This window comes from Blastococcus aggregatus (genome assembly GCF_900221005.1).
GTDB classification, from domain to species: domain Bacteria; phylum Actinomycetota; class Actinomycetes; order Mycobacteriales; family Geodermatophilaceae; genus Blastococcus; species Blastococcus aggregatus.
The window spans coordinates 222,478-446,647 of the sequence record NZ_OBQI01000001.1 but is presented as its reverse complement, the minus strand read 5'-3'; the positions used below and the strand labels follow the sequence as shown (position 1 = coordinate 446,647).

The window sequence follows — 224,170 nt, the reverse complement described above, 5'->3', positions numbered from 1 at the left end:
TTCTGCTGCGTCGTCGTCCGGATGCGGCCCTGGCCGTACTCGTCGGCCAGGTCGGCGATCGTGCTGAGCAGCGAGCCGCTGATCCGGCCGGTGCGCAGCGCGAAGCCGACGGCGTTGAGGCCGTCCTTCTGGCGGCTCACGCCGACGTGGTCGCGCTGGTCGTGCTTGGCGGGCGCGGGCGCCGGGCCGTCGGGCAGCGGCTCCTTCAGGTACTCGTCCTGCAGCACCTGGCGGAACTTCTCCGGACCCCAGTCGGCCATGAGGAACTTGATCCGCGCACGGTTGCGCTGACGCCGGTAGCCGTAGTCACGGAAGACCGACGTGCACGCCGCCCACACGTCGGTGACCTGGTCGGGACGGACGAAGACGCCGACCCGCTGGGCGAACATCGGGTTCGTGGAGAGCCCGCCGCCGACCCACAGGTCGTAGCCGGCCTCGCCGGCCTCGTTCACGACGCCGACGAACGAGACGTCGTCGATCTCGGGCTCGGTGCAGTGGTCGACGCAGCCGGACATCGACGTCTTCCACTTGCGCGGCAGGTTGCTGAACTCGGGGTTGCCGACGTACTTCTCGACGGTCTCGGCGATGACGTCGGTGGCGTCGAGGACCTCGTCCTCGAGGATGCCGGCCATCGGGCAGCCGAGCATGACGCGCGGCACGTCGCCGCAGGCCTCCATCGTGCTCAGGCCCACCGACTCGAGCCGGCGCCAGATCTCGGGCACGTCCTCGATGCGGATCCAGTGGTACTGCACGTTCTGCCGGTCGGTGACGTCGGCGACGTCCCGGCCGAAGTCGGTGCTGATGCCGCCGATGACCCGGAGCGCGTCGCTGGTCAGCTGCCCGCCGTCGATACGGGCCCGCATCATGAAGTACTTGTCCTCGAGCTCCTCGGGCTCCAGCACGGCGGTCTTGCCGCCGGGGATGCCCTGGGCGCGCTGGGTGTAGAGGCCCATCCACCGCATCCGGCCGCGGAGGTCACCGGGGTCGATGCTGTCGAAGCCGTTCTTCGAGTAGATGTCGATGATCCGCTGGCGCACCTCGAGGCCGTCGGAGTCCTTCTTCATCCGCTCGTTCGGGTTGAGCGGCTCCCGGTAGCCCAGGGCCCACTGGCCCTCGCCGCGCTTGGGGCGGGTGCTCGTGCGGGTGGGGGTCGTCACGTCTCGTACTTCTTCCTGCGCCGGCTCCCGGCACGGCAAGTCACCGCGCGGATCGGGAGGGCGCTGCCGGTTCAATGACGCGCAGTGGGTGCTGCGCGGGAGGAGCCTGGGTCAGCGCGAGGCGCGACAGGCGGCGCTGGACACGCGCGCGAGATCGATGTGCAGGCGCGCGACGAGGAGAACGCCGCATCCGGTCACGCCGTCCATGGTCGCATAACCCGATCGATCTGGTGGTGTGACCCGGACGACTCCGTTCAGGCCCCGTCGAGGGCGGCCCGGATCCGGGCGACCGACTCGGCCAGTGGCGTCACCGACGTGTCGAGGACCAGCTCCGGGGCGACCGGGGGCTCGTAGGGGTCGCTGACCCCGGTGAACACCGGGATCTCGCCGGACCGCGCCTTGGCGTAGAGGCCCTTCACGTCCCGGTCCTCGCACACCTCCAGCGGCGTGGAGAGGTGCACCAGCACGAAGCGGCCGTGCTGCTCGACCAGCTTGCGGGCCTGCTCGCGGGCCTCCTCGTAGGGCGCGATCGCCGCGACCACGACGGTGCCGCCGTGCTTGACCACCTCGCCGGCCACCCAGCCGATCCGTCGGATGTTGAGGTCCCGGTGCTCCCTGGCGAAGCCCAGCTCGCTGGACAGGTGGGTGCGGACGACGTCGCCGTCGAGCACCGTGACCGGCCGGCCCTCGCGCTCCAGCTCGGCGACCAGCGCATCGGCGATCGTGGACTTGCCGGCGCCGGAGAGGCCGGTCAGGAAGACGGTGACGCCGGGACGCGGAGCTGCGGACATGCCCGCCAGTGTCGCGCACCGCCGCCGCGGGTCAGTCGCCGGTGGAGCTGCCGAACGACCGCCAGGCCTCGTCCATGGCGACCAGTTCCGCGGCGTGATCGGGCAACCGGCCGCTGAGGACGTCGGCGACGGTGACGCCCTCCAGCACCCGCCGGTAGGCCTCCCTGGCCGCGACCCAGACCTTGGCCAGTTCGGCGGCGGCGCCGGGGTAGCGCACGTCCTCGGGGCGCTGGCCGTGCACCTCGGCGAGGAAGCCCTGCTCGATCCGCATGATGCGCGCGATCGAGATCTCCGACGCCGGCAGCGCGAGCCGGTACCCGCCGTCGCGGCCACGCTGGCTGGTCACCATCCGGGCACGCTGCAGGTCGGTGAGGATCGCCTGCAGGAATCGGCTGGGGATGCCCTGGGCGGTGGCGATGGCGTCGGCGGTCATCGAGTCCGGCGCGGCCGCGGCGAGTTCGACGACGGCTCGGATGGCGTAGTCGACCCGGGCATTGATGCGCACGGGGCCCATCCTGCCTGGGTCTGGAACAGTGGCCGTGTGTTCGGGCTGCGTTTCACCACCTTGGTGGAGGCGCCGCTGACCGTGGCCTTCGACGTCGCCCGCGTGCTCGGCCGGCCCTGGCCGGCGCCGCTGGACGAGGTGGAGTCGGTGCGGCCGCACTCCGACGCCCACACCGGTTCCGGGCCGGGACGGCGCCGGGTGACCCACTCCCGCCGGTTCACCCCGACCGCCGAGGGCACGCTGGTCGAGGAGCGGGTCGAGGTCGTGGGTGGCCTGCCCGGCCCGCTCGGGGCGGTGGCCGACCGGGTGCTCCGCCGCCGGCTCGAGCGGGCCATGACCGCGCACCTGGACGCCTACGCCGCGGCTGCCGCGGACCGCGCGCAGGACGTCGTCCAGGTGGTGGGCGCGGCGCTGGTCGACGGCGACCGGGTGCTGGTCGCGCAGCGTTCCGGCGGGCCGTACGACGGTTGCTGGGAGTTCCCCGGCGGCAAGGTGGAGCCGGGGGAGTCCGACCTGTCGGCCCTCGTGCGGGAGTGCGCCGAGGAGCTGGGCGTCGTCGTCGCGCCGGAGGCCTTCCTCGGCGAGGTGCCGCTCGACGGCGTCGTCGCCGGCGGACCGAGGGGCGCCTCGACGATGCGGGTGTGGTCGGCGCGCGTCGTCTCGGGGGAGCCGGTGGCCCACGAGCACACCGCGCTGCGCTGGGTCGGCGTCGACGAGCTGGACGGGATCGACTGGATCGCCGCCGACCGTCCGCTCCTCCCCGCCGTCCGCACCCTGCTCACCCGCCCCTGACGGACTTTCTGCACCGAAAGTCCGGGACTTTCTGCACCGAAAGTCCGGGTGGCGCCGGGGTCGGCGCGGGGGCTGTGGACGACGGGCCCGCGACGGCGGCGGATGACCCACGCTGCTGGCGTGCGCACGCAGCGGCTCCACGGTGTCTTCCTCGGCTCGCACGCGGTGTCGGAGGGGGCTGTGACGCCGCGGCAGCTCACGTCCGGCCTCTACCGCCGGCTGCTGCACAACGTCTACGCCGACCCCGGCCTCGAGGCGGATCACCGGCTCCACGCTGTTGCGGCCTCTCTGGTCATGCCGTCAGCGGCGGTGCTGGGCGGCAGGTCCGCAGCGGCGTGGTGGGGAGCGCCGTTCGCCTCGCCCGCCGATGCCGTCGTCGTCCTCGTGCCGGAGGGCTCGTCCTGGCGCGGGCCCAGGGGGATCAGGGCACACCGGACGCCCCTCGCGCCGTCGGACATCGTGAGCATCGACGGGACCCGTGTCACCGGGCCGCTGCGGACGGCGTGGGACGTCGCGACGCTGGAGACCGTGCCGGATGCCGTCGCGATGCTCGACGCCATGGTGCGGACCGGGCACCTCGACCTCCCGACCGCCGTCGCCGATCTCGCGCAGTCGCACGGGCGATGGCGGGCCTCGCGGGTCGAGAAGGTGCTCCCGCTCGTCGACGGACGCAGTCAGAGCCCGCCGGAGTCGTGGGTGCGGGTCGCCTGCGTCCGAGCCGGTCTGCCCGTCCCGACGCCGCAGTTCGTCGTCGTGGAGGGCGGGGAGTTCCTGGGCGTGGTCGACCTCGCGTGGCAGGAGGCGCGGGTGATCGTGGAGTACGAGGGGGCCTACCACTTCGACGGCCTGCAGATCGTCAAGGACGACGCCCGCTACGCGCGGCTGGTCGCTGCGGGCTGGCGGGTGATCCGGCTCGGTGCCGCCGACCTGCGGGACATGGAGGCCGTCGTCCGGCGCATCCGGGAGGCCCTGCGCTCGACCGCCCCGACCGTCTGAGGGACTTTCTGCACCGAAAGTCTGTCTGGGGAGCGGACTTTCGGTGCAGAAAGTGCAGGAGACGCGGCGGAGGCCGCACCCCGGGTGGGGTGCGGCCTCCGCGGTCAGGTGCTCCGGCTTACTTGAAGGCGTCCTTGACCTTCTCGCCGGCCTGCTTGAGGTTGCTCTTCGTCTGGTCCTTCTGGCCGGAGGCCTGGAGGTCCTTGTCGCCGGTCGCGTTGCCGACGGCCTCCTTGGCCTTGCCGCCGAGTTCCTCGATCTTGTTGTTCGTCTTGTCCTCGCCGCTCATGGCTGCGTCCTCTCTCCTCGTGGATCCGGACCCTCACCTACCCGCGGGCATCCGGTCCGACACCTGCACCCACGGGCCACGGTCGACCCGCGGGCCGCAAGGCATCCGGACGGACGCCGCCCCGACCGGAACCTCTCCCGTGGCCGGCAGAGACCCCTGGAGAGGTTGCGGTGCCCGCTGTGAGAACGTGAAAGCAGGTCACAAATGGACAACGTCGGTAGCAACCCGGGCAGGGGCTGCATAGCGTTGCTCACCGTGCACGTGGGGTTCTGCGCCCGAGCACGTGCGTGTCCGACACACGATCGCCGGAGCCCAGCGTTCACGCCGAGCACCGGCCGACCAGTCCGAGACCCCGCATCCGCGGGACGAGAGAGGCCTTCCACGTGAAGTTCACCAAGCGCAACTCCGCGCTCGTCGCGACGGCCCTGGCCGGCGCGATGCTGCTGTCCGCCTGTGGCGGCGACGACGACAACGGCTCCGGCAGCGAGGGCAGCGGCTCCGGCGGCGGCACCTTCAGCATGTTCGTCTCCGAGCCGGAGAACCCGCTCATCCCGGGTAACACCACCGAGAGCGAGGGTGACCAGGTCGTCAACGCTCTGTGGACCGGCCTCGTGAAGTTCAGCGAGGAGGGCGAGGTCCAGTTCGACGGCGTCGCCGAGTCCATCGAGTCCGAGGACAACCAGAGCTGGACGATCACCCTCAAGGACGGGTGGACGTTCCACGACGGCACGCCGGTCGACGCCGAGTCGTTCGTCAACGCCTGGAACTACACCGCCAACCCGGAGAACGCGCAGGACGGCGGCTCGTACCTCTCCCGCATCGCGGGCTTCCAGGAGGTCCAGGACGGCGCGGCCACCGAGCTCTCCGGCCTCGCGGTCGAGGACGACCTGACCTTCACGGTCGAGCTCGAGGCGCCCTTCGCGCTGTTCCCGGCGGTCGTGGGCTACAACTCCTTCTACCCGCTGCCCGAGGTCTTCTTCGAGGACCCGGATGCGTTCGGCAAGCAGCCGGTCGGCAACGGCCCGTTCCAGGCCGAGGAGGAGTGGGTGCCCGGTGAGGGCGTCACGCTGACCAAGTACGAGGACTACGCCGGCGACGACGCCGCGCAGGCCGACGCGGTCGAGTTCATGGTCTACGCCGACGTGGCGACCGCCTACACCGACGCCCAGGACGGCAACGTCGACATCATCGACGTCATCCCGGCCGACGTGATCGAGTCCGCGCAGAGCGAGTTCGGCGACCGGTTCATCGAGACCGAGTCCTCGCAGATCACCTACCTGGGCTTCCCGACCTACGACGCCCGCTACGCCGACCCGCGGGTCCGCCAGGCGATCTCGATGGCCATCGACCGCGAGGCGATCTCGGAGGCCATCTTCGCCGGCACCCGTACCCCGGCCGACTCGTTCGTCGCGCCGGTCGTCGACGGCTACCGCGAGGGCGCCTGCGAGTTCTGCGCCTACGACCCGGAGGCCGCCAAGGCGCTGCTCGAGGAGTCCGGCTTCGACACGAGCCAGCCGGTCGAGCTGTGGTTCAACGCCGGTGCCTCGCACGACGCGTGGATGGAGGCCGTGGGCAACCAGCTGCGCCAGAACCTGGGCCTGGAGTTCCAGCTCCGGGGCGACCTGGACTTCGCCCAGTACCTGCCGCTCGGTGAGAGCAAGGGCTGGACCGGCCCCTACCGGTACGGCTGGAGCTTCGACTACCCCGCCGCGGAGAGCTACCTGACCCCGCTGTTCACGGAGCAGTCGCAGCCCCCGCTGGGCTCGAACTACAGCTTCTACGCCGACCCGCAGGTCTCCGACCTGATCGCCCAGGGCGACCAGGCCGGCGACGAGGCCGAGGCCATCGAGCTGTACAACCAGGCGGAGGACATCATCGCCGAGGCCATGCCGATGGCGCCGCTGTTCTTCACCGAGATCCAGTCGGTGCACACGGAGAACGTGAGCAACGTCCGCCTGGACCTGTTCCAGCGCGTCGTCCTCTCCGAGGTCACGGTCAACTGACCGCTCACTAGCAGGACCCGCACCACCCGCCGGGGGCGCCCGTCCACCAAGGACGGTCGCCCCCGGCGGCGCGTATGCGCGAGGAAGCGCACGATGAACACCGGCCCGAGGCGCCTGCCCGGGCTCGCACCCGAGGGGGACCATGGGCCGCTACGTAGCGCGCCGCCTGCTGCTCACCATCCCGGTACTGCTGGGCGCGTCCATCCTGATCTTCGCGATGGTGTTCGCCCTGCCGGGCGACCCCATCCGTGCCCTGGGCGGCGACCGCCCGCTGTCCCCGGCCGTGGTCGAGGTGCTCAAGGAGCGCTTCCACCTCAACGACCCGCTCTGGATCCAGTACTGGGAGTACCTCAAGGGGCTGCTCCGCGGTGACCTGGGCACCGACTTCCGCGGCCGCCCGGTGCTCGACACCATCGAGCGCACGCTCCCGGTCACGGTGCGGCTGACTATCGTCGCCGTCCTCTTCGAGACGATCATCGGCATCATCGCCGGCGTCCTCGCGGGCATCCGCCGCAACAGCTACTTCGACAACCTGGTCCTGGTGTCGACGACGATCATCGTGTCGATCCCGATCCTGGTGCTGGCCTTCATCGCCCAGCTGCTGTTCGGCCTCAAGCTCGGCTGGTTCCCCATCGCGGGCACCCGCGACGGCTGGTTCAGCTACGTGCTGCCCGGCCTGGTGCTGGCCTCCGGCTCGCTGGCCTACGTGGCCCGGCTGACCCGCACGAGCATCGCCGAGAACATGCGTGCGGACTACGTGCGGACGGCGCGGGCGAAGGGCCTGCCCCGGAGCCGGGTCATCATCCGGCACACGCTGCGCAACAGCCTGATCCCCGTGGTCACGTTCATCGGCGCCGACATCGGCGCACTGCTCGGTGGTGCCATCGTCACCGAGACCGTCTTCAACCTGCCCGGCATCGGCCGCGAGGTGTTCGACTCCATCAGCTCGCAGGAGGGCGCCGTCGTCGTCGGCATCGTGACGCTGATGGTGTTCTTCTTCATCTTCTTCAACCTGGTGGTCGACATCCTCTACGCCATCCTGGACCCGAGGATCCGCTATGACTGACCAGCAGCAGATGGACCTGCGCAAGGACGAGGTCGAGGCCGGGACGACGACCGGGCTGGCCAGCCCGTCGGTCGACCCGCTCAGCTCGCGGCAGAACAGCCTGTGGTCCGACGCGTGGGGGGCGCTCAAGCGCAACCCGCTCTTCTGGATCGGCTCCGTGCTCACGGCGCTGCTCGTGGTCGTCGCGCTGTTCCCGCAGCTGTTCGTGCGGGGGGCCGACCCCCGCGCGTGCGACCTGGCCAACTCCAAGGCACTGCCCTCGGCGCAGCACTGGTTCGGGTACGACCAGCAGGGCTGCGACTACATGGCCAACGTCGTCTACGGCGCCCGCAACTCGCTGATCATCGGCATCTTCGCCGTGGTCGTGGTCCTGCTGCTGGGCGTGGTCGTGGGCGCGATCGCCGGCTACTTCGGCGGCTTCGTCGACGGCATCATGTCCCGCATCGCGGACATCTTCTACGCGCTGCCGCTCATCCTGGGCGCCCTGGTGCTGCTGCGCGTGGGCCCGACCACCGACATCCCGATCCTCAACACCCGGGGTCCGGGCGCGGTGGCGCTGGCGCTGGCGCTGTTCGGGTGGATGACGGCGATGCGGCTGGTTCGCTCGCAGGTCATCGCCGTGAAGAGCTCGGACTACGTGGCCGCCGCACGGGCCATGGGGGCGTCCAACAGCCGCATCCTGATCCGGCACATCCTCCCCAACGCCGTCGCGCCGGTGCTCGTCTACACGACGATCACCATCGGCGTGCTCATCGCCGCGGAGGCGACGCTGACCTACCTCGGCGTCGGCCTGCAGCGGCCGGCCATCTCCTGGGGGCTGCAGATCGCGGCCGGCCAGGACCTGATCCGCACGGCGCCGCACCTGGTGCTCTTCCCGAGCATCGTGCTGACGCTGACGGTGATGGCGTTCATCCTGATGGGCGACGCCCTGCGCGACGCCCTCGACCCGAGGCAGCGCGCATGACCCAGTCCCAGATCGACCCCACGCCGAAGCCGGCGACCACGGGCGCCACGCTGCTCGAGGTCGACGACCTGCACGTCGAGTTCCGGCAGCGCTCCGGCGTGGTCAACGCCGTCAACGGCGTCAGCTACACGCTGGCAGAGGGCGAGACCCTGGCGATCCTCGGTGAGTCCGGTTCCGGCAAGTCGGTGTCCGCCCAGGCGATCATGGGCATCCTGGACGTCCCGCCCGCGGTGGTCCGCGGGTCCATCCGGTTCGAGGGCCGGGACATGCTGACGATGTCCGAGGAGGACCAGCGGCAGATCCGCGGCCCGGGCATCTCGATGATCTTCCAGGACGCCCTGTCGTCCCTGAACCCCGTCTACAGCGTGGGGTGGCAGATCGGCGAGATGTTCCGGGTGCACCAGGGGGCCTCCCGCAAGGAGGCCAAGGCCAAGGCCATCGAGCTCATGGACCGGGTGCGCATCCCGGCTGCGGCCAAGCGGGTGAACGACTACCCGCACCAGTTCTCCGGCGGCATGCGCCAGCGCGTCATGATCGCCATGGCGATCGCCCTGGACCCGCGGATCCTCATCGCCGACGAGCCGACCACCGCGCTCGACGTCACCGTGCAGGCGCAGGTCATGGACCTGCTCAAGGACCTGCAGCGGGAGACGGGCATGGGCCTGATCCTCATCACCCACGACCTGGGCGTGGTCAACGAGGTCGCCGACAGCGTCGCGGTCATGTACGCCGGCCGCATCGTGGAGCGCGGCACCGTCGACGACGTCTTCACCGACGCTGGCCACCCCTACACCGAGGGCCTGATGAACTCGGTGCCCCAGGTGGAGGCGAAGGGCGGCCGGCTGCAGCCGATCGTCGGCCAGCCGCCGAACCTGGCCGCCATCCCGAGCGGCTGCCCCTTCCACCCGCGGTGCGCGCGCCGCCGCCTGGGCGCCGAGGCCGCGCCCGGTCGCGACTGCGCCACCGACCTCCCGCCGCTGCGCCTGGTCGCCCCCGGCCGCGAGGCAGCGTGCCACTACAGCGAAGAGGTCCTCGGTGTCTGAGCCGTCCGCACCCACCGGCGCCACCGCGGCGTCCGCTCCCGTCACGTCCCCGGCCGGCGCCTCGGCCCGGGGCCCGCTCGGGGAGACGCTGCTGGAGATCCGCGGCCTGCAGAAGCACTTCCCGCTGACGCAGGGGATCCTCTTCAAGCGCACCGTCGGGCACGTGCGCGCCGTCGACGGCGTGAACATGACCCTGCGCCGGGGAGAGACCGTCGGCCTGGTCGGCGAGTCCGGCTGCGGCAAGTCGACGGTGTCCAAGCTGCTGGTCGCGCTCGAGAAGCCGACCGGCGGGTCGATCCTCTACAAGGGCAAGGACGTCGCGAAGATGTCCGGCCGGGCGCTGAAGCAGTACCGGCGCGAGGTCCAGATCATCTTCCAGGACCCCTACTCGTCGCTGAACCCGCGGATGACCGTCGGCGACATCGTGGCCGAGGGCTGGTCCGTGCACGCCGACATCGCGCCCCGCAAGGACCGGCTCAAGCGCACCCAGGAGCTGCTCGACCGGGTCGGGCTCAACCCCGACTACGTCAACCGCTACCCGCACCAGTTCTCCGGCGGCCAGCGCCAGCGCATCGGCATCGCCCGGGCCCTCGCCCTGCAGCCGGAGATCATCGTCTGCGACGAGCCGGTCTCGGCGCTCGACGTCTCGGTGCAGGCCCAGGTGGTCAACCTGCTCGAGGACCTGCAGGACGACTTCGGTCTCTCCTACCTCTTCATCGCGCACGACCTGTCGGTCGTCCGGCACATCTCCGACCGCGTGGCCGTGATGTACCTGGGCTCCATCGTGGAGGAGGGGACCGACGAGCAGGTCTACACGACGCCGTCGCACCCCTACACCCAGGCGCTGCTGTCCTCCGTGCCCCTGCACGAGCCCCACCTGCGGGGCCAGAAGGACCGCATCCTGCTGCAGGGCGACGTCCCGAGCCCGGCGGACCCGCCCTCGGGCTGCCGGTTCCGGACGCGCTGCTGGAAGGCGCAGGACATCTGCGCCACCGAGGCACCCGAGCTGGTCGACCGCGGCCAGGGGCACCCGTCCGCGTGCCACTTCGCCGAGGCCCGGGCGGTCGTCCCCGTCGACGTCGAGTAGTCGGTGATCCGGCAGGATCGCGGGGTGACCTCCTCTCGCCGCGTGTTGTTCGTCCACGCCCACCCCGACGACGAGACGATCGGCAACGGCGCCACGATGGCCCGCTACGTCGCCGAGGGGGCAGGGGTCACCCTGCTCACCTGCACGCTGGGGGAGGAGGGCGAGATCCTCGTCCCCGACCTCGCCCAGCTGGCCGCCGACCAGGCCGACCAGCTCGGTGGCTACCGGATCGGCGAGCTGCGGGACGCCATGGCCGCGCTCGGCGTGACCGACTCCCGGTTCCTCGGCGGCGCGGGCCGCTACCGCGACTCCGGGATGATGGGGACGCGGGCCAACGAGCACCCCCGCGCCTTCTGGAACGCCGACCTCGACGAGGCGACGGCGCACGCAGTGGCCGTGATCCGCGAGGTTCGGCCGCAGGTGCTGGCGACCTACGACGAGAACGGCGGCTACGGCCACCCCGACCACATCCAGGCCCACCGGGTGGCGATGCGCGCCGTGGACGCCGCGGCGGACCCCGGCTACCGGCCCGACCTCGGGGCGGCCTGGGAGATCGCGAAGGTCTACTGGAACGCGATGCCGCGATCGGTGGTGCAGGCGGGCATCGACGCCATGGCCGCGCTGGGCGAGGCGTCCGTGTTCGACGGTCTCGGGGATCTGGACGACGTGTCGTTCGTCGTGCCGGACGACGTCGTCACCACCGCCGTCGACGCGCGCGCCCACGCCGACCGCAAGGACGCCGCCATGCGCTCGCACCCCACGCAGATCACCGTCGACGGCCCGTTCTTCGCGCTCTCGAACAACCTGGGCCTGGAGGTCATGGCCACCGAGCACTACCGGCTGGTGCGCGGCGAGCGCGGCCCGGCCGCCGGCCCGGACGGCTGGGAGGACGACCTGTTCGCCGGCCTGGACCTGTGATCGGGCGGGCCGCCGCCACCGTCGGATGGTCGGTGCTCGCCGTCGCCGCCGGCGCCTGGCTGGCGCTGGTCGAGGTGTTCTGGCTGCCGCTGAAGGCCGGCGTCGTCCCCGTGCCGCTGTCCGTGCTCGCCGCGGTGGTCGGCAACCTGCTGCTGGTGCGGCTGGCCCACCGGCTGTCGGGCTCCCGGGTGGTCGCCGTGCTGCCGGCCCTGGTCTGGCTGGTGGTGGCGCTGGCCGCCATGGTCCGGCGCCCCGAGGGCGACCTGGTGCTGGTCGGCACCGGGGTCACCGGCTGGGTGGGCATGGCGTTCCTGCTGCTCGGCGTGCTCGCGGCGGCCTTCGCGGCCGGCCGGGTGCTGGCCGCAGGTGTCAGGCCGGTGCCGACCGGTAGTGGTAGCGGTGGTGCTCCGTGAAGCCCAGCCGGGCGTAGAGGCCCAGCGCCGGCTCGTTGTCGTCGCTGACCTGCAGGAGGCACGCGTGCGCCCCGCGCTCGCGCCCCGCACCGGCGAGCGCGGCCATGACCGCCCGGGCCAGCCCCCGGCGGCGGAACTCCTCGGCCACGGTGACCGCGGTGATCACCAGCCAGCCCTCCTCCACCACTCCGCGGGCGACGGCGGCGGGGTGGTCGTGCGCGGTCGGCCGCACCGAGGCGAAGAGCGGGTCGTCGGCGTGGGTCAGCACCGCCCGGGCAGCGGGCGGGAGCGGGGCGCCGCGGTAGCGGTACCCGGCCAGCCAGGCGTCGTCGGGCTCGGGGGAGAGTTGCACCGCCACCTCCGGGGCGGACCACGGCCTCAGCGGGGCGGTGAGGACGAGGACGTCCTCGGCGCGCGTCCACCCCGCGGCGGCGAACGCCGCGTCGGCCGCGCCGGCCGGCCCGGGGAGCTGGGCCCGCGGGGTGAGCCTCCGGGCGTCGTACCAGCGGGTGACGGTGGCGACGGCGTCCTCGAGCGGCTCGGCCGGATCGCCGACGACGAGGGCGGAGTTGGCGCGGCCGCTGAAGCCGTCCGCCGCGCGCAGCAGCCAGTCGCCGTGCTGCTGCTCCTCCAGGCCGCGCCACGTGCGGGCGGCGAGTTCCTCGAGGCGGCGCACGTCGGTCACGCCCGTCATCCTGCGACGGGGCCCGCAGCGCTCCCTCTCCGGGGTGACGCCGCGGGGAAGGGCACCCTTCCCGGCCATCCGCGTGCGGGAGGGTGATACTAATGCAGCGATCGACCGTCCAGCGGTCGCAGCCCGTACCGCCCCCGGGAGGAACCACCGTGACCTACGTCATCACCGAGGCCTGCGTCGACGTCCTCGACAAGGCGTGCATCGACGAGTGCCCGGTGGACTGCATCTACGAGGGCGAACGGATGCTCTACATCCACCCCGACGAGTGCGTCGACTGCGGTGCGTGCGAGCCGGTCTGCCCGGTCGAGGCCATCTACTACGAGGACGACGTCCCGGACAAGTGGAAGGACTACTACAACGCCAACGTGGAGTTCTTCTCCGACCTGGGCAGCCCTGGTGGCGCCGCCAAGACCGGGAAGATCCACAAGGACCACCCGCTGGTCGCGGCTCTCCCGCCCCGCGGCGAAGGGCACTGACCACCCGGTTCCCGGGGGCTCCCCGCGTCCTCCCGGACTTCCCGTGGGACGCGCTGGAGCCGGCCCGCGAGCGGGCCGCGCAGCACCCCGGCGGCGTCGTCGACCTCTCGATCGGCACGCCGGTCGATGACACCCCGGCGCTGCTCGGGCAGGCGCTCGCCGCGGCCGGGAACGCCCCGGGCTATCCCGCGGCGCTCGGCACGGCCGCGCTGCGCACGGCAGCGGCCGGCTGGCTGAGCCGGCGGCTGGGCGTCACGGTCGCCGACCCGCTGGGTGCCGACCCGTCGGTCATCCCCACGGTCGGCTCCAAGGAGCTGGTCGCGCTGCTGCCGACCCTGCTCGGCCTCTCCGGCGGCACCGTGCTCATCCCGTCGGTCGCCTACCCGACCTACGAGGTGGGCGCCGTGGTGGCCGGCCTGGACGTCCGGCGCACCGACGTCCCGCCGGCCGACGCCGACGGCGTCGTCCTGGTCTGGCTGAACTCGCCCGGCAACCCGCACGGCCGCGTGATGGACGACGACGAACTGCGCGCCTGGGTCGACTGGGGCCGGACGCACGGCGTGCCGATCGCCTCCGACGAGTGCTACGTGACCCTCGGCTGGGACGTCGAGCCGCGCTCGCTGCTGCACCCCGCCGTCGCCGGGAACGACCATGCCGGACTGCTCGCCGTCCACTCGCTGTCCAAGCAGTCCAGCGCCGCGGGGTACCGCGGCGGCCTGCTCTCCGGCGACCCCGCGCTGGTCCGCCGGGTGTGGGAGGTGCGGCGGCACCTGGGCCTGCTCGTGCCCACGCCGGTGCAGGCCGCGATGACCGCCGCGCTCGCCGACGACGCGCACGTGGACGCGCAGCGCGAGCGCTACCGGGCCCGCCGCGACCGGCTCGCCGCCGCCGTCCGTGGCGCCGGGCTGCGGATCGACCACTCCGCCGCCGGGCTGTACCTGTGGGTCACCCGCGACGAGGACTGCTGGGCCACCATCGACTGGCTCGCCGGCCTCGGGATCGTCGCCGCGCCGGGTGCGTTCTACGGACCCAGTGGGGAGCGGCACGTCCGCATGGCCCTCACCGCCACCGACGAGCGGATCGACACCGCCGTGGCGCGCCTCGCCGGCTGACCGGTTCCCCCGAGCGCGGCGGAGGCGCTCGAACCCGTCGGCAGGACGTGGCAGCATCCCGCGGGTGACCAGCGGACCGGCGCAGGAGCAGCGGCTGCGCGACCTGGCGCGCCTGCGCCGGGTGAAGGACCGGATCGACCGGGAGTACGCGCAGCCGCTCGACGTCGAGTCGCTGGCCCGCGGCGCGCACATGTCGGCCGGTCACCTCAGCCGTGCGTTCAAGGCCGCGTACGGCGAATCGCCGTACGCCTACGTGATGACCCGGCGGATCGAACGGGCGATGGCGCTGCTGCGCCGGGGCGACCTCGGCGTCACCGAGGTCTGCTTCGCCGTCGGCTGCTCGTCCCTGGGCACGTTCAGCACCCGCTTCACCGAGCTCGTCGGCATGCCGCCCAGCGTCTACCGCCGGGCGGCGTCGCAGGAGGCAGCGGGACTGCCGTCGTGCGTGGCCAAGCAGGTGACCCGGCCGGTGCGCGTGCGTCGATCGGTCAGGAACGAAGAAGCACCGGCCCCCGAGCCGTCCCTAGCGTGACGGCCATGGACATCAGCATCCACTCCAGCTTCCTCCCGCACACCGATCCCGACGCCTCCCTGGCCTTCTTCCGCGACGTCCTCGGCTTCGAGGTCCGACTCGACGTGGGCTACGACGGGATGCGGTGGATCACCGTCGGCCCACCCGGCCAGCCGGACACCAGCATCGTGCTGCACCCGCCGACGGCGACGCCGGGGCTCACCGACGACGAGCAGCGCACCATCCTCGAGCTCATGGCCAAGGGCAGCTACTTCGGCGTCAACCTGGCCACCCCGGACGTCGACGGCACCTTCGCCCAACTGGAGGGCCGCGGCGCCGAGGTCGTGCAGGAGCCCACCGACCAGCCGTACGGGGTGCGCGACTGCGCCGTCCGCGACCCCGCGGGGAACATGATCCGCATCCAGCAGCTCAGTTGAGCGGCCTGCGCCCGTCCTACCCCTGGACCGATCGCCGCACGGAGGGAGCCACGTTGAGCAGCGCCACGACGACCGGGCAGGAGACGGCGGTGCACGCCGCCGACAGCCACGACGTGATCCGCGTGCTCGGCGCGCGGGTGAACAACCTCAAGGACGTCAGCGTCGAGCTGCCCAAGCGGCGGCTGACGGTCTTCACCGGCGTCTCCGGTTCGGGCAAGAGCTCCCTGGTGTTCGCGACGATCGCCGCGGAGTCCCAGCGGCTCATCAACGAGACCTACAGCGCCTTCCTGCAGGGCTTCATGCCGTCGCTGGCCCGGCCGGAGGTCGACCTCCTGGAGGGCCTGACGACGGCGATCATCGTCGACCAGGAGCGGATGGGCGCCAACCCGCGCTCGACCGTCGGCACCGCCACCGACGCCAACGCGATGCTCCGCATCCTGTTCAGCCGGCTGGGCACGCCGCAGATCGGCCCGCCGACCGCGTTCTCCTTCAACGTGCCCACGCGCAGGGCCAGCGGCGTGATGAGCACCGAGAAGGCCGGCGGCCGGGTCGAGAAGGCGGTGGTGCGCGACGCGGTCTACCTCGGCGGCATGTGCCCGCGGTGCGAGGGCATGGGCTCGGTCTCCGACTTCGACCTCACGGCGCTCTACGACGACAGCAAGTCGCTGGCCGAGGGGGCGCTGACCGTCCCGGGCTACAGCATGGACGGCTGGTACGGCCGGCTCTTCCAGGGCATCGGCCTGGACCTGGACAAGCCGATCGCCAAGTACACGAAGAAGGAGCTGAACACCCTCCTCTACGAGGAGCCCACCAAGATCAAGGTCGAGGGCATCAACCTGACCTACGAGGGCGTGATCCCGAAGGTCCAGAAGTCGATGCTCTCCAAGGACATCGACGCCCTGCAGCCGCACGTCCGCCGCTTCGTCGAGCGGGTGATCACCTTCCAGACCTGCCCGGAGTGCGACGGCACCCGGCTCACCCCGGAGGCCCGGTCGTCCCGCATCGGGGGCAAGAACATCGCCGACCTGTGCGAGATGCAGATCAGCGACCTGGCCGACTGGGTCCGCGAGCTCGACGAGCCGAGCGTGAAGCCGCTGCTGAAGGGGCTCCAGCACCTGCTCGACTCGTTCACCGGGATCGGGCTGGGCTACCTCTCGCTCGACCGGGCCGCCGGCACCCTGTCCGGCGGCGAGGCGCAGCGCACCAAGATGATCCGCCACCTCGGCTCCTCGCTCACCGACGTCACCTACGTCTTCGACGAGCCGACCATCGGGCTGCACCCGCACGACATCGAGCGGATGAACGGGCTGCTGCTCCAGCTGCGGGACAAGGGCAACACCGTGCTGGTCGTCGAGCACAAGCCGGAGACGATCGCGATCGCCGACCACGTCGTCGACCTCGGCCCCGGCGCCGGTTCCGGCGGCGGCACCGTCTGCTTCGAGGGCAGCGTCGAGGAGCTCCGGGCCAGCGACACCACGACCGGCCGGCACTTCGACTACCGGGCGACGGTCAGGGACACGGTGCGGACGGCGACCGGCGCCCTGGAGGTCCGCGGGGCGTCCACGCACAACCTGCGCGACGTCGACGTCGACATCCCGCTCGGCGTGCTGTGCGTGCTCGCCGGGGTGGCCGGCTCCGGCAAGAGCTCGCTGGTCACCGGCTCGGTCGCCGGTCGCGAGGGCGTCGTGGTGGTCGACCAGGGCGCGATCAAGGGCTCGCGGCGGAGCAACCCCGCCACCTACACCGGGCTGCTCGAGCCGATCCGCAAGGCGTTCGCGAAGGCCAACGGCGTGAAGCCCGCCCTGTTCAGCTCCAACTCCGAGGGCGCCTGCCCGACCTGCAACGGCGCCGGCGTGATCTTCACCGAGCTGGGCGTCATGGCCACCGTCGAGTCCCCCTGCGAGGAGTGCGAGGGCCGGCGGTTCCAGGCCTCGGTGCTCGAGTACACGCTCGGCGGCCGCAACATCGCCGAGGCGCTCGCGATGTCGGTGGCCGAGGCCGAGGAGTTCTTCGGTGCCGGCGAGGCGAAGGTGCCCGCGGCGCACACGATCCTCGACCGGCTGGCCGACGTCGGGCTCGGCTACCTCAGCCTCGGTCAGCCGCTGACCACCCTGTCCGGCGGCGAGCGGCAGCGGCTGAAGCTGGCCACCCAGATGGCGGAGAAGGGCAGCGTCTACGTCCTGGACGAGCCGACGACCGGGCTGCACCTGGCCGACGTCGAGAACCTGCTCGGGCTGCTGGACCGCCTCGTCGACGCCGGCCGGTCGGTCGTCGTCATCGAGCACCACCAGGCGGTCATGGCGCACGCGGACTGGATCATCGACCTCGGTCCGGGCGCCGGCCGCGACGGCGGGCGGGTCGTCTTCGAGGGGACCCCGGCGGAGCTGGTCGCCGCGCGCTCCACGCTGACCGGCGAGCACCTGTCGGCCTACGTCGGCCGGTGAACGGACCGGCTCAGGTGCAGGTCAGGGCGTTCGCGGTCAGCGCGGCGGTCAGATCCTGAGCCAGCCCCTCGTGCTTCTGGTAGGCCTCGGGGAAGCCGCTGCGCTGCACCGTCTGGGCGACCTCGGTCAGCCGCCCGGTCTCCCACCCGGGGACCTCGACCAGGCCGTCGTAGAACTTGCCCGCCGCGTAGACCGGGTCCTGGACCTGCTCCGGGGTGCCCCAGCCCTGCGAGGGCCGCTGCTGGAACAGGCCCAGGGAGTCGCGGTCGCCGTAGTCCAGGTTGCGGAGCCCGGACTCCTGCTGGGCGGTGGCGAGTGCGATGACCACAGCCCGGTCGGGGAGCCCGCGCTCGCGGGCGACGCGCGCGATGGTGGTCGCGTTCTGCGCCTGCTCGGCGGTCACCGAGACCGTGCCGCCGTCGACGGTGCAGCTGCCCGCCTCGGGGATGTCGTCGGCCGAGCGTGCCCACGCGACGCCCACGAACACGATCGCCGCCACGATCGCCAGCGGCCACCAGTTGTCCGTGCGGCGCGACCGTCCGCGCCGCTGGGGAGCCCGGCGGGCGGTGGAGGTGGGCATCGACCCGAGCCTAGGTTCGGTTCCTGGCCGTTCCCTGGACGGACGCGGTGACGGTGGTCGCAGTCGCTAGTTGGCGTGCAGCTCCGCGTTGAGCGCGCCCCAGGCGCGGTCCTTCCGGTCGACGACCTCGAGCGCTCCGCTCACGCTGTTGCGGCGGAACAGCAGGCCGTCGCGGCCGGAGAGCTCCCGCGCCTTGACCACGGAGCCGTCGGGCAGCGTGACCCGCGAGCCGCCGGTGACGTAGCAGCCGGCCTCGACGATGCAGTCGTCGCCGAGCGAGATGCCGATGCCGGCGTTCGCGCCGAGCAGGCAGCCGCTGCCGACCGAGATGACCTCCGTGCCGCCGCCGGACAGCGTGCCCATGATCGAGGCGCCGCCGCCGATGTCGCTGTTCGCGCCGACGACGACGCCGGCGCTGATCCGGCCCTCGACCATCGACGGGCCCAGGGTGCCGGCGTTGAAGTTGACGAAGCCCTCGTGCATGACCGTCGTCCCCTCGGCCAGGTGGGCGCCCAGGCGCACCCGGTCGGCGTCGGCGATGCGCACGCCGGAGGGGATGACGTAGTCGACCATCCGTGGGAACTTGTCGACGCCGAACACGGTCACGTGACCGACGGCGGCGCGCAGCCGGTGCGCGTTGAAGGTCGCCGCCTCGACCGGGCCGGCGCTGGTCCAGGCCACGTTGGTGAGCAGCCCGAAGACGCCGGTCATGTTCGCGCCGTGGGGCGCGATCAGCCGGTGCGAGAGCAGGTGCAGCCGGAGCCAGACGTCATAGGTGTCCACCGGCGGGGCGGCGAGGTCGGGGATGACGGTGCGGACGGCGATGACCTCCACGCCGCGGGCCTCATCGCTGCGCACCAGGCCGCCGTAGTCGGGGCCGAGCTCGCCGGCGAGGTCCAGCGCGCCGATGCGGGTCGTCCCCGCCTTGCCGCCGTCGGGCGCACCCAGCCGCGGTTCGGGGTACCAGGTGTCCAGGACCGTGCCCGAGGGGGTCACGGTCGCGAGGCCGGCGGCGGATGCGGAGACGGGCGCAGCGGTCACGGGTACGACGCTACCGAGCCGGGCCACGGGAGCGCCCCCTAGGCTCGGCGGCGTGAGTGACCTCCCTCCGCTCGACCTCTCCGCCGACGTCCTCACGCTGACCCGTGCGCTGGTCGACGTCCCCTCCGTCTCCGGGGACGAGAAGCCGCTGGCCGACCTCGTCGAGGCGGCGCTGCGCGCCCTCGGCGGCCTGGAGGTGGAGCGGATCGGTGATGCCGTCCTGGCCCGCACCAACCTGGGCCGGCCGACCCGCGTGGTGCTCGCCGGCCACCTGGACACCGTGCCGATCGCGGACAACGTGCCCAGCCGGATCGAGGGTGACCGGCTCTACGGCTGCGGCACCAGCGACATGAAGTCGGGTGACGCGGTGATGCTGCGCCTGGCCGGGCGCTTCGGCGTCCCGGGGGCGGAGCCGGCGCGCGACCTGACCTTCGTCTTCTACGACAACGAGGAGGTCGAGGCGGTCAAGAACGGCCTCGGCCGGGTGGCCCGCGAACGCCGGGGATGGCTGTACGGCGACCTGGCGATCGTGCTGGAGCCCACCGACGGCGAGGTCGAGGCGGGCTGCCAGGGCACGCTGAGGGCGCGGCTGTCGGCGGCTGGTCACCGGGCGCACAGCGCACGGAGCTGGCTGGGGCAGAACGCGATCCACGGGCTGGCCGGGCCGCTGGCGACGCTGGCCGCCTACCGGGCGCGCGAGGTGGAGATCGACGGCTGCACCTACCGGGAGGGGCTCAACGCCGTCGGCATCTCCGGCGGGGTCGCGGGCAACGTGATCCCCGACGAGGCCGCCCTCCTGGTCAACTTCCGCTACGCGCCCGACCGGGACGAGGACGCCGCCGAGGCGCACGTGCGCGAGGTGTTCGCGCAGGCCGTCGCCGACGGCGCCACGCTCGAGTTCGTCGACAACGCCGGCGGGGCGCTGCCGGGGCTGGCGGAGCCGGCCGCCGCGGCCTTCGTCGCGGCCGTGGGCCGGCCGGCACGGGCGAAGTTCGGCTGGACCGACGTCGCCCGGTTCGCCGCCTTCGGGATCCCGGCGATCAACTACGGCCCCGGTGACCCCCGGCTGGCCCACACCCGCGAGGAGCACGTCGCGATCGACCGGCTGCAGCCGGCGGAGGACGCGCTGGTCGCCTACCTGTCAGGGAGCTCCGCATGACCGTTCCCCCCACCCCGCCGGCGCCGCAGGAGCCGCCGGTGGGCGGACGCCGGCGTGCCCGCCACAAGGGCCCGGTCATGCTGCGCGGAGGCGAGCCCGACCCGAGGACGATCGGGACGACGACCGACCAGCGGCTGCTCGACCGCCGCGGCCCGACCGACTGGGTGCACACCGACCCGTGGCGCGTTCTACGAATTCAGAGCGAGTTCGTCGAGGGCTTCGGCCTGCTGGCCGAGCTGCCGCGCGCCGTCAGCGTCTTCGGCAGCGCCCGCACCCCCGCCGACCACCCGCACTACGCGGCCGGTGCGGCCATCGGCGCGGCGCTGGCGCAGGCGGGCTACGCGGTCATCACCGGTGGCGGTCCCGGCGCGATGGAGGCGGCCAACCGTGGCGCCTGCGAGGCCGGCGGGCTCTCCGTCGGGCTGGGCATCGAGCTGCCGTTCGAGCAGGAGCTCAACGAGTGGGTCGACGTCGGCATCACCTTCCGCTACTTCTTCGTGCGCAAGACCATGTTCGTGAAGTACGCGCAGGCCTTCGTGATCCTGCCCGGCGGGTTCGGCACCCTCGACGAGCTGTTCGAGGCGATGACGCTCGTGCAGACCGGCAAGGTCACCCGCTTCCCGGTGATCCTCTTCGGCTCCGACTACTGGTCGGGGCTCGTCGACTGGATCCGCAACACGATGGCCGCCACCGGCACGATCGCCCCACGGGATCTCGACCTGCTGACCGTCACCGACGACGTCGGCGAGGTCATCGCGGCGATCCGGGCGGCCGAGGCCGGCCGCTCGCCGGGGGACAGCGGAGGCGGGATGCGGGCTCCGCTCGGCCCGTCGGACGCCTGACGTGCTCGACCTCCTCCTCGTCCTCGTCGGCGTCGTGGTCGTCGCGGCGCTGCTGTTCCTCGGCGCCGCGCTGCTCATGGGCCGCGGGGAGACCCAGCCGCCCGCCGAGCTGGACCGCTCACCGGTGGAGCTGCCGGTCGGGCGTCCGGTCGCCGGCGACGACGTCCGGGCCGTGCGGATGACGGTGACCGTGCGGGGCTACCGGATGACCGAGGTCGACTGGCTGCTCGAGCAGCTGGCCCGGACGCTGGACGAGCGCGACGAGGAGCTCGCCGCACTCCGGGAGCAGCGCCCGGCCGAGACCGCTCCGGCGGCACCACAGGAGGAACCCGATGCCTGAGCTGGTCGAGCGGATCGACGTCGAGGCGACCCCCGAGCGCGTCTGGGAGGTGCTGACCGACTGGGTCGGGCAGGGCCAGTGGATGGTGGCCACCGACGTCGAGACCGTCGGGGGGCCGGCCCAGGGGGTCGGCGGGCGGCTGGCGGCGCGCACCGGGCTGCCGCTGCCCGGCGGCCGGCACCTCGGGCTGCTCGACACCATGGTGATCACGAAGTGGGAGCCCCCGCGGCTGGTCGAGGTGCAGCACACCGGGCGGGTGATCCGCGGGCCGGGCATCTTCGAGATCGAGCCCCGTGGCGAGCACGCCACCTTCGTCTGGACCGAGCGGTTCTACCTCCCGTGGGGCTGGTTCGGGGTGGTGCTGACCCCGGGCTGGTACGCCGTGCGGCCGTTCGTGCGGTGGGGCGTGCGCCGCTCGCTGCGCCGGTTCGCCGCGGTGGCGGCCCGGGCGGGGGGAGCGCCGGCTCGGTGAGCCGCCGTGGTTGGGCGCTGTTCCTGGCCATGTCGGTCATCTGGGGCGTCCCGTACCTGCTGATCAAGGTGGCCGTCGGCGAGGTCTCGCCGGTGGTCGTGGTCTTCGTGCGCTGCGCGATCGGCGCGGCCCTCCTGCTGCCGTGGACGATCCGCCGCGGCGGGCTGGGCACGGCGCTGCGCCAGTGGCGCTGGCTGCTGGTGTTCACCGTGCTGGAGATGACGGCGCCGTGGCTGCTGCTCTCGTACGCCGAGCAGTCGCTGTCCTCCTCGCTCACCGGCCTGCTGGTGGCCGCGGTGCCGTTCGTCGCCGCGCTGGCCGGGCGGCTGGCGGGGGAGGAGGAGCGGCTCACCCCGGTGCGGATGGCCGGCATGGGGCTGGGGGTCGTCGGCATCGCGGCGCTCCTCGGGCTGGACACCGACGGCGCGCAACTGCTGCCCGTGGTCGCGGTCGGACTGGTGGTCGTGGGCTACGCGACGGCGCCCCTGGTCGTCAGCCGCCGGCTGCCCGACGTGCCCGGGGTGGCGGCCGCCTCGGTGGCGCTGGCGGTCACCACGGTCGTCTACGCGCCGTTCGCCCTGCCGCAGCTCGGGGGCGCCGTGGACGCCTCGGGCGAGGTGCTGCTGTCCCTCGCCGCCCTCGGCGTGCTGTGCACCGCGATCGCACTGGCCCTGTTCTTCGCCCTCATCCGGGAGGTCGGCCCGCAGCGGGCGCTGGTGATCACCTTCGTCAACCCGGCGGTCGCGGTGCTGCTGGGCGTGCTGCTCCTCGACGAGCCGTTCACCCTCGGGATCGCGCTCGGCCTGCCGCTGGTGCTGGCGGGCTGCGTCCTGGCGACCCGGCGCAACGAGGCGGCGCCGTCCGTACCCGGCACCGAGGCGCTCGACGCCGCGGCCCGCTGAACCGTCAGCACCCGGGACTACGGTCGCCGACGTGCAGCGCTGTGCCTGGGCCGAGTCGTCCCCCGACTACGTCGAGTACCACGACGAGGAGTGGGGGACGCCGCTGCACGGCGACGACGCCCTCTTCGAACGTCTCTGCCTGGAGGCGTTCCAGTCCGGGCTGTCCTGGATCACGATCCTGCGCAAGCGGCCGGCGTTCCGGGCGGCGTTCGCGGGCTTCTCGATCGACGCCGTGGCGGAGTTCGGCGACGACGACGAGGCCCGGCTGATGGCCGACGCCGGGATCGTGCGCAACCGGGCCAAGATCGCCGCCGCCGTCCGCAACGCCCGCACGGCGCAGCAGCAGCCCGAGGGCCTCTCCGCGCTGCTGTGGTCCTTCGCTCCGCCGGGCCCGCGGGCGCGGCCGGCCACCCTCGACGACGTCCCGGCGACCAGCGCCGAGTCGGTCGCGATGGCCCGCGAGCTGAAGCGTCGTGGGTTCGTCTTCGTCGGCCCCACGACCGCCTACGCGCTCATGCAGGCGACCGGGATGGTCGACGATCACGTGGCCGACTGCTTCCGCGCGTCACCCTGAAGGGACCTCGTGTTGGACGACGGAGCCGCATACGGGATCATTGGTCTCGGAGTTCCAGCAGTGATGGACGCCACCCCACCTCCCGCCCCGGCGGGGAGCGGTGTGGCCGGCGAAGGAGGCACGCATGGCGGCCATGAAGCCGCGCACGGGTGAAGGTCCCCTCGAGGTGACCAAGGAAGGCCGCGGCCTGGTCATGCGCGTGCCGCTCGAGGGAGGCGGTCGCCTCGTCGTCGAGCTGTCGCCCGACGAGGCGGCGGCGCTGTCGGAGGCGCTCAAGGGCGCGACCAGCTGACCACCTCCGCCGAGCTGCCCCCGGGCAGCGCAGCGCAGGACGACACGGCCCCGGCCGCCGGCGATGAGCCGGTGGCCGGGGCCGCGCCGTTCCCGGAGGTCGACCTGCTCGCCGGACTGCCTGCCCTCGGCACCGAGGACCTGCTCGCCGTCCCCGTCGGCGAGGGCGGCGCGCTGCCCTCCTGGCTGACCGGGCCGGCCCCGGCGGTCAGCCCGGAACTGCTCACCGGCGCGCTCGCCGACACCGGCAACACCGGGAGCGCCGGGACGATCACGAACGTGCCGATCGCCGGCCGCAGGCCCCGCAGCGTCCTCGCCGTCGGCGCGGGAGGGGGCACGCTGCCGGAGCTGCGGCGCTATGTGGGCATCTGCGTGCGCCGCGCCCAGACGCTGGCCGAGCACGGCGCGACCCGCCTGGTGCTGCCGCTCGACGGCGCCCTCGAGCCCGCCGGCCCCGAGGAGATCCGCGCCGCCGTCGAGACCGCGCTGCTGGCCGGCTACCGCTACCGCGACTCCTCGGCCCGGCCGCCCCGCAGGCTCGCCACGGTGGCCGTCGTCGCGTCCGGAGCCGAGGCCGGCGGGGTCGCGGCGGCCGCCGGCGAGGTGACCGCCGGTTCGGTGGCGTGGGCGCGCGACCTGGTCAACACGCCGCCGCACCGGAAGAACCCGGCCTGGCTGGCCGAGCAGGCGCGGCGCCGGCTGGGTGCGCTGCCGCACGTCACCGTCACCGTGCTCGGGCCCGACGAGTTGCGCGCCGGAGGCTTCGGTGGGGTGCTGGCCGTGGGCGGGGGCTCCGCCTCGCCGCCCCGGGTCGTCGTCGCCACGTACCGGCCACCGTCGGCCGGGCCGGCCCACCCGGTGCTGGTCGGCAAGGGGATCACCTTCGACACCGGAGGGCTCTCGATCAAGACCAACGCCGGCATGCGGCACATGGCGACCGACGTGGCCGGGGGAGCCGCCGTGCTCGCGGCCGTCGACGCCGCGGCCCGGATGGCGCTGCCGGTCGCGGTCACCGCCGTCGTCCCGGCCGCGGAGAACGCCGTGTCGGGAGCCGCCTACCGCCCGGCCGACGTGGTGCGGCACGTCGGCGGGCGGACCACCGAGGTGCGGAACACCGATGCCGAGGGCCGGCTCGTCCTGGCCGACGCGCTGGCCTACGCCCGGCTCGAGCTCGGCGCCACGGCGCTGGTGGACCTCGCCACGCTGACCGGTGCGATGAAGCAGGCGCTGGGCGCCCGCACCGGCGGTCTGTACGCGACCACGGACGGTCTGGCGCAGGCACTGTGCGCCGCCGGTGCCGTCGCGGGCGAGCCGCTGTGGCGGTTGCCCCTGGCCCAGGAGTACGACCACCTGCTGGAGAGCCCCCTCGCCGACGCCCACAACGCACCCGGCCACCCCGGCGGCACGACGGCGGCGCTGTTCCTGCAGCCGTTCGCCGGCGGGCTGCCCTGGGCGCACCTGGACATCGCCGGCCCGGCCCGGTCGGGCTCGGACCACGCCGAGACGGTCAAGGGTGGCACCGGCTTCGGCACCCGCACGCTGCTGCGGTGGCTGGAGGCGGGTGCCCCGCTGCACGGCGATCCTGTAGAGAGGACGCGATGAACGAGGACGAGCAGGGTGTCGTGTTCCCGGCAGGACCGGACGGCCGGCGGAGCACCGCGGCACTCGGCCGGGCGGTGACCGCCGACGCGCTGCGTGCGGTCGACGCCGCCGGCGCGCTGGCCGCCGAACGGGAGACCAACTGGCGGGGCGGGTACCTCACCCACTTCCGCCGCCTGGTGGAGGCAGGGCTGCCCTCCGCGGCGGCCGCGCGCGCCATCGCCGACGCCGGCCTGACCTCGCTGCACGAGCGCATGCGGGTGGCCGGTCCCGACGGGGAGACCCCGCTCGACGGACTCACCACCGCGCCCGCCGGTCGGGCGCTGCACACGGTGGAGGTGCGCGGGAGCGCCGAGCCGGAGCGGGAGCTCTCGCTGCCCTTCCACGGCGGACGGCTGCGGGGCGACGCGCTGCTGCGGCAACTGGACGCCTGGGTCGCTGCCGGGGTCGTCGAGCCCTCGTGCGCCGAGGCGGTCCGCACCGTCGCCGCGCACCCGGAGTGGCTGGCGCTGCCCGACAGCACCGTGGTGGTGCTCGGCGCCGGCGCCGAGATGGGTCCGCTGACCGCGCTGCTGCGGTGGGGAGCCCGGGTCGCCGGCGTCGACCTGCCCCGTGCGCCGCTGTGGGAGCGGGTGCTGGACACCGCACGGAGCAGTGCCGGGACCCTGCTGGTGCCGGTCGACGAGGCGGCGGCCGACGTCGACCCGGCGAGTGCCGGGGCCGACCTGATCACCGAGGTGCCCTCGGTCGCCGACTGGTCCGCGGCGCTGCCCGGCCGGCTCGTGCTCGGCAACTACGTCTACGCCGACGGCGCGACCAACGTGCGGGTGTCGACCGCCGTCGACGCGCTGACCGTGCGGCTGGCGGCGGCCCGGCCGGAGGCCGCCCTGGCGTTCCTGGCCACCCCCACCGACGTCTTCGCCGTCCCGGCCGACGCGGTGGCGCAGTCCGTCCAGGCCTACGCCGAGCGCTCGCGCGGGGCGAAGCTGCTGGGCCGCCCGCTGCGCACGGTGTCGGGCGGCCGGTTGCTGCAGCGCGCGTACGTGCCCGGCACCGATCCCGGCATCGCCGACAGCCTGGTCGCCCAGCAGGGGCCCAACTACGCCCTGGCCAAGCGACTGCAGCGCTGGCGCGCCACGACGGCGCGGGCGGCCGGGACCACGGTGTCGATGAACGTGGCGCCGCCGACCCGCACCCGCTCGGTGGTGAAGAACCGGGCGCTGGCCGCCGCCTACGCGGGCGCGCACCGGTTCGGCGTCGAGATCTTCGAGCCGGCCACCTCCAACGTGCTGATGGCCGCGCTGCTGGTGCACGACCTCCACACCGGCGGCGGGCCGGCGCACGAGCACCCCTGGCAGGACGAGTCGTACGAGGCGGCGCACGGCGGGCTCTGGCGCACCGCCTACGCACCGCGCAGCGCCCTCGGCCTGGCCGCGCTGCTCGGCTACGGAGCCGCCCGAGGCTGACCGGTCGGTCAGGCGGGGCCGACGAGCCGGGCGACGATCTCCGCGGACAGGGTCACCAGGGGCAGGCCGCCGCCGGGGTGCGCCGAGCCGCCGACCAGGAACAGGCCGGGCACGGGGGAGGCGTTGGCCGGGCGGAGGAACGCCGCGCGGGCGCCGTTGCTCGACGTCCCGTAGATCGACCCACCCACGCTCCCGGTGTCGCGCTCGAGGTCGGCGGGGGTGCGGACCACCCGCACCCGAACGCGGTCGCGGACGTCCAGCCCGCGGTCGGCCATCACCTGCAGCACGGAGTCCGCGTACCGCTCGGCCAGTCCCGGCTCGTCCCAGTCGACCCCGCGCCCGGGCTCGTGCCGGGGCGCGTTGACCAGCACGAACCAGGACTCGCTGTCGTCGTCGGGCCGCAGCGCGGGGTCGTCGGGCGCGCTGACGTAGACGGTCGGGTCGGCCACCGGCTGCGGCGCACCGCGGTGCCGGCCGGTGCCGAAGACCGCGTCGAACTCGGCGTCGTAGTCCGCGGGGAAGAGCACGGTGTGGTGGGCGAGGTCCGGCGTCCGCCCGCGGAGCCCGAGCAGCAGCACGAACCCGGACAGGGACGGCGTCGCGCGGCCGAGCGCCCGGCGGGGCGCCGCGGACAGATCCGGGGGCAGCAGGTCGGCGTACAGGGCGGCGGCGTCAGCGTCCGACACGACGACGTCGGCCGGCACCACCTCGCCGTCGGCCAGTTCCACGCCGGCCCCCCGGCCGCCGGTGACCACGACGCGCCGCACCGCGCACCCGGTCCGCAGGACGGCGCCGCGCTCGGCGGCCCGCTCGGCCACCGCGAGCGCGAGGCGGTGCAGCCCGCCGCGCACGTACCAGGAGCCGTACGCCTGCTCCGCGTGCGCGACCGTGGCCAGCACGCCCGGCGCCTTGCGCGGGTCGGAGCCGGAGTAGGTCGCGTAGCGGTCGAGCAGCATGCGCAGCCGCGGGTCACGCAGGTACCGCTCGCCGAGCCCGCGCAGCGATGTCCAGGGGGCGATCGTGGCGACGTCGGCCGGGCGGCGGGCGAGGCGGGCCAGCGTGGCCGCGCCGGCCAGGGGCGTGCGCAGGAAGGGGCCCTCGCTGATCCGCCACATGTGCTCGGCGCGCGACATGAGCGCCGCCCACTGCGCTCCCGCTCCGGCCCCCAGAGCGGCGTCCAGGGCGGCCGGTACGGCGGCGGGGGAGCCGGGGAACGTCAGCCGCGTCCCGTCGGCGAACCGGTAGGCCACGGCCGGGTCCAGCCGTACGAGGTCGAGCGACTCCTCCAGCGGGCCGCCGGTCGCGGCGAAGAGGTCGCGGTAGACCTGCGGCAGCGTGACCAGGCTCGGCCCGGTGTCGAACGCGTGCCCTTCCACGGTGAGCAGCCCGAGCTTGCCGCCCACCTGCTGCGACTGCTCGAGCACGGTCACCGCGTGGCCCTGCGCGGCCAGCCGGGCGGCCGCAGCCAGCCCGCCGGGCCCGGCGCCCACCACCGCCACCCGCGCCACGTCGGCCACGGTAGCCGGACCAGCGGACGTCGCTCGCCCGGTCGGGGGACGGGGTGTGTCCGCAGGCCGGGCGGGGGTAGCGGCTCTGCGTCCGGTCGAGCTGCGCGCCGGACCCGCTGCTGTGCGAGGAGGAGCCGTGCGTGGAACGGTCGCGGTGCTCGTCGGAGCCGGCGCCCTGGCCCTGACCGGGTGCGCCGCAGCGTCCGAGGACGACGTGCGGGTGGTCGTCACCGCCTTCGAGGATCCGGGCGGGACGCCGGAGGAGCGCTGCGAGCTCCTGGCACCGGCGACCCGTGCCGCTCTCGAGTCCGAGGCGGCGAGCGCGTGCGCCGACGCGATCACCGACGTCCCGCTCCCGGGCGGCGCGGTCACCGCGGTCGAGGTGTGGGGCGGCGACGCCCAGGTGCGCATCGGCCGCGACGTGGTCTTCCTGACCGAGACCGGCAGCGGCTGGCGGGTGACCGCCGCGGCGTGCGAGCCGCGCGGAGAGCTGCCCTACGACTGCGAGCTGGAGGGGCCGTGAGAGGCGTGAAGGCGGTCTTCGCGATCTACCTCGTCGTGATCCTGCTGGGCATCGCCTACGCCCTCGTGCTGGGGGCGATCGGCCGGTGAGCGGCGTCGACGAAACGGCCTACGGCTTCCTGCGCAACAACGCGCTCAGCCTGGTGTTCGGCGGGCTGTTCCTGGCGACCCTCGGCGGCCAGGCGGTGTCCGGCGTGGCCCAGGTCAACGCGGAGCAGCGGGCCGAGGGGCTCGAGCCGATGGCACTGCTGGACTACGTCACCTCGTCGTCGTTCATGGTCGACGTGATGGAGAACTGGCAGTCGGAGTACCTGCAGTTCTTCCTCTACGTCTTCGCGACCGCGTGGCTGGTGCAGAAGGGCTCCAGCGAGTCCAAGGAGCCCGGCCAGGAGGGCACCGAGAGCGACCGGGAGCAGCAGGTCGGCAGGCACGCGACCGAGGGCTCGCCGGCCTGGGTGCGGGCCGGTGGCTGGCGGACGACGATCTTCTCCCGCTCGCTCGGGCTGGTCATGGGCGGGCTGTTCCTGCTGACCTGGTCCGCGTCCGCCGTCACCGGCTGGGTGGCCTACAACAGCGACCAGCTGGGACAGCGGCAGGACGCGGTCACCTTCGCCGGGTATCTCGGCGAGGCCGACTTCTGGAACCGCAGCTTCCAGAACTGGCAGTCGGAGATGCTCGCCGTGGGGTCGATGGCGATCTTCGCGGTGTACCTGCGGCAGCGCGGATCGCCGGAGTCCAAGCCGGTGGGCGCGCCGCACGCCGACACCGGCGCGACCGGCTGAGCCGGTCAGGCCGGCACGGTCAGGGCCAGCAGCGCCATGTCGTCGGCCTCGTGCCGCGAGCCCGCGACCTGCGCCTCGACCGCGGCCGCCACGGCCGCGACGGCTCCCTCGGCGTCCGAGCAGGCGGCGTCCGCGAGCAGCCGCTCCAGGCGGTCCTCCCCGAACTGTTCCCCGGCGTCGTCGCGCGCCTCGGTGACGCCGTCGGTGTAGAGCAGCAGCGTGCTTCCGGCCGGCAGGTCGACGGTGGCGTCGGTGAAGGCCGTGCCGGCGTCCACGCCGAGCGGGGCGGACGGCCGGCCCAGCGCCACGACGGTGCCGTCGGCGGTGCGCAGCAGCGGCGGCGGGTGTCCGGCGATGCTGATGCCGACGCGGTGCCCGCGGGGGCCGCTCTCCAGCACCAGGCAGGCGGCGGTGACGAAGCGGAGGGGGGCCGCACCCTGCTCGTGCAGCAGCGCGGCGTTGACGGCGGCGAGGACCGCCGCCGGGCAGCCGGCGGCCGACGCGGCGCGGGCGGTGTGCCGGGTGAGCGCGGTCAGCGCCGCGGCCTCCGCGCCGGTGCCGCAGACGTCCGCGACGAGCGCCATCCACCGGCCGTCGGGCAGCGGCATGACGTCGTAGGTGTCACCGCCGACGAGGGCGGAACCGCCGCCGGCCCGGTAGCGGGCGGCCAGCTCGACGCCGGGGACGGTGGGCAGGTGCGAGGGCAGCAGGCTGCGCTGCAGGGTCTCGGCGAGGGACCGCATCTCGGACTCGGCGCGCAGCCGGCCGAGGAACTGGCCGACCTGCCGGCCGGCGTGCGCGAGCACGTCGACGAGCTCCGGAGGGACCGAGCGCTGCGTCCGCGAGAACAGCTCGCAGACGCCGAGGACGGTGTCCCCGCGCAGCACCGGGAACGCCACCCCCGTGCGGACGCCGTCGGCGCGGGCTGCGTGCTGGCGCAGGAACCGGGGATCGCTCCACAGGTCCTCGACGACCACCGGCGTGCGTCGCTGCCGGACGAGGCCGGGCAGCCCCTCGCCGCGGCCGAACGTCCGCCGGGTCTCCTCGCGCAGCGCCGGGACGTCCACCTCGGGCGCGGTCCAGGTGCCGGCGTGCCGCAGCCGGCCGCTCTGCTCGTCGGTCTCCCAGAGCACCGCCGCGTCCCAGTCGAGCTCGGTGCAGAGGGTGGGGAGGAGCCGCTGGAAGGCGACGTCGGCGTCCGCGGCCTCGGTGAGCGCGGCGGTCACCCGCAGCGTCGCGGCGAGGTAGCGGCTGACCTGGAGCTGGCGTTCCAGCAGGATCGTGGCCCCGGCGTCGCGCAGCACGCAGATCACCGAGCGCTGCTCCGGCGGGGCGCCCGGGAAGGGATCGACCCGGGCCAGGGTGAGATCGACGAGGACCTCGTGACCGTCGGCGTGCAGCAGGGGGAGCTGTGTCGTCCGGCCCAGCAGCTCGCCCCGCCCGGCCGCCTGCGGACGCAGCGCCTTGCCGTCGCGACCGGGCTGGAAGCGCCGGGGCAGGGCCCGCGTGAGCGAGCGGCCGATCAGGACGGCGGGGTCGTGGCCGAGCAACGTGCGGATGGCCGCGTTGGCATAGGTGACCCGGCCGTCGCCGTCGGCCACCACGACGGCGTCGGGCAGGGCGTCGAGCAGGGTCTCCGACGGGATCGCCGACAGCTGGCCGAGGTCCATCGGCACCACGTCCCCCGGCCTCGCTCGATCACTGACTGTGCAACCTTGTCACACGATTCGTGAGCGCCGGAAGCCCCGACCAGAAGGTTTTCGGCCGGATCCGAGCCGCTCGCAGGGCCGCTCAGAAGGCGTAGCGAAGGCGCAGCCAGGGCGCGTGCTGCCCCACGAGTCGTTGCAGTCGCTGTACCCCGTCACCGTCCAGTCGCTGTAACGATGCAGCCCAGGGGCGCGCGGACATCGACTTCGTTGCGCCGAGGACCAGCGTCTCGGTCGTCACCTGGACCCGGCGCTCGCCGGCATTCCGGCAGCTGACGTGGCGTGCGACCCGGTTTCGCCCCACCCGTCCCGGGCACTCCGGAGCTGCGACCTCGCGCCGACGGTGGCGCGCACGCGACGAGACGAACGGTGGACCCATGAAGGCAGTGACCTGGCACGGACAGCGGGACGTACGCGTCGAGGAGGTGCCCGACCCGTTCGTGCAGGAGCCGACGGACGCGGTCATCCGGGTCACCACGTCGAACATCTGCGGCTCGGACCTGCACCTGTACGAGCCGCTGTCGCCGTTCATGGGCGTGGGCAACATCCTCGGCCACGAGAACATGGGCCAGGTCGTGGAGGTCGGGTCGGCGGTCGGCAACCTGAAGGTGGGCGACCGCGTCTCCATCCCGTTCCAGATCTCCTGCGGGCACTGCTGGATGTGCCATCAGCAGCTCTACACGCAGTGCGAGACCACCCAGGTGCGCGAGCACGGCACGGGCGCGGCGCTGTTCGGCTTCTCCAAGCTCTACGGCGAGGTCGCGGGTGGGCAGGCGGAGTACCTGCGGGTGCCGCAGGCGCAGTTCACCCACATCCCGCTGCCGGAGGGACCGGCCGACGACCGGTTCGCCTACCTGTCGGACATCCTGCCCACGGCGTGGCAGGGCGTGGAGTACGCCGCCGTCCCCGAGGGCGGCACGCTCGTCGTGCTCGGGCTCGGCCCGATCGGTGACTTCGCCTGCCGGATCGGCCAGCACAAGGGCTACCGGGTCATCGGGGTGGACCTGGTCCCCGAGCGGCTCGAGCGGGTGCGCGCGCGGGGCATCGAGGTGGTGGACCTGAACGAGGTCGAGCAGATCGGCGACGCCATCCGCGACATGACCGGAGGCCGGGGGCCGGACTCGGTGCTCGACGCCGTCGGCATGGAGGCGCACGGCTCGCCGGCCACGAGCTTCATCCAGAAGGCGGCCGGCCTGCTGCCCAAGGCCGTCTCCGCACCGATCATGGAGCACGCCGGCGTCGACCGGCTCAACGCGCTGTACTCCGCGATCGACATCGTCCGCCGCGGCGGCACCATCTCGCTGTCCGGTGTCTACGGCGGCGCCGCCGACCCGATGCCGCTGATGACGATGTTCGACAAGCAGATCCAGCTGCGCATGGGCCAGTGCAACATCAAGCGCTGGATCCCGGAGATCATGCCGCTGCTCACCGACGCCGACCCGCTCGGCGTGGACACCTTCGCCACCCATCGGGTGCCGCTGTCCCAGGCCCCGGAGATGTACCGCAAGTTCCAGAAGAAGGAAGACGGCGTCGTGAAGGTGCAGCTCAAGCCCGAGCTCTGAGCCTCCTCGCTCACCGGCGCAGTGCGACACTGCGCCGGTGAGCAGCACCGTCGACCTCAACGCCGACCTCGGCGAGGGTTTCGGCATCTGGCGGCTGGGCGACGACGACGCCCTCCTGCAGGTCGTGACCAGCGCCAACGTGGCCTGCGGCTTCCACGCCGGCGACCCGAGCACGATGCGCCGTGTCTGCGCCGGCGCCGCGGCCGCCGGCGTCGCGGTCGGCGCGCAGGTCTCCTACCGCGACCTGACCGGGTTCGGCCGCCGGTTCATCGACGTCGAGCCCGCCGAGCTGGCCGCCGACGTGCTCTACCAGCTGGCCGCGCTGGACGGGATCGCCAGGGCGGAAGGCGGTCGGGTCCGCTACGTGAAGCCGCACGGCGCGCTGTACAACGCGACCGTCGCGCACGAGGCGCAGGCGCGGGCCGTCGTCGCCGCCGTCGTCGCGCACGACCCGTCGCTGCCCGTGCTCGGGCTGCCCGGATCGGCGCTGCTGCGGGCGGCGGAGGCGGCCGGTCTGCGCCCGGTGCCGGAGGGGTTCGCCGACCGCGGCTACACCCCGGACGGCGGGCTGGTGCCCCGCGGGGAGCCCGGTGCGCTGGTGCACGACCCGGCCGAGGTGGCGGCCCGCGCCCTGCGGATGGCCGTCGAGGGCACGGTGCTCGCCGTCGACGGCAGCACGGTCCGCGCCGACGTCGCCTCGATCTGCGTGCACGGGGACACCCCGGGAGCAGTCGACCTCGCCCGGGCGGTCCGGACGGCGCTGCGGCAGGCCGGCGTGATCCCCGCCCCGTTCACGAGCTGAGTCCTCAGCCGGCCGCCGGGGCCTCGGCTGGTTCGGCGTCCGCGCCGCCGGGGCGGTAGGTGTAGGCCGCCTCCCGGACTGCCTCGTCGGTCTCCAGGCCGGCGCCCAGCGCGCCGCCCACCGTGGCCAGCGAGCTGATCAGCCAGGCCAGTTCGAGGTGGTCGGTGAGGCCGGCGGGATGGCCGAGCGCCTCGGTGAACAGCGGGTCGATCACCAGCAGCAGCGCGCCGAGCAGTGCGAGGACGAACAGCGCGGCGTACAGCGACAGGACGCCGATGACCACGGTGGCCGCCGTCGCCAGGTTGAACAGGGCGACCTGCTTGCGCACCCGCCGCGACCGGGCGCGCTCCCACAGCTCGGCGCCCACGACGAGGGTGACCGCCGTCGCCACGACCGAACCGACCGCCACGACGGAGAGCCGCACCGAGCCGAAGACGTCGGCCAGCCGCCAGATGTCCGGCGTGATGAGCGCGAAGACGCCGGCCGCGATCGCGGCGGTCAGGGCGCGGGAGAGGCGGATGGCCAGCCGCCAGGGCCGGTTGGCGCGCACCATCCCGACCAGCATCGAGAGGTTCCCGGTGAGCACCCGGGCGGTGAACCGCACGCCCTCGGTGGACTCGGCCGGGTCGACGGCGAGCTGCCGCAGCCGGCGGCCGATCAGCGCGCGGTCCTCGGCGTCGTCCGGTTCGCCGTCCCCGGCGAGGGCCTGGACCAGGCCGACCGTGGTCTGCAGCGCCCGCCGCCGCCGGTTCACCGCACCCAGCGCGGGGAGGGAGAGGATCGCGACCTGGTGCACCGGGCTGGCGTGCCCGACGACGGGGCGACGGGCACGCTCCAGCGGCACGTCGGTCAGGCACACCGCGAGATCCCAGTCCTCCCGCAGCAGCCGTGCCCGGGTCGCGGCGACCAGCTCGGCGTCGTCGGCGGGTGGGCGGACCAGGCCGTCCTCGACCGACCGCACGCGCCAGGTGACCTCCGGGTGCTGCGCGGTCAGCTCCGTGGCGAGCTCGTCGCACAGGCCGGCCGCGAGCGCGGCGGCCGCGCCCGGTGCGGCGACCAGGCCGACGACGACGACCGGCGGTGCTGCCTGTGCCACTCCGGGTTCCTCCTGCTGCTCGGGAAGTCGGCCATCATGATCCGGTGGAGGGGATGGGAACCGGCGTCCGGGTGCTGCCGTACGGGGACCGCGCCCTGCTGGTCGAGGTCGAGGACGCGAGCGCGGTGGCCGGCGTCCGCCGCGCCCTGGAGGCCGGGCCGCTGCCGGGGCAGCGCGAGCTCGTGCCGGCCGCGTCCACCGTCCTGGTCCTGCTGGACCGGCCGCCGACCGATCTGGACATCGCGACCCTGCGCCGGCTGCCGGCGGCCGCCGCCGGGCCGGAGGCCACCGCCGCTCCGGTCACCCTGCCCGTCGTGTGGGACGGTCCCGACCTCGCCGAGGTCGCCGGGCTCCTGGGCCGGGCCGTGCCCGACCTCGTGGTGGCGCTGACCGAGGTCGAGTTCACCGTCGCCTTCAGCGGCTTCGCCCCCGGTTTCGGCTACCTCACCGGGCTCCCCGCCGAGTTGCAGGTGCCCCGCCGGACGACGCCGCGCACGCGGGTGCCGGCCGGGTCGGTGGCGCTGGCCGGCCCCTACGCCGGCGTCTACCCGCGTGCCTCGCCCGGCGGCTGGCAGCTGGTCGGCCGGACCGACGCCGTCCTCTTCGACGTCGACCGCGAGCCGCCGGCCCTGCTGGCGCCGGGCGCGCGGGTCCGCTTCCGCGGGGTGGGCTGACGTGCTCACCGTGCTCGCGCCGGGGCCGCTCACCACCGTGCAGGACCGGGGCCGCCCCGGGCACGCCGGGATCGGGGTGACCCGCTCCGGTGCGGCGGACGGCGTCTCCGCTGCCCTGGCCAACCGGCTGGTCGGCAACCGGCCGGAGGCGGCGGTGCTGGAGGTGACCGCGGGCGGACTGCGGCTCCGCGCCGGCCGCACGGTGCTGGTCGCGGTGACGGGTGCGCCGGCTCCGGTGGAGATCGACGGCCGGCCGGCGCCCTTCTCGGCGCCCACGACCCTGCGCCCCGGCGCGGTGCTCGCCCTCGGACCGCCGCGCCGCGGGCTGCGCAGCTACCTCGCCGTCCGCGGCGGGATCGGCGTCCCACCGGTGCTCGGCTCGCGGAGCACCGACACCCTCTCCGGCCTCGGCCCGCCCCCGCTGGCGGCCGGCACCCTGCTGCCGGTCGGCGAGCTGGCGGGGGAGGAACCGTTCGTCGACGTCGCCCCCGTCGGCGCCCCGTCGGACCGGCCGGTGCTCCGCGTGCTGCCCGGGCCGCGCCGCGACTGGCTGGTCGACGCGGCCTGGCGTGCGCTGACCGCGCAGGAGTGGCAGGTCGGGAACGACAGCGACCGGGTCGGGCTCCGGCTGGCCGGTCCGCACCTGGCCCGCGCCCGCGCCGGTGAGCTGCCCAGCGAGGGGCTGGTGCCGGGCGCGCTGCAGGTGCCGCCCGACGGCGCCCCGGTGCTCTTCCTCGCCGACCACCCGGTGACCGGCGGCTACCCGGTGCTCGCCGTCGTCGTCACCGCCGACCTCCCGCTGGCCGCCCAGCTCCGGCCGGGGGACGGCGTGCGGTTCCGGGCCGTCCGTTGAACCGATGCCTGCTGCCGCGTGCCGCCGCACGGGGGAGACTGGTCGCATGACGCGCGTCGGCCTGGTCCTGGGCGCCGGCGGCGTGGTCGGGCAGGCGTACCACGCGGGTGTCCTGGCCGTGCTCGAGCACGACCTCGGCTTCGACCCCCGGTCGGCCGACCTGATCGTCGGTACCTCCGCCGGCGCCATCACCGGCACGCTGTTGCGGCTCGGGGTCAGAGCCGAGGACCTCGCCGCGTGGACGGTGAAGGCCCCGCTCTCCGGCGACGGGGACGTGCTGCGCCAGATCGCCGACACCGAGGTCCCCGACCTGGCCCCGTTCCGGCCGACGGAGCTGCTCCGCCGACCCCTGCGGCTGCCCGCGATGGGCATGGTGCACCGGGCCGTCACCCGGCCGTGGCGGTTCCGGCCCCTGGCGGCCGCCATGGCCCTGGTGGCGCCCGGACGACGGGACATCGGCGAGCAGCTCGCCGCGCTCCGAGAGCTGGAGCAGCCGGGCTGGCCCCAGGCCCCGCTGTGGATCTGCGCCGTGCACCGGCACGACGGACGCCGGGTCGTCTTCGGCCGTCCCGGCTCGCCCACCCCGCCGATCCACCTGGCCGTCGCGGCGTCCTGCGCCGTGCCCGGCTACTTCGCGCCGGTCCACATCGACGGGCACACCTACGTCGACGGCGGCGTGCACTCGCCCACGAACGCGGCGCTGCTGCGCGGCTCCGAGCTCGACCTCGCCATCGTCGTCTCCCCGATGAGCGGGCCCGCCGGAGCCTCGCTCAGCGTCTACGCAGCCGCCCGCAGGCACTCCGCCCGACTGCTGCGCCGGGAGGTGCAGGCGCTCGAGGCGGCCGGCATCCGCACCGTGGTCTTCGCTCCGGGTGCTGCGGAGCAGGAGGTGATGGGCGACGACATGATGGCGCGGCACCGCCTGGACGAGGTGATCCAGCAGTCCTTCCTGGCGGCGGGGGCGCACGCCGCACGGCCCGGCGTCGGCGAGCTGATCCGGACCGCGGCGGGCGGTCGCTAGCGCGTCACCGGACCGGCAGGACGGCCGGCCCGTCGGGGCCGGAGACGACGTGCGCGCGGGCGCCGTAGTGCACGGACAGGATCTCCGGCGTGAGCACCTGCGCGGGGGTGCCCTCCGCGACGACCCGGCCGCCCGCGAGCAGGGTGAGCCGGTCGGCGTACTGGCCGGCGAGGGTGAGGTCGTGCAGCGTGGTCACGACGGTGAGCCCGTCCTGCCGGCGCAGCCCGTCGAGCAGGTCGAGCACCTGCTGCGCGTGGCCGAGGTCCAGGGCAGCGGTGGGCTCGTCGAGGAACAGCACCCGCGGCCGCTGGGCCAGGGCTCGCGCCAGGACGGCGCGCTGCTGCTCGCCGCCGGAGAGGGTGACCACGAGCCGGTCGGCCAGCGACTCGAGCTCCAGCCGCGCCATGACGTCGGCGACGACCTCCCGGTCGACCCGGCGGGGGGCCGCGAGCAGCGGGCGGTGCGGCGTGCGGCCGAGGGTGACGTACTCCAGGGTGCTGATGCCCTCGGGGAGCACCGGCAGCTGCGGGGCGTAGGCGAGCAGGCGGGCGCGCTCGCGGCGCGGCAGGCCGGTGGTCGGGACGCCGTCGATGCGCACCTGACCCTCGTGCCGCTGCAGGCCGAGCACCGAGCGCAGCAGCGTCGACTTGCCCGAGCCGTTCGGTCCGATGACGGCCAGCCAGCCGCCGGGCCCGACGGTGAAGCGCACCGAGTCGAGCACGCGGGTGCGGCCGTAGGAGGCGCCCAGCCCGACGACCTCGACCCGTGCCCCGTGGACGGGCGGCGGCTGCCCGGTCACCGGCGCCGCGCCCCCGCCCACAGGAGCACGGCGAAGAACGGGGCGCCCACGAACGCGGTGACCACGCCGATCGGGAGCTCCGCGGGCGCCAGGACGACCCGCGCGACCAGGTCGGCGACCACGAGGAAGGCGCCGCCGACGAGCAGGGACAGCGGCAGGACGCGGGTGTAGGAGCCGCCGGCCAGCCGGCGCACCACGTGCGGGACGACGAGGCCGACGAAGCCGATGAGACCGCTCACGGAGACGGCCGAGGCGGTGGCGAGCGAGGCGGCGACGATGACCAACAGCCGCAGTCGGCCGGGGTGGACGCCGAGCGAGCTGGCCTCGTCGTCGCCGACGGAGAGCACGTCGAGCGCGCGGCCGCAGAACAGCAGGACCGCGCAGGAGACGGCGAGGTAGGGGAGCACCAGGGCGATGTCGGACCAGTGGGAGCTGCCGAGCTGGCCGATCATCCAGCCGTAGATCTCGCGCAGGTCGTCGGTGTTCTGCTGCTGCACGAGGCTCTGCGCCGCGGACAGGAAGGCCGCGACGGCGATGCCGGCCAGCAGCAGCGTGGGGCTGTGCGAACCACCGGCCACGGTGCCCAGCGCCAGGGCGCAGCCGACGCCGACCAGCGCACCGGCGAAGGCGGCCAGCGGGACGATGCCCACCGGTCCGAGGGACTGCGCCGGGGCGTAGGCGATGGTGAGGGTCGCGCCGAGCCCTGCGCCGGCTGCCGCCCCGAGCAGGTAGGGATCGGCGAGCGGGTTGCGGAACACGCCCTGGTAGCCGGCCCCGGCGATCGCCAGCGCCGCCCCGACGAGGACGGCGAGCACCACGCGCGGCAGCCGCAGCTGCAGCAGCACGGCGGCCTGGGTGCCCTCGAGCCCGCCGTCGACGGAGACACCGAACGGCTCCAGCGCCCGGTCGAGCAGGGTCAGGACGACCTGCCCCGGGGGGAGCGGCACCGCGCCCACCCAGATCCCGGCGAGCACGGCGGCCAGCAGGCCGGCGACGGCTGCGCCGTACACCAGCGCGGCCGGCCGCCGGGGACGCACCGCGCCCGGCCCGGCCGTCGTGCGGCCGGACCGGGTGCGGTGGGTGAGGGTGCTCACGGGGGAAGCCGTCCTCAGCCCTGCAGGGCCCCGGCGACGGTCTCGGCGAAGTCCGCGATGCGCGGCCCCCAGCGGGACGCGGTGTCGTCGTCGGCCTCGACGACGCGGCCGTTCAGCACCGCGGGGACGGCGTCGAAGGCCGGCCGCTGGGCGACCGTCTCGGCGCTCTCGCCGCAGCACTTGGTGTCGGCCAGGACGATGATGTCCGGTGCCTGCTCGACGAGGTACTCGGCCGACAGCTGGGGGTAGCCGCCGCTGGGGTCGGGCGCCCCGTCGGCGACGTTTTCCAGGCCGAACAGCGTGTAGATGCTGCCGATGAACGTCGAGCTGTCCGCGGAGTAGAAGCTCGGGTCGAGCTCGTGGTAGACGCGCTGGCCGGCCACGTCGGCGGGGACCGACGCCACCGCGGCGTCGATGCGGCTGCGGACGTCGGCCACGGCACCCGCGGCCTCGTCGGCGTGGCCGGTGGCCTCGCCGAGGAGCTCCATCTGCGCGTAGGTGTCGTCGAGGTCCTCTGCCGCGCCGAGCAGGAGCACCGGGACGTCGAGGCTCTCCAGCGCGTCGGCGATGCCGTTGAGGTCGTCGCTGAGCACCACCAGGTCGGGGGAGTAGCCGACGATCGCCTCGGCGTTCGGGGTGAACGAGGAGAGGTCGGTGATCGGCGCCTCGGCCGGGTAGGTCGAGGTGTCGTCGACGGCCTCGACCTGGTCGCCGGCGCCGATCGCGAAGAGCATCTCGGTGGCGGTGGCGGACATGGAGACGATGGCCTCGGGCCGCTCGTCGAGGGTCACCTCACCGTTGTCCGCGGTGACGGTGACCGGGAAGTCGGCGGACGCGGACTCCGAGGACGCGGCGGAGTCGTCGTCGTCGGACGAGCCGCCGCAGGCGGTGAGGGTCAGCAGCAGCGCCACGAGGAGCGCCAGCAGGGCGGCGGGGGTGGACCGCCGTCGTGCGCGCGACGTCGACCGCGCCGCGCGGGGGGTGGGACCGGACAAGGAACAGCCTCCAGGGGAGGCGGCGAGCGTCGCTCCCGAGCTGACCCGACGCCCGATGCGCGACCCCTGCCGCGAGGGTCGGTTGCATGGCGCAGAGCAGGCGATCTGGCTCGGGTCACCGGGGTGACCACCACAGTTGCGGGACAGCGCCGGGTTCGCACCGGACTTCGCTGCTGCTGTGCCACCGGCGCACTGGCCGGCGGGGGAAAGGTACCAGCGCGGCGCTTACGACCGGCCGGCGAGAACGGACGAGTAGACGGCGAGGGTCTGCCGGGCGATCGCCGGCCAGCCGAACTCGGCGAGCACCCGCTCCCGGCCGGCCACACCCATCCGCGCCGCGCGGTCCGGATCGCGGAGCAACTCGGTCATCCGCGCCGCGAGCCCGGCGGCGAAGGCGGCGGGATCGTCCTCGTCGTAGGGGACCAGCAGGCCGGTGCGGCCGTCGTCGACCACCTCCGGGATGCCGCCCACGGCGCTGGCGACGACGGCGGTGCCGCAGGCCGCCGCCTCGAGGTTCACGATGCCCAGCGGCTCGTACACCGACGGGACGACGAACACCGTCGCGCCGGAGATGAGCGGCACGAGCTGCTCGCGCGGCAGCATCGACTCGATCCACACCACGCCCTCGCGGCGGGCCTGCAGCGCGGCGACGGCATCGGCCACCTGCTGGCGCTCGGCGGGGGTGTCGGCGGCGCCGGCGCACAGCACGAGGCCGACGTCGGGCGGCAGCTGCTCGGCCGCGGCGAGCAGGTGCACGAGGCCCTTCTGCCGGGTGATCCGGCCGACGAACAACGCGTACGGGCGGTCGGGGTCCACGCCCAGCGACCGGACGGTGTCCGGCGCGTCGACCGGGCGGTAGGCCTCGGCGTCCACGCCGTTGCCGACGACGTGCACGCGGGCCGGGTCCAGCTCGGGATAGGCGTCGAGGACGTCGGTGCGCATGCCGTGGCTGACGGCGATCACCGCGTCGGCGGCCAGGTACGCGCTGCGCTCCACCCAGGAGGAGAGCCGGTACCCGCCCCCGAGCTGCTCGGCCTTCCAGGGGCGTCGCGGCTCGAGGGAGTGCGCGGTGACGACGTGCGGGGCGCCGTGCACCAGGGCCGCAAGCATCCCCGCGCCGTTGGCGTACCAGGTGTGGCTGTGCACCAGGTCGGCGTCGGCGAGCGCGGCGGCGATCTGGACGTCGACCCCCAGGGCCTGCAGCGCGCCGTTGGCCCCGCGCAGCCCCTCGGGGACGGCGTGCGCGGTGGCGTCGTCCCGCGGGCCGCCGAAGCAGTGCACGTCGACGTCGAGGTCCGCAGCCCCGGATCCGGCCGGGAGGGCGCGCATCGCGGCGACGAGGTGCTCGACGTGCACGCCGGCGCCCCCGTAGACGTCCGGCGGCCACTCACGGGTCACGATGCCGATGCGCACGCGGTCACCCTAGAAGGACGGCATGCCCCCTGTGGGGTGGTGTCGGGCTCGTCGAGGAGTGTCCACGGCGGAGGGGGGTTACGTTGCGGACATGCGTGGCGGTCCTCGGGTTCTCGGCATCGTCCTGGCGGGCGGTGAGGGGAAGCGGCTGGCGCCGCTCACCCAGGACCGCGCGAAGCCGGCGGTGCCCTTCGGCGGCAACTACCGCCTCATCGACTTCGTGCTCTCCAACCTGGTCAACGGCGACATCCGGCAGATCGCCGTCCTGACCCAGTACAAGAGCCACAGCCTCGACCGGCACATCACCACCACGTGGCGGATGTCCCAGCTGCTCGGCGGCTACGTCGCCCCGATGCCGGCGCAGCAGCGGCTCGGCCCGCGCTGGTACACCGGCAGCGCCGACGCGATCTTCCAGAGCCTCAACCTGATCTACGACGAGCGGCCGGACATCGTCGTCGTCTTCGGGGCCGACCACGTGTACCGCATGGACCCGCGGCAGATGATCGACCAGCACCTGCAGACCGGTGCGGGGGTGACCATCGCGGGGCTGCGCGTGCCGCGCCGCGAGGCCACCGAGTTCGGCGTCATCGACGCGGCGGCCGACGGCAAGGTGCGCGGCTTCCTAGAGAAGCCGGCGGACCCGCCCGGCCTGCCGGACTCGCCCGAGGAGAGCTTCGCCTCCATGGGCAACTACGTCTTCACCACCGACGCCCTGCTCGAGGCGCTGCGCACCGACGCCGCCGACGAGGACTCCGTGCACGACATGGGCGGCTCGATCATGCCGATGCTCGCGGCCGCGGGTGAGGCGTGGGTCTACGACTTCTCCACCAACGTCGTGCCCGGCGCCACCGAGCGCGACCACGGTTACTGGCGCGACGTCGGGACCATCGACTCCTACTACGACGCGCACATGGACCTGGTCTCGGTCACCCCGGTGTTCAACCTCTACAACGACCGCTGGCCGATCTACACGCTGCCGCCGCAGCTGCCCCCGGCGAAGTTCGTGCTGGGCGGCCGGGCGGAGGAGTCGATGGTCAGCGCCGGCGCGATCATCGGCGGCGGAGCCGTGCACAACTCGGTGATCTCGCCCGGAGTCCGGGTGGAGCGGGGCGCGCGGGTCGAGGGCAGCGTCGTCATGGACGGCGTGGTCATCGGCGAGGGCGCGGTCGTGCGCCGGGCGATCCTGGACAAGAACGTGATCGTGCCGCCGGGCGCACGCATCGGGGTGGATCCCGAGCTCGACCGGCAGCGCTACCCCGTCAGCGCCGGCGGCGTGACCGTGCTGGGCAAGGGTGCCCGCGCCATCGGCTGATCCGGCGCCGCCGGCGCCGCTGGTCGTCACGCTGCTGCTGGACGACGCGGCGCAGGACCGCTTCGACCGCCTTCGCGCCCGGCACTTCCCGGCCGAGCGCAACCACCTCGCCGCGCACGTGACGCTGTTCCACGCGCTGCCGGGCGAGCACCTCGACGCCGTCCGGGCCGACCTCGCCGCGGCCGCGGCCCGGACGGCCTTCGACGTCGCGGTGACCGGCGTGCGCTTCCTCGGCCGCGGCGTCGCCTACGTGCTGGAGTCCGCGGAGGCGGCCCGGCTGCGCGACGGGCTGGCGTCCGGGTGGGCTCCCTGGCTCACCCCGCAGGACCGGCAGCGGCACGCCCCGCACGTCACCGTGCAGAACAAGGTCGACCCGGCGGTGGCTCGTGCTCTGCACGAGCGGCTGGCCGCGGAGTTCGTGCCGGAGACCGTCCGCGCCCGCGGCCTGGGGCTGTGGCGCTACCTCGGCGGGCCGTGGGCCGCGGTGAGCGAGCACCCGTTCCGCTGAGTCAGCTCCGCTTGGTCGCCACGAGCAGGCCCTCGCCGATGGGCAGGACCGCGGAGGTCAGGGCCTCGTCCTCGCGGATGCCGCGGGCGATCTCCCGCCAGGCGACGGTCTGCGGGTCGCGGGCGGTGCGGTCGGCGATCCGCCCGTCGGCCAGCAGACCGTGGCAGGTCAGCGTCCCGCCGACCCGCACCAGGTCGAGCAGCCCGGTCAGCTGGGCCGCGTACTCCCGCGGGGGGCCGGCGCAGACCACCATGTCGTAGGCGCCGGGGGAGAGCCGGGGCAGCACCTCGGCGGGGGTGCCGAAGATCAGCCGGGTCCGGCCCGACGGCACCCCGGCGCCGGCGAAGGCGGCCCGCGCGGCACGGAGCTGCTCGGGGTCGCCGTCCAGGGCGGTGAGCACGCCGTCGGGTCGCATGCCGCGCAGCAGCCACAGACCGGCCAGCCCGCCGCCGCTGCCGATCGAGACCACCGAGCGCGCCTCCACACCGGCGGCGAGCACCGCGAGCACGGCGCCGACGGCGGGCTCGACCGGCGGTGGGCCCGGCAGGCGGGCGGCGCGGTCGCGCGCGGCGGTCATCTCGGGCGTCTCGGCGGCGTAGCGGTCGGCGTAGGCGGCGCCCTCCGAGCCGCTCCCCGGCGGCGGTGGGTGGGCGCTCATCACCGGCCGAGGGTAGTGGCCGCGGGCGCGCGACCGCCCTCGGGACGCCCCGGAACGACGCCGGCCTGTGAGTTCACTGGCAAGAGTGACGCAGGGGAACACCGCCCTCGGCCCCGCCCGTTGGACCGGACGTGGCCCTTACGCGACCCGTGTCCACCCGACCCTCCGACGCCGATCCGGTCGCCGGGGCCGTCATCGGGGATACTGGCGCCGTGTCCGAGCCGAGCCGTCCCGAGGTCGAGACCTGGGTCGCGCCCACCTGGGAGCAGGTCGTGCGCGAGCACTCGGCCCGCGTCTACCGGCTGGCCTACCGCCTCTCCGGCAATCCGCAGGACGCCGAGGACCTGACGCAGGAGACGTTCGTCCGGGTCTTCCGCTCGCTCGCCGACTTCTCGCCCGGCACCTTCGAGGGCTGGCTGCACCGCATCACGACCAACCTGTTCCTCGACATGGTGCGGCGCCGGCAGCGGATCCGGTTCGACGCCCTCCCCGAGGACACCGAGCGCCTGCCCGGCCGCGCACCCAGCCCGGAGCAGGTCTACGCCGACACGCACCTCGACCCGCAGATCCAGGCGGCCCTCGACGCGCTCTCGCCCGAGTTCCGCGTCGCCGTCGTCCTCTGCGACATCGAGGGGCTGACCTACGAGGAGATCGCGGCGACGCTGGGCATCAAGCTCGGCACCGTGCGCAGCCGCATCCACCGCGGCCGCGTGCAGCTCCGGCAGGCCCTGGCCCACCTGGCCCCCGGCCGCGTGATTCCCGAGGACGACGTCGTCCTGGGCGGGGGTGGAGCGCGGTGAGCATGCCGGAGAGCCACCTGGCCCAGGAGGCGATCGCGGCCCTCGTCGACGGCGAGCTGACCGCGGGCCCCGCCGCGCGCGCGGCCCGGCACCTGGCCGGCTGCCTGCAGTGCCGGATGGCGGTCCAGGCGCAGCGCGAGGCCAAGGACGCCCTGCACGGCTCGCAGGAGGTGGCCGTGCCCGGCGACCTGATGTCACGGCTGTGCGCCATCCCCTTCACCGCCGAGGTGCCCGGCTCCGGCGGCGGTCCGCTGTCGCTCGGCGCGGACGCCGGCCGGTTCACCGTGCGCGACGGCGCCGCCTGGGAGGTCGACCTCTCGCCCCAGGAGCGCCCGCACCGGCCCGACCACGCCCGCTGGCTGCGACGCGGGCTGGTGGGCACCCTCGCCGGCCTCGGCGCCGGGGTCACCGCGCTGGCGCTCAACCTGCCGCCCGACGTCCCGGTCGCTCCCGGGAGCGTGGCCGACTCCGCCGTCCGCGAGCACACGGACGTCGTCCCGCCGGTGGTGCGCACGCTGAACACCGGGGCGACCGCCCCGCTCGGTGAGCCGGGCGGCACCCCCTGACCGGTCCCGACGACCGCGGCACTCCACCGGCCGACGCCTCGCCCCCCGATGACGGGGCGTTCGCCCGGCCGTCCGGCGCCGACGGACCGTTCGGCGAGGTGCCCGACCGGCTCGCGCCGCGCCGCGCGGTCGCGCCGGAGCCCGGTGCCGGGCAGCAGACCGCCTTCGGTCGCCCCGAGAGCGTGCCCGGCAGCTTCTCCGACGACCGCCCCCGGATGCCGGCCCGCCCGGTTCCGCCGCCGCCCCCCGAGGCACTGATCCGCGCCTTCGGGCCGGGCACGACGGGCGGGCGCGGACTGCAGGAGCCCCCGTCCGGCCGACCGGGACGTCGGCGCACCGCCGCCGGGCCGTGGTGGAAGTCCGATGCGCGCAGCGACCCGTGGCGCGACCCCTACGCGCCTGCCGGTCTCGGCGCGCCCGCGGTCTACCCGGACGAGGCCGCGGAGCAGGCCGGCCCGATCGTCGTCGACCCCAAGGGACGCAGGAAGGTCCGGCTGGCCGACGTCTCCGTGCGGCTCTCGGCCCTGATCCTGCTGGCCGTCCTGCTCGTCGGAGCCGTGGGCGGCGGCGTCGGCTGGTTCCTGACCCGCGCCACGCCCGAGTCGCCGCTGCTCTCGCCCGACACGACGCTGACCCAGGTCGATCCCGGCATCACCCGCGAGCCGGGCTCCGTCTCGGCCATCGCCGCCGAGGTGATGCCCGCGGTCGTGTCGATCGAAGTGCGCGTCGGCCAGGGCGGCGCCACCGGCTCCGGCGTGGTGATCGACGGCGACGAGGGCTACATCGTCACCAACAACCACGTCGTCTCCGGCGCCGACGACGTCGAGGGCGCCGAGATCCGCGCGGTGTTCTCCGACGGCAGCGGCTCGGAGGCGCGGATCGTCGGCCGCGACCCGGCCAGCGACCTCGCCGTCATCAAGGTGGAGAAGCCCGGTCTCGTGACGGCCGCGCTCGGGACGTCGGAGAGCGTCGTCGTCGGCGACCCGGTGGTCGCCATCGGCTCGCCGCTCGGGCTGGCCGGCACGGTCACCAGCGGCATCGTCAGCGCCCTCGAGCGGCCGGTGCGCCTCGGCGGGGAGGGCAGCGACACCAACGCCGTCATCAGCGCCGTGCAGACCGACGCCCCGATCAACCCGGGCAACTCCGGTGGCGCGCTGGTCGACACCACGGGCGCGCTCGTCGGCATCAACACCGCGATCGCCTCGCTCGGGGGCAACGGCACCACCGGCGGCTCGATCGGCCTGGGCTTCGCCATCCCGATCGACACGGTGCGCGACATCGCCGAGCAGCTCATCTCCACCGGCAGCGCGGTGCACTCCTCGCTCGGCGTGAACGCCCGCTCGGTCACCGACGGCACCCGCGACGGCGCCCTGGTGCTCAACGTCGAGCCGGGCAGCGCCGGTGCCGAGGCCGGCCTGCGGGAGCAGGACGTCATCATCGCGGTGGACGGCGACCCCGTCGGGAGCTCCGAGGAACTGGTCGTCGCCGTCGACCGGCACGACCCCGGTGAGGAGATCACCGTCGAGGTCGTGCGCGGCGGCAGCTCGCAGGAGCTCCGGGCGACGCTCGACGCCGCCTGACCGCCGCCTACCCTGGGGACGGCGCGCGGTGCGGGCCGGAGGAACGGAGAGCGGCGGTGTTCGACTCGATCGGCTGGGGCGAGATCATCGTCCTGGCGCTCGCCGCCCTGTTCATCTTCGGGCCCGAGCGCCTGCCGCACCTGGCCAAGGACGCCGCCGCCGGGCTGAAGAAGGCGCGCACCGCGATCACCGGAGTGCGCGCCCAGGTCAACGAGACCCTGGGCGACGACCTGCCGGAGCTGCGCGACCTCGACCTGCGCAAGTACCACCCGCGCACGTTCATCCGCAGCCAGCTCTTCGAGGACGACGAGCCGGTGGCGCGGAGCGGGAGCACCGCGGCCTCCGCTGCCGCCGCCGGTCCGAGGGCGGCCCGGCCGCGGGACCGCGCCGTCCCGCCCCCCTTCGACCCCGACGCGACCTAGAGGTTCGCGGCGTCCTTCTCGGCCGCGACCTTGAGCCGCTGCAGCGTGCCGAGGATGCCGGCGCGGTTGCGCTCCGGGAACTTCGCCGCGGGCACGAGGGCGGTGGTGACCCGGTCGGCCCGGGAGGCGTCGAAGGTCTCGGTGACCGTCGTGCCGCCGTCGGCGGTGGGCGCGAGCTGGTAGCGCCAGCGGTTGGCGGTGAAGTGCCGCCAGGCGATCTGCCGGCCGGCCTCGAACTCGACCACCCGGTTGCGGATCACATAGGGGACGCCGAACAGCTTCATCCGCACGGTGAAGGTCTGACCGGTCGCGGTGAGCCGCTCGGGCGCGCTGATCACCGCGCCGACCGAGCCGGAGCCGTCGATGCGGGAGTGCTGGCGGGGGTCGGCGAGGATCGCGAAGACGACGTCCGGCGGGGCGTCGACGGTGATGCTCTCGGAGATCAGCGTGTCGGTCACCCCGCCGACGTTAGGGCATGAGTTCTGTCGTGCCGAGTGGAGCCCGGAGGGTTCCGCGCAGGCACGACGCAGCGGCTCAGCGCACGTCGGGACGACACCTGGACGCGGTGTCGTCCGGAGGACGACAGGGTTATCGCTTGACCGGCGTGAGGCCCAGCGACATGCCCGACAGCCCGCGCTGGCGGCTGGCCAGCCCGTCGGCGATCTTGATGAGTGCCTGCGCGGCCGGGGAGTCCGGCTCGGTCAGCACGATCGGGGCGCCGGCGTCGCCGCACTCCCGCAGTCGCGTGTCGAGCGGGATCTGACCGAGCACCGGCACGCGGGCGCCGAGGGTCTTGGTCAGGGCGTCGGAGACCGCCTCGCCGCCGCCGGAGCCGAAGATCTCCATGCGCGAGCCGTCGGGGAGCTCCAGCCAGGACATGTTCTCGATGACGCCGACCACCTGCTGGTGGGTCTGCGTCGCGATCGCACCCGCGCGCTCGGCCACCTCGGCGGCGGCGAGCTGCGGAGTCGTGACGATGAGGATCTCGGCGTTCGGCAGCAGCTGCGCGATCGAGATCGCGACGTCGCCGGTGCCCGGGGGGAGGTCCAGCAGGAGGACGTCCAGGTCGCCCCACCACACGTCGGCGAGGAACTGCTGCAGCGCGCGGTGCAGCATCGGCCCGCGCCACACGACCGGGGTGTTGCCCGGGGTGAACATGCCGATCGAGATCAGCTTCACCCCGAGGGCCTGCGGCGGCATGATCATGCTGTCGACCTGGGTCGGCTTCTCGTCGGTGCCCAGCATCCGCGGCACCGAGTGGCCGTAGATGTCGGCGTCCACGACGCCGACGGACAGGCCGCGCTTGGCCAGCGCGGCGGCCAGGTTCACGGTGACCGAGGACTTGCCGACGCCGCCCTTGCCCGACGCCACCGCGTAGACGCGGGTGAGCGAGCCGGGCTGGGCGAAGGGGATGACCGGCTCGGCGACGTCGGTGCCGCGGACGGTCTTGCGCAGCTCGGCGCGCTGCTCGTCGTTCATGACGTCCAGCCCGACCTGCACCGAGGTCACCCCCGCGACGGCCCCGACCGCGGTGGTGACCCGGTTGGTGATCGTCTCGCGCATCGGACAGCCGGCGACGGTCAGGTAGACCTCGACGCGCACGGAACCGTCCGCGCCGATCTGGACGTCCTTGACCATGCCCAGCTCGGTGAGCGGGCGGTTGATCTCGGGATCCTGGACGGTGGCCAGAGCGGCGGTGATGGCGTCGAGCGCCGGGCTGCCGGTCATGGTGTCGGTCATCGGGGTGTGTGTCTCCTTCGACGGGGGACCCGTGGGTGGCCTGCCGCGACAGGAGCGCAGGCCGGCGCACTCGGGACGTCGCCACTGTACGGCGGCCCGGGCAGGGCGCCGCCGAGCGCAGGGGTGATCTGCTGCTCAGGTCGGTGCCATGCTTCCTCGCATGAGCAGCTCCAGCGTCCCCGCGCCCCCCTCCGAGCCCGCCGCCGAGCGGATCGAGGCGACCCGGCTGATCCCGGCGACCCCCGCGGAGGTCTTCGCGGTGCTGCGCGATCCGCAGGGGCACGTCGACATCGACGCCTCCGGGATGCTCATGGACGCCGAGGGCGAGCCGGTCTCGGCCGTCGGCGACCGGTTCCTCGTGCACATGGACCGGGAGGCCCTCGGCGACCTGCCCATGGGGCGCTACGACGTCGAGGTGGTCATCGCGACCTACCGGCCCGACCGCGAGATCGCCTGGACCATCGAGGGCACGATCAAGCCCCCGCTGCGGCACGTCTACGGCTACCGGCTCGAGCCCGCCGACGGCGGCACGCTCGTCACCTCGTTCTGCGACTGGTCGGACCTGCGCGAGGACCTCCGGCCGTTCCTCACCTTCCCGATCGTCCCGGAGAGCGCGCTCAAGGGCACCCTCGGCATCCTCGACCGCACGGTGCACCGGCGGCGGGCGCGGGCCGGGGACGGGTCCGGCGGCGGGACCGGCGCCGCCTAACCTCGGCGGACGTGTCCGCCGCCGACCGCACCCGCACACTGCGCGACGCCGTCGGTCTCGGCGTCGCCGTCGGCCTCTACGGCATCGCGTTCGGCGCCGCCGCCGACGCCGCGGGTCTCGACGCCTGGCAGGCGCTGACCCTGTCGGCGCTGATGTTCACCGGCGCCTCGCAGTTCGCCCTGGTCGGCGTCCTGGGTGCCGGGGGGAGCGCGCCGGCGGCGGTCGGCAGCGCGCTGCTGCTCGGCACCCGGAACACCGTCTACGGGGTCCGGATGGCGCCGCTCCTGGCGCCGCGGAGCGCACTGGGGCGGGCCGCCGCGGCGCACTGGGTCATCGACGAGACGACCGCCATGGCCGTGGCCGCGCCCGACCGCGAGCTCGGCCGGCTGGCCTTCTGGGCCACCGGCGCGACCATCTACCTCGGCTGGAACGCCATGACGCTGGTCGGCGCGCTGGGCGCCTCCGGGCTCGGTGGCACCGCCGAGGCGGCGCTGGACTCCGTCGTCCCCGCCGCCTTCCTGGCCCTGCTGTGGCCCCGGCTGACCGCGCGGGGATCGGCCGAGCCCGGCGCGCAGCGACGGGTCGCTCTCGGGGGCGCGGGCGTGGCGCTGGCGCTGACGCCGTTCGTGCCGGCCGGGGTGCAGGTGATCGTCGCGGTCGTCGCCGTCGCCCTGGCCGGCCGGCCCCGGACCGCCGAGCGGGCGGCATGAGCGGGGACACGCTGTGGGTGGCCGTCGTCGTCGCCTCGGTCGGCTGCTACCTGCTCAAGCTCGCCGGCATGTCGGTGCCGGCCGCCTGGGTGGAGCAACCGTGGGTGGCCCGCGTCGTCGACTTCGTGCCGGCCGCGCTGCTGGCCGCCCTTGTCGCGGTGCAGGGGCTGACCAGCGACGACCGCGTCGTGGTCGACGGCCGGCTGGCCGGGCTGGCGGTCGCGGCGCTGGCGCTGGCGCTGCGGGCGCCGTTCATCGTGGTGATCGTGCTCGCCGGGGCCACCGGTGCGGGCGTGCACCTGCTGACCGGCTGAGCCTCACGCGACCGGATCGGTGGACGCCTCGCGGCGCTTCTTGTCCTTCTTCTTCCGGTCCCGGTCCTCGCCGTCGTCGGGGACCAGCCGGTTGAGCTCCCCGCGGATGAAGTCGCGGGTGGCCAGCTCGCCCACCGCGACGCGCAGCGAGGCAAGCTCGCGGGCCAGGTACTCGGTGTCCGCGCGGGTGGAGGCCGCGCGGGCGCGGTCCTCCTCGGCCTGCACGCGGTCCCGGTCCGCCTGCCGGTTCTGCGCCAGCAGGATCAGCGGTGCCGCGTAGGCGGCCTGGGTCGAGAACGCCAGGTTGAGCAGGATGAAGGGGTAGGGGTCCCAGCGGAGGTTCACCGCGACCACGTTCAGGGTGATCCAGACGATGACGATGATCGTCTGGACGGCGAGGAAGCGCCCGGTGCCCAGGAACCGGGCGATCCCCTCGGCGAAGGCGCCGACCGAGTCGGGGTTCAGCCGCAGGAACCCGGTGAACCGGCGGGGCCCGCCGCTGGGCGTGTCGAGGCGCGGCTTCTCAGCCACGTCGCGCCCGCTCGCGCCAGTCGTCGGGCAGCAGGTGGTCGAGGACGTCGTCCACGCTCACCGCACCCACGAGCCGGCCCTGGGCGTCGACCACGGGTGCGGCGACCAGGTTGTAGGTGGCGAAGTAGTGGGTCACCTCGGCCAGCGGCGCCTCGGGTCGCAGCGGCTCGAGATCGTCGAGGATGCCGCTGACCAGGCTGGACGGTGGTTCGCGGAGCAGTCGCTGGATGTGCGCCAGCCCCAGGTAGCGGCCGGTGGGCGTGGCCGACGGCGGGCGGCAGACGTACACCTGGCTGGCCAGCGAGGGGGTCAGCTCCGGCTCGCGCACCCGGGCCAGCGCCTCGGCGATCGTCGCGTCGGGGGAGAGGATGACCGGCTCGCTGGTCATCATCCCGCCGGCGGTGTCCTCCGAGTACTTGAGCAGCTGGCGGACCGACTCGGCCTCGTCGGGCTCCATGAGCTCCAGCAGCCGGTTGCGGTCGACGTTGGAGAGCTCCGACAGCAGGTCGGCGGCGTCGTCGGGGTCCATCTCCTCGAGGACGTCGGCGGCGCGGCGCTCCTCCAGCGTGCCGAGGATGACCACCTGGTCGGCCTCGGGCAGTTCACCGAGGACGTCGGCCAGCCGCTCGTCGTCCATGGCCTCGGCGACCTCGTGCCGGCGCTTGATCGGCAGCTCCTGGAGCGCGTGCGCCATGTCGGCGGCGTTGAGCTCGCGGTAGGTGGCGATCAGCGTCTCGGCGCCCTGCCCGGTCTGCGGCAGCGCGAGCCCGGCCACCTCGTCCCAGGCGAGCGTGTGCAGCTGCCCGCGCCGGCCGAGCCGGCCGGGCTCCTGGACGGCGAGCTTGGCCAGCTGCCACTCGCCGGTGCGGGTCTGCTCGATGCCGGCGTCGACGACGTGCGCGGGCTTGCCGCCCTCGACGATCTGCACCGAGCGGTCCAGCAGCTCGCCGAGCACCAGCGTCTCGCCGGCGCGCTGCTCGAAGCGCTTGAGGTTGATCGTCCCCGAGGAGAGCATCACCGCGCCCTGGTCGATGGCGGTGACCCGGCCCATCGGGACGAAGATGCGCCGGCGGGCGACGACCTCCACGACCAGCCCGAGCACGCGCGGACAGGCGGTGCCCATCCGGAGGGCGACGACGACGTCGCGCACCTTGCCCATGCGGTCGCCGTTGGGGTCGAACACCGTCAGTCCGGCGAGCCGCGAGACGTACGCCCTGCTCACCGAGGTCACGAACGCCAAGGCTACCGTCGGCGCCGTGAACGGCCCGGAGCTGCTGGACTACGAGATCGTCGACGTGTTCGCGCCGCGGGCTTTCGCCGGGAATCCGCTGGCCGTCGTGTTCGACGCGGACGGGCTCGACACCGCCCAGTGCCAGGCGCTGGCGAACGAGTTCCACCTGTCGGAGACGTCGTTCCTCTGCACCCCCACCGAGCCCGGCGCCGACTACCGGGTGCGCATCTTCACGCCCTACGCCGAGCTGCCGTTCGCCGGCCATCCCAGCGTCGGGGCGGCGCACACGCTGGTCCGCACCGGGCGGCTGGCCGCGGGCACGCTGCGGCAGGAGTGCGGCGCCGGGGTGCTCGACGTCGTCGTCGACGAGCACGGCGCGACGCTCTCCGGTGGGACGCCGACGCTGGCCGACGGCCCCGCCGGCGAGGAGCTGGCCCGCGCGCTGGGGCTGGACCCCGCCGACCTCACCGGCGTGCCCGTCGAGGTCGCCGGCTGCGGGCTGCCGTTCGCCTACCTGTCCGTGCGGCCGGACGCCGTCGGCCGCGCCGTCCCCGATCCCGCCGCGCTGCGCGACCTGACCGTGGGGGAGGGCGTGTCGGTGCTCTCCTGGGACGCCGCCACCGCCACCGCCTACGCCCGGGTGTTCGCCGGCGACCTGTCCTGGGGCGAGGACCCGGCCACCGGCTCGGCGGCGCTGGGCACCGGCGTGTGGCTGGTCGAGACCGGCCTGCTCGCCGCCGACGGGACGTCGTCGTTCACCGTCCGCCAGGGCGAGGCCATGGGCCGCCCGTCGGTGCTCGAGTGCACGGTGACCGCCGCGGCCGCCAAGGCCGTCGGCGCCACCGTCCGCGGCAGCGTGGTCCCGGTGGCGAGCGGCCGCATCCGGCTGCCCCGCTGAACGTGTCCGCCCCGCCGTCCTCCTGGGCGGTCCAGCGGCCCGTCGGCCGCGAAGTCGTCCTCATGGGCGTGGCCGTCCTCGGCGTCTCGATGTCGGGGCCGCTGACCGCGCTGGTCGTGGCGCCGGTGCTCGCCGTCGCCTTCTGGCGCAACGCCGCCGGCGCGGCCCTCCTGCTCCCGGTGCTGCTCACCCGGGAGCGCGCCACGCTGCACGGGCTGGGATGGAGGGACCTGCGCAGCTCGGTGGTCGCCGGGCTGTTCCTGGCGGCGCACTTCGCCGCGTGGCTGCCGAGCCTGACCATGACCACCGTCGCGGCGTCGACCGCGCTGGTCACCACCACCCCCATCTGGACGGCGCTGGCCGCCCGGTTCGCCGGCGTGCGGCTGCCGGCCACGGTCTGGTGGGGGCTGGTGCTCTCGGTCGTCGGCGCTGGGCTGATCGCCGGCGTGGACGTCTCGGTGAGCCTCGAGGCGCTCGCCGGGGACGGGCTGGCGCTGCTCGGCGCGATCTTCGCCGGTGGGTACGTGCTGGCCGGAGCGAAGGCGCGGGAGCGGCTGTCCACCTCGGCCTACGCCGTCGTCGCCTACTCGGTGTGCGCGATGGCGGTCGCCGTGGGCGCGGTGCTGTTCGACGTGCCGCTGCTCGGGATGAGCGGCCGCGACTGGCTGCTGATCGCCGGGATCACCGTCTGCGCCCAGCTGCTCGGGCACACGCTGCTGAACCTGGTGCTCTCGACGGTCGGCCCGACGATGGTCAGCCTGGTGATCCTGCTGGAGGTGCCGGGCGCGACGCTGGTCGCGCTGGTGCTGCTCCAGCAGGCGCCGCCGCTGCTCGCGCTGCCGGGGATGCTCGCCGTCGTCGTCGGGGTGGCGCTGGTCGTGCGCGGCAGCCGGCCGACGACGCTGGTCGAAGCCGCCACCTGACGCCCGTGTCACGTCCGGCGGCGCTGCGTCGTCCTCTGGGCATGACACCGACCGCACGCCGGATCCTGCTGTGGATCCTCGTCCTCCTCGGCGCGTACGTGGGGCTCTGGGCCGCCGCCTTCCCCGCCTCGTTCCACGAGTCGTTCCCCGGCCCGTTCTCGTCCTGGGTCGCCGCCGACGGGCCGTACAACGAGCACCTCGTCCGCGACGTCGGGACGTTCAACCTCGGGCTCGCCGTCGCCTCGGCGGTCGCCACCCGGTACCGCGACCGCGGGCCCGGCCTCGTCGTCGCGACCGCCTGGATCGTCTGCTCGGTGCCGCACCTCGGCTACCACCTGCACCACCTCGGGGACCTGGACGCCGTCGACGCCGTCGCCCAGGTGATCGCGCTCGGAGCTCCCATCGTGCTGGCCGTCCCGCTGCTGCTGCCCGTCCGGGCGAGCACGCCGAGCGGCCCGTCGGGGATCCGCACCGGCGTCGAGGCGGGCACCCCATGAGGTTCGCCGTCGCCGGTGGGACCGGCACCGTCGGCCGCCACGTCGTGGACGTCGTCGGCGAGCGCGGGCACGAGGCCGTCGTCCTGGCGCGCTCCTCCGGGGTGGACCTCGTCGCCGGCACGGGGCTGGACGCGGCGCTGGACGGGGTCGACGCCGTCGTGGACGTGGCGTCGGTGATGACGCAGTCCGGGAAGGAGGCGGTGCGCTTCTTCCGGGCCGTCTCCACCAACCTGCTGGCCGCCGAGGCCCGCGCCGGCGTCGGGCACCACGTCGCGCTGTCCGTCGTCGGCTGCGACCGGGCACCCGAGGGCCACTACGCCGGCAAGGTCGTGCAGGAGGAACTGGTGACGACGGGGCCGGTGCCCTGGACCCTGCTGCGGGCGACCCAGTTCCACGAGTTCGCCGGGCAGCTCCACGCCCAGCTGGCGTTCGGCCCCCTCCACCCGGTGCCGGTGATGCGGTCGCAGCCGGTCGCCGCCCGGGAGGTGGCCGAGCGCCTGGCCGACCTGGTCGAGGCGGGGCCCGCCGGGCGCGTGCCCGACCTCGCCGGACCGGAGGTCCTGCGGATGACCGACATGGTGCGGGACTACGCCCGGTCCACCGGCCGGGGAGGCGTGGTGCTCCCCGTCCCGTTGCCGGGGAGGCTCGGGCGGGCGTTCCGCGACGGCACGCTCGTGCCGGGGCCGGATGCCGATCGGGGCGTGCAGACCTTCGACCGGTGGCTCTCCGAGCTCGCCGGGTGATCACCGCGATGACGCGGGCCGCGAGGCGCGTCGTTACGCTCCGGGCAACCGATTTCGTCGACTCCAATCAGCGGAGGCACCGTGGCCGAGCTCCGATCCCGTCGTTCCAACCTGGCCGTTCCCGGCAGCAACCCCCGGTTCCTCGAGAAGGCCAAGGGCCTCCCGGCGGACCAGGTGTTCCTCGACCTCGAGGACGCGTGCGCGCCGCTGGCCAAGCCCGGTGCCCGCAAGAACATCGTCGCCGCGCTGAACGAGGGCGGCTGGGGCGACAAGATCCGCACCGTCCGCGTCAACGACTGGACGACGGAGTGGACCTTCCAGGACGTCCTCGAGGTCGTCGGCGGCGCCGGCGCGAACCTCGACGCGATCATGCTGCCGAAGGTGCAGGACGCCGCGCAGGTCAAGGCGCTGGACATGCTGCTCACCCAGATCGAGAAGGCCAACGGCCTCGAGGTCGGGAAGATCGGCATCGAGGCGCAGATCGAGACCGCGCAGGGCCTCATCAACGTCAACGACATCGCGTTCGCCAGCGACCGCATCGAGACGATCATCTTCGGCCCGGCCGACTTCATGGCCTCGATCAACATGAAGTCGCTGGTCGTGGGCGCGCTGCACCCCGACTACCCGGGCGACCCGTTCCACTACATCCTCATGCAGATCCTCATGGCCGCCCGCGCCCGTGGCGTGCAGGCCATCGACGGCCCCTTCCTGCAGGTGCGCGACGTGCCCGCGTTCGAGGAGGTCGCCAAGCGCTCGGCGATGCTCGGCTTCGACGGCAAGTGGGTCCTGCACCCCGGCCAGATCGACGCCGCCAACGAGATCTACGCGCCGTCGCAGGAGGACTACGACCACGCCGAGCTGATCCTCGACGCCTACGACTGGGCGACGTCGGAGGCCGGTGGCAAGAAGGGCTCGGCGATGCTCGGCGACGAGATGATCGACGAGGCCAGCCGCAAGATGGCGCTGGTCATCGCGGGCAAGGGCCGCGCGGCCGGGCTGTCCCGCACCTCGAGCTTCACCCCGCCCGAGAGCTGATCCGCTTTCCCCAGGCATAGGAACCTCTACCTACGGATCGGACCCCGAATCCATAGGTGGAGGTTCCTTTGCCTTGCGGCCCGGGGAGCTAGAAGCCCTCGTTGGTGACGGCGACGACGGCGACCATCCAGAACACGATCATCAGGACGAACAGCGCGGTGACGATCCCGCCGACGATGATCCCGGCCAGCGCGAGGCCGTCGCCGTCCTCGTGGGTCTGCTTGATCTGCTTGCGGGCGATGATGCCGGTGATCAGCCCGGCCGGCGCGAACACGAAGGCCAGCACCAGCGACAGGATCGCCAGGGAGTTGGTCGGCCGTCCGTAGGGGTACCCCGGCGCGCCGCCGTAGTACGGCGGCTGTCCGTAGGGCTGCTGTCCGTAGCCGGGCTGGCCGTAGCCGGGCTGCCCCCACTGCTGCTGCGCCGGGGCGGGCTGGGGGTACTGCGGCGGGCCGAAGCCGGGCTGGCCGTACCCCGGCTGGCCGGGGGGCTGCTCGCCCGGGTAGCGGCCCCCGTCGGGCGTGGTCCGGGTCGTGTCGTCGGGAGTGCTCATCGGATGTCCTCTGCTCGGCCGGGGCGGGCCGGGTGGCCGGTGGGGCTACTCCACCACGGGTTCCCGCTCTCCGGCGACGGCGGCGCGCTGGCGGCCGTTTCCCCGGCGCCCGCCCACCCGTCCGGAGGGCAGACATGGCCATTTCTGCCCTCGTGGGCAGGTGCTCGCCGGGGGTAGCACATACTTTCCGCTGACTATGGACACCGGAGTCCCCGGAGGAGACCGATGACCCGCTTGGCCCAGACCGCGGACCTGACCGACATCCAGCGCGAGATCCTGTCGACGGTGCGGAGCTTCGTCGACCGCGAGATCATCCCGCACGCGCAGGAGCTCGAGCACGGCGACATCTACCCGCAGCAGATCGTCGACGGGCTCAAGGAGCTCGGCATCTTCGGCCTGATGATCCCCGAGGAGTACGGCGGTCTCGGCGAGTCGCTGCTGACCTACGCGCTGGTGGTCGAGGAGATCGCCCGCGGCTGGATGAGCGTCTCCGGCGTCATCAACACGCACTTCATCGTGGCCTACCTGCTGCGCCAGCACGGCACGCAGGAGCAGAAGGAGTACTACCTCCCGCGCATGGCGACCGGCGAGGTCCGTGGCGCGTTCTCGATGTCCGAGCCCGGCCTGGGTTCCGACGTCGCCGCGATCCGCACCAAGGCGACGAAGAACGCCGACGGCGACTACACGATCAACGGCCAGAAGATGTGGCTGACCAACGGCGGCAGCTCCACCCTGGTCGCCGCTCTCGTGCGCACCGACGAGGGCGCCGAGCGCGCGCACGAGAACCTGACCACGTTCCTCATCGAGAAGCCGGCCGGTTTCGGCGAGGTCAAGCCCGGACTCACCATCCCGGGCAAGATCGACAAGATGGGCTACAAGGGCGTCGACACCACCGAGCTGGTGTTCGACGGCTACGCGGCCAAGGCCTCCGAGATCCTCGGTGGCGTCCCGGGCAAGGGCTTCGCCCACATGATGGACGGCGTCGAGGTCGGCCGGGTCAACGTGGCGGCGCGCGCCTGCGGCATCTCCATCCGCGCCTTCGAGCTCGCCATCGCCTACGCCCAGCAGCGCGAGACCTTCGGCAAGCCGATCGCCCAGCACCAGGCGATCGCCTTCCAGCTCGCCGAGATGGCGATCAAGGTCGAGGCCGCCCACCTGATGATGGTGAACGCGGCCCGGCTCAAGGACGCCGGCAAGCGCAGCGACGTCGAGTCGGGCATGGCCAAGACCCTCGCCAGCGAGTACTGCGCCGAGGTCACCACGCAGTCCTTCCGCATCCACGGCGGCTACGGCTACTCCAAGGAGTACGAGATCGAGCGCCTCATGCGCGAGGCGCCGTTCCTGCTCATCGGCGAGGGCACCAGCGAGATCCAGAAGACGATCATCAGCCGCGGCCTGCTCAAGGAGTACAAGCTCAAGGGCTGACCCCGCTGACCTGCGGCCCCCGTCCCGATCTCCGGGACGGGGGCCGCGGTGCGTCCGGGGGTGGTGTAGTCAGGAGGCATGCGCGCAGCTGGAGTGACCGAGTTCGGTGGGCCCGAGGCCCTCCACATCGTCGACGTCGAGGCCGAGCCGCTGGGCCCGGGTCAGGTACGGCTGCAGGTCCAGGCCGCCACGGTGAACCCGACCGACACCTACGCGCGGTCCGGGGTCTACGCCGGCCGCGACCCGGTGAAGACCCCGCCGTGGGTGCCCGGGATGGACGTCGCGGGCGTCGTCTCCGAGGTGGGGGAGGGGGTCGACCACCTCGAGGTGGGCGACCTCGCGATGGGCATCGTCGTCCCCTTCGGGCCGTACGGCGGCTACCGGGAGGACAAGGTGCTGCCCGGCGACTCCGTCGTCCGCGCGCCGAAGGGCGTCGACGCCGTGGCCGCGGCGACGCTGCCGATGAACGGGCTGACCGCGCGCCTGTCGCTGAACCTGATGGGCCTCCAGCGCGGCCAGGTGCTCGCGGTGACCGGCGCGGCCGGCTCGTACGGCGGCTACGTGATCCAGCTGGCCAAGGCCGAGGGGCTCACCGTCATCGCCGACGCCTCCGAGGCCGACGAGCAGCTGGTCCGCGACCTCGGCGCCGACGTCGTCGTCCGCCGGGGGGACGACGTCGCCGACCGCATCCGCGAGCACTATCCCGAGGGCGTCGACGGCCTGGCCGACGGCTCGGTGCAGGACGCGCTGGTGCTGCCCGCGGTGAAGGACGGCGGCGCCGTGGCCACCGTGCGCGGCTACAAGGGCGACGGGTCGCGCGAGGACCTGCGGTTCTTCCCCACCCTGGTGCGCAAGATCGCCGAGGACCGCGCGGCGCTCGACGGCCTGCGGCAGCTGGTGGAGGACGGCGCGGTGACCCTGCGGGTGGCGCAGACCTTCCCCGCCGAGCAGGCCGCCGAGGCGCACCGGATGCTCGAGGCCGGCGGGGTCCGCGGCCGGCTGGTGCTGACCTTCTAGCGGTCAGGCCCGCCGGGCGGCGGTCGGCAGCCAGACCGCCAGGGCCAGCAGCAGCATGGCCAGCGGGACGTGGACGACGACCGCCGTCCGCGTGCCGTCGATGGCCATGCCCAGCAGCAGCTCGATCACCAGCAGGACGAACAGCAGCGTGGTGCCGATCAGGACGGGTCGGTTGCCGCGCAGCCAGACGAAGGCCGCGACGGTGGCGAGGAAGGCCAGCAGCACGGTCGCCTCGCCACCGTGCTGGTGCACGCTCGCCCAGGTGCCGTAGTCGTCCGAGCCGCCCATGAACAGCCCGGCCCACACGCCCTGCAGCAGCACGCCGAGGGAGGCGAGGCCCACCAGGGCGCTGTGCGCGGGGTGGGCGCGGCGGGCTGCGGTGGTGGTCGTGGCGTCGGCCATGGGTCGCTCTCCTCGGTCGGTGTCGGTCACGGGGAGTCTGCCGGTGCGAGGATGAGCGCCGTGCCCGACTCCCCGTCCTCCGGCGCGCGGCCCGTGCCCGGCCTCCGGCAGCGGGCGCTGATGCTGCTGCCGGTCGTCCTCCCGCTGATGATCTACCTGCTCATCCGGATCGGGGACTCCTCGCGCGTCGCCCTGGCCGGCGCGGGTGTCGCGCTGGCCGTCGTCGCGGTGGGCAGCCTGGTGGAGGCGCGCCGGCGCACCGGCGAGCGGCCGGACTGACCAGCCCCCGGTGTGGCCGGCGGATGTGACGCGTGCCATGGTCGGAGACGTGAACGGCGCACAGGCACTGATCCGGACCCTGGTCGACGCGGGCGTGGACGTCTGCTTCTCGAACCCGGGCACCTCCGAGATGCACTTCGTCGCGGCGCTGGACGACGTGCCCGAGATGCGCGCCGTGCTGACCCTCTTCGAGGGCGTCGCCACCGGTGCCGCCGACGGCTACGCGCGGATGGCCGGCCGCCCGGCAGCCACCCTGCTGCACCTCGGCCCCGGCCTGGGCAACGGGCTGGCCAACCTGCACAACGCCCGCCGCGGCCGGGCGCCGCTGGTCAACGTGGTCGGTGACCACGCCCGCTCGCACAAGCGCCTGGACGCTCCGCTGGAGTCCGACATCGACGCCATCGCGGGCACCGTCTCCGGCTGGGTCCGCCGGTCGCTGTCCCCGGCCGACGTGGCCGGCGATGCCGCCGAAGCCGTCGCGATGGCCAAGAAGACCGGCGTCGCCACGCTGATCCTGCCGGCCGACGTGTCGTGGGAGGAGGGCGCCGAGCCCGCCACCCCGCTGAACGTCCGGCCGCGGCCGCACGCCGCGCCGTCGCTGATCGAGGGGATCGCCGAGGTCCTGACCGGTGCGGAGACGGTGATCTTCCTGGGCGGTGACGTCATGGCGTCCCCCGAGGGCCAGCTGGCCGCGGCGCGGGTCGCCGCCGGCACCGGGGTGCGCCTGGTCGCCGAGACCTTCCCCGCGCGCACCGCCCGCGGCGCGGGGCTGCCCGACCTGCACCGCCTGCCCTACCCGCCGGAGATGGCGATGGCGGCGCTCAAGGGCACGAAGCACCTCGTCCTGGCCGGGGCGACGGCCCCTGTGCACTTCTTCGCCTATCCCGGCCTGCCCGGCCACCCGGTGCCGGACGACTGCACGGTGCACGTGCTGAGCCAGCCGGGGGAGAACGGCGTCGCGGCACTCGAGGCGCTGGCCGAGCTGGCCGCACCCGGTGCCGAGCCCGAGGTCATGGAGCGCGAGACCCCCGAGCTGCCCAGCGGCAAGCTGAACCCGCGGTCGATGGCGGCGGTGGTCGGTGCGTTGCTGCCGGAGAACGCGATCGTCGTCGACGAGGCGCTGACCTCGGGGGCGGGCCTCACCGAGATGACCTCGGCCGGCCCGCGGCACGACTGGCTGTCGCTGACCGGCGGCGCGATCGGCGACGGGCTGCCCATGGCCCTCGGTGCGGCCGTGGCCTGCCCCGACCGGCCGGTGATCGGCATCCAGGCCGACGGCAGCGCGATGTACACGATCCAGGCGCTGTGGAGCTACGCCCGCGAGCAGGCGAACATCACCACGATCATCTGCGACAACGGCTCGTACGCGATCCTCGAGCACGAGCTCACCCGGGTGGGCGCGGCCAGCGACGGCGAGCGCGCCCGCAAGCTGCTCGACCTGACCGGCCCCGCGCTGGACTTCGTGTCGATCGCGCAGGGCATGGGCGTGCCGGCCACGCGGGCCACCACCGCCGAGGAGCTGGCCGACCAGGTGCGGGCCGCGCTCGCCGAGCCCGGGCCGCACGTCGTCGTCGCCACCCTGCGGTAGTCCGGCGCGCCGGGACGGCACCGGTTCCCGGGCGGGCCGCGGAGGGGGACGATCGAGCCGCTCCGACTCCGGGAGGCCGTCATGACCGATCAGGACCTGACCGAGCGCAGTCCGCGGGAAGTGCTCGAGGACCACCTGCGGCTGGCCGCTCTACCGGACGGGTTCGAGGCGGATCTCGCCCGCAACGTGGGGGAGGACGTCGTCGTCCTCACCGGTCGCGGGGTGTTCCACGGCATCGGTGGAGTGCGCGAGCTGGCCCGCCAGCTGATGACGGAGATCCCCAGCGGGCGGTGGACGTACGTCACCTGGCTCGTCGAGGGCCGGATGGGCTTCCTCGAGTGGACGGTCGACGAGGGCCCGTACCGGATCCGCGACGGCGCGGACTCCTACCTGATCGAGAGCGGCCGGATCCGGGCGCAGACGATCCACTACACGGTGGAGGACGAGCACGGGAACGTGCTGATCCGCTCGGACGGCAGGCGGCCGTCCTGACCCGGGCGGTGCGGCGCGCGGAGCGGCGCCGCACCGGTGCTCAGCGGGTCAGTGCTTCTTGGTGCCGTGCGTCAGGTTGTCCATCTGCGACGACGTGTCGGCCGCCGACCGCTTCTCCTGGCGCTTCTCCTTGATGGTCTTCCCGGCGGGCTTCTTCGTCGATGACTGCTTCGGGGACTTGTCACCCATGGCGTGCGCTCCGCTCGTCGGAAGCCTGGACGGCTCCGTGCCGCGACGCTACGCGGTTGCGAGGATGTCGTGGTGGACAACCGCACGCACTCGTCGTCCGTCGTCGTCCGAGCCACGCCGGAGGCGGTGTACGACCTCGTCTCGGACGTGACCCGCACCGGTGAGTGGAGTCCCGTCTGCCGCGCGTGCTGGTGGGACGACGGCGGCTCCGCGCGCGTCGGCGCCTGGTTCACCGGCCGCAACGAGGTGCCCGGGCGTACCTGGGAGACCCGAAGCGAGGTGATCGCCGCCGACCGGGGCCGGGAGTTCGCCTGGATGGTCGGCGGCACGTACGTGCGCTGGGCGTTCCGCATGGAGCCGGTCGACGAGGGCACGCGGCTGACCGAGTCGTGGGAGTTCCTGCCCGACGGGATCGCCCTCTTCCACACGCTGTACGGCGAGGCCGCCGAGGAGCAGATCGCCGACCGGACGCGCGCCGCTCACGAGGGCATCCCGGCGACGCTCGAGGCGATCCGGCGGATCGCGGAGTCCGCCGGCTGAACGGCGCAGCGCTGGTCGCCCGGCCGCTGGAGCTCGCGGACGCCTCGCTGCTGCTGGTCGCCGCTGCCGGCGCCTGATCGGGTCAGTCGTTCCAGGGCACGTAGTCGGTCCCGCCGCCCAGCGCGGTGAGGACGATCATGGCGGTGAAGGCGAGCACGACGGCCGCCGCCACGATGACCAGCAGCAGCACCAGGTGGTCCTCGATGCCGAGCTTCTCGGCGGTCGTCCTCCGGTCCGGCGGATCCGGGGGCTCGGCGGCGGGAGGGTTCTGCTCGACCGCGGCGGGCGGCCGATCGACGGGGACGGTCATGACGACTCCCGAGGGAGGCCGGCCGCGGAGACCGGCGTCCGGACGCCGGCTACCCGACGCCCGAGAACCACGCTAGTTCCGTCGCGGGCCGGCGGGAGGGGGCGGAGGTCCCGGAGTGCGGGGCCCGCCGACCCGGGGCCGGAGGCAGCCGGTGGCGCTCGTCTGGACGCGGGACCACCACCGCGACAGACTCCGCTGACCAGCGCTTGACGACGACGTCCCGGAGGTCGGCATGCCGTACCCCTTCGATCGCGACGGCATCGAGGTGGGCACGGACGGCATCCGCCGTTACCGGGACCTGCCGCGGAACCTGACCGAGATGCTCCGGACGGTGGTCGAGCGCAGTCCGGACGGCGAGGCGCTGGTCGAGCTCGGCGGCGAGCGGGTGACCTACCGCCAGCTGTGGGACCGCGCCGCCCGCGTCGCCGGCGGCCTGCGGTCGGCCGGGGTGCAGCCGGGCGACCGGGTCGCCAACCGGCTGCCCAACGGCAACGACTGGGTCTACGCCTTCTGGGGCACGCTGCTCGCCGGCGGCGTCGTCGTGCCGGTGAACACCCGCTTCGCCGAGCCCGAGGTGAGGTACGTCGTCGAGGACTCGGGCGCCGTCTTCGTCTGCGAGCCCGGCGCACCGCTGCCGGACGGCGAGCCGCTGGAGACCACCGACCAGCAGCACACCGATCTGGCCGGGATCTTCTACACGAGCGGGACGACGGGCTTCCCCAAGGGTGCGATGACCACCCACGAGAACTTCCTGTCCAACATCGAGACCTGCCTGCGCTGCCTGGACCTGGGCCGTGAGCCGCGCACCACGCTGATCTCGGTGCCGCTGTTCCACGTCACCGGCTGCAACTCGCAGCTGCTCGTGGTCACCGCGCTGGCCGGGAAGTCGGTGATCATGCCCGCGTTCGAGGTGAGCGTGTTCCTGCGGGCGATCGAGGACGAGCGCGTCGACGTCCTCACCACCGTGCCGGCGATCTACTGGCTGGCGCTCCAGCAGCCGGGCTTCGCCGACGTCGACACCTCCTCGGTCGTCTCGCTGAGCTACGGCGGTGCGCCGATCGCCCCCGACCTGGTGCACCGCATCCAGCAGGCGTTCCCGACGGCCCGCGTCGGCAACGGCTTCGGGCTGACGGAGACCTCGTCGGTCTCGACCTACCTGCCGCACGAGGACGCCGCCGAGCACGCGGACTCCGTCGGCTACCCCGCACCCGTGGTCGACGTCCGGCTCGACTCCCCGGACCCGGACAGCGGGGTGGGGGAGCTGCTCATCCGCGGCCCGCACGTCGTCGCCGGCTACTGGCGCAAGCCCGAGCAGACTGCGGAGACCTTCGTCGACGGCTGGCTGCACAGCGGGGACCTGGCCCGCATCGACGACGACGGGCGGGTCTACGTCGTCGACCGCAAGAAGGACATGATCAACCGCGGCGGCGAGAACGTGTACTGCGTCGAGGTGGAGAACGCCCTCGCCGCGCACCCGGCCGTGGGCGAGGTCGCGGTCATCGGGGTCGCCGACTCGATGATGGGCGAGAAGGTCGGCGCGGTGGTGGTGCCCCTTCCCGGTCGCACCCTCGAGGCCGCGGAGCTGGTCACCTTCGCGCGGGAGCGCCTGGCCGACTTCAAGGTGCCGCAGTTCGTCGACATCCGCACCGAGCCGCTGCCGCGCAACCCCGGCGGCAAGGTGCTCAAGCCCTCGCTGCGCGAGGGCACCGACTGGCAGCCGGTGCGCTGACTGTTCCGTCCATCCACCGAAGGGAAACCATGCCCACCGTCGAGACCGTCCGTGGCCCGATCGACACCGCCGACATGGGGGCCACCCTCATGCACGAGCACGTCTTCGTGCTCTCCACCGAGCACGTGCAGAACTACGGCGACGGCGACTGGTGGGACGAGGACGAGCGCGTGGCGGACGCCGTCACGAAGCTGGACGAGCTGAAGGCGCTGGGGATCGACACGATCCTCGACCCCACCGTGTGGGGCCTGGGCCGCTACATCCCGCGGGTGCAGCGGGTCGCGGAGCAGACCGACCTCAACATCATCGTGGCCACCGGGCTCTACACCTACGACGAGCTGCCGCACCAGTACGAGCACCGGGGGCCGGGTCTGCTGCTCGACCTGCCGACGGACCCGATGGTCTCCGACTTCACCCGCGACCTGACCGACGGCATCTCCCGCACCGGGGTGAAGGCCGCGTTCCTGAAGTGCGTGGTCGAGGCCAAGGGGCTGACCCCCGGGGTGGAGCGCACGCTCCGGGCCTGCTCGGCCACGCACCGCGCGACCGGTGCTCCGATCACTGTGCACACGTCGGTGGCCAACCAGGCGGGACTGATGGCGCTGCAGGTGTTCCGCGACGAGGGCGTGAACCTGAGCAAGGTGGTCATCGGGCACGCCGGCGACAGCAACGACCTGGACTACCTGAGCGAGCTGGCCGAGGCTGGTTGCCTGCTCGGCATGGACCGCTTCGGCCTGGACATCTACAACCCGACGTCCTCCCGGGTGGACACGATCGTCGCGCTCGCCGAGCGGGGCTACGCCGGGCAGATGGTGCTGGCGCACGACGCGAGCTGCTACATCGACTACTTCCCCGGCGTCGAGGCCCAGGCCGCGAAGGAGCAGATCGCGCCGAACTGGAACTTCACCCACATCAGCACCGACGTACTCCCGATGCTGCGGGAGCGGGGCGTCACCGAGGACCAGATCCGGCAGATGCTGGTGGAGGCGCCGCGGCGCTACTTCGAGTGATCGCCGCGGCCGCGCCCCCGGCTGCGGGATGTCGGAGGGGCGTCGCACACTGACGGTGTGCCGCACCCCTCCGTCGCCCCGCGCGGGGCGGCGGTCCCCTCGTGACGGCGACCGAACTCCAGCCCCCCGGTACCCGCGGTCGGCCCGCGCCCCCGCCCCCGGAGGGCGGCTGGCTCAAGCGGCTGCTGGGCTACTGCCTGCGGCACCGGGGTGACCTGTACGGCGCGTTCGCCGCCGCGCTGGTCGCCTCGGTCGTTGCGGGGCTCGCGCCGCTGCTGGTGCGGGAAGTGGTCGACCGGGTGGTCGACGGGGTGGAGTCGGGCCGGTCGGTCGACGTCACGCCGTTCGTCGTCGCGCTGGTCGCGGCGGGCGTGCTGCGGTTCGCCGCCGGCTTCGTCCGTCGGTACCTCGCCGGCCGGCTGTCCCTCGACGTCCAGATGGACCTGCGCAACGACGTCCACGCCGCACTGGCCCGGGTCGACGGGCCCGGGCAGGACCGGCTGCAGACCGGCCAGACGGTCAGCCGGGCGATCAGCGACGTCACGCTCGTCCAGGGGCTGCTGGCGTTCCTGCCCAACCTGACCGGCAACGCGCTGCTCTTCGTCGTCTCGCTGTGCGTGATGGCCTGGCTGTCGCCGCTGCTGACCCTCGTCGCGCTCGCCGTCGGCCCGGCGCTGTGGTGGGTGGCGCTGCGCTCGCGGCGCGACCTCTTCCCGGCGAACTGGGCGGCCCAGCAGCAGGCCGGGGCGGTGGTCGGGGACGTCGAAGCGGCCGTCACCGGCGTGCGCGTGGTCAAGGGCTTCGGCCAGGAGGACCGCGAGCTCGACCGGATCGACTCCGGCGCCCGCCGGCTGTACGGCGCCCGGATGCGGGTGGTCCGGTTCACCGCGCGCTACAACCCGCTGCTGCAGGCCGTGCCGGCGCTCGGGCAGGTCGGCGTCCTGGCGCTGGGCGGCTGGCTGGCGCTGCGCGGCTCGATCAGCCTAGGCACCTTCCTGGCCTTCGCCACCTACCTGGCCGCGCTCGTGTCCCCGGTCCGCCAGCTGGCCGCGCTGCTCACCATCGGACAGCAGGCCCGGGCGGGCGTCGAGCGGGTCCTGGAGATCGTGGACAGCCGGCCGACGGTCCTGCCCGGCACCGGCACGCTGCCGGCCGGGCCGCTGACCGTCGAGCTGGACGACGTCACCTTCGGCCACGACGACGACCGGCCGGTGCTGTCCGGGGTGTCGCTGCGGATCGAGCCGGGGGAGACCCTGGCGCTGATCGGCACGGCCGGCTCGGGCAAGTCCAGCGTGGTCAACCTGCTGCCCCGGTTCTACGACGTCTCCGCAGGCAGCGTGCGCGTCGGCGGTGCCGACGTCCGCGACCTGGACACCGAGGACCTGCGCTCGGCGATGGGCGTCGTGTTCGAGGACAGCTTCCTGTTCTCCGACTCGGTGCGGTCCAACATCGCCTTCGGCCGGCCCGACGCCACCGACGACGAGGTGCGCGCCGCCGCCCGCGCCGCGCAGGCCGACGGCTTCATCGGCGAGCTTCCGCACGGCTACGACACCGTGGTCGGGGAGCAGGGGCTGACCCTGTCCGGCGGGCAGCGGCAGCGGGTCGCGCTGGCCCGCGCGCTGCTGGTCGCGCCGCGCGTGCTGGTGCTCGACGACGCGACCTCCGCCGTCGACGCGGCGGTGGAGGCGCGGATCCACGAGGCGCTGCGCGGGGAGATGCGGGGCCGGACGGTGCTGCTGGTCGCGCACCGGCGCTCGACCCTGGCGCTGGCCGACCGGGTCGCCGTCCTCGACGCCGGCCGGGTGGTCGACGTCGGCACCGCCGCGGAGCTCGAGGCGCGGTCCCCGCTGTACCGGCTGCTGCTCTCCGGCGCCGAGGGGGACGTCCCGCCGCTGGCCGACGAGCTGCCCCCGGGCGGGACCACCCCGGAGGCCTGGCCCGAGCCGGAGGCGCAGGCCGAGGACGCCGGCCCGTCGCGGGCCGCGCCCGCCTCGATCGGTGCGCCGGGTTCGGGCGGGATGGCCGCCGCGGCGGCTCCCACCGCGTCGCTGCGGGAGCTGGTCGACCGGCTGCCCCCGGCGACCGACCGGCCCGACGTGCCGCCCGAGCGGGCGCGCGCCGCGGAACCCGACTTCTCGCTGTGGCGGCTGATCCGGCCCGTCCGCTGGCCGCTGGCCGCCGCCCTGGTGCTGGTGGCCGGGGACACCGCCACCCTGCTGGCGATCCCCGCGCTGGTGCGGAAGGGCATCGACGACGGCGTGACCGCCCAGTCGCTCTCCCTGCTGATGGCCGTCGCGGCGATCGCGCTGACCTTCGTGATCCTCAACTGGGCGTTCGCCCGCGGCGCGGCCTGGCTGACCGGGCGCATCGGCGAGCGGCTGCTGTACACGCTGCGGGTGAAGACCTTCGCCCAGCTGCAGCGGCTCGGTCTGGACTTCTACGAGCGCGAGCTCGGCGGCCGGATCATGACCCGGATGACGACGGACGTCGACGCGCTGTCGGCGTTCCTGCAGACCGGGCTGACCACCGCGGTGATCAGCGTGCTCACCCTGGTCGGGGTGCTGGTCGCGTTGTTCGTGTTCGACGCGGAGCTCGCGCTGGTCCTGGTGGCCGTGCTGCCGGTGCTGCTGGTCGCGACCGTCTGGTTCCGCTCGCGGTCGGTGCCGGCGTACACCGAGGCGCGCGAGCGGGTCAGCGCGGTCAACGCGCGGCTCCAGGAGGACGTCGCCGGGCTGCGGGTCACCCAGGCGTACAACCGCACCGAGCGCTCGACCGCCGTCTTCGAGGGCTACGCCCGCACCTACCGGGACGTCCGGCTCCGGGCGCAGCGGTACATCGCCACCTACTTCCCGTTCGTGGAGTTCCTGTCCGAGGTGGCCGCGGCCGCGGTGCTCGCGGTCGGCGCCGCCCGGCTCACCTCCGGCAGCATCACCACCGGCGTGCTGATCGCCTTCGTGCTGTACGTGGACACGTTCTTCGCGCCGGTGCAGCAGCTCTCGCAGGTGTTCGACAGCTACCAGCAGGCCTCGGTGGGCCTGCGCCGGCTGCGGGACCTGCTGCGGATGCCGTCGTCGACCTCGGCCGCCACCGAGGCGGCGCCGGTGGGCCGGCTGCGCGGCGAGGTGCACCTGGACGACGTCACGTTCGCCTACACGGGGGCGCCCGAGCCGGCGCTGCGGAACGTCACGCTGACCGTCGCGGCGGGGGAGACCCTCGCGCTGGTCGGGGAGACCGGGGCGGGCAAGTCGACGGTGGTGAAGCTGGTCGCGCGGTTCTACGACCCGACGTCGGGTGCGGTGTGCGTGGACGGCGCCGACCTGCGCTCGCTGGACCTGCTGCAGTACCGGCACCGGCTGGGCGTCGTGCCGCAGGAGGCGTTCCTGTTCGCCGGGACGGTGCGCGACGCGATCGCCTACGGCCGGCCCGACGCGACCGACGCCGAGGTGGAGACCGCCGCCCGGGCGGTGGGCGCGCACGACATGGTCGCCGGGCTGCCCAAGGGGTACCGGACGCTGGTGGGGGAGCGCGGCCGGTCACTGTCGGCCGGGCAGCGGCAGCTGCTCGCCCTCGCCCGCGCGGAGCTGGTCGACCCCGACGTGCTGCTGTTCGACGAGGCCACGGCGTCGCTCGACCTGGCCACGGAGGCCGCGGTGACGCGGGCGGCCGACGCGGTGGCCCGGCGCCGGACGACGCTGGTCGTCGCGCACCGCCTGACGACTGCGGCGCGGGCCGACCGGGTCGCGGTGCTGGCCCACGGCCGGCTGGTGGAGATCGGGCCGCACGACGAACTGCTGGCCGCGGGCGGTGCGTACGCCGCTCTCTGGGCGGCGTTCACCGCCGACGAGGATGCCGACCCGCTGATGGACTGAGGGCCGATCGGTCCTTCCCCGTGCGCCGCCGGGGACCACCTCCGGCTCGCCCTGGTCCCGGACGGGCTGGAGCGCGACCTCGAGCGCGACGTCGCAGAGGACGTCCTCGTGCTCACCGGGCGCGGGGTGTTCACCGGGCCACGACGGGGTGCACGAACTCGCCCGGCAGCCCGCTGGGCTGACTCCGGCTCGAAGCAGCTCCCGCGGTCAACGCTTCCGCGGGAGCGCCGTCAAGGGCGCCGGCTTGACCGCGCTCCCGCGGGAGCGTCTCCGCTGACCCGACCCCCTTTCGGGCAGCCGTTCACCCGCGTGGGTGGACCTGCCCCTCCGTCGTCCACAGGTTGGTTGCGGAGCGTCTCCTCGGACTGGTCGGTTCTCCTACAGTCCGCCCGTGGCGAGCGCTCTGGACGTGGTGGACGGCGAGGTCCGTGAGCTCATCCGCCGCCGCGGGCTGGACCCGTTCACCGACCCGGGCCCGGTGCGGCTGCTGGTGCGCGACGTCGTCGCCGACTATTCCGAGCGGTCGCTGACCTCGGCGCTGCCGCCGATCGGCGACGTCGAGTCCGTGGTCCGGGACGTGCTGGACCGGGTGGCCGGGTTCGGGCCGCTGCAGCGCTGGCTCGACGACCCCGAGGTCGAGGAGATCTGGGTCAACGAGCCGGGCCGGGTGTTCATCGCCCGCCGCGGCCGGTCGGAGCTGACCACGACGATCCTGGCGCCGGGAGAGCTGGCCGACCTGGTCGAGCGGATGCTGCGCACCTCGGGTCGACGGATCGACATGTCGACACCGTTCGTGGACGCGACGATGCCCGACGGCTCCCGGCTGCACGTCGTCATCCCGGACATCACCCGCCGCCACATGGCGATCAACATCCGGAAGTTCGTGCTCCAGGCGCACTCGCTGGACGAGCTCATCGCCCTCGGCACGATCACGGTCCAGGCGGCCCGGTTCCTCGAGGCGGCGGTCTCGGCCGGGCTCAACGTGCTGGTCTCGGGTGGCACGCAGGCCGGCAAGACGACGCTGCTGAACTGCCTGTGCGCGGCGATCCCGGCGCAGGAGCGGGTGATCACGTGCGAAGAGGTGTTCGAGCTGCGGGTGCCGCTGCCCGACGTCGTCTCGATGCAGACCCGCCAGCCCAACCTCGAGGGCGCCGGGGAGATCCCGCTGCGCCGGCTGGTCAAGGAGGCGCTGCGGATGCGGCCCTCGCGGATCGTCGTCGGCGAGGTGCGGCAGGAGGAGTGCCTGGACCTGCTGATCGCGCTGAACAGCGGCTTGCCCGGCATGTGCACCCTGCACGCCAACAGCGCCCGCGAGGCCGTGGTGAAGATGTGCACGCTGCCGTTGCTGGCCGGCGAGAACATCGGGACGGCGTTCGTCGTGCCCACCGTCGCGTCCAGCGTCGACCTGGTCGTGCACGTGGGCACCGACCCGTCGGGGCAGCGGCGGGTGCGCGAGATCGTGGCGCTGCCCGGCCGGGCCGAGGGCGGCGTCATCGAGACCGCAGACGTCTTCACCACCCGGGACGGGCGGCTGGTGCGGGCCGACGGCTATCCGCCGCACCCCGACCGGTTCGCCGGCCGCGGGCTCGACCTCGCCGAGCTGCTGGCATGACGGAGTCGGGGGCACTGATCGGGCTGCTGTTCGGGCTCGGACTGCTGCTGATCTGGCACAGCGGTTCGCGGGCGCCGCAACGGCCGGCGACCCCGAAGCGGCCGGGGCGCACACACGAACTGATCGGCGCGGCCGGGCTGACCGGGATCAACCCCGCGCAGCTGCTCGCGCTGCAGATCGGGCTGGGCCTGGTCGTGCTCGTCGTCGTCCTGCTGACCACCGGCACCGTGACGGTCAGCCTGGCGTTCGGGCTGTTCGGCTTCGCGCTGCCCTACGCGCAGGTGCGCCGGCTCGCCGCCAAGCGGCAGGCCGACCTGCGCGAGGTGTGGCCGGAGGTCGTCGACAACCTCTCGTCGGCGGTGCGGGCCGGGATGTCGCTGCCGGAGGCGCTGTCGGCGCTGAGCACCCGCGGGCCGGAGGTGCTGCGGCCGCCGTTCGCCCGGTTCGCCGCCGACTACCGCTCCACCGGCCGGTTCGGCCCGGGGCTCGACCGGCTCAAGGCCGAGCTGGCCGACCCGGTGGGCGACCGGATCGTCGAGACGCTGCGGGTGGCGCGCGAGGTGGGCGGCACCGACCTCGGCCGGGTGCTGCGCACGCTGGCCACCTTCCTGCGCGAGGACGCCCGCGCCCGTGCCGAGCTGGAGACCCGCCAGGGCTGGGTGGTCTCCGCCGCGCGCCTCGCGGTGGCCGCGCCGTGGGTCGTGCTGCTCCTCCTGGCCACCCAGTCCACGACGCTGTCGGCCTACGACACCCCGCTGGGAACCGCGATCCTGGTCGGCGGCGGCGCGGTCTGCCTCGTCGCCTACCGGTTGATGCTGCGGATCGGGCGGTTGCCGCAGGACGTGCGGGTGCTCCAGTGAGCCCGGGTCTGACGGGGATGCTGCTCGGGCTGGTCGCGGCCGGCGGGCTGATCCTGGCGGTGCGGTACGCGCCGCCGTTCCGCGCGGTGCGGTTGGTCGACCGGCTCGCGCCCTACGTGCACGACACCCCTCCGCCGTCCCGGCTGCTGGGCACCCCGACCGAGCCGGGTCTGCTGGTCGCCGTCCGGCGGGTGTTCGGCCCGGTGATCGGGGACGGCGCCCGGTTGGTGGACCGCTTCGTCGGCGGCCGGGCCGCCGTGCGCCGGCGGCTGGACGCACTCGCCGGCGACATGACCGTCGAGGACTTCCGCGTCGAGCAGGTGGTGTGGGGCGGGCTGGGGCTGCTCGGCGGCGTCGTCGTCTCCGGGGTCGGCTCTGCGGCCGCCGGAAGCCTGAACGTGCTCAGCGCTGGGCTGTTCTGCGTGGCCGGCCTGGTCGGCGGGGTGCTCGGCCGCGACTGGTGGCTCACCCAGCAGGTGAACCGGCGCGAGGAACTGCTGCTCGCGGAGTTCCCGGTCGTCGCGGAGCTGCTCGCGCTGGCGGTGACGGCGGGGGAGAGCCCGACCGCCGCGATCGCGCGGGTCACCCGGCTGTCCGGCGGTGAGCTGGCGCGCGAGCTCGGCAGCGCTCTGGGCCGGGCGCGCGCCGGGATCCCGCTGACCGAGGCGCTGCAGCAGGTAGCCGACCGGACGTCGCTGGATCCGCTGGCGCGCTTCATCGACGGGCTGCTGGTGGCGATCGAGCGCGGCACCCCGCTGGCCGAGGTGCTGCGTGCCCAGGCGGCCGACGTGCGGGAGGCCGGCAAGCGCCGCCTGCTCGAGGCCGGCGGCCGGAAGGAGATCGCCATGATGGTGCCGGTCGTCTTCCTCGTGCTGCCGGTGACTGTCCTCTTCGCCCTGTTCCCGGGGCTGATCAGCATCGTCTCGCTGGCGCAATGACGCCGGTGGACACGGAGAAAGGACGCGCCATGCGCCCGTTCGCATTCCTGACGGCGGCCCTCGCTGCCCTGACCGCGCGGCTCGACGCCGAGGATCTGGAGCGGGGTGACGTGCCGGGCTGGGTGATGATCACCGTGATGACGGCGGCGCTGGTGCTGGCCATCCTCGTGCCGTTCCGGACGGCCATCGTCGACGCGGTGACCAACGCGCTCACCTCCGTCACGAGCAGTGGCTGAGCAGAGCTCCGCTGACGACGACGGCGAGCGGGGGAGCGCCGTCGTCGACTTCGTGCTGGTCTCGATGCTGATCGTGGCGCTGCTGCTGGCGATCCTGCAGGTGGCGGTCTACGCGCACGTCCGGAACGTGGTGACGGCGAGCGCCCAGGAGGGTGCCCGGTTCGCGGCCAACGCCGACGTCGACTCCGCCCTGGGCGCGGCCCGCACGCTGGAGGTGGTGGGCCGGGCGACCAACACCCGGACCGCCGCGGGCCTGTCCTGCACGTCGGGCGAGGAGGCGGATCCGAGCGGGATGACGCTGGTCGTCGTTCGGTGCACGGGTGCGGTGCCCTCGCTGCTGTCGGCGCTGGGCGACCTGCTGCCGCTGGAGGTCACCGGCCGCGCGGTGAAGGAGGGCGCATGAGGTGGCTGCGCGCCCGGCTGGGGCAGATCGAGGGCGAGCGCGGCTCGGCGCTGGTGGAGTTCGTGTTCATCGCGCTCGTGGCGCTGGTGCCGCTCGTCTACATCGTGGCCGGGTTCTCGGCGGTGCAGCGCGGCGTGTTCGCGGCGAACGCGGCGGCGCGGGAGGCCGGCCGGGCATTGGGGACGGCGCCGGACTGGGGAACCGGCCAGGAGCGCGCGCTGCGGGCCGCGGAGCTGGCGGTCGAGGACCAGGGCGTGGACGCGACCGACGTGCGGGTGGAGTACGCGCCGTCCGGCTCGGACTGCGACGCGGCCGGCACGTACCTCCCGACGCTGCTCCCGGGGGAGCGGTTCTCGGTGTGCGTGACGGTGACGGTGCGGATCCCGCTGCTGCCGGAGTTCGTCGACGCCAACACCGCGACCGGCCAGTTCGTCGTCGTGCGCGACCGCTACGTCGACGGCTGAGCATCCCTCGCCTAAGGGCTGGCGATCGCCGTGCCGCTCACCTTGGCGAGCTCGGTGGCGACCACCGCCATGTTGGCCTGCCACAGCTCATCCGGCGTCGGCGGCAGGATCTGCGCCCACATCGGCAGGCAGAAGCCGAGCATCTGCCCGGCGCCGCGGGGGCGGCCGTAGAACCACATGTGGAAGTGCGAGCCACCGTCGCCCCAGCGAGCGACGTGGACCCGGCCGATGCCACCGATGGCCTGGATCGCCCGGTCCAGCCGGACAGTCATCTGCCCCAGTTCGCCGGCCAGCTCGTCGTCGAGGTCGTCCATGTCGAGGTGCTCGCGGGTCTCGAGGAACAGCTGCACCGGCACCCCGGACGGTCTGGCTGCGCTGACCCGCCAGTGCTTGTCGACCCAGATGTACTCGTCATCGGCAGCCGCACACGCGGGACAGGGGCCCCCACCCGGCTCCCCGGTGCGTGGGCGATCCGTCGGGTACAGCGGCTTGGGCTGCCGCACCCGGAGATCACCCTCGAACGGGAAGATCGACCACTCCACGAATTTCGGCAGCGGCAGCGACGTCTCTCGCCCATCTGACATCTCGCGATCATGCCGGAACCCGGAAGTTCCGCGCTCGCCGAGCAACGCCCGAACCGCGACCCGCAACCGAGGCCAGCTCCGCCTGGCGCGTCGGGGCCGCTGCCCTGTCCCGACGGCGCTGGGAGGATGACGCCGTGGCTGTTCGCGACGCGCAGACGATCGACTCCATCGCCCGGGCCTCCGACGGCTTGCTGACCCTCCTCCTCACCGAGGACCGGCCCTACACGCCCGACAGCACAACGGCGCTCGCCGAGGAGCTGCGGTCCAAGCTGAACGCCTACATCTACGCGCTGAAGACCCGCCAGATCGCCGAGCGCGAGGGGGACGAGCCGGCCGTCGTCCTGCTGTACACGGTCGCCGAACCGCCGAAGTCGATCCTCGACGTCCTCACGGCCGCCGGTCACGTGCTCGCCCCGGACGGGGTGACCGTCGCCTGGCAGGTCGCCGACAGCGTCCCCGCCCGGGACCAGACGACCGTCGTGCGGGAGATCGCGGGCGGGCTCGTCGACGCCGCACCGGAGGAGTGGACCCACCTGCGCTACGCCGCGACGCTGATCGGCGACCGGCGCCGGGACCTCTTCACCGCCACCACCCCGGATGGCTCCGTCGATCTCCAGGGCGCGCCGGAGGACGTGCGCGCCGCGGTGGAGGAGCTCAAGCAGCTGATGTGGACTCCCGAGCGCGGCACCTGGCTCGAGCTCGAGTTCACCGCCGACCGGGCGGCCGGGCAGCTCCTCCCGGGCTTCAACTACAACCTCGAGCCGGCGGGGGAGCCGATCGCGGCCGAGGACTACGTCGAGGAGCTGCGCCGGTTCCCGCGGGCGTCGGCACCCCTGCCCGAGTGGCTCGCGCAACGGGCGGCCGACGCCGGCTGACCGGTCGGCGCTCCCGCGGGAGCGTTCCCGCCGCGGGTCAGCCGTCCAGGTCGCGGCGGAACAGCAGGTAGTCGCCGTCCTCGCCGGTGAGCGTGAAGCCGGCCGACTCGTAGAGGTGCCGGGCCGGGTTCTCCCGGTGGACGCCCAGCGCGAGGACGTCGTGGCCGCTCCGTCGGGCGTCGTCGCCCACCGTGTCCAGCAGCCGGCGGCCCAGCCCGGAGCGCCGGTGCGCGGGTGCCACGTGGAGGGTGACGACGGTGGCGACCCCCTCCAGGACGGCCCACATCCCGTAGCCGACCGGCGTCCCACCCACCTCGGCCACGGTGGTCCGCTCCAGGTTCTCGGCCCAGAGCTGCCGGTTGCGGTCCACGACCGCGAGCCAGGCCGCTTCCTGGTCCGGCTCGTGGGCGCGGATGTAGTCCAGCTCGGCCACCTGGATGAACGGCAGGTCCGCGGCGTCCGCGGTGCGCCACCGCAGGTCCGGCTCCTCGCTCTCCTCGCGCATCACGCCTCCCGTTCCGTGGCCTGCGGCTCAGCCTGACTTCCCAGGTCGATGCTGCAGGGGTCGGGTGAGCAAGCGGCCGATGAGCGCCGGGAGCGCTGGGGACCATGGCCAGCGGGCCGAAGATGGACGCTGAGCTCCGCCCATCATGGACTGGCGGGACTCAGTGTCTGAGGTGATCGACGTCATGACATACACGTTTCGTCGTGTCAGGCCGGCTGAGCAAGAGGCCTCTCCCCGATCGCCTCGCTAGGGGCGCTGGAGTCGCGAGATACGGACGTTCGCGGCGAAGTCGCCATGGCCAGGGCGAGTCCAACGACGAGCAGTCCAATGAGTGCCGGGATTCGCTCGTCGTCCGACACGATCAGAGGGGCAGGCGGCGGGACCTCGTCGCGAGTCAGCGCCTCGTTCTGCTGCTCGGCAATGATGGCTAGCAGGTCCTTGGCTACCCAGCCGTTGACGACTGTTTGCTGGGGAGCCCCTTGAGTTCGCCCTTCGTTGAGTTCGTAGTCCGTTAGTGCATTAGCGATCTCTCGGTCGCGGTCAGTGACCTGCTCCTGAGTCTGCACTTCCGGCTCCTGTGGCTCACTGGGGGCCATGAGGAACCAGATGGCGATGGCCGCGGCGGCGAGGATTGCTGCCCCGATCCTGCGCAAGACGATCAACAAAGTGTGCTCCAGGGTTGCGTTGTAGTGGGGTGTTGAACTGTAGTTCGACGACGGTGGTGCAATCTTTACTACAGTTCCTGTTTTTGCCCAGTGTTCTCGACTCAGGAGTTGCCCATCAGTAGTGCCGTCCGGGGCGAGTTGCGCCGCCAGTTCTCACTCAGGGGCGCAATCGGGTAAGGCGGGGTCCTCGGGTTCCGGTTAGCCGACAGCGTCAGGGCGTCGGCCACCTCGTGCACCACTCGCTTTGCTCACCGCTGTAGAACTCACCTGTCCGGACCTAGTGCAGGTCGGTCAAGACATCTATCGGCAGACCCCGGAGGGGGTGGGACCAGGTCGTTCCGTTGATGCTGGCCTGAGGCAAAGCGGCCGGCGGGGTATGGAGCCCGATCGCAGGACGGTGCTTGGGTCATCGCTCGTGTGATGCCTAGGGGCAAGTTCGAATGCTCACCGTCGACCCAGGTTCCCGGGTGCCCCCGGTGCGCTTATGAGTAGTCGGCGGTCGACGCGCACGAGCGCCTGCTCGGCACGTACTTCACTCGCAGGAGTGGTGACCCATGGCACCGAAGACGCCGCGTATCGAAACTGGTGACGCGCCACGGGAACTCCTGCGACTTTGCCGGCTGCCGCATCGGCTCCATGTCGGACGGCGAGTTGCCCAAGCTCGGTGACAGTACGTGCGAATACTTCGACGCAAACCGAGGCGGCTCCTGCTCGCAGCTCTCAGTGGTGGAGATCGGCGTTGACTTCGGCTGGAACAAGAGCGCCGTGATGGCGCTGGTTGCGGCCTCCATCGTGAACCTCTGGGGTTTGTGCCGCTGCGTCCGCAAGACTCGAGGAGAAGAAGATGAGCAAGATAAGCGCGTTGATGACTCCGCTCCGCATCGTCGTGGCGACGGTCCTCGTCCTGCTGGTTGGGGCGGTAGTGACACTCAGCGTCCTGCTGTCGCAGTCGCATAATGAGAACGCCGAGGTCGCGGCGGACCTCAAGAACGCGAGAGCGGACAACCGTGACCTCCGGTCCGACTTGAGGCTCACTGAGGACCAACTCGAGTCCGTGAGCGACGAGCGTGACCAGGCACTCGATGTGGCCGAGCGGGCCGAGGAGCAGGCGCAGGCGCTGGAGGACCGGGAGAAGGCGGTTTCCGATCGTGAAGCCGCGGTTACGGCCACTGAGCAGCAGATCGCTCGAAACAGCGTCGAGCAGGGCACGTGGACGGTCGGCCGGGACATCGAGCCGGGCACGTACCGCACCAAGGACGCGGTAATCGGGCAGTGCTACTGGGAAATTACCGCCGGCGGCACGAACGGCTCCGACATCATCGACAACGACATCGTAAGCGGCGGCTTCCCCACCGTGTCCCTTTCCGCAGGCCAGGTCTTCACCAACTCGCGCTGTGGGACATTCGTCAAGCAGTGACCGCAGTTGCGGACGGACCGCGGTCGGCATCCCTCGTTGGCGGGGACCTGTAGGAGGACCGGTCAGCAGCGTCTGCCGGGTACAAGGTGGCAGTCAGATCACCCCGGACCGCGAGCCAGGCGAGCGGGCGCGCTCTGCCGCTCGCGGCTCGGTCGTGACAGGGTCGGCCGCATGCCGAGTGTTCCGAGAGCGTCGACTAGTTCTGGTGGGGACCCGGGGCGGCTCGACGAACTCCCCACACCTGCCCTCGTCGTCGACAAGGGCGCGCTCGACCGGAACCTCGCCACCATGGCCGGGGTGTGGCCGGGCCGGAGGCTGCGGCCGCACGTCAAGGCGCACAAGACAAGCGGGTTGGCCCGGCGCCAGGCGGAGCTCGGGCACACCGGCTTCACCTGCGCCACCATCCGCGAGGTCGAGGTGATGGCGGCGGCCGGACTCGGCGAGGACCTGCTGCTGGCCAACGAGGTGCTCGACATGCGCCGGCTCGGCGCGGTGGTCGAGGCCGGCGCCCGGGTGACGGTCGCCGTCGACTCCGACGCGGTGCTCCAGGCAGCTGTGGCCGGCGGCGTCCGCGAGGTGCTGATCGACGTCAACGTCGGGCTGCCGCGCTGCGGCTGCGACCCGCAGGACGCCGGCCGGCTGGCCGACGCCGCCCGCGCCGCGGGCCTCGAGGTCCGGGGGGTCATGGGCTACGAGGGCCACCTGATGCTCGTCGCCGACCCGGTCGAGCGCGCCGAGAAGACGGCCGGGGCGATGGCGCTGCTGCAGAAGGCGCACGCCGACGTCGGCGGCGACATCCTCTCCGGCGGCGGCACCGGCACCTGGCGCACCAACGCCGTCGTCACCGAGCTGCAGGCCGGCTCGTACGCGCTCATGGACACCGCCTACGCCGCACAGGACGACGTCCCCTTCGAGCAGTCGCTGACCGTCCTCGCCACCGTCATCTCGGTGAACGCGAGCCAGGGCTACGCGGTGGCGGACGCCGGCCTCAAGGCCTTCGGCATGGACCACGGCAACCCGACCCTGCCGGGCCACGCGGTCTGGTACTGCTCGGACGAGCACACGATCTTCTCGCCGAAGGACGGCGCACCACTGCCCGCGCTCGGCGACCGGGTGCGCTTCGTACCCGCGCACATCGACCCGACCTGCGCGCTGCACGAGCGCATGTGGATGGTCGAGGGCGACGACGTCGTCGACTGCTGGCCGGTCGACATGCGGGGCTGGTGACCCGGCGGGGAGTGCACAACCTCCTGCCGCGGCACTCGTTGATCTCCCGACGGCGCACGACGGAGTGCGTCCGGGAACGAGGAGTGCCCGTGCGCAGCATCCGGTCCTGGCTGGTGGCAGCCGCCGCAGCCGTCATGGTGGCGGCGGTGCCCGGCGCGGCAGCGGCCACGCCGGCCGCGAAGCCCTCGTCCACCGGTGAGTTCGCCCCGCTGGACCGTCCCGGGCCGGCGCTCGGCGTGCCGAAGGCGCAGCTCGACGCCGCACTCACCTGCAACGGCCCGCTGCAGCGGCTCGGCCAGGACCCGGTCCTACTGGTCCCCGGCACGACGGTCACGCCCGAGCCCAACTTCTCCTGGAACTACCAGCGGGCGTTCACCGCCATGGGGATCCGGTGGTGCGCGGTCACCCTCCCGTTCGACGCAACCGGTGACATCCAGGTCGCCGCCGAGTACGTCGTCTCCGCGTTGCGCACCATGAGCCGCCAGTCCGGCCGCGAGGTCGACGTCGTCGGGTGGAGCCAGGGCGGCATGGTGCCCCGCTGGGCGCTGCGCTTCTGGCCCGACACCCGCGACGTCGTCGACGACCTCGTCGGGCTGAGCCCGTCCAACCATGGGACGGTGCTGGCCGACGCCGCGTGCCTGCCCGGCTGCAACCCCGCCTTCCACCAGCAGGCGTCGCAGTCGCAGTTCCTGCGTGCCCTCAACAGCGGCGCCGAGACCTTCCGCGGGGTCGACTACACCGTGGCCTACACGTGGCTGGACGAGGTCGTCGTCCCCAATGCCGGGCCGGCGCCCAGTTCGGCGCTGCGCACCGGGCAGGGACGGATCGCCACCATCGCGCTGCAGGACGTCTGCCCGACGAACCTGGCCGACCACTTCGCGATCGGCAGCTTCGACGCCGTCGGCTTCGCGATCGTCGCGGACGCCCTGGGCCACCCCGGACCCGCCGACCGGAGCCGGATCCCGCTGACCACCTGCGCGCAGCCGTTCCAGCCGGGCGTGAACCCGGCGACGTTCCTCACCGACTTCGCCGCCCTCGTCGCCTACGCGGCCAACCCGGCGGGCAACGCCCCGAACGTCCCCGAGGAGCCCCCGCTGCGGCCCTACGTCTTCGGCCGGTGACCGGTCAGGGCGCCGAGTCGCCCTTCCGCTCGGGCTGGTCGAACGTGACGTGCACGGTCTCGAAGCCCTTCAGCCGCTCGGCCTTCGCCTTGCCGGTGTAGCTGCGCCGGTCGCCGGGCGTGAGCTGCACGGCGTCGGTGAACGGGGTGAGCAGCGCGCGCGGGTAGAGGTGGTCGACGCGCACCACGTTGATCTCCACGCACAGCACGCCCGCGACCGCCGCCAGGTACAGGAAGGCCAGCAGCCCGAGAACCAGGGCGAACACGCCGTTGACCGCGCTCGCGCTGTCCATCACCCGGTCGACGTAGGTGACCCCGAAGGTCTGCAGCAGCTGCCAGAACACGGCGGCCAGCAGCGCCCCGGGCAGCACGTCGCGCAGGGACAGCTTCCGGGTGGTGGCCAGCCGGAACGCGAAGGTGAAGACGACGGCGTTGATCAGCACCGACGCGATGAGCACCAGCGCCCGGACGGCCATGTCGAGCGAGCCGGCGCTCCCGGTGCCCAGCGTGGACAGCGCCGTCGTCCCCACGACCGTCAGCCCGGCGGTGGCCAGCAGCACCAGGCTGCGGCCGCGCGCCAGGATCGGGTTGGGCCGGTTGTTGCGCGGCACGTTCCACGCCGTGTTCATCGCGTGCTGCACCGCCTGTGCGACGCCGAGCCCGCCGTACAGCGCGCCGAGGATGCCGATGACGACGCCGAGGGTGCCGCCGCTGAGGCCCTGCGGCTCGCCGAGCTGGTCACCGACCACCGGCAGCTGGCTGAGCGCCGAGTCGAGCAGCCGCTCCTGCAGCTCCGGGTTCCCGGCCAGCACCGTGCCGAGGATCGTCGAGGAGAGGAGTAGCAGCGGGAACAGCGAGACGAACGCGTAGTAGGTGATCAGCGCGGCCAGGAACGGGCCGGAGTCGTCGACGTACTTGTAGACGACGGCGATGGGGAAGCCGGCCGCCCGGTGACGGCGCTGCAGACGGTCGAGCCGGTCCACGAGAGCCACAGCCGCAGTCGAACACGTGCCGCGCCCCGCCGCCCGCGGGGCGCGCGGGGCTCAGCGCAGCCGGCGGGCGCGCAGCACGATGTCGTCCGCGTGGTGCGAGCCGGCGCCGCCCTCGGGCACGACGCGCGGGCGCACCTCGTCGACCTCCACCTGCCAGTTCTCGTCGAGCAGGGCGGCGACCACGGCGGGCCAGACGTAGTCGGCCGGATCGGGCCGGCCCGGCTCCGGCACGTGGGTCTCCATCCCCGCGTGGTGCACCAGCAGCAGCACCCCTCCGGGGGCGACGGCCGCGAGCAGCGCGCGCTCGGCCGAGCCGTCAGGGGTGCGCAGCAGGGCCGGGTACTGCGCCGACACCAGGTCGAACGAGCCCGGGGGGAGTGCGGCCTCGGCCAGCCCCGCGTGCACCCAGCGGACGGCGACGTCGGCCTCCCGCGCGTGCCGGGCCGCCCGTTCCAGGGCGACGCCCGACACCTCGAGGGCGGTGACGTCCCAGCCGCGGCCGGCCAGCCACACGGCGTCCGCCCCCTCGCCGCAGCCGACGTCGAGCACCCGCCCCGGCGTCAGGTCGGCGACCTCCGCGACGAGCGCACCGTTGGGGCGGCCGCTCCACAGCCGGTCCGGATCGGCGCCGTAGCGCTCGTCCCACTGGGCGCGCACCGCCGGATCGCCGACGTACTCGTCGAGCGGCGGGGTGTCGGATGCGGGCGGTCGCGCGGCGTCGGTCACCGGGTCACTCTCGCCGCTGGAGCGCCGTTCCGGCCAGCCTCCTTGCCGGGGTGGCAACACTGACGACATGAGAGCTCTTCTCGCGGCCGTCGGGGTCGTCGCGCTGTTCGTCCTCGGCGTGCTGGCCGTGGTGCTCGGCGGGGCAGACGACTCCCCGGGGCTGCAGGGCATCGGCGGCTTCCTTATCGTGGCCGCCGTCGTCGTCGGGGTGCGACGTTCCCGCAGGAACGTCAGGTGAGGACGACGAGGCGCTGGGTCGCCCGCGTCATCGCGACGTAGCGGTCCACCGCGCCCTCGATGCCCGCGCCCCACGACTCCGGCCGCACCAGCACGACCAGGTCGAACTCCAGCCCCTTCGCCAGCACCGGCGTCAGCGAGCGCACCCGGTCGGTGGCGGCGAACGTCGGCTCGCCGATCACGCAGGCGACGCCGTCGGGGTGCTCGGCCAGCCACTCGGTGAGCACCGCGTCCCGCGACGCCACCGACCCGTGCCGCACCGGGATCCCGCTCGACCGGATCGACGTCGGCACGTTCGCGTCCGGCAGCACCGCACGGATCACCGGCTCCGCCTCGGCCATGACTTCCGTCGGCGTCCGGTAGTTGACCGTCAGCGAGGACGGCCGCACCGCGCGGACACCCACCCGCTCCAGCCGCTCCTCCCACGTCTCGGTGAACCCGTGCCGCGCCTGTGCCCGGTCCCCGACGATCGTGAAGCTCCCCGAGGGGCACCGGAGCAGCAGCATCTGCCACTCGGCGTCGGTCAGCTCCTGCGCCTCGTCCACCACGACGTGCGCGAACGGCCCGGCCAGCGGATCGCGCTCGGCGGTCGGCAGCGCCGCCTCGTCGACCAGCGCCTCGCGGAGGTCCTCGTGACGCAGGCTCTGGGCCAGGCCCTCGCCGTCGTGATCGGCCGCGATCAGCCAGTCGATGACGCCGGCCATCCGCTCCCGTTCCCCGGCGGTGACAGCGGCCTGCTGCTGGGTGCGCCGCGCCGCCGCCGGATCACCCAGCCGCTGCCGCGCCGCATCCAGCCACGGCAGGTCCGACAGCGTCCACGCGGACGGGTCCGCCCGCTGCAGCGCCCGCACCTCGTCGGGTGCCAGCCACGGCGCGCACCGGCGCAGGTAGGCCGGTACCGACCACAGGTCGGCGACGAGGTCCGTGGCCTCGACCAGCGGCCAGGCGCGGTCGAACGCCGTCCGCAGCTCCCGGTTCTGGCCGAGCACCGTCCGCACCTCGTCGGGCGAGGCGTCCTCGTCGTCGATCCGGTCGATCAGCAGCGTGAGCAGTTCCTCCCACACCAGCGCGCGGCCCTCGTTGTGCGGCGTGCCGGGGTCCGGCGCCTCGAACGCCTCGGCCCAGTCGTCGGCGCCCAGGGCCAGGTCCCCCCACGGCGTCTCGACGACGAAGCGGTCGACCGGCGGCTCCTCGTAGAACCGGACCGCCGCCTCGATCGCCTCGCCCACCCGCGCGGAGGCCTTGAGGCGCGCTTCGTCCGGGGAGCCCTCGACGCCTGCGGTGGCGCCCTGCGGCACCAGGTCGCGCAGCGTCGCCGTCCGCACGCCCTCCTCGCCGAGGCTGGGCAGCACGTCCGACACGTAGGCCAGGTACGGCTCGTGCGGGCCCACGAACAGCACCCCACCCCGGTCGTGCCCGACGCGCGGATCGGCGTAGAGCAGGTAGGCGGTCCGGTGCAAGGCGACGACCGTCTTCCCGGTGCCCGGGCCGCCGTCGACGACGAGGGCGCCGGGGGAGCCCGCGCGGATGATCGCGTCCTGGTCGGCCTGGATGGTGCCCAGCACGTCGCGCATCCGCGCCGACCGGTTGCTGCCCAGGCTGGCGATGAACGCCGACTGGTCGTCCAGCGCGGCGTGCCCCTCGAGCCCCTCGGGGGTGAACACCTCGTCCCAGTAGTCGGTGATCCGGCCGCGGGTCCAGCGGTACCGGCGGCGGCTGACCAGGCCCTCGGGGTGGGCGTGGGTCGCGGCGAAGAACGGCTCGGCGGCGGGGGAGCGCCAGTCGACGAGCAGCCGGCGGCCCGAGCTGTCGGTGAGCCCCAGCCGGCCGACGTACACCGGCTCGGCGCCGGTGCCGACGATCCGACCGAGGCACAGGTCCAGGCCGAACCGGCGCAGGGTGCGCAGCCGGGCGGTGAGCCGGTGGATCTCCAGGTCGCGGTCGAGCGCGGCCTGGCCGTCGCCGCCGGGGGAGCGGCGTTCGGCGTCCAGCCGCTCGGTGAGCTCGGCGATCGACTGCGCGAGGCTCGCGGTGATGGCCGCGAAGTGCTGCTCGTCGGCGGCGATCAGCGCCGGGTGGGCCTTGGCGGCCAGGGCGTCGGGAAGGGCGAAGGTGCTGGTGGTCAGCGGTTCCACGGGCGTCAGCTCCGATCTGAGATCCGCGACCGTAGACCGAAAATCTCGGCCTCATGAGACGCGCCCGGAACTGCTACAAAGGAGGTGGCGGAACGGTTCAGGGCGTGTAGATGCCCGCCATCGCCGTGATGACGCCGTCCGCGGTGCGGAAGCGCGTGTAGCCGCCGGCGTCCGGGTTCTCCGACACCCACGGGGTGCCGGCCAGCTCGGCGACGTCGCCGAGCGCGACGGTCTCCATGGTCTCCAGGTCGAGGTAGCGCAGGGGAGCATCCGGCGACACCTGCACCGGCACCCCGCCGTCCCCGGCGCCGCGCACGTAGTACTGGGTGCACCAGGCGGACTCGTCGACCGGGACGCCGTCCGCGCGGCACGCGGCCCGCGCGGCGTCGCCCTCGAACCACTCGACGACGTCGACGACGACCTCGTCGGCGCCGACGGACAGCAGCAGGCCCACGTGCTCGCCGTCGGCGAGCGCGACGGCCGCCGGGGACGAGCCGGGCACCTCCGAGCGCGCCGCGACGACGAAGCGGACGCCGTCCCACGCGTAGGTCACGGTGCCCCGGTGGCCGGGGCAGCAGGACGGGTCCTCGCCGGCGACGGTGGGGCCGCTGAGGGTCACCGTCGTCCCGTCGAGGGAGACGGTCGCCTCCGGGAGGAACAGCTCGTCGCCCAGGACGCCGAGCACCTCGGTCGCCCCACCGGCGACGGCGAAGACGACGACGTGGTCGGCCCGGGTCGAGGCCGCGGCCGGGCAGGTGGCCTGCACGAGGATCTCGTCGACGCCGTCGCCGGTCACGTCCGCGGCGGTGGTGCGCACGGTCGCGTCGTCCCACGCGGCGGCCGGCAGGCCGTCGGCCAGCCACTCGGTGCGGGGAGTGCAGTCCAGGGCCGCGTAGGCGGCGGCCTTCCAGTCCACGCGAGCGGCGGAGTCGGCGACCGGCGCGGCGACCGGCTTCTCCGTCGCGGCCTTGTCCCGGGCCGGTTCGTCCGGCTGCGCCCCGGCGTCGCAGCCGGCCAGCACCAGAACCGCGGAGCAGACGGCGACGGCGGAGGCCCGGAGGCTTCGGCCGCGCGAGGAGGGCGTCACACCACTCCATCGGAACGCGGGGCCGCCCGGAGTACGCGGTCTCACCCCTCCGGGTGAGATCTGCGCGGCGGACACGGTCGGTGACGGCCGACCTGATCGGCTGTCGCACGAGTGGGTGATGCCGACGTCGGCGCGGTCACGGACCGGAACCGGCGCCCTAGGTTGCCCGGGTGCCCTTTCCCGGCGTCGTCCGCCTCGGTGTGCCGGCCCTCGTCCTCGCCGCCGTCGCGGCGTGCGGTCCGGCCGACGACCCGCGCCCTGCGGGTGCCACCGCGGCGGTCCCGTCGTACGAGGCGCCCCACGGCGCACCGGGCTTCTGCGCCCGGCTGGCGGCCGTCGGAGGGCTGGACCGGCTCCCGGCCTCGATGGGCGAGCTGCTGGACGGCCCGGACGTCGAGGCCCGCACCCAGGTCAGCCAGGTCGCGCGCGACCTGCGGACGGTGCTCGCCGATGTGCGGGACGAGGGCGGGCACGAGGAGGTGGCGGCGGCGCTGGAGGACCTGGTGCGGGGGCTCGGCGCGGTGGTCGACGGGCCGATCACCGGCCCGGTGGCCGACGCGGTGTCCGGAGGCCTGCGCCAGGTGGGCACCGTGACCCAGCCCGCGTGCGGGTTCCCGACATGAGGCGCCGCAACCTGGCGCCGGTGCTCCTGCTGGTGCTGCCGCTGCTGGGAGCCCCGACGGCGTCGGCGGCTCCCGCGTCGGGCTCCGCACCGCCGCTGTGCGTCTCCGATGGGATCCGCGGGGCGGTGCCGGAGAGCTTCCCCGTGGACGCCTGCGTCGACAGCGCCACGATCACGGTGCGCAACGACCGCGACCGGCCGGTGCTGGTGACCCGGATCGGCGACGTCGGTGCCCCGGTCCGCGTCCGGAGCGAGAACAGCGAGGTCGCAGCCGTCGTCCGGCGCACCGGCGGGGACGGCGAGGTGCTGCTCCCGGGGGAGGTCACCCGGTGGCCGATCGGACCCGAGCTGGCGGTCGTGACCGTCCAGCCGCTGCCCGTTCCGGCGATCCCGGAGATGGCCACGCTCCTGCGCGGGTGGCTCGCCGGAGGAACGGACGAGCCGGCCGCCGAGGCGCAGCAGCACGCGGCGGCCCTGGTCGGCGAGATCAGCGATGCGTTCCGGGCACGCGAGGCGTGCGCGGACGACCAGGAGTTCCTGACGACGGCGAGCTGTGACGTGGTCGCCGCGGTCGCCATCGGCAACGCGGCCGCGAGCCACCTGGACCCGCGGTCCGCCGCCGAGCTGCTCCCGCAGCTGCTCGACCCGGCGTCGTGGGCGGAGTGGACGGCGGTCGATCCGGACTGGCCGGCGGGCGCGACGGTGACCCTGGGCCAGCTGGCCCTGCCCACCGCGGTGCCGCCCGTCCAGGCCGCGGCCGAGGTCGCCCGGCCCGCCGCGACCGCTCCGGCGCCGGTGCCCGCGCCGGTCCCCGCGCCCGTCCAGGCACCGCTCCCGGCCCCCGCGCCTGCTCCGGCCCCCGTGCCTGCTCCTGCTCCTGCTCCCGCGCCGGCGGTGGTGCCGCCGCAGCAGCAGGTCCGGGTGCCGTCCTGGCAGGAGGTGCACGACCGCAACGTGCAGCGCCTGCGCGAGCTCGCCGCCGCCTGGGAGCGGGCCGTGGCCCAGGAACGGGAACGGCGGCAGGAGCGAGCCGCCGGTGACGGGAACGGTCAGGGGCGCGGCCACCGCTGACGCGCAGCGCCCCTGCTGCTGGACGGCTCAGCCGCCGCGCTTCACCTCGGCCTCGAGCACGCCGCGGACGGCCGTCTGCAGCGTCTCGTCCGAGGTGTCCCCGGACCGGAGCGCCGCACGGGCGGCCTCGGGCAGCAGGCTGTCGGCCACGGTGTCGAGCCAGGTCACGTCGCCGTCGATGCGCCGGCCCACCTGCAGGCCCTCGCCGTCGTGGCGCAGCACGAAGGTCTCGCCGTCGATCTCGATCGTCTTGTCATCGCTCATGAGCGCCCCCTACCCCCGGGCACGGCGACCTCAATCAGCGGCCGCGGAAGTCGCCCGCCAGGATCGGGCCGTGGACGTGGAGTGCTGCGAGATCGTGATCACCGATGCGGACGCCGAACGGCTGGTGGCGCTGACCCGCACGCTGGTCGAGGAACGGCTGGTAGCCTGCGGGCAGCACGTCGCCCCGATCCGCTCGGTGTACCGCTGGGCCGGTGAGGTGCACGACGAGGCCGAGGCCCGCGTCGCCCTGCACACCCGGCGCTCCCTGGTCGACGCCGTCGTCGCCCGCGCCGTGGAGCTGCACGCCTACGACGTGCCCTGCGTCCTGGCCGTGCCGCTGGTCGGCGGCCACCCCGGGTACCTTCGCTGGATCGCCCAGGAGACCCGGGAGCCCTGACTCCCTCCTTGGAGCGAGACCGCCGCGCTGGCATGACGGATCCGTTCCGGATTGCCGATGGGGGAGCAGCGGACGCCGACGGCGTCCCCCGACTGACGGGCGGGACCGTGCGACCACGACCGAGCCGCGCGCTGCCTGCCGACGTGCGCCGCCGGGGCGGCGGTGGCGGGGCGACCCTCCTCGTCGAGGCGGTCCTCGACGCGCTGCCCTCGCCCACGCTGCTGGTCGACCGGAACGGCACGGTGCTCCTGGCGAACTCCGCCTGGAACGAGGCCGCCGAGACGCTGGACGACGACCGCTTCCGGGTGCCCGTCGGTGGCGACTACTTCGCCCTCGCCCTCCAGGTGCGGGACGACGAGCACGCCCGGGCGCTGGTCGCCGGCATCCGCGAGCTCTCCATGGGCCTGCGCGACTCGGCCACCGCCGACCTGCCCGTGCAGCTCGCCTCGGGCACCCGCTGGTTCCACCTGCAGGCCTCGCGGGTCGACGAGGCGGGCAACATCGTCCTCACCCACACCGACGTCACCTCCCGGGTGCGCGCCGAGCGCGCCTCGGCCTGGCAGGCGCGGCACGACGCGCTCACCGGGCTGCCGAACCGCTCCTACCTGCACCAGCTGATCGACGCCGACCTGGCCGCGCCGAGGACGCGGGTCGCCGTGCTCTTCCTCGACGTCGACGGGTTCAAGGAGGTCAACGACTCCCTCGGGCACGACACCGGCGACGACCTGCTCCGCGAGGTGGCCGCCCGGCTGACCGCGGCCGTCCGCGAGGACGACACCGTCGGCCGGCTCGGTGGCGACGAGTTCGTCGTCCTGTCGCGCGGCTGCACGCCGGTCGAGGCGGAGGCGCTGGCCGAGCGGCTGCGGGTCACCCTCGAGCGGCCCTTCGAGCTCGGCGGCCACGTCGTCCGGATCGGTGCCAGCATCGGCATCGCCGGGACGTCCGGGCACCGCTACCTGCGCTCCACCGACCTGGTCCGCGACGCCGACCTCGCCATGTACGCGGCCAAAGCGGCCGGGCGCAACCGGGTGCACGTCTTCAGCCCCGACCTCCGGGCGGCGGCCGAGCGGCGCGCCACGCTCGCCAACGAGCTGCGCGACGCCCTCGTCCGCGACGAGCTGGTCCTGCACTACCAGCCGGTGCTGCACCTGCCGTCCGGCCGCTGCACCGGCATGGAGGCGCTCGTGCGCTGGCAGCACCCCGAGCGGGGCCTGCTCGCGCCGGGGGAGTTCCTGCCCACCGCGCAGGCGCACGACCTGATGACCCCGCTGGCCCGCTGGGTGATGACGGCGGCCACCCGTCAGATCGCCGAGTGGTCCCGGATCGGCCTCGACCTCGTCGTGGCGGTCAACATCACCGCCGAGCAGTTCTCCAGCGGAACGCTGGTCGAGGACGTGTTCGCCGCGCTCTCGGACGCCGGCGTGCCACCGGAGCTGCTCGTCGTCGAGCTCACCGAGACCTCCGTCGCGGAGGATCCGGAGCGCGCCGCCCAGCAGATGGCCGAACTGCGCCGCCGCGGGGTGGAGGTCTCCATCGACGACTTCGGCAGCGGCTTCTCCTCGCTGGGCCAGCTGGTCACCCTGCCCGCGGGCATGCTCAAGATCGACCGCAGCCTGGTGAACTACACCGAGGGCCACCGCGACCGGGCGGCCGCCGCGATCGCCGCCGTCGTCGCGCTCGGGAAGGCCTGCGGGATCCGGAGCCTGGCCGAGGGCGTCGAGACCGCCGGGCAGCTGGCGCTCGCCGCCGAGCTCGACTGCACCTTCGCCCAGGGGTTCCACATCGCCCGGCCCATGCCGGCCGAGGCGGTGCCGGGGTGGGTCTCCGCGCAGCACGCCACGGCTGCGCCGGTCGCCCTCGCGGCGCGCTGAGGCCCCGTCAGCCCGGTTCGCCGCGCGCCTTGCGGCGCACGATGACGACGATGTCGACCACCGCCACGACGGCGAAGATCAGCAGCAGGACCGCGGGCCAGGCCGGCAGGTCGGTGGCCAGCCAGCCCAGCCCGCCGGCCAGGCAGACCACCAGGCCGAAGAGGGCCAGGATCAGCCGCAGGGTGAGCGCCGACTGCGCGGCCGGCGCGCCGGCGAAGCCCGCCGTCGGGTCGTGGTGGTCCGGGAGGCCCTGCTCGTACTCCTCCCGCGTGCGCTTCTTCGCGGGTCCGGTCATGCGGACCGGGTACCCCGGCGCGCGGCGCACTACCCTGGCTAGACGTGGCTGCCGACTTCTCCGTCGTACTCGACGAGCTCAACACGACCCTGGGGTCGATCGAGGCGGTCCTGGACGTCGACGACCTCCGCAGGGAGATCGCCGAACTGGAGCAGCAGGCCGCCGCGCCTGACCTCTGGAACGACGTCGAGGCCGCTCAGGCGCTCACCTCGCGGCTCTCCTTCCTGCAGGGCACGCTCCGCCGGGTCGAGGAGCTGCGCTCCCGCCTCGACGACGTCGGCCTGATGCACGAGATGGCCGCCGACGAGGGCGACGAGGCCACGCTGGCCGAGACCGAGCGCGAGCTGGTGAGCATCCGCGCGGTGATCGACGAGCTCGAGGTCCGGACGCTGCTCAACGGCGAGTACGACTCCCGCGAGGCGCTGGTGACCATCCGGTCGGAGGCCGGGGGCGTCGACGCCGCCGACTTCGCCGAGATGCTCATGCGGATGTACCTGCGCTGGGCGGAGCGGCACAAGTACCCGACCGAGGTCTACGACGTCAGCTACGCGGAGGAGGCCGGCATCAAGTCGGCCACCTTCGCGGTGAAGGTGCCCTACGCCTACGGCACGCTCTCGGTCGAGCAGGGCACCCACCGGCTCGTGCGCATCTCGCCGTTCGACAACCAGGGACGCCGGCAGACGTCCTTCGCCGGCGTCGAGGTGCTGCCCGTCGTCGAGCAGACCGACCACGTCGACATCCCCGAGAACGAGATCCGGGTCGACGTCTTCCGCTCCTCGGGCCCCGGCGGGCAGAGCGTGAACACCACCGACTCCGCCGTCCGCATGACCCACATCCCCACCGGCATCGTGGTGTCCTGCCAGAACGAGAAGTCGCAGATCCAGAACCGCGCCGCCGCCCTGCGGGTGCTCCAGGCCCGGCTGCTCGTCGTCCGCCAGGCCGAGCAGCGGGCCGAGATGGACGCGCTCAAGGGCGAGGGCTCGAGCTGGGGCAACCAGATGCGCTCCTACGTGCTGCACCCGTACCAGATGGTCAAGGACCTCCGCACCGAGCAGGAGAGCGGCAACCCCGGGGACGTGCTGGACGGCGGGATCGACGCCTTCATCGAGGCCGGCATCCGGTGGCGCCGTCAGCAGGAGTCGACGTCCGCGGCGTAGGCCGCCGCTGTAGGGGAGGTCACTCCACCCGGCCGATCCGGGCCGGAACCGACGCTCCGTGACCGGCCTGCTGGGCATTTGCGCGGCCCGGTGACGGAGCGCGAGAACGAGCCTCGCGAGTTCCGTGGCGAACGAGGGGTCGAGGGCCCCGGTGCTAGTACCGTGGCGCCTCGTGATCGAAATGCAACACGTCACCAAGCTCTACCCGGCGAGCGGCCGGCCGGCCCTGGACGACGTGTCGACGGAGATCGACAAGGGCGAGTTCGTCTTCCTCATCGGTTCCTCGGGGTCGGGCAAGTCCACCTTCCTGCGGCTGCTGCTGAAGGAGGAGGACCCGACGTCCGGCAACGTCATCGTGAACGGCAAGACGCTCAACACCATGAGCAAGTGGAACGTGCCGAAGCTGCGACGCACCATCGGCTGCGTCTTCCAGGACTTCCGCCTGCTGCGCGACCGCACCGTGGCGCAGAACGTCGCCTTCGCGCTCGAGGTCATCAACAAGCCGCACCGCACCATCCGCAAGGTGGTGCCCGAGGTGCTGGAGATGGTCGGCCTGGAGGGCAAGGCCCAGCGGCTGCCGGGAGAGCTCTCCGGTGGTGAGCAGCAGCGGGTCGCGATCGCCCGCGCGTTCGTCAACCGGCCGCTGGTGCTGCTCGCCGACGAGCCGACCGGAAACCTCGACCCGGACACCAGCGAGGGCATCATGCTGCTGCTCGAGCGGATCAACCGGACCGGCACCACGGTGATCATGGCGACGCACGACTACCACATCGTGGACTCCATGCGCCGTCGCGTGATCGAGCTCAACGGAGGATCCCTCACCCGCGACCAGTCTCGCGGCGTGTACGGCGTGGGCCGATGAGCGGCCTCGCCCGCCGCTGACCGAGTTCCTCCGAACCCCACGACAGGACATCCATGCGCGTCAACTTCGTGCTCTCCGAGGTGGCCACCGGGCTCCGTCGCAACCTCACCATGACGGTCGCGATGATCCTGACGACGGCCATCTCGCTCGGCCTCATGGGCACCGGCCTGCTGATCGCCTTGATGATCTCCGACATGAAGGAGATCTACTACGACAAGGTCCAGGTCTCCATCTTCCTCGCCGAGGGCGTGACCGAGGAGCAGCGAGCGGCCATCGAGGCCGAGCTCTCCTCGTCCACCGAGGTGAAGAGCTTCATCTACGAGAACAAGGACGAGGCGTACGAGCGCTTCCAGCAGCAGTTCAGCCAGCAGCCGGAGCTCGTGCAGAACACCCCCGCGGACGCGCTGCCGGAGAGCTTCCGCGTCGAGCTGGTGAACCCCGAGCGGTACCCGGTCATCGCCGAGCAGTTCCCCAACGGGGAGAACGGCGTCGACCAGGTTCGCGACGAGGGTGACTTCCTCGACCGGCTGTTCAGCCTGCTCAACGGCGCCCGCAACGCGACGATCGCCGTCGCCATGGTCCAGGCGCTGGCGGCGCTGCTGCTGATCTCGAACACGATCCAACTGGCGGCGTTCAACCGGCGCAACGAGACCAGCATCATGCGGCTGGTCGGCGCCTCGCGCTGGTACACCCAGCTGCCGTTCATCCTCGAGGCCGCGCTCGCCGGGCTGATCGGTGCCCTGCTCGCGATCGGCGGGCTGGTGCTCACCAAGGTGCTGTTCGTCGACCGCACGCTGTCCGGGCCGATCAAGGCCGGCATCATCCCGCCGGTCGACTGGGGGCAGATCGCGCTGATCAGCCCGCTCATCGCCGGGGCCGGCGTGGGCCTGGCCGCCGTCGCCGCCTACGTGACGCTGCGGCTGTACGTCCGCCTGTAGCTCCACCTCGCATCGAGTGCGACGAACTCGTGGCCATCGCAGACTGATGGCCACGAGTGCGTCGCATTCGCCGTCCCAGTCCTGCTCGGGCGGGCGGGCCTGCTGGCGGACGGCGGTCCGGGCGAGGTGGCGTTCCTGCCGGTGCAGGCGCCTGCGCTCGCCGGACTGCGTCACGCCGTGGCGGGACCCCAGTAGCCTGGCAGGCATGCCGCGGGAACAGGGGCGCAAGCTCATCGCCCAGAACAAGAAGGCGCGGCACGACTACTCGATCCTCGACACCTACGAGGTGGGCCTCGTGCTCACCGGTACCGAGGTCAAGAGCCTGCGCGCCGGTCGCGCCTCGCTGGTCGACGGGTTCGCCTCCATCGACGACGGCGAGGTGTGGCTCCAGCACGTCCACATCCCCGAGTACGTGGCCGGCACCTGGACCAACCACACGCCGCGCCGCAAGCGCAAGGTGCTCATGCACCGCAGCGAGATCGACAAGCTGATCGGCAAGATCAAGGAGGGCGGGCTCACCCTCGTCCCGCTCGACCTGTACTTCAAGGACGGCAAGGTCAAGGCGACCCTGGCGCTGGCGAAGGGCAAGAAGTCCTACGACAAGCGGCACGACCTGGCCGAGCGCGACTCCCGCCGCGAGATCCAGAAGGCCTTCGGCCGGTACGTGAAGGGTCGGCGCTGACCCGGAAAACGGGTTGAGCGGCATCGGAGGATCGATGCCGTGCGCATGACGTTCCAGCGGATGGCGGACCGGCGTCCGGTCGAGACCCTCGTCGAGCGGGACGACGGCGTCGTGTTCGCGATGCGCGGCGCGGGCGGGGGCGCCGACCTGCCGCACGACCTGGTGCATGCCGTCGTCGAGACCGCGCTGCCGCTGGCCGACGGCATCTGGGGCTGCGTCGCCGACGGCGTGGTGTGGGGCAGCATGCGGCACGTGTCGGGCCGCCGTCCGCCACACTCCGCGGAGCGGTCCGACCAGCTCAAGCGGGAGCGGCACGAAGCGGTGCAGCGCGCGGAGAACGTGGCCGACGTCGTGGGGCGGCTCGCGCGCGGCGAGGCACTGCCGCCGCAGCACGTGGCGACCTCCGGCCTCCCGCCCGAGAGGATCGCGGCGGCCGTGGACGCGGTGCGCGACGCGTCGCGCCGCTGGGCCGTGCTCCCGGTGGGCGAGCGCTGGGTGCTCGAGTGGACGACCCAGCGCGGATCCGGCCGTCGCCGCAGGTGACGAGGGCGACCCCCTGGGCGCGGGCCGCGGCCGGGTGCCGCGCCTACGGTGGAGCGCATGCGTGGAATGGCGTACGACCGGTTCGGGGACGACGACGTCCTGACGTTGCGCGACGACCTCCCGGAGCCGCCCGTCGGCCCGGACGTGGTGCTCGTGCGCGTGCACGCCTCGGGGGTGAACCCGGTGGACATGGGCATTCGCGCCGGCGGCCTGGCGAGCTTCTTCCCGCACCACTTCCCGATCATCCCGGGCTGGGACGTCTCCGGCGTCGTCGAGGCGGTCGGGCCCGCGGTGGTGGCGTTCGCACCCGGTGACGAGGTGTTCGGCTACGTCCGCCGGGACGACGTCCAGTGGGGGACGGCGGCCGAGCTGGTGCCCGCACCCCAGCGCTGCCTCGCGCACAAGCCGGCGTCGCTCTCCTTCGCCGAGGCCGGGGCGCTCCCGCTCGCCGGGCTGACCGCCTACCAGGCGCTGACCGAGGCGCTCGACGTCGGCGAGGGCGACCGCGTGCTGATCCACCGCGCGGCCGGCGGCGTCGGCTTCAACGCCGTGCAGATCGCCGCCGCCCTCGGCGCGCACGTGATCGGGACGGCGAGCCCGCGCAACCACGGCTTCCTCAAGGACGCCGGGGCCGCGGAGGTGCTCGACTACAACGCCGGCCCGATCAGCGGTCAGCTGTCCGAGCCGGTCGACGCCGTCCTGGACCTGGTGGGTGGGGAGACCCTCGCCGACGCCCCGAAGCAGGTGCGCGACGTCTCCCGCATCGCCTCGGTGGTCGACCCGTCGGTGAACGAGATGGGTGGGCGGTACGTGTTCGTCCGCCCCGAGCAGCACGACCTCGAGGAGCTCGGCCGGATGGCCGACGCCGGCCAGCTTCGGGTACCGATCGCCAAGGCGTTCCCGCTCGCGGAGCTCGTCGCGGCCCACCGGCTGGTCAGCGAGGGGCACGTGCGCGGCAAGGTCGTCGTCACGCTCTGACCCCGGACGCGCCGCTGCCGGGCCCGGTGCGAGACCGGTCCCGGCAGCGGACGACCGTCAGGCCGCCAGTGCCATCTCCGGCGCCGGCAGGTCCGACCTCCGTGCCGAGATCGACGCAGCGCCGATGAGCAGCGCGATGCCGAGGAACGCCGCCGCCCACACGAACGCCACGTGGTAGCCGTGCACCATCGCGGCCTCGGTGCCGCCGGTCGGATCCGCGGCCATCCGGTCGGCGACGGCGGACGCGAAGAACGTGTTCAGCAGCGCCAGCCCCAGCGATCCCCCGATCTGCTGCGCGGTGGTCAGCGTCGCCGAGGCCACCCCGGCGTCGTGCTCGTCGACACCCAGCAGCGCGGTGCTCGACGCGGACACGAAGACCATCGCCATGCCGAAGCTCATCGCCAGCTCCGCCGGTAGCACGCTGGTGACGAACGAGCTGGTCACGCCGATCTGGGTGAGCCAGAGCATCCCGGCGACGGCCAGGGCCAGGCCGCCGACGATCAGCGGCCGCGGGCCGACCCGGGGGAGCACCTGGGAGACGAGCCCCGCCCCGACGATGATGCCGCCGCTGAACGGCAGGAACGCGAAGCCCGACTCCAGCGGGGTGTAGCCCAGCGTCTCCTGGAAGTAGAACGTCAGGAACAGGAACATCGAGAAGAGCCCGGCGCCCACCAGCAGGAAGACCAGGTACGAACCACCGCGGTTGCGCTCCAGCACGATGCGGAGCGGGAGCAGCGGGTGGGCCGCCCGGCGCTCGTGCAGGACGAAGCCGACCAGCAGGACGGCGGCAGCACCCAGGAGCGTCAGCGTGAGCGGGTCGGACCAGCCCGCGCCGGCCTCGGCGGCCCTGCTGAAGCCGTAGACCAGGCTGGCCAGCCCGGCGGTGGACAGCAGGACGCCGGGCACGTCGAAGTGGCGGTCGCCCTCCGCCCGGCTCTCGCGGACCAGCACGACGGCGGCCAGCGCCGTGGCGACGGCGATCGGCACGTTGACGAGGAGCGTCCAGCGCCAGGACGCGAACTCGGTCAGGGTGCCGCCGAGGATGAGCCCGATCGCCGCTCCGCCACCGGAGACGGCGCCGAAGACGCCGAAGGCGCGGGCCCGCTCCCTGGGTTCGGTGAAAGCGAGGGCGAGCAAGGACAGCGCCGCCGGTGCCAGCAGCGCGGCGAACACGCCCTGGAGCGCCCGGGCGCCGAAGAGCAGTTCCTGGTTGGGCGCGATGCCGCCCAGCCCGGACGCGGCGGCGAAGCCGAGCAGCCCGATGAGGAAGGCGCGCTTGCGGCCGATGATGTCGGAGACCCGGCCGCCGAGCAGCAGCAGACCGCCGAAGGTGAGCGTGTAGGCGGTCACGACCCACTGGATGTTCGCGGCGCTGATGCCCAGGTCGGCGCCGGCGTCGGGCAGCGCGATGTTCACGATCGAGACGTCCAGCACGATCATCAGCTGGGCGATCGCGATGACGGCGAGGGCGAGCCAGCGCCGGGGATCGGGTTGCGGTGGGGCGGGCTCCCCGGGGACGGGGGAGTGCCGGAGGTCGGGGAGGGTGTCGACGGGCATGGCTGCGCCGTCCTTCCTGCGCGGTGCGCAGTGGAGGGGATGAGGACGCGCGGGTCCGGGCGGCCGGCAGCGGTGCGCGGTCGCGGGGACGGGCGGGGAACGGCCGACGGAGGTCAGGGCCGGCCGGGAGAGGAGCGGGTCAGCTCACGGGATGTGCGAGTCCTGCGCCGGCCCAGCGCAGGCAGTCGCGGACGAGCGCCAGGAAGTGCTCGAAGGAGTCGTCGGGATCCCAGGCCTCGATCGCCGTGGAGAACGCGGCGAAGGCGGTGTTGTAGACGAGTGCGGTGCGGAGCGGGTCGCCGTCCGGGGTGCGACGGCTGATCCACTCCTTGAGGTCGGGTTCGAAGGCGTCGCAGGTGTCACGCGACGACGTGCACAGTTCCGGTGACTGCTCGAACAACCGCTTCTGCAGGGGCAGCCGTTCGGCGAGCAGCCGTGCCAGACCGAGCGAGACGTCGGTCAGCGCTTCCCACAGCGGCAGGTCCGCCCTGGGGTCCGCGAGGAGGTCGCGCCACTGCTGGACCTCCAGCGGATCGAGGTCGAACACGACCGCTTCCTTGCTGGGGAAGTAGCTGAAGAACGTGGTGCGGGAGACGCCGGACGCGCCGGCGATGTCCTCGACGCTGACGGCGTCGAAGCCGCGCTCGCTGATCAGTGCCAGCGCGGTGGAGCGGATGGTGCGCCAGGCCTCGAGCTTCTTGCGCTCTCGGAGCCCCATGACGGCGGCCAGGGGGCAGTGCTCGGAGAGCGACGACTTCCCTGGCCTGGTCACGGGACCACCCTAGACAGAAAGCTGGACCCGGTACAAGTCTATACCGAGACCAGTTTTCGGTGTCACCCGGACGGCTGCGGTCGGCAGTGCCCGGACCCTAGGGTCGGGACGTGATCGCAGCTCCCCTCGACGACGCCGACGTCCCCCGCTTCTGGCGGGAGCTGGGCCTGCCCGGGCTGGTCGACGTGCACGTGCACTTCCTGCCGGAGCGGGTGCAGGCGAAGGTGTGGGAGTACTTCGGTGCCGCGAAGGACAACTACGGCACCGCCTCCTGGCCGATCACCTACCAGCTGCCGGTGGAGGAGCGGCTCGGCGTCCTCGAGCGGCTCGGCGTGCGGGCCTTCTCGACGCTGCCCTACCCGCACAAGCCGGGCATGGCCGCGTGGCTCAACGACTGGTCGGCCGAGTTCGCGGCCGGCCGCCCGCAGGTGCTGCAGTCGGCGACGTTCTACCCCGAGCCGGAGGCGCCGGCCTATGTCGCGGCGGCGCTGGACCGGGGTGCCCGGGTGTTCAAGGTGCACGTGCAGGTGGGCGCCTTCGACCCGCGGGACCGGCTGCTCGACGACGTCTGGGCACGGCTGGAGGAGACCGGCACGCCGGTGGTCATCCACTGCGGCTCGGGGCCGCTGGTCGGCGAGCACACCGGGCCCGCGCCGATGGCGGGGCTGCTGGAGCGGTTCCCGCGGCTGCAGCTGGTCATCGCCCACCTCGGCATGCCGGAGTACGGCGAGTTCCTCGCCCTGGCCGAGCGGTACGAGCGGGTGCACCTGGACACCACCATGTTCGCCACCGACTTCACCGAGCGCGGGCGCAACGCCTTCGACCGCGCCCTGCTGCCGCGACTGTCGGACCTGCGCGGCAAGGTGCTGCTCGGCAGCGACTTCCCCTCGATCCCGTACGCGTACGCCCACCAGCTGGCGGCGCTGCACCGGCTGGAGCTGGGGGAGGAGTGGCTGCGCGCCGTCCTCTGGGGCAACGGCGCCCGGATGTTCGGACTGGAGGCCTGATGCCGAGCTTCACCTTCACCGCGAGCGTCCTCGGGACGCCCGACCCGCGCGGGCTCGCCCGCTTCTACCGCCACCTCCTGGGCTGGCCGATCCGCGACGACACCGACGAGTGGGCGACCCTGCGGCCGGCCGACGGCAGCACCGGGTTGTCCTTCCAGCTGGAACGCGACCACGTCCCGCCCGTCTGGCCGCCCGAGCCGGGCACCCAGCAGATGCAGCAGCACCTGGACCTCCTCGTCGACGACCTCGACGCGGCCTGTGCGCTGGCCGAGGACGCCGGCGCCGAGCCGGTGGGCGGGCACGAGGACGACGACGAGATCGTGCGGGTCTTCCGCGATCCGGCCGGCCACCCGTTCTGCCTGTTCGTGCGCCGCTGAAAGAGGTCGCCCCGGGGCGCCCGGCTGCCTACCCTCCGACGACGTGGCCGACCTTCCCGCACTGCCCGCAGGCCTCTCCGTCGCGCCGATCACCCCGGCTGACGTGGCCGACGCGGCGGCGCTCCTGGCCGTCGCCGAGACGGCCGACGACACCGGTGAGCACTGGAACGCCGAGGACCTGACGGAGTGGTGGGTCAACGACCTCGTCGATCTGCAGCGGGACAGCCTCGCCGTGCGCTCGGCGGACGGCACGCTCGTCGCCTGGGCCACCGTCCTCGCCCTGCCCACCTTCCGCGACGCCTTCCGCGTGGAGCTCGAGGCCCGGGTCCACCCCGCCTGGCGGGGACGCGGGGTGGGGCGCGCCCTCCTCGCGTGGCAGCTCGCGCGGGGGCAGGAGGTGCACGAGGAGCGCCATCCGGGCTCGCCCGCGGTCCTGGCGGTGGCTGCTCCCACGACGATGCCCGGGCTGGAGGGGCTGCTGCGCCGCGCCGGCCTGCAGCAGGAGCGGTGGTACTTCTCCATGGAGCGGCCGCTGACCGAGCCCGTCGAGGTCCCGGTCGTCGAGGGCATCGACCTGGTCCCCTTCGCGTGGGAGCGGGACGAGGAGGTCCGTCAGGCGCACAACGCCTCCTTCACCGAACACCACGGGTCCGCCGAACGGGACGCGACGACGTGGCGGACGCTGTTCACCGGCCAGCGCGCCTTCCGGCCGGACCTGTCGGTGCTGGCCGTCGCCGACGGCGCCGTGGTCGGCTACGCGCTGGGTTACGTGTACGAGGCCGACTCGCTGGCCACCGGCTACGACGAGGTCCACCTCGGCCAGATCGGCGTGCTGCCCGCGATCCGGGGGCGCGGAGTCGCGTCGGCGGTGATCGCCGCGGTGCTCCGCGCGGCCGCCCACGACGGCTGCCGGCGGGCCGGGCTCGAGGTCGACAGCGCCAACGTCACCGGGGCGGTGGGCGTGTACGAGCGCCTCGGTTTCCGCACCGCCCGCACGCGGGCGAGCTGGTCCCGGGTCCTGCCCGCCGCCGTGCATGGCTAGGGTGCGCCCATGGTCAGCGCCGATCCGTCCACTGCCACCCTCGACCCCCGGCAGATCGCGCGGGCACACCGCGCCGTCGAGCTCCTGCACTCGCACGTGTACTTCGCGCCGGAGACCGAGCAGCACCTGACCGGAGCGGGCCTGCGCCCGGGCCGGATGTGCTACTTCGCGGGCCGGTCGGCCGCCATGGGTGCGGTGGGCGCCGGCACGGTGACGGCGACGTTCTACAACTTCTCGCCGGCGCTGGTCGCCCGCACCATCCCGGCCGCCTGGACGCTGGCCACCCCCGAGCAGGTGCTGGCCGCCCGTCTCGACGCCGCCCGCGCCTCGCTCACCCGGCTGCTCGGCGACGCGGCGTCCTCCGACGAGGTCGTCGAGCTGGGTGAGCTGCTGCGCGAGGCCACCACGGTGCTGTCGCCGGAGGGTCGCGCGCTCTACGCCGGTCACGCCGATCTGCCCTGGCCCGAGGAGCCGATCCTCGTCCTGTGGCACGCGGCCACGCTGCTGCGCGAGCACCGCGGCGACGGGCACGTCGCCGCCCTGCTGCACTCCGGCCTGTCCGGGATCGAGGCGCTGGTGACGCACACGGCCATGGGCCGCGGCTTCACCCCGGAGGCCGCCAAGGCCACCCGCGGCTGGAGCGAGGAGGAGTGGGCCGCCGCCGCCCAGGCCCTGGCCGACCGCGGCCTGGTCGACGACGCCGGCCTGACCGAGGAGGGCGTGGAGCTGCGCGCCCGCCTCGAGGTGCACACCGACGCGCTGTCGGCCGACCCCTGGCTGCTCCTCGGGCCCGAGCGGACCGCGCGCGTGGTGGAGATCGCCAAGGAGTTCTCGCGCACGCTGGTCGCCAACGGTGCCCTGAGCGCGTCGGGCCTGGCCAAGAGCTGATTCCCGTCGGGTCGCCGCCCGGCTCCGCGCTGCCTAGGGTCTGATCATTTCCCAGACCCGGGGGGCCGAAATGACCGCAACGGAGCGGACGCAGGGCCAGCGCACCGACGTCGACGCAGCCTTCCGGGGCAGCGCGACCTACCGCAGCCTGGGGGAGCAGAAGCTCAGCCCCGCCGAGGAGCGGTTCGAGAAGGGCCGGCGCACCGTCGGGCTCTTCCTGGCGCCGGTCGTCACGATCGTCTTCGCCCTCATCCCGTTCGACCTGCCGCGCGACCAGCACCTGCTCGCGGCGGTCCTGCTGGGCGTCATCGTCCTGTGGATCACCGAGCCGGTGCCGATCCCGATCGGCGGTCTCATCGGGGTCGGGGCGATCGTCGTGCTCGGGGTGGTGCCCGCCGACGACGCGCTGGCGCCGTTCGGCTCGACGACGGTCTTCACCTTCATCGGCGCCTTCATCCTGGCCGCGGCCATGCTCAAGCACGGGGTGGCCAGGCGCTTCGCGATGTTCATCCTGTCGCTGAAGTGGGTGGGCGCCTCGACCGCGCGGGTGGTCATCGCCTTCGGGTTCATCACCGCCGTGCTGTCGGCGTTCGTGTCCAACACGGCGACCGTCGCCATGCTGCTGCCCACGGCGATCGGCATCCTCTCCGTCATCGCCAAGCTGCTGCAGGACAAGGAGCTGGTGAAGCCGGACTTCGACCCACTCCGGCTGCGCGTCGGCGTCGCGCTGATGCTGATGCTGGCCTACGGCGCCGGCGTCGGTGGCCTGCTCACCCCGGTCGGCAGCCCGCCCAACCTGATCGGCCGGGGGCTGATCGAGGAGGCCACCGGTGAGCGCATCGGCTTCCTCGACTGGATGCTGATGGCGCTGCCGATCTGCGCGCTGATGTTCGTCGCGCTGACCGTCATCCTGCTGCTGCTCAACAAGCCGGAGATCCGGCGGATCGAGGGCGTGCACGAGTACGTGCAGAAGGAGCGGGCCGAGATCGGGGCGTTCTCCGGCGCGGAGCGCAACACGCTCATCGCCTTCGGCATCACCGTCGCGCTGTGGATCTTCCCGGGCATCATCGCGCTGACCGCCGGCACCGAGTCCGACCTGTACGCGACGATCAGCGACCGGCTCGACGAGGGCATCGTCGCCGTCCTCGGCGCCTCGCTGCTGTTCCTGCTGCCGACCGACTGGAAGTCGCGGGAGTTCACGCTGAACTGGAGCGACGCGGCGAAGATCGACTGGGGCACGATCCTGCTGTTCGGCACCGGGATCATCTTCGGCTCGCTGCTGGCCAGCACCGGCCTGGCCGAGCGGATCGGGCAGGCGTCGGCCGACTCGCTCGGCCTGACCAGCACCCTGGCCATCACGGTGTTCGCGGTGATCCTGGCGATCATCATCAGCGAGACGACGAGCAACACCGCCTCGGCCGCCGTCGTCGTCCCGATCATCATCCCGGTGGCGATGGCCGCCGGGATCAACCCGTTCGTGCCGGCGCTGGCCGCGACGTTCGCGGCGTCGTTCGGGTTCATGCTCCCGGTCTCGACGCCGCAGAACGCGATCGCCTACGGCTCGGGCGTCGTGCCGATCACCAAGATGATCCGCAGCGGCTTCTCCTTCGACATCCTGGGCGCGATCCTGATCGTGATCCTGCTGCCGGTGATGGTCGACCTGGTGCTGGGCAGCGTGGGGTAGGCCTCATCACGAGGGGGCACCGGCGGTGGGGGACGCCGTCCGCGCGTGGGATCATCGATGAGACGGCCCCCGGACGGACGCGGGCCCGGACCGGAGGGAGCGCGCATGCCCGGCGAGCCTCCCAGTACCGGTATCGGGATCCTCCCCGCCCGCTGAACCGCCCGGAGCGGACAGCACGCGCACGCGAGGACCCGCGCAGCCCTCGTCGTCGTCCCCGCTCCCCGGGAGTCCGTCATGACCGATCGCCGTCGCGCGCCGCTGAGCGCGCTGACCACCCTCGCCCGCCGTCCGCGTCCCGAGGTCCGGCTCGTCCCGCCCGTGCCGGCGGGGACCGAGCCCGACGCCGGACGGTCCCGCGTCGTCGACAACGCGGTCTACTCCGCAGGCCGCCGGGTGGCGACGCCGGACTCGGCCGCCGACAGCCGCGCCGAGCTCGACCTCGGCGAGGAGCGCCTGGCCTGGCTCGGGCTCTACCGGCCGGAGCCGCAGGAACTCGGCGAGCTCGCCGAGCTGTTCGACCTGCCCGAGCTCGCGGTCGAGGACGCGATCAAGGCCCACCAGCGGCCGAAGTTCGAGCGGTACGGGGACACGCTGTTCGTCGTCCTCAAGGCGGCGCGGTACGAGGACGCGGCCGAGGAGGTCGAGTTCGGCGAGGTGCACCTGTTCCTGGGGTCGGACTTCGCCGTCACCGTGCGGCACAGCGAGTCACCCGACCTCTCGCGGGTGCGCCGGCGGCTGGAGAGCGAGCCGGCGCTGCTGGCCAAGGGCAGCGAGGCGGTGCTCTACGCGACGCTGGACGCCGTCGTCGACGGGTACCGGCCGGTGGTCGACGGGCTGGCCACCGACATCGACGAGATCGAGACCGAGGTCTTCCGCGGCGATCCCGGCGTCTCCCGGCGCATCTACGAGCTGTCGCAGGAGGTGCTGGAGTTCCAGCGCGCGGCGCAGCCCCTCACCGGGATCCTCGCCGCGATCACCGCCGGCTTCGACAAGTACGGCGTCGACGAGGAGCTGCGCAGCTACCTGCGCGACGTCGCCGACCACGTGGTGCAGGTGATCGAGCGGGTCGAGGGCTTCCGGCAGCAGTTGCGCGACATCCTCACCGTCAACGCGACCCTGGTCGCGCAGCGGCAGAACGAGGAGATCCGGGAGCTGACCGAGGCCTCCATCGCGCAGGGCGAGGAGGTCAAGAAGATCTCCGCCTGGGCGGCGATCCTGTTCGCGCCCACGCTCGTCGGGACCGTGTACGGGATGAACTTCGACGACATGCCCGAGCTGCACTGGTCGTTCGGGTACCCGTTCGCGCTGCTGGCGATGGTCGGGGTGAGCCTCGCGCTCTACGCCGTCTTCAAGCGGCGCGGCTGGATCTGATCCCGCCCCGGTCCGCGCTGACCGGTTCTGTCGGGGCCGTCCGGTAGACAGGCGGGGTGCTGCACGTCCACCGAGCCGAACGGACCGCGCGCCTGGCCGACGGCCTGGCGCGCCTGCTCGCGACGCCGCTGGCCGATCCGTTCGCCGCCGAGGTCGTCGCCGTCCCCGCGAAGGGCGTCGAGCGCTGGCTGGCGCAGCGGCTGTCGACGGCGCTGGGCGCCACGGAGGCCGGCGACGGCATCTGCTCGGGCGTCGTCTTCCCGTCCGCCGGCCGGCTGGTCGACGAGGCGCTGGCCGCCGCCCGGGGCGCCGATCCGCGGGACGACCCGTGGGCGAACCCGGTCTGGCCGCTGCTCGAGGTGATCGACGGCTGCGCGGGCGAGCCGTGGTGCGCGGTGCTGGGGCGGCACCTGGGCGCCCGCGCCGACGACCACCGCCGCGGCCGGCGGTGGGCGGCCGCCGCCCGGCTGGCCGGGCTGTTCCGCTCCTACGGCGCGCACCGACCGCAGATGCTGCGCGACTGGGCCGAGGGGAGGGACACCGACGGGCACGAGGCCCTGCCGGCGGACCTCGTCTGGCAGGCCGAGCTGTGGCGGCGGCTGCGCGAGCGGCTCGGCCCCAGCCCCGCCGAGCGGCTCGAGGCCGACTGCGCGACGCTGCGCGCCGACCCGTCGCTGTCGGCGCTGCCCGAGCGGGTCAGCGTGTTCGGCCCCACCCGGCTGCACGCCGACGCCCTGGCGGTCCTCGACGCGCTCGCCGCGCACCGCGACGTCCACCTGTGGCTGCCGCATCCGAGCCCGGTGCTCTGGGAGCGGCTGACCGGTCGCACCGCGGGCCGCCGCCGCGACGACGCCACGGCCACGCTGCCCCGGCACCCCCTGCTGCGCAGCCTCGCGCGCGACGTCCGCGAGCTGCAGCTCCGGCTGCCCGGGCACGCGGACGAGCACCACGGGGACGACGCCCGGCCCGCGACGCTGCTGGGGCGGCTGCAGGCCGATCTTCGCGACGACGCAGCGCCCGAGGAGGCACTGCTCGGCGACGCCGCGCTGGACGACAGCGTGCAGGTGCACGCCTGCCACGGGCCGGCCCGCCAGGTCGAGGTGCTGCGCGAGCTGCTGCTCCGGCTGTTCGAGGACGACAAGACCCTCGAGCCCCGCGACGTGCTGGTCATGTGCCCCGACGTCGAGACGTTCGCCCCGCTGATCTCGGCGGCCTTCGGTCTGGGCCCGGGCCTGCCGCACCCCGGGGGCGCGCTGCGCGTCCGGCTCGCCGACCGGAGCCTGCGGCGGACCAACCCGCTGCTCGACACGGTGGCCGCGCTGCTCGACCTGGCGCAGAGCCGGGTCACCGCCAGCCAGGTGCTGGACCTGGCCGCGACCCCGGGCGTACGGCGCCGGTTCGGGTTCACCGACGAGGAGCTGGAGCGGGTCCGCGACTGGGTTGCGCGCTCCGGCGTCCGCTGGGGCATCGACGCGACGACTCGCGAGCCCTACAAGCTCGGCAACCTCCCGCAGAACACCTGGCAGGCCGGGCTCGACCGGGTGCTGCTCGGCGTCACCACCTCCGAGGACGAGCCGGTCTGGCTGGACCGCGCCCTCCCGCTGGACGACGTCGACAGCAGCGACATCGACCTCGCCGGCCGGCTCGCCGAGCTGCTGGACCGGCTCGACGGCGTCCTCACCGCGCTCTCCGGGGAGCAGCCGGTGGGGCACTGGGTCGACACGCTGGCGGGTGCGCTCGAGCTGCTCACCGAGACCGAGCCGGATGACGCCTGGCAGCTGGCCCAGGCCCGCCGCGAGCTCGCCGAGGCGGCCGACGGCGGCGTCTCGCCGGTCCGGCTGCCCGACGTCCGCGCGATGCTCGCCGACCGGCTCCGCGGCCGGCCCACCCGGGCGAACTTCCGCACCGGCAACCTGACCGTCTGCACGCTGGTCCCGATGCGGTCGGTGCCGCACCGGGTCGTCGTCCTGCTCGGTCTCGACGACGGCGTCTTCCCGCGCACGGTGGGCATGGACGGCGACGACGTGCTGGCCCGCGACCCCCGCGTGGGCGAGCGGGACATCCGCAGCGAGGACCGCCAGCAGCTCCTCGACGCGGTCATGGCCGCCGGTGAGCGGCTGGTGGTGCTCTACACGGGGGCCGACCCGGTCAGCGGCGCGTCGCGGCCGCCCGCGGTGCCGCTGGGGGAGCTGCTCGACGTCCTCGACGTGATGGTGCCGGGCGCTCGCCCGGACCTGGTCACCCGGCATCCGCTGCAGCCCTACGACGCCCGCTCGTTCACCGGTGCCCCGCCGCCCAGCTTCGATCCGGTCGGCCTGGCCGGTGCGCGCCGTTCGGTGCAGCCCCGCCGCGCGCCTGCGGAGCGCCGGCCGCTCGGTCCGCGCACCGGACCGGTGGCCCTGGAGGACCTCGTCGCGTTCGTCGAGCACCCGGTCCGGGCCTTCCTCCGGCAGCGGCTGGGCATCACGCTGCCCGGCGAGGACGACGAGGTCGCCGACGCCGTGGCCGTCACGCTGGACCCGCTGCAGGAGTGGGCGGTCGGCGAGCGGCTGCTCGCCGCGGGCCTGCGCGGCACCGGCCAGGAGGACGCGCACCGGGCCGAGTGGTTGCGGGGCACGCTGCCGCCGCGTGCGCTGGGCGCGCAGGTGCTGCGGCGGGTCGGCACGCGGGTGGACGCCCTCGTCGCGGCCGGCCGGCCGCTCGTCGCCGCTCCGGCCCGCACGGTCGACGTCCGCCTCGACCTGGGCGGGCGCGAGCTGTCCGGCACCGTCAACGGCGTGCGGGACGGCGCCGTCGTCGCCGTCACCTACTCCAGCCTCGCGCCCAAGCACCGGGCGCGCGCCTGGGTGCTGGCCCTGGCGCTGGCGGCCACCGAGGGGGAGGGGCGGGCGATCACCGTCGGCCGGATGCGCGACCGGGCACGGACCTCGACGATCACCGCACCCGCCGAGCCGGCCGCGGTGCTGGCCGACCTGCTCGACCTCTACGACCGGGGCATGTGCGAGCCGCTGCCGCTCGCGGTGAAGACCTCGTGGGCCTACGCCGGGAGCCGGCTCGACGCGCAGGACGCCGACCGCGCGCTCGACGCCGCGCGCCGGGAGTGGAATCGCGACGGCGGTGGCGAGCGGGAGGACCGCTCGCACGCCTTCGTGTGGGGCGACCGGCCGGACTTCGAGGACCTCCTGGCCGCCGGGCCCGGGGACGGCGAGGCGTGGCCGGGCGAGATCACCCGGTTCGGTGCGCTTGCCTGCCGCTTCTGGACGCCGGTCCGCGCGGCGGAGCAGACCTCGTGAACGCCTTCGACGTCTGCGGCGCGCTGCCCACCGGCACCACCGTGCTCGAGGCCAGCGCCGGCACCGGCAAGACGTTCACCATCGCCGCGCTCACCGCGCGCTACGTCGCCGAGGGGGCGGCCGACCTCTCGCAGATCATGCTGGTCACCTTCGGCAACGCCGCCTCCCGCGAGCTGCGCGACCGGGTCCGCGAGCGGCTGGTCTCCGCCGAGCTCGGGCTGCGGGACCCGGCCGCGGCCCGCGCCGACCAGCGCGACTCCGTGCTGCGGCTGCTGGCCGACGTCTCCGACGACGAGGTGGCGCGGCGCCGCGAGCGGCTCGCGCGGGCGCTGGCCGGCTTCGACGAGGCCACCATCGCCACCACGCACTCGTTCTGCTCGCAGATGCTGGCCGGGCTCGGGATGACCGCGGACGCCGACCCCGCGGCCGCGTTCGTGGAGAACATCGACGACCTCGTGCGCGAGGTGGTCGACGACCTGTACCTGCGCGTCTTCGCCGACGCGGGCGAGCAGCCGTTCCTGTCCCACGCCGAACTGCTCGAGCTGGGTCTTCAGGCCGTGGGCAGCGACCGGCAGGCGGAGCTGTGGCCGCGGGCCGACGACGGGCTGCCCGGGCGCCGGCGCGGTGCCGCCGCGGCGGTGCGGGCCGAGGTGGAGCGGCGCAAGCGCCTGCTCGGGCTGGTCGACTACGACGACTGGCTGTCCCTGCTGCGCGACGCGCTGGCCGACCCCGCGTCGGGTCCGGTCGCCTGCGACCGGATCTCCTCGCGCTACCGGGTCGTCATGGTCGACGAGTTCCAGGACACCGACCCGGTGCAGTGGGAGATCCTCCGCCGGGCGTTCCACGAGCGCACCACCCTCGTGCTGATCGGCGACCCGAAGCAGGCGATCTACGCCTTCCGCGGGGGTGACGTCACCACCTACCTGGCGGCGGCCGCGGAGGCGACCACCGAGGCGACGCTGGGCACGAACTGGCGCAGCGACGCAGCGCTGCTCGACGCGCTGCAGCTCCTCTTCGGGGGCGCCGCGCTGGGCCACGAGCGGATCGTCGTGCGACCGGTCGGCGCCGCGCACCCCGAGCCGCGGCTCACCGGCGCGGGGGCGCCGCTGCGGCTCCGCCGCCTCGGGCGCACCGGGTACGGCCGCATGTACCGGGGGGTGCCGAGCGTGGCGCCGCTGCGGGAGGCCGTGGCGGTGGACGTCGCCGCGGACATCGTCGACCTGCTGACCGGCGGCGCGGAGTTCGAGGGCCGGCCGGTCGAGCCCGGCGACGTCGCGGTCCTGGTGCGCACGAACGCCCAGGGCACCCTGGTGCGCGAGACGCTGGCGCGGGCCGGCGTCCCGGCGGTCTTCGCCGGCGGCGGCAGCGTCTTCGCCACCCCGAGCGCGCAGTCGTGGCTGCGGCTGCTCGAAGCCATGGAGCAACCGCACCGGTCGGGCCGGGTGCGCTCGGCCGCGCTCTCGGTCTTCCTCGGTCGCGACGAGGCGACCCTCGACGAGTCCGGCGACGAGCTCGCCGACGTCCTCGGCCAGCGGCTGCGGCACTGGGCCGAGCTCGTGGCCGACCGCGGGGTGGCCGCCTTCCTCGAGGTGCTCACCGCCCAGGAGGGGCTGCCGGAGCGCGTGCTCGGGCTGCCCGACGGTGAGCGGGTGCTCACCGACCTGCGGCACATCGGGCAGGTGCTGCACGCCGCCGCGCAGCGCGAGTCGATGGGCCTGACCGCGCTCGTGGAGTGGCTGCGCCGGCGGATCGCACAGGCCGGCGACGAGCGCACCGACGAGCGCAGCCGACGGCTGGAGTCCGACGCCGCCGCCGTCCAGGTGATGACGGTGCACGTCAGCAAGGGGCTGGAGTTCCCGGTGGTCCACGTGCCGTTCGGCTGGGACCGCTGGATGCCCGACGACCCGAAGGTCCTGCGGCTGCACGACGACGACGGCGCGCGCGTCCTCGACGTCGGCGGGCCCGGGAGCACCGGGTACGCCGAGGCGTTCCGCCGGCACGCGCGCGAGGAGTCCGGCGAGGACCTCCGGCTGCTCTACGTGGCGCTCACCCGGGCCCGGTGCCAGGTGGTCGCGCACTGGGCGCCGAGCAGCAACACCGCCGCAGCACCCCTCAACCGGCTGCTCTTCGGTGCCACCGGCCCGGGCGCCGAGCCGGCCGCGCGCGTCCAGCCGCCTGCGGACGACGACGCCGAGGCGGCGCTCGCCGCGCTCGCGACCCGGTCGGCGGGCGCGATCGAGGTGGCCGAGGTGGGCCGTCGTCCGCTGCCGCGGTGGGAGCCGCCGAGCACCCCGGCGCCCGAGCTGTCGGTCAGCACGTTCACCCGCACCCTCGACGAGGAGTGGCGGCGCACGTCCTACAGCGCGCTCACCCGCGCGGCCCACGACGCCGCGCACGAGCAGCACCTCTCCAGCGAGCCCGACGCGCCGGGCAAGGACGACGAGCAGGACCGCGACGTCGCCGGAGCCGAGGAGGCCGCGAGCCCTCCGCCCGGCGCACTGCCCTCACCGCTGAGCGACCTCCCCGGCGGCGCGGCGTTCGGCACGCTCGTGCACGCCGTGCTGGAGGACCTCGACCCCGGCGCGCTGGACCAGCGGTGCGCCGACGAGGTCGCCCGCCAGCTCGTGCCCGGGGTGACCGCCGAGGCGCTCGCCGACGGGCTGCGGCCGGTCCTCGACACCCCGCTGGCCGACCTCGGCGTAACGCTGGCCGGGATACCCGAGGCCGACCGGCTGGCCGAGCTGGACTTCGAGCTGCCCCTGGCCGGCGGCGACGCCGCCGTCCCGCACGCCACGCTCGCCGACGTCGTCGACCTGCTCCGGCGCTACGACCTCGGCCCGCTCGACGGCTATCCCGACCTCATGGCGACGCTCGAGCCGCAGGCGCTGCGCGGCTTCCTCACCGGCAGCATCGACGCCGTCCTGCGGCTGCCCGGCCCGGTCTTCGCCGTCGTCGACTACAAGACCAACCGCCTCGGCGCAGAGCCGCTGACCACCTGGGACTACCGGCCCGCGGCGATGGCCGAGGAGATGGAGCGCACCCACTACGTGCTGCAGGCGCTGCTGTACTGCGTGGCGCTGCACCGCTACCTGCGTTGGCGGCTGCCCGGCTACGACCCCGGGCGGCACATCGGCCCGGTGCTCTACCTGTTCGTCCGGGGCATGGCCGGCCCCGCGACCCCCGCCGGCGCGGGTGTGTTCTCGTGGACGCCCCCTCCCGGCCTGGTCGCCGAGCTGTCCGACCTGCTGGCGGGCCGGCCGTGATCCCGGTGCGGGCCGAGGGCCTGCTGCGCGAGTTCGCGGACGCCGGTGTGCTGGCGCCCGCCGACGTGCACGTGGCGCTGCGGCTGGGCCGGCTCGGGAGCGAGCAGCGGGAGCCGGTGCTCCTGGCCGCGGCGCTGGCGGTGCGCGGCGTACGGGCCGGCTCGGTCTGCGTCGACCTGGCCACGGTCGCCGACTCGGTGGTGCCCGACGAGGACGCCCCGCCGGTCGAGCTCGCCTGGCCGGCGGAGTGGACGGCACTGGAGGACAGCCCCGTCGTCGCGGTGGGCGTCGACGCTCCCTGGCGTCCGCTGCGCCTGGTCGACGGCCTGCTCTACCTGGACCGCTACTGGCAGCAGGAGCAGCTGGTCCGGCGCGAGCTCGACGAGCGGGCGGCCCGGCCGGCGCCGGCGGTCGACCTCACCGGGCTGGACGTGCTGTTCGACGGCCCCGCACCCGACCTCCAGCGGCTGGCGACGGCGGTCGCCGCCGGCCGCTGGGTCAGCGTGATCACCGGTGGACCGGGCACGGGGAAGACCCACACCGTCGCCCGGCTGCTGAAGGTGCTCCTCGACCAGCCCGGCCCGCCGCCGCGCATCGCGCTCGCCGCCCCCACCGGCAAGGCGGCGGCCCGGCTGCAGGAGTCCGTGCTCGAGCAGGCCGCCGCCGTGGGGCTGCCGCTCGACCTCACCGCCTCGACGCTGCACCGGCTGCTCGGCTGGCGGCCGGACAGCCGCAGCCGGTTCCGGCACGACGCGGGCAACCACCTGCCCTACGACGTCGTCGTCGTGGACGAGTCCTCGATGGTCTCGCTGACGATGATGGCCCGGCTGCTGGAGGCCCTCCGCCCCACCGCCCGGCTCGTGCTGGTCGGGGATCCCGACCAGCTCACCCCGGTGGATGCCGGCGCCGTCCTCAGCGACCTGGTGCACCGGCCGGCGGCCGACGGTGCCGGCGCCGGGCTGCCCGACGACGCCCGCGACGCCGTCGACCTCGACGCCGACGAGCGCCGTCAGTTGCGCAACGGCGTCGTGCGGCTGCGCGTCTCGCAGCGGTACGGCCCGGGTATCGCCGGCCTCGCGGAGGCGGTGCGGAAGGGCGAGGCCGACCGGGTGCTGGAGCTGCTGGACACCGGTGCCGAGCTGACGCTCGAGCCCGACACCGCGGCGCTCGAGGAGCGCATCCGGGCCTCGGCCGCCGAGCTGCGCTCGGCGGCCGAGAGCGGGGACGCGGAGCGGTGCCTGGCGCTGCTCGGGCGGCACCGGCTGCTCTGCGCCCACCAGCGCGGACCGGCCGGCGTCGCGACGTGGAACGACCGGGTCGGCCGGCTGATCGGGGCGGTGCCGGGGGAGTGGCCGCCCGGAGCTCCGCTGCTGATCACGGCGAACGACTACGAGAACGAGCTGTGGAACGGCGACACCGGGGTCGTGGTCCGGACGGACGACGGCCTGCGGGCGGCGTTCCTCCGCGGCACCGGCCCGGACCTGGTGCCGCTCTCCCGGCTCTCCGCCGTCCACCCGGCGCACGCCCTCACCGTGCACCGCAGCCAGGGCAGCCAGTTCGAGGAGGTGGCGGTGCTGCTGCCGCCGGCCTCGTCGCCGCTGCTGACGCGCGAGCTGCTGTACACCGCGGTCACCCGCGCCAGCCGGAGCGTCCGGATCGTCGGCTCGGAGGAGTCGGTGCGAGCGGCGATCGGTCGGCAGGTGGTGCGCGCCAGCGGGCTGCGGCGGCGGATGGACCCGCCCGGGGGAGCGCAGGGAACACGGGGCGCGCGGAGTCCGTTAGCCTGAGTGCACAACTACACAGGGGGTGAACGGTCTCGACTTCGGTCGCGTGACCAGGGGAAGCGAGCCGAGGAAGGCAACGATGAGCTCGTTAACCATCCGTTGCAAAAAACACAAGCGCCGATTCCAATCAGCGCGACTTCGCTCTCGCTGCCTGATAGCAGCTAGGCGAGTCTGTCAGCCCGGGTTCGTCATCGACCCGGTTCCTGGCATCAGCTAGATGACTCACTGCGCGCGCCGGTCGCGGGTGCGCGTGGGACACCAAACAGTGACTGGGCCCGTCACGTCGACATGTCTGCATGATCGACGGGGCCGAGCAGAGGCAACGCAGACTGCGCTCGGAGAAGCCCTGGTGATTCGTCGAAGGACGCGGGTTCGATTCCCGCCACCTCCACCCCTGTTCCACCACGAAGGGCCCGGTCAGCTGACCGGGCCCTTCGTGCGTCTGTGCCCGAGCCTCTCGCTCTCGGCGGGCGAGGGGCCCATCGCGGCGCGACTGCTGCCCCTGGCTCGGACGACCCTCCGGCGCTCCCAGCAGCCGGCGGCGCGGTGTCAGCCGGGCTGCGCCGCCGCGGGCAGGGTGAGGCGCCAGATCTCGGTGACCTCGTCGAGCATCACGTCGCGGTCGATGCTGGTGTTCCCGAGCACGACCAGCCGGTAGGCGAGCTGGTCGAGCTGGATGATCAGCAGCTGCAGCCGCAGTCGGGCGCGGTCCCTGTCCCGCGCCGGGACGCGGTCCAGGTAGCCGGACATCTCGTCGGCGAAGCGGGCGAAGTTGCCCTGCACCTTCTGGGTGAGGTGCGGGTGCGCAGCCAGCGCCTCGCGCACCGGTCGCAGCAGGTGTGCGTGCTGCTCGTACCAGGTCAGCGTGTTGCGCAGCGAGGCGCGCAGGGCGGTTCGGTCGCCGCTGACGAGCGCGGCGTCGACCTCGCGCCAGTACTCCGGGGTCTCGGCCAGGTTCGCCCGCATGAGGGTGATCAGGGCGTCGGCCTTGTCGGTGAAGTGGAGGTAGAACGCGGCCCGGCTGACGTTCGCGGCCGCGGCGATGTTCCCCACCGTCGTCCCGGAGTAGCCGTCGCGCTGGAAGATCTCCTCGGCCGCGGACAGCAGCCGCTGGCGGGTCGCCTCCCTCAGCTCCTCCCGGACCGTCAGGTTCGGGGGAGTGCCGGGTCCGGTGCCCGAGCGCGCGTCCACGGCCCGACGATAGGTGGTGGTCGTCAGGGTCGGGCCGGTGCGCCTCGGCTCCTCCACGCCGTAGCTCAGGACGCCATGAAGAGGATCTGCTCCCGGGTGTACGTCCGCCCCGGGTGCGCCTCGCTCAGGTGCGCCTGGGCCTTCGCCACGAGGTCGTCCTCGTCCGCGCCCTCGATGACCTCACCGCACGGGCAGTTCAGGTACTTCTCCACGCCGTCCTCCTCCTCGTGCGGCCGCGCGGCGATCTCGCTGACGTGGCGCCATTGACTTGACACTGTGTCATTTGTAGCGTGCGCCACACCGGATGCACACCAGGAAGGCCGCGCATGAACGTCACTTTCACCCTGCAGGACCAGACCTCGCGCACTGTCGAGGCAGAGCCCGGCTGGAAGCTGATGGAGGTCGCCGTCGACAACGCGATCCCCGGCATCGACGGGGACTGCGGCGGTGAGGCGGCCTGCGCGACCTGCCACGTCTACGTCGCTCCCGAGTGGCGCGACGCGACGGGTGAGCGCACCGACCTGGAGCAGGCCATGCTCGCCAGCACCTTCGGGGTCCGCGAGAACAGCCGGCTGTCCTGCCAGATCGAGACGTCCGAGGAGCTCGACGGGCTGTCCGTCGAGGTCGTCGGCAGCTGACCCCGCGGGCCGGGACGCGAACGCCCGGCCGACAGCGAGGCAGCACGCACCGCGACCGCGCCGCCGCGAGCACACCGGTTCCGCCACGACCCCTCACCGACCTGGAAGGCAGACGGATGACCACTGCAATGCCACGAGCAGCCACGGACCTCTCCCCGGAGCAGGCCGAGGCCCGGGAGCGCATCTACGCGGCCCCCCTCGAGTCGCTCGATCCGGCCAAGACCGATCGCTTCCCGACCGGGGAGTGGCAGTGGGTCTTCGAGCGTCTGCGCGCCGAGGACCCGGTGCACCTCACGACGGAGGAGCACAGCGAGTTCGGCCGGTACTGGTCGCTGACCCGGTGGGCGGACATCCAGGCCGCGGACACCAACCACGAGCTCTTCTCCGCCGACGGGCTCATCACGCTGAACCGGCCGGAGCCGGTCGCGCGGACGACGTCGATCTTCGACGGCCGCGAGCTGACCGAGGAGGAGGTCCAGGAGCGCCAGAAGGCCGGGATCCGCTCCCTGCTGAGCATGGACCCGCCCGACCACGAGATCCACCGCGGCGCGGTGGCCGAGGGCGTCGCCCCGGCGAACCTGGCAGCCCTGGAGCCGCTCATCCGCGAGCGCGCGGGCGCGATCCTGGACGGCCTGCCCATCGGTGAGGAGTTCGACTGGGTCGACAAGGTCTCCATCGAGCTGACCGCGATGACCCTGGCGACGCTGTTCGACTACCCGCAGGAGAAGCGCCGTCAGCTGACCTACTGGTCGGACGTGATCACGACGCAGGCCGGCCCGGGGCAGCCCGCGGAGACGCAGGAGGAGCACGACCTCGCGATCCGCGACTTCTACATGACGATGGCGGAGCTGGTCGGCTCCCGGCGGAGCGAGGAGCCCCGCATCGACTTCATGTCGCTGATGGCGCACAGCCCGCACTCGGTGAACTTCTCCGAGGCCGAGCTGTTCGGTGACAGCGTGGTGCTGCTGGTGGGCGGCAACGACACCACCCGCAACACGATCACCGGGTCGGTCTACTTCCTCTCCCAGAACCCGGAGGAGAACGCGAAGCTGCGGGCCAACCCCAAGCTGATCCCCTCGATGGTGTCGGAGACGATCCGGTTCCAGACGCCGCTGACCCACATGACGCGCCGCACGACCCAGGACGTCGAGATCGGCGGGAAGGTCATCCCCGCGGGCGACCGCGTCGTCCTCTGGTACGTCTCGGGCAACCGGGACGACGCCAAGGTGCAGGACGCCGACTCCTACGTCATCGACCGCAAGAACCCGCGCCAGCACCTCTCCTTCGGCTTCGGGATCCACCGCTGCCTCGGCAACAAGCTCGCCGAGCTGCAGCTGCGGATCATCTGGGAGGAGATGCTGGTCCGCTTCCCCGAGATCACCGTCGTCGGGGAGCCGAAGCGCAGCCACGGGCACTTCGTCAAGGGATACGACTCGATGACCGTCGTCATCCCGCGGCGCAACTGAGCGGCCCGCTGTGACTCCGGCGTCCGTCGTCATCGTCGGCGCGGGCGCCGGAGGCGCCCAGGCCGCCGCCTCCCTCAGGCAGGGCGGGTTCGAGGGATCGATCTCGCTGGTCCACGGGGAGCCGGGCCTGCCCTACCAGCGCCCGCCCCTGTCGAAGGCGTACCTCCTGGGCCGGCTCGAGGCCCGCAAGCTGCTGCTCCGTCAGGAGCACTGGTACGCCAAGCAGCGCGTGGACCTCGTGCTCGACCGCGCGGTGGCCATCGACCGCGCCGGCCACCAGGTCCACCTGGCCGGTGGCTCGTCCCTGTCCTACGACCACCTGATCCTGGCGACCGGGTCGCGCAACCGGGAGCTGCCGGTCCCCGGGGCGCACCTCGACGGCGTCATCGGCATGCGGACCCGCGCGGACGCCGACGAGCTCGCCGGTCGGATCCGCGAGGGCGTCGAGGTGGTCGTCGCCGGCGCCGGGTTCATCGGTCTGGAGTTCGCCGCCGTCGCCGCGGCCCACGGCGCGGCGGTGCACGTCCTCGAGCTCGCCGACCGGCCGATGGCGCGCGCCGTCTCGGAGCCCACGGCGCAGTTCATCCGCAGGGCGCACGAGGAGTGGGGCGTGCGGTTCGACTTCGGCCAGGCCCTCACCGCCATCGACGGCGAGGGCCGGGTGACCGGCGTCGAGACCGGCGACGGACGGCGCCTGCCGGCCGACCTGGTCGTCTACGGCATCGGCGTGGTGCCCGACACCGTGCTGGCCGAGGAGGCGGGGCTGGCCATCGAGAACGGCATCCGCGTCGACGACCGGCTGCTCACCAGCGACCCGGACATCTCGGCCATCGGCGATGCGGCCAGCTTCCCCAGCGCGCACACCGGCGGGCGCGTCCGCCTCGAGTCGGTCCAGAACGCCGTCGACCAGGCCCGGCACGTGGCCGCACGGTTGATGGGCGCCTCGATCGGCTACGACGCGCTGCCGTGGTTCTGGTCGGACCAGGGGGACCTCAAGATCCAGATCGCGGGCCTGGCCGAGGTCACCGACAGCGCGGTGGAGGTGGCCGTGCCCGAGCCCCGGGCCACGTGCGTCCTGCGCTACCGCGGCGACCGGCTGGTGGCGGTCGAGACCGTCAACCGCCCGGGCGACCACGTCCTCGCACGCAGGATCCTCGCAGGGACCGGCGGCCCGTCGCCGGAGGAGGCATCGGCCCCCTCCTTCGACCTGACGCGCTGGCACGAGGCGTACGGGCTGGCTCCGACGGGCTGACGCCCGAGGCGTCGCGACCAGGCGGCCGGTGAGATCACCGGCCGCCTGGTCGTCCGCTCCGGCTGATCGCGCGGCCGCAGCGGCAGCCGAGTCGCCCGGTTCCTGCCATCCTCGATCGCATGAGCGGGTCGGTGGAACGGACGGCGGGTCAGACCGCGGAGCAGAAGCGCCGTGGCGCGTTCAGCTCCCGGCGGGTGTTCATCCTGGCGGCGATCGGCTCGGCGGTGGGGCTGGGCAACATCTGGCGGTTCCCCTACGTCGCCTACGAGAACGGCGGCGGCGCCTTCGTGGTGCCCTACCTCGTCGCGCTGCTCACCGCGGGCATCCCGTTCCTGCTGCTGGACTACGCGATCGGGCACCGCCACCGCGGCTCCGCGCCGCTGTCCTTCGCCCGCCTGCGCCGCGGCATCGAGGGCCTCGGCTGGTGGCAGGTCGGCATCTGCGCGGTCATCGCCGTCTACTACGCGGCGGTCATCGCCTGGGCGGTGCGCTACACGTTCTTCTCGCTCGACGAGGCGTGGGGCGAGGACCCCGAGGGCTTCTTCTTCGGCGAGTTCCTCCAGGCCGGCGACGTCGAGATCACCACCGACGTCGTGGCCGGCGTCCTCGTGCCGCTGCTCGTCGTCTGGCTGGCGGTGCTGGCGATCATGGCGCTCGGCGTCCAGCGCGGCATCGGCGCCACCTCGGTGGTCTTCATCCCCGTCCTGGTGCTCGCCTTCGCCGCCCTCGTCGTGCAGGCGCTGTTCCTCGACGGCGCGGGGGAGGGGCTCGACGCGCTGTTCACCCCGGACTGGTCGGCGCTGAGCTCGGCGTCGGTGTGGGCGGCCGCCTTCGGCCAGATCTTCTTCTCGCTGTCCATCGGCTTCGGCATCATGATCACGTACGCGTCCTACGTCGGCCGCCGCGAGGACATGATCGGCTCCGGCCTGGTCGTCGGGTTCTCCAACTCCGGATTCGAGCTGCTGGCCGGCATCGGGGTCTTCGCCGCGCTCGGGTTCATGGCGCAGACCGGGGGCGTGCCGGTCGACGAGGTCGCCAGCGACGGCATCGGGCTGGCCTTCATCGCCTTCCCGACGATCATCAGCGAAGCACCCGCCGGGGCACTGATCGGCGTGCTGTTCTTCGGGTCGCTGGTCATCGCCGGCATCACCTCGCTGGTCAGCGTGCTCGAGGTCGTGATCTCGGCGGTCCGCGACAAGCTCGACACCGGCCGGCTCACCGCCACCCTCGTGGTCACCGTGCCGGTCGCGGTGATCAGCCTGGTGCTGTTCAGCACCACCAGCGGCATCTACGTGCTCGACGTCGTCGACCACTTCGTCAACCAGTACGGCATCCTCGTCGTCGCGCTGGTGAGCATGCTGGTCGTCGCCTGGGTGCTGCGGTCCCTGACCGACCTGAGCGGGCACCTCAACGTGCACGGCCGCCCCCGCATCGGCGCCGGGTGGCGGGTGCTGGTCAGCCTCGTCGCCCCGGTCGGCCTCGCGCTGGTCCTCGGCTTCGCGCTGAAGGACGACCTCGAGGCCGCCTACGAGGGCTATCCCGACTGGCTGCTGCTGGTCTTCGGCTGGGGCCTGGTCGTCGTCCTGCCGGTCGTCGGCTTCCTCGTGGCCCGGCTGCCCTGGCGCGCCGGCACGCACCTGGACGGGCCACCACCGGGCTCCGACCCGGCCGCACCCCTGCACGCGCCGGCCGGCGGCCCGGCGGACGCCGGCTCCGAGGGAGGGACGCGATGAGCGCATCCGCGATCGTGATGATGCTGGTGGCGATGCTCGTCATCTGGGGCGGTCTGGGGCTGGCCGTCGTCAGCCTGATCCGGCACGGCGCCGTCGAGGAGCGCGCCGAGCACCGCCGGGACCTCTGACCGGCCCGGTCGCGCAGGCGGGACCGGGAATGACCTCCGCCACACCTGGCTTGGCACGGTCATGACGACTCTCGGGCTCATCGGCAGCGGACTCATCGGCAGCGGCATCGCACGACTGGCGGTCGCCGCCGGCTACGACGTGGTGCTCAGCAACAGCCGCGGCCCCGACACCCTCGCCGACCTCGTCGCCGAGCTCGGTCCGAAGGCGCGCGCGGCGACCCCTGCCGAGGCGGCCGCGGCGGGCGACCTCGTCGTCGTCACCGTGCCGCTCAAGGCCTACCGCGAGGTGCCGGTCGAGCCGCTGCGCGGCAAGGTCGTCATCGACACGAACAACTACTACCCGCAGCGCGACGGCCAGATCGCGGAACTCGACGACGAGTCGACGACGGTCAGCGAGCTGCTGCAGGCGCACCTGCCGGAGTCGCACGTGGTCAAGTGCTTCAACAACGTGCCCGCCGCGGGCATGGTGACGCTGGCCAAGCCCGCGGGCGACCCCGACCGGTCCGTGCTCGCGATCGCCGGCGACGACGCCGACGCGAAGAAGACGGTGACCGCCTTCCTCGACGCCATCGGCTACGACGCCTACGACGTGGGCCCGCTCGCCGAGGGCTGGCGCTACCAGCGCGACACCAAGGCCTACGGCGTCTTCTCCCAGCCCGGCCGTCCGGTCAAGGAGGACTGGCTGCGCAGGGGCCTCGACGCGGCCGTCCGCTACCGCGACATGTGAGCCGACGCGGGCGCCGGGGCGGCGGCCAGCTCGCCCAGCTGGTCCAGCCAGCCGGTGAGCAGTACCCAGGTCGCACCGGCGTCCGCGTACAGCGCCGGGTCGGTGCCCGCCGGCGCGGCCACGACGACGTCGGCCGGGGCATCCGCGCGCGCGGCCACCTCGGCCACCGCCTCGGGCGGGAGCACGTCCATCCCGCCGTCGGCGGTCATGGCGCCGAGCAGGACGCCGTCCCACCGCGCCGCCCGCCCCAGCGTGCGCTCGTTGCGGGTCATCGCCGACACCCACACCGGGATGCGCGGCTGCTGCAGCGGCGGGGGCAGAAACTGCACGTCGTCGAACGTGTAGTGCTCGCCGGAGTGGGTGAACCGCTCACCCGACCAGAGGCCCGACACGACCTCCAGCCCCTCGTCGAGCATGCCGGCGAGGAGGCGACGGTCCGCGCTGCGGCCGAGCGCCGTGTACTCCGACGGTGGCTCGCCGAGCCCGACCCCGAGGACCATCCGGCCGCCGGACAACCGGTCCAGCGTCACCGCCTGCCGGGCGACCTCCTGCGGCTGGTGGCGCGGCAGCGCCGTGACCGTCGTGCCCAGCCGGATCCGCTCGGTGCGCACCGCCAGCGCCCCGAGCACCACCCAGGCATCCGACATCGGCACCGCGAAGTCCGGCGTCCCGACGACGTGGTGCCAGAGGAAGACGCCGTCCCACCCGTTCGCCTCCGCTGCGACGCCGAGCTCCACCAGCGGAGCAGGCTCGGCCATGACCGGAACGCTCAGACCCACGCGCATGCCGGGACGGTAGCGCCGGCCGGTGACGATTCCGAGGCCATGCGATCCCGGGAGGCGGGCTACCAGGAACCCCCGCCACCGCCACCGGCGCCGCCACCCACGCTGCCGCTGCTCCCGCCGCCGGACGACGACGAGGACGACGGCGCCGTGCTCGCGCTGGAGCAGCTGGTGACGTACACCGGCCCGTAGGTCGCGTACTGCCAGTGCCGGTCGTCGTAGCGCCCCCGGCCGGGGGTCTTCACCGACTTCGCCAGCCTCGACCACCGCTCGGCCTCGCCCAGCGCGAGCGCCCAGGCGGTGTAGTCACCGAGGGTGCCCTCGGCGAGGGCGTCGTCGATCGCGGTCGGTGCGCACTCGGCCAGGTACCGGCGCAGCGACTCGACCCGCAGCCACGTCGACGAGCCCTGCGGCGTCAGCACCCGGAGCTCCCAGGCGCGCAGCGCCGCGGACACCCCGCCACCGGCGAGGGCGCCGCCCAGTGCGGCCAGCGCCAGGGGCAGGACGCTCTGCCGGGTGGCGAGCCAGCCGGCCAGGACGACGACCGCCAGCCCGACCACGGCCGCGGCTCCGCCGAGCCAGCGCACCCGCCGGGTCCGCCGCTCGGCGGCGTCGTCCCACAGCCCGGAGCCCTGCTGCCAGGTCGACAGCTCGGTCCCGACGGCGGTCCAGGCCGCGGCGAACTCCTTGTCGTAGCCGCCCAGCCGCAGCTGTCCCCGGCCGGCGAAGGCGAGGTCGAGCAGCCGGGACTCGGCGGGCTCGCCGTCCTGCAGCCGCACCAGGGTCATCGCCTTGCCGCCGTCCGGCGCGGGCTCCAGGTCGACGACGCCGCGGACGGCGAGGTCGACCAGCCAGGCCGCCTTGTGCCGCTCGGCCACCGAGCCGGACAGCAGCACGCCGCCCTGCGCCGGCGAGATGTCGCGGGGGATCGACGCCGACGGCATGGCGAACCCGCCCAGCTGCTCGAAGTCGATCCGGGCCTCGCCGTTCGAGGAGACGACGACGGTAGGCAGACCGGCGCTGGGCACGTGCTCCCGGCCGGCCCGCCGCACGACTCGGGAGACGAGCGCACCGATGACCAGCGCCAGGAGCCCGGCGATCGCGGCCGGGACCAGCGGGTCGATGCCCGGCTCCGCGGGCGCGGCGGTCGGCGGGGCCGGCGCGTCGGGCGCGGCGTCGAGGGCACGGCCCTCGGTGGCGTAGACCGTCACGCCCTGGCCGGCCTCCAGGGCGTCGACGCGGGCGACCAGGTGGCCCGGCGACGCCTGACGGAGCGCGCAGCCGTTGGTGGTGCCGCGGTCGCCGGCGGAGCAGGTGTCGGCGTCGAGCTCGACCGCGCCGACCACGTGCACCTCGACGTCGTCGATCGGCACCTCCCAGCCGGTGCCGACGGCGTCCCAGGCCAGCTGGCCGCCGCGCGTCACGCCGTCCAGGGTGTAGCTCAGCTCGTAGCGGTGCTGCCCGGTGATCGTGACGTCGGGGTCGCCGATGCGCAGCCGCACCGGGTTCTCCCCGGTGACGACGACGTCGTCCGGGGCGTCGGGCGACGAGACCTCGATCGGGTCGTCGGCGCGCAACCCGGGGACGTCGCGGTAGATGCCGCGCTTCTCCTCGACGCCGAAGTCGTAGTCGATGACCTCGACGATCCGGGCGCTGCCGTCCTCGGCGATCGTGGCGGTCACCCAGAGGCGCGCGATCCGCTCGCCGCCGGCGAGGGCCGCCACCGCGAAGGCCACCACGGCGACGACGACGGCGGCCAGCCCGATCAGCCAGGCGTCGATGCGGCGGCGCCGGCGGGCGGCCATGGAACGGGCGGACTGCGACACGGGCGTTCCTCCAGGTCAGGGCCCGAACCGGGAACCTGCTCCGGTGGGCCGCGCCACCCTAGCGGTGCAGCGCATAGGGTGCGCCGCGCACGCACGTCGAGCCCGCGAGAGGATCCCGACCCCATGCCCAGCCTGCAGATGCGCGCGATCTCGGTGGTCCTCCGCCTCACCCGCAAGCCGCGGACGGCGACCGTGGAGCGGGCGCAGCGGCGCATCGCCGCGCCCAAGGGATCGGCGGCGCCACCGAAAGCCCTGCTCCAGCGGCACGGCGTGCGCACCCGCACGGTGCAGGGCTTCCCGTGCACCACCGTGGCGCCCCGCGACGGCGGGACCGGCCGGGCGGTCGTCTACCTGCACGGCGGCTCGTACACCGGTGAGATCGCTCCGCAGCACTGGGCGCTGATCTCGAAGCTGGCCGACGCCGGCGTCCGGGTGGAGGTGCCGCTCTACGGCCTCGCGCCGCAGCACACCTACCGCGAGGCCTATCCCTTCGTCACCGAGGTGTACCGCGAGCTGCTGGCCGAGGTCGACGCGTCCGCGGTCACCGTGGCCGGCGACTCCGCCGGCGGGGGACTGGCCCTCGGCTTCGCCCAGACGCTGGCCGCCGCCGGGCTGCCGCAGCCGCGCAAGCTGGTGCTGCTCTCCCCCTGGCTGGACCTGACGCTGAGCCACCCCGACCTGCCCGCGCTCGAGCCCCGCGACCCGTGGCTGAACATCGACGGCACCGTCGAGGCCGGCAAGGTGTGGGCCGGCGGCGACGACCCGACCCAGCCGCGGCTCAGCCCGATCAACGGGCCGCTCGACGGGTTGGCGCCGATGGACGTCTACGTGGGCACGCGCGAGCTCTGCCTGCCCGACGTGCTGCTGCTCCAGGAGCGCGGGGCCGCGGCCGGCGCCGCCCTGGAGGTCACGGTCTGCCCGGGCGCCGTCCACGTCTACCCGCTGGTCCCCGCGCCCGAGGGGCGCGCGGCGGCCCGGCGCATCGTCGAGGAGATCGCCCGCGGCTGACCGGCGCGCTCGTCGGCGTGGTCGTCGTGCTGCAGGTACTCGCGCCGGTCCACGGGTCTCCTCGTCGTCTCCGGGTCCGGGACATCATGGCCGGGTGATCACGATCGGGGGAGACCCCGGAACCGCCGCACACCGGGTCTCGTTGCGCTGACCATGACCTCCGACGGTGGGAAGCGGCCGGTGACGGTCGCCCGGGACGGCGCCTGGGCGGAGTGGGCGCCCAGTGGCCGCACCGCCGTCCCCTTCATCGCGCTGCTGGTGATCGTCGCCAACCTGGTCGGGGTCGGCACCGTCGTCCTGCTGCTCATCGGGGTCGACGACGGCAGCGGCGGCAGCGGGCGCACCGAGGTGCTGTGGACCGCCGTCGCCTACCTCGTCGTCGCCCTGCCGGCCGGAGCGGTCGCGGGGCTGCGCCGTCAGCGGTCCACCAGCCGCTGGCTGATGCAGGGCCGAGCGCCCACCGGCGACGAGGCCGCCCAGGCGCTGCGGTTGCCCCTCGACGTCGCGCTCATCGCCGCGTCGATCTGGCTGGTCGCGGCGGTGCTGATGTCCGTAGTCGCGGCGGTCCTGCTGCCCGAGCCGCTGGTCGGGCTCCGCGTGGCGGTCGTGGTCACCCTGGGCGGCGTCGTGACCGCGGGTGTCACCTACCTGCTCACCGCCCGCGCCGCCCGCGCCGTCACCGCGCGCGCCCTGGCGGCCTACCCGCCGGTGGGCGCGCTGATCCTCGGCGTGCGGCCGCGACTGCTGCTCACCTGGGCGCTGACCAGCGGGGTGCCGATGCTCGGCGTCGTCCTGCTGTTCCTGGACCCGAGCAACCCCGACGGCCCGGGGCAGGGGGCTGTGGTGTTCCTCGTCGTCGTCGCGCTCCTGGTCGGGGCGCTGGCGACGCTGCTGACCGCGCGCGCGGTCGGGCAGCCGCTGCGCGACCTGCGCCGGGCGGTGCAGCAGGTCGGGCGGGGCGACTACGACGTCGACGTGCTGGTGGACGACGCCGGGGAGATCGGGCTGCTGCAGGAGGGCGTCAACACGATGGTCGCGGGCCTCGCCGAGCGCGAGCGGCTGCGCGACCTCTTCGGCCGGCACGTCGGGACGAGCGTGGCCCAGCAGGCGCTGCGCACCGGGGTGAGCCTCGGCGGCGAGGAGCGCACCGTCGCCGCGCTCTTCGTCGACATCGAGGGGTCGACGTCGCTGGTCCGCCGCACCGGGCCGGAGGAGATGGTCGGGCTGCTCAACCGGTTCTTCGCCGTCGTCGTCGACACGGTCGAGGACGAGGGCGGGCTGGTGAACAAGTTCGCGGGCGACGCCGCGCTGTGCGTGTTCGGCGCCCCCACCGAGCACCCGGACCCCGCGGGCGCGGCGCTGCGGTCGGCGCGGCGGATCTGCGACGCCGTCGCCGAGGCCGGCGAGGTGGACGTCGGCGTGGGCGTTGCGTGCGGGACGGTGTGGGCCGGTCAGGTCGGGGCGGCCAGCCGGCTGGAGTACACGGTCATCGGCGACCCGGTGAACGAGGCGGCCCGGCTGACCGAGCTGGCCAAGGACCGCCCCGGCCGCGTCGTGGCCAGTGAGGCGGCCGTGCGCGGAGCCGCGCCGGACGAGCGCGCGCACTGGCTCCGCGACGTCGAGGTCGAACTGCGCGGCCGCGGCGAGCCGACCGCCACCTGGGTGAGACGGATCGGCTGAGCGGCGCTACGCCTGGGCCGGGGACGGCTGGGTCGGCGGCCGGTTGGGCCTGCTCGGCTCGTGGGCCTTCACGACGACGAGGACGTCCTCGGGCTGCAGGGTGCCGATGAGCGGGTCGTCGAAGCGCAGCGTGCGCCCGCCGCGGGTGACCGACAGGACGATGTCACGCAGGGCGCGCGGACCCAGGCCGACCTCGCTGGCCTGCACGGTGCGCTGGTGCAGGTCCAGGCCCTGCCCGCCGGTGACCAGGTCCTCGACCACGGCCACCACGCGGGGTGAGTCGGTGGAGAGGCCGAGCAGCCGGCCGGAGGTGGCCGAGGTGGTGATGACGGTGTCGGCGCCGGACTGGCGGAGGAGGTTGGCGTTCTCCTCCTCCCGGACGCTCGTGGTGATGGGCACGCTCGGGTTCAGCTGCCGCACCGTCAGCGTGATCATGACCGCCGCGTCGTCGCGGTTGGCGGCGACGATGACCGCGCGGGCCCGCTCGACCGAGGCCCGTCGCAGCACCTCGGTGCGGCCGGCGTCGCCGACGATGCCGGTCAGGCCGACGGAGTTGGCCTCGTCGATGGCCCGCGGCTCCGGGTCGACGACGACGATCTTGTCCGCCGGCGTCCCGTTGGCGATGAGCGAGCGGATGGCGCTGCGGCCCTTGGTGCCGTAGCCGCACACGATGACGTGCTGGCGCACGCGGGACCTCCAGCGGTGGATGCGGAACTCCTCCCGCGAGCGCGCGGTGAGCGCCTCGAGGGTGGTCCCGATCAGGACGATCAGGAACATGATCCGCAGGGGCGTGATCAGCAGGATGTTGATGAGCCGGGCCTCGGGCGTGACCGGCGTGATGTCGCCGTAGCCGGTCGTGGAGAGCGTGACCGTCGCGTAGTAGGCGGCGTCCAGCAGCGAGAGCGGTCCGCCCTTGCTGTCCTCGTAGCCGTCCCTGTCGAGGTAGACGACGAAGATGACGACGACGAGCACGATCGCGGCGATCCACACCCGGCGCAGGACCTGGCGGACCGGCGAGACCTCCTCGTGGGCGATCCGGACCCCGGTGTGCTCGGTCTCGGTGCCCTCCCACTCGCTGCCCACGTCGCGGACAGTAGTGAGCCGGAGCCCCCCGCGCTCGCGAACCGCCCCGTTCGGGTCATCGGACTCGGACGGGGCGGCGTGCGTTCAGGCGGGGTCGGTCAGCCGCCGACCTTCTGCCGCTCCAGGGCGTCGAGCTCGCGCTTGAGCACCTTGCCGGCGGCGGAGACCGGGATGGCGTCGATGAAGACGACGTCGCGGAGCCGCTTGTAGTGCGTCACCTTGTCGTTCACCGCCGCCAGCACCGACTCGAGGGTGAGCGCGGCGCCCGCCGCATCGCCCTTGCGGACGACGTAGGCGACCGGTAGCTCACCGGCCTCCTCGTCGGGCCGGCCGACGACGGCGGCTCCGGCGACGCCGGGCACGCCGAAGAGGATCTCCTCCAGCTCGCGCGGGTAGACGTTGTAGCCCTTGAAGATCAGCATGTCCTTGGTGCGGTCGACGATCGCGAGGTAGCCGTCCTCGTCCAGGATGCCGACGTCGCCGGTGTGGAACCAGCCGTCGGCGTCGATCACCTCGGCGGTGGCCTCCGGGCGACCGGCGTAGCCGCGCATGACCTGCGGTCCGCGGATGCACACCTCGCCGCGCTCGCCCTGCGGCACGGGCTGGTTGTCCTCGAGCGACCGGATGCTGATCTCGGTGTCGAAGACGGGGACGCCGACGGTGCCGGGCTTGCGGGTGCCGGACAGGAACGAGGGGTTGCTCGTGGCCATCATGGTGACCTCGGTGAGCCCGTAGCCCTCGCCGATCTTGGCGTTGGGCAGCACCTGCTTCAGCCGCTCGATGAGGGAGACCGGCAGGGGAGCGGCGCCGCTGGAGACGCCGCGGACGCCGGACCAGTCGCCCTCGACGAAGGCGGGCACCTGCAGCAGCGCCACGAAGATCGGCGGCGCGCCGCCGATGGACGTGACGTCGTAGCGCGCCATGTCCTCGACGTACTTCGCCGGGTCGAAGCGGGCGTGGATGACGACGGTCGTCCCGCTCATGACCATGCCGTTGAGGTAGCCGACGGCGCCCATGGCGTGGAACCAGGGCGTCAGGTTGATGATCCGGCCCGTGCCCAGCTGCATCGGGTACTCGTCCGGGCCGCACACCTGGCGGAGGGTCACGTCGCCGTGCTCGTCCAGCTCGGGCACGGCGCCGTTGCTCCAGCAGCCCGACTGCAGCACGTTGGTGACCACGTTGCGGTGCAGGATCTCCACGCCCTTGCTGACGCCGGTCGTGCCACCGGTGTAGGCGAGGTGGGCCAGGTCGGCATCCACGTCGACCGAGGCGTCGAGGTGCCGGTCGGTGGGGTCGCCGCCGAGCAGGTCGGCGGCGTCGACGTCGCCCTCGGCCAGGTCGAGCCGCGCGGCGAAGTCCCGGGAGTGCGCCTCGCCGGTGACGACGACGGTCTGCACGGGGGACGCCGAGAGGGCGGGCCGCACCATCGGCAGCACCAGGTCCCAGGTGATCAGCACGGTGGCGCCGGCATCGGTGAGCTGCGCGGCGAGGTCGGCCGCGGGGAGCAGCGGGTTGGTGGGGGAGAAGGTCGCCCCCGACAGCATGATGCCGAAGTAGAGCGCCGGGTACTGCAGGCAGTTCGGGATGTGCAGGGCGACGACGTCGCCGCGGCCGATCCCGTGGTCGGCCAGCCACCCGGCGACGGCGTGCGCCCGGTCACCCAGCTCGGTGAACGTGATCTGCTCGTCGTGCTGGAGGAACGCGGGCCGGTCGCCCCACCGGCGCACGCCCGCCCGGAGGATCGACCCGACCGGCACCGCGGGGTAGTCCAGCGACCGCGGCAGGCCGGGTGGCCAGCTCCGGGTCGTCGTGTCGGGTGCCGGCTGCGTCGCTGTCATGCGCGTCCTTCCAGGTCAGTGCCTCGTGGGGCGGTGTTCCTCCGTCGGAACATCCCCGACAGGGTGGCCCACACCACACGGGCTGTCGAGGGTCTGTGACCATCAGTGGATGAGCGACCAGCGCACGGCCCTCGTCCTCGGCGGCGGCGGCATCACGGGCATCGCCTGGGAGATCGGCCTGCTGGCCGGGCTCGCCGAGGCGGGCGTGGACCTCACCTCCGCCGACCTGGTCGTCGGCACGTCCGCCGGGTCGGTGGTGGGCGCGCAGGTGACCGGCGGGGCCGAGCTCGAGGCGATGTTCGCCCGTCAGATCCAGCCTCCGGCCCAGGAGAAGGTGGCGCGGATGACGCGGGCCAACCTCGCCCGCTACGCCTGGGCGATGCTGGTCACCCGTGGCCGGGACGAGGAGTTCCGCCGCCGGGTCGGGCAGGTGGCGCTGGCCGCCGAGAAGGCCGGTCTGACGCCGACGGAGCAGGAGCGGCTCGACGTCATCGGCGCCCGGCTGGTCGGCAGCGAGTGGCCGGACCGGCAGCTCACCGTCACCGCCGTCGACGCGGCCACGGGCGAGTTCACCGCCTTCGACCGCTCGTCCGGGGTGCCCCTGCTCCAGGCGGTCGCGGCCAGCTGCGCCGTTCCCGGCGTCTACCCGCCGGTGACCATCGGCGGGAAGCGCTACATCGACGGCGGGATGCGCTCGACGGCCAACGCCGACCTCGCCCAGGGCCACGACCGGCTCGTGGTGCTCGCCCCGATCCCGCGCGGTGTCGGGCCGATCACCAGCGTCGACGCGCAGGTCACCTCGATGGTCTCGGCCCGCGTCGCCGTCGTCAGCCCGGACCAGGGCAGCAAGGCGGCGATCGGCCGCAACGTGCTCGACCCCGCGGCGCGCGCGGGCTCGGCACGGGCCGGGCGGGCGCAGGCGGCCGCGGTGGCCGAACGGGTCGCCGAGGCCTGGACCGGCTGAGGGTCAGACCACCGGCTCGGCGACCAGCGCGCCGGCGGAGTGCTCCTGGCGCAGTGCCGTCTTGAGCACCTTGCCGCTGGGGTTGCGGGGCAGGGCGCCGACGATCGAGTACTCCCGCGGGTTCTTGTAGCGCGCCAGCTTCTCCCGGCACCACGCCGCGAGCTCCTCGGACGTCGGCGGGTCGGCCGGGTCGCGCGGGGCGATCACCGCCAGGGGCGCCTCGCCGTACTTCGTGTCGGGCACGCCGATCAGCGCGACCTCGCCGACCTTGGGGTGCGCGGCGAGCACGTCCTCGACCTCGGCGCAGTAGATGTTCTCCCCGCCGGAGATGATCATGTCCTTCTTGCGGTCGACGACGTAGAAGTAGCCGTCCTCGTCCTGCCGCACGAGGTCACCGGAGTGGAACCAGCCGCCGGCGAAGGCCTCGGCGGTCGCCTCGGGCTTGTTCCAGTACTCCTTCATCACCATCGGGCTGCGGTAGACGATCTCGCCGACCTCGCCCTGCGGGACGTCCTGCATCGACTCGTCGACCACCCGCACCTCGACGTTGAGGATCGGGGTGCCGATCGAGCCGATCTTGCGCACCGAGTCCTCGCCGCGGAGCAGGCAGGTGACCGGGCTGCACTCGGTCTGCCCGAACGCGGTGATCACCTCGGCCTGGGGGAAGGCCTCGATCAGCCCCCGCAGCAGCGTGGTCGAGGCGGGTGCTGCGCCCCAGGAGATCCGGCGCAGGGAGGAGAGGTCGCGGTCGGCGAGATCCGGGACGGCGAGGACGGCCGCCCACATCGCGGGCACCAGGAAGATGTTGGAGACCTTCTCCCGCTCCATCAGGTCGAGCGTCTCGGCCGGGTCGAACGCGCCGGACCGGATGATGATGTGCGTGCCGCCGAGCAGCAGCGGCAGCATGCCGCCGGCCAGGCCGGCGATGTGGAACAGCGGTGCGCCGGGGACGCCGACCCGGTCGTCGGGGTCGGACCCGAGGGTGGCGAGCTGGCTGAAGGCGTGCATGAGCAGGTTGCGGTGGGTCAGCACCGCGCCCTTGGGGCGGCCGGTGGTCCCCGACGTGTACATGAGGAAGGCGGGATCGGCCTCGTCGACCGCGACGTCGAGCGGCTCGTCGCCCGCCGCGGCGAGGGCCGCCTCGTACTCCTCGCCGATCACCAGCGTGCTGGTCACCGACGGCGCCAGCTGCCGGGCCTTCTCGGCGACCGGGAGGAGCGCGGCGTCGACGACGAGGGCGACGGCGCCCGAGTCGGTGAGCACGTAGGCCACCTCGTCCGGCACGAGCCGGAAGTTGACCGGCACCACGATCGCGCCCAGCCGCACGCCGGCGAGGTAGGTCTCCCAGGTCTCCATGCCGTTCAGCGCCAGGACCGCGACCCGGTCGCCGGATCCGACGCCGCGCTCCTGCAGGGCGCGGGCCAGCCGGGTCACCCGCTCGTCGAGCTCGCGGTAGGTGCGGCCGGCCCCGTCGAAGCGGAGGGCGGTGTCCTGCGGGTTCTTCCGGGCATGCCGGGCGAGCTGGTCGCCCATGGTCATGCCACGGCCCTGCAGGGCGGGGATCTCGACGCTCACGGACGCTCCTCGACTGGCCTGGCCGGGTGTGATCTGCGTCATGGTCACGGTGATCGGCGGGGTGGTCAAGCCTCGCCGTCGAGCTCCAGCAGCCGGGCGGCCAGCCGCTTCCACAGCGGCAGGTGCGGATCGGTCGCGGCCGGGCGGCTCTCGAAGGCGTAGACCAGGGCCACCCCCCGCATGCTGGTGAACAGCAGCTCGGTGAGCTCGGCGTAGATCGGGGCGGCGGCGATCTCGGCCCCCCAGATCCCGTCGCCGACCGCGGTGATCGCCGCCCGCAGCCGGCGCTCCTCGCCACGCAGCGCCGCGCGCAGCGCCGGGTCGGTGCGGGCGGCGGTCCACAGCTCGGTCGCCGCCCAGAACGGCGGCTCCTGGAACGTCGCCCACATGAGGTCGATCGCGCGGTCCACCCGCTCCCGGCCGGTGGGCCCGTCGGCCATGAGCGCCGCGGAGCGCAGCCGGACCTCCTCGAGCTTCGTCGTCGCCAGGTGGTCGGCGGCGGCGACGAGCAGCTCGGCCCGCGAGGGGAAGTGGTGCAGCAGCCGCCCGCGGGAGACGCCGGCGCGGGCCTGGACCGCCAGGGTCGAGGCTCCGGCGTAGCCGTCCTCGACCAGGCAGGCGACGGCCGCGTCGAGGATCAGCAGCCTGCTGTCGGCGGTGCGTGCCGACCGGGAGCGGGGTCCGGGCGGCCGCTCGGTGACGGTCACCGCCCGAACCTACGGCCGGGACGCCCTGTGCGACAGTCACCGTTGACTGCCCGACGTGACCGGTGTCACGCTGCCCGCGCCCCGCATCCCCGATGGAAGGCGCTCCGTGGACCTGACCGAGCTGCGCTACGAGGTCTCCGACCGGATTGCCACGGTGTGGCTGCACCGGCCGGAGCGGCTGAACGCCTTCACCCCCACCATGGCCGACGAGCTCACCCAGGTGGCGGCCACGGCCGACGCCGACGACGAGGTGCGCGTCGTGGTCGTGACGGGGTCGGGCCGCGGGTTCTGCGCGGGCGCGGACCTCGGGGGCGGGCCGGCCAGCTTCGCCGACCGGCGGGGGCGGGCACTGCCGCCGGGGCCGCTGCGCGACGAGATCGCCGGCTTCCGGCGGGACGCGGGCGGGGTGTCGGCCCTGGCGTTCGCCGCCCTGCGCAAGCCGGTGATCGCGGCCATCAACGGGCCGGCGGTGGGCGTCGGGGCGACCCTCACGCTGCCCATGGACATCCGGATCGCCGCGGAGTCGGCGCGCTTCGGGTTCGTGTTCGGCAGGGTCGGCCTGCCGCCCGAGGCCGCCTCGTCCTGGTTCCTGCCGCGGGTGGTCGGCATCAGCCGGGCGATGGAGTGGGTGGCCACGGGGCGGGTCTTCGACTCCCGGGAGGCGCTGGACGGCGGGCTGGTCTCGCGGGTGGTGGCCGACGACGAGCTGCTGCCCACCGCCTACGCGCTGGCCCGGGAGATCATCACGAACACCAGCGGGCTCGCGGTCGGCGCCGCGCGGCAGCTGCTGTGGTCGATGCTCGGCGCCCCCTCGCCCTGGGATGCGCATCGCGCGGACTCCCGTGCGGTGGTCGAGCTCGGCGAGGGGCCCGACAGCGCCGAGGGTGTGGCCGCCTTCCTGGAGAAGCGTCCCGCCCACTTCGCCGCGCCGCTGGGGACCGGCCCGATCGCCGGGGTGCCGCCGTGGCCCGCGCGACCGCCGGACGTGCGCGCCGTCGACTGACCGGGCGGGTCAGTCCAGGCCGCGGATCTGCGTCGGGTCCAGGTGGCGCAGCAGGGCCTCGCCGAAGTCGCGCATCGCCTCGACCTGCGCGGGGCTGAGCTGGTCGAACAGGTGCGTGCGCACGCTCTCCACGTGCACCGGCGCGGCCGCCTCGAGCGCGGCGAACCCCTCGTCGGTGAGGACGGCGAGCTGCCCCCGGCCGTCCTCCGGGCACACCTGCCGGCGCACCCAGCCGCGCTCCTCCAGGCGGGAGACGGCGTGCGACAGCCGGCTGCGGGAGGAGAGGCACCGGTCGGCCAGCTCGCTCATCCGCATCCGGCGCTCGGGCTCCTCGGAGAGCGCGACCAGGATCTCGTAGTACGCGTGCGAGATCCCGGTGGCGTGGGTCAGCTCGCGGTCGAGCCGGTCGGTGAGCAGCTGCGCGCTGTAGACCCAGGCGCGCCAGGCCCGCTGCTCGCCGGCGTCCAGCCACCGGGGCTCGGCGTGGTCCGGGGCACCGGTACTGGCGGGCGACACGTGCGCGGTCATGCCGACATCCTACTGGCGGAATAGTTGCGCCTTCAACTACGCTACGGTCGAGCAGAAGGTCAAGCGCTCAACAATCTTGGAGGAACCATGACCAGCACCCTGCGCCAGATCCCCGGCTACGTCGTCGGCACCTGGGACATCGACGCCAGCCACTCGACCGTCGGCTTCGCCGTCCGCCACATGATGGTGAGCAAGGTCCGTGGCTACTTCCGCCAGTTCTCCGGCGAGCTCGTCACCGCCGAGGACCCGGCCCAGTCCTCGGTGACCGCCAGCATCGACATGGACTCGATCGACACCCGTCAGGAGCAGCGTGACGCGCACATCCGCTCCGCCGACTTCTTCGACGTGGGCAACCACACCGTCATGGACTTCCGCTCCACCGCCGTCCGCGCCAAGGGCGAGGACTGGCTGGTCGAGGGCGAGCTGACCATCAAGGGCATCACCAAGCCGGTGACCCTGGCGCTCGAGCTCAACGGCTTCGGCCCCGACGCCTACGGCGGCACGCGCGCCGGCTTCAGCGCCAAGACCGAGATCTCCCGCAAGGAGTTCGGCGTGGACATCGACATGCCGATGGACGGCGGCGGCGTCGTCGTCGGCGACAAGATCAGCGTCGAGCTCGAGATCGAGGCCGTGCTCCGCGCCGCCTGATCGCGCAGGCTCTCCCCGAGAGGCCCCGGACGCATCGTCGTCCGGGGCCTCTCGCGCGTCCCGCGCACGGCGTGAGCAGGGTCACGTGCGTCCCGTGGAACCGGAGACGTCCGGCGAACGACTGATGCGGCATGGGGAGAGGCCTGGCGCCGGCGGTGCCCTGGGTGGCGACCGCCGCGCGCGTCCTGCTCGGCGCGGTGTTCCTCGTGGCGGGCCTGCTCAAGATCCCGGATCCGGCGGCCGCGGTCCGCGCCGTGCGGGCCTACCGGCTGCTGCCGGAGCCGCTGGTGGAGCCGGTCGCGTTCGGTCTGCCGGTCCTGGAGATCGCCGTCGGTCTCGCGCTGATCCTGGGGGTCTTCGTGCGCGCGGCCGCGGCCGCCGCTGCGGTGCTGGTCCTGGTGTTCCTCGCCGGAGTGGGATCGGCCTGGGCGCGCGGGCTGCAGATCGACTGCGGCTGCTTCGGCGGAGGTGGCGAGGTGGCGGCGGGGAGCACCGCCTACCCGGCGGAGGTCGCGCGCGATCTCGGTCTCCTGGTGCTCGCCGTCTTCCTGACCCTCCGGCCGCGCTCGCGGCTGGCCTTCGGTGGCAGGGACGTGCCGCCCTCCGCGCCCGCGTCGCCGGGCCGCACCGAACGGACGGAGCCGACCGATGCCCGCTGACCGTCGTCCACGCACGGCCGCGAAGCGCGCCGCCGAGGCGCGCCGCGTGGCCCTCGCCCAGACGGCCGCCACCCGTCGCCGGCGCGGCATCCTCGGCGGCATCGCCGCCGCGGTGGCCGTGCTGACCGCCCTGGTCGTCGTGTTCGTCGTCCAGGACAGGAGGACCTCGACCTCCGACCGGGCGGCCGTCCCCGGGAACACCGTCGCCGACGGCGCGGCCGTCCGGGTGGGCGACGCCGGTGCCCCCGTGGTCATCGAGGTCTACGAGGACTACCTCTGCCCGGTGTGCCGGGCGTTCGAGGAGCGGAACGCGGCGACCCTGGCCGAGCTGGTGGACTCGGGGGCAGCGGCCGTCGAGTACCGCCCGGTCGCGATCCTGGACCGCGCGTCGACGGACCGGTACTCGACCCGCGCCCTCAACGCGGCCGCGGTGGTCGCCGATGCCGCCGGGCCCGAGGCGTTCGTCGCCTTCTCCGGACTGCTGTTCGCCGCCCAGCCGGAGGAGGGCGGCCCCGGCCTCTCCGACGACCGGCTCGTCGCCCTCGCCGGGCAGGCGGGCGCCACCGGGACCCGGGTTGCCGACGGGATCCGGGACCTGGCGTACGAGGACTGGACCCGGCGGGTCACCGACGAGGCCAGCAAGGCCGGGCTGCAGGGCACCCCGACCATCCGGGTCGACGGCGAGGAGCTGCCCCTGCGGGAGGCCACCCCGGAGGGGATCGCGGCAGCCGTCTCGGCCGCCGCGCAGGGGTAGGACACTGGGCGGCATGTCGACCAGCAGCCTCCTCCGCACCCGCTTCCCCTCGGCCGCCCTCGTCGCGGTCGGCCTCGCGGCCGGTTTCGGCATCGCGCAGGGCACCGGCATCCGGGCGCTCGGGGGTGCGGTCTTCGCTGCCGCCGGCCTGGCGGCGGGTGCTCTCTGGCTGCGCCGCCGGGGCCCGGCCACCGCCGTGGCGCTGGCCGCGCTGTACGTCGGGGCCTTCGTGCTGGCCCACGTGCTGGCCATCGGGGTGGGGATGTCGGCCTGGCTGGCGGTGAGTCTGGTCACTCTCACCGCCGCAGGAGTCACGTTCGGGGTGGTCGACGTCCCGCGGGAGGAGGTGGCAGCCGGCTGAGCGACTACCCTGGGAAGGTCGCCGGGATGGCGGCCGTTACACGAGATGCCGCGCGCCGACGCCGCGACATCCCCGAACCCCTCTGAGGTGGCCCTACCGCATGCCCACTCGCGACGACCTGCGCAACGTGGCGATCATCGCTCACGTCGACCACGGCAAGACGACCCTGGTCGACGCCCTCCTCCGCCAGGCGGGTGCCCTCGGGCGCTCCAAGGGTGAGGGGACGGACAACGACTCCACGCAGGACCGCGTGATGGACTCGATGGACCTCGAGCGTGAACGCGGCATCACCATCCTCGCCAAGAACACGGCGATCCACCTGGCCGACGAGAACGGCAACCCTGTCGTCGTCAACATCGTCGACACCCCCGGTCACGCCGACTTCGGTGGCGAGGTCGAGCGTGGTCTGTCCATGGTCGACGGCGTCTGCCTGCTGGTCGACGCCTCCGAGGGTCCGCTCCCGCAGACCCGCTTCGTGCTGCGCAAGGCGCTGGCGAAGGGGATGCCGGTCATCCTCGCGGTCAACAAGACCGACCGCGCCGACGCGCGCATCGCCGAGGTCGTCGACGAGTGCTACGAGCTGTTCATGGAGCTCATGGAGGACGCCGGCATGTCTGCCGACAACCTCGACTTCCCGATCGTCTACTGCAGCGGGCGCTCCGGGAAGGCGTCCCTGACCCGCCCGGAGAACGGCACCGAGCCGGACAGCTCCGACCTCGGCCCCCTGGTCAAGACCCTGCTGGACACCATCCCGGCACCGGTCTACGACGCCGAGGAGCCGCTGCGCGCGCAGGTCACCAACCTCGACGCCTCGCCCTACCTCGGTCGCCTCGCGCTGCTGCGCATCCACTCCGGTGAGATGAAGAGCGGCCAGCAGGTCGCCTGGTGCAAGGTCGACGGCACGATCAAGAACGTCAAGATCACCGAGCTGCTGGTCACCGAGGGCCTGACCCGCACCCCGGCCGCGAGTGCCGGCCCGGGTGAGCTGGTCGCCATCGCCGGCATCGAGGACATCATGATCGGCGACACGCTCGCCGACCCGAACGACCCGCGCCCGCTGCCTCCCCTGACCGTCGACGAGCCGTCGATCTCGATCACCATCGGGATCAACACCTCGCCGCTGGCGGGCAAGTCGGGCAAGAAGCTGACCGCCCGCCTGGTCAAGAACCGCCTCGACCAGGAGCTCGTGGGCAACGTGTCGGTCCGCATGCTGCCGACCGACCGCCCGGACACCTGGGAGATGCAGGGGCGTGGCGAGCTGGCGCTGGCCATCCTGGTGGAGCAGCTGCGCCGCGAGGAGTTCGAGCTCACGGTGGGCCGGCCGACCGTCGTCACCAAGGAGGTCGACGGCAAGCTGCACGAGCCGGTCGAGCGCGTGACGATCGACGTCCCGGGGGAGTACGTGGGCACGCTGACCCAGGCGCTGGCCGTCCGGCGGGCCCGGCTGGAGAACCTCGTGCACCACGACACCGGCTGGGCGCGGATGGAGTACATCGTGCCGTCCCGTGGCCTGATCGGGTTCCGCACCGAGTTCCTCACCGAGACCCGCGGCACCGGCGTCCTCAACCACAACCTCGAGGGCTACGAGCCGTGGCTGGGCGACATGCGTGCCCGTCCGACCGGCTCGCTCGTCGCCGACCGCCAGGGCGTGGCGACGACGTACTCAATGTTCTCGCTGCAGGAGCGCGGCCAGATGATGGTCCAGCCCGGCACCGAGGTCTACGAGGGCATGATCGTCGGTGAGAACTCCCGTCCGGACGACATGGACGTGAACATCACCAAGGAGAAGAAGCTCACCAACATGCGGAAGAGCACCTCCGAGGAGCTCGAGCGGCTCATCCCCCCACGGGTGCTGAACCTGGAGCAGGCGCTGGAGTTCTGCGCCGAGGACGAGTGCGTCGAGGTCACCCCGGCCACCGTCCGCATCCGCAAGGTGGTGCTCGACCAGACCGAGCGCGGCAAGGCGAAGAACAAGAAGCCCAAGCCGGTCTGATCCGGACGCTTCGAACGGGCACCCAGCGCACTCCGCGCCGGGTGCCCGTTCTGGTTCTCCGCGGTAGCGCAGCGGGAGGGCGGCGGGGGCTGTGGCGAGGCGGGCACGGGTGGTGACGACCGGCCGCAGGAGCCCGCCGCGCCGGGCCGTCGCTCCCCGCGACGCGCGCAGCGTGCCGCCTACGTTCTTCTCGGGGTCATGGGTCATGACCCCGGGGGACGAGCGCACGAGAGGCGGCCGCACGCATGACGACGATCACCCGAACGGCTCCGGTGGAGAACTCCTTCAGGGGCGGGATCGATGTCCGGGTGAGCCTGCGGGAGGGCGCCGGTGACGGCACCTCCGCGTTCGACGGCGCGTGGTTCCCGCGCAGCCACGACCTCGAGGTCGAGCTGCCCGAGCTGCTCGCCGAGCTCGACCGCCGCGGGGTGCGGATCGAGCGCTTCACCTACTCCCTGGACGCCTGGGACCGGCCCACCGCGCGCAAGCTCGTCGTGCGCGACCGCGTGGTCCGCACCGGGGGCTTCCGCAGCATGGACCCGCTCGTGGTCTGCCTGACCTGGGACGGCGGGAGCCGGCGCGCGGACCTGCTCGTCGTGCCGCCGGAGACCGACGTGCTGACCGGGGCCCGAGCGCTGCGCCTGTGCACCCGCCGCGGGCTGCCGCGCTCGCCGCAGATGGTGCTGGCCGCCGCGCGGTCCACGCCGCTGCCCCAGGTCCCGCAGGCGTACCGCCGCGCCGTCTGACCGGGGCATTGCGCCGGTCGTGAACCGGCTGGACAGCGGGGGAGCGGGTCCGCTGGGCTGAGGGCATGCGGCTCCTGGTCCTCGGCGGCACCCACTTCCTCGGTCGGCACGTCGTGACGGCGGCGCTCGAACGCGGCCGCCGCTCTGGGAGGCGTGCAGGGGTACGCCTTCGTCAGCAGCTCGAACGCCTACCGGAACTGGCCACCCGGCCCCATCGGCCCCGAGGACGACGAGCCGACCTGGGACACCGAGGACGACGGGTACGGGCCCAACAAGGCGTACGCGGAGCGGGTTCTCGCCGCAGCCGTGGGCGACGGTTTCCTCACCGCCCGCGCCGGGCTCATCGTCGGGCCCTCCGATCCGATCCACCGGCTGGGCTGGTGGCTGGAGCGCATCGCCCGCGGCGGGCGGGTCGTCGTTCCGGACGCCCTGGCCCAGCCGATCGCGCTGGTCGACGCCCGGGACCTGGCTGCGTGGCTGGTCGGGGTCGCGGCGGAGGGCCGGTCCGGCGCGGTGAACGCCACCGGGCCGGCCGGGATGACCACCCTGGGCGGGCTGCTGGAGGTCTGTCGCGAGGTCACCGGGAGCGAGGTGGAGTGGGTGCCGGTCGCGGAGGAGCGGCTGGTGGAGGCCGGCGTGCAGCCGTGGGTGCACCTGCCCCTGTGGCTGCCACGGGCCGTCGCCCGGACCGCCTGGGACGTCGACACGACCCGTGCCCGGGAGCTGGGGCTGCCCAGCCGGCCGCTGCGCGAGACGGTGGCCGACACCTGGGCCTGGCTGCGCGCCCACGAGCGACCGCCCATGCCGCCGATGGCGCACCGCCAGGAGCCCGGCCTGCCCCCGGAGCTGGAGGCCGAGCTGCTCGCCCGCCACGATCAGGGACCCTGATCATGCGGCGTCCTCCCTCACCTTCTGCGGTGAGGGAGGACGCTCGACGATCAGGTGAGCTGATCCCAGCCCGGGGGTGCTCTCAGTCGCGCGGAGCGCTGGGCCGTCCGGCGGGGACCGCCTCGACGGCGGGCTCCGCCACGTCGGCGACCACGTTGCGCTCGGCCTCGGCGGCAGTGGCCAGGGCCCCGGCCTCCGCGGCGAGGGCGTCGGCCGACTCGATCGCGGCGTCCTTGCGGTACTCGCGGAAGGAGTGCACGACCGCCAGCACCCAGATCACGGAGATCGCCGCGTAGGCGGCGTAGCGGGCCGCGTCGCCGGCGTCGATCCAGTCGCTCTTGAGCAGCGTCCGGGAGTTGGTCAGCACGATCAGGCCGCCGACCAGGGAACCGAGCATCCGCGGCGGGATGTGCCGCACCAGCCAGGCCGCGAGTGGCGCGGCGATCGAGCCGCCGATCAGCAGGGCGGCCACCCAGGTGAAGTCGATGCCCTGCGAGCCGAGCGCGAAGAGGAAGCCGAGGCTCGCGGCCAGCGCGACCAGGAACTCCGCGGTGCTGACCGAGCCGATGACCTTGCGCGGCTCCATCCGTCCGCTGGCCAGCAGCGCCGGCGTCCCGACCGGGCCCCAGCCGCCGCCGCCGGTGGCGTCGACGAAGCCGGCCACCAGGCCGAGCGGGCCGAGGAAGCGCTTGCCGACCGGCTTGCCCAGGTTCCGCCGGTCGATGCCGCGGAGGGTGAACCGGATGAGCAGGTAGATCCCGAGCGACAGCAGGATCAGCGACATCACCGGGGCGGCGACCTCGGTCGAGAGGTTGGAGAGGACCGTCGCGCCCGCGAAGGCGCCGACCGCGCCGGGGATGCCGATCTTCGCGACGACCTTCCAGTCGACGTTGCCGAACTTCCAGTGCGAGATCCCGGACGTCAGCGTCGTCCCGATCTCGGCCAGGTGGATGGTGGCCGAGGCGGCCGCGGGGTTGGTGCCGATGGCGAGCAGCAACGTCGTCGAGGTGGCGCCGTAGGCCATGCCGAGGCTGCCGTCGACGAGTTGGGCGCCCAGGCCGACGAGGGCGAGCAGGACGAGGGTCTTCACGGGGACTGACTCCGGGTCTCAGGAAGGGGCGCAGGCGCGCGGGGGCCCGCGGGGAGGAAGGGGGTGAGACGAGGGGGCGCCGCAGAGCGGCGCGGGAGATCAGCAGCCCGGACAGGCGGCGGTGCAGACACGCAGCAGATCGACGTGCAGGCGGCTCACCAGGAGCAGCGTCGTCGGTCGCGTCACGGCGCTATGTCTACCAGATCGATGCGCTTATGCGGCATGCGCGGTCCGGTCAGTGGGATCAGGTGCGGAGGAGGTCGTTCCGGATGGTCGCCCAGGCGAGCGCGCCACCCACCGCGAACAGGGCCGCGCAGGCCGCCATGGCCGCGCGGTAGCCGCTGGTCAGCGCGTCCGGATCCACGTAGTCCGCCCCGGAGAGCCCCACCAGCACGGGCAGGGCGGCCACCGTCAGCAGCTGGGCGGCACGGGCCACGGCGTTGTTGACGCCGCTGGCCACGCCGGCCAGCGTGTCCGGGGCCGCGCCCAGGACGCTGGCGGTCAGCGGCGCGACGGTCAGCGCCATCCCGAGGCCCTGCAGCACGGTGCCGGGCAGCACCTCCACCCAGTACGGTGCGCCGCCGTCGACGCCGATCAGCAGCAGGGTGCCCGCGGCCACGGTCAGCGGGCCCGCGCTCATCGGCAGCCGCGGCCCGATGCGCTGCGCCAGCGCGCCGGCCCGGGGCGAGAGCAGGGTGATCAGCAGGATGGTCGGCAGCGTGGCCGCGCCCGCCGCGGTGGCGCCGTAGCCCAGCACGCCCTGCAACTGGAGGACGAGGAACAGCGAGCTGCCCCCAAGCGCCCCGTAGACGGCCAGGGTGACCAGGTTGGCGCCGGTGAACTGGCGGTCGGCGAAGAGCCGCGGCGGGAGCATGGGGGCCCGGGTCGCCCGCTCGCGGACGACGAACAGCGCCCCGGTACCGGCCGCCACGACCACGGGGACGACGACCGCGGCGCCGCCCCGCTCCCCGGCGGTGATGAGGGCGTAGGTGAGCGCCCCCAGGGCGACCGCACCCAGCACCGCACCCGGGACGTCGAAGCGGCCGTGCGGCCCCGGATCGCGGCTCTCGGGCACGTGCCGCCCGGCGACCGCGACGACGAGCACGGCCAGCGGCACGTTGAGCAGGAACACCAGCCGCCAGCTGACCAGGTCGATCAGCGCGCCGCCGAGGAACGGCCCGACCAGCCCCGCGACGCCGGACAGCGACGACCAGACGCCGATGGCCGGAGCGCGGTCGGTGGGGCGGAACGAGGCCTGGATCAGCGCCAGGCTGCCCGGCGTCAGCAGTGCGCCGCCGACGCCCTGGAGCGCCCGGGCGGCCACGAGCTGCCCCGGCGTCTGCGCGACCCCGCAGAGCAGCGAGGCCACGGCGAACCAGGTCACCCCGATCAGGAAGACCCGGCGCCGCCCGTAGCGGTCACCCAGCGAGCCGCCGATCAGGATCAGCGCGGCCAGCGGGAGCGTGTAGCCGTTGATGATCCACTGCAGGTCCGACAGCGAGGCGCCGAGCTCGCCGCCCAGCGTCGGCAGCGCGACCTGTACCGCGCTGGCGTCGAGGAACGCCATGCCCGAGGCCAGCACCGTGGCGGTGAGCAGCCACCGCCCGCGCGCCGTGCCCAGCGCGACCGTGGACGGAGCGGGGCTCCCGTCGCCGGCCACCGGGGGCCTAGCCGACCGCGAAGTCGGTGAGGAAGAAGGCGACCGCGGCCACCGACCCGGCGGCGGGGAGGGTGATGACCCAGGCGACGACGATGTTGCCGGCCACACCCCAGCGGACCGCCGAGAGCCGTCGGGTGGAGCCCACGCCCATGATCGAGGTGGTGGTGATGTGCGTCGTCGACACCGGGACGGCGAACACCGTCGCCGTCGTGACCATCACGCTGGACGCCACCGTCTGCGCGGCGAAGCCGCCCGTGGGCGTGAGCTGGATGATCCGCCGCCCGAGCGTCCGCATGATGCGGAAGCCGCCGGCGTAGGTGCCGGCGCTGATCGCCCCCGCGGCCGCGAGCACGACCCAGAAGGGCACCTCGAAGGTGTCGATCTCCCCGGCGGTGAACAGGGCCAGGGTGATGATGCCCATCGTCTTCTGGGCGTCCTGCATGCCGTGGCCCAGCGCCATCGTCGCGGAGCTGACGATCTGCGCGTAGCGGAAGTTGCGGTTGGCCTTGCTGATGTGCGCCCGCCGGAAGGTCCACAGGAGGGCGAGCATGAACAGGTAACCGAGACCGAAGCCGACCAGCGGCGAGACGATCATCGGGATGATGACCTTGTCGAGGACGCCCATCCACTGCACCGAGTGGGCGGCCGCGAGCGCCGCGCCCACCAGGCCGCCGATCAGTGCGTGGGAGGACGACGACGGGATGCCGTACCACCACGTGATCAGGTTCCAGGTGATCGCCCCGACGAGGGCCGCGAAGACGATCTCCAGCCCGTTGTTGCCCTCCGGCGGGTCGATGATCCCGGCACCGACGGTCTTGGCCACCTCGGTCGAGAGCAGCGCCCCGACCAGGTTCATCACCGCCGCCAGCGCCAGGGCCACGCGCGGGGTCAGCGCCTTGGTCGAGACGGCGACGGCGATGGCGTTGGCGGCGTCGTGGAAGCCGTTGGTGTAGTCGAACGCCAGGGCCACCAGGATGATGACGATCAGACCGATGAAGGCCGGGTCCATCAGATGCGGTCCATCAGCAGAGGTCCATTCGGGTCTAGGACTCCTTGACGGAGATCGTCTCGACCACGTTGGCGAGGTGCTCGAACGCGTCGGCGGCCTCCTCCAGCTGGTCGGCGACCTCCTTGAGCTTGAGGATCTCCAGCGCGTCGAACTCGCCGCTGTACAGCCGGGAGAGCAGCCGCCGGTAGAGCTTGTCGGCCTCGTTCTCGATCCGGTTGACCTCGATCCAGTAGTCGGAGAGGTCCTTGAGCGTCTTGAGCCGGGGCATCGCCTCGGCGGTGACCTGGGCGCAGCGCTGCAGGAGCGCGACCTGCTGGTGCATCTCGGCCGGCAGCGTGCCCAGGCCGGTGAGCATGACCAGGTCGGCGGCGGCCTCGACGTAGTCCATGACGTCGTCGAGGTTGCTGGCCAGCGCGTAGATGTCCTCGCGGTCGAACGGCGTCACGAAGCTGGTGTTGAGCTGCCGGAAGATGGCGTGCGTCGCCTGGTCACCGACGTGCTCGAGGTCGCGCAGCGCGATGGCCAGCTCGGCACGGCGGGCGTGGTCGTGGATGAACTCGCCGAGGACCTCGGTCGCCGCCACCAGGTTCTCCGCGGACGCGGTGAACAGCGGGTAGAACGTCGAGTCCTTGGGCGTCAGGCTGAAGGGCACGCGGGGCTCCGTCTCGGTGTGGGCACCGGCCGGAGACGCACGGAGCGCACCCACGACCGTCGGGCAGCATAGGTCGCCTGCCGGTCACCTCCGTGACGCCGGGGCGTCACCTGTGAGCGACGTCGCCCTCGTCGTCGTCGTCCTTCACCCCGGCGAGCGAGGCGATGAGGTCGGCGCGTCCGCGCGCCACGCGCGAGCGGATCGTGCCGACGGCGCACCCGGCCACCTCGGCGGCCTCCGCGTAGGACAGGCCCAGCAGCTGGGTGAGCACGAAGGCCTCGCGGCGGTCGGGGTCCATGCGGGCCAGCAGGTCGTCCACGCCGGCGCTCTCGCCCACCGGGTCCGCGCCACCGGGGGCCGGGATCTCCGCCAGGTCGACCTCGTCGCGGACGAGCACCAGCCGGCGCCGACGTCGGCTGCGGACGGCGTCGGCACACACGCGGCGGGCGATGCTGAGCAGCCAGGTGCGCACCGACGACCGGCCCTCGAACCGGTGCAGCGACCCGAAGGCGCGCAGGTAGGTCTCCTGCGTCAGGTCGTCGGCGGAACCCGGGTCCCCGAGCGCTGCGCACAGCCGCCACACGTCGGACTGGGTCGCGCGCACGAGCGCGGCTGCGGCGAGGGGATCGCCCCCGGCGGCCTCGGCCGCCAGGGCGTCCAGCTCGTCCATGCCGTCATCCTCCCGCAACCGGAGGCAGGGTCCGCGGCAGCGTGCGCCGGAACACGTGTGACCGACGTCTCGGGAACTCCGGAGCAGGGCGGAGCGACCAAGGGGTCATGCCGTGCCACACCTTCCGCGAGGCGATCTCCGCACGCCTCGACGGCGAGCCCCTGGGGATGCCCGCCCGGGCGCTCGACGACCACCTCGGCAGCTGCGCCGCCTGCGCGACCTGGTCCGACCGGGCCGAACGAGCCACCCGGCGGGCCCGCCTCGCCCCGGCCCCGCCGGTCCCCGACCTCACCGGCGCCGTGCTGGCCGCACTGCCCCGGGAGCTGCCCGGCGCGGCTGCGGCGGCCCGCGCCCGCCTGGTCGACACCGCCCTCCGGTTCGCGCTGCTCGCCGTCGGCGTCGCGCAGGCCGGGATCGCCTGGCCGGTGCTCGTCACCGGCGCCGGGGCGATGAGCGCACCGGCGCACATGGCCCACGAGACCGGTGCGTGGAACCTCGCCGTCGCCGCGGCGCTCCTCGCCGTCGCCGCCGGCCCGCGGCTGGCCGCCGGCGCCCTGACCGCCCTCGGCTCGCTGGCCGTCCTGCTGCTCCCGGTGACGCTGGCCGACCTGGGGGCCGGGCACGTGCACCTGGACCGCGCGGTGGCGCACCTGCTGCTGCTGGCCGGTGCGCTGCTGGTCGCCGCGGTGGCCTGGCGCGGCTCGCGCCGGCGCATGCCCGTCGCCGTGCACGGCCGACGGGTCCCCGCGTGAGGGGTCGGACCCGTGCGCCGCGGCGTCGCGTCGCCGCCCTGCTCGTGCTGCTGGCGGGCTGGCTGGGAACCGCGCTCGTCTCGGCGGGCCCGGCCGCCGCGCACGCCACCCTGATCGCCACCGATCCCGCCGAGGGAGCTCGGCTGGACGCCGCCCCGGACGAGGTGACCCTGCAGTTCAGCGAGGGCGTCTCCCTCGGCGCCGGCTACGCGCGGGTGCTCACCGCGGGCGGCGACGAGGTGGACGGTGGGGAGCCGTCGGTCGAGGGGCAGGAGCTCCGCATCCCGCTGCCGGGCGACCTCGGCGACGGCGGCTACCTGGTCACCTACCGGGTCGTCTCCGCCGACTCGCACCCGATCTCCGGCGCCTTCTCCTTCGTCGTGGGGGAGGGGGAGCTCGTGCCCGCGGGGGCCGGCGCGGCCGAGGACGACGCGGACCCGCTCGTGGCTGCGGCGCTGCCCGCGCTCCGGGCGCTCGGCTTCGCCGGCATCGCGCTCGCCGTGGGCGTGCCGGTGCTGGCGCTGCTGTGCTGGCCCGCTGCCTGGGCGTCGCCGCGGCTGCGCCGGCTGGCGGTCGGCGGAGCGCTGGCCGTCGTCGTCACCGCCGTCCTGACGTTCCTGCTGCAGGGCCCCTACGCGGCCGGCTCCGGGGTGGGGACGGCGTTCACGGCCTCGCTGCTGTCGGCCACCGCGTCCTCCGGCACCGGCTGGGCGCTGCTGGCCCGCATCGTGCTCGCGCTCGCGCTGGCCGCCACCCTGGCGCCGGCCTGGCGGTCCGGATCCGCCCCGGACCGGCCCGCGCTCGCCGGTGCCGCGGTGTTCGCGGGTGGGCTCGTCGTCGCCACCGCCGCCACGGGTCACCCCGTCGCCGGCCCCTGGCCGCTGCTCGCCGTCGTCGTGGCGGCCGTGCACGTGGCGGCGATGGCGGTCTGGCTGGGTGGTCTGGCCGCCCTCCTGGTGGGCGTGGTGCGTCCCGGGCCGGATGCCGCCGCCGTGGCCGAGGCGCTGCCGCGCTTCTCCCGGGTCGCGTTCGCCACGGTCGCCGCGCTGGTGGTCAGCGGCATCGTGCAGGCGGTGCGGGAGGTGGGCTCGCCCAGCGCCCTGCTGGACAGCACCTACGGCGGGGTGCTGCTGGCCAAGGTGGCAGTGGTCCTCGTGGTGCTGGGCGCGGCCGGCGTCTCGCGGGTCTGGGTACAGCAGCGGCTGGGCGTGCGCCGGACCCGTGCGACCAGCGGGCACCGGGTGACCGCCCCCGCGTTCGCGGGCCCGGCCGGCGGCCTGGACGACGAGGACGGCAGCGCCGCCACCCGCGGCCGCGTGCAGCGCGAGAACGCCGTCGACCACCTGCCCTCGCTGCGCCGGTCCATGCTGGTCGAGGTCGCGGTGGCCGCCGTCGTGCTGGTGCTCTCCGGAGTGCTGGTCGGCACCCCGCCGGCGCGTTCGGCGGTGGCCGAGCCCGTCGACGTCACCCTCCCGTTGCAGGGCACCGGCGGGGAGGCGGGCAGCGTGCAGCTGTCGGTCGACCCCGCCCAGCCCGGCGCCAACGTCCTGCACGTCTACCTCTTCGACGCCGACGGGCGCGCCACGCAGCCCGCCGGCATCGAGGTCTCGCTGACCGAGGAGGACCAGGGCATCGGCCCGCTCGACGTCGAGATCGCGGGCGCCGGGCCCGGGCACTACACGGCCGACGCGATGACCATCCCGGGAGCGGGCGCCTGGACCCTCACCGTCACCCTCCGGCTCGACGAGTTCACCGCCACCCGGGCCAGCACCGAGTTCTCGGTGCGCTGACCGTGCTCCATCCCTTCTCGAACAGGAGATCTGTGTCCATGTCCCGTCCCCTCGCCCGGTTGGCCGTGGTCGTTCCGGCGGCCCTCGTGGCGCTCGCCGCCTCCGTTCCGGGCGCCTCGCCGGCGTCGGCGCACGTATCGGTCGCCTCCGCGGACGCGGCGCCCGGCGGCTACGGGAAGCTGGTCTTCCGGGTGCCCAACGAGAGCGACACGGCCAGCACCGTCGGCCTGCGCATCCAGGTCCCCGCGGAGGCGGCGATGGCCTCCCTCCGGGTGCAGCCGGTGCCCGGCTGGACGGCGACGCTGACCAACTCCGAGCTCGCGGAGCCGCTGGAGGCGCACGGGCAGGAGATCACCAGCTACGTCTCCGTGGTGGAGTTCCGGGCGACCGGCACCGGCATCGCACCCGGCGAGTTCCAGGAGTTCGCGCTCTCCGGCGGCCCGTTCCCCGAGGTCGACGAGCTGACCTACCCCGCGGTGCAGACCTACAGCGACGGCACCGAGTCGGCCTGGATCGAGCCCACGGTGGGGAGCGAGGAGCCCGATCGGCCGGCCCCCGTGCTCGCCCTCGCGGCGGATGCGAGCGGCTCCGACGACGGAGCGGCCGGCGCGTCGGCGGACTCCGGCGCGGACGACGACGGCGGCTCGGGAACGGCCACCGCGGCCCTGGTCCTGGCGGTCGCCGGCCTGCTCGCCGGCGTGGGCGGTCTCGCACTCGGGTGGAGTGCCCGCCGTCGTACCGTGGCTCCGTGAGCCGGAACCTCCGCACGCGCGCTCGTGCCTCGCTGCCCGCCGTCCTCGTCGCGGCCGGGCTGGTCCTCTCCGGCTGCGGCGGCGGGTCGGACGAGACCGGCACGGCGGCCGAGGAGCACGACCACTCCGGCGGCCCGGCGACGGTGGAGGGGCCCGAGGACTCCTACGCCGGCCTGGACCTCGCGGAGCCGTACCGGCGACCGCAGATCCAGCTGACCGACACCACCGGGGCGGCCTACGACCTCATGGCCGAGACGGCCGGGCGGCCGACGCTGCTGTTCTTCGGCTACACCGAGTGCCCCGACGTCTGCCCGTCGACGATGGCGGACGTCGCCGTCGCCCTGCGCAGCGTGGACGCGGCGATCGCCGAGCAGGTCCAGGTGGTCTTCGTGACCACCGATCCGGCCACCGACACCCCGGAGGTCCTGGGGGAGTACCTCGGCAACTTCGACGCCGACCTGCCCACCCGGTTCGTGGGGCTGACCGGCGACGAAGCGGCCGTCGTCCAGGCGCAGCTGGCCGCGGGTGTGCCGCAGGCGGAGGACGAGGGCCGGCTGCACTCGACGCTGCTGCTGCTGTACGGAGCCGACGACGCGGCGCGGGTCGCGTTCGACACCGGCAACGACTGGCGGGACATCGCCGACGACCTCGGCGCGATCGTCGGCTGACCCGGTGCGCGGCCGGCCGGGACGCGTGTCCTGGCCGGCCGGCGCTCAGCCGACGTCGGCGACGGTGTTCAGCGGGGCCGAGAACAGCGAGTTGGCGCGCGCCAGGTCGGTCTCGAAGTCGACCTCGACCGCGCTGTACTGCGAGATGTCCACCGGGCGGACGCGCATGCCCTCGGCCTCGATGGCGGTCTCGATGCCGCGCTCGAAGTAGTCCTGGGCGCCGCAGGCGGCCAGGTGGTCGATCAGCGTGGCCTTGTCGGCGGAGGAGATGAAGTTGATCCCGACCGCCTCGCCGAGGCCACCGACGACGGTCTTGGACAGCTCGTCCACGAAGCCGTCGGGGTCGAGGGTGTACTTCACCTCTTCGTCGGCGACGGTGTTGGTGTCCACGCAGACGAAGCTCTGGTCGGCGGCGATGGTGGGCAGCGCCAGCTCGAGCACCGCCGGGTCGAACACCACGTCGCCGTTGAGCCACAGGACGCCGCCCTCACGGGTCGAGCGCAGCCCGCGCAGCAGGCTCTTCGACGTGTTGGTCTCCGCGAAGTCGGGGTTGTAGGCGAACAGCAGGTCCGGCGCGGCCTTCATGATCTTCTTGCTGCGGTAGCCGACGACCGCGGTGATGCTCACGTCCGCTCCGAGGACGTCGCGCAGGCCGTCGAGCTGGCGCTGCATGATGCTGCGGCCGTCGCGGAGCTGGGTGAGCGGCTTGGGATCCGTCCGGCCCAGGCGGGTGCCCATGCCGGCAGCCAGGATGACCACCTGGACCGACTGGGCCGGCGTCCGCCGGCCGGTGGAACGCGTCGAGAGGGGTGCCATTCCCCGTCGTACGGGGTTCAGTACGCGGTCACCGTTGCGCACGAGCATCATCTCCCTCGGTCGTACTGGTCTGCCCGGACGCGGTTGCGGACGGGAGGATGAGATCGAGGACCCGCCGGGTCGCGGCGCCGTCCTCGAGGTGGCAGAACATGTCCTGGAACCGCGTGTAGCGCGCGGCGTACTGCTCGCTGATCCGATCGATGTCGGCGATCGCGTCGACGAGCTCCTGGCTGGTGCGGACGAGCGGCCCGGGGGCCACGTCCTCGAGGTCGAAGTAGAAGCCTCTCAGCTGATCCCGGTAGCGGTCCAGGTCGTAGGTGAAGAACACCATCGGCCGGCCGGTGATGGCGAAGTCGAACATGGTCGACGAGTAGTCGGTGACCATCAGATCGGCGGCGAGGTACAGGTCGCGGATGTCCGGGTGGCTGCAGACGTCGCGGACCACCGAGCCCTCGACCACCTCCAGCCGGCTCATCACCATGTTGTGCAGCCGCAGCAGCAGGACGTGGTCCCCGCCGAGGCGCTCGGTGAAGGCGTCCAGGTCGATGGGGAACTCGAAGTCCCGGCCCTCGTTGCCCTCGAACACCAGGTCGTCGCGCCACGTCGGCGTGTAGAGCACGGCCTTCTGGCCCTCGTCGATGCCCAGCTCGGCACGCACCCGGGTCCGCACCGCGTCCCGGTCGGGGCTGCTGAGCAGGTCGTTGCGGGGGAGCCCGGTCTCGTGGATCGGGCCGGTGAAGCCGAACGCCTTGCGCAGCCGCTCGGTGGTCACCGCGTTGGGGGAGAGCAGGAGATCCCACCGGGCGATGTCCTGGTCGAGGTAGGCCAGCCGGCCCTCGGGCGCCCACAGCACGTCGTTGTGGATGCGCTTGAGCATGGTGCCGTGCCAGGTCTGCAGGTACGTGGTGCCCGGCCGCTTCTCCCAGTCCAGCGGGATGTGGTCGTTCGAGATCACCAGATCGGCGCCCTCGAGCGCGGCGATCGACTCGGGGCTGCCGAAGGTCACCGTCGCGACGTCGGCGGGGAATGTGGCCTGGGTGTGCGGCGCGGAGAGCCAGGTGTGGGTCGCGTCGACCCCGCGGGCGGTCAGCTCCTCGTAGAGCGCGCGCGGGCTGTCGGAGAAGTGGCCGCGGAAGGCCACGTAGACGATGTTCACCGGGCCACCTCCACGGGCCGCCCCGCGAGCACCGGCAGGACCAGGTCGGCCAGCTCCGACCAGGAGGAGACGACGGCCAGCGCGCCGGCGGCCAGCAGCGCGGCGGCACGCTCGTCGCGCTCCTCGGGCAGGACGAACAGCAGGTTGCCGACGACGGGGCAGCCGGCAGCGACCGCGGAGCGGACCCCGGCGACGGCGTCCTCGACGGCGAGGCCCTGCTCCGGCGCGATGGACAGCTGCACGCAGGCGTGCGCGTAGACCGCCGGATCGGGCTTGCTGGTCGGCACGGGGAGGGAGTCCTCGGCGCTGTACCGCCGCTCGGGCGGCAGGAGCTCGTCCAGCCCGGTCGCGGTGAAGCAGGCGGCCAGGCGGGCCAGCGCGCTGGAGCTGACGACGGCCAGCTCGAGGTGCTCGGCGAGGGTGCCCAGCGCGGCGAGCGTCGGCGGGTGCGGCTGCAGGGTGCGGGCGAGGTGCTCGGTCACCGCGCGCCGCTCCTCGGCGACCCACGGCTCGACGTCGGCGTCGTGCACGCCGGCCTGCTCGGCGAGGGTGCGCGCCGTCGTCCGGAAGTTCATCCCGGTGGCCGCGATGCGGAGCTCGGTCGCGGTGTAGCGCCGGTCGATCCCGACCGAGGCGAGGAAGGCGTTGGTGACCTCGGCGGAGGCGTCGAACGCCGGCTCCTCGGAGGGGAAGAGGTTGCCGTCGGCGTCGCAGAGCAGGTGGGTGACCTGCGCGAGGAGCGTCGGCGGAACGGTCGGCACCGGGGGCTCTCCTGTCGGTCGGGGGGTGGGGCTCGGGTGGCGGGGGCGGTTCAGCGGAGCGGGACGGCGGTGCCGGCGGCGAGCGAGGCGCGGACGCCGTCGCGGTCCAGGCGTTCCAGGGCCCGCTGCAGCCCGGCGACGAAGCGTGCGTCGTCCCCCAGGTCGCCGAAGAGCGAGCGGAACCCCAGCAGCGGCCGCGGATCGGTGCCACCGGCGCGGGCCAGCGCCTGCAGCCGGTCGGCGTGCGGATCGTCGACGACCAGCGGGGCGCCGGTCTCGGAGGTGCCGCCGCGCAGGTACCGGAACCAGCCGGCGACAGCGAGGGTCAGCAGCCGGTGGGGCCGGCCGGCGTCGAGCGCCTCCTGCAGCGAGGGCAGCAGGTGGTGCGGCATCTTGGCCGAGCCGCGCCGGCACAGCCGGGGCAGTCCGTCGGAGATGGCCGGGTTGGCGAACCGCTGGAGCAGCGAGCGCTTGTAGTCGCCGAGGTCGATGCCGTCGGGCGGCGGGAGCAGCGGCGTGACCTCGTCGTCCATGAGCCGCTCGACGTAGTGGGCGAACACGGGCTCGGCCATGACCTCGTCGAGGGTGCCCAGGCCGGCGATCGAGCCGAGGTAGCCCAGCGCGCAGTGGCTGGCGTTGAGCAGCCGGGTCTTCATGAGCTCGTAGGCGGCGACGTCGGGGACGAAGCGGACGCCGACCTGGTCCAGAGGCGGGCGGCCGTTGCTGAACTCGTCCTCGATGATCCACTGCGAGAACGGCTCGGTGATGACCGGCCAGCGGTCGTCGACGCCGTACCGGCGGGCGACCGCCTCGCGCTCGCCCGGGGACGTGTGGGGGGTGATCCGGTCGACCATGCTGCTGGGGAAGGCGACCCGGTCGGTGATCCAGCGGGCCAGCACCTCGTCGCGCAGGCGCGCGAAGCCGACGACGGCCGCGCGGGCGGCGTCCCCGTTGCGGTGCATGTTGTCGCAGGAGACGACCGTGAACGGCGGCAGGCCGGCACGGCGGCGGCGGTCGAGGGCCTCGACGAGGTAGCCGAAGACCGTTCGAGGCCGGTCGGGGCTGCGCAGGTCGGCCCGAATGTCGACGTCGTCGGCGTCGAAGGCGCCGCTGGAGGGGCTCAGCCGGTACCCGCTGCCGGTGATCGTCAGCGAGACCATGCGGGTGCGCTCGTCGGTGAGCAGGTCCAGGACGCGGGTCGGGTCCTCGGGTGCGAAGTGGTAGTCGACCATCACGCCGACGACGCGGGCGCGCTCACCGTCGGGGCTGCGCTCGACGACGGTGTAGAGGTGGTCCTGGGGCGCCAGCGCTTCCTTCATCGTGCGGCTGCGCAGGCCGACGCCGACCACGCCCCAGCCGGTGCTGATGCGGCGCTGGGCGACCTCGTCGAAGTAGAGCAGCTGGTGGGCGCGGTGGAAGCCGCCGACGCTGAAGTGGACGACGGCGGGCGTGAGAGCGGACCGGTCGTAGGTCGGCACGACCAGCGACTCGTCGTAGGAACCGAGCGACTGCTCGGTGAGGGGCCGGATCTCCGGCGACGGCGCCTCGGGGGCGGCGGGGGAGAACGGGAAGATCTCGACCTGCGTCAACCGCACCCCTCCCAACGTCCTGGTCCGTGCTGGTGCCTCCTGAGGCCGGTCCGGTTTCGGACCGGTACTGATCAGCAGTACACGGGTGCGGCACCCAACCGCGCAATGGTTCCGACGCCGATGTATCCAGGTCGCAACCGGAGCCAGGCGGACGGACGGCGCGGTTGGTGCACGCCATGAAGAAGGAACATTGCCAGTCCGGACCCCCGCCAAACCGCCCGGTCGCCCGCTCGGGTGTGACTCCGCTCATCCCGCTGAACGACAACCGTGTCAGTTACGCCTGCGACGGGTGTGATCTGTGGGGCGGGTCACGCGGCGTGTCGCGAAGAGCGCGCCGGGCGGCTGGTCACGAACACGTCACGGAGTGTTTCGATGAGCTCGGCCACTTCCCCCGGCCACTTGTCGCGCGGATGGGCTGGTGCATGCACGCACGGATGGGTTCCGACACCCCGACCGAGCTCCTGGTCGCGGTGCACCCGACCCCCGGACGGCACGCCGCGGCCCACCGTTCCCGCCGCGCGCCGCAGACGTCCCGTCGTCCCGGCATCCTGCTCGGCGCCCTGCTGGCCGGCGGGGTCGCCGCGGCCGCGCTGGGCTCCAGCGGCACCGCGGGGGCCTCCGCGGAGAGCACGTCGGTCCTGGCTGCCCAGCAGCAGCTGGTGGGTGCCGAGGAGCAGCTCGAGGTGCTGCCCCAGGCGTCGGTGAGCGTCGCCGAGGCGCAGGCCCGGCTGCAGGAGGTCGCCGCCTCCCGTGCCGCCCGCGCCGAGGCCGCCGCGGAGGCCCAGGCCGCCGCTGCGGAGGCGGAGGCCGCTGCGGCCGAAGCTGCCCGCCCCAAGACCGTCATGCCGATCAAGGGCGCCCGGCTCACCAGCACGTTCGCCAGCCGCTGGGGCACCTTCCACTACGGCATCGACCTGGCCGCCCCCATGCGGACGCCGGAGTACGCGGCCGCGGACGGCGTCGTCCTGCGCGCCGGATCAGCGTCGGGCTTCGGGCTGGCCGTCTACATCCTGCACGAGAACGGCGACGTCACCGTCTACGGCCACATGGACAAGATCCTGGTCGCCCCGGGCGACTACGTGGACGCCGGCGAGACCATCGCGCTGCTGGGCAACCGTGGTCAGTCCACCGGCCCCCACCTGCACTTCGAGGTGCACAAGGGCGGGATCGACGGCAAGCGGATCGACCCGCTGGTGTGGCTGCGCGGGCGCGGCGTCGACATCTGAGGTCCCGTCGTCGGCCCGTGGTGTGATGCCCGGGTGGCGCGCGCGAGCGAGGAGTCCAACCGCAGGCTGCTGCGGGCGCGGGATGCCATGGACCGCCGCTACGCCGAGCCGCTCGACGTCCCGACCCTCGCCCGGATCGCGTACGTCTCCGAGGCCCACTTCATCCGGACCTTCCGCGCGACGTTCGGCGAGACGCCCAACCGCTACCTGCAGCGGCGGCGGGTGGAGCGGGCGATGTTCCTGCTCCGCTCCACCGAGCGCACCGTCACCGACATCTGCATGAGCGTGGGCTTCTCCAGCCTGGGCACGTTCAGCCGGGTGTTCCGCGACGTCGTGGGGGAATCGCCCTCGGTGTACCGCCGCCGCGGGCCGCTGCCGCCGGCTCCCTCGTGCTTCGGGATGGCCTGGCTGCGACCGAGCAGTTTCGGAGAAGCCGCGGGCGGGTGAGCTCTCCTAGCGTTCGCGGCATGCTCACCTCGATCACCATCACGCAGATCTACGTCCCCGACCAGGACCAGGCGCTCGACTTCTACGTCGGCAAGCTCGGGTTCGAGGTCACCAACGACATGGACTTCGGCCCGATGCGCTGGCTGACGGTCGCCCTGCCGGGTGCGCCCGATCGCGCGGTCCTGCTGGAGAAGCCCGGTCCGCCCTCGATGAGCGAGGAGACCGCCGCCGAGGTGCGGGCCGCGATCAGCAAGGGCGTCGCCGGCGGCCACCTCTTCTTCGCCTGCGACGACGCCTCCCGGACCCACGCCGAGCTGAAGGCTGCGGGCGTGGAGATCACCGAGGACCCGGTCGACCAGCCCTATGGCATCGACTTCGGCCTGCGCGACCCGTTCGGCAACCACATCCGCATCGCGCAGATGAAGGGCGCCTGATCCGGCGGTGCGACTCGCCCGCTGGTCGGTGCCGCGCCGCCACCCCTGCGCGGGCACACGCCGTCAGCCCTGTACAGTTACCCCCGGCTCGGGCGCACCACTCCGGGTCGGTACGGGGCTGTGGCGCAGCTGGTAGCGCACCACACTGGCAGTGTGGGGGTCAGGGGTTCGAGTCCCCTCAGCTCCACCCGAATGACCAGGCCGTTCCCCCTCCGGGGAGCGGCCTGAGTCGTCTCTGGTTGCAGTTGTGGTTGCAGTTCGCCTGCCCTTACCTGGCAGCAGCAGGGCGCCCATGCGGTCGGCAGCCTCGCGTGCCAGGGCCGGCATGACGTGGCTGTAGATGTCCATCGTCGTGCGCATCTGGCTGTGGCCGAGCAGCTCCATGACGACCCGCGGGTGGACGTTCTCGCCGAGCAGCAGGGTGGCGGCGGTATGCCGACCGTCGTGCAGACGGACGTGGCGGACGCCAGCGGTCTGGAGCAGCCGGGTCCAGTCGTCGTAGTCGGCCTTCTTGTCGATCGGCCGGCCGTTCGGCTGGGCGAAGACCAGGTCCTCGTCGTGCCACTCGGAGCCGGCCAGCATCTGCTCGCCGAGCTGTGCGGCCTTGTGCCGGTGCAGCTCGTCGACGAGAGGCATCGGCAGGGCGAGCGTGCGCTGGCTGCGGCGGGTCTTGGGCTCCTCGTAGATCAGTCCGCCGCCGCGGACTCGGTGGATGCTCCGCCGGACCGTCAGCGTGCCCGTGAGCAGGTCGATGTCCTTCCACTGCAGGGCCAGTGCCTCGGACTGCCGAAGGCCGAGGGCGAGAGCGACGGTCCAGCGGGCGGAGTTGCGGACGCCGGCCGCGGCGTACAGCACGGCGCGGGCCTCGCCAAGGTCGAGGGCGGTGGCGATGTCGCTCTGCTTCTGAGCCGGTGGATCGACGAGCCCGGCCACGTTGCGGGCGACGTGGCCCCGTTGCATGGCGACGGTGAGCGCTCGGGACAGGATGCGGTGATGGCGCAGCACGGTCGCGGGGGAGTAGCCGGCGTCGAGGAGCGCGGTGTAGAGCTGGTCGAGGTGCTCCGGCCGCAGCCTGTCGAGGCGGTGCCGTCCGAGTCCGGGGATCAGGTGCTTGCGGACGGCGGACTCGTAGCTCTCCAGGGTCCGCTGCCGCACCCGGCGCGGGGCGATGGTGGTGAGCCAGTGCTCCAGCCAGTCGGCGACGGTCGGGGTAGAGACGGCGTTGATGGTGCCCGCATCACGCTTGCGTTCCAGGTCGCGGACCTTGGCCACGACCACGGCCCGGGTCTTGCCGGTGACGTGCCGGCGGTCGGGCTTACCGGTGAGGGTGAAGCCGACGGAGACGTAGCCGTGCCAGCGCCCCTCGGCGTCCTGATAGATCGTCGACTCACCGTTCGACGCGCGTCCCGCCATCCGCTACCCCTCGGCGCTCTTCAGGAGGCTGAGTGTCCTGGGGCGCTGAGATAAGGGCCAGACGCGCTGTGGATTCACGCGGCATCAGGGGAGGGATGCGGACGGAGCGGGGCAGCCTCGAGCCGGCGGACGTAGCGGTCGAGCTCTGCCTGGGAGATCCGGCAGCTGCGGCCGATGTGCACAGGGCGCAGATCTCCGCTCTTCATGAGCGCGTACACGGTCGTGCGACCGACGCGCAGAACACTCGCCGCCTCTTCGGGCGTGAGAAGCAGACGGTCGGCGGCCATGACGTCCCGGAGCGGCTCAGGATCACCCATGTCGACATCTCCCGAATTAGTCGCGTGCTAGGCGGAGGCTTGCGCACGACGGTGGGGGAGCGGCCTGCCGAACATCTCCAGTCCTCAGCGAGTGCCGCGGCCGAGTACTGGCCGCGGCCGACTGGAGACTCCCGCGTCGGCCTCCTGCCGACTGGAGACTTCCTGGAGCTTCGGGTTCAGCGCACGTCGAAGGCGCCGGTGAGGCGCGCGCGTCTCCGGTAGGCCTCCAGTACGGGCTGGAGTGCCCGCGCCAGTGCGGGAAGGTCGCGGTCGTAGACCCGCCCGTCGTTCAGCTGGTCGGCGAGCTCGCCGAGCAGCCGCGGCCAGTCGCGGCGGCTGGGCACGAGAGGAACCTGGACCTCTACGCGACGCTCGACGAGCTTCACGGCGGACCGGCCGGAGGCAGCGGCCCTGGCCTGCTCCCACGCCCGGTGCCGGCAGGTGGCCGAGCACCACTTCGGGATCGGCCCCCGACTTCCGGGCGTGATGGGCCCACCGCACCACCCGCAGGCCGTCGCCGCGGTTCTCCGTTCGGGACCGTGCACGTCCGCTGCGCCCGGGTCTGAGGGACTCTTCGGCGTCGTCCGCTGGGCTTGCTGACGCCGTTGCCGCTCTCGGTCCCGCCGCCGCGATCGGTCGTCGGGGCTGCCGCTGGTTCCCATGCCGTCAGGCTCCGGACAAGTCTCCAGGGAACCCGTCACCACCCGTCGGCAGACCCCGGGTGCATGAGCTTGGTCCAGTTGATCTTGACTGCTCTCCGGTAGGAGAAGGGCGGCGGGCATCACTCGGTACCGTGGCCATGTCGGAAGTCAGCCCGTAGGAGCAGTCAGTGGGTCCTTGTCCCCTCAGAGCTTCCTCGGGGAACGGTCCGATCCCGGGGCCTCGACTGTCAATGACTGCGGCCAGACCAGCCCTCTGCGGCCTGTTCATTCGGCGTATGAGCCGGCGACGGCCGTCGCGCGGAGGTGGCCGTAGACCTCGAGCGGGCTAGAACTGTCGGTCGCCGGACCTAGGGTCTCGGCAGCGGAAGGAGGGGGTACGGTGCCGACGCGGATCTTCCACATCACACATGTCGAGAACCTGGCCAGCATCGCTGAGCACGGACTGCTCAGCGACAACGCGGTCATGGACGCCGGTCTGGGCCATCAGAGCATTGCGCACATGGGGATCAAGCAGCGTCGCGCTGAGACTCCCGTGCCCTGCGCGCCGGGAGGGACGCTCGCGGACTACGTGCCCTTCTACTTCGCTCCTAGGTCGCCGATGCTGTACACGATCAACCAGGGCAACGTTGGCACCGTGTCCGACGGGCAGAGCGGCATCGTGCATCTCGTTCTGCGGGCTGAGGACCTCATGGCCGACCAGGAGTGTGTCTTCACCGACGGGCACGCGATCATGGACTTCACCAACTTCTTCAACGACGTGACGGACCTGTCCCAACTCGATTGGGAGTGCATCGAGACTCGCCAGTGGGGGTCTTACTACGACCCGACTGACGAGACGAAGCGCAAGAAGCAGTCGGAGTTCTTGGCGCTCCACAGTGTGCCCTGGGAACGCGTTCGGGGCATCGCCACCCCCACGACGGCATGCTCCGCCCTAGTGCAGAAAGCGCTGGAGGGCGTGGCACATCAACCGTCTGTCGCGGTTAAGCGAGACTGGTACTACTGATGAGGATATCGTCGTGATCGAGCCGGGAACTGGCAACCTGCTGGCTTCGGACGCTGAGGCCCTGGTCAACACTGTCAATACCGTCGGTGTTATGGGCAAGGGTATTGCCCTGCAGTTCAAGAACGCTTACCCGGAGAACTATAAGGCCTACGTCGCTGCCTGCAAGCGAGGCGAGGTTGTGCCGGGACGGATGTTCGTCCACGAGACGGGTGTCTTGGGCGGCTCGGCGCGCTTCATTATCAACTTTCCTACCAAGCGGCATTGGAAGGGAAAGTCGCGCCTCGAAGACATCGAGAGCGGACTTGAGGACCTTGTTCGGGCACTTGTCGATTACAAAATTGAGTCCGTTGCGATCCCTCCGCTCGGCTGTGGCAACGGCGGGCTGGACTGGCACGTGGTCGAGCCCATGATCCGTGAGGCCCTCGCGCAGGTGCCGGAAGTCCGCGTCTTCCTCCATGCTCCTGACGGCACACCCGCTAACGACGAGATGCTTATCGCCACAAAGCCCCCCGCTTTGACAGACCGCCGAGCTGCGATGATCGCAGTGTTAGGTCAGTACCTGGTGCCTGATTACCGACTGACTTCCATCGAGGCGCAGAAGTTGGCGTACTTCTTGCAGGCCTCGGGCTTCGGCATGAAGTTGAACTTCGTCAAGCACCAGTTCGGTCCCTACGCCGACAACCTGAACCACGCGCTGCAAGCTCTAGAAGGTCATTACCTGCGAGGTTACGGAGACCGCAACAGTCAGATGGCGCTGCACCTCCTTCCCGAGGCGGCCGAGCGTGCGGCTGAACACCTGAGTAGCGATGCGACGGCAGCCGCCGCCGTGCGGTCCGTTGCTGAGATCGTTCGTGGCTACGAGACTCCGTACGGCCTGGAACTGCTCGCCACAACGCACTGGGCCGTCCGCGACCTCGGGACGAGCGACGTTGAGGCCGTCGTGCGGTACGTCCAGGAGTGGACCCCGAGGAAGGGTCAGATCTTCACTAAGGCCCACATCACGAAGGCGCTCAAGCGACTACATGCGACCGGATTGATCGAAGCCGAAGGCTGAACCGTGAAAGTGAACCAGTGGTCCTGACGCCGCGTCGACACGCCGCCAGGCTTACCGCGCAGCGGTCGATGAGGACCGCACCAGCGTGTTCTCGGGCGGCCGCGCTATGCGTGGCGACGATGGCGCGGGCAATCTGGGCGTCGCGGATGCCTGCCACCTGCCGGTATAGGCACTCGGCGACGGAGAGGATGGGCGGACGAGGGGCGGGGTGATGCGTCTGCTTGTTGCTTGCCTATCCGTCACAACGAGTCCCTCTACCTCAGATGCAAGACGTGTGTGGCACTTGATCTTGGTCCATCTCCAGTAGCGATGAGGAGCAGGATGGGCCGGTGGAGGAGGGCACCAGGATCGACGTCGAGGCCCCGGTCGAGCAGGTCTGGGAGGTGCTGCGCGAGGTCGAGCGGTGGCCGGAGTGGGCGGCGACGGTGACCTCGGTTCGATGCCTGGACGATGGACCGCTCGCCGTCGGGTCCCGGGTCCGGGTGGAGCAGCCCCGGATCCCCCCGACCGAGTACGTGGTCACCGAACTCGAGCCGAGCCGCTCATTCACCTGGATGGCCACCGGCCCGGGCGTCCGCACTACCGCTCGGCACCTGCTCGAGACCTCGGCACTCGCACGCGCGTGACGCTGGCGGTGGAACAGGCCGGGCCCGTGGGCGTGGTGATGGGACGGTTCTACCGCCGCCTCACTGCTCGCTATCTGACCGCCGAGGCCGAGGGGATCAAGGCCAGGAGCGAACGACAGGTGTGAAGTCCGGCCATGCGCGAGTCAGCCGAGGTGGCTGGGGACCGTCCCTGAGGGCGGCCAATCCGAAAATCCCGCAACCTCGGTCACGCCGCGGGGTTGAGGGTGACTGAGTAGCCGAGGGGCTGGAGCTCGCGGATGTGGTGCCGGGCCTTGCGCTCGGGGTTGTTGCGGGTGGCGTAGTAGCCCGGGCTGAGGTCGATGAACTGTGCGTCGGTGCCTGAGAGCAGCGCCCAAATGATCACCAGGATCGAGCGGCCGATCGCGACGATGGCCCCGCATCGTGCCTGTCCACTCGCTTTCAGTTGTTTCGTGTTCAGCGTCGCAACTGGCGTTGCGCACTCCCGTCCTGTCGCCGGGCATCAGCTTCGCAGGACTTCACGATGAGGTCCAGCAGCATCCCGGTGCGGGGCCATTGGTCGCGAACCCGATCCGCCCACGTGCGGTACTTCTCCGCAAGTTTCCGCTCCTGGCGGCCGCCGTCGTAGACCCCACGAACCGTCACACCACGCTGGTTCATTCTCGCGATCGCGAGCTGTTCTTCCAGCCTCGAGTCCTGCTCGCGTTCGAGGACTGTCCTCACGGCGAGGGACGGCCAAACCCCGTCTTCATCGGTCGTACGACCGGCGAGAGCGTCGCCGATGGCCAGTGATGCGATGCCAGTGCGGTTGCGCTCCGCGAGTTCTTCCCGGACGCGGCGGACCCATGCGTGCATCAGATCGGGGTCCGGTGAACCCCCGTAGCGCGCGCCCGGGAGCGGCTCACGCCAATCCTGCATGAGCTGCCAGCACGCGTCGCTGAACTGATACTCGTCCTCCGGCACATCGCCCGCGGCGACCTCTTCGTCGGTGGGCGGGTCGGGCTGGTACATGTGGCTGACCACCTCGGCGAAGAACTCCGGGTCATCCGCCAGCCTCTGATGAAGCGCCCGGGGCAAACGTTCGTTGGCGAGCAGCGGCAGGTAGAACCACTCCAGGGTCGTGAGGTCGTCGGTCCCGACGCCGGCCTCCTCGAGCTGGTCGAGCAGCCGACCGATGATGTATTCGGCTGACGTGAGCACCTGCGGGCTCTCGGCCGTTCTGCGAGTGAGCGGCGCACTGAGGGTTTTCAGTACGAGTTCGCTCGACGGCGGCTCGTCCTGCCGCAACCCCACAGCGTCGATGGCGCTGAAGGGCCTGTCCGCCGCGATGAGCCCTTCCGTGAACCGCTCGACCGCCGCACGCGCCCCGCAGACCGGGTCGACCTGACTCCAGTACAGCTGTCTCTGGTCCTCAGTGAAGGTGTCCACGAGGTCCAGGACGTCATCTGTGGCGTCGAGAATGAGCAGAAGCCGTCCAGCCTGGTTGGGTCGCTTACGCACAGTCTCGTCGAGCCAGTCGCGGGACTGCGCACGGACCCAGATGAGCCCGTAGGCGACTTCCCTGATCTTGGGGTCCTCGCTGTCCAGGAAGGCCAGGACCGTTTCGTCTAGGTCGGTGGTCGCATGGGCGACGGCGTTGCCGACGCTGCGGGGGTGCTCGACGTCGTGGGCGAGTCGACTGATGGCGTCTACGCCCTCGCCGAGGAGCTCCGTAACGGCTTCAACGCGGCGGCGCTGCAGCTCTTGGCGTCCCTCTTCGGTGGCCATGTCGACTTCCTTGGGCCACCAGCTGAAGAGCGTGCTGTTCTGCTCGACCACGGCGCCGTGCGCGTCGAGGAACGCGTCGAGTTCAGCGATGCCGTCGGCGTCCATCGACCATGCCGCTTCGGGAAATCGGCGGTGTCGGTCGGCGATCTGGTGGACCGTCTTGGTGATCTCGGCCCGCACGGCTGAGTCGATGGCCTCCCAATTCTGGGTGAGGGCGTTGACGACCTTGGCGCGACCTTGCGGCGTGATGCGACCGATGAGGTCCGCCAGGGTCGTCCATCGGCTGGCGTCACCGCCGTCCGCAGTGTCCTGCAGAAGCCGCTCGGTGATGCCATCGACGGCATCGACCATCTCGGGGTATGTCGAGTGGTGCCGCGGCGTTGGCCATTCCCGGTAGCGGGGTCCGCTGCGGAGGATCATGCCTGCGGTGCTGGCCTTGACGAGCTTGCTCATCATGCGGACCGCCACAGCCTGGGAGGTGCGACGGACGCTGTCGATCACGGGCAGACGGTTCGTGGCGTCGATAGCCCCCTGCGGTATGCGCAGGTGAAGGATCGCGACCAGCGAGTCCAGGGGGCGGTTCATCAGCCGTCCGCCGGGGTCCAAGTCGGTCAGTCTGGCCAGAACGGTGGTGACTCGCGCGACGTGCGCGGGTGAGAACGCCAGCGTCTCGAGAGCCCACAGCAGCGGAGAATGGTGACTCCGCTGCTGTCCGAACCCGTCGTCGGTCTCATTGAAGAGCGCCATGACGGCCGGGCCGGGCTGGCGCAGTGATTTCTCCACCGCGTCGAGGAAGACGTCGGGAGCGGCCTCGGCGAGGAGCGGGAGCCGGCCGCTCAGGGTGAGCCAGCGGTTGGCGTCCGCGTCGTCGAGCAGGTCTCGGACGACACGACTGGCCACGGTCGACCCGGTCAGCTCTCCGCCGATTCGTCGGTCGCCAGCGATGGAGCCGAGTGCGGCGAGAGTTGCCGCGACTCCCTCGCGAAGGGTGCCCGAGTAACGGCGCCGCGGTCGGTCCGGGTCGATGGAGAATGCGATCCGCTCCTTACCCACGAGATGGAGCGCCGGGTCGATCTCAGTGAGGACCGGGACGGCTTGTTGCATGAATAGTTCGAGGTCTTCGGCAGCCAGGTTGCCGCCGATGGCATCCCACGCGTCGACGATGTCGACGAACGTCCACTGCTTGTCGAGTTCCGACAGGGGCGGGTCGTCACCGGAAGTAAGCGGCGTGAGGTCTCGGGCTAGGGAGCGCCAGGTCCTGCGCTCGGTGAGCGCGAGTACGACGTCTAGGTCGCCTTCCGCGTTGGTATTCCAACCACCTGCGAGCAGGAGGGTCGCCAGCAGGGAGGCCGACGGTCCGGAGGCCCATTCCGGAACGCGATGGCGGCGGTGCCTCGCGATGCGACGACGCAGCGACCGCAGGTTGCGCCGGGACGCACCGGCGAACTCGTCAGCCAGGCGGAAGTCGACTCCGGCGTTAGTCCATGCAGTGCGGGCAGCGTCGATTCCGAGCGGGGTCAGGAGGTCGGGTTCGTTTCCGTCCCGCGCGACACGCGGCAGAACGACGTGGTGGCCGGCGCCGACTGCCTCCTGCACCGAGTCGGGGTAGAACAGCGGGACCAGGAGTTGCGGCTGCTCGTGCAGGCTCCACCGTCGCCAGGCGTCCTCGTTCTCGATTACCACTGTGCGTGCCAGCACAGCCTCGAGTTCGTAACGCTCGTGTGCGCGGTTGAGCGTGATCGCTGACCCCTCGAAGTCCTCGAACGCATCGACCTCATCTACTGGCGGGGCCGCGCCAGCGTCCTCGCGCAGGGCCTCCGGGTCGGGTCCCGGGCCTAGCGTCAGAGTGGCAGCAAGGAAAGCGACGACTTCCTCGACGCTGGCGGCGCATCGTTCGATCGCGGTGGGCTGCCCGTCCAGATCGTTGAGCAGGGCGACGGCGTCGTCGCGGCGGCCCGCGAGCAGCAGCGCTGCCGGAGTCTCGGGAGCGGTGAGCGATGACCATCGCGTGAACCAGCGCTCCAGGCTGACCAGCCCGGTCGGGCGGTACAGGTGCTCAGCCAGCCACTCGTGCACGCCCGGGCATGTGCTAAGCCAGGTGGCGAGGTCCTCAGCTTCGATGACGCGGATCTGCTTCCAGCCGTCGCGGAGTTCGGTGACTTCCTCCACCCAGCTGGCGGCGTCGGGCCACGAGCGGCTGGTGACGAACACGAAGGTCTTAGTCGTGCGCGCGTCCGCGGGAGTCTGACTCGTCCGCTTGTTGTAGTCGTCGCTGGCCTTCCCCTTCGGGTTGGCGTTGGTGCTCGCTTCCCAGACCGACTTGCCGCTCGGTACGAACGGCCCCACGTCGCCGGTGACGGTCAGGATGCCGTCCAAGCCTGGCCTAGCGATTCCTTCGTCGGCAGGGAAGACGATCCGCGCCGGCTGTGCCGTTGCCATGATGAGTTGACGAACAACGGCAGGCAGCTCGCCCTGCGCCGACCTCCGCCCTGACCACTGGTTGAGGTCAGTGCCCGTGAGTCTGATGCTCATCTGGAGTCCCTAGAGTCCTGGCTAGACGCGAGACAGCTGGTGCGACGAGACCAACCTAATCTGCGCGCACGACGGCCAAAGGGCTCTTGAGGTGGGGCTCGCTCAGGTGGCTCCCTGATGGTCGGTTCCGCTCCCGCCCAGCCCCGGGTAGGCGAGCCGGTCAGCGCTCGTCGCGCGGGGCTGCGGCTAGGACGCGCACGACCGTCACCGGACGGAATCGGGTTGCGGGGACGTCCTGTCATGTCACCGTCCGCACGATCGCGTGACGACATTGTTGTAAAGCGCAACGCACCTAGCCAAAGGCCCCGCTCATCGCCATCTCCATGAGCGCCGAGGCCGCTCCCTCGGTCGCGGCCATCATGGATGCCCCGCCGATCTTGGTTCCCAGGGAGCGCAGCCTTCCGACCTTCCTTACGACCTCGCCGGTTTCGGGCGTCTCCTTGGACAGCGCGACGCGGAGGTCGGCCACTGCCTCCAGGACCTCTGCCTGGTGCGCCTCTTCAACTTCGCTCGCAACGGCTGCCTGGACGGCGTCGAGCAGCCGCAGGACGTCTTCAACGTTGAGCCCCTCGGCTTTCGCTTGGGCGTCGGTGCCAATCGCGACGGGACCGCTGGCAGCGTTGATCGTTGTGTTGTAGACGGTGCTCGCGCCGATGTGCTCGCTGACGGCGGCATCCACCTGACTCTTGGAGGGCAGTTCCGACATAGGGGTGTCGGCGGTGAGGTCCGCAATGATGTCGACCAACTGGGTCCGAATCTGGCCGAGCATGCCGGCCACCACTGAGCCCGTCATCGTGTAGGACAGACCGCTGACGCTCTGAAACGGACCGAGTTGGCGATTCCAGATCGTCTGAGCCATAGACAACCCCGGCGAACTGAAGGAAAGAGACTTCTGTCCCGCCATCTGCTCGAGTTCCTCAACTGGCTGCTTGAAGGACATCGTCTCGGGAACGTACTCCCATGCCTCTTGAGGTAGCTGGAATCGGCTGAGGGTCTGGCCGGTCGCCCAGGTGTTGCCGCTGATCGAGTTCATAGAGATCGGCACCCCCGAGAGGCGTCGGTACTCCGGCACCTCGTCCTCGTCGCCGTAGCCATTGAGTTCCTTGCGCGCCCAGTCTCGCAGCGTGACGGAGCCAGTCTCGGCGCCTAGCAGCAGGCACTTCCGTAGCAGCCCGGCCAGCGGTTCAGACTCGTCGAGCATTCGTTCGCGAAGCGAGCGGAGCAGGGTGTCGGTCACGGGCGACAGGCTAGGCCGTGCCGCCGACGGCTTATGGCTTCTCGCGGTTCCTGGTGAACTGTCCCCTGCCGGAAGCTGCAACGCGCCCCGGGAGCCTGAGGCGACCAGGTTCTCCAGTGCCTGGCGTCGCTGCAAGGTCTCGTAGCGGTGGGTTGGCTGGGTAGGGCGTGCCTGGAGGAGGTCATAGGGACAGCGATGCAGGCCACCTCGACTTACGTCCGCGGACGCCGGCCAGCCTCGTACTCGTCGAGGAACTTCTGGCGCTTGGCTTCTGCGGACAGTTCGAGCATTGCGGCGGTTCCCGTTTCTCGAGCGACGCTCCGGAGGTAGTGCCGGTCAGGGCTTTCGCTGCTGACGCTGTCAAGTGCGGACCAAGCCCACACCAGTGCCAGGACGATAAGCCAGGTCCAAGTCGCTTCCGCCCCGTCGAGCGCAGCGCGGTGACGGAGACTTACGGCCCTCGTGCGCTCGTCGGTGTCGGTGTAGGCGTCGATGAGGGACGTACTCGGATGGGAGAGCCCCGACAGGAATCGGAAGAAGGTGTAGAGCACCGTGCCGCTGTCAAAGTCGTTCAGCATCCGCTCGAAGCGACGGGCCTGTTCGTCGAGCTCACCCTTCGACGGCACGTCCTCCTGCAGCCGCTCGATGATCTCAGCGCTCATGCCGACCCAGGCGGCCTGCATCATCGACGTGCCGAGGTTGAGCCGCTGACGGGCGCCGTCGTGCAGGAAGCTCGGCAGCGCCTTCGGGCCGCGCTGAGCTAGCCATTGGGCCCGAAGGGAGCATTCGAGCATCGCCCGAACGACGGGTGCCAGCTCGATGCCTTCCCCGTGGTCGATGAGCGGCCGTATCCGCGCTGCTTGCGCGTAGACGTGGGCCGTCAACCCCCATAAGGCGGCCCCATGGGCGGGTCCCTGGCCAGGCCGGAGTCGTAGCGTGGGCTCGGTTGTGCTGCGTTCGGCCCAGCGGCGGAGCAACCGGTCCACGCGTATGAGGCTGGCCGGCTGGCCGAGATCGAGGTCTGCTGCCACAGCCGAATTGTCTCGCCGAGAAGCAGACGTGTCCCTTAGCGCTCGCGCTGGAGCAGCACGTGCACGAAGGTCAGGTCGGGGTCGGTCTCACGCACGACGACGGTCAAGCGCCCGTCGGCGCCAAGACCAATGACCAACCAGTTGGGGCGGTCGAGCTCTGCGATCTTCTGGTCCGCGTATGCGGTGAGGAGCTGGGACAAGGTGCGCCCGGCGTAGCGGTGGTCAACCCATAGGGTAATTCCGTAGGGCCCGAGAGCTTGCGATGCGTTGGACCAGCCAACCTCGCGCGCGCGAGCGCTCGTGTGAGTCAGGGAACGCGCGACTTGTTGGCGACTCTCGTCATTGCCGTTCAACAGCATCACCCCTGCAGTCAGCCAGTGCGGCGGGCGATCGACTTCCAGGCGAGCGATAAGTGCGCCAAGTTCGACCGGCATCGGCTGCGTCGGCTTCGGGATCTCGTGCGACGTTAGTCCCTCTCGCGAGAAGTACCACGAGTCGATGGCTTCCGTGTAGCTGTTCAATCGCACTACGTCGGCCGGTTCGGACCCCTCGAAGAACGAATCGAAGAATAGCCCGTCAAAAATGTAGTTTCCTACCCAATCCAGCTCATCGTGCGCCTCGATTCGCCCCTCTCGTTCCAGCCGTTGTCGTCGCGTGAGGAAGTGGACGAGCTGCGTTCCGGATAACAAGTCGGTCGTGGCCATGAGGTCCGCTAATGAGAGCACCCACGGGACTTGGTCGACGGTCGGTACCGCGACAAGATGGCGCAGCTTATGAGTCTCTGTGGACCACACGGTGATGTCGTCGAGAGATACGACCACTTCGATCTGTAACCGAGCTGACAAGGCTGCGTCCTGCGCGGCGCCGAATCCGAGTTGCGCCGGCGTCTCATCCGCAAGCGCGTCGCTGAGACGAGAGTGCTGGTGCATGGCATCGCTCACTACCGCTGTGACGTCCTCCACCATGGATGGCGCGCCGCGTCGGGCAGGCGCCGAGATGCGACCCGCCTTCGCCTGGATCCGCAGGGTCAAGTCATCACAGTGCACCAGCCCGTCAACATCGCTCGAGTCGGCCGAGCCGCTCCACGGGATCCCGACCCACCGGAGGGAGCCGGGTAACGCTGCCTGCAGGCGCTGAGTGGCGGTCTCCTCCACCCATCGGCCGCGGTGGGCCTCGTACCTGTTCCACAACGCCTGGTCGCGATCGCGTATCGCGTCCTCCATACGTGGGCGCAACGCTTCTGCGAGGGCGGAAGGCACTGGGGCGAGGTAGCCAGTGTCCAGCCTCAGCAGCGGCAGCCTAGTCAACGGGTGGCCGCCGGTCGGCGCATGGTGAAACCGCTCGACGTACTCCGAGGGCGGACAGTGGAACAGGTCTAGCCAGGCGGCGCACGCCTGTACCGACACGCCAGCCGCATCTGCCAGAGCTTCCGCAGTGAGCAGGGCCAGGGACACGGGTTGGCGGTAAGCCTCACTGAATACGGTCTCGCGCAGCCATGCCTTCTGTTGGGTCGGCGTCAAGGCCGCGAGCGCCGGTGGGAGGCCGCGCTTCCGCCTCAACCGGTTCAGATCCCGCTCAGCGTCGCGGTAGCGGTCCGTTGCGGCGTTTAGTCTTGGTCGAAGGCGAGGCTCAATCACAGCCGGGATGGCATTCAGCAAGGACCACGCCTCGTTTGCAGTGAAGCCTAGAATCCGCCGACAGTCTGTGTCGAAAGGTGTAAACAGCCCGTCCAGAGTAAACCGAGTGTGTTCGGTGAAGGCAGTTCCACGCACGCTCAACGCCTGGCTCATCGCTTGTAGTCGGTACATCTCGAACTCAGACGACGCGCCCTGCCGCCTCGCGGCCTCAACACTTCTCAGGACGAGCAGTTCCTTTGTGTCCTCAAAGAGCTGGCGTACAAGGTGTAGCGCCTCGCCGACCACTAGCAGGAGGCCTTCAGAAGCAGGCTCGGTTGGCGTCGGCGTTGGCGTTGGCTGGTCTAGGAGCGGCAAAACTTGTACCGCCAGGAATTCGATGTGCGCCGCGGACCGATCGTCCTCGCTTTCGCGATAGGTATCTGGATCCTTGTGCAGGTAGGTCAGACTTGCCAAAGCGAGACAGTCGGCCGGGCCCGCCTGCACGAGCACCTCCCGTAGGCGCGCTAGCCGCTGCTCCTGTTGAGCTCTAAGGGCAGGGATGCGGGCTACCGATTCGGTCACGAAGCGGTCGTGAGCGTCCTCGTCCGCGGTTGTCTGCATGAAGATGAACCGACCATGGCGCTCCATCACTCCCCCTGGAAACACGACCGACTCGTGTTCCTGGACCCGCGGAGCGCGCGATCCCTTCCTGTTCTGGCCCTTCCTTCGTTTCGACACAAGCCACAGTGTCCCGATCGGCACCGACGATTTGGGAGGGGCGTCGGTCTGTCCAGGAGGCGCCCCAACCCTCCGTTGGCCGGGGCGCGGCGCTGCCGAGCCTGCTGATGCGTGTGCCGTCGTCGAGGACAGAGGAACGACGCTGACGGTGGGCGAAGCCATGCTTCCGCTGGTTGCAGTTCTGGTTGCAGTTGGCCGCGTTCACGGTCATTCGTAGTCGTGTGCAACCGTACTTCTCCGCTGGTCAACCCGCTTACGGAACGGCGGCGAACCGCCACGAACGCGATCATGACGGCCTGGCAGTGTGGGGGTCAGGGGTTCGAGTCCCCTCAGCTCCACCCGTACGACACAGGCCGTTCTCCTCCGGGGGAACGGCCTGAGTCGTCTCTGGTGACAGTGGCGGGGCCTCGTGACGGCCGCATCCGTCCGTGGGCGTGCGTTGCCCGGGCCGCGGGGCCGGGCTGTGAGCCGATCAGGTGTCGACGCGGTGCGTCTCGTAGGCCCACATGACGATCTCGACGCGGTTGCGGGCGTTCAGCTTGCGCATCAGGGCGGCGAGGTGGGTCTTGACGGTGCTGAGGCTGATCGACAGCTCGTCGCCGATCTCGCTGTTGGTCCTCCCTCGGGCGGCAGCGCGCAGGACCTGTTCCTCGCGGGCGGTCAGCGGCTCGACGGGCTCGGGTGGCCTCGGGCGCGAGCGGTTGTCGGCGAAGGAGGACAGGAGCCTGGCGGTGATGCTGGGTGCGATCAGGGCGTCGCCACGGGCGGCGGCATGCACGGCCTGGGTGAGCAGTTCGGCGCCGGCGTCCTTGAGCAGGAACCCCCGGGCGCCTGCCTTCAGCGCGCCGTAGACGTACTCGTCGAGGTCGAAGGTGGTGATGACGACGACGGCCAGGGGGTCGACGACGTCGGGCCCGGCGAGCTGCCGGGTGGCCTCGATCCCGTCGACGTCCGGCATGCGGATGTCCAGCAGGCACACATCGGGACGGAGCGCCCGCGCCAACGCGATCGCCCGTCGGCCGTTCGCGGCCTCGCCCACGACGGTGATGCCTGGCTGGGCGTCCAGGATCATGCACAGCCCCGCCCTGACGATGTCCTGATCGTCGGCGACGAGCACGCGGATGGTCATGACGCACGCGCCGTGCGAGGCAGCGAGACGTCGACGCTCCAGCCGCCGTCCGGGTCAGGTCCCGCCCGGAGGGTGCCTCCGAGGAGGCTCGCCCGTTCCGCCATGCCGCGGAGCCCGAAGCCGTCCGGCGCAGATCCGGCCGGACGTGCCGCGCCGTCGTCGTGCACGCGCAGACGCACCTGGCCGCGGGATGCGGCGACGGCGACGGTGACCTGGGTGGCCCCGGATGCGTGCCGGGTCGCGTTGGTGACCGCCTCGGCGGCGATCAGGTACAGGGCGGTGCTGATTGCCGGATCGACGGCCTCGACGTCACCGGAGACCTGGACGCGGACGCCCAGCACCTCGCCTCCGGGGCGAGCGAGCCGCTCGATGTCCGCCACGCCCCGGCGGGGGGCGAGATCGGCGTCCGTCCCGTCGCGCAGCACACCCACCAGCGCCCGCATCTCCTGGAGCGTCCGGGACGCCTCTTCCTCGATGGTGACCAGGGTGGCCAGCGCGCGCTCGGGATCTGCGGCCGACAGCGCGCGCCCCGCCTGCGCCTGGACGGCGATCGCGGAGACGCGATGCCCGACCGTGTCATGCAGCTCGCGCGCCAGCTCGTTGCGCTGGCGCAGCCGCACCTGCTCGATCTCCCGGTCGTGGCTGCTGGTGCGGTAGCGCACGGCGGCGCCCAGCGCGGCCGAGAACAGGAAGAAGCCGTAGCCGGCGACCCTCTCCGCCGGTGAGGTCGGGTCCACGGCGAGGGTGACGGGCACCCAGATGAGGACGATGCCCAGTCCGAGGGCAGCCTCGCGACCTGCCCCCCAGCGCAGCAGGGAGTAGGGGAGTACGAGCAGCCCTGCGATGCCCAGCAGACCGGTGGCATCGATGACCGCGATCCTCGCGATGTCGAACGCGAGGACGGTTCCGAAGGCGACGGCGACCGCTACCAGCGGGCTCGTGCGCCGCCACAGCAGGCACGCCGCGACCACGACGCTGACACCGATCAGCAGCGGCGCCCATGCCCTGTCGTCGCGCACCAGCAGCTCGACGAGCGAGATCGCGACGAGACCCGAGGACAGCGCCCAGTCCCGCCAGACCCGCACCGGCGGGCGCGGGGGGCGTGGCTCAGCCCAGATCCCAGCAAGCATGCGTCCCCCTCCCGGCCACCGTAGAGGGGCCGCCGCTCGGGCGGATCAGCCGAAAGTACGGCGGCTGTCCCGTCCGTCCGGCCGGGACAGCTGGGGCCTGCAGGCGGATGTGTCGCCTGTCGACGCTCGTCATGGTTTCGGCATCGACTGAGCCGACGTGGCCAGCTCGCCCGCACACAGGAGAAGTGATGACCAGAAGCAGCACGACCGCCGGCGCACTCCAGGAAGCGCAGCTCCCGGTTCAGGCGAAGCTCGCAGCCGCCTGGGCCAGCTTCATGTTCCTCTACATCTACGTCGACTACCTCCACCTGTACAAGCCCGGCTCGATCGACGAGATCGTGTCCGGCGTCGTCCACGAGTTCGACACGGGCCCGACCTTCGTCGCCCTCGCGCTCACGCTCATGGCCGTCCCGATCCTCATGATCGTGCTCTCCGCGGCACTGGCCGCCCGTGTCAACCGCGCCACCAACCTCGTCGTGGCAGCGCTCTACATCCCCGTCTCGATGTACAACGTGGCCGGGGAGGAGTCCTGGAGCTACTCCTACTTCTACGGCCTCTCCATCGGACTCGAGGTGCTGCTCCTGGCCTTCGTCCTGCGCGCCGCCTGGATGTGGCCCCGGACCACCCGAGCCACCGCCGCCCGCGACCTCGCCCAGGCCCGGGCGTGACGCCGCCGCATCGGGCGACTCCAACCGCGTACCCGGCGGTGGGCGGAACTCGGTGGCTCCGGCGGCGCCGGCGGGCCACGCTGCCGCCATGAGCAGCAGCGACGTCTGGGACGCGGCGACGGCGGCCGGTTACGACCGGGAGGCGGCGAACATGTTCGCGCCCGACGTCCTCGACCCGGCGGTCGACGTCCTCGCGGAGCTGGCGGGGGAGGGGTCGGCGCTGGAGTTCGCGATCGGCACCGGGCGGGTGGCCATCCCGCTGACCGACCGCGGCGTCCCGGTCGCGGGCATCGAGCTGTCGCAACCGATGGCCGACGAGCTGCACCGGAAGCGGCCCGACGTCCCGGTGGTCGTGGGCGACATGGCGACGGCCACCAGCCCCGGTGAGTTCTCGCTGGTCTACGTCGTGTGGAACAGCCTCGGCAACGTGCGCACCCAGGACGAGCAGGTCGCGACCTTCGCCAACGCCGCCCGCCACCTGGCCCCGGGTGGATGCTTCGCCGTCGAGCTGTCGGTCCCCGCCCTCCGCCGCTTCCCACCGGGCCAGACCGCCGTGCCGTTCCACGTCGGTGCGCACCACGTCGGCTTCGACACCCTCGACCTCGCGACCCAGCAGGGCACCTCGCACCACTACTGGCGCCGGGACGACGGCACGGTCCGCTACGCGGCGAGCAACTTCCGCTACGTCTGGCCGGCCGAGCTCGACCTCATGGCCCGGCTGGCCGGCCTGGAGTTGGTCCGCCGGACGGCCGACTGGCGGGGCGCCCCGTTCACCGGCGACAGCGAGAGCGCCGTCTCGGTGTGGCGGAAGTTCGCCTGACGCTCACAGGCGAACGGATCAGGCCGCCCTCCCGTCGGGAGAGCGGCCTGACCCGTCGTCGTGCGGGGGTGGAACTCAGTCGGTCACCCAGACGTGGCCCCACATGGCCGTGGCGCCCGGGACGCCTTCGCCCTTGGTGTCGTCGGGGAAGGTCCAGCCATCGACGTTCTTGACCCGCTCCTGCACCGCGATGTCGGTGAGGGTGTAACCGGTGAAGAGGTTCGGGACGGCCTCGGAGAGGACCAGGCTGATCTCCTCCACCGCAGCCTTGCGCTCCTCCAGGTCCGTGGTGGTCCGCAGGACCTCCAGCTGCTCGTCGATCTCCGGGCTGCTGTAGCCGGTGACGTTGAGCGGTCCGGGCGTGAAGGCCTCGCTGAGGATGTAGTACGGATCCCGCTCCGAGCTGAAGCGGTAGCACTGCACGTCGTAGTCCTTCGCGAGTGCGTTCTGGATGTGGGCGGCCTGCTCGACGGCGTTGAGCTCGACGTTCATGCCGATGCCGTTCCAGAACGACTGGTACAGCTGGGACAGCTCGTTGAGGCTGGGGTCGGGCGGGCAGTTGTAGGTGAAGGAGATCTGCGTGCCCGCCGGCTGGCCGTCCGAGCGGGCGGGGTCGTTGATGTACTCGTCGTAGAGCTCCTGTGCCCGCTCCGTGTCGTAGCCGGGGAAGGCGTCCTGGGCGTCCTCGGAGTAGTACGGGCTGTCCGGGCTGAAGAACTGGGTGGCCGGCGGGGTCATGCCGGTGCCACCGAGGACCTCGATGAGCGACTCCTGGTCGATGGCGTACGCGAGTGCCTGCCGCACGCGCGGGTCGTCGAACGGGGCGCGGGTGGTGTTGATCAGCGACCCGCCGCTGTTGTTGCCCAGGTACTCGTAGTTGTCCACGCCGTCGAGGTCGCGGGCGCGGGCGATCGTGCTCTGGCGCAGCGACTGCATGGCGTCGATGTCACCGCTCTGCAGGCTGGCCAGCCGGGTGTCCTCGTCCGGGATCGGTCGGAAGGTGATCTCGTCGAGGTAGGGCAGCCCGTCCTGCCAGTAGTTCTCGTTCCTCTCGACGACGAGGTTGCTGTCGCGCTGCCAGCTCACGAACCTGAACGGACCGGTGCCGACGGGGCTGGATCCGGCATCGGGGCCGGCCGCGGCCGCGGCGGTCGGTGAGAACGGCCACCCGGCGGCGGCGGTCAGGACGTCGGGGAACGCGGAGTTGGTGGCGGCGAGCCGGTATTCCACCGTGAGGTCGTCGACGACCTCCAGAGAGGTGACCTCGGCCAGCGTCCTGGCCAGGTTGGACGTCGGCGCCTTGAGGTAGGTGTCGAACGTCGTCTTCAGCGCCTCGCCGTCCAGCGGGGTGCCGTCGTGGAACTGCACGTCCGGCCGGAGCGTCAGGGTCCAGGTGGTGAAGTCCTCGTTCGGCTCCATCGACTCGGCGAGGTAGGGCTTGACGTCGCCGTCCTCGGTGCGCTTCATCAGCGGGTCGTAGATGGCGTAGGCCACGGTCGTACCGGGGTTGCCGAAGCTTCCCTCGCCGGGAAGCCAGCTGTTGGTCTCGGCCTCCAGTCCGACCTCGATCGAACCACCGGTCACCGGCTCCCCCTGCTCGGAGATGTCGTCGACCGTCCCCTCCTGGGCCGCACCACCGCCGTCCTCGTCGTCGCCGCCACCACAGGCCGCGCTGCCGAGCAGGAGGGCGACGAGTCCCACGGAGGCGAACGAACGCCTCCACGGGCCGGTCGTCGGGCGTCGATGTCCTCGCATGCGGTCACTCCTCGGATCAGGCGTACAGGGCCAGCAGACGGGCCGAGATCCATCGGGTCGATGAGCGGACGTCCGGGCCGTCCTCCCGAGTCTGTGCGCCTTTCGTGGCGCAGGTCACAGATCTGGCCACTCTGTCGCAGACCCGTGACCTTCCGCTCCGGGTCACCGGGGGCCGCCGCTGGTCGGTCGGACGGCGAGGTCCCCTCATCGGCGCGCTCGGCCGACCGGCATGATCGTGCGCAACCCGGGCACGTCGTTCCGACGACGGAGCCCGCCTGCTGCCGCCTGTTCCGGAAGGACCGCCATGCCCACGCTGGACCGCTCCGGCGACGTGTTCGTGCTCGACCTCGGGGACACCGAGAACCGGTTCTCCCCCGACTGGCTGACCGCGATGAACGCCGCGCTCGACGAGGTCGAGCAGGCCGACGGCGCCCGCGCCCTGGTCACCACCGCCACCGGCAAGTTCTTCTCCAACGGCCTGGACCTGGAGTGGCTCTCCACTCACGAGGCCGAGCGCGGGACGTACGTCTCCGGCGTCCAGCACCTGCTGGCGCGGGTGCTCGCCCTGCCGGTCGTCACCGTCGCAGCGATCCAGGGGCATGCCTTCGCGGCCGGGGCCATGCTGACGCTGAGCCACGACGTCCGCGTCATGCGCGCGGACCGCGGCTTCTGGTGCCTGCCCGAGGTCGACATCCAGATCCCGTTCACCCCGGGCATGTCCGCGCTGATCCAGAGCCGGCTGACCCCGCAGACCGCGCACGTCGCGATGACCACCGGCCGCCGCTACGGCGGGGCCGAGGCCGTCGAGGCCGGCATCGTCGACACCGCCGTCGCCGAGGACGCCGTCCGGTCCACCGCCGTGGAGATCGCCACCGGCCTGGCCGGCAAGGCGGGGGAGACGCTCCGCACGATCAAGGCGCGGATGTACGGCCCCGCGCTGGACAGCCTCCGGGCCCACGTCGGCGGCTGAGGTGCCCGCCGAGGAGGACCGCTCGGTCCTCGGCCTGCCTGCGCCCGGCCCTGACCTGGAGCTGCGCTACGGCGGCCACGCGGACGCCGTGGTCGACGTCCGCTTCGGTGGCGGGGAGGCTGCGGCACGGCCGCTGGTGGTGTTCGTGCACGGCGGCTTCTGGCGGCCCGCCTACGACCGGGTCCACGTGCGGCCGCTCACGGCGGCCCTCGCCGACGCCGGGTGGACGACGGCGGCGATCGAGTACCGCCGCGTGCCCGGCCGGCCCGACGACACGGTGGACGACGTCGCCGCGGCGATCGGGTACCTGGCGACCGCCCGCGAGCTGGCCGGGTACAGCGACGGGCGGCTGCTGCTGGCCGGGCACTCCGCGGGTGGACACCTGGTGCTGCAGGCCGCCGTCGACCGCCGGGTGCCGGAGCTCGCCGGAGTGGTGGCGCTCGCGCCGGTCGCGGATCTCGCGCTGGCCGAGGAGCTCGCGCTCGACGGGGACGCCGTCCACGCGTTCCTGGGCGGGCCCGCCGCCGGCCGCCCCGACCTCGACCCGGTCCGGCAGCCCGACCCGGCCACCCCGGTGACGATCGTGCACGGCACCACCGACGAGATCGTCCCGCTCGCCCTCGCCCGCTCCTACGTCGCGGCGCATCCCACGGCCCGGCTCGCGGAGGTCGACGGCGGGCACTTCGTCGTCATCGATCCGCGCAGCACCGCCTGGCCGGTCCTGCTCGCGGCGCTGTCCACGTCCTGAGCCGTGTCGCCGGGGGTCGCGCGCGGTCCTAGGTTCGGTCCATGCAGGCCGACGGCTCCTCGACGCCCACCACCGTCGTCGTCATGGGGGTGTCCGGCTCGGGGAAGACGACCGTCGCCGTGCAGCTCGCCGAACGGCTGGGCTGGGAGTTCGCCGAGGGCGACGACTTCCACCCCCGTGCCAACGTCGACAAGATGGCCGCCGGGCATCCGCTGGACGACGAGGACCGCTGGCCGTGGCTGCGCACCATCGGCGGCTGGATCGACCAGCGGGAGGCGACCGGCCGCTCCGTCGTCGTCACCTGCTCGGCGCTCAAGCGCAGCTACCGCGACCTGCTGCGCGAGGGCCGGCCGTCGGTCTGGTTCGCCCACGTGACCGCCGATGCCGCCGTGATCCGCGAGCGGATCGAGGGCCGCACCGGCCACTACATGCCGGCGTCCCTGCTCGACAGCCAGCTCGCCACGCTCGAGCCGCTCGGGCCCGACGAGGCCGGCGCGGAGATCTCCGGCGCCGGCTCGCCCGACGCGGTGGTCGACGGCCTGATCACCGCCCTCGGCAGGTCAGGCCGGGCGGTGTGATGTACAGCCGCGTGGGAACGCGGCTGTACGTCGATCCGGGCGGCCGGGGGTCAGCCCTCGGGCGGTCCGTCGACCGGCCGCCGGTCGGCCGGCGATCCGGGGGAGTCGCCGTCCCGTGCCCGTGCCCGGCGTTCCACCCGCAGGGTGGCGGCGGAGTCGGCCAGCTCGGCCGTCCCACCCGCCAGCTGCTTCTGGACGACGAGCAGCTCGGCGTGCGAGTCGCGGATCTTGAGGAGCAGGTCGTCGAGGTCGCCGTCCAGCACGTAGGTGCGGCCGCTGACCATGTGCACCACGGTGTCGGGCACCGACTCGACGCGCTCGATCTCGCGCGGGTCGATGGTGCGGTGCTCGCCGTTGCGGCAGGTCACTGCGATCACGGGCGGTCCTTCCGCTGGAGCGGGGAGTGGACCCCGGTGGCGCCGTGCTCGGCTTCCTCTCCTTCGGCATCCGGGTGCGTGAGCTGAAGCCCACGCCCCCGTCGTCCGCAGCTCAGAACCCGAAGAGCAGCCCGAGCCCGCCGAGGGTGAAGACCACCATGACCAGGACGAGCGGGAGCTGGTCGGAGGCGCGCGCCCGCCGGGCGGACAGCAGAGCGCGCTCGTGGGCGAGGACCACCCCGACGACGTGCCCGGTGATGATGGCCCCGACCTGCACCAGGGCGATGACGTCGGCGCTGACGGCGGTGAGGTCGACCCGGTTGCCGTAGGTGCCGAACAGGTCGACGCCCTCGGCGCCGAACGGGTTGCTGAGCAGGATCCAGGTCGTCTGGCCGTCCAGCGCGAGCAGGCTGAAGTAGTGCGCCACGGTGTAGCCCAGGGCGATCGGGATGACCGTCGCCGCGTACCGGCCCGGCTGGACCCGCTCGTCCTGGCCCGCGAGCCGGCCCGAGAGGCGGGTGCCCAGGACGTAGAGCCCGGCGACCAGCCCGATCGACAGCAGCAGCCCGACCGTGCCGGAGAACCAGTCGTTCGCCGAGCCGGGACCGGTCTGCCACCACACCGTGCGGGTCAGCCCGTCGAACGCCGTCGAGCCCAGCAGCACCAGGACCAGCGCCGCGAGCCCCGGCTGGCCGGGGGTGGCCAGCGCGCCGGCCAGCGGGTTGCGCACGACCAGCCGGCCGTCGCTGCGCCGTCCCCACGGGGAGAGCCGGGCGACCAGCGTCGAGTACGCCTCGAACCCGTCGCCGGCGGCGAACCAGCCCTCCCCGAACCACTGCGCCAGCGCCAGGTGGACGGCGGCGTAGGCCAGCACGAAGACCGCGACGGTGATCGGCTCGGAGCGGTCGGGGTAGACCAGTTCCAGCCACACGAAGACCAGCAGCGAGCCGGCCGCGGGCCACAGGCCCAGCGCGGGGAGCCGGTGCGCGCCGGGGGCGGCCGGCCCGAGCGGCCGGAGCAGCCGGTGCAGCAGCCGCAGCGGGTTGGCGAACCGCCACACCGGGCCCAGCAGGAGGCTGGCCGGGACGATGCCCACCCAGAAGGTGACGAACAGGGCCCACGGCGCGAGGTTGCGCGACGTCTCCTCCGGCCCGCCCAGGGCGACCAGCACGACGAACGCCGTGACCAGCAGCGCCACCGCCTGCAGCCCACGGCGCGGGCCGGCGCCGTCGAGCACCCGCTGCAGGCCGGCGGGCAGCGGGCGGCCGGAGTCGGCGCCGCCGAGGTGCGGGCTGCGCCAGAACAGCAGCAGCACGGCGAAGCTGGCGAGGATCGCCGCGCCGGCGCCGTAGAGCGCGAACCCGATCGGGATGGGCAGGTCGGTGCGGGACCCCACCCCGTGGGCGAGGAGCATCACGGGCCTAGGAGACCTGCAGGGTGAGCAGCACCGTGCCCGCGTCGTGCAGCTCCACCTCGAAGACGCCGGGGATGGTGGCGTCGAAGGTGATCTCCGCCGGGGTGCCGGGGACGAGGTCGGTGGTCAGGTCGTAGCCGTGCACGTGCACCTCGTCCGCGGCGTCGCCGGTGATCGCCAGCGTCACCTCCTCGCCGGCTGCGACCGGCACGCGACCGGTGTCGCCGGCGACCTGGCCGCCCGTCACCTGGACCTCGATCCGCGTCCCCGACGCCGCGGGGGCAGTGGTCGCGGCGCCGGCGTCCTCCGTCGGGCTCGCGCCCGACGGGGCGGGAGTCGAGGAGGCGGAGCCGTCGCCGTCGGCCGCTGCGTCCGTACCGGCGCAGGCCGCGAGCGGGAGGACGAGCACGAGGGCGGACGCCGCGAGGGCGCGGGGCAGCCGGGCAGGACGAACGGTCACGAGCAGGAGGCTCCTGTGCGGGTAGGGCGGAGGGCCGGGCGGTCAGCCGGCGCGGGTGGGCGTGCGCGACTCGTCGACCGGCTCGTCCGCCGGGGCGTCGGGGTAGGGCTCCTCGGCGCTCGCCCGGCGGGAGTAGCGGGCCACGCCCCACGACATCGCCGCGATCAGGCCGAGGGTGCAGGCCAGCACCACGAGGTTGGAGACCAGCCAGACGCCGCCGCCGGAATCCTTGAGCTCGCGCTGCAGGATCTCGATCTCGGGGATCGCGGAGCGGGTCATCCCGTCCTCGGCGACGACCTCCTCGGCGTCGATCGCCTCGTCGGCCGGAAGGTAGATCGGGAACGCGGTCAGCACGCGGCCGTCGTGCACCCGCAGCAGCGTCTTCCACGTCCCGTGCAGCGGCACCGGCTCGGTGGTCCGGTACTCGCCCTCGCCGATGCGCTCGAGCGCGTTGACCACCAGGCCGTCGCCCTGCCACGAGGTGATCTGCACCCACGACGGGTCGTCCGCGAAGTCGGCGGGATCGAGCTGCACGGTGATGTCGGCGGTGCGCGGGTCGCTCTCGACGTCGGTGATCGCGAAGGTCGCCTCGACGTCGTCGGGCACGTTCGCCACCAGGCCGTTCGCGACGCAGGCCGCCAGGGCCACCAGGCTGGCCAGCAGGATGGAGCGCGCCACCACCGGCCGGGGGAGTCGCCGGCGCAGACCCAGGGCGAGCAGTGCACCGAGCAGCCCGCCGGCGACTCCGCCGACGATCGCCATCAGCGTGCCCTCGACCAGGATGTCGCTGTTCCACGACAGGGTCTGCACCACCTGCGTCCAGCCGGCCTCGGTCGCGTGCCCGATGGTGCCGATGCCGATCCCGGCGACGGCGCCGAACAGGATCGGCCGGCGGGCCGGGGAGAGACCGAACGCCAGCAGTTCGACGACGATCGCCGAGCCCAGGTACAGCGGGAAGGTCGGGGTGATCTCGTCGAAGCCGCCGCCCACGATCAGCGCGATGCCGCTGCGGATGACGAGGAAGAAGGCGGTCGCGGCCAGCGCGCCGCCGCGGCCCATGAACATCCGCGCGGCGACCAGGGCGATGCCCGCGGCACCGGCGATCATGAACGGCTCGAGGACCAGCCGGAACTGCGGGACGTCGAAGTCGTACTCGCCCTGGAACACCGACATGCCCAGCAGCAGACCGCCGGTGGCCGCCGCCTGGCGGATGAACCGCGTGGTGCGCCCGGCCTTGACGTCGCCGTCGTCGGTGGAGAGCGAGCCGTGGCCTTCCTGCTCGAGCACCAGCAGCCCGATGATGGACAGGCCGGCGCCGCCGATGAGCATCAGGTGGGTCGGGCCCCAGAGGGTGACGTCCTGGCCGAAGAGGCGGTGCCAGACGTCGTCGAGCGGGAAACCGAGCAGCGCGTAGAAGCCCGAGACGGTGATCAGGATGCCGCCGACCGGGACGTCCCAGCCGCGCACGAAGCGGACGGCGGACGGGCCCGGCTTCTCGTCCAGCGGCATGGCGCAGGCCAGGATGCCGCCGGCGAAGACGCCGAACAGGCCGAAGAGGATGAGGAAGTGCGCGGGGTTGGCCAGCGGCCCCTCGTCGCGGCCCACGCCGATGTGCAGCGCGATGTCCCACAGCATCCCGAGCAGCGCCACGAGCAGCGAGATCGTGGTGAGGATGGTGGGCAGCGCCACCCAGGCCGGCACGCCGGTGGCCGCCCCGAGCCGGTTCCCGACCGTGGTCAGGACCGTGGAGCGGCGGGTGCGGTGCAGCCACACCAACCCGAGGAGGACGACGGTCAGGCCGGCGCCGATGCCGGTGGCGAGGGCGACCTCGCCGAGCGCGGCACCTCCGGCGGGACGTGTCTCAGCGGCGAGCAGCACGCAAACCCCCTCAGTAGATGTGGGTCACATGGAACACCCACACCGTGACATCGACAACTGATACATAGAACGAACGGTTTACCGTATGGATGCGCGGCTGAGGAGGTGGGCGTGGTCACCCCAGGTGAGACGACGCCGGACGGCGACGACGGCGAGCTGACGGTCGACCAGCTCGCCCGGCGGGCCGGCGTGACGGTGCGCAACGTGCGGGCCTACGCCGCCCGGGGTCTGCTGCCGCCGCCGCGGATGGTCGGCCGCACCGGGTACTACGGCCGCCAGCACGTCGCCCGGCTGCTGCTCGTGCGCGAGATGCTGGCCGAGGGCTACACGCTGGCCATGATCGAGCGCACGCTCACCTCGGCGCCCGCCACGGGCAGCTCGGCGACCCTCGCGCTGCACCGGGCGCTGCTCGCTCCCTGGCTGCCGCCGGAGCCGGAGGAGATCACCGGTGCCGAGCTGGCGGCCCGTGCCGCTGTCCCGGAGAGCCCGGCCGTCGTCGACAGCCTGGTGGAGCTCGGCCTGGTCGAGCGGATCGGCGACTCCCGGATCCGGGTGCTCGATCCCGCGCTGCTGACCGCAGGGATCCAGGTGCTGGCCCTCGGTGTCCCGATCGAGGCCCTGATCGACGCGCAGGCCCGCGTCACCGAGCACGTGCGGGAGATCGCGCGCACCTACGTGCAGATGTTCGTCGAGACCCGGTGGCAGGCGTGGGTGGACGCGGGAGCGCCCCGGGAGCAGATCGAGGAGATCCGGGCGACCGTCGCCCGGCTGCAGCCGGTGGCGGCGCAGGCGCTGCTGGCGGCGTTCCGCACCGAGATGGCCGGCACGGTGCAGGCGGCGGTGGAGACCGCGCTCAGTCGGCTGGCGGAGGAGTAGGCCCCCCGGTCGCCGGGCGTCGTCCCTCGATGTCCTGGTAGTCGCCGAGCGCCTCGTGCGCGCGGGCCTCCTCGGCAGCCTCGGCCTCCGCCTCCCGGGCGGCGAGCCGCCGGTTGCGCACCACGGCGCCGACCACCAGGGCCACCAGGATCACCGCGGGGACGAAGAACCCCAGGGTGCCGATGACCGCGAGGCCGTCCATGGCCAGGACGTCGATGCGACCGCTCACCGGTCCATGTGACACCGGTTGCTGACAGGGTGTCAAACGGAGGTGGTCAGTCGCTCTGCCGGCCCTCGCGCCAGTAACCCATGAACGCCACCGAACGCCGGTCGACGCCGACGGTCTGGACCAGGTGGCGGCGCAGCCCCTTCACCACGGCGGCCTCGCCGGCGAGCCAGGCGTAGACCCCCGACGAGCGGGTGGGGACGGTCGCCTCGACCGGGACCTCCCAGAGGATGCCGCTGTCGACGTCGACGTCCTCGAGCGGCGCGGAGGGGGAGGGGGCCAGGTCGTCGGCGAGCTCGGCCACGGCGTCGACGACGGCGGCGGTGAGCAGCGCGCCGCGGGCAGCGGGCGCGCCGGTGCCGGTCGAGCGGGGCAGCCAGGTGACCTCGACGCCGGCGGGGGCGGCCAGGTTCAGCACGTCACCCGCCTCGGGGACCTCGAGCAGTACGTGCGCGCGCCGCCCGGCCGGCAGCGACTCGACGATCGAGCAGATCGCGGGCACGGCGGTCTCGTCGCCGGCGATCAGCAGGCAGGAGGCGTCGACCGGCGGGTGCCACTCGAAGCCGCCCGTCGGGCCGGGGAACCGGGAGTTCGGGCCGATGAGGACGACCTCGTCGCCGACCGTGGCGGTCTCGGCCCAGGCCGAGGCAGGCCCGGTGGCGCCGTGCAGCACGAAGTCGACGTCGACCTCGCGGCGCTCCGCGCGCAGCGCCCGGACCGTGTAGGTGCGGATCGGCATCTGCCGCTCGGCGGGCAGCGCGCGCCACGCGCCGTACCAGTCGGGATCGGTCGGGCAGTCGTCGATGCCGCGGCCGGGCAGCGGGAGCATGACCTTGATCCGCTGGTCGTGGCCGTTGGTGCCGAACTCGTCGAGGTCGACCCCGGCGAAGGTCACCCGCAGGAAGCTCGGGCTCAGCCGCTGGAGGCGGGCGACCTGCACGGCGAACGGCCGGTAGACCGGGATCTGCACTGTCTCGACGGTCATGCGTTCTCTCCCGGTGGCCGGCAGGCGGGGCGGTGGCGCCACTTAGGCTAGCCTCACCTGGCTTCGCGCCGAGTCTCGCACACGGTTGCGAGCGGATCCAGAGGCACGGGAGATCGATCTGCGTGCGTCGGGCCGCACTCTGCCGGCGGGTTCCGGACGTTGCCTGCGCGATCGCGCCGGCAATCACGGCAACGGGGCCGCAGAGTGCCCCGGCGGACGCGCCGAGGGCCGCCTCCCGGATCGGGAAGCGGCCCTCGGTGCGGACGGGGGAGACGTCAGGGCGTCTCGGTGCTGATCTGCGCGGCCAGGTACTGCGCTGCGCCGACCCGCTCGATGGCGCCGAGCTGGGCCTCGAACCAGTCGGCGTGCTTCTCCTCGTCGCGCACCATCTCCTCGAAGACGGCGGCGGTGCCGTGGTCGCCGAGGTCGTGGCACTCCTTGGCCGAGGCGTTGAACTGCGCCACGGCGGCCTTCTCGCTGTCGAGGGCCAGGACCAGCATCTCCTCGGCGGTCTCGCCGACGCGGATGGAGCCCAGGCGCTGCAGGTTGGGGTGGCCGTCGAACAGCAGCACGCGCTGGATCAGCGCGTCGGCGTCCTTCATCTCGTCGATGGACAGGTCGTAGAAGACCTTGCCCAGCTTCGGGAGTCCCCAGGCGTCCAGCATGCGGGCGTTGAGGAAGTACGTGTTGGTGACGGTGAGCTCGAAGGTCAACGCATCGTTGAGCAGTTCGACCACTCGGGGACTAACGGGCTGCACCTGCAACTCCCAGCTGTCGCTCGGACATGACCGGGCAATGCTGGCACACCAGATCGCGCATGGTCTCCACGCAGCCGCCGCACGTGCGGCCGGCCCCGGTCTGCCGGGCGACGTCGGCGACGCACCGGGCACCGTTCGCGATCGACTCGAGGATGTCCTGGTCGGTCACCACGTTGCAGTGGCACACGTACATGCGCAGGTCGCCTTACCGGGAGACGGCGGGGGAGCGGAACTGTCCGGACCGGAGTCGGGCACTGCGACGGAGGTTAGCCTGCCCTCACCCGCTGCGCCAGCCTCCCTGGTCAGCGGGGCGCGCCCTGGCTAGATTCGCTCCATGTCCGACCTCGTCGCTCGCGCCCGGACCCTGCTGGACCTGCACACCGCCCCGGAGGTGCTGGTCCTCGCCAACGTGTGGGACGTCGTCTCGGCGCGGGTGGTGGCCGGCACCGACGGCGTCCGGGCCCTGGCCACGGCCAGCCACTCGATCGCGGCCACCTTCGGCTACGAGGACGGCGAGCGGATCCCGCTGGACCTGCACCTGGACATGGTCGCCCGCATCGCCGCGGCCGTGGACCTGCCCGTGTCCATGGACATGGAGGCCGGCTACGGCGACGCGGGGGAGACCGCCCGGCGGGCGATCGCGGCCGGCGCGGTGGGCGGCAACCTCGAGGACGCCATGCGGCCGCTGGACGAGGCCGTCGCCGCGGTCGAGGCGGTGCTGGCCGCCGGTCGCGAGGCGGGGATCGGGTTCGTGCTGAACGCGCGCACCGACGCCGTCCTCCGGGCCGGGGCCGCCGCGGACCGCACCGAGGTGCTCACCGAGGCCGTCCGCCGCGGGCGCGCCTACCTGGAGGCCGGTGCGCCGGTGGTGTTCGTGCCCGGCGTCGTCGACCGCGAGGAGATCGCGGTGCTGGCCGAGGCGTTCGGCCCGGGGCGGCTGAGCGTGATCGCCGTCCCCGGCCGGTCGCCGTCGGTGCGGGAGCTCGAGGAGCTCGGCGTCGCCCGGGTGTCGACCGGCCCGAACACGCAGCGAGTCGCGCTGACCGCGCTGCAGGACGCCACCGCCGCGCTCGTCGCCGGTGGCGAGCTCCCACCGGGTACGCGGACCCTCAACTAGCGGCCCGGCGCCGTCCTCCCTCACCGCGGCGCGTCCTCCCTCGTCGTGCACCGTGAGGGAGGACGCGCTGGGATCAGGGAACCTGATCGTGGCGGAGCGCTCACATCAGGAGCGAGCGCACCGTCCAGAGCAGGACGACGACGGCGATCGCGACGGCGAGGCCCGCGAAGAGCCGGCGCTCGCGCAGCCGGTCGGCCTCGGTCTCGTCGGCCAGCGCCATCGGGTCGGCCCAGACCGGGAGGACCCCACCGCGGGCGGCGAGGTCCGCCGCGGTCAGCACGACCGGGGGCGAGACGCGGTACGGGCGCGCCGCCAGGCTCGTGACGATCTCCGCGGTGGCGCGGTCGGACGTGGTGCGGCCCCTGCTCATACGGAGACCCTCCCGGTCTTCTCGGTCTTGTCCCAGGTCATCGCGGCCCCGCGGTACTCCTTGACGTAGGCGTCCACGGTGATCGCGCACATGATCGGGCCGAACCCGATCAGGTAGAGCCCCAGCGGCGCGAGCCGGCGGCCCCAGCGGGTGAGCTCGAGCTTGCGCAGCAGGAAGGCCGCCGGCACGCAGAGCACCAGCCAGCTGTAGACGAACAGCGTCCAGCCGCTGCTGTCGCCGCCGCCCCACGGGACCAGCATGGGGAACGTGGCGCCGGTGAGGACGGCGAAGGAGATGACGCCGGGGAACAGCAGCGCCTCCCTCCACACCTTGAGCCCGACCCGGGGGTCGACCGAGATCGTCATGGTGATCATGAAGACGAAGGTCGCGACGGGGACGAAGACCGCGGCGCCGAACACCGTGGCGGCCAGGTCGCTGTCCAGCAGGTAGAGCCCCACGAGGCCGATCGAGGTCAGCAGCATCGCCACCGGCAGCAGCAGGATGGCGAACCAGAAGACGCCGAAGAAGAAGCCGCCGAGGCCGGGGTGCACCGACTTCCGGAACCACAGGTGGCGGTACATCGAGGTGATCTGCACGTTGCCGCGCGCCCACCGCAGCCGCTGCTTCCACAGCGCGTCGATGCCGGCCGGCTCCTCGGCCAGCACGCGGGCGTGCGGCTCGAAGACGACCCGGCGCCCGGCGAGCTGGGTGCGGAAGGTGGTGACCGTGTCCTCGGCCAGCGAGGAGGTGTCGATCTGCCCGCCGATGGCCTCGAGGTTCTCGCGGCTGTGCAGCTGGGCGCCGCCGGCCAGGCAGGCCATGGCGCCGGCGACGTTCTGCGCCCGACGGGAGGCGGCCTGCGCGGCCAGGTAGTCGAAGCCGATGAAGCGGGTCAGCCCGTGGGCGTCCTCGCTGCCCTCGCGGATGTAGGCGGTGACGGCGCCGACGGTCGGGTCGGCCAGGTGCCGGGTCATCTTGCGCAGCGAGTCCGCCGCGTAGATGACGTCGGCGTCCATGATCAGCAGCGCCTCCATCCAGTCGTCGGCGAGGACCTCGCGCAGCCCGTGGTTGAGCGTGTGCGCCTTGCCCTCGCCGCCCTTCTCGCGGCGCAGGTGCACGACGCGGCCGGGGAAGCGCTCGCCGAGCCGGGCCATGACCGCGGGGGTCTCGTCGGTGCTGGCGTCGTCGACGACGAACACGCGCAGCCGCTCCGGCGGGTAGTCCAGCCCCATCAGCCGGTCGACCGATGCGGTCAGCACGGCCGCCTCGTTCCAGGCCGGCACGAGCACCGCGACGTTGGGCAGGTACGGCCCGGTCTCGCGGTAGTGGTTGCGGACGGCGTGCATCGGGATGAGCAGGAACTGCGCCAGCCCGGCGACCACGGGGATCGCGCCGAAGGCCACGAACGCCAGCAGCACGGCGACGAGCACCCCGCGGCCGATCTCGGCCACGTCGGGGGCGGCGGTCAGGACGTCGGTCATCGGACACCCACCAGGCGGCGGACCGCAGCGGCCTCGCCGACCCAGGAGTAGCGGCCGACGGACGACGCCTCGTGGCTGTCGGTGGAGCCGACCAGCGTCACGCCGGCGGCGGCGAAGGCGAGCACCACGCGCGGGCCGGGGCAGCGCCACTTCTCGTTGACCTCGACCGTCGTCCCGGTGCGGACGGCGGCCGTGGCGATCTCGTGCAGGTGGGCGTCGGAGAGCGCGCTCTCGTGCAGGCCGATCTTGGGCAGCAGCGAGAACAGGTGGGCCAGCTGGGCCCGGCCGGCCAGCGTCATCGCGCGGACCGTCGCCGTCACGAGGATGTCGAGGGCGTCCTGCGGGTGCAGGCCCCGCTCGATCTCCTCCATGGTCCGGCGCGGGCTCCACGGGCCGTCGGGCCCGGGGAACTGGTGGTCGGCGATGAGCACGCGGTCCACGCCTCCGGCGCCGACGACGAGGTCGGCGGGGACGTCGAGGCGGCCCGACGCGTCGAGGATCTTCGCCTCGACGCCGGTGAGCACCTCCAGGCCCTCGACCCGCGGCAGCGCCGCGACCTCGGCCAGGAACTCCGGCACGTAGGTGGTGGAGGTGCGGACGTGGTCGACCATGCGGACGCTGGCCAGGCCGGCGTCGCGGGCGGCGGCCAGGTTCGCCCAGGTGGTGCTGACCGCGTCGTCGGACCAGGTGGAGTGCACGTGGTGGTCGGTGCGGACCAGGTCGGCGGTCATCGCTCGTCCCCGTTCCCGGTCGCCGCGGCGAGGACGTCGGCCGGGTCGAGGAAGACGTCCTCGAGGAACCGGACGACGGCCACCTCGGCGAACGGCACCGAGTCGGGGAGCTGTCGGCCCAGGGCGAGGTCCAGGGCGAGCGAGGGCATGTCCACCCCGGCCGCGACGGTGAGCGGCATGGCGCCCGGGAAGCGCGGGTTGACCTCGAGCAGCGCGGCCCGCCCCTCGGCGTCGCGACGCAGCTGCACGTTGGCGACGCCGACCAGGCCGATGGCCTCGGCGACCCGGCGGGCGGTCTGCTCCAGCTCGCGGTCCGCGACGGTGCAGCCGGCCACCGAGACGCCGGAGTCGACCCGCAGCCGCGAGCGGGGGACCGCCGCGACGACGTGCCCGTCGGCGTCGGCCAGGGTGTCCACGCTGAACTCGTCGCCGGGCAGCAGCGCCTGCACGAGGATGTCCTCGTCGGCGCCCAGGGCACGCAGCGCCTCGGCGTCGTCGACCTGGTGCACGCCGCGCGAGCCGGCGCCGCGCCGCGGCTTGACGATCACCGGGTAGTCCCAGGACTCCGGGTCGGTGGTGCCGAGCAGCTCGGTGCGCGGCGTGGGCAGCACGTCGGCGCAGCGGCGGGCCAGCGCGAACTTGTCCAGGCAGACCTCGAGGGTCTCCAGGCTCGGGGCGGCCAGCGCGGTGCCGATGGCGTCCAGGCGCTTGCGCTCGGCGGCGATGCGGGGCAGCTCGACGTCGACGGTGGAGAAGAGGACGTCGACCCGCTCCCGCTCGCAGAGCGCGACCAGGGAGTCGACGAAGGTCTCGGCCAGGCCCGGCTCGACCAGGAAGCGCGAGTCCGCGTCGACCAGGTAGAGCCCGCTGGCGTAGCGGTCCATGTCGGCGGCCAGCAGCGTGACGTCGGGACGGCGGGCCAGGGAGCGGAGGACGGCGACGCCCGCCGGCCCTCCGGCGCCCGTGACGAGCACGCGGACGGGAGTGGGATCAGACACCGGTGGGCTCCGTGAGGGTCGAGGTCGGGAAGGAGAAGGAGGACGCGAGGGCCGGCGACTCGCTCTGCGCGCCCACGACGGTGCTGGCCTCGCGGATCACCTCGAGCGGCTCGCAGTGCTGGCCGCCGCCGTAGCGGGACCAGTAGCGGCTGGTGGCGAGGACGAAGTCGTCCTGCATGTAGGTGCGGATGCCGGACTGCGATCCGAAGCAGGCCAGCAGCGCCCGCTTGGTGTCGGTGAAGCCGTCGATGCTCACGAACCGGGTGGGCCGGTAGTCGATCGTGGCCGAGGGGCTCTGGTAGCAGGCGAAGGTCGGGACGTTGCGGGTCGCGACGGTCGCCGCGGAGTGGACGGCACGGTGGTCCTGGTGCCGGTCGTGCGCGGAGTGGGTGTAGACGATCGAGGGCTGCACCTGGCCGACGACGCGCTCGATGATCGAGACGGTGGGGTCGGCCTGGCTGATGCGGGTGTCCTCGAGGTCCTCCATGAACAGCCGGGCGCCGATCAGCTCCGCGGCGGCCATCGACTCGCCCATGCGGTCACCGGCCTCGCCACCACGGGCACCGCGGGACAGGGTGAGGATGACGACCTGGTCGCCGGCGGACCGGTGGGCGGCCAGCGTGCCGCCGATGCCAAGTTCCACGTCGTCCGGGTGGGCGCCGATCGCCAGCACCGTCTGGTGGCGCGCGGTGGCCCGGCGGGAGCGGCCGAGCTCGACCACGCGCAGCGTCGTCGTGACGACGTCGTCCCGGCGGACCGGCTTGACCATGAACTCGTCGGCGTTGCGGCGCAGCGCCTCCACCGCGTACTCCACCGAGGCGTGCGCGGTCATGACGACGACGGGCAGGTCGGGCTGCAGCTCGCGCAGCTTCCCGACGAACTCCAGCCCGTTCATGCCCGGCATCTCGATGTCGGTGATCACGGCGTCGAACCGCTCCCGGGCAGCCAGCGCCAGGGCCTCGAGCGGGTCGAAGCAGGCGACCGCGGTCATGCCGGCCTTCTGCAGCACGGTGCGCACGAAGTGTGCGATGTCGGGGTCGTCGTCGACCACCAGCACGCGGACGTCGCCGTCCATGGCCAGCTCCTCAGCGTCAGCGCCTCCCGGGGGAGGAGGACACGTCGTGTCCTGCACCCCGCAACGGCCGGACCGGCGGTGTAGCTGAGCCGGGGGTGCCTCGGCGTCACCCGGAGGGGTGAGCAGGCCCCCACCCGCCCCGGGCGCTCGGCTCAAGCTGCCTGCCGCCCCCGCCGATCACTCCCTCAGGTGACGTGGACCGACCGGTCCGCGGCCGTACGCACGCATCGGAGGGACGACGCTCGTGGCTGCATCATCCGTGCTCGTCGTGGAGGACACCGAGGAGATCCGCGAGCTGGTCCGCACGGTCCTCGAGCGCGCCGGGATGGATGTCCGGGCCGTCGGCACGGGAGTGGAGTGCATGGCGGAGGTGCGCCGGCAGGCGCCGGACCTCATCGTGCTCGACCTGGGCCTGCCCGACACCGACGGGACCGAGCTCTGCCGGCAGATCCGCGCCGAGACGGCCTGCTACGTCCTCATGCTCACCGCCCGCTCCGAGGAGGTCGACCTGCTCATCGGGCTGGCCGTCGGCGCCGACGGGTACATGGCCAAGCCGTTCTCCCCGCGCGAGCTCACGGCGCGGGTCCAGGCGATGCTGCGCTTCCCGCGCACCGCGCCGGCCCCGCAGGCGCCGGCCGCGGCCGAGGAGTCGGTCCGCCGGCTCGCCGAGCTCGAGGTCGACGAGGAGACCCGGGAGGTGCGGGTCGACGGGGCCGTCGTCGACCTGACCCGCACCGAGTTCGACCTGCTGGCCGCGCTGGCCTCCCGGCCGGGCCGGGTGCTGCAGCGCGAGACGCTGCTGCGCGAGGTCTGGCAGACCGACTGGGAGGGCAACCTCCGGCTGGTCGAGGCGCACATGTCCAACCTGCGCCGCAAGCTGGTGGCCGCCGGGCTCAGCTCGCCGGAGATCCGCACCGTGCGTGGCGTCGGCTACCGCCTGGTCGCCGCCTGATCGACCTTCCCCAGGCATGGGAAGCGATGCACCCGTTCGGAGAGCGGAAACAGGTGGATCGGATCCCATGCCTGAAGGGCCCGTAGACGATTCCCCCTCGTCTGCGGGCCCTTCGGCGTGCTGCGTCCGAGCGGGGTCAGGGCTCAGGCGCCGATCAGTGCGTGCAGGTGCTGCACGCGGTCGTGGGCCAGGATGCCGCGACGGGCGTCGGCGGCGATCGCCTGGCAGATCGTGGCCACCTCCGGGTGGCCGAGCTGGCCGCTGGTGCCGGCCAGGGTGTAGGCGGCGGAGGCGACGGCCGGGCTGTCGCCCTGGCGGGTGTGGGTCTCGATGGCCGACAGGCGGCCCGGCAGCGCGGTCACGTACATCTCCTGGAGTCGGTCCATCAGGTCGTCCTCGAGGTCGGCGTCGTGCAGGTCGCCGACCTCGTGGATGGCGTACTGGGTGCCCCGCGCAGCCGGCCCCGTGGTCCGGCTGCGCAGGAAGTCGAGGAGGATGCCGGCGTCGACCGGCTTGCCCAGGCAGGCCAGGGCGCCGACGGCGGCGGCCTCGGCCCGGACCCGCTCCGAGGGCTGCCAGGCGGCGACCAGGAAGTGGGCCTGCGAGCCGTCGCGGCGCAGCCGGCGGAGCAGCTCCAGCCCGTCCTCGCCGGCCACCTCGGCGTCGGTGACGACCAGGTCGACGTCCGCGGTCGCGGCGAGCTCGAGGGCGGTGGGCACGTCCGCGGCCTCGCGGACCTGCCACCCGCCGAGGCGGAGGAGGCCGGTGACCCGGCGGCGGGCGAGCGCGTCGGCGTCGACGACGAGGGCGGTCAGCACGACAGCACCGCCGTCCGAGCGGTCTCGGCCGTCCAGCCGGTCCGGGTGAGCGTGATGACCGACAGGCGGGGCTGGTAGTTGAGGTAGCCGCGGTCGACCGTCTGGCTGACCGTCCTCGTCGCGGCGTTCGTCTCCGCCATGACCACCGACTGGCCGTTGTTCAGGTGGGCCATCACCCGGTATCCGGTGACGCCGCTCGTCGCGGAGCCGGCCGGCCAGGTGACCGTGGCCTGGTACCAGTAGCTGTAGGTCGGGGCGACCCACTGGCCGTAGGAGTTGTAGTAGCCGCCACCGGTCTGCGTCTGGGTGCAGGACTTCGCGACGTTCACCGAAGCCGGCGCGGTGACGGACCCGGTGATGACCTTCGCGGCGACAGCCGGGGTGTTCGCGGAGAACGCGGCCGAGGCGGGGATGACGGTGCCGACGACGACGGCGGCGACCAGGCCGAGCAGGACAGCGGTACGGCGGATGGCGTTCATGCCTGGTCCTCCTCGTCGCGGGTGTCGGTGGTGGGGCGCCAGATGCCCAGCAGCAGCCAGCCGGCCAGCAGGGCCGGGGCGCCGTAGAGCAGCACCTGGGTGAGCACGGGGGCGCGGAGCGCCTGGATCAGGTGGCCGAGCTCCGGGACGACGGCGCGCACCCGGTAGGCGGTGTCGCCCTCGAGCGTCGCGGTCCACGGGTCGATGGCCTCGTTGGCGTCACCCTTGGTGCGGACGGTGACGGCGCCGGCCGCGTCCCGCTGCACCTCGACGACCCGGTGGGTCACGAGCGAGCGGTCGCCGATCGGCTGGTGGTAGGTGATGACCATGCCCTCGGTGACGTCCTCGACGGCGACCGGCGTGACGACGGTGACGTCGCCGGGCTCGATCATCGGGGCCATGCTGCCGGTGAGCATCGTCATGGTGCGGTAGCCGAGGACGTGCGGTCCCACGGCGAGCAGAGCGAAGACCGCGACGGCCAGCCCGACGACTCCGCGGACCAGCCACGGGGCGAGCAGGCCCAGCGTGCGGGCCGGACCGGCGGACCGGTTCCGTGCGGAGCGGCTGTCCTCGGCCGGGGGCAGCGTCTGAGCTGCCCCCGGGCGACGGACGGGGAGGACGGCGGTCATGGTGTGGTCTCCGGTTCGATCAGCCGGGTCAGCGCGCGGTGCCGGTGCGCTGCGTGGCGTCGAACTGCATGCTCAGCGTGGTCGACTTGTTCTGGAAGTCGTTGTTCGCGGCGGTGGGCAGCTCGACCTTGACCAGCAGGTTTGCGGTCTGGCCGGCGGTCATCGCGGCGGAGCCGGCCAGGTTCAGCTGGGTCGCGACGGCCCCGCTGTAGAGCTGCGTCGCGGTGCCGGTGCAGGTGTGGGTGGCGCTCCAGGGAGCCGTGCACGAGGAGACGGTGAGCTTGAGGCCGTCGGCGCGGGTGTCCAGGATGCTCGACACGGTGGCCTTCGAGGTGAACGTCAGGCTGCCCAGGTTCTCGGTGCCGTCGTTCTTGAGCGCGATGGCCCGGGTGACGGAGTCGCCGGGCACGAAGGCGTCGGTCGTCAGCGGGAAGGCGGCGTGCGGGTTGGTGGCGTCGATCGACAGGGTGCCCGAGGTGATGGTCGTGGCGACCGGGGTGCTGCTGTCGGTGAAGGAACCGAAGGTGCCCATGCCGGCGACGGCGGCCGCGGCACCGATGACGCCGAGCGAGCCGATGACCTTGCGGGCGGTGGAGCTGGTGACCTTGGCGCTCATCGTGTTCTCCCTGAGTCCGTGTCTCCGGCTCTTCCGGCGACAAGGAGAACTCTGGAGGTCCTTCCGCAGGCCACCCGCCCGCTTACCGCAAGGAATCCGCAAGGCTCGGTCGGAGTACCCGCAGATCGGGCTCCCGGCGGCCGATCTCCCCGGTCCGGGCGCGGAGGGTCAGGCGTCGCGAGGGAGCGTGAGCGTGAAGGTGGTGCCCTCGCCCTCGGCGCTCACGAGGTCCAGCGTGCCGCCGTGGGCGGTGGTGATGGCCTTGGTGATCGACAGCCCCAGACCCACACCGGGGACGGCGTTGCGCTGGGCGGTCGAGGCGCGGAAGAACCGGGTGAACAGCTTGCCCTGCTCGTCGTTCGGGATGCCGATGCCGGTGTCGCGCACCGACAGCTGGGCGACCGGCGTCGCGCCGGGACGTTCCTCGGCGGTCACGGCGCCGTCGGCCGACCGCCAGCCGGACGTGACGGTGAGGGTGACCTCCCCGCCGCGGGGGGTGAACTTCACGGCGTTGGAGACGAGGTTGTCGCAGGCCTGACCGAGCCGGACCGGGTCCCCGGCGACGACGAGCCGGCCGCCGGGAGCCGCCACGCGCAGCTGCACACCGGCAGTGGTGGCGGCGACGCGTGCGGTCTCCTCCGCGGCCCCGACGATCGTCACGAGGTCGACCTGCTCCGGCTGCAGGGTGAACTGGCCGGCCTCGACGCGGGCGGTGAACAGCAGGTCGCCGACCAGGCGCAGCAGCCGGTCGGCGTTGCGCTCCACGGTCGTGAGGTACTGCCGCTGCTCGTCGGTCAGCGTCCGGTCGTCGTCGTCGAGCACGAGCTCGAGGTAGCCGAGGATCGAGGTGAGCGGGGTCCGCAGCTCGTGCGAGATGAGGCTGACGAACTGGTCCTTCATCCGCTCGGTGGCGCGGATCTCCGTCATGTCGGTGCCCACGAAGTTCCAGCCCGCGTGCACGCCCCGGTCGTCGGTGCGCGGGGTGACCGCGACCGAGACGGTGCGCTGCCGGCCGCCCGCGCCGACGTAGGTCCAGTCGCGGACGTCGCTGCCGTTCTGCTGCGCGTCCCGGACGAGGGCCTCCAGCCCCACGGTCGTGCCGTGTGAGCCGGCGGCCTCCTCGAGCTCCTCGGGGAGGTGGAACTCCACGATCGAGCGTCGGCGGACGACGTCCGCGCGGGGGAGACCCAGCAGCTTCTCCGCGCCCGGGTTCCAGACCCGGATCGTGCCGTCGGGGTCGGTCCCGATGATCGACTGCTCGGTGACCGCGTCGATGACGCTGGTCATGGTCTGGGCGCGCGCAGCCAGGATGCGGGAGGCCTGGTCCAGCTCGTCCGCGCGGCTGCGCACCTGCTCGAGCAGCGTGGCCTGCTCGCGCTGCAGCCGGTCGATGGTGACGGCCTGCCGGCCGAGGCGCTGCGCGCCGGCGACCAGGGCGCCGGCCGGCGCGAGGAGGAGGAGGAACACGGCAGGAGTGCCGGTGACCGGCAGCGCGCCGACGGCGAGCAGCGCGGGTGCGGCGAGGACGGCGAGCGTCGGGAGCAGGCGACCCAGCGCCCCTGCCGCCCACGTCCCGGCGGACCACGGCCGACGCGTGGGCGCGGGCGAGCGGTCGAGGACGGCGGCGGTCATGCTCCGGACTTCGGCGTTCCACGCCTGCCCCCGCAGGTCCACCGACGGCCGTCTCACCCTCCCGGGTGACAGCTCGCGGTGGCCTGCGCCGCCACCCCCGGACAGCACAGCGCCCCGCCGGGAGGACCCGGCGGGGCGCGGTGACGTGCGAGCGGGTCAGCGACCCGCGTGGATCAGGAGCCGGAGGTCTGGCTCTGCACCGTCGTCTTGGACTGCTGGGCCTGGCCCTGCACGTCCGCGGCGGCGGACTGCCCCTCCTCCTTGACGGTGGCGGCGGCGTCCTGGGCGGTGGACTTCACCGACTCCACGGCGTCCTGGGCGGCGGGCTTGAGCTGCTCGCCGATCTCCTGGGCCGCCTGCTTGGCCGGGGCCAGCAGGGCGTCCTTGTTGTCGCGGACCGCGGTCTCGGCCTGCTGCGCGAGCTGCTGCTCCCGCTGCGTGGCCGGGAGCAGGCTCGAGACGAGCCAGCCGACGCCGAAGGCGATGAGCCCGGCGGCGAGCGGGTTGCCCTGGGTCTGGCGGATCGCCGCGTCCGGAGCGCCCTGGATGGCGCCGGCCGCGGTGGAGGCGGCGTCCTGCACGGTCCCTGCGGCGCCGTGCACGGAACCGGCGGCGTTGGACGCCATCCCGTGCGCGGACTGCGTGGTGTCGTGTGCGGTGCCCATCACCTTGTCCTTGAGGCCGGTGACGCGTCCCTTGGCGGCGGTGACCCGCCGGTCGACGACGCGTGCGGGGTTGACCTTCTCGTTGAGGGCGTCGACGTCGTAGCTGAGCTCGCGTCGCGTGTCCTCGATCTGGCGCCGGATGACGTCCGGGTCACTGCTGGTCATGTCTGCGACTCCTTCGGGAGTGGGGGAGGTCGGCTGGTCAGTGGGGCTTGAGGGCGCCGGGCACCTGCGACAGCGTGTCGACGGTGCGCTCGGGCTTGGGGTTCACCTGCTGGAACTTCTTCCGGCCCATCACGAAGGCGACGGCGCCGACGATGCCCCAGAGGACGGCCACGATGAGCGCCGCCCAACCGGTGGGGATGGCGCTGGCCAGCGCCCACATGAGGGCGATGGAGAGGAACAGCGCCACCATGTAGCCGGCGAAACCGGCGGCGCCGAACATGCCTGCGCCCTGCCCGGCCTTCTTCGCCTCGGCCTTCATCTCGACCTTGGCCAGCTCGAGCTCCTGGCGCATGAGGGTCGAGAGGTCCTTGGTGACCTCGCCGATCAGCGACCCGACCGAGTTGCTCTCGATGTCGGGGCGGCCCTCGTCGGTGTACGGCGTGCCCATGGCACCGCTGTGGTCCTGGGAGTAGTCCGCCGCGTAGTTCTGCGTGGTCGGCTCCACCGGCGGCGGGGCGTAGCCCGGACCGCCGGCCGGCTGGCCAGGGGTGTACGGGGTGCTCATGGGTCAGCCCACCCCGCCCGGGCGACGCGCCGGGTCGTCCCAGCCGGCCGGCGAGGCCGGCGGCACGATGCTGCCCTCGGGCGGCACGGTGCCGTACGGGGGCGGCGGCAGGGGGGCAGATCCCGCCGTGGTGTACGCGGCGCCGGTGCCCGTGTAGGCGCTCGCGGGATCGGTGTAGGCGGTGTCCGAGTACGTCGGGGTCGGGTCGACGTAGTTCGTCGTCGGGTAGCCGCCGGCAGGACCGGAGGTGTCCGAGTCGGTGTGCGCGGCGCGCACCCCGCTGGTCAGCCGGCCGGCGACGATGCCGGCCGCGGCGGCGCCGAGCAGGAACATGCCGGGACGGCGGCGGGCGAGGCTGCGGACCTCGTCCAGCAGCTGCGCCGGCTCGCGGTTCTGCAGCTTGTCGGCGAAGCCCTCGAGGTAGCCGGAGGCCTGCTGGAGCAGGTCGCGGGCCGGTCCGGGCGCACCCTGGCTGGTGCCGTCGGCGAGGCTGCGCAGCTCGCCGGCCAGCGAGGTGAGGCCGGAGGCGGCCTTCTGCTGCTGGGCGACCGCCTGGTCCTTGAGCTGCGACTGGCCCTGCTTGAGCAGGTCCTGCGCCTGGCGCTGGGTCTCGTGGGCGACCTCCCTGGCCTGGTCGGTGGCGGTCGAGGCGACCTGGCTACCGGCCTGGGCTGCGGTCTGGCCGACGTTGCGGGCTTCTTCCGCGGCCACGTCCTTGGTGCTCGTCGAGCTCTGGCCCGTGCTTCCCGCGGTGGTGGTGGGCGGGGGGAGCGGGGCGTCGATGGAGTGAGTCATCGGTCCTCCTCGGCAGTTCATGGGCGGTTCTCGCGGTCAGGGAGGGCGCTACCCGGCACCGGTCCGGACACACCTGCGATGGGGAAGCGGGAGTGTCGTAACTGGCTGTCCGCCCGGCGCATCCATGCGTCACGGGCGAGCGCAGAGGCCTCCGGGGCACGGCGGGGACCGCCGTGCGCCGTCCGCCTCCAGTGGGTGCGCCGCGAGGGTGAGGTACCCGCGCCGAGGGGCTTGCGAAACGGGACCGCCCGGGTCAGCCTGACCGGCCGAAGCGGGGAGGGCGCCGCTCGGCGAACGCGGCGACCCCTTCCGGGAGCTCGCCGGTGGCGATCGTCCGCCGGTACCAGGGGGCGACGACGTCCTCGCCGTCGTCCCCGGCGGCGAGCGCGGCGACGACCTCCTTGGTCGCCTGCTGCGTCAGCGCGGAGCGCGCCGCCAGCACCTCCGTGAAGCGGCGCACCTCGGCCTCGAGCTCGTCGGCCTCGACCAGCCGGTCGACCAGGCCCGTGCGCAGGGCGGTGGCCGCGTCGATCAGCTCACCGCTGAACAGCAGGTACTTCGCCGTCGCCGGGCCGACCAGGTCCATCAGCGCCCGGGTGGACGAGGGCGGGTAGACGATGCCGACCTTGGCCGGCGTGACCCCGAAGACGCTGCTCGGATCGGCGAAGCGCAGATCGCAGGCGGCCGCGATCTCGACACCCCCGCCGATGCAGTGCCCGCGGATCATCGCGATCGTCGGCTTGGGGAACCCCCGCAGCGCCGCCTGGGCGGCGAGGTTGTGCGCCCGGAGGTCCGCCATCGGGTCCAGCGGGTCGACCCCGCCCAGCAGGCCGGCGAGGTCGGCACCGGCGCAGAAGCTGGGCCCGGCTCCGGTGACCACGAGCGCGCGGACCGCCGGATCGGCGGCCGGGCCGGCGAGCACCTCCGGCAGAGCCGCCCACATCCCCGCGGTCATCGCGTTGCGCTTCTCGGGGCGGTCGATGGTGAGGACGGCGGCGTGCCCGTCGCGGGTGACGGTCAGCGAGTCGGTCATCTCAGCCCAGGTCGTCGGTGGCGAAGGTGTCGCAGGCGCTGGGGTCGCCGCTGTCGTAGCCGGCCCGGAACCAGCGCTGCCGCTGCTCGGAGCTGCCGTGCGTGAACGCCTCCTGGTCCACGGTGCCGTCGCCGAGGTTCTCCTGGATGTAGTCGTCGCCGATGCGGGCGGCGGCGTCCAGGGCGCGGTCGATGTCGTCGTCGGTGATGTCGGCGATCAGCGGTTCGCCGGAGTCGTCGGGGACGGTCTCGGCGTGGCTCGCCCACGCGCCGGCGAAGCAGTCGGCCTGGAGCTCCAGCCGGACGGTGCCGCTGGTGGGGCCGCTCTCGCCGGGGGTGACCCGCGCGTTGGTCCCCAGCAGGTTCTGCACGTGGTGGCCGTACTCGTGGGCGAGCACGTAGGCGTCGACGAACAGCCCGCCCTGGGCGCCGAACTGCTCGCGCAGCTGGTCGAAGAAGGTGAGGTCGATGTAGACCAGCTGGTCGGCCGGGCAGTAGAAGGGGCCCGATCCGCTCGACCCCGCCCCGCACGCGGTCTGGACCGAGCCGGTGAAGAAGACGGTCTCCGTGCGGGCGTACCGGTCACCGAGCAGCCCCGACCAGTAGTCCTGGATCGACTCGACGTCGGCGACCACGGCGCACTCGACCGAGTCGTTGGCGTCGGCCCCGGTGCGGCAGTTCTGCGCCAGCGCCGAGTTGTCGACCGTCTGGTCCTGCCCGAGCCCGAATGCGCCGGCCGGGCTGCCGCCGTCCCCACCGCCGAGGACCTGCAGCAGGACGACGACGACCAGCCCCACCAGGCCCAGGCCACCGCCGCCGACGGCGAGCCCCCGGCCACCTCGCATCCCGCCGCTGCCCCGGGTGTCCCGCACCCCGGACGCGTCCAGGCTGCCGCTCTCGCGGTACCTCATCCTCGGCGGACCTCCGTGCTCTGCGGCCGTGCGGGCCGGGGTGGGTGGCGGGCGGTGCCCGTCGCCTGGAACGGTGCCATCGCCCGGGGGTGGCCCGCGACCCGGGAGGGCCGGGAGGGATCCGCGGTGGACGCCTGCGCGGTCGCCGGGGAGTTGCGCCTAATCTCGTGGTCAACCCGAGGAGGAACCAGCTCATGGCGGTCTCCAACCGCGTCCGTGCCGCCCTCACGACCACGGTGCTCGCCACCGCCGCGACCGGCTTCCTGGCCGGCTGCACCGCCGGCGGTGAGGACGACGAGCAGGTCGCCTACTGCACCGACGAGGACGGCAACATCGTCGACGAGGACCTCTGCGACGACGACGGCGGCGGCGGGTTCGGCGGCGGCGGGCTGTTCTTCCTCTACCTGGGCGGCTTCCGGCCCGGTCTGCCGGTCGGCACGGCGCTGCCGTCGGGCGGCACCCGGATCAACCCGGGCGACAGCGTGGCCCGGCAGCGCGCCGGTCTCCCGGCCACCGGCAAGGTGAGCGCCGGCCAGCGGGTCAGCGGCGGCATCGGCAGCGGGATCGGCAACAAGGCCGGTTCCGGCGCGGGGAGCTGAGCCGCGCCCCGTGCGGAGGATCGAGAGCGGCATCGTCCGCCCCGGCTGGGAGGCCGAGGTGGAGTCCCAGGGCCTGGTCTACAACCGCACCCACCTGCCCGGTGGCGAGGTGCGCAGCTACTGGCGGGAGGGGCCGTTCTACGACTTCTCCATGGCCGAGATCAAGGAGCTCGAGGGCGCGGTCTCCCAGCTGTTCCAGATGTGCGTCGCCGCGGGTGACCACCTGGTCGACAACGACCTGTTCGACCGGCTGCACATCCCGCCGATGGCCCGGCCGCAGATCCGCCGGACGTGGGCGGAGGAGCCGCCGAGCATCTACGGCCGGTTCGACCTGCGGTACGACGGCGACGGCCCCCCGAAGCTGCTGGAGTTCAACGCCGACACCCCCACCGGCCTGGTCGAGTCCGCCGTCACCCAGTGGAACTGGCACCTGTTCACCGGGCAGGGGCGCGACCAGTGGAACGCGCTGCACGACACCCTCGTGGCGGCCTGGCAGCGCAACCTGACGAAGTGGGAGCGGCGCACCGGCGTCCGCCCGCGGGTGCACCTGGCGTGGACCAGCGAGGAGACCTCCGGTGAGGACCGGATGACCGTCGCCTACCTGATGGACACCGTGGTGCAGGCCGGCTACGAGGCGATCGAGCTGGTCGTGGAGGACATCGTGCTGGACTCCGGGGACGGCCGGTTCTACGACCCGCAGGGCCGTCACCTGGACGTCGTCTTCAAGCTCTACCCCTGGGAGTGGCTGATCGAGGACGAGTTCGGCGCCGCCGTGCTCGCGGACGGCGCGCGCCCGGGTGGGACGACCTGGGTCGAGCCCGCCTACAAGATGCTGTGGAGCACCAAGGCGCTGCTGCCGGTGCTGTGGCAGCTGTTCGGCACCGACCCGGTGCTCGGGCAGTACCTGCTGCCGGCCTACTTCGCCGACGAGATGCCCTCGTCCTGGCGGACCTACGTGCGCAAGCCGCTGTGGGGCCGCGAGGGAGCCAACGTCGCGATCGTGCGCGACGGCGAGGTGACCGCACAGCTGCCCGGGCGGTACGGCACCGAGGGGTTCGTCGTCCAGGAGTTCGCGCCGCTGCCCGACTTCGCCGGCGTCGACGGGCCGCACCACCCGGTGCTCGGCGCCTGGGTCGTCGACGGCGAGCCGGCCGGGCTCGGCATCCGCGAGAGCGACGGGCTGATCACCGACAACCTCAGCTTCTTCGTGCCGCACACCATCGACTTCGCCGCTCCGCAGGACGGGAAGCGCCGCGGGTTCTAGGTTCGGCTCATGCCGCTGGAAGGGAAGTACGAACCCAGTCCGCAGAAGTGGGTCCGCGACCAGGTGGAGCTCTACGAGCGCACCGGGGGCCGAGAGGGCAACACGCTGCTCGACCGGGGTCTCCCGGTCGTCATCTTCAGCACCCGGGGCGCGAAGAGCGGCAACGTGCGCAAGCAGCCGCTCATGCGCGTGGAGCACGCCGGGGCCTACCTGATGGTCGGTTCCCAGGGCGGCGCGCCCACCGACCCGGCCTGGGTCGCGAACCTGCGGGCCGCGCCCGACCAGGTCACCGTCCAGGACGGCCCGGAGCCGTGGGACGGCGTGGCGCGCGAGCTCGAGGGCCCGGAGCGCGAGGAGTGGTGGGACCGCGCGGTGGCCGCGTTCCCGGACTACGCCGACTACCAGACGAGGACCGAGCGCCGCATCCCGATCTTCCTGGTCGAGCGCCGCTCCGCCTGACCGCCGGCCGCCCGGGCCCGCCGTCGCCCTCCCCGCACCGTCAGGGCAGGGCCGCGGCGAGCTCCGGCACCGCGGCCACGACACCGTCGTCCTCCGGCCGGAAGGTGGTGCCCACGGCGGCGCGGCGGGCACCGCGGCCCTCGTACCGCCAGGTGCCCACGATCCGGCCGTCGGCGACGACGGTGGACCGGAACATGCCGTTGTTCCCCGGCACGATCCGCGTCGTGAACCCGGGTTCGAGGACGGCGCTGCGGTCGCCGTAACCGAGCACGAACTCGTCGAAGCCCGGGAGCAGGACGGTGCCGCGCGCCTCTCCCCGGCAGGCGGCCAGGCGCTCCGGGGTGGTGGGGTCGAGGAGGTGCTCGGCGCCGTCGACGGTCATCGACTCCAGCTGCCCCCGCGCCACCGCGAGCCCGGCCCGGGCGTCGCGCACGGGCTGACCCGACCAGCGGGCCAGGTCGTGCACGGTGGCCGGCCCGTGCCCGGCGAAGAACCGGCCGGCCAGCTCGCCCAGCGCCTCCTCCTGCTCCAGCCGGCGCGGCTGGGGCACCCACTCGGACAGCAGCACGAACAGTTGCTCGCCGTCGGCCGTCGGGCCCAGGCAGCTGGAGCCGGTCTGCGCGGCGTGCCAGAGCAGGTGATAGCCCCGCTGACCGGTGACGGCGACCCCGGCCGCCTCGATCGCGGCCAGCAACGCGGCCCGGCTCAGCCGGTGGCCGCCGGAGAGCGCGGCGACGACCGCCTCGTCGGCCCGGACGACGTCGGCGTCGGTGAGCCCGAGGGCGGCCCGGCGCTTGGCGACGCCCGCCATCGCGCGCTCGCCGAGCAGGTCGAGCAACCACGGCAGGTCCTCGGCCGCGGTGAGGTGCAGGGTGCCGCGCATCGGCCACGAGCGGACGATCTCGCCCCGGTCGAGCGCGGCGAGCACGTCGGCGCGGGACCGGGCGGTCGTGCGGAGCGCCACCGACGTGAGCGCTCCCGGCTGGTCCTGCCCCTGCACGGCGGTCAGCCGGCGGACCGCCTCGACGGGGGTGGCCGCGCGGGGGCCGGCCAGCAACTGGGCGGCCAGCCGGAGCAGCCCCACCTCGGATGCCGTCGTCACCACCCCACCGTGGCACCCGGGTACGACGTTCTCCAGGGCGCAGCGTTCTCCAGGGCGCAGCGCGAACCACCTGTCGCGGACGCCGCGCGGCGGTAGCGTGCGGGGGTGAGCGGAATGCGGGGTTCTCGGGCGGAGCGGCGCAGGCGCGTGGTGGCCGCCGTCATCGTGCTGGCCATGGTGCTGGCCGCCGGCGCGACGGTGCTGTCGATCGCCCTGGGCTGAGGCCGGCGTGGCGGCCGAGGAGATCGAGGACTGGTTCGCCGCAGCGGGCCCGCGCGCGGCGGAGCTGCGGCGGGTCGACGCGCTGGTGCAGCAGGCCGCGCCCCGCATCGACCGGCAGCTCGTCCCGGTCGGTGCGGGGCAGATGCTCGGCTACGGGCTGATGCCCTACCGGCCGCGCTCGGCGAAGGAGACGACGACCTGGCCGCTGATCGCGCTGGCCGCGCAGAAGCGGCACCTGTCCCTCTACGTCTGCGCCGTGGTCGACGGCGGCTACCTCGCCGAGGACCGGGCCGCCCGCCTGGGCAAGGTCTCCTGCGGCAAGAGCTGCATCCGTTTCACCTCCCTGGACCGCGTGGACACCGACGAGCTCGGCGCGCTGCTCCGGGACGCCGTCACCAGCACGTCGTCCGGCCGCAACGCGTACTTCGCCGACGGGGCGTGACCTAGGTCCCTGGCGCCGTCCTGGGCCTCCCGGCACGGTGGAGGAGCCGCCGGAGCAGACCGGCGCTTCCCCGTCCGCGGAGGATCGTCGATGACCCTGACCGTTCCGTCGAGCTCGTCCGACCCCTCCTCCGAGCTGCCCTGTCCCGGCCTCGGCGACCCTGCCGTCGCGCAGGCCGTCGACCGGCTGCGCGGGGAGTTCGCCGGCCGGGTGCGACCGCAGCTGGTGGTGCGCGTGGTCCGGGAGAGCCGGCGCGACCTGGGCGGCTCGCCGATCGGCGCGATGCCCGAGCTGGTCGAGCGCCTCGCCCGCTACCGGCTGGGCACGCACATCGGCTGACGCCCCGGGCCACGATCGGCTTGCACCCGACGGGAGGATGTCCGGGTGGGCATCGGTGCGGGGTCGGTCGACGTGAGCGGGGTGCGGCACACGCTGTCGGACGGACGGGTGCTGCTGGAAGACGTCTCCTTCCGCATCGGTGAGGGCGCCCGCGCGGCGCTGGTCGGCGAGAACGGGGCAGGCAAGACCACGCTGCTGCGGATCATCGCCGGCGACCTGGTGCCCGAGGCCGGCGCGATCGCGCGCACCGGCGGACTGGGCGTGATGCGCCAGTTCATCGGGTCCGTCCGCGACGACACGACCGTCCAGCAGATGCTCGTCGACCTCTCCCCGCCTGCGGTCCGCGCCGCCTGGGACGCCGTGCAGGCCACCGAGCTCGCGCTCATGGAGACCGACGACGAGCGCTCGCAGATGGCCTATGCCGATGCGCTGGGTCAGTGGGGCGACGTCGGCGGGTACGACGCCGAGGTCACCTGGGACACCGTGACCGTCGCCGCGCTCGGCGTCCCGTACGACCGGTGCAAGTACCGGGAGCTGTCCACGCTGTCCGGCGGTGAGCAGAAGCGGCTCGCGCTCGAGGCGCTGCTCCGCGGCCCCGATCAGGTGCTGCTGCTCGACGAGCCGGACAACTACCTCGACGTCCCGGGCAAGCGCTGGCTCGAGGAACGACTGCTCGACACCCGCAAGACCGTGCTGTTCGTCAGCCACGACCGGGAGCTCCTGGCCCGGGTCGCCGACCGGGTCGTCACCGTCGAGGGCGGGACGGCGTGGGTGCACGGCGGCGGCTTCGTCAGCTACCACGAGGCCCGGGCGGCCCGGCACGAGCGGCTGGCAGAGCTGCGCCGCCGCTGGGACGAGGAGCACCAGCGGCTGATCGACCTGGTGCGGACGATGCAGCAGCAGGCGGCCAACTCCCCGGACATGGCCAACCGGTACCACGCGATGCAGACCCGGCTCGCCAAGTTCGAGGCCGCCGGCCCGCCGCCCGAGCGGCCCCCGGAGCAGAAGGTGTCGATGCGGCTGCGCGGCGGGCGCACCGGCGTGCGGGCGGTCACGGCCCAGCAGCTGGAGCTGTCGGGGCTGATGAAGCCGTTCGACCTGGAGATCTTCTACGGCGACCGGGTGGGGGTGCTGGGGGCCAACGGGGCGGGCAAGTCGCACTTCCTGCGGCTGCTGGCCGGTCAGTCGGTGGCGCACACCGGCGACTGGCGGCTCGGCGCCCGCGTCGTCCCCGGCTTCTTCGCGCAGACCCACGCGCACCCCGACTGGCAGGACCGGACGCCGGTCGACCTGCTGTGGCACGGCGAGCCCGGCCGGCCGGGCGTCGACCGCGGCCGGGCCATGGCGGCGCTGCGCCGCTACGGGCTGGCCGAGGCCGGGGACCAGCCGTTCCGCACCATGTCGGGCGGGCAGCAGGCGCGGTTCCAGATCCTGCTGCTGGAGCTGTCGGGATCGACGCTGCTCCTGCTGGACGAGCCGACCGACAACCTCGACGTCCTGTCGGCCGAGGCGCTGGAAGAGGCGCTGGGCGCCTTCGACGGCACTGTCCTGGCCGTGACGCACGACCGCTGGTTCGCCCGCTCGTTCGACCGGTTCGTGGTCTTCGGCGCGGACGGCCGGGTGTACGAGTCGGCCGAGCCGGTGTTCGACGAGACCCGCGTGGCCCGCGCCCGCTGACCCGCCGGGAGGCTCAGCGGAGGGCGTCGGCCACCAGGAGCGCGATCCGGGCCTGACCGTCGGCCGTCGGATGGATGCGGTCGTCGGAGATCGGGATGTCCTGCCCGAGCAGCGACACGTAGACGGCGTCGTGCGCCTGCGCGGCAGCGGCCAGTCCCTGCTCGATGGTGTCCAGGACGGCGGGGTCCAACGCCGGGATCGTCGGCGGGCCGACCACGACGACGCGGGCGGCGCCCTCGGCCTCGTCGAGCAGGGCGTCGGCGCTGGACCGCACCTCGTCCGGCTCGCCGGCCAGGCCGTCGTTGACGCTGCCCTGGACGACCAGGGTGGTGTCGTCACCCAGGTCGTGCTCGACGAGCCGATCGCCGTAGGCGAACGGCTCGCCGGAGCAGAAGCCCGCGGTGGTGTACCCGGTGGAGCTCATGCCGTCGACGGTGACCGTCGCGTCGGCCAGCCCCGCGAGCTGCGCCGACCAGGCGAGGTCGGGACCACCGACGCCCGTCCCCTGCGTGTAGCTGTCGCCGATCACGAGGACGGCCCGGGAGCCGCCGCCCTCGTACGGTCGGTGGAGCAACTCGTCGCGCCCGGCCTCGGCCGCGACGCACAGCGGGGGATCCTGCCGGTCCTGCCACAGCAGGTACCCGCCGGCGCCACCGGCCACCAGCAGGACGGCCAGGCCGACGATCACCCAGCGTCCCCGTGTCATGCGGCGCACGTTACCGGCGGGCGTCGGCGGCCTTCCCGGTCGATCGTCGGCGCATGGCTGCGCGGCGCGCCGTCGGGGTGCCACCATTCGCCGATGATCACCAGGGGCGGGACGCGCGCGGGCGGATGGCGAAACTGGGCCGGGAACCAGCGCTCGACCGGGGTGGACGTGGTCCATCCGGCCGGCGCCGACGAGATCGCGGCCGTCCTCGCGCAGGCGGCCGCCGCCGGCCGCCGGGTGCGCCCCATCGGCTCGGGGCACTCCTTCACCGCCATCGGCCGACCCGAGGACGTGCAGCTGGTGCTGGACCGGCACGTCGCGATGGTCGACGTCGACGACACCGGGCTGGTCACGGTGCAGGCGGGCATGCCGCTGCACCGGCTCAACGCGGAGCTGGCGGCGCGGGGCTGGTCGCTGACCAACCTGGGTGACATCGACCGGCAGACGGTCTCCGGCGCGCTCTCCACCGGCACCCACGGCACCGGCGCGCGCTTCGGCGGGCTGGCCACCCAGCTGCGGGGCCTGGCGCTGGTGCTGCCCGACGGCTCGCGGCTGCGCTGCTCGGCCGACGAGAACGCCGACGTCTTCGCCGCCGCCCGCATCGGGCTCGGCGCCCTCGGCGTCCTCGACGCGGTGACCCTGCAGGCCGAGCCGGCCTTCGCGCTGCGGGCCGAGGAGGGGCCCGCCCGCCTCGGCGACCTGCTGGAGGGGTTCGAGGAGTTCATGACCTCGACCGACCACGTCGAGTTCTACTGGTTCCCGCACACCGACCGATGCCTCACCAAGCGCAACACCCGCCTGCCGCTGGCGGACGGGCTGACCCCGCTGCCGCGCTGGCGTGCGATGTGGGACGACGAGGTGCTCTCCAACGCCGTCTTCGCGGGCATGGTCGCTGCGGGCCGTCGCCGTCCGGAGCTGATCCCGCGGCTCGCGGCCGTGACCGCCGGAGGGCTGGGCAGGCGCACCTGGACCGACGCCTCCCACCAGGTGTTCGTCAGCCGCCGCCGGGTCCGCTTCGTGGAGATGGAGTACGCCGTGCCCCGGGCGGAGGCACCGGCGATCCTGACCGAGCTGCACCGGATCGCGAGGGCGGGGGAGTTCCTGGCGTCCTTCCCGGTGGAGGTGCGGGTCGCGGCGGCCGACGACATCCCGCTGTCCACCGCCTCCGGCCGGGACACCGCCTACATCGCCGTCCACGTGCCGGCCCGCACCGACCCCGGCTCGTGGTTCGCCGCCCTGGAGTCGATGGCCGGCAGCGTCGGCGGCCGGCCGCACTGGGGGAAGCTGCACGGCCTGGACGCCGCCACGCTGCGCACCCGCTATCCGCGGTTCGACGAGTTCACCGCCCTGCGGGCGCGGCTGGACCCGGGCGGGGTGCTCGGCAACGCCCACCTGGACCGGGTGCTCGGCCCGGTGGGCGGCTGACGCGCTACAGGTCGACGTCCGGCTCGCCGGTGCCGCCGATGCGGTCGAGCTCCTGCAGTTCCAGGGGGCCGAGCTCGCGGGCTGAGGCGACCATGTTCTCCTCCAGGTGCGCGACCGACGAGGTGCCCGGGATGAGCAGCAGGTTGGGGGAGCGGGCCAGCAGCCAGGTCAGCGCCACCTGCATCGGCGTCGTCTCCAGCCGCCGGGCGACCGTCTCCAGCGCGGCCGACTGCAGCGGGGTGAACCCGCCGAGCGGGAAGAACGGCACGTAGGCGATGTCCTCCCGGGCGAGGGCGTCGATCATCGGGTCGTCGTCTCGGTGCACGAGGTTGTAGTGGTTCTGCACGCAGACGACCGGGGCGATCGACTGGGCCTCGGCCAGCATCTGCGTCGTCACGTTGCTGACGCCGAGGTGCGTGATCAGCCCCTCCTGCTGCAGCTGGGCCAGCGCCTCGAACGGCTCGGCGAGCGAGCGCTCCTCGGGTGCCGCGAAGCCGGGCATCCGCAGGTTGACGACGTCGAGCGCGTCGACGCCGAGGTTGCGCAGGTTGTCCTCGACCGCCGAGCGCAGCTCGTCGGCGCCCAGCGCCTCGGGCCAGTCGCCCTCCGGCGTCCGCCGCGCGCCCACCTTGGTCACGATGACCAGCTCCTCTGGATAGGGGTGCAGCGCGTCCCGGATGAGCTCGTTGACCACGTGGGGGCCGTAGTAGTCGCTGGTGTCGATGTGGTTCACGCCCAGCTCGACCGCCCGTCGGAGCACGGCGACCGCCTCGCCGCGGTCGGCCGGCGGGCCCATCACGTGCGGACCGGCGAGCTGCATCGCGCCGTAGCCCAGGCGGAAGACGGGCCGGCCGCCGAGGAGGTAGGTGCCGGACGGTTCTGCGGTGCCGATCGTCATGGCCGCCTCCGTACCCGGACGCGGCCGGTCATGCGCGGCTCAGCGCACGCCGGCGGGCTCCGGCACGGCGGGGATGTCCGCGGGCAGCGGCGCGGCCGCCGACCGGCGGTCGCCGTGCCGGACCCACAGCGCGATGCCGGCGCCGCCGACGGCCAGTGCCGCGCCCACCCACATGGGGGCGGTGAGGCCGTACCCCTGGGAGATGACCAGCGCGCCCAGCGCCGCCCCGAGGGCGTTCGCGACGTTGAAGGCGGCCTGGTTGGCGGCCGAGACGAGGCTGCCGCCGGGGACGTCGGCGGCCTCGATGACGCCGTTGAGCACGATCGGCCCCATCGCGAAGCCGAGCGTGCCGAACAGCACCAGCAGGACGACGGCGGCGACCGCGCTGCGGGCCGAGAAGGCGAACACCGCGAGCACGACGGCCACGCCGACCATCCCGACGGCGACGAATCCGAAGCCGAAGCGGCCGCCCAGCCGGCCGCCGAGCAGCGTGCCGATGGTGGTCCCGACGCCGAAGAGCGCGAGCACCGGCGTGACGTTGCCCGAGGAGAGGCCGGCGAGGTCGGTGAGGATCGGCGTCACGTAGCTGTAGACGGCGAAGGTGGCCGCGAACCCGACCATGGTCAGGGCCAGGACCAGCCAGACCTGCCGGCTGCGGAAGGCGGAGAGCTCCGTGCGCAGGTCGGCCGGTTCGCCGCCGTCGGCGGGCAGCCAGGCGAGCAGCCCGGCGATCGTGAGCACGCCGATGCCGGCGATCCCGGCCAGCACGAGCCGCCAGCTGGTCTGCTGGGTGACCCACGTGCCGGCGGGGACGCCGACGACGTTGGCCAGGGTGAGTCCGGTGACCATGAGCGAGATGGCCTGCGTCGCGCGCTGCGGCACGACCAGGCGGCGGGCCGCGATCGCGCCGACGCCGAAGAAGGAACCGTGGGCGAGCGCGGTGAGCACGCGCGCCGCGGCGAGCGTGCCGTAGGTCGGGGCCAGCGCCGCGAGCAGATTCCCGACCACGAAGACGACCATCAGCGCGACGAGCGTCTGGCGGGGAGTGAAGCGCAGGCCCACTGCCGTGAGCGTGGGCGCGCCGACGACCACGCCGATCGCGTAGGCGGAGATGAGCAGGCCGACGGCGGAGACCGAGACGTCGAGGCCGTCGGCGATCTCGGGCAGCATGCCCATGACGACGAACTCGGTGGTGCCGATGCCGAAGGCGCCGATGGCGAGGGCGAGCAGGGCGCGGGGCACGAGGGGGTACAGCGACGCACCGCCGTCGGCCATGCCCGGATCGGCGGTGGAGCTGCTCACACCGGGGGGCGGGTCGGCGCCCGCCCCCCGGTGTGCCGGGTCAGGGCTGGAGCAGCACCTTCACGGCGCCGTCCTTCTTCTCGCGGAAGTTCGCGTAGGCCTCCGGAGCCTGCTCGAGTGGTACCCGGTGGGTCGCGAACTCGTCCACGCCCAGCGGGTCGCCGTCGAGCAGCAGCGGCAGGATGTCGGGGACCCAGCGCCACACGTTGGCCTGGCCCATGCGCAGCTGGATCTGCTTGTCGAACATCCGCATGAGCGGCAGCGGGTCGGTCGCGCCGCCGTAGACACCCGACAGCGAGATGGTGCCGCCGCGGCGGACCGCCTCGATCGCGGTGTTCAGCGCGGCCAGCCGGTCGATCCCGGCCACCTGCATGACCTTCTCCATGATCGCGTCCGGGACGATCGCCGTCGCCTTCTGCGCGAAGGTGGCCAGCGGGGAGCCGTGCGCCTCCATGCCGACGGCGTCGATCACGGCGTCGGGCCCGCGGCCGTCGGTCAGGTCCCGGACCCGCGCGACGACGTCGGCCTGGGTCGTGGTGTCGATGACGGTGACGCCGTTGCGCCGGGCGCGGGCGAGTCGCTCGGGCACGACGTCGGAGGCGATGACCTGGCCGGCACCGAGGTGCTTGGCGATCCGGGTGCACATGTCGCCGATCGGGCCCAGCCCCAGGACGAGCACGCTGCCGCCCTGCGGGATGCCGGCGTACTGCACCGCCTGCCACGCGGTCGGGAGGACGTCGGAGAGGTAGACGAACCGGTCGTCGAGCGGGGCGTCGGGCACCTTGATCGGCAGCGTGTTGCCGAACGGCACCCGCATGTACTCGGCCTGCCCGCCGGGCACCTGCCCGTAGAGCTTGGTGTAGCCGAAGAGCGAGGCACCGAAGCCCTGCTCCCGGTTCTGGGTGGTCTCGCACTGGGAGTTGAGGCCCTGGGAGCACATCCAGCAGGTGTTGCACGAGATGTTGAACGGGACCACGACGCGGTCACCCGCCTTGACGGCGGTGACCTCCTTGCCGACCTCGCGGACGATGCCCATCGGCTCGTGACCCATGATGTCGCCGACCGTCATGAACGGGGCCATGACCTCGATCAGGTGCAGGTCCGAGCCGCAGATGCCGCTCGAGGTGATCTCGACGATCACGTCCGTCGGGTCCTGGATGGTGGGGTCCGGGACGGTGTCCACCCGGACGTCGGCCCGGCCGTGCCAGGTCACTGCGCGCATGCGGTTCGTCTCCCTCTATAGAGCCCTGATGGAGCCTTCGGGAGGGTCTTCTGCCCCTCCGTGAGCCAGGTCGCGCCACTTTCAACCAGGTCCTGCGCGCCTCTCACCGAGCGTGACAAAGCAATCACGCGACGCCGAATCACACCGGTGCATTTCAGTGGCGGAGACCACAGAACTGACGGTCGATACCCCGCGACGCAGATCACGAACCGATCACGTCGTGTTTACATGGGCCCCGCTCCTCTTCCCCGGGGGCACGGCAATGCCCCCTACGGAAGCTCCAGGTGCATGACTTCGCTCCACCACGATCGCCGCGTCGACGACGCCCGGAACACCGCTTCGGCGGCCCCGGTCGAGACCCTCGCTCCGGTCCGCGGAACCTCGCGGCGCCCGGTCGGGACGGTCGACGAGACGGTTCCTCCGGAGGTTCCGGCGCAGCGTCGGGGAAGGGCGTCGCGTGCGGTCGCCAAGGCCGCTCGCCGCACGCGGCCCGTCGAGCCGGCCGCGCCCGCCACCTCTCCGGCCCGCCCCACGCCCTTCCCGCGCTCCGGTGAGCTCGTCACCACCGCGCCCGCTGCTCCCGAGGAGTCCGCGGCGCTCGCCGCGGTCCGCCGCACGGGAGGTGGCCGGCACCGGATGCCGACCGTGCGCCGCCGTCCCGCCTTCTACCTGGCCGCCGGGCTGGTCGGTGCGCTGAGCCTGGGCGCCCTGGTCGACACCGACCCCTCCGCCCGCGCCGACGCGACCGCGGAGACCGGCTCGGTCAGCGTCGCGGAGCAGCTCGGCATCGACGCCGAGGCCACCGCCACGCTGTCGGCCGGCGACGAGTCCACCCGGCTGCTGCAGGAGCTCGTGGTCAGCCGCAACCAGCGCGAGGCGGCCACGACCGCCGCCGTCGACGCGCAGGCCGCGGCCGACGTCCACGCCATGGCGTCGGCGGCCGCCGCGTTCGCGGCCGCCGCCGAGGCTGCCCGCCCCAAGGTGGTGGCCCCGATCAACGGCGCCCGCCTGACCAGTGGCTTCGGTGCCCGCTGGGGCACGCTGCACGCCGGGATCGACCTCGCGGCCCCGATGCGCACGCCCGAGTACGCGGTGATGGACGGCGTCGTGCTGGAGGCGGGACCGGCCAGCGGCTACGGCCTGGCCGTCTACATCCAGCACGACGACGGCGACGTGACCGTCTACGGCCACATGGACGAGATCCTCGTCGAGGCCGGCCAGCTCGTCCGGGCCGGCGACACCATCGCGCTGCTGGGCAACCGTGGGCAGTCGACGGGGCCGCACCTGCACTTCGAGGTGCACAAGGGCGGCCTCGACGGCACGAAGGTGGACCCGATCCCGTGGCTGCGGGAGCGTGGCGTCCAGCTCTGACGCATCCGCACCTCGACGCCCCCGGCCGGACCTGTCCCGGCCGGGGGCGTCGCGCGTCGGGCACACTTCGGGGCCGGCGCGGAGGAGGACCCATGGGGCACGACCACGGTTCCACCGCGGGCACCGCGGCCGGGAGCCGACGGGGCCGGCTGGCCGTCGTGCTGGGGTTGACGCTCACCGTCCTCGTGGCCGAGGTCGTCGGCGCGGTCGTGAGCGGTTCGCTGGCCCTGCTGGCCGACGCCGGTCACATGGCCACCGACGCCGTCGGGATCGCGTTGGCCCTCACCGCGGTCGGCCTGGCCCAGCGGCCGGCCCGGGGGCGCCGCACCTTCGGCTGGCAGCGCGCCGAGATCCTCGCCGCCGTCGCCAACGGGCTGCTGCTCCTCGCCGTCGCGGCCTACGTGCTGGTCGAGGCGGCCCGCCGCATCGGCGACCCACCGGAGATCGCCTCGGGGCTGGTGCTGGCCGTGGGTGTCGTCGGCCTGGCGGTCAACCTGGTGTCCCTGGCGGTCCTGCACCAGGGCCACGGCGAGTCGCTCAACCTGCGCGGCGCCTACCTGGAGGTGCTGGCCGACGCGCTCGGCTCGGTGGCGGTCATCGTCGCCGCGCTCGTCATCGCCGTCACCGGCTGGACGCACGCCGACACCGTGGCGTCGCTGGCCATCGGCGTCCTCGTGCTGCCGCGGGCCTGGTCCCTGCTGCGCGAGGCGCTGGACGTGCTGCTCGAGGCCGCACCCCGCGGCGTCGACCTGGCCCACGTGCGGGAGCACATCCTCGGGGTGGACGGCGTCGTGGGCGTGCACGACCTGCACGCCTGGACGATCACCTCCGGTTCACCGGTGCTGTCGGCGCACGTCGTCGTCACCGACGAGGCGCTCGCCGCCGGGCACGGCGGCCGCGTGCTGGACGCGCTCTGCGAGTGCCTCGGCGCGCACTTCGACATGGAGCACTGCACCTTCCAGCTCGAGTCGCCGTCGCACGCCGGCCACGAGGCGCCCGTCCACGACTGACGGCCCCGCCGCCGCCTCCCGCCCGGGTGGGACAGTGGAGCCCGGCAGGTCGGACGGCGCAGCAGGAGGTCTCGGTGGACCACGGGGACGGGCACGGGCACGGGCAGCACTCGGGCATGTGGGTGCCGGACGAGCCGCCCACCTGGGGCCGGATGTTCCTGCCGCACTTCGAGGCGTGGTCGGTGCTCGCCGTCCTGGCCCTCGCCGGGCTGGTGCTCTACCTCGCCGCCGTCGTCCGGCTGCGCCGGACCGGGGTGACCTGGCCGTGGTGGCGGACCGCCTCGTGGATCGCCGGGACGCTGTCGATCGTGGCGGTGACGGCGACCTGGCTGAACGGCTACAGCATGGTGCTGTTCAGCCTGCACATGGTCCAGCACATGGTCCTGGCGATGATCACGCCGATCCTGCTGCTGCTCGCCGCACCCGTGACGCTCGCCCTGCGCACGCTGCCCCGCGGCCAGGGCGCCGCCGCGGCCCCCCGGGCGCTGCTGCTGAACTTCCTGCACAGCCGGTTCACGCGGTTCCTCGCCGCCCCGGGCTTCACCGTGCCGCTGTTCATCGCCAGCCTGTACGGCATCTATTTCACGCCGATCTTCGACGCGCTGATGAGCAACCCGGCCGGGCACCAGTTCATGCTGGCGCACTTCGTCGTCACCGGGCTGCTGTTCTTCGGCCCGATCATCGCCCAGGATCCGTGGCCGAACACGCACAGCCATCCGACCCGCATCCTCGAACTGGTGATCCCGGTGCCGTTCCACGCCTTCTTCGGCGTCGCGGTGATGATCGCCAGCTCGCTGCTCGTCGACAGCTTCGCCAACCCGCCGGCCGCCTGGGGCATCGACCCGATCGGCGACCAGACCGTGGCCGGCGGGATCGCCTGGTCCTTCGGCGAGCTGCCGACGGTGATCGTGCTGATCGTCGTCCTGGTCTCCTGGATGGGTTCCGACGAGCGGCGCGGCCGCGCGCTCGACCGGGCGGCGGACCGGGACGGCGACGCCGAGCTGAACGCCTACAACGCTCGGCTCCGGGCGATGGCGGACCAGGCCCGCTGACGACAGCGGCGCGCGCCCCCGGGTGGGGACGCGCGCCGCTGTCGTACGGGGACCTTCGTCAGCCGACGTGGACGACGGCGTCGCCCTCGGCGGGCAGGTCCTCCTTGGTCGCCTGGATGAGCACCGCCGCGACGGCGGCACCCAGCACGAGCAGCACCGAGGCCCACGTGAAGGCCGTGGTGTAGCCCTCGACCTGCGCCGCGAGGCTGACCCGCGCGTCCTGCGGGTTCGCACCCCCGGCGATCGCGTCCGCGGTGTAGGAGCTGATCGCCGCCACGGACAGCGACGCCAGCACGGCGGTGCCGATGGAGGCGCCGACCTGCTGGGTGGCGTTGAGCATCGCGCTCGCCGCACCCGCGTCGTGCTCGCCGGCGCCGACCAGCGCCAGGTTCGACAGCGGCACGAACGTGAAGCCCAGCCCGAGGCCCAGCAGGACCTGACCCGGGAACGGCAGCGTCCAGAAGCCGGTGTCCAGGCCGACGAACGACAACGTGAACAGCCCGGATGCGGCGAGCAGGCCACCGGCGACCATCAGCGGCTTGGGGCCGATGCGCGGCAGCAGGGCGCTGGAGGCGCCCGCCGCGATGAAGACGCCCAGGCTGACCGGGAGCGAGGCCAGGCCCGCGACGACCGGCTCGTACTCCAGGACCTGCTGGAAGTAGAGGCTGAGGAAGAAGAAGGCGCCGATCAGCCCGGCACCGACCAGCGTCGAGGTCAGGAACGCGCCGCCGCGGTTGCGGTCCAGGACGATCCGCATCGGCAGCAGCGGGTTGCGGGTGCGCAGCTCCAGCACGACGAACGCGACGACGAGCAGCAGCCCGGCGACGATGAACGACCACGCGGGGCCGTCGGACCAGCCGCTGGCCGCCGTCACCATCTCGCCGCCCCCACGGGCGTTGGCCTCCGCGGCCTCGGCGGCGTTGGTCTGCGAGGCCTCGGAGACGCGGGTGAAGCCGTAGACGATCGAGGCGAGGCCGAGGGTGATCAGCACCGCGCCGGGGATGTCGTAGCTGGTGTCGCCGGGTGCCTTGCTCTCCGGCACGAACGGGATGGCCAGCACGATCGCCAGCAGCGCGACGGGCAGGTTCACCCAGAAGCACCAGCGCCAGTCGGCGTACTCGGTCAGCACGCCACCGAGCAGCAGCCCGATCGCCGCCCCTCCGCCGGCGATGGCGCCGTAGACGCCGAAGGCCTTGGCGCGCTCCTTCGGCTCGGTGAACAGCACGGTGATCAGGGCGAGCGAGGCCGGCGCGAGCAGGGCGCCGAAGACGCCCTGCAGGGCGCGGGCACCGAACAGCATCGCCTCGTTCTGGGCGAAGCCGCCCAGCGCGGACGCGGCGGCGAAGCCGGCGGCGCCGACCAGGTAGGTGCGCTTGCGGCCCCAGAAGTCGGCGATGCGCCCGCCGAGCAGCAGGAAGCCACCGAAGGTGAGCGTGTAGGCGGTGACGATCCACTGCTGGGACGCCGTGCTGATGCCGAGGTCGGCGGTGACGGCCGGCAGCGCGATGTTGACGATCGTCGCGTCGAGGATCACCAGGAGGACGGTCATGGCGATGACGCCCAGGGCCAGCCAGCGGCGCTCGTAGGGCTCCTCGGCGGGGGCCTGCACGCCGGCGGCGGAGGCGGGTTGTTCGGGGTGGGTCACGAGGTCCTCATCGGTCGAGCGGGTGGGGCGGAGTTCGCCGGCCGAGGTGCCACGGGAGCGGCCTGCGACCATGGGGCCGTGCCGGTCTCCCTGGTGATCACCTCGGACACGCACGTCCCGAAGCGGTCGCGTGACCTGCCGCATTCCCTCTGGACGGCGATCACCTCCGCCGATGTGGTGATCCACGCGGGTGACTGGGTCGACGTGGCGCTCCTGGACCTCCTGGAGCAGCGCGCGCGCCGGCTGGTGGCCGTCCACGGCAACAACGACCACGGTGCGCTCCGCGAGCGGCTGCCGGAGGTGGCCCGCGCCGAGCTCGAGGGCCTCCGGTTCGCCGTCGTCCACGAGACCGGCGACGCGAAGGGCCGGGAGGCCCGCTGCGCGGCGCGCTTCCCGGACGTCGACGTCCTCGTCTTCGGGCACAGCCACATCCCGTGGGACACCACCGCGGCCTCCGGGCTGCGACTGCTCAACCCGGGCTCGCCCACCGACCGCCGTCGGCAGCCGCACGGCACCTTCCTCACCGCGGTCGCCGACGCCGGCCGGCTGCGGGACGTCGTCCTCCACGCCGTGCCGCCGCGCTCGTGAACGCCCGGCCCGACCTGCCGGACGCCGCCGTGGCGATGCTGGCCTGCCCCGTCTGCGTGGCCTCGCTCGCCGTCGCGGAGCGCGGGGACGTGCTGCGCTGCCCCGCCGGCCACGCGTTCGACCGGGCGCGCCAGGGGCACGTGACGCTGCTGCCGCCCGGCCACCGGGCGCCGTCGGGCGACTCCGCGGAGATGGTGGCCGACCGGATGGCCTTCCTCGCCGCCGGTCACTACGCCGGCATCAGCGCCGCCCTCGGCGACGCCGTGCTCGAGGGCGGGGGAGCGGTCCCGGAGCGGCTGCTCGACCTGGGCGGGGGCACCGGCCAGCACCTCGCCGCCGTCCTCGACCGCATCCCCGGCGCGACGGGGGCGGTGCTGGACTCCTCGCCCTACGCCGCGCGCCGGGCGGCCCGCGTGCACCCACGGGCCATGGCGGTGGTCGCCGACACGTGGGCGCGCCTGCCCGTCCGGAACGGCGTGGTCGACCGCGTCCTCGTCGTCTTCGCGCCGCGCAACGGCCCGGAGATCGCCCGCGTGCTGGCCCCCGGGGGCCGGCTGGTCGTGGTCACGCCGGCCGCCGACCACCTCGGCGAGATCGTCGCCCCGCTGGGCCTGCTGCGCGTGGACCCCGACAAGGCGGCCCGGCTCGCCGGCTCCCTGGAGCCGCACCTGACGCCGGTCGCGCACACGGGGCGCCGGGACGTGCTGCGGCTGGACCGCGCCGCCGTCGGCACGCTGGTGGGCATGGGGCCGCACGCCCGGCACCTGTCCGCCGACGTCCGCGAGGAGCGGCTGCGCGCCCTGCCCGAGCCCGTCGAGGTGACCGTTGCCGTCGACGTCGCGGTCTACCGCCGTCCGGACTGAGCCCGGACCGCCCGTCCCGCGGGCCCTCCGGGCGACGCGCGGCGCGCCCGCCCCGTCCCGCGGCAGGGACGGCGGAGGGCCCGTCTAAGCTGCCGGTCGTGACGATTGCACCGGCGCCCATCGTGAGTCGGCCGAGCCCGGCTCATGTGGTCGAGAAGGGCTCGCGGCTGTCCAACCTGCTGCGGACCACCGACCACAAGACCATCGGCTTGATGTACCTGACGACGTCGTTCGTCTTCTTCATCCTGGGTGGCCTGATGGCCATGCTGATCCGGGCTGAGCTGGGTCGTCCGGAGCTGCAGTTCCTGTCTCCGGAGCAGTACAACCAGCTGTTCACGATGCACGGCACGCTGATGCTGCTGATGTTCGCGACGCCGCTGTTCTTCGCCTTCGGCAACCTGATCATGCCGCTGCAGATCGGTGCGCCCGATGTGGCGTTCCCGCGGCTGAACGCGCTGTCGTTCTGGCTGTTCCTCTTCGGCTCGCTGATCGTGGTGTCCAGCTTCGCGACCCCCGGTGGGGCTCCTGACTTCGGCTGGACGGCCTACACGCCGCTGTCGAACGTCACCCACTCCCCGGGCGTGGGCGCGAACCTGTGGATCGGTGGCCTGGCGGTCAGCGGCCTGGGCACGATCCTCGGTGCGGTCAACTTCGTCACCACGATCGTCTGCCTGCGCGCGCCGGGCATGACGATGTTCCGGATGCCGATCTTCGTCTGGAACGCGCTGGTCACCAGCATCCTCGTGCTGCTGGTGTTCCCGATCCTGACCGCGGCGCTGTTCGGGCTGCTGGCCGACCGCAACCTGGGTGCGTTGATCTACTCGGCCGAGAACGGCGGGGCGATGCTGTGGCAGCACCTGTTCTGGTTCTTCGGCCACCCCGAGGTCTACATCATCGCGCTGCCGTTCTTCGGCATCGTCACCGAGATCATCCCGGTGTTCGCCCGCAAGCCGCTGTTCGGCTACAAGGGCATGGTCGCCGCGACCCTGGCCATCGGCTTCCTCTCGCTGGCGGTGTGGGCGCACCACATGTTCGCCACCGGCGCGGTGCTGCTGCCCTTCTTCGCGTTCCTCACCTACCTGATCGCCGTCCCGACCGGGCTGAAGTTCTTCAACTGGATCGGCACCATGTGGCGGGGTCAGATGACCTTCGAGACGCCCATGCTGTTCTCCATCGGCTTCATGGTCACCTTCCTCTTCGGTGGTCTGACCGGTGTGCTGCTGGCCTCCCCGCCGCTGGACTTCCACGTGCACGACTCCTACTTCGTGGTCGCCCACTTCCACTACGTCGTCTTCGGCACCGTGGTGTTCGCCGCCTACGCCGGCATCTACTTCTGGTTCCCCAAGATGTGCGGCCGGATGATGGACGAGCGGCTCGGGAAGCTGCAGTTCTGGATGACCTTCATCGGCTTCCACGGAACCTTCCTGGTGCAGCACTGGCTGGGCAACGAGGGCATGCCGCGCCGCTACGTGGACTACCTGCCGACCGACACCTTCACCACGCTGAACATGATCTCGACGATCTTCAGCTTCGTGCTGGGCGCCTCGGTGATCCCGGGCATCTACAACGTGGTGCGGTCGTGGAAGTACGGCAAGCTCGCCCTGCGCGACGACCCGTGGGGCCACGGCAACTCCCTGGAGTGGGCCACCTCGTCCCCGCCGCCGCGGCACAACTTCGTCGAGATCCCGCGCATCCGCTCCGAGCGCCCCGCCTTCGAGGCGCACTACCCGCACCTGGTCCAGCGCCTGCAGGACGAGGCCCACGCCGGCAAGCGGCACCAGCCGTACGCCAGCGAACTGCTCGCCGACACGGGGACGCGTCAGGGGCCGAACGACCCCGACCCGACCTGATCGGCTCTCCGAGCTGAACGGCAGAGGCCCAGGACCGCACCGGTCCTGGGCCTCTCCCGTTCGCCGGCTCCCGGTACGGCACCATGGCGGGGTGCCGCTGGACCCCACCCCCCCGATGCCCGAGGTCCCCGAGGCCGTCGCCGCCCGAGCCCTGCTGACCGTGAGCGGCGCCGACCGTCCCGGCGTCACGGCCCGGCTGTTCGCCGCGCTGGCCGGGGCGGTGCCCGCGGTCGAGGTCCTCGACGTCGAGCAGGTCGTGGTGCACGGCCAGCTGGTGCTGGGCGTGGTCGTCGGCGTGCTGCCCACCGAGGGGGCTCCCGCGGCGGACGAGGACGCGCTGCTGGAGCACCTGGGCCGGCTGGCGACCGCGGTCGCGGCCGACGTGGGCCTGCGGGTGGACGTCGACCCGGCCACGGTCGGCCCGGCGTCGGTCTCGGCCGGCCGCCCGCACCACGTGATCCTGCTGGGCCGGCCGGTCACGCCCGAGGCGGTCGCTGGAGCGGCGCGGGGCATCGCCGCGGTCGGCGGCAACATCGACGCCATCCGCCGGCTGTCCGACTACCCGGTCACCAGCTTCGAGCTGACCGTCTCGGGGGCGGAGGCCACCGCCCTGCGCACCGAGCTGGCGTCGGTCGCCGCCACGACCGGCACCGACATCGCCGTCGAGCGGGTCGGGCTCGCCCGCCGCAGCAAGCGGCTGATCGTGCTGGACGTCGACTCCACCCTGGTGCGCGGCGAGGTCATCGACGAGCTGGCCGCCCGCGCCGGCCGCGCCGCCGAGGTCGCCCGCATCACCGCCGCCGCCATGAACGGGGAGCTGGACTTCGCCGAGTCGCTGCGCAAGCGGGTCGCCGTCCTGGCCGGGCTGCCGGTGGAGGTCCTCGACGAGGTGCGCGAGGCGCTCGTGCTCACCCCCGGCGCGCGCACGCTCATCCGCACGCTGCAGCGGCTCGGCTTCCGCTGCGGGATCGTCAGCGGTGGGTTCACCCAGATCACCGATCCGCTGGCCGAGAGCCTCGGGCTGGACTTCGCCGCCGCCAACACCCTCGAGGTCGTCGACGGCAAGCTGACCGGCGGGCTCGTGGGGGAGATCGTCGACCGCTCCGGCAAGGCGCGCGCCCTGGCGCGCTTCGCTGCCGAACACGGGATCCCGCTGGACCAGACCGTCGCGGTCGGGGACGGCGCCAACGACCTCGACATGCTCAACACCGCGGGCCTGGGCATCGCCTTCAACGCCAAGCCCTTCGTCCGCGAGCAGGCGCACACCGCGCTCAACCAGCCCTACCTGGACGCCGTCCTGCAGGTCCTCGGCTTCACCCGCGACGAGGTCCTCGACGCCTCCTAGGGACTTCCTGCACCGGAAGTCCCGGACTTTCGGTGCAGAAAGTCCTCAGGAGGAGTGGTGAACCTCGCCGACGAGGTCGACACCCGCGGTGCGGAGCTGGTCCAGGGCGGCTTCGGTGGTGGCCTCGGAGACGCCGGCGGTGAGGTGCAGCAGGACGCGGGTGTCCAGCCCGTTCGCGACGGCGTCGAGGGCGGTGGCGCGCACGCAGTGGTCGGTGGCGATGCCGACGACGTCGACGGCGTCCACCCCGTGGGCCCGGAGCCACGTGGCCAGCCCCACGCCGGAGGCCGACCCCTCGAAGCCCGAGTAGGCGGCGGCGTACTCGCCCTTGTCGAACACCGCCTCGATCGGCCGGCGGTCCAGCGCCGGGTGCAGTTCCACCCCGTCGGTGCCGACGACGCAGTGCCGCGGCCACGAGTCGACGAAGTCCGGGGCCTCGGCGAAGTGGGCACCCGGGTCGATGTGGTGGTCCCGGGTGGCGACGACGTGGTCGTAGCCGTTGGCCGCCACGTGCGCGGTGACGGCGGCGGCGACGGCGGCGCCCCCGGAGACGGCCAGGCTGCCGCCCTCGCAGAAGTCGTTCTGGACGTCGACGACGATCAGTGCGCGGGTCATCGGAGCCCCTCTCGGGCGGTCACGGTGTCGAGCACGGGCTCGCCGCGGGAGAGCGCGAACGCCTCCGGCGGCAGGGCGGCGCGCACCTGCTCGTGGTGGGCCCTGGCCAGGCGCAGCGCCTCGGCGGGGGAGACCGGGTCGCAGGTCTCGCCGCCGCGCACCAGGGGCACGAGCAGGTCGCGGTCGTCCGGGCGGGCGGCGACGGGTCCGGCGGTGACGAGTTCGGCGGTGGACACGCCGTCCCGGTGCCTGCGCACGGCGGACTTGCGCCCGCCCACGGAGAGCTTGCCCTCCGACCGCTTCGCGACCGGGACGCCGTCGCGCTCGACGAGCTTGTAGACCATCCCGACCGTGGGCGCGCCGGACCCGGTGACCAGCGAGGTGCCCACCCCGTAGCCGTCGACCGGCGCGGCGGCCAGCCCGGCGATCGCGTACTCGTCCAGGTCGCTGGTGACCACGATCCTCGTGCCGGTCGCGCCGAGCTCGTCGAGCAGCTCGCGGGCGCGGGTGGCCAGCGTCGGCAGGTCGCCGGAGTCGAGCCGGATCCCGCCGAGCTCGGGGCCGGCCACCTCGACCGCCGTCCGGATGCCCTCCTCGACGTCGTAGGTGTCGACCAGCAGCGTGGTGTCCTTGCCGAGGGCGGCGACCTGGGCCTCGAAGGCGGAGCGCTCGTCGTCGTGCAGCAGCGTGAAGGCGTGCGCGCTGGTGCCGGTGGTGGGCACGGCGTAGCGGCGTCCGGCCTCGAGGTTGGAGCTGGCGGCGAAGCCGACCAGGTGCGCCGCGCGGGCGGCGGCGACGGCCGCCTCCTCGTGCGTGCGCCGCGAGCCCATCTCGATGCAGGGCCGCTCGCAGGCGGCCGAGATCATCCGCGCCGCGGCCGAGGCGATCGCGCTGTCGTGGTTGAGCACCGACAGCGCGAGGGTCTCCAGCAGGACGCCCTCGGCGAAGGAGGCCCGCACGGTGAGCACCGGGGAGCCGGGGAAGTAGAGCTCGCCCTCCGCGTAGCCGTCGATGTCGCCGGAGAAGCGGAAGTCCGCCAGCCAGTCCAGCAGCCGTGCGTCGGTGAGCCCCTGCTCGCGCAGGGCCGCGAGCTCGTCGTCGCCGAACCGGAAGTGCGGCAGCGCCTCCAGGAGCCGGCCGGTGCCGGCGAGCACCCCGTACCGGCGGCCGTGCGGCAGCCGGCGGGCGAACACCTCGAAGACGCACTGCCGGTCGGCGGTGCCGTCGGCCAGCGCGGCGGCGACCATCGTCAGCTCGTAGCGGTCGGTGAAGAGCGCAGGAGACGGTGGGGGAGTCAGCCCGGTGTCCACAGCCATGATCGCCGAAGCTTAGGCGGGCGCCGGGACCGGGGCCGAGCGGCGTCCTAAGGTGGAGCCGTGGCCGGACCTCTCGCTCCGACGTGGACGCCGGAGACCACCAGCGAGGAACGCAGCGACCTCGACCGCCCGTGGGTGACCATCGTCTGGAACGACCCGGTCAACCTCATGACCTACGTGACGTTCGTGCTGCAGGAGATCTTCGGGTACGACGAGGCGACGGCGACGACGCTGATGCTGCAGGTGCACCACGACGGCAAGGCGGTCGTCAGCTCCGGTCCGCGCGAGCGGATGGAGCACGACACGAGCCGGCTGCACGCCTACGGACTGTGGGCCAGTTACCAGAAGGACGCATGAACCCCTTCCTCGCCGCCCGGGGCGGCGACCTGGTCGCCCGGCTGGAGCCCGCCGAGGCGGGCATCCTCGGGCTGCTCCTCGACCAGCTCGAGCAGCTGCTCACCGCGGACCCCGACGACGTCGGCGACGACCCGGTGGTGGAGCGGCTCTTCCCCGACGGGCACCGCTCCGACCCGGAGATGGCCGCGGACTACCGCGACCTGACCGAGGCCTCGTTGCGCAGCGGCAAGGCCGACGACCTCGCCATGGTCCGTGCGTCGCTGCCGGCCGAGGGCGGCGACGTCCGGCTGGACACCGACCAGGCCGGGGCCTGGCTGCGCACCAGCAACGACCTGCGCCTGGCGCTGGGCACCCGGCTGGACATCAGCGAGGAGACCGAGCCTCCGGAGGACGTCGCGGACGAGGAGGACCAGCAGCTGGCCGTGTACTACTGGCTCACCGCGCTGCAGGGCTCGCTCGTCGACGCGCTGGTCGCTTCTCGTTCCGGCCGAACGTGAGCAGCACCAGCGCCGCCAGCAGCAGGTCGAGCACGAAGAACGTGTAGACCATCCCGTGCAGCTCGACGCCCTTGGTCCAGGCGCCGATGCACGAGACCAGCGTGATCGCGGACAGCGCCAGCAGGAACAGCAGGACCACCGCGCGCAGCGTCACCATGATCACCACGGAGGCGCGGTCGTTCGGATCACCGGTCACGTAGCCGCGGTGCCGGAACATGCCCCGGGCACCGAGCACGAGTGCGGGCAGCGGTGCCACGAGCACACCGGCGATCAGCAGAGCGTCATCCCACACGGGACCGAACCGTATCGGTCCACCGCCCGTCCATCGCCGGGGCTCCACCTCACGGCCCTCCCGGGGGCGGTGGATCCGCGCCGCCTAGACTGGGCCCGTGCTGCGCATCGACCGCGCGACCTACGACGCCATCGTGGCCCACGCCCGGGAAGACCACCCGGACGAGGCCTGTGGCGTCGTCGCCGGGCCCGAGGGCACCGAGCGCCCGGAGCGCTTCGTCCCGATGCTCAACGCCGCGCGGTCGCCGACGTTCTACGAGTTCGACTCCGCCGACCTGCTGCGGCTGTACCGGGACATGGACGACCGCGACGAGTGGCCGGTCGTCGTCTACCACTCGCACACCGCGACCGAGGCCTACCCGTCGCGCACCGACGTCGGCTACGCCTCCGGTCCGGCCGCCGATCCGCGCACCCACTACGTGCTGGTCTCCACCCGGCACCACGAGAAGCAGACGGGGCTGGCCGGCGACGACGTCGAGTTCCGCAGCTTCCGGATCGTCGACGGCGAGGTGAACGAGGAGGAGGTCGAGATCGTCGAGTCCTACCTCTTCGGCCACTCGCCGACCACCGTCGTCTACGACTGATCGGTGGACCTCCCCGCCCACGCGGAATCCCGCACGGCGGCCGGGCGTTGGCCCGGCTAGACGCACCAGTTCGCTGCCCTCGCGCAGCGTGCCCCCGATCAGCTGAACCCCCGAGGAGAACGCACGCCATGGCCATCGAGGTCCGGATCCCCACCATCCTGCGCACCCACACCGGCGGCAACAAGACCGTCCAGGGCACCGGCGCCACCCTCTCGGCGCTCATCGACGACCTCGACGCGCAGCACTCGGGCCTGAAGAGCCGCCTCGTCACCGAGGAGGGCAAGCTGCACCGCTTCGTCAACGTCTACGTCAACGACGAGGACGTGCGCTTCACCGGCGCGCTGGACACCCCGCTGAAGGACGGCGACTCGGTGACGGTCCTCCCGGCCGTCGCAGGCGGCTGCTGAGCGGTCCGCCGCCCGTCCCTCCCGCCCCCGTCCCGGAAGAGTCCCCATGGCCCGCTTCGCCTCGCTCCTCGACTCGCTCGGTGGCACCCCGCTCGTGGGGCTGCCGAACCTGTCGCCGACGT

At 73.1% G+C, this 224,170-nt stretch carries 233 protein-coding genes, 1 tRNA gene, 1 other RNA gene and 1 pseudogene (2 of these 236 running past the window's edge); 140 read left to right on the top strand and 96 right to left on the bottom strand.

Annotated features, from left to right (window positions below):
• The 4 genes from CRP29_RS02275 to CRP29_RS02265 all read right to left on the bottom strand — a co-directional run.
• On the bottom strand, positions 1-1,157 hold the 5' portion of the coding sequence (locus tag CRP29_RS02275; RefSeq protein WP_097193424.1) for a nitrite/sulfite reductase. 517 nt of this gene lie to the left of the window's left edge; only the first 1,157 of its 1,674 coding nucleotides appear in the window; it begins with the start codon at positions 1,155-1,157; the stop codon falls past the left edge of the window.
• Positions 1,158-1,268: 111 nt separating this feature from the next.
• The gene (locus CRP29_RS23740) at positions 1,269-1,364 is read right to left on the bottom strand and encodes a putative leader peptide (protein WP_425427045.1); all 96 of its coding nucleotides are present in this window, start codon (positions 1,362-1,364) and stop codon (positions 1,269-1,271) included.
• A gap of 47 nt (positions 1,365-1,411) precedes the next feature.
• Entirely contained in the window at positions 1,412-1,948 is a 537-nt protein-coding gene (gene cysC / locus CRP29_RS02270) for an adenylyl-sulfate kinase (protein WP_097193423.1), read from the bottom strand.
• A gap of 31 nt (positions 1,949-1,979) precedes the next feature.
• The gene (locus tag CRP29_RS02265) at positions 1,980-2,462 is read right to left on the bottom strand and encodes an RrF2 family transcriptional regulator (RefSeq protein WP_245852319.1); all 483 of its coding nucleotides are present in this window, start codon (positions 2,460-2,462) and stop codon (positions 1,980-1,982) included.
• A gap of 27 nt (positions 2,463-2,489) precedes the next feature.
• Here CRP29_RS02265 and CRP29_RS02260 point away from each other — a divergent pair, with 27 nt between their 5' ends.
• Together CRP29_RS02260 and CRP29_RS02255 are read left to right on the top strand one after the other, a co-directional pair.
• Positions 2,490-3,245 carry a (deoxy)nucleoside triphosphate pyrophosphohydrolase gene (locus CRP29_RS02260; protein WP_097193421.1) on the top strand — a complete coding sequence of 252 codons (756 nt, stop codon included), beginning with the start codon at positions 2,490-2,492 and terminating at the stop codon, positions 3,243-3,245.
• Positions 3,246-3,365: 120 nt separating this feature from the next.
• Positions 3,366-4,241 (top strand): endonuclease domain-containing protein, encoded by an 876-nt coding sequence (locus CRP29_RS02255; protein WP_176522795.1) that lies wholly within the window; start codon positions 3,366-3,368, stop codon positions 4,239-4,241.
• 118 nt (positions 4,242-4,359) lie between these two features.
• Here the strand turns inward: CRP29_RS02255 and CRP29_RS02250 are convergent, their stop codons facing one another.
• The gene (locus tag CRP29_RS02250) at positions 4,360-4,530 is read right to left on the bottom strand and encodes a CsbD family protein (protein WP_097193419.1); all 171 of its coding nucleotides are present in this window, start codon (positions 4,528-4,530) and stop codon (positions 4,360-4,362) included.
• A 383-nt stretch (positions 4,531-4,913) separates the two neighbouring features.
• On the opposite strand from CRP29_RS02250, the gene CRP29_RS02245 reads away from it, so the two are divergent.
• The 7 genes from CRP29_RS02245 (at position 4,914) to CRP29_RS02215 (ending at position 12,024) form a co-directional block, all read left to right on the top strand.
• Positions 4,914-6,533 carry a peptide ABC transporter substrate-binding protein gene (locus CRP29_RS02245; RefSeq protein ID WP_217991424.1) on the top strand — a complete coding sequence of 540 codons (1,620 nt, stop codon included), beginning with the start codon at positions 4,914-4,916 and terminating at the stop codon, positions 6,531-6,533.
• Positions 6,534-6,675: 142 nt separating this feature from the next.
• A complete protein-coding gene (locus tag CRP29_RS02240; protein WP_097193418.1) occupies positions 6,676-7,599 on the top strand; it encodes an ABC transporter permease in 924 nt (307 codons plus the stop codon).
• Positions 7,592-8,563: an ABC transporter permease gene (locus tag CRP29_RS02235; RefSeq protein ID WP_097193417.1), complete on the top strand. Its 972-nt coding sequence runs from the start codon at positions 7,592-7,594 to the stop codon at positions 8,561-8,563. Before CRP29_RS02240 ends, CRP29_RS02235 begins: the two co-directional genes overlap by 8 nt.
• Positions 8,560-9,606, top strand: coding sequence for an ABC transporter ATP-binding protein (locus CRP29_RS02230; RefSeq protein WP_097193416.1), 1,047 nt, complete (start codon positions 8,560-8,562; stop codon positions 9,604-9,606). The genes CRP29_RS02235 and CRP29_RS02230 overlap by 4 nt, the downstream gene beginning before the upstream one ends.
• Positions 9,599-10,693: an ABC transporter ATP-binding protein gene (locus CRP29_RS02225; protein ID WP_097193415.1), complete on the top strand. Its 1,095-nt coding sequence runs from the start codon at positions 9,599-9,601 to the stop codon at positions 10,691-10,693. The genes CRP29_RS02230 and CRP29_RS02225 overlap by 8 nt, the downstream gene beginning before the upstream one ends.
• Before the next feature lie 24 nt (positions 10,694-10,717).
• Positions 10,718-11,611 carry an N-acetyl-1-D-myo-inositol-2-amino-2-deoxy-alpha-D-glucopyranoside deacetylase gene (gene mshB / locus CRP29_RS02220; protein ID WP_097193414.1) on the top strand — a complete coding sequence of 298 codons (894 nt, stop codon included), beginning with the start codon at positions 10,718-10,720 and terminating at the stop codon, positions 11,609-11,611.
• Positions 11,608-12,024 carry a hypothetical protein gene (locus CRP29_RS02215; RefSeq protein ID WP_245852316.1) on the top strand — a complete coding sequence of 139 codons (417 nt, stop codon included), beginning with the start codon at positions 11,608-11,610 and terminating at the stop codon, positions 12,022-12,024. The genes mshB and CRP29_RS02215 overlap by 4 nt, the downstream gene beginning before the upstream one ends.
• Here the strand turns inward: CRP29_RS02215 and CRP29_RS02210 are convergent.
• Complete coding sequence (locus tag CRP29_RS02210) at positions 11,981-12,718, bottom strand: GNAT family N-acetyltransferase (protein ID WP_097193413.1); 738 nt, start codon at positions 12,716-12,718, stop codon at positions 11,981-11,983. The two genes, CRP29_RS02215 and CRP29_RS02210, sit on opposite strands and share 44 nt — an antisense overlap.
• Positions 12,719-12,867: 149 nt before the next feature.
• On the opposite strand from CRP29_RS02210, the gene fdxA reads away from it, so the two are divergent.
• The 5 genes from fdxA to CRP29_RS02185 all read left to right on the top strand — a co-directional run bounded on the left by fdxA (position 12,868) and on the right by CRP29_RS02185 (position 17,698).
• Positions 12,868-13,194, top strand: coding sequence for a ferredoxin (gene fdxA / locus CRP29_RS02205; protein WP_040337236.1), 327 nt, complete (start codon positions 12,868-12,870; stop codon positions 13,192-13,194).
• On the top strand, positions 13,191-14,306 hold the full coding sequence (gene dapC / locus CRP29_RS02200; RefSeq protein WP_097194043.1) for a succinyldiaminopimelate transaminase: 1,116 nt from the start codon (positions 13,191-13,193) through the stop codon (positions 14,304-14,306). Before fdxA ends, dapC begins: the two co-directional genes overlap by 4 nt.
• Positions 14,307-14,370: 64 nt before the next feature.
• On the top strand, positions 14,371-14,838 hold the full coding sequence (locus CRP29_RS02195) for a helix-turn-helix transcriptional regulator (RefSeq protein ID WP_097193412.1): 468 nt from the start codon (positions 14,371-14,373) through the stop codon (positions 14,836-14,838).
• Positions 14,839-14,843: 5 nt separating this feature from the next.
• The gene (locus CRP29_RS02190; RefSeq protein WP_097194042.1) at positions 14,844-15,254 is read left to right on the top strand and encodes a VOC family protein; all 411 of its coding nucleotides are present in this window, start codon (positions 14,844-14,846) and stop codon (positions 15,252-15,254) included.
• Positions 15,255-15,307: 53 nt separating this feature from the next.
• Entirely contained in the window at positions 15,308-17,698 is a 2,391-nt protein-coding gene (locus CRP29_RS02185) for an ATP-binding cassette domain-containing protein (RefSeq protein ID WP_097193411.1), read from the top strand.
• Between the two features lie 10 nt (positions 17,699-17,708).
• Here the strand turns inward: CRP29_RS02185 and CRP29_RS22955 are convergent, their stop codons facing one another.
• Complete coding sequence (locus CRP29_RS22955) at positions 17,709-18,278, bottom strand: hypothetical protein (RefSeq protein WP_217991423.1); 570 nt, start codon at positions 18,276-18,278, stop codon at positions 17,709-17,711.
• A gap of 66 nt (positions 18,279-18,344) precedes the next feature.
• Positions 18,345-19,319: a 2,3,4,5-tetrahydropyridine-2,6-dicarboxylate N-succinyltransferase gene (dapD, locus tag CRP29_RS02175; RefSeq protein WP_097194041.1), complete on the bottom strand. Its 975-nt coding sequence runs from the start codon at positions 19,317-19,319 to the stop codon at positions 18,345-18,347.
• 52 nt (positions 19,320-19,371) lie between these two features.
• On the opposite strand from dapD, the gene dapE reads away from it, so the two are divergent.
• The 9 genes from dapE (at position 19,372) to CRP29_RS02130 (ending at position 26,964) form a co-directional block, all read left to right on the top strand.
• On the top strand, positions 19,372-20,478 hold the full coding sequence (gene dapE / locus CRP29_RS02170) for a succinyl-diaminopimelate desuccinylase (protein ID WP_097193410.1): 1,107 nt from the start codon (positions 19,372-19,374) through the stop codon (positions 20,476-20,478).
• The gene (locus CRP29_RS02165; protein ID WP_176522794.1) at positions 20,475-21,320 is read left to right on the top strand and encodes an LOG family protein; all 846 of its coding nucleotides are present in this window, start codon (positions 20,475-20,477) and stop codon (positions 21,318-21,320) included. The genes dapE and CRP29_RS02165 overlap by 4 nt, the downstream gene beginning before the upstream one ends.
• Before the next feature lies 1 nt (position 21,321).
• Entirely contained in the window at positions 21,322-21,660 is a 339-nt protein-coding gene (locus CRP29_RS02160) for a DivIVA domain-containing protein (RefSeq protein WP_097193409.1), read from the top strand.
• Positions 21,653-22,132 (top strand): SRPBCC family protein, encoded by a 480-nt coding sequence (locus tag CRP29_RS02155; RefSeq protein WP_097193408.1) that lies wholly within the window; start codon positions 21,653-21,655, stop codon positions 22,130-22,132. Before CRP29_RS02160 ends, CRP29_RS02155 begins: the two co-directional genes overlap by 8 nt.
• Positions 22,129-23,034, top strand: coding sequence for a DMT family transporter (locus CRP29_RS02150; RefSeq protein WP_097193407.1), 906 nt, complete (start codon positions 22,129-22,131; stop codon positions 23,032-23,034). Before CRP29_RS02155 ends, CRP29_RS02150 begins: the two co-directional genes overlap by 4 nt.
• A gap of 31 nt (positions 23,035-23,065) precedes the next feature.
• A complete protein-coding gene (locus tag CRP29_RS02145) occupies positions 23,066-23,608 on the top strand; it encodes a DNA-3-methyladenine glycosylase I (RefSeq protein WP_097193406.1) in 543 nt (180 codons plus the stop codon).
• A 124-nt stretch (positions 23,609-23,732) separates the two neighbouring features.
• A complete protein-coding gene (locus tag CRP29_RS02140) occupies positions 23,733-23,900 on the top strand; it encodes a DUF3117 domain-containing protein (protein WP_012947303.1) in 168 nt (55 codons plus the stop codon).
• 71 nt (positions 23,901-23,971) lie between these two features.
• A complete protein-coding gene (locus CRP29_RS02135) occupies positions 23,972-25,501 on the top strand; it encodes a leucyl aminopeptidase family protein (RefSeq protein ID WP_217991422.1) in 1,530 nt (509 codons plus the stop codon).
• Entirely contained in the window at positions 25,498-26,964 is a 1,467-nt protein-coding gene (locus CRP29_RS02130; protein ID WP_097193405.1) for a hypothetical protein, read from the top strand. Before CRP29_RS02135 ends, CRP29_RS02130 begins: the two co-directional genes overlap by 4 nt.
• Before the next feature lie 8 nt (positions 26,965-26,972).
• On the opposite strand, the gene CRP29_RS02125 is transcribed toward CRP29_RS02130, so the two are convergent.
• A complete protein-coding gene (locus CRP29_RS02125) occupies positions 26,973-28,472 on the bottom strand; it encodes a phytoene desaturase family protein (protein ID WP_097194038.1) in 1,500 nt (499 codons plus the stop codon).
• 136 nt (positions 28,473-28,608) lie between these two features.
• Here CRP29_RS02125 and CRP29_RS02120 point away from each other — a divergent pair, with 136 nt between their 5' ends.
• Both CRP29_RS02120 and CRP29_RS02115 read left to right on the top strand, forming a co-directional pair.
• Complete coding sequence (locus tag CRP29_RS02120; protein WP_097193404.1) at positions 28,609-28,995, top strand: hypothetical protein; 387 nt, start codon at positions 28,609-28,611, stop codon at positions 28,993-28,995.
• Positions 28,996-29,080: 85 nt separating this feature from the next.
• Positions 29,081-29,776 (top strand): DUF6766 family protein, encoded by a 696-nt coding sequence (locus tag CRP29_RS02115; protein WP_097193403.1) that lies wholly within the window; start codon positions 29,081-29,083, stop codon positions 29,774-29,776.
• A 5-nt stretch (positions 29,777-29,781) separates the two neighbouring features.
• On the opposite strand, the gene CRP29_RS02110 is transcribed toward CRP29_RS02115, so the two are convergent.
• Positions 29,782-31,446, bottom strand: coding sequence for a SpoIIE family protein phosphatase (locus CRP29_RS02110; protein WP_097193402.1), 1,665 nt, complete (start codon positions 31,444-31,446; stop codon positions 29,782-29,784).
• Between the two features lie 413 nt (positions 31,447-31,859).
• Here CRP29_RS02110 and CRP29_RS02105 point away from each other — a divergent pair, with 413 nt between their 5' ends.
• Together CRP29_RS02105 and CRP29_RS02100 are read left to right on the top strand one after the other, a co-directional pair.
• Complete coding sequence (locus tag CRP29_RS02105) at positions 31,860-33,044, top strand: zinc-dependent alcohol dehydrogenase (RefSeq protein WP_097193401.1); 1,185 nt, start codon at positions 31,860-31,862, stop codon at positions 33,042-33,044.
• 37 nt (positions 33,045-33,081) lie between these two features.
• Positions 33,082-33,846, top strand: coding sequence for a LamB/YcsF family protein (locus CRP29_RS02100; protein WP_097193400.1), 765 nt, complete (start codon positions 33,082-33,084; stop codon positions 33,844-33,846).
• A gap of 4 nt (positions 33,847-33,850) precedes the next feature.
• On the opposite strand, the gene CRP29_RS02095 is transcribed toward CRP29_RS02100, so the two are convergent.
• On the bottom strand, positions 33,851-34,942 hold the full coding sequence (locus CRP29_RS02095; protein ID WP_097193399.1) for a hypothetical protein: 1,092 nt from the start codon (positions 34,940-34,942) through the stop codon (positions 33,851-33,853).
• Positions 34,943-34,995: 53 nt separating this feature from the next.
• Here CRP29_RS02095 and CRP29_RS02090 point away from each other — a divergent pair, with 53 nt between their 5' ends.
• From CRP29_RS02090 to CRP29_RS02080, 3 genes are read left to right on the top strand one after another with little or no spacing between them, the layout of a single operon-like run.
• A complete protein-coding gene (locus CRP29_RS02090) occupies positions 34,996-35,616 on the top strand; it encodes a 5-oxoprolinase subunit B family protein (RefSeq protein ID WP_097193398.1) in 621 nt (206 codons plus the stop codon).
• 1 nt (position 35,617) lies between these two features.
• Positions 35,618-36,469 carry a 5-oxoprolinase subunit C family protein gene (locus CRP29_RS02085; RefSeq protein WP_097193397.1) on the top strand — a complete coding sequence of 284 codons (852 nt, stop codon included), beginning with the start codon at positions 35,618-35,620 and terminating at the stop codon, positions 36,467-36,469.
• Positions 36,470-36,515: 46 nt separating this feature from the next.
• Positions 36,516-37,490 carry a patatin-like phospholipase family protein gene (locus tag CRP29_RS02080; RefSeq protein WP_097193396.1) on the top strand — a complete coding sequence of 325 codons (975 nt, stop codon included), beginning with the start codon at positions 36,516-36,518 and terminating at the stop codon, positions 37,488-37,490.
• Between the two features lie 4 nt (positions 37,491-37,494).
• Here CRP29_RS02080 and CRP29_RS02075 read toward each other — a convergent pair whose 3' ends face one another.
• From CRP29_RS02075 to glgA, 4 genes are all read right to left on the bottom strand, one after another.
• Entirely contained in the window at positions 37,495-38,289 is a 795-nt protein-coding gene (locus CRP29_RS02075; RefSeq protein ID WP_097194037.1) for an ABC transporter ATP-binding protein, read from the bottom strand.
• On the bottom strand, positions 38,286-39,383 hold the full coding sequence (locus tag CRP29_RS02070; protein WP_245852312.1) for a FecCD family ABC transporter permease: 1,098 nt from the start codon (positions 39,381-39,383) through the stop codon (positions 38,286-38,288). Before CRP29_RS02070 ends, CRP29_RS02075 begins: the two co-directional genes overlap by 4 nt.
• A gap of 14 nt (positions 39,384-39,397) precedes the next feature.
• The gene (locus CRP29_RS02065; protein ID WP_097193395.1) at positions 39,398-40,378 is read right to left on the bottom strand and encodes an ABC transporter substrate-binding protein; all 981 of its coding nucleotides are present in this window, start codon (positions 40,376-40,378) and stop codon (positions 39,398-39,400) included.
• A 225-nt stretch (positions 40,379-40,603) separates the two neighbouring features.
• Positions 40,604-41,791 carry a glycogen synthase gene (glgA, locus tag CRP29_RS02060; protein WP_097193394.1) on the bottom strand — a complete coding sequence of 396 codons (1,188 nt, stop codon included), beginning with the start codon at positions 41,789-41,791 and terminating at the stop codon, positions 40,604-40,606.
• Between the two features lie 91 nt (positions 41,792-41,882).
• On the opposite strand from glgA, the gene glgC reads away from it, so the two are divergent.
• Positions 41,883-43,103, top strand: a complete 1,221-nt coding sequence (gene glgC, locus CRP29_RS02055; protein WP_097193393.1) for a glucose-1-phosphate adenylyltransferase — start codon at positions 41,883-41,885, stop codon at positions 43,101-43,103.
• Positions 43,084-43,611 (top strand): 2'-5' RNA ligase family protein, encoded by a 528-nt coding sequence (locus tag CRP29_RS02050; RefSeq protein WP_097193392.1) that lies wholly within the window; start codon positions 43,084-43,086, stop codon positions 43,609-43,611. The genes glgC and CRP29_RS02050 overlap by 20 nt, the downstream gene beginning before the upstream one ends.
• A gap of 1 nt (position 43,612) precedes the next feature.
• Here the strand turns inward: CRP29_RS02050 and CRP29_RS02045 are convergent, their stop codons facing one another.
• Positions 43,613-44,269 (bottom strand): O-methyltransferase, encoded by a 657-nt coding sequence (locus CRP29_RS02045; protein ID WP_097193391.1) that lies wholly within the window; start codon positions 44,267-44,269, stop codon positions 43,613-43,615.
• A 212-nt stretch (positions 44,270-44,481) separates the two neighbouring features.
• On the opposite strand from CRP29_RS02045, the gene sigE reads away from it, so the two are divergent.
• From sigE to CRP29_RS02025, 4 genes are all read left to right on the top strand, one after another.
• A complete protein-coding gene (gene sigE / locus CRP29_RS02040) occupies positions 44,482-45,069 on the top strand; it encodes an RNA polymerase sigma factor SigE (RefSeq protein ID WP_097194035.1) in 588 nt (195 codons plus the stop codon).
• Between the two features lie 2 nt (positions 45,070-45,071).
• Positions 45,072-45,635: an anti-sigma factor family protein gene (locus tag CRP29_RS23490; RefSeq protein WP_176522841.1), complete on the top strand. Its 564-nt coding sequence runs from the start codon at positions 45,072-45,074 to the stop codon at positions 45,633-45,635.
• Positions 45,636-45,733: 98 nt separating this feature from the next.
• Positions 45,734-47,215 carry a S1C family serine protease gene (locus tag CRP29_RS02030; protein ID WP_245852309.1) on the top strand — a complete coding sequence of 494 codons (1,482 nt, stop codon included), beginning with the start codon at positions 45,734-45,736 and terminating at the stop codon, positions 47,213-47,215.
• Between the two features lie 56 nt (positions 47,216-47,271).
• On the top strand, positions 47,272-47,637 hold the full coding sequence (locus CRP29_RS02025) for a twin-arginine translocase TatA/TatE family subunit (RefSeq protein ID WP_097193389.1): 366 nt from the start codon (positions 47,272-47,274) through the stop codon (positions 47,635-47,637).
• Here the strand turns inward: CRP29_RS02025 and CRP29_RS02020 are convergent.
• Together CRP29_RS02020 and CRP29_RS02015 are read right to left on the bottom strand one after the other, a co-directional pair.
• Complete coding sequence (locus CRP29_RS02020; RefSeq protein ID WP_097193388.1) at positions 47,634-48,095, bottom strand: SRPBCC family protein; 462 nt, start codon at positions 48,093-48,095, stop codon at positions 47,634-47,636. The two genes, CRP29_RS02025 and CRP29_RS02020, sit on opposite strands and share 4 nt — an antisense overlap.
• Before the next feature lie 130 nt (positions 48,096-48,225).
• On the bottom strand, positions 48,226-49,377 hold the full coding sequence (locus CRP29_RS02015) for an Mrp/NBP35 family ATP-binding protein (RefSeq protein ID WP_097193387.1): 1,152 nt from the start codon (positions 49,375-49,377) through the stop codon (positions 48,226-48,228).
• Positions 49,378-49,537: 160 nt separating this feature from the next.
• On the opposite strand from CRP29_RS02015, the gene CRP29_RS02010 reads away from it, so the two are divergent.
• From CRP29_RS02010 to CRP29_RS02000, 3 genes are read left to right on the top strand one after another with little or no spacing between them, the layout of a single operon-like run.
• A complete protein-coding gene (locus CRP29_RS02010) occupies positions 49,538-50,086 on the top strand; it encodes an SRPBCC family protein (protein WP_217991421.1) in 549 nt (182 codons plus the stop codon).
• Between the two features lie 11 nt (positions 50,087-50,097).
• Positions 50,098-50,796, top strand: coding sequence for an AzlC family ABC transporter permease (locus tag CRP29_RS02005; RefSeq protein WP_097193385.1), 699 nt, complete (start codon positions 50,098-50,100; stop codon positions 50,794-50,796).
• Positions 50,793-51,110, top strand: coding sequence for an AzlD domain-containing protein (locus CRP29_RS02000; RefSeq protein WP_097193384.1), 318 nt, complete (start codon positions 50,793-50,795; stop codon positions 51,108-51,110). Before CRP29_RS02005 ends, CRP29_RS02000 begins: the two co-directional genes overlap by 4 nt.
• Before the next feature lie 3 nt (positions 51,111-51,113).
• On the opposite strand, the gene CRP29_RS01995 is transcribed toward CRP29_RS02000, so the two are convergent.
• Together CRP29_RS01995 and CRP29_RS01990 are read right to left on the bottom strand one after the other, a co-directional pair.
• Positions 51,114-51,641 carry a DUF1003 domain-containing protein gene (locus CRP29_RS01995; protein ID WP_097193383.1) on the bottom strand — a complete coding sequence of 176 codons (528 nt, stop codon included), beginning with the start codon at positions 51,639-51,641 and terminating at the stop codon, positions 51,114-51,116.
• Positions 51,634-52,872 (bottom strand): magnesium transporter MgtE N-terminal domain-containing protein, encoded by a 1,239-nt coding sequence (locus CRP29_RS01990; protein WP_097193382.1) that lies wholly within the window; start codon positions 52,870-52,872, stop codon positions 51,634-51,636. Before CRP29_RS01990 ends, CRP29_RS01995 begins: the two co-directional genes overlap by 8 nt.
• A gap of 25 nt (positions 52,873-52,897) precedes the next feature.
• Between CRP29_RS01990 and CRP29_RS01985 the strand changes: the two genes are divergently transcribed.
• The 5 genes from CRP29_RS01985 to CRP29_RS01965 all read left to right on the top strand — a co-directional run bounded on the left by CRP29_RS01985 (position 52,898) and on the right by CRP29_RS01965 (position 56,968).
• Positions 52,898-53,770 (top strand): PhzF family phenazine biosynthesis protein, encoded by an 873-nt coding sequence (locus tag CRP29_RS01985; protein ID WP_245852306.1) that lies wholly within the window; start codon positions 52,898-52,900, stop codon positions 53,768-53,770.
• Between the two features lie 2 nt (positions 53,771-53,772).
• Positions 53,773-54,693, top strand: a complete 921-nt coding sequence (locus CRP29_RS01980) for a DMT family transporter (RefSeq protein WP_245852305.1) — start codon at positions 53,773-53,775, stop codon at positions 54,691-54,693.
• Positions 54,694-54,734: 41 nt separating this feature from the next.
• Positions 54,735-55,190: a hypothetical protein gene (locus tag CRP29_RS01975; RefSeq protein ID WP_097193380.1), complete on the top strand. Its 456-nt coding sequence runs from the start codon at positions 54,735-54,737 to the stop codon at positions 55,188-55,190.
• Positions 55,187-55,933, top strand: a complete 747-nt coding sequence (locus CRP29_RS01970; RefSeq protein WP_097193379.1) for an SDR family oxidoreductase — start codon at positions 55,187-55,189, stop codon at positions 55,931-55,933. The genes CRP29_RS01975 and CRP29_RS01970 overlap by 4 nt, the downstream gene beginning before the upstream one ends.
• 81 nt (positions 55,934-56,014) lie before the next feature.
• Positions 56,015-56,968, top strand: coding sequence for an HpcH/HpaI aldolase/citrate lyase family protein (locus CRP29_RS01965; protein ID WP_097193378.1), 954 nt, complete (start codon positions 56,015-56,017; stop codon positions 56,966-56,968).
• Positions 56,969-57,056: 88 nt separating this feature from the next.
• Here CRP29_RS01965 and CRP29_RS01960 read toward each other — a convergent pair whose 3' ends face one another.
• Entirely contained in the window at positions 57,057-57,521 is a 465-nt protein-coding gene (locus CRP29_RS01960) for a DUF4190 domain-containing protein (protein WP_097193377.1), read from the bottom strand.
• 225 nt (positions 57,522-57,746) lie between these two features.
• On the opposite strand from CRP29_RS01960, the gene CRP29_RS01955 reads away from it, so the two are divergent.
• Both CRP29_RS01955 and CRP29_RS01950 read left to right on the top strand, forming a co-directional pair.
• Complete coding sequence (locus tag CRP29_RS01955) at positions 57,747-58,946, top strand: acyl-CoA dehydrogenase family protein (RefSeq protein ID WP_097193376.1); 1,200 nt, start codon at positions 57,747-57,749, stop codon at positions 58,944-58,946.
• 78 nt (positions 58,947-59,024) lie between these two features.
• Complete coding sequence (locus CRP29_RS01950) at positions 59,025-59,963, top strand: quinone oxidoreductase family protein (protein ID WP_097193375.1); 939 nt, start codon at positions 59,025-59,027, stop codon at positions 59,961-59,963.
• Between the two features lie 3 nt (positions 59,964-59,966).
• Here CRP29_RS01950 and CRP29_RS01945 read toward each other — a convergent pair whose 3' ends face one another.
• The gene (locus CRP29_RS01945; protein ID WP_097193374.1) at positions 59,967-60,365 is read right to left on the bottom strand and encodes a hypothetical protein; all 399 of its coding nucleotides are present in this window, start codon (positions 60,363-60,365) and stop codon (positions 59,967-59,969) included.
• Positions 60,366-60,425: 60 nt separating this feature from the next.
• Between CRP29_RS01945 and CRP29_RS01940 the strand changes: the two genes are divergently transcribed.
• The 3 genes from CRP29_RS01940 to CRP29_RS01930 all read left to right on the top strand — a co-directional run bounded on the left by CRP29_RS01940 (position 60,426) and on the right by CRP29_RS01930 (position 62,724).
• Positions 60,426-60,644, top strand: coding sequence for a hypothetical protein (locus CRP29_RS01940; RefSeq protein ID WP_097193373.1), 219 nt, complete (start codon positions 60,426-60,428; stop codon positions 60,642-60,644).
• 49 nt (positions 60,645-60,693) lie between these two features.
• Positions 60,694-62,232 carry an acetolactate synthase large subunit gene (locus CRP29_RS01935; protein WP_176522793.1) on the top strand — a complete coding sequence of 513 codons (1,539 nt, stop codon included), beginning with the start codon at positions 60,694-60,696 and terminating at the stop codon, positions 62,230-62,232.
• An 81-nt stretch (positions 62,233-62,313) separates the two neighbouring features.
• Positions 62,314-62,724, top strand: coding sequence for a nuclear transport factor 2 family protein (locus tag CRP29_RS01930; RefSeq protein ID WP_097193371.1), 411 nt, complete (start codon positions 62,314-62,316; stop codon positions 62,722-62,724).
• A 48-nt stretch (positions 62,725-62,772) separates the two neighbouring features.
• Here CRP29_RS01930 and CRP29_RS22545 read toward each other — a convergent pair whose 3' ends face one another.
• Complete coding sequence (locus CRP29_RS22545) at positions 62,773-62,913, bottom strand: hypothetical protein (protein ID WP_176522792.1); 141 nt, start codon at positions 62,911-62,913, stop codon at positions 62,773-62,775.
• 72 nt (positions 62,914-62,985) lie between these two features.
• Here CRP29_RS22545 and CRP29_RS01925 point away from each other — a divergent pair, with 72 nt between their 5' ends.
• Positions 62,986-63,453 carry an SRPBCC family protein gene (locus CRP29_RS01925; protein WP_097193370.1) on the top strand — a complete coding sequence of 156 codons (468 nt, stop codon included), beginning with the start codon at positions 62,986-62,988 and terminating at the stop codon, positions 63,451-63,453.
• A gap of 82 nt (positions 63,454-63,535) precedes the next feature.
• Here the strand turns inward: CRP29_RS01925 and CRP29_RS01920 are convergent, their stop codons facing one another.
• Positions 63,536-63,763, bottom strand: coding sequence for a hypothetical protein (locus CRP29_RS01920; RefSeq protein ID WP_097193369.1), 228 nt, complete (start codon positions 63,761-63,763; stop codon positions 63,536-63,538).
• 232 nt (positions 63,764-63,995) lie between these two features.
• Here CRP29_RS01920 and CRP29_RS01915 point away from each other — a divergent pair, with 232 nt between their 5' ends.
• From CRP29_RS01915 to CRP29_RS01875, 9 genes are all read left to right on the top strand, one after another.
• The gene (locus CRP29_RS01915; protein WP_097193368.1) at positions 63,996-65,492 is read left to right on the top strand and encodes a class I adenylate-forming enzyme family protein; all 1,497 of its coding nucleotides are present in this window, start codon (positions 63,996-63,998) and stop codon (positions 65,490-65,492) included.
• Positions 65,493-65,521: 29 nt separating this feature from the next.
• Positions 65,522-66,502: a phosphotriesterase family protein gene (locus CRP29_RS01910; RefSeq protein ID WP_097193367.1), complete on the top strand. Its 981-nt coding sequence runs from the start codon at positions 65,522-65,524 to the stop codon at positions 66,500-66,502.
• 101 nt (positions 66,503-66,603) lie between these two features.
• A complete protein-coding gene (locus CRP29_RS01905; RefSeq protein WP_097193366.1) occupies positions 66,604-70,371 on the top strand; it encodes an ABC transporter ATP-binding protein in 3,768 nt (1,255 codons plus the stop codon).
• 391 nt (positions 70,372-70,762) lie between these two features.
• On the top strand, positions 70,763-71,983 hold the full coding sequence (locus CRP29_RS01900; protein ID WP_245852301.1) for a TadA family conjugal transfer-associated ATPase: 1,221 nt from the start codon (positions 70,763-70,765) through the stop codon (positions 71,981-71,983).
• Complete coding sequence (locus tag CRP29_RS01895; RefSeq protein ID WP_097193365.1) at positions 71,980-72,843, top strand: type II secretion system F family protein; 864 nt, start codon at positions 71,980-71,982, stop codon at positions 72,841-72,843. The genes CRP29_RS01900 and CRP29_RS01895 overlap by 4 nt, the downstream gene beginning before the upstream one ends.
• Positions 72,840-73,781, top strand: a complete 942-nt coding sequence (locus CRP29_RS01890) for a type II secretion system F family protein (RefSeq protein ID WP_097193364.1) — start codon at positions 72,840-72,842, stop codon at positions 73,779-73,781. Before CRP29_RS01895 ends, CRP29_RS01890 begins: the two co-directional genes overlap by 4 nt.
• Before the next feature lie 29 nt (positions 73,782-73,810).
• Positions 73,811-74,017 carry a hypothetical protein gene (locus tag CRP29_RS01885; protein WP_097193363.1) on the top strand — a complete coding sequence of 69 codons (207 nt, stop codon included), beginning with the start codon at positions 73,811-73,813 and terminating at the stop codon, positions 74,015-74,017.
• Positions 74,010-74,420: a TadE/TadG family type IV pilus assembly protein gene (locus CRP29_RS01880; protein ID WP_097193362.1), complete on the top strand. Its 411-nt coding sequence runs from the start codon at positions 74,010-74,012 to the stop codon at positions 74,418-74,420. Before CRP29_RS01885 ends, CRP29_RS01880 begins: the two co-directional genes overlap by 8 nt.
• Positions 74,417-74,884 (top strand): hypothetical protein, encoded by a 468-nt coding sequence (locus CRP29_RS01875; protein WP_097193361.1) that lies wholly within the window; start codon positions 74,417-74,419, stop codon positions 74,882-74,884. Before CRP29_RS01880 ends, CRP29_RS01875 begins: the two co-directional genes overlap by 4 nt.
• A gap of 11 nt (positions 74,885-74,895) precedes the next feature.
• On the opposite strand, the gene CRP29_RS01870 is transcribed toward CRP29_RS01875, so the two are convergent.
• Positions 74,896-75,468, bottom strand: a complete 573-nt coding sequence (locus CRP29_RS01870; RefSeq protein ID WP_141437026.1) for a hypothetical protein — start codon at positions 75,466-75,468, stop codon at positions 74,896-74,898.
• Between the two features lie 134 nt (positions 75,469-75,602).
• On the opposite strand from CRP29_RS01870, the gene CRP29_RS01865 reads away from it, so the two are divergent.
• Complete coding sequence (locus tag CRP29_RS01865) at positions 75,603-76,343, top strand: DUF6572 domain-containing protein (RefSeq protein ID WP_097193359.1); 741 nt, start codon at positions 75,603-75,605, stop codon at positions 76,341-76,343.
• 37 nt (positions 76,344-76,380) lie between these two features.
• Here CRP29_RS01865 and CRP29_RS01860 read toward each other — a convergent pair whose 3' ends face one another.
• Both CRP29_RS01860 and CRP29_RS01855 read right to left on the bottom strand, forming a co-directional pair.
• The gene (locus CRP29_RS01860; protein ID WP_141437025.1) at positions 76,381-76,848 is read right to left on the bottom strand and encodes a GNAT family N-acetyltransferase; all 468 of its coding nucleotides are present in this window, start codon (positions 76,846-76,848) and stop codon (positions 76,381-76,383) included.
• 206 nt (positions 76,849-77,054) lie between these two features.
• Positions 77,055-77,513 (bottom strand): hypothetical protein, encoded by a 459-nt coding sequence (locus CRP29_RS01855; RefSeq protein WP_097193357.1) that lies wholly within the window; start codon positions 77,511-77,513, stop codon positions 77,055-77,057.
• Positions 77,514-78,357: 844 nt separating this feature from the next.
• On the opposite strand from CRP29_RS01855, the gene CRP29_RS01845 reads away from it, so the two are divergent.
• The 3 genes from CRP29_RS01845 to CRP29_RS01835 all read left to right on the top strand — a co-directional run bounded on the left by CRP29_RS01845 (position 78,358) and on the right by CRP29_RS01835 (position 81,278).
• Positions 78,358-78,930, top strand: a complete 573-nt coding sequence (locus CRP29_RS01845; protein WP_097193355.1) for an Rv1352/Rv1906c domain-containing protein — start codon at positions 78,358-78,360, stop codon at positions 78,928-78,930.
• Between the two features lie 171 nt (positions 78,931-79,101).
• Positions 79,102-80,157, top strand: a complete 1,056-nt coding sequence (locus CRP29_RS01840) for an alanine racemase (protein WP_097193354.1) — start codon at positions 79,102-79,104, stop codon at positions 80,155-80,157.
• Positions 80,158-80,246: 89 nt separating this feature from the next.
• Positions 80,247-81,278 (top strand): lipase family alpha/beta hydrolase, encoded by a 1,032-nt coding sequence (locus CRP29_RS01835; protein WP_097193353.1) that lies wholly within the window; start codon positions 80,247-80,249, stop codon positions 81,276-81,278.
• Positions 81,279-81,282: 4 nt separating this feature from the next.
• Here CRP29_RS01835 and CRP29_RS01830 read toward each other — a convergent pair whose 3' ends face one another.
• The gene (locus CRP29_RS01830) at positions 81,283-82,269 is read right to left on the bottom strand and encodes a YihY/virulence factor BrkB family protein (protein WP_097193352.1); all 987 of its coding nucleotides are present in this window, start codon (positions 82,267-82,269) and stop codon (positions 81,283-81,285) included.
• 51 nt (positions 82,270-82,320) lie between these two features.
• Positions 82,321-82,995, bottom strand: coding sequence for a class I SAM-dependent methyltransferase (locus tag CRP29_RS01825; RefSeq protein ID WP_097193351.1), 675 nt, complete (start codon positions 82,993-82,995; stop codon positions 82,321-82,323).
• A gap of 67 nt (positions 82,996-83,062) precedes the next feature.
• On the opposite strand from CRP29_RS01825, the gene CRP29_RS22540 reads away from it, so the two are divergent.
• The gene (locus CRP29_RS22540; protein WP_176522790.1) at positions 83,063-83,233 is read left to right on the top strand and encodes a hypothetical protein; all 171 of its coding nucleotides are present in this window, start codon (positions 83,063-83,065) and stop codon (positions 83,231-83,233) included.
• Here CRP29_RS22540 and helR read toward each other — a convergent pair.
• A complete protein-coding gene (helR, locus tag CRP29_RS01820) occupies positions 83,226-85,367 on the bottom strand; it encodes an RNA polymerase recycling motor ATPase HelR (protein ID WP_097193350.1) in 2,142 nt (713 codons plus the stop codon). The two genes, CRP29_RS22540 and helR, sit on opposite strands and share 8 nt — an antisense overlap.
• Before the next feature lie 97 nt (positions 85,368-85,464).
• Positions 85,465-86,454, bottom strand: coding sequence for an LppP/LprE family lipoprotein (locus CRP29_RS01815; RefSeq protein ID WP_097193349.1), 990 nt, complete (start codon positions 86,452-86,454; stop codon positions 85,465-85,467).
• Positions 86,455-86,624: 170 nt separating this feature from the next.
• Between CRP29_RS01815 and CRP29_RS01810 the strand changes: the two genes are divergently transcribed.
• Entirely contained in the window at positions 86,625-87,077 is a 453-nt protein-coding gene (locus tag CRP29_RS01810; RefSeq protein ID WP_097193348.1) for a hypothetical protein, read from the top strand.
• On the top strand, positions 87,074-88,147 hold the full coding sequence (locus CRP29_RS22535; RefSeq protein WP_176522789.1) for a hypothetical protein: 1,074 nt from the start codon (positions 87,074-87,076) through the stop codon (positions 88,145-88,147). The genes CRP29_RS01810 and CRP29_RS22535 overlap by 4 nt, the downstream gene beginning before the upstream one ends.
• A 27-nt stretch (positions 88,148-88,174) precedes the next feature.
• Here the strand turns inward: CRP29_RS22535 and CRP29_RS01800 are convergent, their stop codons facing one another.
• Positions 88,175-88,411, bottom strand: a complete 237-nt coding sequence (locus tag CRP29_RS01800) for a hypothetical protein (RefSeq protein WP_097193346.1) — start codon at positions 88,409-88,411, stop codon at positions 88,175-88,177.
• A 70-nt stretch (positions 88,412-88,481) separates the two neighbouring features.
• Between CRP29_RS01800 and cutA the strand changes: the two genes are divergently transcribed.
• Positions 88,482-88,808 carry a divalent-cation tolerance protein CutA gene (gene cutA, locus CRP29_RS01795; RefSeq protein ID WP_245852298.1) on the top strand — a complete coding sequence of 109 codons (327 nt, stop codon included), beginning with the start codon at positions 88,482-88,484 and terminating at the stop codon, positions 88,806-88,808.
• A 143-nt stretch (positions 88,809-88,951) separates the two neighbouring features.
• Positions 88,952-90,679: a putative bifunctional diguanylate cyclase/phosphodiesterase gene (locus CRP29_RS01790; protein WP_245852288.1), complete on the top strand. Its 1,728-nt coding sequence runs from the start codon at positions 88,952-88,954 to the stop codon at positions 90,677-90,679.
• A 7-nt stretch (positions 90,680-90,686) separates the two neighbouring features.
• On the opposite strand, the gene CRP29_RS01785 is transcribed toward CRP29_RS01790, so the two are convergent.
• Positions 90,687-90,974, bottom strand: coding sequence for a DUF6343 family protein (locus CRP29_RS01785; RefSeq protein ID WP_097194031.1), 288 nt, complete (start codon positions 90,972-90,974; stop codon positions 90,687-90,689).
• A 44-nt stretch (positions 90,975-91,018) separates the two neighbouring features.
• Here CRP29_RS01785 and prfB point away from each other — a divergent pair, with 44 nt between their 5' ends.
• From prfB to CRP29_RS01755, 6 genes are all read left to right on the top strand, one after another.
• Positions 91,019-92,131 carry a peptide chain release factor 2 gene (gene prfB / locus CRP29_RS01780; RefSeq protein ID WP_097193343.1) on the top strand — a complete coding sequence of 371 codons (1,113 nt, stop codon included), beginning with the start codon at positions 91,019-91,021 and terminating at the stop codon, positions 92,129-92,131.
• Positions 92,132-92,312: 181 nt separating this feature from the next.
• Positions 92,313-92,993 carry a cell division ATP-binding protein FtsE gene (gene ftsE / locus CRP29_RS01775; protein WP_217991464.1) on the top strand — a complete coding sequence of 227 codons (681 nt, stop codon included), beginning with the start codon at positions 92,313-92,315 and terminating at the stop codon, positions 92,991-92,993.
• 53 nt (positions 92,994-93,046) lie between these two features.
• Positions 93,047-93,931 carry a permease-like cell division protein FtsX gene (gene ftsX / locus CRP29_RS01770; protein WP_097193341.1) on the top strand — a complete coding sequence of 295 codons (885 nt, stop codon included), beginning with the start codon at positions 93,047-93,049 and terminating at the stop codon, positions 93,929-93,931.
• Positions 93,932-94,136: 205 nt separating this feature from the next.
• A complete protein-coding gene (smpB, locus tag CRP29_RS01765) occupies positions 94,137-94,613 on the top strand; it encodes an SsrA-binding protein SmpB (protein WP_097193340.1) in 477 nt (158 codons plus the stop codon).
• 39 nt (positions 94,614-94,652) lie between these two features.
• Positions 94,653-95,156 carry a hypothetical protein gene (locus CRP29_RS01760; RefSeq protein WP_097193339.1) on the top strand — a complete coding sequence of 168 codons (504 nt, stop codon included), beginning with the start codon at positions 94,653-94,655 and terminating at the stop codon, positions 95,154-95,156.
• Between the two features lie 57 nt (positions 95,157-95,213).
• Entirely contained in the window at positions 95,214-96,134 is a 921-nt protein-coding gene (locus tag CRP29_RS01755) for an NADP-dependent oxidoreductase (protein ID WP_097193338.1), read from the top strand.
• Positions 96,135-96,191: 57 nt separating this feature from the next.
• Here CRP29_RS01755 and CRP29_RS01750 read toward each other — a convergent pair whose 3' ends face one another.
• Both CRP29_RS01750 and CRP29_RS01745 read right to left on the bottom strand, forming a co-directional pair.
• Positions 96,192-97,691 carry an MFS transporter gene (locus CRP29_RS01750; RefSeq protein ID WP_097193337.1) on the bottom strand — a complete coding sequence of 500 codons (1,500 nt, stop codon included), beginning with the start codon at positions 97,689-97,691 and terminating at the stop codon, positions 96,192-96,194.
• A 139-nt stretch (positions 97,692-97,830) separates the two neighbouring features.
• A complete protein-coding gene (locus CRP29_RS01745) occupies positions 97,831-98,463 on the bottom strand; it encodes a TetR family transcriptional regulator (protein WP_217991420.1) in 633 nt (210 codons plus the stop codon).
• Positions 98,464-98,573: 110 nt separating this feature from the next.
• On the opposite strand from CRP29_RS01745, the gene CRP29_RS01740 reads away from it, so the two are divergent.
• The 10 genes from CRP29_RS01740 to ssrA all read left to right on the top strand — a co-directional run bounded on the left by CRP29_RS01740 (position 98,574) and on the right by ssrA (position 113,566).
• Positions 98,574-99,470: an amidohydrolase family protein gene (locus CRP29_RS01740; RefSeq protein ID WP_097193335.1), complete on the top strand. Its 897-nt coding sequence runs from the start codon at positions 98,574-98,576 to the stop codon at positions 99,468-99,470.
• Positions 99,470-99,847 (top strand): VOC family protein, encoded by a 378-nt coding sequence (locus CRP29_RS01735; RefSeq protein ID WP_097193334.1) that lies wholly within the window; start codon positions 99,470-99,472, stop codon positions 99,845-99,847. Before CRP29_RS01740 ends, CRP29_RS01735 begins: the two co-directional genes overlap by 1 nt.
• Positions 99,848-99,890: 43 nt before the next feature.
• Positions 99,891-100,889 carry a GNAT family N-acetyltransferase gene (locus tag CRP29_RS01730; RefSeq protein WP_097193333.1) on the top strand — a complete coding sequence of 333 codons (999 nt, stop codon included), beginning with the start codon at positions 99,891-99,893 and terminating at the stop codon, positions 100,887-100,889.
• 9 nt (positions 100,890-100,898) lie between these two features.
• A complete protein-coding gene (locus CRP29_RS01725; RefSeq protein WP_097193332.1) occupies positions 100,899-101,777 on the top strand; it encodes an SCO6745 family protein in 879 nt (292 codons plus the stop codon).
• Positions 101,778-101,847: 70 nt separating this feature from the next.
• Positions 101,848-103,461, top strand: coding sequence for an SLC13 family permease (locus CRP29_RS01720; protein ID WP_097193331.1), 1,614 nt, complete (start codon positions 101,848-101,850; stop codon positions 103,459-103,461).
• A gap of 234 nt (positions 103,462-103,695) precedes the next feature.
• Positions 103,696-104,832 (top strand): magnesium/cobalt transporter CorA, encoded by a 1,137-nt coding sequence (gene corA / locus CRP29_RS01715; protein WP_097193330.1) that lies wholly within the window; start codon positions 103,696-103,698, stop codon positions 104,830-104,832.
• Positions 104,833-104,888: 56 nt separating this feature from the next.
• Complete coding sequence (gene recC / locus CRP29_RS01710) at positions 104,889-108,125, top strand: exodeoxyribonuclease V subunit gamma (RefSeq protein ID WP_097193329.1); 3,237 nt, start codon at positions 104,889-104,891, stop codon at positions 108,123-108,125.
• Positions 108,122-111,388, top strand: coding sequence for a UvrD-helicase domain-containing protein (locus tag CRP29_RS01705; RefSeq protein ID WP_176522788.1), 3,267 nt, complete (start codon positions 108,122-108,124; stop codon positions 111,386-111,388). The genes recC and CRP29_RS01705 overlap by 4 nt, the downstream gene beginning before the upstream one ends.
• On the top strand, positions 111,385-113,175 hold the full coding sequence (recD, locus tag CRP29_RS01700; RefSeq protein WP_176522787.1) for an exodeoxyribonuclease V subunit alpha: 1,791 nt from the start codon (positions 111,385-111,387) through the stop codon (positions 113,173-113,175). Before CRP29_RS01705 ends, recD begins: the two co-directional genes overlap by 4 nt.
• A gap of 15 nt (positions 113,176-113,190) precedes the next feature.
• Positions 113,191-113,566: a transfer-messenger RNA gene (gene ssrA, locus CRP29_RS01695) on the top strand.
• A gap of 155 nt (positions 113,567-113,721) precedes the next feature.
• Here the strand turns inward: ssrA and CRP29_RS01690 are convergent.
• Both CRP29_RS01690 and CRP29_RS01685 read right to left on the bottom strand, forming a co-directional pair.
• On the bottom strand, positions 113,722-114,363 hold the full coding sequence (locus tag CRP29_RS01690) for a TetR/AcrR family transcriptional regulator (protein WP_176522786.1): 642 nt from the start codon (positions 114,361-114,363) through the stop codon (positions 113,722-113,724).
• A gap of 65 nt (positions 114,364-114,428) precedes the next feature.
• Entirely contained in the window at positions 114,429-114,638 is a 210-nt protein-coding gene (locus CRP29_RS01685; protein ID WP_217991419.1) for a hypothetical protein, read from the bottom strand.
• A 51-nt stretch (positions 114,639-114,689) separates the two neighbouring features.
• On the opposite strand from CRP29_RS01685, the gene CRP29_RS01680 reads away from it, so the two are divergent.
• From CRP29_RS01680 to CRP29_RS01655, 6 genes are all read left to right on the top strand, one after another.
• Entirely contained in the window at positions 114,690-115,001 is a 312-nt protein-coding gene (locus CRP29_RS01680) for a 2Fe-2S iron-sulfur cluster-binding protein (RefSeq protein ID WP_097193325.1), read from the top strand.
• A gap of 116 nt (positions 115,002-115,117) precedes the next feature.
• Entirely contained in the window at positions 115,118-116,467 is a 1,350-nt protein-coding gene (locus tag CRP29_RS01675) for a cytochrome P450 (protein WP_217991418.1), read from the top strand.
• A gap of 10 nt (positions 116,468-116,477) precedes the next feature.
• On the top strand, positions 116,478-117,719 hold the full coding sequence (locus CRP29_RS01670) for an NAD(P)/FAD-dependent oxidoreductase (RefSeq protein WP_097193323.1): 1,242 nt from the start codon (positions 116,478-116,480) through the stop codon (positions 117,717-117,719).
• A gap of 119 nt (positions 117,720-117,838) precedes the next feature.
• Positions 117,839-119,452: a sodium-dependent transporter gene (locus tag CRP29_RS01665; protein WP_097193322.1), complete on the top strand. Its 1,614-nt coding sequence runs from the start codon at positions 117,839-117,841 to the stop codon at positions 119,450-119,452.
• Positions 119,449-119,580 (top strand): methionine/alanine import family NSS transporter small subunit, encoded by a 132-nt coding sequence (locus tag CRP29_RS01660; protein WP_097193321.1) that lies wholly within the window; start codon positions 119,449-119,451, stop codon positions 119,578-119,580. The genes CRP29_RS01665 and CRP29_RS01660 overlap by 4 nt, the downstream gene beginning before the upstream one ends.
• Positions 119,581-119,641: 61 nt before the next feature.
• Complete coding sequence (locus CRP29_RS01655; RefSeq protein WP_097193320.1) at positions 119,642-120,307, top strand: NADPH-dependent F420 reductase; 666 nt, start codon at positions 119,642-119,644, stop codon at positions 120,305-120,307.
• Here CRP29_RS01655 and CRP29_RS01650 read toward each other — a convergent pair.
• A complete protein-coding gene (locus CRP29_RS01650; RefSeq protein ID WP_097193319.1) occupies positions 120,292-121,092 on the bottom strand; it encodes an LLM class flavin-dependent oxidoreductase in 801 nt (266 codons plus the stop codon). The genes CRP29_RS01655 and CRP29_RS01650 overlap by 16 nt on opposite strands.
• A gap of 59 nt (positions 121,093-121,151) precedes the next feature.
• Positions 121,152-122,915 carry a DUF2207 domain-containing protein gene (locus tag CRP29_RS01645; protein WP_097193318.1) on the bottom strand — a complete coding sequence of 588 codons (1,764 nt, stop codon included), beginning with the start codon at positions 122,913-122,915 and terminating at the stop codon, positions 121,152-121,154.
• A gap of 123 nt (positions 122,916-123,038) precedes the next feature.
• Between CRP29_RS01645 and CRP29_RS01640 the strand changes: the two genes are divergently transcribed.
• A complete protein-coding gene (locus CRP29_RS01640; RefSeq protein WP_097193317.1) occupies positions 123,039-123,923 on the top strand; it encodes an alpha/beta hydrolase fold domain-containing protein in 885 nt (294 codons plus the stop codon).
• A gap of 153 nt (positions 123,924-124,076) precedes the next feature.
• Complete coding sequence (locus CRP29_RS01635) at positions 124,077-125,603, top strand: adenylate/guanylate cyclase domain-containing protein (protein ID WP_097193316.1); 1,527 nt, start codon at positions 124,077-124,079, stop codon at positions 125,601-125,603.
• Between the two features lie 6 nt (positions 125,604-125,609).
• On the opposite strand, the gene CRP29_RS01630 is transcribed toward CRP29_RS01635, so the two are convergent.
• On the bottom strand, positions 125,610-126,686 hold the full coding sequence (locus tag CRP29_RS01630) for a potassium channel family protein (protein ID WP_176522785.1): 1,077 nt from the start codon (positions 126,684-126,686) through the stop codon (positions 125,610-125,612).
• A 98-nt stretch (positions 126,687-126,784) separates the two neighbouring features.
• Positions 126,785-128,524: a class I adenylate-forming enzyme family protein gene (locus CRP29_RS01625; protein WP_097193315.1), complete on the bottom strand. Its 1,740-nt coding sequence runs from the start codon at positions 128,522-128,524 to the stop codon at positions 126,785-126,787.
• A gap of 109 nt (positions 128,525-128,633) precedes the next feature.
• On the opposite strand from CRP29_RS01625, the gene CRP29_RS01620 reads away from it, so the two are divergent.
• Positions 128,634-129,488, top strand: coding sequence for a patatin-like phospholipase family protein (locus CRP29_RS01620; protein WP_097193314.1), 855 nt, complete (start codon positions 128,634-128,636; stop codon positions 129,486-129,488).
• Between the two features lie 3 nt (positions 129,489-129,491).
• On the opposite strand, the gene CRP29_RS01615 is transcribed toward CRP29_RS01620, so the two are convergent.
• Positions 129,492-131,063: a long-chain-fatty-acid--CoA ligase gene (locus CRP29_RS01615; protein ID WP_217991417.1), complete on the bottom strand. Its 1,572-nt coding sequence runs from the start codon at positions 131,061-131,063 to the stop codon at positions 129,492-129,494.
• 65 nt (positions 131,064-131,128) lie between these two features.
• Positions 131,129-131,770 carry a TetR/AcrR family transcriptional regulator gene (locus tag CRP29_RS01610; RefSeq protein WP_097193313.1) on the bottom strand — a complete coding sequence of 214 codons (642 nt, stop codon included), beginning with the start codon at positions 131,768-131,770 and terminating at the stop codon, positions 131,129-131,131.
• A 55-nt stretch (positions 131,771-131,825) separates the two neighbouring features.
• Here CRP29_RS01610 and CRP29_RS01605 point away from each other — a divergent pair, with 55 nt between their 5' ends.
• Positions 131,826-132,773, top strand: a complete 948-nt coding sequence (locus CRP29_RS01605; protein ID WP_245852284.1) for an enoyl-CoA hydratase-related protein — start codon at positions 131,826-131,828, stop codon at positions 132,771-132,773.
• 9 nt (positions 132,774-132,782) lie between these two features.
• On the opposite strand, the gene CRP29_RS01600 is transcribed toward CRP29_RS01605, so the two are convergent.
• A complete protein-coding gene (locus tag CRP29_RS01600; protein WP_097193311.1) occupies positions 132,783-133,301 on the bottom strand; it encodes a MarR family winged helix-turn-helix transcriptional regulator in 519 nt (172 codons plus the stop codon).
• An 87-nt stretch (positions 133,302-133,388) separates the two neighbouring features.
• Here CRP29_RS01600 and CRP29_RS01595 point away from each other — a divergent pair, with 87 nt between their 5' ends.
• The 7 genes from CRP29_RS01595 to CRP29_RS01565 all read left to right on the top strand — a co-directional run bounded on the left by CRP29_RS01595 (position 133,389) and on the right by CRP29_RS01565 (position 139,350).
• Positions 133,389-133,949, top strand: a complete 561-nt coding sequence (locus CRP29_RS01595) for a YceI family protein (RefSeq protein ID WP_097193310.1) — start codon at positions 133,389-133,391, stop codon at positions 133,947-133,949.
• A gap of 131 nt (positions 133,950-134,080) precedes the next feature.
• A complete protein-coding gene (locus CRP29_RS01590; protein ID WP_097193309.1) occupies positions 134,081-134,608 on the top strand; it encodes a MauE/DoxX family redox-associated membrane protein in 528 nt (175 codons plus the stop codon).
• Positions 134,598-135,362: a DsbA family protein gene (locus CRP29_RS01585; RefSeq protein WP_097193308.1), complete on the top strand. Its 765-nt coding sequence runs from the start codon at positions 134,598-134,600 to the stop codon at positions 135,360-135,362. The genes CRP29_RS01590 and CRP29_RS01585 overlap by 11 nt, the downstream gene beginning before the upstream one ends.
• Before the next feature lie 13 nt (positions 135,363-135,375).
• On the top strand, positions 135,376-135,723 hold the full coding sequence (locus CRP29_RS01580) for a hypothetical protein (RefSeq protein ID WP_097193307.1): 348 nt from the start codon (positions 135,376-135,378) through the stop codon (positions 135,721-135,723).
• A 100-nt stretch (positions 135,724-135,823) separates the two neighbouring features.
• Positions 135,824-137,716, top strand: a complete 1,893-nt coding sequence (typA, locus tag CRP29_RS01575; RefSeq protein ID WP_097193306.1) for a translational GTPase TypA — start codon at positions 135,824-135,826, stop codon at positions 137,714-137,716.
• Between the two features lie 245 nt (positions 137,717-137,961).
• Positions 137,962-138,462 (top strand): DUF5994 family protein, encoded by a 501-nt coding sequence (locus CRP29_RS01570; protein WP_097193305.1) that lies wholly within the window; start codon positions 137,962-137,964, stop codon positions 138,460-138,462.
• A 153-nt stretch (positions 138,463-138,615) separates the two neighbouring features.
• Positions 138,616-139,350, top strand: coding sequence for a Rossmann-fold NAD(P)-binding domain-containing protein (locus CRP29_RS01565; RefSeq protein WP_245852282.1), 735 nt, complete (start codon positions 138,616-138,618; stop codon positions 139,348-139,350).
• 82 nt (positions 139,351-139,432) lie between these two features.
• On the opposite strand, the gene CRP29_RS01560 is transcribed toward CRP29_RS01565, so the two are convergent.
• From CRP29_RS01560 to CRP29_RS01540, 5 genes are all read right to left on the bottom strand, one after another.
• Entirely contained in the window at positions 139,433-140,440 is a 1,008-nt protein-coding gene (locus tag CRP29_RS01560) for a sulfite exporter TauE/SafE family protein (RefSeq protein WP_097193304.1), read from the bottom strand.
• Positions 140,441-140,684: 244 nt separating this feature from the next.
• The gene (locus CRP29_RS01555) at positions 140,685-142,100 is read right to left on the bottom strand and encodes an MFS transporter (protein WP_245852278.1); all 1,416 of its coding nucleotides are present in this window, start codon (positions 142,098-142,100) and stop codon (positions 140,685-140,687) included.
• A gap of 7 nt (positions 142,101-142,107) precedes the next feature.
• Positions 142,108-143,109: an inorganic phosphate transporter gene (locus CRP29_RS01550; RefSeq protein ID WP_097193303.1), complete on the bottom strand. Its 1,002-nt coding sequence runs from the start codon at positions 143,107-143,109 to the stop codon at positions 142,108-142,110.
• A 34-nt stretch (positions 143,110-143,143) separates the two neighbouring features.
• Complete coding sequence (locus CRP29_RS01545; protein WP_097194026.1) at positions 143,144-143,761, bottom strand: DUF47 domain-containing protein; 618 nt, start codon at positions 143,759-143,761, stop codon at positions 143,144-143,146.
• A 106-nt stretch (positions 143,762-143,867) separates the two neighbouring features.
• Positions 143,868-144,431, bottom strand: a complete 564-nt coding sequence (locus CRP29_RS01540; RefSeq protein ID WP_097193302.1) for a sigma-70 family RNA polymerase sigma factor — start codon at positions 144,429-144,431, stop codon at positions 143,868-143,870.
• 107 nt (positions 144,432-144,538) lie between these two features.
• On the opposite strand from CRP29_RS01540, the gene CRP29_RS01535 reads away from it, so the two are divergent.
• Genes CRP29_RS01535 through CRP29_RS01520 form a run of 4 tightly spaced genes read left to right on the top strand, consistent with a single transcriptional unit; the run spans position 144,539 to position 148,393 of the window.
• A complete protein-coding gene (locus tag CRP29_RS01535; protein ID WP_097193301.1) occupies positions 144,539-145,183 on the top strand; it encodes a zf-HC2 domain-containing protein in 645 nt (214 codons plus the stop codon).
• Positions 145,180-146,973, top strand: a complete 1,794-nt coding sequence (locus CRP29_RS01530) for a copper resistance CopC/CopD family protein (protein WP_097193300.1) — start codon at positions 145,180-145,182, stop codon at positions 146,971-146,973. Before CRP29_RS01535 ends, CRP29_RS01530 begins: the two co-directional genes overlap by 4 nt.
• Positions 146,974-147,011: 38 nt before the next feature.
• Positions 147,012-147,725 (top strand): YcnI family protein, encoded by a 714-nt coding sequence (locus CRP29_RS01525; RefSeq protein ID WP_097193299.1) that lies wholly within the window; start codon positions 147,012-147,014, stop codon positions 147,723-147,725.
• A complete protein-coding gene (locus CRP29_RS01520; protein WP_097193298.1) occupies positions 147,722-148,393 on the top strand; it encodes an SCO family protein in 672 nt (223 codons plus the stop codon). The genes CRP29_RS01525 and CRP29_RS01520 overlap by 4 nt, the downstream gene beginning before the upstream one ends.
• 45 nt (positions 148,394-148,438) lie before the next feature.
• Here the strand turns inward: CRP29_RS01520 and CRP29_RS01515 are convergent, their stop codons facing one another.
• The 4 genes from CRP29_RS01515 to CRP29_RS01500 are packed head-to-tail and all read right to left on the bottom strand — an operon-like array spanning position 148,439 to position 152,721.
• Positions 148,439-149,209, bottom strand: a complete 771-nt coding sequence (locus CRP29_RS01515; RefSeq protein ID WP_097193297.1) for a phosphocholine cytidylyltransferase family protein — start codon at positions 149,207-149,209, stop codon at positions 148,439-148,441.
• Between the two features lie 28 nt (positions 149,210-149,237).
• Positions 149,238-150,365 (bottom strand): CDP-glycerol glycerophosphotransferase family protein, encoded by a 1,128-nt coding sequence (locus tag CRP29_RS01510; protein WP_097193296.1) that lies wholly within the window; start codon positions 150,363-150,365, stop codon positions 149,238-149,240.
• On the bottom strand, positions 150,362-151,126 hold the full coding sequence (locus tag CRP29_RS01505; RefSeq protein WP_097193295.1) for an HAD family hydrolase: 765 nt from the start codon (positions 151,124-151,126) through the stop codon (positions 150,362-150,364). The genes CRP29_RS01510 and CRP29_RS01505 overlap by 4 nt, the downstream gene beginning before the upstream one ends.
• A 50-nt stretch (positions 151,127-151,176) precedes the next feature.
• On the bottom strand, positions 151,177-152,721 hold the full coding sequence (locus CRP29_RS01500; protein WP_245852277.1) for a mannitol dehydrogenase family protein: 1,545 nt from the start codon (positions 152,719-152,721) through the stop codon (positions 151,177-151,179).
• A gap of 428 nt (positions 152,722-153,149) precedes the next feature.
• Between CRP29_RS01500 and CRP29_RS01495 the strand changes: the two genes are divergently transcribed.
• The 4 genes from CRP29_RS01495 (at position 153,150) to CRP29_RS01480 (ending at position 155,009) form a co-directional block, all read left to right on the top strand.
• Positions 153,150-153,941, top strand: a complete 792-nt coding sequence (locus CRP29_RS01495; RefSeq protein WP_245852274.1) for a M23 family metallopeptidase — start codon at positions 153,150-153,152, stop codon at positions 153,939-153,941.
• 33 nt (positions 153,942-153,974) lie between these two features.
• The gene (locus CRP29_RS01490) at positions 153,975-154,388 is read left to right on the top strand and encodes a helix-turn-helix domain-containing protein (protein ID WP_097193293.1); all 414 of its coding nucleotides are present in this window, start codon (positions 153,975-153,977) and stop codon (positions 154,386-154,388) included.
• Positions 154,389-154,408: 20 nt separating this feature from the next.
• Positions 154,409-154,822 carry a VOC family protein gene (locus CRP29_RS01485; protein WP_097193292.1) on the top strand — a complete coding sequence of 138 codons (414 nt, stop codon included), beginning with the start codon at positions 154,409-154,411 and terminating at the stop codon, positions 154,820-154,822.
• 114 nt (positions 154,823-154,936) lie between these two features.
• Positions 154,937-155,009 (top strand) — tRNA-Ala (locus CRP29_RS01480).
• Positions 155,010-155,209: 200 nt separating this feature from the next.
• Here the strand turns inward: CRP29_RS01480 and CRP29_RS23735 are convergent.
• From CRP29_RS23735 to CRP29_RS01460, 3 genes and pseudogenes are all read right to left on the bottom strand, one after another.
• Positions 155,210-156,235: pseudogene (locus CRP29_RS23735) on the bottom strand (tyrosine-type recombinase/integrase); the annotation flags it as partial.
• A gap of 74 nt (positions 156,236-156,309) precedes the next feature.
• The gene (locus CRP29_RS01465) at positions 156,310-156,552 is read right to left on the bottom strand and encodes a helix-turn-helix domain-containing protein (protein ID WP_097193291.1); all 243 of its coding nucleotides are present in this window, start codon (positions 156,550-156,552) and stop codon (positions 156,310-156,312) included.
• A 176-nt stretch (positions 156,553-156,728) separates the two neighbouring features.
• Positions 156,729-156,896, bottom strand: a complete 168-nt coding sequence (locus CRP29_RS01460; protein WP_245852267.1) for a hypothetical protein — start codon at positions 156,894-156,896, stop codon at positions 156,729-156,731.
• Positions 156,897-157,593: 697 nt separating this feature from the next.
• On the opposite strand from CRP29_RS01460, the gene darT reads away from it, so the two are divergent.
• The 4 genes from darT to CRP29_RS23485 all read left to right on the top strand — a co-directional run bounded on the left by darT (position 157,594) and on the right by CRP29_RS23485 (position 160,022).
• Complete coding sequence (gene darT / locus CRP29_RS01455; RefSeq protein WP_176522784.1) at positions 157,594-158,217, top strand: type II toxin-antitoxin system toxin DNA ADP-ribosyl transferase DarT; 624 nt, start codon at positions 157,594-157,596, stop codon at positions 158,215-158,217.
• Between the two features lie 13 nt (positions 158,218-158,230).
• Entirely contained in the window at positions 158,231-159,271 is a 1,041-nt protein-coding gene (gene darG / locus CRP29_RS01450; protein ID WP_097193288.1) for a type II toxin-antitoxin system antitoxin DNA ADP-ribosyl glycohydrolase DarG, read from the top strand.
• Positions 159,272-159,600: 329 nt separating this feature from the next.
• On the top strand, positions 159,601-159,897 hold the full coding sequence (locus tag CRP29_RS01445) for an SRPBCC family protein (RefSeq protein ID WP_217991416.1): 297 nt from the start codon (positions 159,601-159,603) through the stop codon (positions 159,895-159,897).
• Complete coding sequence (locus tag CRP29_RS23485) at positions 159,894-160,022, top strand: SRPBCC family protein (RefSeq protein WP_281256751.1); 129 nt, start codon at positions 159,894-159,896, stop codon at positions 160,020-160,022. The genes CRP29_RS01445 and CRP29_RS23485 overlap by 4 nt, the downstream gene beginning before the upstream one ends.
• A gap of 80 nt (positions 160,023-160,102) precedes the next feature.
• On the opposite strand, the gene CRP29_RS22530 is transcribed toward CRP29_RS23485, so the two are convergent.
• The 7 genes from CRP29_RS22530 to CRP29_RS01415 all read right to left on the bottom strand — a co-directional run bounded on the left by CRP29_RS22530 (position 160,103) and on the right by CRP29_RS01415 (position 171,056).
• Complete coding sequence (locus CRP29_RS22530) at positions 160,103-160,261, bottom strand: hypothetical protein (RefSeq protein ID WP_176522783.1); 159 nt, start codon at positions 160,259-160,261, stop codon at positions 160,103-160,105.
• A gap of 71 nt (positions 160,262-160,332) precedes the next feature.
• Positions 160,333-164,175 (bottom strand): hypothetical protein, encoded by a 3,843-nt coding sequence (locus CRP29_RS01440; RefSeq protein WP_097193287.1) that lies wholly within the window; start codon positions 164,173-164,175, stop codon positions 160,333-160,335.
• A gap of 292 nt (positions 164,176-164,467) precedes the next feature.
• Positions 164,468-165,412: an AbiTii domain-containing protein gene (locus CRP29_RS01435; RefSeq protein WP_097193286.1), complete on the bottom strand. Its 945-nt coding sequence runs from the start codon at positions 165,410-165,412 to the stop codon at positions 164,468-164,470.
• A 212-nt stretch (positions 165,413-165,624) separates the two neighbouring features.
• On the bottom strand, positions 165,625-166,443 hold the full coding sequence (locus CRP29_RS01430) for a DUF5677 domain-containing protein (RefSeq protein ID WP_097193285.1): 819 nt from the start codon (positions 166,441-166,443) through the stop codon (positions 165,625-165,627).
• A 35-nt stretch (positions 166,444-166,478) separates the two neighbouring features.
• Positions 166,479-168,707 carry a hypothetical protein gene (locus tag CRP29_RS01425; RefSeq protein ID WP_141437024.1) on the bottom strand — a complete coding sequence of 743 codons (2,229 nt, stop codon included), beginning with the start codon at positions 168,705-168,707 and terminating at the stop codon, positions 166,479-166,481.
• Between the two features lie 562 nt (positions 168,708-169,269).
• Positions 169,270-169,926, bottom strand: a complete 657-nt coding sequence (locus CRP29_RS01420) for a response regulator (protein ID WP_097193283.1) — start codon at positions 169,924-169,926, stop codon at positions 169,270-169,272.
• Positions 169,923-171,056 carry a sensor histidine kinase gene (locus CRP29_RS01415; RefSeq protein ID WP_097193282.1) on the bottom strand — a complete coding sequence of 378 codons (1,134 nt, stop codon included), beginning with the start codon at positions 171,054-171,056 and terminating at the stop codon, positions 169,923-169,925. The genes CRP29_RS01420 and CRP29_RS01415 overlap by 4 nt, the downstream gene beginning before the upstream one ends.
• Positions 171,057-171,244: 188 nt before the next feature.
• Here CRP29_RS01415 and CRP29_RS01410 point away from each other — a divergent pair, with 188 nt between their 5' ends.
• The gene (locus CRP29_RS01410) at positions 171,245-171,724 is read left to right on the top strand and encodes a DUF6326 family protein (protein ID WP_097193281.1); all 480 of its coding nucleotides are present in this window, start codon (positions 171,245-171,247) and stop codon (positions 171,722-171,724) included.
• Positions 171,725-171,812: 88 nt separating this feature from the next.
• Positions 171,813-172,544 (top strand): class I SAM-dependent DNA methyltransferase, encoded by a 732-nt coding sequence (locus CRP29_RS01405; RefSeq protein WP_097194024.1) that lies wholly within the window; start codon positions 171,813-171,815, stop codon positions 172,542-172,544.
• 75 nt (positions 172,545-172,619) lie between these two features.
• Here the strand turns inward: CRP29_RS01405 and CRP29_RS01400 are convergent, their stop codons facing one another.
• Positions 172,620-174,245 carry an ABC transporter substrate-binding protein gene (locus CRP29_RS01400; RefSeq protein ID WP_141437023.1) on the bottom strand — a complete coding sequence of 542 codons (1,626 nt, stop codon included), beginning with the start codon at positions 174,243-174,245 and terminating at the stop codon, positions 172,620-172,622.
• 358 nt (positions 174,246-174,603) lie between these two features.
• Here CRP29_RS01400 and CRP29_RS01395 point away from each other — a divergent pair, with 358 nt between their 5' ends.
• The 3 genes from CRP29_RS01395 to CRP29_RS01385 are packed head-to-tail and all read left to right on the top strand — an operon-like array spanning position 174,604 to position 176,595.
• Positions 174,604-175,269 (top strand): enoyl-CoA hydratase-related protein, encoded by a 666-nt coding sequence (locus CRP29_RS01395; protein WP_097193279.1) that lies wholly within the window; start codon positions 174,604-174,606, stop codon positions 175,267-175,269.
• A gap of 1 nt (position 175,270) precedes the next feature.
• Positions 175,271-176,017: an alpha/beta hydrolase gene (locus CRP29_RS01390; RefSeq protein ID WP_097193278.1), complete on the top strand. Its 747-nt coding sequence runs from the start codon at positions 175,271-175,273 to the stop codon at positions 176,015-176,017.
• A gap of 41 nt (positions 176,018-176,058) precedes the next feature.
• Positions 176,059-176,595 (top strand): gluconokinase, encoded by a 537-nt coding sequence (locus tag CRP29_RS01385; RefSeq protein WP_097193277.1) that lies wholly within the window; start codon positions 176,059-176,061, stop codon positions 176,593-176,595.
• Positions 176,596-176,645: 50 nt separating this feature from the next.
• Here the strand turns inward: CRP29_RS01385 and CRP29_RS01380 are convergent, their stop codons facing one another.
• The 4 genes from CRP29_RS01380 to CRP29_RS01365 form a co-directional block, all read right to left on the bottom strand.
• Positions 176,646-176,972: a flagellar FlbD family protein gene (locus CRP29_RS01380; protein WP_141437022.1), complete on the bottom strand. Its 327-nt coding sequence runs from the start codon at positions 176,970-176,972 to the stop codon at positions 176,646-176,648.
• Positions 176,973-177,084: 112 nt separating this feature from the next.
• A complete protein-coding gene (locus tag CRP29_RS01375; protein WP_245852490.1) occupies positions 177,085-178,386 on the bottom strand; it encodes a hypothetical protein in 1,302 nt (433 codons plus the stop codon).
• Between the two features lie 7 nt (positions 178,387-178,393).
• Entirely contained in the window at positions 178,394-178,846 is a 453-nt protein-coding gene (locus tag CRP29_RS01370) for a cupredoxin domain-containing protein (RefSeq protein WP_245852264.1), read from the bottom strand.
• 42 nt (positions 178,847-178,888) lie between these two features.
• Complete coding sequence (locus CRP29_RS01365; RefSeq protein ID WP_097193274.1) at positions 178,889-180,724, bottom strand: hypothetical protein; 1,836 nt, start codon at positions 180,722-180,724, stop codon at positions 178,889-178,891.
• A gap of 111 nt (positions 180,725-180,835) precedes the next feature.
• On the opposite strand from CRP29_RS01365, the gene CRP29_RS01360 reads away from it, so the two are divergent.
• Positions 180,836-181,600, top strand: a complete 765-nt coding sequence (locus CRP29_RS01360; RefSeq protein WP_141437021.1) for a MerR family transcriptional regulator — start codon at positions 180,836-180,838, stop codon at positions 181,598-181,600.
• Here CRP29_RS01360 and CRP29_RS01355 read toward each other — a convergent pair.
• The 4 genes from CRP29_RS01355 to CRP29_RS23730 form a co-directional block, all read right to left on the bottom strand.
• On the bottom strand, positions 181,578-181,829 hold the full coding sequence (locus tag CRP29_RS01355) for a hypothetical protein (protein WP_097193272.1): 252 nt from the start codon (positions 181,827-181,829) through the stop codon (positions 181,578-181,580). The two genes, CRP29_RS01360 and CRP29_RS01355, sit on opposite strands and share 23 nt — an antisense overlap.
• A 46-nt stretch (positions 181,830-181,875) precedes the next feature.
• Positions 181,876-182,811 carry a siderophore-interacting protein gene (locus tag CRP29_RS01350; protein WP_097193271.1) on the bottom strand — a complete coding sequence of 312 codons (936 nt, stop codon included), beginning with the start codon at positions 182,809-182,811 and terminating at the stop codon, positions 181,876-181,878.
• 275 nt (positions 182,812-183,086) lie between these two features.
• A complete protein-coding gene (gene bfr, locus CRP29_RS01345; RefSeq protein ID WP_097193270.1) occupies positions 183,087-183,569 on the bottom strand; it encodes a bacterioferritin in 483 nt (160 codons plus the stop codon).
• Positions 183,556-183,762, bottom strand: a complete 207-nt coding sequence (locus CRP29_RS23730; protein ID WP_097193269.1) for a (2Fe-2S)-binding protein — start codon at positions 183,760-183,762, stop codon at positions 183,556-183,558. Before CRP29_RS23730 ends, bfr begins: the two co-directional genes overlap by 14 nt.
• Before the next feature lie 141 nt (positions 183,763-183,903).
• Between CRP29_RS23730 and CRP29_RS01335 the strand changes: the two genes are divergently transcribed.
• Positions 183,904-184,686: an isocitrate lyase/PEP mutase family protein gene (locus CRP29_RS01335; protein WP_097193268.1), complete on the top strand. Its 783-nt coding sequence runs from the start codon at positions 183,904-183,906 to the stop codon at positions 184,684-184,686.
• A gap of 100 nt (positions 184,687-184,786) precedes the next feature.
• Here the strand turns inward: CRP29_RS01335 and CRP29_RS01330 are convergent, their stop codons facing one another.
• Genes CRP29_RS01330 through CRP29_RS01310 form a run of 5 tightly spaced genes read right to left on the bottom strand, consistent with a single transcriptional unit; the run spans position 184,787 to position 189,341 of the window.
• Positions 184,787-185,056, bottom strand: coding sequence for a hypothetical protein (locus CRP29_RS01330; protein ID WP_097193267.1), 270 nt, complete (start codon positions 185,054-185,056; stop codon positions 184,787-184,789).
• Positions 185,053-186,537 (bottom strand): glycosyltransferase family 2 protein, encoded by a 1,485-nt coding sequence (locus CRP29_RS01325; protein ID WP_097193266.1) that lies wholly within the window; start codon positions 186,535-186,537, stop codon positions 185,053-185,055. The genes CRP29_RS01330 and CRP29_RS01325 overlap by 4 nt, the downstream gene beginning before the upstream one ends.
• Complete coding sequence (locus CRP29_RS01320) at positions 186,534-187,268, bottom strand: PHP domain-containing protein (protein ID WP_097193265.1); 735 nt, start codon at positions 187,266-187,268, stop codon at positions 186,534-186,536. The genes CRP29_RS01325 and CRP29_RS01320 overlap by 4 nt, the downstream gene beginning before the upstream one ends.
• Entirely contained in the window at positions 187,265-188,266 is a 1,002-nt protein-coding gene (locus CRP29_RS01315) for an ATP-grasp domain-containing protein (protein WP_097193264.1), read from the bottom strand. The genes CRP29_RS01320 and CRP29_RS01315 overlap by 4 nt, the downstream gene beginning before the upstream one ends.
• Entirely contained in the window at positions 188,259-189,341 is a 1,083-nt protein-coding gene (locus CRP29_RS01310) for a response regulator (protein ID WP_097193263.1), read from the bottom strand. Before CRP29_RS01310 ends, CRP29_RS01315 begins: the two co-directional genes overlap by 8 nt.
• Positions 189,342-189,585: 244 nt before the next feature.
• On the opposite strand from CRP29_RS01310, the gene CRP29_RS01305 reads away from it, so the two are divergent.
• Entirely contained in the window at positions 189,586-190,293 is a 708-nt protein-coding gene (locus CRP29_RS01305; protein ID WP_097193262.1) for a response regulator transcription factor, read from the top strand.
• A gap of 143 nt (positions 190,294-190,436) precedes the next feature.
• Here the strand turns inward: CRP29_RS01305 and CRP29_RS01300 are convergent, their stop codons facing one another.
• From CRP29_RS01300 to ypfJ, 10 genes are all read right to left on the bottom strand, one after another.
• Entirely contained in the window at positions 190,437-191,111 is a 675-nt protein-coding gene (locus CRP29_RS01300) for a response regulator (protein ID WP_097193261.1), read from the bottom strand.
• Positions 191,105-191,590 (bottom strand): hypothetical protein, encoded by a 486-nt coding sequence (locus CRP29_RS01295; protein ID WP_097193260.1) that lies wholly within the window; start codon positions 191,588-191,590, stop codon positions 191,105-191,107. The genes CRP29_RS01300 and CRP29_RS01295 overlap by 7 nt, the downstream gene beginning before the upstream one ends.
• Positions 191,587-192,219, bottom strand: a complete 633-nt coding sequence (locus tag CRP29_RS01290; RefSeq protein WP_217991415.1) for a signal peptidase I — start codon at positions 192,217-192,219, stop codon at positions 191,587-191,589. Before CRP29_RS01290 ends, CRP29_RS01295 begins: the two co-directional genes overlap by 4 nt.
• 28 nt (positions 192,220-192,247) lie before the next feature.
• Positions 192,248-192,835, bottom strand: a complete 588-nt coding sequence (locus tag CRP29_RS01285) for a TasA family protein (RefSeq protein WP_097193259.1) — start codon at positions 192,833-192,835, stop codon at positions 192,248-192,250.
• A gap of 168 nt (positions 192,836-193,003) precedes the next feature.
• Positions 193,004-194,467 (bottom strand): sensor histidine kinase, encoded by a 1,464-nt coding sequence (locus CRP29_RS01280; protein WP_141437020.1) that lies wholly within the window; start codon positions 194,465-194,467, stop codon positions 193,004-193,006.
• A 173-nt stretch (positions 194,468-194,640) separates the two neighbouring features.
• Positions 194,641-195,297: a DUF3618 domain-containing protein gene (locus CRP29_RS01275; protein ID WP_097193257.1), complete on the bottom strand. Its 657-nt coding sequence runs from the start codon at positions 195,295-195,297 to the stop codon at positions 194,641-194,643.
• Between the two features lie 37 nt (positions 195,298-195,334).
• On the bottom strand, positions 195,335-195,862 hold the full coding sequence (locus CRP29_RS01270) for a phage holin family protein (protein ID WP_097193256.1): 528 nt from the start codon (positions 195,860-195,862) through the stop codon (positions 195,335-195,337).
• A 3-nt stretch (positions 195,863-195,865) separates the two neighbouring features.
• A complete protein-coding gene (locus CRP29_RS01265) occupies positions 195,866-196,657 on the bottom strand; it encodes a hypothetical protein (RefSeq protein ID WP_097193255.1) in 792 nt (263 codons plus the stop codon).
• A 253-nt stretch (positions 196,658-196,910) separates the two neighbouring features.
• Positions 196,911-197,690: an enoyl-CoA hydratase/isomerase family protein gene (locus tag CRP29_RS01260; RefSeq protein ID WP_097193254.1), complete on the bottom strand. Its 780-nt coding sequence runs from the start codon at positions 197,688-197,690 to the stop codon at positions 196,911-196,913.
• 1 nt (position 197,691) lies between these two features.
• Positions 197,692-198,600 (bottom strand): KPN_02809 family neutral zinc metallopeptidase, encoded by a 909-nt coding sequence (gene ypfJ / locus CRP29_RS01255; RefSeq protein WP_097193253.1) that lies wholly within the window; start codon positions 198,598-198,600, stop codon positions 197,692-197,694.
• 194 nt (positions 198,601-198,794) lie between these two features.
• Here ypfJ and CRP29_RS22525 point away from each other — a divergent pair, with 194 nt between their 5' ends.
• From CRP29_RS22525 to CRP29_RS01240, 3 genes are read left to right on the top strand one after another with little or no spacing between them, the layout of a single operon-like run.
• Positions 198,795-199,199 (top strand): hypothetical protein, encoded by a 405-nt coding sequence (locus tag CRP29_RS22525; protein WP_097193252.1) that lies wholly within the window; start codon positions 198,795-198,797, stop codon positions 199,197-199,199.
• A 10-nt stretch (positions 199,200-199,209) separates the two neighbouring features.
• Positions 199,210-200,463: a glutathionylspermidine synthase family protein gene (locus CRP29_RS01245; RefSeq protein ID WP_176522781.1), complete on the top strand. Its 1,254-nt coding sequence runs from the start codon at positions 199,210-199,212 to the stop codon at positions 200,461-200,463.
• A gap of 9 nt (positions 200,464-200,472) precedes the next feature.
• On the top strand, positions 200,473-200,922 hold the full coding sequence (locus tag CRP29_RS01240; protein ID WP_097193251.1) for a nitroreductase family deazaflavin-dependent oxidoreductase: 450 nt from the start codon (positions 200,473-200,475) through the stop codon (positions 200,920-200,922).
• Between the two features lie 40 nt (positions 200,923-200,962).
• On the opposite strand, the gene CRP29_RS01235 is transcribed toward CRP29_RS01240, so the two are convergent.
• Positions 200,963-202,024, bottom strand: a complete 1,062-nt coding sequence (locus tag CRP29_RS01235; protein ID WP_097194020.1) for a winged helix DNA-binding domain-containing protein — start codon at positions 202,022-202,024, stop codon at positions 200,963-200,965.
• A gap of 229 nt (positions 202,025-202,253) precedes the next feature.
• On the opposite strand from CRP29_RS01235, the gene CRP29_RS01230 reads away from it, so the two are divergent.
• The 3 genes from CRP29_RS01230 to CRP29_RS01220 all read left to right on the top strand — a co-directional run bounded on the left by CRP29_RS01230 (position 202,254) and on the right by CRP29_RS01220 (position 204,704).
• A complete protein-coding gene (locus tag CRP29_RS01230) occupies positions 202,254-202,688 on the top strand; it encodes a DUF1801 domain-containing protein (RefSeq protein ID WP_097193250.1) in 435 nt (144 codons plus the stop codon).
• 90 nt (positions 202,689-202,778) lie between these two features.
• Positions 202,779-203,027 carry a three-helix bundle dimerization domain-containing protein gene (locus tag CRP29_RS01225; RefSeq protein ID WP_097193249.1) on the top strand — a complete coding sequence of 83 codons (249 nt, stop codon included), beginning with the start codon at positions 202,779-202,781 and terminating at the stop codon, positions 203,025-203,027.
• Positions 203,028-203,072: 45 nt separating this feature from the next.
• Positions 203,073-204,704 (top strand): ABC-F family ATP-binding cassette domain-containing protein, encoded by a 1,632-nt coding sequence (locus CRP29_RS01220; RefSeq protein ID WP_245852261.1) that lies wholly within the window; start codon positions 203,073-203,075, stop codon positions 204,702-204,704.
• A 13-nt stretch (positions 204,705-204,717) separates the two neighbouring features.
• On the opposite strand, the gene CRP29_RS01215 is transcribed toward CRP29_RS01220, so the two are convergent.
• Positions 204,718-205,410, bottom strand: a complete 693-nt coding sequence (locus CRP29_RS01215) for an SGNH/GDSL hydrolase family protein (RefSeq protein ID WP_176522780.1) — start codon at positions 205,408-205,410, stop codon at positions 204,718-204,720.
• 93 nt (positions 205,411-205,503) lie between these two features.
• Between CRP29_RS01215 and CRP29_RS01210 the strand changes: the two genes are divergently transcribed.
• Positions 205,504-206,835 carry a D-arabinono-1,4-lactone oxidase gene (locus CRP29_RS01210; RefSeq protein ID WP_097194017.1) on the top strand — a complete coding sequence of 444 codons (1,332 nt, stop codon included), beginning with the start codon at positions 205,504-205,506 and terminating at the stop codon, positions 206,833-206,835.
• A gap of 4 nt (positions 206,836-206,839) precedes the next feature.
• On the opposite strand, the gene CRP29_RS01205 is transcribed toward CRP29_RS01210, so the two are convergent.
• From CRP29_RS01205 to CRP29_RS01195, 3 genes are read right to left on the bottom strand one after another with little or no spacing between them, the layout of a single operon-like run.
• A complete protein-coding gene (locus CRP29_RS01205; RefSeq protein WP_097193248.1) occupies positions 206,840-207,733 on the bottom strand; it encodes an oxidoreductase in 894 nt (297 codons plus the stop codon).
• Between the two features lie 39 nt (positions 207,734-207,772).
• A complete protein-coding gene (locus CRP29_RS01200) occupies positions 207,773-209,035 on the bottom strand; it encodes an MFS transporter (protein ID WP_245852257.1) in 1,263 nt (420 codons plus the stop codon).
• Positions 209,036-209,075: 40 nt separating this feature from the next.
• A complete protein-coding gene (locus tag CRP29_RS01195; RefSeq protein WP_097193247.1) occupies positions 209,076-210,257 on the bottom strand; it encodes an alcohol dehydrogenase catalytic domain-containing protein in 1,182 nt (393 codons plus the stop codon).
• 288 nt (positions 210,258-210,545) lie between these two features.
• Between CRP29_RS01195 and CRP29_RS01190 the strand changes: the two genes are divergently transcribed.
• The 3 genes from CRP29_RS01190 to CRP29_RS01180 all read left to right on the top strand — a co-directional run bounded on the left by CRP29_RS01190 (position 210,546) and on the right by CRP29_RS01180 (position 213,690).
• Entirely contained in the window at positions 210,546-211,628 is a 1,083-nt protein-coding gene (locus tag CRP29_RS01190; protein ID WP_097193246.1) for a M23 family metallopeptidase, read from the top strand.
• A 92-nt stretch (positions 211,629-211,720) separates the two neighbouring features.
• Complete coding sequence (locus CRP29_RS01185) at positions 211,721-212,638, top strand: cation diffusion facilitator family transporter (RefSeq protein ID WP_097193245.1); 918 nt, start codon at positions 211,721-211,723, stop codon at positions 212,636-212,638.
• A 74-nt stretch (positions 212,639-212,712) separates the two neighbouring features.
• Positions 212,713-213,690 carry a cytochrome c oxidase assembly protein gene (locus tag CRP29_RS01180; RefSeq protein ID WP_245852254.1) on the top strand — a complete coding sequence of 326 codons (978 nt, stop codon included), beginning with the start codon at positions 212,713-212,715 and terminating at the stop codon, positions 213,688-213,690.
• A 58-nt stretch (positions 213,691-213,748) separates the two neighbouring features.
• Here the strand turns inward: CRP29_RS01180 and CRP29_RS01175 are convergent, their stop codons facing one another.
• Complete coding sequence (locus CRP29_RS01175) at positions 213,749-215,335, bottom strand: MFS transporter (RefSeq protein WP_245852251.1); 1,587 nt, start codon at positions 215,333-215,335, stop codon at positions 213,749-213,751.
• 78 nt (positions 215,336-215,413) lie between these two features.
• Between CRP29_RS01175 and CRP29_RS01170 the strand changes: the two genes are divergently transcribed.
• The 4 genes from CRP29_RS01170 (at position 215,414) to serB (ending at position 219,981) form a co-directional block, all read left to right on the top strand.
• Positions 215,414-215,923, top strand: a complete 510-nt coding sequence (locus CRP29_RS01170; RefSeq protein WP_097193243.1) for a metallophosphoesterase family protein — start codon at positions 215,414-215,416, stop codon at positions 215,921-215,923.
• Positions 215,924-215,958: 35 nt separating this feature from the next.
• Positions 215,959-216,786, top strand: a complete 828-nt coding sequence (locus CRP29_RS01165; RefSeq protein WP_176522837.1) for a putative RNA methyltransferase — start codon at positions 215,959-215,961, stop codon at positions 216,784-216,786.
• A gap of 98 nt (positions 216,787-216,884) precedes the next feature.
• Positions 216,885-218,636, top strand: coding sequence for an aa3-type cytochrome oxidase subunit I (gene ctaD / locus CRP29_RS01160; protein ID WP_097193242.1), 1,752 nt, complete (start codon positions 216,885-216,887; stop codon positions 218,634-218,636).
• Positions 218,637-218,727: 91 nt separating this feature from the next.
• Positions 218,728-219,981: a phosphoserine phosphatase SerB gene (gene serB / locus CRP29_RS01155; protein ID WP_245852248.1), complete on the top strand. Its 1,254-nt coding sequence runs from the start codon at positions 218,728-218,730 to the stop codon at positions 219,979-219,981.
• 45 nt (positions 219,982-220,026) lie between these two features.
• On the opposite strand, the gene CRP29_RS01150 is transcribed toward serB, so the two are convergent.
• Together CRP29_RS01150 and CRP29_RS01145 are read right to left on the bottom strand one after the other, a co-directional pair.
• Positions 220,027-220,596, bottom strand: coding sequence for an isochorismatase family protein (locus CRP29_RS01150; protein WP_097193240.1), 570 nt, complete (start codon positions 220,594-220,596; stop codon positions 220,027-220,029).
• Positions 220,593-221,912, bottom strand: a complete 1,320-nt coding sequence (locus CRP29_RS01145) for a nicotinate phosphoribosyltransferase (RefSeq protein WP_097193239.1) — start codon at positions 221,910-221,912, stop codon at positions 220,593-220,595. The genes CRP29_RS01150 and CRP29_RS01145 overlap by 4 nt, the downstream gene beginning before the upstream one ends.
• A gap of 60 nt (positions 221,913-221,972) precedes the next feature.
• Between CRP29_RS01145 and clpS the strand changes: the two genes are divergently transcribed.
• The gene (clpS, locus tag CRP29_RS01140) at positions 221,973-222,269 is read left to right on the top strand and encodes an ATP-dependent Clp protease adapter ClpS (protein ID WP_097193238.1); all 297 of its coding nucleotides are present in this window, start codon (positions 221,973-221,975) and stop codon (positions 222,267-222,269) included.
• Positions 222,266-222,766, top strand: a complete 501-nt coding sequence (locus CRP29_RS01135; RefSeq protein ID WP_097193237.1) for a DUF2017 family protein — start codon at positions 222,266-222,268, stop codon at positions 222,764-222,766. The genes clpS and CRP29_RS01135 overlap by 4 nt, the downstream gene beginning before the upstream one ends.
• Here the strand turns inward: CRP29_RS01135 and CRP29_RS01130 are convergent.
• Positions 222,705-223,058 carry a hypothetical protein gene (locus CRP29_RS01130; RefSeq protein WP_097193236.1) on the bottom strand — a complete coding sequence of 118 codons (354 nt, stop codon included), beginning with the start codon at positions 223,056-223,058 and terminating at the stop codon, positions 222,705-222,707. The two genes, CRP29_RS01135 and CRP29_RS01130, sit on opposite strands and share 62 nt — an antisense overlap.
• Positions 223,059-223,155: 97 nt before the next feature.
• Here CRP29_RS01130 and CRP29_RS01125 point away from each other — a divergent pair, with 97 nt between their 5' ends.
• The 3 genes from CRP29_RS01125 to CRP29_RS01115 form a co-directional block, all read left to right on the top strand.
• Positions 223,156-223,641 (top strand): M67 family metallopeptidase, encoded by a 486-nt coding sequence (locus CRP29_RS01125; RefSeq protein WP_097193235.1) that lies wholly within the window; start codon positions 223,156-223,158, stop codon positions 223,639-223,641.
• 128 nt (positions 223,642-223,769) lie between these two features.
• A complete protein-coding gene (locus CRP29_RS01120; protein ID WP_097193234.1) occupies positions 223,770-224,048 on the top strand; it encodes a MoaD/ThiS family protein in 279 nt (92 codons plus the stop codon).
• A 46-nt stretch (positions 224,049-224,094) separates the two neighbouring features.
• Positions 224,095-224,170: the start of a PLP-dependent cysteine synthase family protein gene (locus CRP29_RS01115; protein WP_097193233.1), read on the top strand. 875 nt of this gene lie beyond the right edge of the window; the window shows 76 of its 951 coding nt (coding positions 1-76); its start codon is at positions 224,095-224,097; its stop codon lies off the right edge, out of view.

Coding starts and splice junctions, on each gene's coding strand:
- CRP29_RS01725 (WP_097193332.1), top strand. CDS start 100,899: ATGGTCAGCGCCGATCCGTCCACTGCCACCCTCGACCCCCGGCAGATC.
- CRP29_RS02230 (WP_097193416.1), top strand. CDS start 8,560: ATGACCCAGTCCCAGATCGACCCCACGCCGAAGCCGGCGACCACGGGC.
- CRP29_RS01525 (WP_097193299.1), top strand. CDS start 147,012: ATGTCCCGTCCCCTCGCCCGGTTGGCCGTGGTCGTTCCGGCGGCCCTC.
- CRP29_RS01165 (WP_176522837.1), top strand. CDS start 215,959: ATGCTGGCCTGCCCCGTCTGCGTGGCCTCGCTCGCCGTCGCGGAGCGC.
- CRP29_RS01655 (WP_097193320.1), top strand. CDS start 119,642: ATGACGACTCTCGGGCTCATCGGCAGCGGACTCATCGGCAGCGGCATC.
- CRP29_RS01420 (WP_097193283.1), bottom strand. CDS start 169,926: ATGACCATCCGCGTGCTCGTCGCCGACGATCAGGACATCGTCAGGGCG.
- CRP29_RS01405 (WP_097194024.1), top strand. CDS start 171,813: ATGAGCAGCAGCGACGTCTGGGACGCGGCGACGGCGGCCGGTTACGAC.
- CRP29_RS01195 (WP_097193247.1), bottom strand. CDS start 210,257: ATGCGCGCAGTGACCTGGCACGGCCGGGCCGACGTCCGGGTGGACACC.
- CRP29_RS02010 (WP_217991421.1), top strand. CDS start 49,538: ATGAGCAGCTCCAGCGTCCCCGCGCCCCCCTCCGAGCCCGCCGCCGAG.
- CRP29_RS01895 (WP_097193365.1), top strand. CDS start 71,980: ATGACGGAGTCGGGGGCACTGATCGGGCTGCTGTTCGGGCTCGGACTG.
- CRP29_RS23490 (WP_176522841.1), top strand. CDS start 45,072: ATGCCGGAGAGCCACCTGGCCCAGGAGGCGATCGCGGCCCTCGTCGAC.
- CRP29_RS01150 (WP_097193240.1), bottom strand. CDS start 220,596: ATGACCCGCGCACTGATCGTCGTCGACGTCCAGAACGACTTCTGCGAG.
- CRP29_RS22540 (WP_176522790.1), top strand. CDS start 83,063: ATGAGAGCTCTTCTCGCGGCCGTCGGGGTCGTCGCGCTGTTCGTCCTC.
- CRP29_RS02080 (WP_097193396.1), top strand. CDS start 36,516: ATGACGCGCGTCGGCCTGGTCCTGGGCGCCGGCGGCGTGGTCGGGCAG.
- CRP29_RS23740 (WP_425427045.1), bottom strand. CDS start 1,364: ATGGACGGCGTGACCGGATGCGGCGTTCTCCTCGTCGCGCGCCTGCAC.
- smpB (WP_097193340.1), top strand. CDS start 94,137: ATGCCGCGGGAACAGGGGCGCAAGCTCATCGCCCAGAACAAGAAGGCG.
- corA (WP_097193330.1), top strand. CDS start 103,696: ATGACCGATCGCCGTCGCGCGCCGCTGAGCGCGCTGACCACCCTCGCC.
- CRP29_RS22545 (WP_176522792.1), bottom strand. CDS start 62,913: ATGGGTGACAAGTCCCCGAAGCAGTCATCGACGAAGAAGCCCGCCGGG.
- CRP29_RS01310 (WP_097193263.1), bottom strand. CDS start 189,341: ATGGACGGCGACGTCCGCGTGCTGGTGGTCGACGACGACCCCGACATC.
- CRP29_RS01570 (WP_097193305.1), top strand. CDS start 137,962: ATGACGACGATCACCCGAACGGCTCCGGTGGAGAACTCCTTCAGGGGC.
- CRP29_RS01145 (WP_097193239.1), bottom strand. CDS start 221,912: ATGGCTGTGGACACCGGGCTGACTCCCCCACCGTCTCCTGCGCTCTTC.
- CRP29_RS01515 (WP_097193297.1), bottom strand. CDS start 149,209: ATGGCACCCCTCTCGACGCGTTCCACCGGCCGGCGGACGCCGGCCCAG.
- CRP29_RS01735 (WP_097193334.1), top strand. CDS start 99,470: ATGCCGAGCTTCACCTTCACCGCGAGCGTCCTCGGGACGCCCGACCCG.
- CRP29_RS02155 (WP_097193408.1), top strand. CDS start 21,653: ATGCCTGAGCTGGTCGAGCGGATCGACGTCGAGGCGACCCCCGAGCGC.
- CRP29_RS01410 (WP_097193281.1), top strand. CDS start 171,245: ATGACCAGAAGCAGCACGACCGCCGGCGCACTCCAGGAAGCGCAGCTC.
- CRP29_RS01930 (WP_097193371.1), top strand. CDS start 62,314: ATGACCGATCAGGACCTGACCGAGCGCAGTCCGCGGGAAGTGCTCGAG.
- CRP29_RS01800 (WP_097193346.1), bottom strand. CDS start 88,411: ATGAGCGATGACAAGACGATCGAGATCGACGGCGAGACCTTCGTGCTG.
- CRP29_RS22535 (WP_176522789.1), top strand. CDS start 87,074: ATGAGGCGCCGCAACCTGGCGCCGGTGCTCCTGCTGGTGCTGCCGCTG.
- CRP29_RS02000 (WP_097193384.1), top strand. CDS start 50,793: ATGAGCGGGGACACGCTGTGGGTGGCCGTCGTCGTCGCCTCGGTCGGC.
- CRP29_RS02140 (WP_012947303.1), top strand. CDS start 23,733: ATGGCGGCCATGAAGCCGCGCACGGGTGAAGGTCCCCTCGAGGTGACC.
- CRP29_RS01550 (WP_097193303.1), bottom strand. CDS start 143,109: ATGGACCCGGCCTTCATCGGTCTGATCGTCATCATCCTGGTGGCCCTG.
- CRP29_RS01485 (WP_097193292.1), top strand. CDS start 154,409: ATGCTCACCTCGATCACCATCACGCAGATCTACGTCCCCGACCAGGAC.
- CRP29_RS01535 (WP_097193301.1), top strand. CDS start 144,539: ATGCCGTGCCACACCTTCCGCGAGGCGATCTCCGCACGCCTCGACGGC.
- CRP29_RS01290 (WP_217991415.1), bottom strand. CDS start 192,219: ATGACCGCCGTCCTCCCCGTCCGTCGCCCGGGGGCAGCTCAGACGCTG.
- CRP29_RS01960 (WP_097193377.1), bottom strand. CDS start 57,521: ATGAGCACTCCCGACGACACGACCCGGACCACGCCCGACGGGGGCCGC.
- CRP29_RS01275 (WP_097193257.1), bottom strand. CDS start 195,297: ATGACCAGCAGTGACCCGGACGTCATCCGGCGCCAGATCGAGGACACG.
- CRP29_RS01280 (WP_141437020.1), bottom strand. CDS start 194,467: ATGACCGCCGCCGTCCTCGACCGCTCGCCCGCGCCCACGCGTCGGCCG.
- CRP29_RS01215 (WP_176522780.1), bottom strand. CDS start 205,410: ATGACACGGGGACGCTGGGTGATCGTCGGCCTGGCCGTCCTGCTGGTG.
- CRP29_RS01720 (WP_097193331.1), top strand. CDS start 101,848: ATGACCGCAACGGAGCGGACGCAGGGCCAGCGCACCGACGTCGACGCA.
- CRP29_RS01425 (WP_141437024.1), bottom strand. CDS start 168,707: ATGGAGCGCCATGGTCGGTTCATCTTCATGCAGACAACCGCGGACGAG.
- CRP29_RS01620 (WP_097193314.1), top strand. CDS start 128,634: ATGAGCGACCAGCGCACGGCCCTCGTCCTCGGCGGCGGCGGCATCACG.
- CRP29_RS01885 (WP_097193363.1), top strand. CDS start 73,811: ATGCGCCCGTTCGCATTCCTGACGGCGGCCCTCGCTGCCCTGACCGCG.
- CRP29_RS01860 (WP_141437025.1), bottom strand. CDS start 76,848: ATGCGCGAGGAGAGCGAGGAGCCGGACCTGCGGTGGCGCACCGCGGAC.
- CRP29_RS01595 (WP_097193310.1), top strand. CDS start 133,389: ATGACCAGCACCCTGCGCCAGATCCCCGGCTACGTCGTCGGCACCTGG.
- CRP29_RS02165 (WP_176522794.1), top strand. CDS start 20,475: ATGACCGTTCCCCCCACCCCGCCGGCGCCGCAGGAGCCGCCGGTGGGC.
- CRP29_RS01910 (WP_097193367.1), top strand. CDS start 65,522: ATGCCCACCGTCGAGACCGTCCGTGGCCCGATCGACACCGCCGACATG.
- ftsX (WP_097193341.1), top strand. CDS start 93,047: ATGCGCGTCAACTTCGTGCTCTCCGAGGTGGCCACCGGGCTCCGTCGC.
- CRP29_RS01955 (WP_097193376.1), top strand. CDS start 57,747: ATGACCCGCTTGGCCCAGACCGCGGACCTGACCGACATCCAGCGCGAG.
- CRP29_RS01415 (WP_097193282.1), bottom strand. CDS start 171,056: ATGCTTGCTGGGATCTGGGCTGAGCCACGCCCCCCGCGCCCGCCGGTG.
- CRP29_RS01950 (WP_097193375.1), top strand. CDS start 59,025: ATGCGCGCAGCTGGAGTGACCGAGTTCGGTGGGCCCGAGGCCCTCCAC.
- CRP29_RS02240 (WP_097193418.1), top strand. CDS start 6,676: ATGGGCCGCTACGTAGCGCGCCGCCTGCTGCTCACCATCCCGGTACTG.
- CRP29_RS01205 (WP_097193248.1), bottom strand. CDS start 207,733: ATGACGATCGGCACCGCAGAACCGTCCGGCACCTACCTCCTCGGCGGC.
- CRP29_RS01625 (WP_097193315.1), bottom strand. CDS start 128,524: ATGACAGCGACGCAGCCGGCACCCGACACGACGACCCGGAGCTGGCCA.
- CRP29_RS02015 (WP_097193387.1), bottom strand. CDS start 49,377: ATGACCGACACCATGACCGGCAGCCCGGCGCTCGACGCCATCACCGCC.
- cysC (WP_097193423.1), bottom strand. CDS start 1,948: ATGTCCGCAGCTCCGCGTCCCGGCGTCACCGTCTTCCTGACCGGCCTC.
- CRP29_RS01240 (WP_097193251.1), top strand. CDS start 200,473: ATGCCGCTGGAAGGGAAGTACGAACCCAGTCCGCAGAAGTGGGTCCGC.
- CRP29_RS01120 (WP_097193234.1), top strand. CDS start 223,770: ATGGCCATCGAGGTCCGGATCCCCACCATCCTGCGCACCCACACCGGC.
- CRP29_RS01580 (WP_097193307.1), top strand. CDS start 135,376: ATGTCGACCAGCAGCCTCCTCCGCACCCGCTTCCCCTCGGCCGCCCTC.
- CRP29_RS01600 (WP_097193311.1), bottom strand. CDS start 133,301: ATGACCGCGCACGTGTCGCCCGCCAGTACCGGTGCCCCGGACCACGCC.
- CRP29_RS01650 (WP_097193319.1), bottom strand. CDS start 121,092: ATGCGCGTGGGTCTGAGCGTTCCGGTCATGGCCGAGCCTGCTCCGCTG.
- CRP29_RS01325 (WP_097193266.1), bottom strand. CDS start 186,537: ATGACCGACGTCCTGACCGCCGCCCCCGACGTGGCCGAGATCGGCCGC.
- CRP29_RS01970 (WP_097193379.1), top strand. CDS start 55,187: ATGAGGTTCGCCGTCGCCGGTGGGACCGGCACCGTCGGCCGCCACGTC.
- ftsE (WP_217991464.1), top strand. CDS start 92,313: ATGCAACACGTCACCAAGCTCTACCCGGCGAGCGGCCGGCCGGCCCTG.
- CRP29_RS01285 (WP_097193259.1), bottom strand. CDS start 192,835: ATGAGCGCCAAGGTCACCAGCTCCACCGCCCGCAAGGTCATCGGCTCG.
- CRP29_RS02235 (WP_097193417.1), top strand. CDS start 7,592: ATGACTGACCAGCAGCAGATGGACCTGCGCAAGGACGAGGTCGAGGCC.
- CRP29_RS22525 (WP_097193252.1), top strand. CDS start 198,795: ATGGCGGTCTCCAACCGCGTCCGTGCCGCCCTCACGACCACGGTGCTC.
- CRP29_RS01260 (WP_097193254.1), bottom strand. CDS start 197,690: ATGACCGACTCGCTGACCGTCACCCGCGACGGGCACGCCGCCGTCCTC.
- CRP29_RS01750 (WP_097193337.1), bottom strand. CDS start 97,691: ATGCCCGTCGACACCCTCCCCGACCTCCGGCACTCCCCCGTCCCCGGG.
- CRP29_RS02090 (WP_097193398.1), top strand. CDS start 34,996: ATGGGAACCGGCGTCCGGGTGCTGCCGTACGGGGACCGCGCCCTGCTG.
- CRP29_RS01635 (WP_097193316.1), top strand. CDS start 124,077: ATGACCTCCGACGGTGGGAAGCGGCCGGTGACGGTCGCCCGGGACGGC.
- CRP29_RS02130 (WP_097193405.1), top strand. CDS start 25,498: ATGAACGAGGACGAGCAGGGTGTCGTGTTCCCGGCAGGACCGGACGGC.
- CRP29_RS01675 (WP_217991418.1), top strand. CDS start 115,118: ATGACCACTGCAATGCCACGAGCAGCCACGGACCTCTCCCCGGAGCAG.
- CRP29_RS02045 (WP_097193391.1), bottom strand. CDS start 44,269: ATGAGCGCCCACCCACCGCCGCCGGGGAGCGGCTCGGAGGGCGCCGCC.
- CRP29_RS01975 (WP_097193380.1), top strand. CDS start 54,735: ATGACACCGACCGCACGCCGGATCCTGCTGTGGATCCTCGTCCTCCTC.
- CRP29_RS01265 (WP_097193255.1), bottom strand. CDS start 196,657: ATGACTCACTCCATCGACGCCCCGCTCCCCCCGCCCACCACCACCGCG.
- CRP29_RS01465 (WP_097193291.1), bottom strand. CDS start 156,552: ATGGGTGATCCTGAGCCGCTCCGGGACGTCATGGCCGCCGACCGTCTG.
- glgC (WP_097193393.1), top strand. CDS start 41,883: ATGCGTGGCGGTCCTCGGGTTCTCGGCATCGTCCTGGCGGGCGGTGAG.
- CRP29_RS01395 (WP_097193279.1), top strand. CDS start 174,604: ATGCCCACGCTGGACCGCTCCGGCGACGTGTTCGTGCTCGACCTCGGG.
- CRP29_RS01840 (WP_097193354.1), top strand. CDS start 79,102: ATGCCGAGTGTTCCGAGAGCGTCGACTAGTTCTGGTGGGGACCCGGGG.
- CRP29_RS01875 (WP_097193361.1), top strand. CDS start 74,417: ATGAGGTGGCTGCGCGCCCGGCTGGGGCAGATCGAGGGCGAGCGCGGC.
- CRP29_RS02210 (WP_097193413.1), bottom strand. CDS start 12,718: ATGACGGGCGTGACCGACGTGCGCCGCCTCGAGGAACTCGCCGCCCGC.
- CRP29_RS01590 (WP_097193309.1), top strand. CDS start 134,081: ATGGGGAGAGGCCTGGCGCCGGCGGTGCCCTGGGTGGCGACCGCCGCG.
- CRP29_RS01270 (WP_097193256.1), bottom strand. CDS start 195,862: ATGAGCACCCCGTACACCCCTGGCCAGCCGGCCGGCGGTCCGGGCTAC.
- CRP29_RS01190 (WP_097193246.1), top strand. CDS start 210,546: ATGACTTCGCTCCACCACGATCGCCGCGTCGACGACGCCCGGAACACC.
- CRP29_RS02250 (WP_097193419.1), bottom strand. CDS start 4,530: ATGAGCGGCGAGGACAAGACGAACAACAAGATCGAGGAACTCGGCGGC.
- CRP29_RS01585 (WP_097193308.1), top strand. CDS start 134,598: ATGCCCGCTGACCGTCGTCCACGCACGGCCGCGAAGCGCGCCGCCGAG.
- CRP29_RS01755 (WP_097193338.1), top strand. CDS start 95,214: ATGCGTGGAATGGCGTACGACCGGTTCGGGGACGACGACGTCCTGACG.
- CRP29_RS01350 (WP_097193271.1), bottom strand. CDS start 182,811: ATGACCGTCGAGACAGTGCAGATCCCGGTCTACCGGCCGTTCGCCGTG.
- typA (WP_097193306.1), top strand. CDS start 135,824: ATGCCCACTCGCGACGACCTGCGCAACGTGGCGATCATCGCTCACGTC.
- ypfJ (WP_097193253.1), bottom strand. CDS start 198,600: ATGAGGTACCGCGAGAGCGGCAGCCTGGACGCGTCCGGGGTGCGGGAC.
- CRP29_RS22955 (WP_217991423.1), bottom strand. CDS start 18,278: ATGCCCACCTCCACCGCCCGCCGGGCTCCCCAGCGGCGCGGACGGTCG.
- CRP29_RS01295 (WP_097193260.1), bottom strand. CDS start 191,590: ATGAACGCCATCCGCCGTACCGCTGTCCTGCTCGGCCTGGTCGCCGCC.
- CRP29_RS02265 (WP_245852319.1), bottom strand. CDS start 2,462: ATGGGCCCCGTGCGCATCAATGCCCGGGTCGACTACGCCATCCGAGCC.
- CRP29_RS01785 (WP_097194031.1), bottom strand. CDS start 90,974: ATGACCGGACCCGCGAAGAAGCGCACGCGGGAGGAGTACGAGCAGGGC.
- CRP29_RS01495 (WP_245852274.1), top strand. CDS start 153,150: ATGGGTTCCGACACCCCGACCGAGCTCCTGGTCGCGGTGCACCCGACC.
- CRP29_RS01640 (WP_097193317.1), top strand. CDS start 123,039: ATGCCCAGCCTGCAGATGCGCGCGATCTCGGTGGTCCTCCGCCTCACC.
- CRP29_RS01665 (WP_097193322.1), top strand. CDS start 117,839: ATGAGCGGGTCGGTGGAACGGACGGCGGGTCAGACCGCGGAGCAGAAG.
- CRP29_RS02110 (WP_097193402.1), bottom strand. CDS start 31,446: ATGGACCTCGGCCAGCTGTCGGCGATCCCGTCGGAGACCCTGCTCGAC.
- CRP29_RS01330 (WP_097193267.1), bottom strand. CDS start 185,056: ATGAGCAGGGGCCGCACCACGTCCGACCGCGCCACCGCGGAGATCGTC.
- CRP29_RS02105 (WP_097193401.1), top strand. CDS start 31,860: ATGAAGGCAGTGACCTGGCACGGACAGCGGGACGTACGCGTCGAGGAG.
- CRP29_RS01660 (WP_097193321.1), top strand. CDS start 119,449: ATGAGCGCATCCGCGATCGTGATGATGCTGGTGGCGATGCTCGTCATC.
- CRP29_RS01680 (WP_097193325.1), top strand. CDS start 114,690: ATGAACGTCACTTTCACCCTGCAGGACCAGACCTCGCGCACTGTCGAG.
- CRP29_RS01210 (WP_097194017.1), top strand. CDS start 205,504: ATGATCACCAGGGGCGGGACGCGCGCGGGCGGATGGCGAAACTGGGCC.
- CRP29_RS02190 (WP_097194042.1), top strand. CDS start 14,844: ATGGACATCAGCATCCACTCCAGCTTCCTCCCGCACACCGATCCCGAC.
- CRP29_RS23730 (WP_097193269.1), bottom strand. CDS start 183,762: ATGTACGTGTGCCACTGCAACGTGGTGACCGACCAGGACATCCTCGAG.
- CRP29_RS01845 (WP_097193355.1), top strand. CDS start 78,358: ATGAGCAAGATAAGCGCGTTGATGACTCCGCTCCGCATCGTCGTGGCG.
- CRP29_RS01375 (WP_245852490.1), bottom strand. CDS start 178,386: ATGCTCCTCGCCCACGGGGTGGGGTCCCGCACCGACCTGCCCATCCCG.
- CRP29_RS01185 (WP_097193245.1), top strand. CDS start 211,721: ATGGGGCACGACCACGGTTCCACCGCGGGCACCGCGGCCGGGAGCCGA.
- CRP29_RS01920 (WP_097193369.1), bottom strand. CDS start 63,763: ATGACCGTCCCCGTCGATCGGCCGCCCGCCGCGGTCGAGCAGAACCCT.
- CRP29_RS01870 (WP_141437026.1), bottom strand. CDS start 75,468: ATGTCAGATGGGCGAGAGACGTCGCTGCCGCTGCCGAAATTCGTGGAG.
- CRP29_RS01385 (WP_097193277.1), top strand. CDS start 176,059: ATGCAGGCCGACGGCTCCTCGACGCCCACCACCGTCGTCGTCATGGGG.
- CRP29_RS01225 (WP_097193249.1), top strand. CDS start 202,779: ATGACCCTGACCGTTCCGTCGAGCTCGTCCGACCCCTCCTCCGAGCTG.
- CRP29_RS01335 (WP_097193268.1), top strand. CDS start 183,904: ATGTCCGACCTCGTCGCTCGCGCCCGGACCCTGCTGGACCTGCACACC.
- CRP29_RS01440 (WP_097193287.1), bottom strand. CDS start 164,175: ATGAGCATCAGACTCACGGGCACTGACCTCAACCAGTGGTCAGGGCGG.
- CRP29_RS01135 (WP_097193237.1), top strand. CDS start 222,266: ATGAACCCCTTCCTCGCCGCCCGGGGCGGCGACCTGGTCGCCCGGCTG.
- CRP29_RS01945 (WP_097193374.1), bottom strand. CDS start 60,365: ATGGCCGACGCCACGACCACCACCGCAGCCCGCCGCGCCCACCCCGCG.
- CRP29_RS01540 (WP_097193302.1), bottom strand. CDS start 144,431: ATGGACGAGCTGGACGCCCTGGCGGCCGAGGCCGCCGGGGGCGATCCC.
- CRP29_RS01320 (WP_097193265.1), bottom strand. CDS start 187,268: ATGACCGCCGACCTGGTCCGCACCGACCACCACGTGCACTCCACCTGG.
- CRP29_RS01915 (WP_097193368.1), top strand. CDS start 63,996: ATGCCGTACCCCTTCGATCGCGACGGCATCGAGGTGGGCACGGACGGC.